This window comes from Rhodococcus koreensis, from assembly GCF_017068375.1.
Taxonomy (GTDB): Bacteria; Actinomycetota; Actinomycetes; order Mycobacteriales; family Mycobacteriaceae; genus Rhodococcus_F; species Rhodococcus_F koreensis.
Genome location: NZ_CP070609.1, coordinates 3,236,840 through 3,465,847, shown reverse-complemented (window position 1 = coordinate 3,465,847; position 229,008 = coordinate 3,236,840). Strand labels below are relative to the sequence as shown.

The 229,008-nt window shown below is 67.1% G+C and carries 214 protein-coding genes, 3 pseudogenes and 1 riboswitch (2 of these 218 only partly in view); of the genes and pseudogenes, 116 read left to right on the top strand and 101 right to left on the bottom strand.

The window, feature by feature from the left end:
• The 7 genes from JWS14_RS16025 to JWS14_RS15995 form a co-directional block, all read right to left on the bottom strand.
• On the bottom strand, nt 1-940 hold the 5' portion of the coding sequence (locus tag JWS14_RS16025; RefSeq protein WP_206013766.1) for an MmgE/PrpD family protein. 467 nt of this gene lie to the left of the window's left edge; the window shows 940 of its 1,407 coding nt (coding positions 1-940); its start codon is at nt 938-940; its stop codon lies beyond the left edge, outside the window.
• Nucleotides 941-1,069: 129 nt separating this feature from the next.
• Nucleotides 1,070-1,879 carry an IclR family transcriptional regulator gene (locus JWS14_RS16020; RefSeq protein WP_241031363.1) on the bottom strand — a complete coding sequence of 270 codons (810 nt, stop codon included), beginning with the start codon at nt 1,877-1,879 and terminating at the stop codon, nt 1,070-1,072.
• Nucleotides 1,880-1,911: 32 nt separating this feature from the next.
• Nucleotides 1,912-3,402, bottom strand: a complete 1,491-nt coding sequence (locus JWS14_RS16015; protein WP_206013765.1) for an aldehyde dehydrogenase family protein — start codon at nt 3,400-3,402, stop codon at nt 1,912-1,914.
• 95 nt (nt 3,403-3,497) lie between these two features.
• Nucleotides 3,498-4,520: a zinc-dependent alcohol dehydrogenase family protein gene (locus JWS14_RS16010; protein WP_338051166.1), complete on the bottom strand. Its 1,023-nt coding sequence runs from the start codon at nt 4,518-4,520 to the stop codon at nt 3,498-3,500.
• Nucleotides 4,517-6,484: a hydantoinase B/oxoprolinase family protein gene (locus JWS14_RS16005; protein WP_206013764.1), complete on the bottom strand. Its 1,968-nt coding sequence runs from the start codon at nt 6,482-6,484 to the stop codon at nt 4,517-4,519. The genes JWS14_RS16010 and JWS14_RS16005 overlap by 4 nt, the downstream gene beginning before the upstream one ends.
• Before the next feature lie 5 nt (nt 6,485-6,489).
• Nucleotides 6,490-8,529, bottom strand: a complete 2,040-nt coding sequence (locus tag JWS14_RS16000; RefSeq protein ID WP_206013763.1) for a hydantoinase/oxoprolinase family protein — start codon at nt 8,527-8,529, stop codon at nt 6,490-6,492.
• A 14-nt stretch (nt 8,530-8,543) separates the two neighbouring features.
• On the bottom strand, nt 8,544-8,762 hold the full coding sequence (locus JWS14_RS15995) for a hypothetical protein (RefSeq protein ID WP_206013762.1): 219 nt from the start codon (nt 8,760-8,762) through the stop codon (nt 8,544-8,546).
• A 244-nt stretch (nt 8,763-9,006) separates the two neighbouring features.
• Here JWS14_RS15995 and JWS14_RS15990 point away from each other — a divergent pair, with 244 nt between their 5' ends.
• The gene (locus JWS14_RS15990; protein ID WP_206013761.1) at nt 9,007-9,972 is read left to right on the top strand and encodes an AraC family transcriptional regulator; all 966 of its coding nucleotides are present in this window, start codon (nt 9,007-9,009) and stop codon (nt 9,970-9,972) included.
• 84 nt (nt 9,973-10,056) lie between these two features.
• Entirely contained in the window at nt 10,057-10,935 is an 879-nt protein-coding gene (locus JWS14_RS15985) for an alpha/beta fold hydrolase (RefSeq protein WP_206013760.1), read from the top strand.
• Nucleotides 10,936-10,954: 19 nt separating this feature from the next.
• On the opposite strand, the gene JWS14_RS15980 is transcribed toward JWS14_RS15985, so the two are convergent.
• Nucleotides 10,955-11,647: a GntR family transcriptional regulator gene (locus JWS14_RS15980; protein WP_072944554.1), complete on the bottom strand. Its 693-nt coding sequence runs from the start codon at nt 11,645-11,647 to the stop codon at nt 10,955-10,957.
• Between the two features lie 253 nt (nt 11,648-11,900).
• Between JWS14_RS15980 and JWS14_RS15975 the strand changes: the two genes are divergently transcribed.
• The gene (locus JWS14_RS15975; protein ID WP_206013759.1) at nt 11,901-13,187 is read left to right on the top strand and encodes an MFS transporter; all 1,287 of its coding nucleotides are present in this window, start codon (nt 11,901-11,903) and stop codon (nt 13,185-13,187) included.
• Nucleotides 13,188-13,247: 60 nt separating this feature from the next.
• Here JWS14_RS15975 and JWS14_RS15970 read toward each other — a convergent pair whose 3' ends face one another.
• Together JWS14_RS15970 and JWS14_RS15965 are read right to left on the bottom strand one after the other, a co-directional pair.
• The gene (locus tag JWS14_RS15970) at nt 13,248-14,366 is read right to left on the bottom strand and encodes an NDMA-dependent alcohol dehydrogenase (protein ID WP_206013758.1); all 1,119 of its coding nucleotides are present in this window, start codon (nt 14,364-14,366) and stop codon (nt 13,248-13,250) included.
• A gap of 37 nt (nt 14,367-14,403) precedes the next feature.
• A complete protein-coding gene (locus JWS14_RS15965; protein WP_206013757.1) occupies nt 14,404-15,888 on the bottom strand; it encodes an aldehyde dehydrogenase family protein in 1,485 nt (494 codons plus the stop codon).
• Between the two features lie 143 nt (nt 15,889-16,031).
• On the opposite strand from JWS14_RS15965, the gene JWS14_RS15960 reads away from it, so the two are divergent.
• Together JWS14_RS15960 and JWS14_RS15955 are read left to right on the top strand one after the other, a co-directional pair.
• Nucleotides 16,032-16,826 carry an N-acyl homoserine lactonase family protein gene (locus tag JWS14_RS15960; protein WP_206013756.1) on the top strand — a complete coding sequence of 265 codons (795 nt, stop codon included), beginning with the start codon at nt 16,032-16,034 and terminating at the stop codon, nt 16,824-16,826.
• Between the two features lie 32 nt (nt 16,827-16,858).
• Entirely contained in the window at nt 16,859-17,752 is an 894-nt protein-coding gene (locus JWS14_RS15955; protein ID WP_206013755.1) for a LysR family transcriptional regulator, read from the top strand.
• On the opposite strand, the gene JWS14_RS15950 is transcribed toward JWS14_RS15955, so the two are convergent.
• Genes JWS14_RS15950 through JWS14_RS15940 form a run of 3 tightly spaced genes read right to left on the bottom strand, consistent with a single transcriptional unit; the run spans nt 17,692 to nt 19,698 of the window.
• Nucleotides 17,692-18,561: a LysR family transcriptional regulator gene (locus JWS14_RS15950; RefSeq protein WP_206013754.1), complete on the bottom strand. Its 870-nt coding sequence runs from the start codon at nt 18,559-18,561 to the stop codon at nt 17,692-17,694. The genes JWS14_RS15955 and JWS14_RS15950 overlap by 61 nt on opposite strands.
• Nucleotides 18,562-18,595: 34 nt before the next feature.
• Nucleotides 18,596-19,339: a 3-oxoacyl-ACP reductase FabG gene (gene fabG, locus JWS14_RS15945; protein ID WP_206013753.1), complete on the bottom strand. Its 744-nt coding sequence runs from the start codon at nt 19,337-19,339 to the stop codon at nt 18,596-18,598.
• Nucleotides 19,336-19,698 carry an AMP-binding enzyme gene (locus JWS14_RS15940; RefSeq protein WP_206013752.1) on the bottom strand — a complete coding sequence of 121 codons (363 nt, stop codon included), beginning with the start codon at nt 19,696-19,698 and terminating at the stop codon, nt 19,336-19,338. Before JWS14_RS15940 ends, fabG begins: the two co-directional genes overlap by 4 nt.
• 229 nt (nt 19,699-19,927) lie before the next feature.
• Here JWS14_RS15940 and JWS14_RS15935 point away from each other — a divergent pair, with 229 nt between their 5' ends.
• The 4 genes from JWS14_RS15935 to JWS14_RS15920 are packed head-to-tail and all read left to right on the top strand — an operon-like array spanning nt 19,928 to nt 24,031.
• Nucleotides 19,928-21,097, top strand: a complete 1,170-nt coding sequence (locus JWS14_RS15935; RefSeq protein ID WP_206013751.1) for an acyl-CoA dehydrogenase family protein — start codon at nt 19,928-19,930, stop codon at nt 21,095-21,097.
• A gap of 3 nt (nt 21,098-21,100) precedes the next feature.
• Complete coding sequence (locus JWS14_RS15930; protein ID WP_206013750.1) at nt 21,101-22,324, top strand: acetyl-CoA C-acetyltransferase; 1,224 nt, start codon at nt 21,101-21,103, stop codon at nt 22,322-22,324.
• 44 nt (nt 22,325-22,368) lie between these two features.
• Nucleotides 22,369-22,821 carry a MaoC family dehydratase gene (locus tag JWS14_RS15925; RefSeq protein ID WP_206013749.1) on the top strand — a complete coding sequence of 151 codons (453 nt, stop codon included), beginning with the start codon at nt 22,369-22,371 and terminating at the stop codon, nt 22,819-22,821.
• A 13-nt stretch (nt 22,822-22,834) separates the two neighbouring features.
• On the top strand, nt 22,835-24,031 hold the full coding sequence (locus JWS14_RS15920; protein ID WP_206013748.1) for an acetyl-CoA C-acetyltransferase: 1,197 nt from the start codon (nt 22,835-22,837) through the stop codon (nt 24,029-24,031).
• Here JWS14_RS15920 and JWS14_RS15915 read toward each other — a convergent pair.
• Nucleotides 24,028-25,464 (bottom strand): MFS transporter, encoded by a 1,437-nt coding sequence (locus tag JWS14_RS15915; protein ID WP_206013747.1) that lies wholly within the window; start codon nt 25,462-25,464, stop codon nt 24,028-24,030. The genes JWS14_RS15920 and JWS14_RS15915 overlap by 4 nt on opposite strands.
• Complete coding sequence (locus JWS14_RS15910) at nt 25,448-25,876, bottom strand: MarR family winged helix-turn-helix transcriptional regulator (protein ID WP_206013746.1); 429 nt, start codon at nt 25,874-25,876, stop codon at nt 25,448-25,450. The genes JWS14_RS15915 and JWS14_RS15910 overlap by 17 nt, the downstream gene beginning before the upstream one ends.
• A gap of 208 nt (nt 25,877-26,084) precedes the next feature.
• Between JWS14_RS15910 and JWS14_RS15905 the strand changes: the two genes are divergently transcribed.
• Nucleotides 26,085-29,348 carry a protein kinase domain-containing protein gene (locus JWS14_RS15905; protein WP_206013745.1) on the top strand — a complete coding sequence of 1,088 codons (3,264 nt, stop codon included), beginning with the start codon at nt 26,085-26,087 and terminating at the stop codon, nt 29,346-29,348.
• A gap of 2 nt (nt 29,349-29,350) precedes the next feature.
• Here the strand turns inward: JWS14_RS15905 and JWS14_RS15900 are convergent, their stop codons facing one another.
• From JWS14_RS15900 to JWS14_RS15890, 3 genes are all read right to left on the bottom strand, one after another.
• Nucleotides 29,351-29,827 carry a cupin domain-containing protein gene (locus tag JWS14_RS15900; protein ID WP_206013744.1) on the bottom strand — a complete coding sequence of 159 codons (477 nt, stop codon included), beginning with the start codon at nt 29,825-29,827 and terminating at the stop codon, nt 29,351-29,353.
• 60 nt (nt 29,828-29,887) lie between these two features.
• Entirely contained in the window at nt 29,888-30,781 is an 894-nt protein-coding gene (locus JWS14_RS15895) for an alpha/beta hydrolase (RefSeq protein WP_206013743.1), read from the bottom strand.
• Nucleotides 30,782-30,959: 178 nt separating this feature from the next.
• Nucleotides 30,960-32,312 (bottom strand): MFS transporter, encoded by a 1,353-nt coding sequence (locus JWS14_RS15890; RefSeq protein WP_206013742.1) that lies wholly within the window; start codon nt 32,310-32,312, stop codon nt 30,960-30,962.
• Nucleotides 32,313-32,767: 455 nt separating this feature from the next.
• On the opposite strand from JWS14_RS15890, the gene JWS14_RS15885 reads away from it, so the two are divergent.
• From JWS14_RS15885 to JWS14_RS51740, 6 genes and pseudogenes are all read left to right on the top strand, one after another.
• Nucleotides 32,768-34,126, top strand: a complete 1,359-nt coding sequence (locus JWS14_RS15885; protein WP_206013741.1) for an acyclic terpene utilization AtuA family protein — start codon at nt 32,768-32,770, stop codon at nt 34,124-34,126.
• Nucleotides 34,127-34,145: 19 nt separating this feature from the next.
• Nucleotides 34,146-34,472 carry an AtuA-related protein gene (locus tag JWS14_RS15880; protein WP_206013740.1) on the top strand — a complete coding sequence of 109 codons (327 nt, stop codon included), beginning with the start codon at nt 34,146-34,148 and terminating at the stop codon, nt 34,470-34,472.
• Nucleotides 34,473-34,521: 49 nt separating this feature from the next.
• Nucleotides 34,522-35,706, top strand: a complete 1,185-nt coding sequence (locus JWS14_RS15875) for a lipid-transfer protein (RefSeq protein ID WP_206013739.1) — start codon at nt 34,522-34,524, stop codon at nt 35,704-35,706.
• The gene (locus tag JWS14_RS15870; RefSeq protein WP_206013738.1) at nt 35,703-36,935 is read left to right on the top strand and encodes a CaiB/BaiF CoA transferase family protein; all 1,233 of its coding nucleotides are present in this window, start codon (nt 35,703-35,705) and stop codon (nt 36,933-36,935) included. The genes JWS14_RS15875 and JWS14_RS15870 overlap by 4 nt, the downstream gene beginning before the upstream one ends.
• Nucleotides 36,932-37,744 carry an SDR family NAD(P)-dependent oxidoreductase gene (locus tag JWS14_RS15865; protein ID WP_241031362.1) on the top strand — a complete coding sequence of 271 codons (813 nt, stop codon included), beginning with the start codon at nt 36,932-36,934 and terminating at the stop codon, nt 37,742-37,744. The genes JWS14_RS15870 and JWS14_RS15865 overlap by 4 nt, the downstream gene beginning before the upstream one ends.
• 302 nt (nt 37,745-38,046) lie before the next feature.
• Nucleotides 38,047-38,166, top strand: a pseudogene (locus JWS14_RS51740) (MmyB family transcriptional regulator); the annotation flags it as partial.
• A gap of 332 nt (nt 38,167-38,498) precedes the next feature.
• Here the strand turns inward: JWS14_RS51740 and JWS14_RS15855 are convergent.
• Nucleotides 38,499-39,929: an aldehyde dehydrogenase gene (locus JWS14_RS15855; protein ID WP_206013736.1), complete on the bottom strand. Its 1,431-nt coding sequence runs from the start codon at nt 39,927-39,929 to the stop codon at nt 38,499-38,501.
• Between the two features lie 119 nt (nt 39,930-40,048).
• The gene (locus tag JWS14_RS15850; protein ID WP_206013735.1) at nt 40,049-40,321 is read right to left on the bottom strand and encodes a WhiB family transcriptional regulator; all 273 of its coding nucleotides are present in this window, start codon (nt 40,319-40,321) and stop codon (nt 40,049-40,051) included.
• 331 nt (nt 40,322-40,652) lie between these two features.
• Here JWS14_RS15850 and JWS14_RS15845 point away from each other — a divergent pair, with 331 nt between their 5' ends.
• Nucleotides 40,653-41,054, top strand: a complete 402-nt coding sequence (locus JWS14_RS15845; RefSeq protein ID WP_206013734.1) for a VOC family protein — start codon at nt 40,653-40,655, stop codon at nt 41,052-41,054.
• Here the strand turns inward: JWS14_RS15845 and JWS14_RS15840 are convergent.
• The 6 genes from JWS14_RS15840 to JWS14_RS15815 form a co-directional block, all read right to left on the bottom strand.
• Nucleotides 41,044-42,192 (bottom strand): CaiB/BaiF CoA transferase family protein, encoded by a 1,149-nt coding sequence (locus tag JWS14_RS15840; RefSeq protein WP_206013733.1) that lies wholly within the window; start codon nt 42,190-42,192, stop codon nt 41,044-41,046. The genes JWS14_RS15845 and JWS14_RS15840 overlap by 11 nt on opposite strands.
• Before the next feature lie 18 nt (nt 42,193-42,210).
• Nucleotides 42,211-43,434, bottom strand: a complete 1,224-nt coding sequence (locus JWS14_RS15835; protein WP_206013732.1) for a CaiB/BaiF CoA transferase family protein — start codon at nt 43,432-43,434, stop codon at nt 42,211-42,213.
• Between the two features lie 18 nt (nt 43,435-43,452).
• Nucleotides 43,453-43,704 (bottom strand): Zn-ribbon domain-containing OB-fold protein, encoded by a 252-nt coding sequence (locus JWS14_RS15830; RefSeq protein ID WP_259375861.1) that lies wholly within the window; start codon nt 43,702-43,704, stop codon nt 43,453-43,455.
• A 99-nt stretch (nt 43,705-43,803) separates the two neighbouring features.
• Nucleotides 43,804-44,322: a MaoC/PaaZ C-terminal domain-containing protein gene (locus JWS14_RS15825; protein WP_128640966.1), complete on the bottom strand. Its 519-nt coding sequence runs from the start codon at nt 44,320-44,322 to the stop codon at nt 43,804-43,806.
• A 40-nt stretch (nt 44,323-44,362) separates the two neighbouring features.
• Complete coding sequence (locus tag JWS14_RS15820; protein WP_206013731.1) at nt 44,363-45,517, bottom strand: acyl-CoA dehydrogenase family protein; 1,155 nt, start codon at nt 45,515-45,517, stop codon at nt 44,363-44,365.
• 151 nt (nt 45,518-45,668) lie between these two features.
• On the bottom strand, nt 45,669-46,823 hold the full coding sequence (locus JWS14_RS15815) for a CaiB/BaiF CoA transferase family protein (protein ID WP_206013730.1): 1,155 nt from the start codon (nt 46,821-46,823) through the stop codon (nt 45,669-45,671).
• A gap of 400 nt (nt 46,824-47,223) precedes the next feature.
• Between JWS14_RS15815 and JWS14_RS15810 the strand changes: the two genes are divergently transcribed.
• Nucleotides 47,224-48,345, top strand: coding sequence for an NDMA-dependent alcohol dehydrogenase (locus JWS14_RS15810; RefSeq protein WP_206013729.1), 1,122 nt, complete (start codon nt 47,224-47,226; stop codon nt 48,343-48,345).
• 116 nt (nt 48,346-48,461) lie between these two features.
• On the opposite strand, the gene JWS14_RS15805 is transcribed toward JWS14_RS15810, so the two are convergent.
• Nucleotides 48,462-49,475 carry a zinc-dependent alcohol dehydrogenase family protein gene (locus JWS14_RS15805; protein WP_206013728.1) on the bottom strand — a complete coding sequence of 338 codons (1,014 nt, stop codon included), beginning with the start codon at nt 49,473-49,475 and terminating at the stop codon, nt 48,462-48,464.
• A gap of 5 nt (nt 49,476-49,480) precedes the next feature.
• Nucleotides 49,481-50,977, bottom strand: coding sequence for an aldehyde dehydrogenase (locus tag JWS14_RS15800; RefSeq protein ID WP_206013727.1), 1,497 nt, complete (start codon nt 50,975-50,977; stop codon nt 49,481-49,483).
• 416 nt (nt 50,978-51,393) lie between these two features.
• On the opposite strand from JWS14_RS15800, the gene JWS14_RS15795 reads away from it, so the two are divergent.
• Nucleotides 51,394-52,263 (top strand): acyl-CoA thioesterase domain-containing protein, encoded by an 870-nt coding sequence (locus JWS14_RS15795; protein ID WP_206013726.1) that lies wholly within the window; start codon nt 51,394-51,396, stop codon nt 52,261-52,263.
• A 13-nt stretch (nt 52,264-52,276) separates the two neighbouring features.
• On the opposite strand, the gene JWS14_RS15790 is transcribed toward JWS14_RS15795, so the two are convergent.
• Together JWS14_RS15790 and JWS14_RS15785 are read right to left on the bottom strand one after the other, a co-directional pair.
• On the bottom strand, nt 52,277-53,014 hold the full coding sequence (locus JWS14_RS15790) for an IclR family transcriptional regulator (RefSeq protein ID WP_206016042.1): 738 nt from the start codon (nt 53,012-53,014) through the stop codon (nt 52,277-52,279).
• 84 nt (nt 53,015-53,098) lie between these two features.
• Complete coding sequence (locus tag JWS14_RS15785; RefSeq protein WP_206013725.1) at nt 53,099-54,457, bottom strand: MFS transporter; 1,359 nt, start codon at nt 54,455-54,457, stop codon at nt 53,099-53,101.
• A 213-nt stretch (nt 54,458-54,670) separates the two neighbouring features.
• Here JWS14_RS15785 and JWS14_RS15780 point away from each other — a divergent pair, with 213 nt between their 5' ends.
• Complete coding sequence (locus JWS14_RS15780; RefSeq protein ID WP_241031358.1) at nt 54,671-55,609, top strand: LysR family transcriptional regulator; 939 nt, start codon at nt 54,671-54,673, stop codon at nt 55,607-55,609.
• A 78-nt stretch (nt 55,610-55,687) separates the two neighbouring features.
• Here the strand turns inward: JWS14_RS15780 and JWS14_RS15775 are convergent, their stop codons facing one another.
• Entirely contained in the window at nt 55,688-55,912 is a 225-nt protein-coding gene (locus JWS14_RS15775) for an anti-sigma factor family protein (protein ID WP_072944583.1), read from the bottom strand.
• Nucleotides 55,913-56,072: 160 nt separating this feature from the next.
• On the opposite strand from JWS14_RS15775, the gene JWS14_RS15770 reads away from it, so the two are divergent.
• The gene (locus tag JWS14_RS15770; RefSeq protein ID WP_072944622.1) at nt 56,073-56,735 is read left to right on the top strand and encodes a class I SAM-dependent methyltransferase; all 663 of its coding nucleotides are present in this window, start codon (nt 56,073-56,075) and stop codon (nt 56,733-56,735) included.
• A 26-nt stretch (nt 56,736-56,761) separates the two neighbouring features.
• Here JWS14_RS15770 and JWS14_RS15765 read toward each other — a convergent pair whose 3' ends face one another.
• The 7 genes from JWS14_RS15765 to JWS14_RS15740 form a co-directional block, all read right to left on the bottom strand.
• Nucleotides 56,762-58,123 (bottom strand): FGGY-family carbohydrate kinase, encoded by a 1,362-nt coding sequence (locus JWS14_RS15765; protein WP_206013724.1) that lies wholly within the window; start codon nt 58,121-58,123, stop codon nt 56,762-56,764.
• Between the two features lie 37 nt (nt 58,124-58,160).
• A complete protein-coding gene (locus tag JWS14_RS15760; protein WP_206013723.1) occupies nt 58,161-58,943 on the bottom strand; it encodes a class I fructose-bisphosphate aldolase in 783 nt (260 codons plus the stop codon).
• A 56-nt stretch (nt 58,944-58,999) separates the two neighbouring features.
• On the bottom strand, nt 59,000-59,695 hold the full coding sequence (dhaL, locus tag JWS14_RS15755) for a dihydroxyacetone kinase subunit DhaL (RefSeq protein WP_206013722.1): 696 nt from the start codon (nt 59,693-59,695) through the stop codon (nt 59,000-59,002).
• Nucleotides 59,696-59,707: 12 nt separating this feature from the next.
• The gene (locus tag JWS14_RS51165; protein ID WP_259375860.1) at nt 59,708-59,875 is read right to left on the bottom strand and encodes a dihydroxyacetone kinase subunit DhaK; all 168 of its coding nucleotides are present in this window, start codon (nt 59,873-59,875) and stop codon (nt 59,708-59,710) included.
• Entirely contained in the window at nt 59,812-60,708 is an 897-nt protein-coding gene (locus JWS14_RS15750; protein WP_259375859.1) for a dihydroxyacetone kinase subunit DhaK, read from the bottom strand. The genes JWS14_RS51165 and JWS14_RS15750 overlap by 64 nt, the downstream gene beginning before the upstream one ends.
• Nucleotides 60,709-60,843: 135 nt before the next feature.
• Complete coding sequence (locus JWS14_RS15745) at nt 60,844-62,211, bottom strand: MFS transporter (protein WP_206013721.1); 1,368 nt, start codon at nt 62,209-62,211, stop codon at nt 60,844-60,846.
• 12 nt (nt 62,212-62,223) lie between these two features.
• A complete protein-coding gene (locus JWS14_RS15740; RefSeq protein ID WP_206013720.1) occupies nt 62,224-63,219 on the bottom strand; it encodes an alcohol dehydrogenase catalytic domain-containing protein in 996 nt (331 codons plus the stop codon).
• A 386-nt stretch (nt 63,220-63,605) separates the two neighbouring features.
• Here JWS14_RS15740 and JWS14_RS15735 point away from each other — a divergent pair, with 386 nt between their 5' ends.
• The 15 genes from JWS14_RS15735 (at nt 63,606) to JWS14_RS15665 (ending at nt 80,414) form a co-directional block, all read left to right on the top strand.
• Nucleotides 63,606-64,316 carry a TauD/TfdA family dioxygenase gene (locus tag JWS14_RS15735; RefSeq protein ID WP_241031357.1) on the top strand — a complete coding sequence of 237 codons (711 nt, stop codon included), beginning with the start codon at nt 63,606-63,608 and terminating at the stop codon, nt 64,314-64,316.
• A complete protein-coding gene (locus JWS14_RS15730; protein WP_206013718.1) occupies nt 64,313-65,323 on the top strand; it encodes an AurF N-oxygenase family protein in 1,011 nt (336 codons plus the stop codon). The genes JWS14_RS15735 and JWS14_RS15730 overlap by 4 nt, the downstream gene beginning before the upstream one ends.
• Nucleotides 65,320-66,642, top strand: coding sequence for a KamA family radical SAM protein (locus JWS14_RS15725; RefSeq protein ID WP_206013717.1), 1,323 nt, complete (start codon nt 65,320-65,322; stop codon nt 66,640-66,642). The genes JWS14_RS15730 and JWS14_RS15725 overlap by 4 nt, the downstream gene beginning before the upstream one ends.
• Entirely contained in the window at nt 66,639-68,129 is a 1,491-nt protein-coding gene (locus JWS14_RS15720) for a GNAT family N-acetyltransferase (protein ID WP_206013716.1), read from the top strand. Before JWS14_RS15725 ends, JWS14_RS15720 begins: the two co-directional genes overlap by 4 nt.
• Complete coding sequence (locus tag JWS14_RS15715) at nt 68,126-69,205, top strand: Ldh family oxidoreductase (protein WP_206013715.1); 1,080 nt, start codon at nt 68,126-68,128, stop codon at nt 69,203-69,205. Before JWS14_RS15720 ends, JWS14_RS15715 begins: the two co-directional genes overlap by 4 nt.
• Entirely contained in the window at nt 69,202-70,428 is a 1,227-nt protein-coding gene (locus JWS14_RS15710) for an ATP-grasp domain-containing protein (protein ID WP_206013714.1), read from the top strand. Before JWS14_RS15715 ends, JWS14_RS15710 begins: the two co-directional genes overlap by 4 nt.
• The gene (locus tag JWS14_RS15705; protein ID WP_206013713.1) at nt 70,425-71,690 is read left to right on the top strand and encodes a GNAT family N-acetyltransferase; all 1,266 of its coding nucleotides are present in this window, start codon (nt 70,425-70,427) and stop codon (nt 71,688-71,690) included. Before JWS14_RS15710 ends, JWS14_RS15705 begins: the two co-directional genes overlap by 4 nt.
• A complete protein-coding gene (locus JWS14_RS15700; protein ID WP_095861828.1) occupies nt 71,681-72,601 on the top strand; it encodes a branched-chain amino acid transaminase in 921 nt (306 codons plus the stop codon). Before JWS14_RS15705 ends, JWS14_RS15700 begins: the two co-directional genes overlap by 10 nt.
• Nucleotides 72,598-73,347, top strand: coding sequence for a hypothetical protein (locus tag JWS14_RS15695; protein WP_206013712.1), 750 nt, complete (start codon nt 72,598-72,600; stop codon nt 73,345-73,347). The genes JWS14_RS15700 and JWS14_RS15695 overlap by 4 nt, the downstream gene beginning before the upstream one ends.
• Complete coding sequence (locus JWS14_RS15690; protein WP_206013711.1) at nt 73,344-74,663, top strand: MFS transporter; 1,320 nt, start codon at nt 73,344-73,346, stop codon at nt 74,661-74,663. Before JWS14_RS15695 ends, JWS14_RS15690 begins: the two co-directional genes overlap by 4 nt.
• Nucleotides 74,660-75,916 (top strand): ATP-grasp domain-containing protein, encoded by a 1,257-nt coding sequence (locus JWS14_RS15685; RefSeq protein ID WP_072944608.1) that lies wholly within the window; start codon nt 74,660-74,662, stop codon nt 75,914-75,916. The genes JWS14_RS15690 and JWS14_RS15685 overlap by 4 nt, the downstream gene beginning before the upstream one ends.
• 121 nt (nt 75,917-76,037) lie before the next feature.
• A complete protein-coding gene (locus JWS14_RS15680) occupies nt 76,038-77,180 on the top strand; it encodes a CdaR family transcriptional regulator (RefSeq protein WP_206013710.1) in 1,143 nt (380 codons plus the stop codon).
• Nucleotides 77,181-77,299: 119 nt separating this feature from the next.
• Nucleotides 77,300-78,502 carry a glycerate kinase gene (locus tag JWS14_RS15675; RefSeq protein WP_206013709.1) on the top strand — a complete coding sequence of 401 codons (1,203 nt, stop codon included), beginning with the start codon at nt 77,300-77,302 and terminating at the stop codon, nt 78,500-78,502.
• Between the two features lie 50 nt (nt 78,503-78,552).
• Nucleotides 78,553-80,031 carry a pyruvate kinase gene (pyk, locus tag JWS14_RS15670; RefSeq protein ID WP_241031355.1) on the top strand — a complete coding sequence of 493 codons (1,479 nt, stop codon included), beginning with the start codon at nt 78,553-78,555 and terminating at the stop codon, nt 80,029-80,031.
• Nucleotides 80,032-80,051: 20 nt separating this feature from the next.
• Entirely contained in the window at nt 80,052-80,414 is a 363-nt protein-coding gene (locus tag JWS14_RS15665; RefSeq protein ID WP_206013708.1) for a WhiB family transcriptional regulator, read from the top strand.
• A 19-nt stretch (nt 80,415-80,433) separates the two neighbouring features.
• Here JWS14_RS15665 and JWS14_RS15660 read toward each other — a convergent pair.
• A pseudogene (locus JWS14_RS15660) lies at nt 80,434-80,544 on the bottom strand (universal stress protein); the annotation flags it as partial.
• A gap of 132 nt (nt 80,545-80,676) precedes the next feature.
• Here JWS14_RS15660 and JWS14_RS15655 point away from each other — a divergent pair.
• From JWS14_RS15655 to JWS14_RS15625, 7 genes are all read left to right on the top strand, one after another.
• Complete coding sequence (locus JWS14_RS15655) at nt 80,677-81,159, top strand: RrF2 family transcriptional regulator (protein WP_072951377.1); 483 nt, start codon at nt 80,677-80,679, stop codon at nt 81,157-81,159.
• A 69-nt stretch (nt 81,160-81,228) separates the two neighbouring features.
• Nucleotides 81,229-82,449 carry an NAD(P)/FAD-dependent oxidoreductase gene (locus JWS14_RS15650; RefSeq protein ID WP_206013707.1) on the top strand — a complete coding sequence of 407 codons (1,221 nt, stop codon included), beginning with the start codon at nt 81,229-81,231 and terminating at the stop codon, nt 82,447-82,449.
• Between the two features lie 89 nt (nt 82,450-82,538).
• Nucleotides 82,539-82,961: a succinate dehydrogenase, cytochrome b556 subunit gene (sdhC, locus tag JWS14_RS15645; RefSeq protein ID WP_206013706.1), complete on the top strand. Its 423-nt coding sequence runs from the start codon at nt 82,539-82,541 to the stop codon at nt 82,959-82,961.
• A 14-nt stretch (nt 82,962-82,975) separates the two neighbouring features.
• Entirely contained in the window at nt 82,976-83,425 is a 450-nt protein-coding gene (locus tag JWS14_RS15640) for a succinate dehydrogenase/fumarate reductase transmembrane subunit (RefSeq protein ID WP_206013705.1), read from the top strand.
• A 127-nt stretch (nt 83,426-83,552) separates the two neighbouring features.
• Nucleotides 83,553-83,996 (top strand): hypothetical protein, encoded by a 444-nt coding sequence (locus JWS14_RS15635; RefSeq protein WP_095861835.1) that lies wholly within the window; start codon nt 83,553-83,555, stop codon nt 83,994-83,996.
• Between the two features lie 141 nt (nt 83,997-84,137).
• Nucleotides 84,138-85,082 (top strand): LysR family transcriptional regulator, encoded by a 945-nt coding sequence (locus JWS14_RS15630; RefSeq protein ID WP_206013704.1) that lies wholly within the window; start codon nt 84,138-84,140, stop codon nt 85,080-85,082.
• 330 nt (nt 85,083-85,412) lie between these two features.
• Nucleotides 85,413-86,225, top strand: a complete 813-nt coding sequence (locus JWS14_RS15625) for an SDR family NAD(P)-dependent oxidoreductase (RefSeq protein WP_206013703.1) — start codon at nt 85,413-85,415, stop codon at nt 86,223-86,225.
• On the opposite strand, the gene JWS14_RS15620 is transcribed toward JWS14_RS15625, so the two are convergent.
• Nucleotides 86,196-87,044 (bottom strand): helix-turn-helix transcriptional regulator, encoded by an 849-nt coding sequence (locus JWS14_RS15620; protein WP_095861837.1) that lies wholly within the window; start codon nt 87,042-87,044, stop codon nt 86,196-86,198. The two genes, JWS14_RS15625 and JWS14_RS15620, sit on opposite strands and share 30 nt — an antisense overlap.
• Here JWS14_RS15620 and JWS14_RS15615 point away from each other — a divergent pair.
• From JWS14_RS15615 to JWS14_RS15580, 8 genes and pseudogenes are all read left to right on the top strand, one after another.
• Entirely contained in the window at nt 87,043-88,257 is a 1,215-nt protein-coding gene (locus JWS14_RS15615) for a zinc-binding dehydrogenase (protein WP_206013702.1), read from the top strand. The two genes, JWS14_RS15620 and JWS14_RS15615, sit on opposite strands and share 2 nt — an antisense overlap.
• A gap of 94 nt (nt 88,258-88,351) precedes the next feature.
• A complete protein-coding gene (locus JWS14_RS15610; protein WP_206016034.1) occupies nt 88,352-89,518 on the top strand; it encodes an LLM class flavin-dependent oxidoreductase in 1,167 nt (388 codons plus the stop codon).
• Between the two features lie 4 nt (nt 89,519-89,522).
• On the top strand, nt 89,523-90,035 hold the full coding sequence (locus tag JWS14_RS15605) for a flavin reductase family protein (RefSeq protein WP_206013701.1): 513 nt from the start codon (nt 89,523-89,525) through the stop codon (nt 90,033-90,035).
• Nucleotides 90,032-90,349 carry a hypothetical protein gene (locus JWS14_RS15600; protein ID WP_074933867.1) on the top strand — a complete coding sequence of 106 codons (318 nt, stop codon included), beginning with the start codon at nt 90,032-90,034 and terminating at the stop codon, nt 90,347-90,349. The genes JWS14_RS15605 and JWS14_RS15600 overlap by 4 nt, the downstream gene beginning before the upstream one ends.
• A 52-nt stretch (nt 90,350-90,401) precedes the next feature.
• Nucleotides 90,402-91,619, top strand: a complete 1,218-nt coding sequence (gene ribB, locus JWS14_RS15595; RefSeq protein WP_206013700.1) for a 3,4-dihydroxy-2-butanone-4-phosphate synthase — start codon at nt 90,402-90,404, stop codon at nt 91,617-91,619.
• A 199-nt stretch (nt 91,620-91,818) separates the two neighbouring features.
• A complete protein-coding gene (locus tag JWS14_RS15590; protein WP_241031354.1) occupies nt 91,819-92,130 on the top strand; it encodes a DUF3263 domain-containing protein in 312 nt (103 codons plus the stop codon).
• A 181-nt stretch (nt 92,131-92,311) separates the two neighbouring features.
• Complete coding sequence (locus JWS14_RS15585) at nt 92,312-92,557, top strand: hypothetical protein (RefSeq protein ID WP_206013699.1); 246 nt, start codon at nt 92,312-92,314, stop codon at nt 92,555-92,557.
• A gap of 179 nt (nt 92,558-92,736) precedes the next feature.
• A pseudogene (locus JWS14_RS15580) lies at nt 92,737-93,670 on the top strand (transposase).
• A gap of 243 nt (nt 93,671-93,913) precedes the next feature.
• Here the strand turns inward: JWS14_RS15580 and JWS14_RS15575 are convergent.
• The 6 genes from JWS14_RS15575 to JWS14_RS15550 all read right to left on the bottom strand — a co-directional run bounded on the left by JWS14_RS15575 (nt 93,914) and on the right by JWS14_RS15550 (nt 100,823).
• Nucleotides 93,914-95,152 carry an NAD(P)/FAD-dependent oxidoreductase gene (locus tag JWS14_RS15575; protein WP_241031353.1) on the bottom strand — a complete coding sequence of 413 codons (1,239 nt, stop codon included), beginning with the start codon at nt 95,150-95,152 and terminating at the stop codon, nt 93,914-93,916.
• 2 nt (nt 95,153-95,154) lie between these two features.
• Nucleotides 95,155-95,481 (bottom strand): 2Fe-2S iron-sulfur cluster-binding protein, encoded by a 327-nt coding sequence (locus JWS14_RS15570; RefSeq protein WP_072936848.1) that lies wholly within the window; start codon nt 95,479-95,481, stop codon nt 95,155-95,157.
• A 77-nt stretch (nt 95,482-95,558) separates the two neighbouring features.
• Nucleotides 95,559-96,764, bottom strand: a complete 1,206-nt coding sequence (locus JWS14_RS15565; RefSeq protein ID WP_241031352.1) for a cytochrome P450 — start codon at nt 96,762-96,764, stop codon at nt 95,559-95,561.
• Between the two features lie 394 nt (nt 96,765-97,158).
• On the bottom strand, nt 97,159-98,577 hold the full coding sequence (locus JWS14_RS15560) for a WS/DGAT/MGAT family O-acyltransferase (RefSeq protein WP_206013697.1): 1,419 nt from the start codon (nt 98,575-98,577) through the stop codon (nt 97,159-97,161).
• 191 nt (nt 98,578-98,768) lie between these two features.
• Nucleotides 98,769-100,244 carry an aldehyde dehydrogenase family protein gene (locus JWS14_RS15555; protein WP_206013696.1) on the bottom strand — a complete coding sequence of 492 codons (1,476 nt, stop codon included), beginning with the start codon at nt 100,242-100,244 and terminating at the stop codon, nt 98,769-98,771.
• Nucleotides 100,245-100,280: 36 nt separating this feature from the next.
• Nucleotides 100,281-100,823, bottom strand: coding sequence for an SDR family oxidoreductase (locus JWS14_RS15550; RefSeq protein ID WP_371851525.1), 543 nt, complete (start codon nt 100,821-100,823; stop codon nt 100,281-100,283).
• Between the two features lie 70 nt (nt 100,824-100,893).
• Between JWS14_RS15550 and JWS14_RS15545 the strand changes: the two genes are divergently transcribed.
• Nucleotides 100,894-101,490 carry an IS607 family transposase gene (locus tag JWS14_RS15545; protein WP_072936851.1) on the top strand — a complete coding sequence of 199 codons (597 nt, stop codon included), beginning with the start codon at nt 100,894-100,896 and terminating at the stop codon, nt 101,488-101,490.
• Nucleotides 101,487-102,788, top strand: a complete 1,302-nt coding sequence (gene tnpB, locus JWS14_RS15540) for an IS607 family element RNA-guided endonuclease TnpB (protein WP_072936852.1) — start codon at nt 101,487-101,489, stop codon at nt 102,786-102,788. The genes JWS14_RS15545 and tnpB overlap by 4 nt, the downstream gene beginning before the upstream one ends.
• 253 nt (nt 102,789-103,041) lie before the next feature.
• Here tnpB and JWS14_RS15535 read toward each other — a convergent pair whose 3' ends face one another.
• Nucleotides 103,042-103,413: a hypothetical protein gene (locus JWS14_RS15535; RefSeq protein WP_072936853.1), complete on the bottom strand. Its 372-nt coding sequence runs from the start codon at nt 103,411-103,413 to the stop codon at nt 103,042-103,044.
• 29 nt (nt 103,414-103,442) lie between these two features.
• On the bottom strand, nt 103,443-103,904 hold the full coding sequence (locus JWS14_RS15530) for a hypothetical protein (protein WP_206013695.1): 462 nt from the start codon (nt 103,902-103,904) through the stop codon (nt 103,443-103,445).
• Nucleotides 103,905-104,000: 96 nt separating this feature from the next.
• Here JWS14_RS15530 and JWS14_RS15525 point away from each other — a divergent pair, with 96 nt between their 5' ends.
• Nucleotides 104,001-104,480 (top strand): SRPBCC family protein, encoded by a 480-nt coding sequence (locus tag JWS14_RS15525; RefSeq protein ID WP_072936855.1) that lies wholly within the window; start codon nt 104,001-104,003, stop codon nt 104,478-104,480.
• A gap of 54 nt (nt 104,481-104,534) precedes the next feature.
• On the opposite strand, the gene JWS14_RS51450 is transcribed toward JWS14_RS15525, so the two are convergent.
• The 3 genes from JWS14_RS51450 to JWS14_RS15510 form a co-directional block, all read right to left on the bottom strand.
• Nucleotides 104,535-105,077 carry a hypothetical protein gene (locus JWS14_RS51450; RefSeq protein WP_072936856.1) on the bottom strand — a complete coding sequence of 181 codons (543 nt, stop codon included), beginning with the start codon at nt 105,075-105,077 and terminating at the stop codon, nt 104,535-104,537.
• Between the two features lie 122 nt (nt 105,078-105,199).
• On the bottom strand, nt 105,200-105,454 hold the full coding sequence (locus JWS14_RS15515; RefSeq protein ID WP_083395736.1) for a hypothetical protein: 255 nt from the start codon (nt 105,452-105,454) through the stop codon (nt 105,200-105,202).
• Between the two features lie 174 nt (nt 105,455-105,628).
• Entirely contained in the window at nt 105,629-106,519 is an 891-nt protein-coding gene (locus JWS14_RS15510) for an alpha/beta fold hydrolase (protein ID WP_206013694.1), read from the bottom strand.
• Nucleotides 106,520-106,645: 126 nt separating this feature from the next.
• Between JWS14_RS15510 and JWS14_RS15505 the strand changes: the two genes are divergently transcribed.
• From JWS14_RS15505 to JWS14_RS15475, 7 genes are all read left to right on the top strand, one after another.
• Nucleotides 106,646-107,266 carry a hypothetical protein gene (locus tag JWS14_RS15505; RefSeq protein ID WP_206013693.1) on the top strand — a complete coding sequence of 207 codons (621 nt, stop codon included), beginning with the start codon at nt 106,646-106,648 and terminating at the stop codon, nt 107,264-107,266.
• A 147-nt stretch (nt 107,267-107,413) separates the two neighbouring features.
• Nucleotides 107,414-107,794 (top strand): decarboxylase, encoded by a 381-nt coding sequence (locus tag JWS14_RS15500; protein WP_072936860.1) that lies wholly within the window; start codon nt 107,414-107,416, stop codon nt 107,792-107,794.
• 48 nt (nt 107,795-107,842) lie between these two features.
• On the top strand, nt 107,843-108,547 hold the full coding sequence (locus tag JWS14_RS15495; RefSeq protein ID WP_072936861.1) for a TetR/AcrR family transcriptional regulator: 705 nt from the start codon (nt 107,843-107,845) through the stop codon (nt 108,545-108,547).
• Between the two features lie 8 nt (nt 108,548-108,555).
• Nucleotides 108,556-109,485, top strand: coding sequence for an ABC transporter ATP-binding protein (locus JWS14_RS15490; protein WP_072936862.1), 930 nt, complete (start codon nt 108,556-108,558; stop codon nt 109,483-109,485).
• Nucleotides 109,482-111,119, top strand: coding sequence for an ABC transporter permease (locus JWS14_RS15485; RefSeq protein ID WP_072936863.1), 1,638 nt, complete (start codon nt 109,482-109,484; stop codon nt 111,117-111,119). Before JWS14_RS15490 ends, JWS14_RS15485 begins: the two co-directional genes overlap by 4 nt.
• A gap of 27 nt (nt 111,120-111,146) precedes the next feature.
• Entirely contained in the window at nt 111,147-111,899 is a 753-nt protein-coding gene (locus JWS14_RS15480; protein ID WP_206013692.1) for an IclR family transcriptional regulator, read from the top strand.
• A 76-nt stretch (nt 111,900-111,975) separates the two neighbouring features.
• Complete coding sequence (locus JWS14_RS15475; RefSeq protein WP_167372198.1) at nt 111,976-112,131, top strand: hypothetical protein; 156 nt, start codon at nt 111,976-111,978, stop codon at nt 112,129-112,131.
• Nucleotide 112,132: 1 nt separating this feature from the next.
• Here JWS14_RS15475 and JWS14_RS15470 read toward each other — a convergent pair whose 3' ends face one another.
• The gene (locus JWS14_RS15470) at nt 112,133-113,173 is read right to left on the bottom strand and encodes an NAD(P)-dependent alcohol dehydrogenase (RefSeq protein ID WP_241031350.1); all 1,041 of its coding nucleotides are present in this window, start codon (nt 113,171-113,173) and stop codon (nt 112,133-112,135) included.
• Between the two features lie 105 nt (nt 113,174-113,278).
• On the opposite strand from JWS14_RS15470, the gene JWS14_RS15465 reads away from it, so the two are divergent.
• The 3 genes from JWS14_RS15465 to JWS14_RS15455 all read left to right on the top strand — a co-directional run bounded on the left by JWS14_RS15465 (nt 113,279) and on the right by JWS14_RS15455 (nt 116,252).
• A complete protein-coding gene (locus JWS14_RS15465; RefSeq protein WP_072936865.1) occupies nt 113,279-113,947 on the top strand; it encodes a TetR/AcrR family transcriptional regulator in 669 nt (222 codons plus the stop codon).
• Between the two features lie 98 nt (nt 113,948-114,045).
• A complete protein-coding gene (locus JWS14_RS15460) occupies nt 114,046-115,020 on the top strand; it encodes a PDR/VanB family oxidoreductase (protein WP_206013691.1) in 975 nt (324 codons plus the stop codon).
• A 29-nt stretch (nt 115,021-115,049) separates the two neighbouring features.
• Nucleotides 115,050-116,252 (top strand): cytochrome P450, encoded by a 1,203-nt coding sequence (locus JWS14_RS15455; RefSeq protein WP_206016029.1) that lies wholly within the window; start codon nt 115,050-115,052, stop codon nt 116,250-116,252.
• A gap of 46 nt (nt 116,253-116,298) precedes the next feature.
• Here JWS14_RS15455 and JWS14_RS15450 read toward each other — a convergent pair whose 3' ends face one another.
• Complete coding sequence (locus tag JWS14_RS15450) at nt 116,299-116,949, bottom strand: GntR family transcriptional regulator (protein WP_124394783.1); 651 nt, start codon at nt 116,947-116,949, stop codon at nt 116,299-116,301.
• 235 nt (nt 116,950-117,184) lie between these two features.
• Here JWS14_RS15450 and JWS14_RS15445 point away from each other — a divergent pair, with 235 nt between their 5' ends.
• On the top strand, nt 117,185-118,633 hold the full coding sequence (locus tag JWS14_RS15445) for an aspartate ammonia-lyase (protein WP_072936868.1): 1,449 nt from the start codon (nt 117,185-117,187) through the stop codon (nt 118,631-118,633).
• Nucleotides 118,634-118,676: 43 nt separating this feature from the next.
• A complete protein-coding gene (locus JWS14_RS15440) occupies nt 118,677-119,516 on the top strand; it encodes an HpcH/HpaI aldolase/citrate lyase family protein (RefSeq protein WP_206013690.1) in 840 nt (279 codons plus the stop codon).
• On the opposite strand, the gene JWS14_RS15435 is transcribed toward JWS14_RS15440, so the two are convergent.
• A complete protein-coding gene (locus tag JWS14_RS15435; protein WP_206013689.1) occupies nt 119,479-121,053 on the bottom strand; it encodes a PucR family transcriptional regulator in 1,575 nt (524 codons plus the stop codon). The genes JWS14_RS15440 and JWS14_RS15435 overlap by 38 nt on opposite strands.
• Before the next feature lie 163 nt (nt 121,054-121,216).
• Here JWS14_RS15435 and JWS14_RS15430 point away from each other — a divergent pair, with 163 nt between their 5' ends.
• Both JWS14_RS15430 and speB read left to right on the top strand, forming a co-directional pair.
• Entirely contained in the window at nt 121,217-122,596 is a 1,380-nt protein-coding gene (locus JWS14_RS15430) for an MFS transporter (protein ID WP_072936874.1), read from the top strand.
• Between the two features lie 37 nt (nt 122,597-122,633).
• A complete protein-coding gene (gene speB, locus JWS14_RS15425; RefSeq protein WP_072936875.1) occupies nt 122,634-123,650 on the top strand; it encodes an agmatinase in 1,017 nt (338 codons plus the stop codon).
• A gap of 81 nt (nt 123,651-123,731) precedes the next feature.
• On the opposite strand, the gene JWS14_RS15420 is transcribed toward speB, so the two are convergent.
• Nucleotides 123,732-124,622 carry a LysR substrate-binding domain-containing protein gene (locus JWS14_RS15420; RefSeq protein WP_072936876.1) on the bottom strand — a complete coding sequence of 297 codons (891 nt, stop codon included), beginning with the start codon at nt 124,620-124,622 and terminating at the stop codon, nt 123,732-123,734.
• 139 nt (nt 124,623-124,761) lie between these two features.
• On the opposite strand from JWS14_RS15420, the gene JWS14_RS15415 reads away from it, so the two are divergent.
• The 3 genes from JWS14_RS15415 to JWS14_RS15405 are packed head-to-tail and all read left to right on the top strand — an operon-like array spanning nt 124,762 to nt 129,019.
• Nucleotides 124,762-126,129 carry an MFS transporter gene (locus JWS14_RS15415; protein ID WP_072936877.1) on the top strand — a complete coding sequence of 456 codons (1,368 nt, stop codon included), beginning with the start codon at nt 124,762-124,764 and terminating at the stop codon, nt 126,127-126,129.
• Nucleotides 126,126-127,841, top strand: a complete 1,716-nt coding sequence (locus tag JWS14_RS15410) for an acyl-CoA dehydrogenase family protein (protein ID WP_206013688.1) — start codon at nt 126,126-126,128, stop codon at nt 127,839-127,841. The genes JWS14_RS15415 and JWS14_RS15410 overlap by 4 nt, the downstream gene beginning before the upstream one ends.
• Nucleotides 127,838-129,019 carry a CaiB/BaiF CoA transferase family protein gene (locus JWS14_RS15405; RefSeq protein WP_206013687.1) on the top strand — a complete coding sequence of 394 codons (1,182 nt, stop codon included), beginning with the start codon at nt 127,838-127,840 and terminating at the stop codon, nt 129,017-129,019. The genes JWS14_RS15410 and JWS14_RS15405 overlap by 4 nt, the downstream gene beginning before the upstream one ends.
• Nucleotides 129,020-129,063: 44 nt before the next feature.
• Here JWS14_RS15405 and JWS14_RS15400 read toward each other — a convergent pair whose 3' ends face one another.
• Together JWS14_RS15400 and JWS14_RS15395 are read right to left on the bottom strand one after the other, a co-directional pair.
• Nucleotides 129,064-129,891, bottom strand: a complete 828-nt coding sequence (locus tag JWS14_RS15400; protein WP_206013686.1) for an IclR family transcriptional regulator — start codon at nt 129,889-129,891, stop codon at nt 129,064-129,066.
• 37 nt (nt 129,892-129,928) lie between these two features.
• Nucleotides 129,929-130,429, bottom strand: a complete 501-nt coding sequence (locus JWS14_RS15395; RefSeq protein ID WP_206013685.1) for a flavin reductase family protein — start codon at nt 130,427-130,429, stop codon at nt 129,929-129,931.
• Between the two features lie 366 nt (nt 130,430-130,795).
• Here JWS14_RS15395 and JWS14_RS15390 point away from each other — a divergent pair, with 366 nt between their 5' ends.
• Nucleotides 130,796-131,938 (top strand): mandelate racemase/muconate lactonizing enzyme family protein, encoded by a 1,143-nt coding sequence (locus tag JWS14_RS15390; protein ID WP_241031348.1) that lies wholly within the window; start codon nt 130,796-130,798, stop codon nt 131,936-131,938.
• 94 nt (nt 131,939-132,032) lie between these two features.
• Here the strand turns inward: JWS14_RS15390 and JWS14_RS15385 are convergent, their stop codons facing one another.
• The 3 genes from JWS14_RS15385 to JWS14_RS15375 form a co-directional block, all read right to left on the bottom strand.
• Nucleotides 132,033-132,776: an HpcH/HpaI aldolase family protein gene (locus JWS14_RS15385; protein WP_241031347.1), complete on the bottom strand. Its 744-nt coding sequence runs from the start codon at nt 132,774-132,776 to the stop codon at nt 132,033-132,035.
• A gap of 53 nt (nt 132,777-132,829) precedes the next feature.
• The gene (locus tag JWS14_RS15380) at nt 132,830-133,909 is read right to left on the bottom strand and encodes an alcohol dehydrogenase family protein (RefSeq protein WP_095862020.1); all 1,080 of its coding nucleotides are present in this window, start codon (nt 133,907-133,909) and stop codon (nt 132,830-132,832) included.
• Between the two features lie 68 nt (nt 133,910-133,977).
• Nucleotides 133,978-134,865 (bottom strand): fumarylacetoacetate hydrolase family protein, encoded by an 888-nt coding sequence (locus tag JWS14_RS15375; RefSeq protein WP_083395739.1) that lies wholly within the window; start codon nt 134,863-134,865, stop codon nt 133,978-133,980.
• A 495-nt stretch (nt 134,866-135,360) separates the two neighbouring features.
• On the opposite strand from JWS14_RS15375, the gene JWS14_RS15370 reads away from it, so the two are divergent.
• The gene (locus JWS14_RS15370; RefSeq protein ID WP_083395740.1) at nt 135,361-136,743 is read left to right on the top strand and encodes an MFS transporter; all 1,383 of its coding nucleotides are present in this window, start codon (nt 135,361-135,363) and stop codon (nt 136,741-136,743) included.
• Between the two features lie 83 nt (nt 136,744-136,826).
• Here the strand turns inward: JWS14_RS15370 and JWS14_RS15365 are convergent, their stop codons facing one another.
• The 5 genes from JWS14_RS15365 to JWS14_RS15345 all read right to left on the bottom strand — a co-directional run bounded on the left by JWS14_RS15365 (nt 136,827) and on the right by JWS14_RS15345 (nt 142,400).
• Nucleotides 136,827-137,630, bottom strand: coding sequence for an IclR family transcriptional regulator (locus JWS14_RS15365; RefSeq protein WP_095862022.1), 804 nt, complete (start codon nt 137,628-137,630; stop codon nt 136,827-136,829).
• Between the two features lie 141 nt (nt 137,631-137,771).
• Nucleotides 137,772-139,301 carry an aldehyde dehydrogenase (NADP(+)) gene (locus JWS14_RS15360; RefSeq protein WP_206013683.1) on the bottom strand — a complete coding sequence of 510 codons (1,530 nt, stop codon included), beginning with the start codon at nt 139,299-139,301 and terminating at the stop codon, nt 137,772-137,774.
• A gap of 81 nt (nt 139,302-139,382) precedes the next feature.
• Nucleotides 139,383-140,486, bottom strand: coding sequence for a mandelate racemase/muconate lactonizing enzyme family protein (locus JWS14_RS15355; protein ID WP_206013682.1), 1,104 nt, complete (start codon nt 140,484-140,486; stop codon nt 139,383-139,385).
• 45 nt (nt 140,487-140,531) lie between these two features.
• Complete coding sequence (locus JWS14_RS15350; protein WP_206013681.1) at nt 140,532-141,032, bottom strand: flavin reductase family protein; 501 nt, start codon at nt 141,030-141,032, stop codon at nt 140,532-140,534.
• A gap of 12 nt (nt 141,033-141,044) precedes the next feature.
• Complete coding sequence (locus tag JWS14_RS15345) at nt 141,045-142,400, bottom strand: flavin monoamine oxidase family protein (protein ID WP_206013680.1); 1,356 nt, start codon at nt 142,398-142,400, stop codon at nt 141,045-141,047.
• 561 nt (nt 142,401-142,961) lie between these two features.
• Between JWS14_RS15345 and JWS14_RS15340 the strand changes: the two genes are divergently transcribed.
• The 4 genes from JWS14_RS15340 (at nt 142,962) to JWS14_RS15325 (ending at nt 147,717) form a co-directional block, all read left to right on the top strand.
• Nucleotides 142,962-144,299, top strand: a complete 1,338-nt coding sequence (locus tag JWS14_RS15340; protein ID WP_206013679.1) for an MFS transporter — start codon at nt 142,962-142,964, stop codon at nt 144,297-144,299.
• A 122-nt stretch (nt 144,300-144,421) separates the two neighbouring features.
• Nucleotides 144,422-145,672 (top strand): GTP cyclohydrolase II, encoded by a 1,251-nt coding sequence (gene ribA, locus JWS14_RS15335; RefSeq protein ID WP_206013678.1) that lies wholly within the window; start codon nt 144,422-144,424, stop codon nt 145,670-145,672.
• Nucleotides 145,673-145,775: 103 nt separating this feature from the next.
• Complete coding sequence (locus tag JWS14_RS15330; protein WP_206013677.1) at nt 145,776-146,498, top strand: SDR family NAD(P)-dependent oxidoreductase; 723 nt, start codon at nt 145,776-145,778, stop codon at nt 146,496-146,498.
• A 43-nt stretch (nt 146,499-146,541) separates the two neighbouring features.
• Nucleotides 146,542-147,717 (top strand): NAD(P)-dependent malic enzyme, encoded by a 1,176-nt coding sequence (locus JWS14_RS15325; protein ID WP_206013676.1) that lies wholly within the window; start codon nt 146,542-146,544, stop codon nt 147,715-147,717.
• Between the two features lie 130 nt (nt 147,718-147,847).
• Here JWS14_RS15325 and JWS14_RS15320 read toward each other — a convergent pair whose 3' ends face one another.
• The 3 genes from JWS14_RS15320 to JWS14_RS15310 all read right to left on the bottom strand — a co-directional run bounded on the left by JWS14_RS15320 (nt 147,848) and on the right by JWS14_RS15310 (nt 150,579).
• A complete protein-coding gene (locus tag JWS14_RS15320; RefSeq protein ID WP_206013675.1) occupies nt 147,848-148,144 on the bottom strand; it encodes a WhiB family transcriptional regulator in 297 nt (98 codons plus the stop codon).
• Between the two features lie 229 nt (nt 148,145-148,373).
• On the bottom strand, nt 148,374-149,168 hold the full coding sequence (locus tag JWS14_RS15315) for a 2-keto-4-pentenoate hydratase (RefSeq protein ID WP_206013674.1): 795 nt from the start codon (nt 149,166-149,168) through the stop codon (nt 148,374-148,376).
• A gap of 25 nt (nt 149,169-149,193) precedes the next feature.
• Complete coding sequence (locus JWS14_RS15310) at nt 149,194-150,579, bottom strand: LLM class flavin-dependent oxidoreductase (RefSeq protein WP_206013673.1); 1,386 nt, start codon at nt 150,577-150,579, stop codon at nt 149,194-149,196.
• 201 nt (nt 150,580-150,780) lie between these two features.
• Between JWS14_RS15310 and JWS14_RS15305 the strand changes: the two genes are divergently transcribed.
• The 3 genes from JWS14_RS15305 to JWS14_RS15295 all read left to right on the top strand — a co-directional run bounded on the left by JWS14_RS15305 (nt 150,781) and on the right by JWS14_RS15295 (nt 154,807).
• Complete coding sequence (locus tag JWS14_RS15305; RefSeq protein ID WP_206013672.1) at nt 150,781-151,746, top strand: quinone oxidoreductase family protein; 966 nt, start codon at nt 150,781-150,783, stop codon at nt 151,744-151,746.
• Between the two features lie 64 nt (nt 151,747-151,810).
• On the top strand, nt 151,811-153,301 hold the full coding sequence (locus tag JWS14_RS15300) for a PucR family transcriptional regulator (RefSeq protein ID WP_206013671.1): 1,491 nt from the start codon (nt 151,811-151,813) through the stop codon (nt 153,299-153,301).
• 15 nt (nt 153,302-153,316) lie between these two features.
• A complete protein-coding gene (locus tag JWS14_RS15295) occupies nt 153,317-154,807 on the top strand; it encodes a PucR family transcriptional regulator (protein WP_206013670.1) in 1,491 nt (496 codons plus the stop codon).
• 10 nt (nt 154,808-154,817) lie between these two features.
• On the opposite strand, the gene JWS14_RS15290 is transcribed toward JWS14_RS15295, so the two are convergent.
• The 3 genes from JWS14_RS15290 to JWS14_RS15280 all read right to left on the bottom strand — a co-directional run bounded on the left by JWS14_RS15290 (nt 154,818) and on the right by JWS14_RS15280 (nt 158,105).
• Nucleotides 154,818-156,788 carry an oxidoreductase gene (locus JWS14_RS15290; protein WP_206013669.1) on the bottom strand — a complete coding sequence of 657 codons (1,971 nt, stop codon included), beginning with the start codon at nt 156,786-156,788 and terminating at the stop codon, nt 154,818-154,820.
• 36 nt (nt 156,789-156,824) lie between these two features.
• Nucleotides 156,825-157,253: a RidA family protein gene (locus JWS14_RS15285; protein ID WP_206013668.1), complete on the bottom strand. Its 429-nt coding sequence runs from the start codon at nt 157,251-157,253 to the stop codon at nt 156,825-156,827.
• A gap of 156 nt (nt 157,254-157,409) precedes the next feature.
• Nucleotides 157,410-158,105, bottom strand: coding sequence for a FadR/GntR family transcriptional regulator (locus tag JWS14_RS15280; RefSeq protein ID WP_095862036.1), 696 nt, complete (start codon nt 158,103-158,105; stop codon nt 157,410-157,412).
• Between the two features lie 193 nt (nt 158,106-158,298).
• Between JWS14_RS15280 and JWS14_RS15275 the strand changes: the two genes are divergently transcribed.
• The 3 genes from JWS14_RS15275 (at nt 158,299) to JWS14_RS15265 (ending at nt 162,521) form a co-directional block, all read left to right on the top strand.
• Complete coding sequence (locus JWS14_RS15275) at nt 158,299-159,663, top strand: SLC13 family permease (protein WP_206013667.1); 1,365 nt, start codon at nt 158,299-158,301, stop codon at nt 159,661-159,663.
• A gap of 153 nt (nt 159,664-159,816) precedes the next feature.
• Entirely contained in the window at nt 159,817-161,013 is a 1,197-nt protein-coding gene (locus JWS14_RS15270) for a CaiB/BaiF CoA transferase family protein (RefSeq protein WP_206013666.1), read from the top strand.
• Nucleotides 161,013-162,521, top strand: a complete 1,509-nt coding sequence (locus JWS14_RS15265) for a carboxyl transferase domain-containing protein (protein WP_206016025.1) — start codon at nt 161,013-161,015, stop codon at nt 162,519-162,521. The genes JWS14_RS15270 and JWS14_RS15265 overlap by 1 nt, the downstream gene beginning before the upstream one ends.
• 40 nt (nt 162,522-162,561) lie before the next feature.
• Here JWS14_RS15265 and JWS14_RS15260 read toward each other — a convergent pair whose 3' ends face one another.
• The 5 genes from JWS14_RS15260 to gcvP are packed head-to-tail and all read right to left on the bottom strand — an operon-like array spanning nt 162,562 to nt 169,747.
• The gene (locus JWS14_RS15260; RefSeq protein ID WP_206013665.1) at nt 162,562-163,944 is read right to left on the bottom strand and encodes an L-serine ammonia-lyase; all 1,383 of its coding nucleotides are present in this window, start codon (nt 163,942-163,944) and stop codon (nt 162,562-162,564) included.
• A gap of 2 nt (nt 163,945-163,946) precedes the next feature.
• Nucleotides 163,947-165,215 (bottom strand): serine hydroxymethyltransferase, encoded by a 1,269-nt coding sequence (gene glyA, locus JWS14_RS15255; protein ID WP_072936906.1) that lies wholly within the window; start codon nt 165,213-165,215, stop codon nt 163,947-163,949.
• The gene (gcvH, locus tag JWS14_RS15250) at nt 165,212-165,616 is read right to left on the bottom strand and encodes a glycine cleavage system protein GcvH (protein ID WP_072936907.1); all 405 of its coding nucleotides are present in this window, start codon (nt 165,614-165,616) and stop codon (nt 165,212-165,214) included. Before gcvH ends, glyA begins: the two co-directional genes overlap by 4 nt.
• Nucleotides 165,617-165,653: 37 nt before the next feature.
• Complete coding sequence (gene gcvT / locus JWS14_RS15245; protein WP_206013664.1) at nt 165,654-166,769, bottom strand: glycine cleavage system aminomethyltransferase GcvT; 1,116 nt, start codon at nt 166,767-166,769, stop codon at nt 165,654-165,656.
• Nucleotides 166,766-169,747: an aminomethyl-transferring glycine dehydrogenase gene (gene gcvP / locus JWS14_RS15240; protein ID WP_259375858.1), complete on the bottom strand. Its 2,982-nt coding sequence runs from the start codon at nt 169,745-169,747 to the stop codon at nt 166,766-166,768. Before gcvP ends, gcvT begins: the two co-directional genes overlap by 4 nt.
• A 122-nt stretch (nt 169,748-169,869) precedes the next feature.
• Nucleotides 169,870-169,961, bottom strand: a riboswitch (glycine riboswitch).
• Nucleotides 169,962-170,252: 291 nt separating this feature from the next.
• On the opposite strand from gcvP, the gene lipA reads away from it, so the two are divergent.
• Nucleotides 170,253-171,212, top strand: a complete 960-nt coding sequence (gene lipA / locus JWS14_RS15235; RefSeq protein ID WP_095862042.1) for a lipoyl synthase — start codon at nt 170,253-170,255, stop codon at nt 171,210-171,212.
• A gap of 34 nt (nt 171,213-171,246) precedes the next feature.
• A complete protein-coding gene (gene lpdA / locus JWS14_RS15230; RefSeq protein ID WP_206013662.1) occupies nt 171,247-172,620 on the top strand; it encodes a dihydrolipoyl dehydrogenase in 1,374 nt (457 codons plus the stop codon).
• A gap of 21 nt (nt 172,621-172,641) precedes the next feature.
• On the opposite strand, the gene JWS14_RS15225 is transcribed toward lpdA, so the two are convergent.
• From JWS14_RS15225 to JWS14_RS15215, 3 genes are read right to left on the bottom strand one after another with little or no spacing between them, the layout of a single operon-like run.
• Nucleotides 172,642-173,994: an MFS transporter gene (locus JWS14_RS15225; protein WP_206013661.1), complete on the bottom strand. Its 1,353-nt coding sequence runs from the start codon at nt 173,992-173,994 to the stop codon at nt 172,642-172,644.
• Nucleotides 173,995-174,036: 42 nt separating this feature from the next.
• Nucleotides 174,037-175,581, bottom strand: coding sequence for a flavin-containing monooxygenase (locus JWS14_RS15220; protein ID WP_206013660.1), 1,545 nt, complete (start codon nt 175,579-175,581; stop codon nt 174,037-174,039).
• Between the two features lie 30 nt (nt 175,582-175,611).
• Nucleotides 175,612-176,505, bottom strand: a complete 894-nt coding sequence (locus tag JWS14_RS15215) for an SDR family oxidoreductase (RefSeq protein ID WP_206013659.1) — start codon at nt 176,503-176,505, stop codon at nt 175,612-175,614.
• Between the two features lie 76 nt (nt 176,506-176,581).
• Here JWS14_RS15215 and JWS14_RS15210 point away from each other — a divergent pair, with 76 nt between their 5' ends.
• The 7 genes from JWS14_RS15210 to JWS14_RS15180 all read left to right on the top strand — a co-directional run bounded on the left by JWS14_RS15210 (nt 176,582) and on the right by JWS14_RS15180 (nt 183,862).
• Complete coding sequence (locus JWS14_RS15210; RefSeq protein ID WP_206013658.1) at nt 176,582-177,229, top strand: TetR/AcrR family transcriptional regulator; 648 nt, start codon at nt 176,582-176,584, stop codon at nt 177,227-177,229.
• 96 nt (nt 177,230-177,325) lie between these two features.
• A complete protein-coding gene (locus JWS14_RS15205; protein WP_206013657.1) occupies nt 177,326-178,603 on the top strand; it encodes a hypothetical protein in 1,278 nt (425 codons plus the stop codon).
• Between the two features lie 167 nt (nt 178,604-178,770).
• On the top strand, nt 178,771-180,123 hold the full coding sequence (locus JWS14_RS15200; RefSeq protein WP_206013656.1) for an MFS transporter: 1,353 nt from the start codon (nt 178,771-178,773) through the stop codon (nt 180,121-180,123).
• 18 nt (nt 180,124-180,141) lie between these two features.
• Nucleotides 180,142-180,903 carry an IclR family transcriptional regulator gene (locus JWS14_RS15195; RefSeq protein ID WP_095862047.1) on the top strand — a complete coding sequence of 254 codons (762 nt, stop codon included), beginning with the start codon at nt 180,142-180,144 and terminating at the stop codon, nt 180,901-180,903.
• A gap of 166 nt (nt 180,904-181,069) precedes the next feature.
• Nucleotides 181,070-182,803 (top strand): 4-oxocyclohex-2-ene-1-carboxylate 5-dehydrogenase, encoded by a 1,734-nt coding sequence (gene chcC2, locus JWS14_RS15190; RefSeq protein ID WP_206013655.1) that lies wholly within the window; start codon nt 181,070-181,072, stop codon nt 182,801-182,803.
• A 1-nt stretch (nt 182,804) separates the two neighbouring features.
• A complete protein-coding gene (locus tag JWS14_RS15185; RefSeq protein ID WP_095862049.1) occupies nt 182,805-183,113 on the top strand; it encodes a YciI family protein in 309 nt (102 codons plus the stop codon).
• Nucleotides 183,110-183,862, top strand: a complete 753-nt coding sequence (locus JWS14_RS15180) for an SDR family NAD(P)-dependent oxidoreductase (RefSeq protein WP_206013654.1) — start codon at nt 183,110-183,112, stop codon at nt 183,860-183,862. The genes JWS14_RS15185 and JWS14_RS15180 overlap by 4 nt, the downstream gene beginning before the upstream one ends.
• Nucleotides 183,863-183,867: 5 nt before the next feature.
• On the opposite strand, the gene JWS14_RS15175 is transcribed toward JWS14_RS15180, so the two are convergent.
• Both JWS14_RS15175 and JWS14_RS15170 read right to left on the bottom strand, forming a co-directional pair.
• Nucleotides 183,868-184,326 carry an SRPBCC family protein gene (locus JWS14_RS15175; protein ID WP_072936922.1) on the bottom strand — a complete coding sequence of 153 codons (459 nt, stop codon included), beginning with the start codon at nt 184,324-184,326 and terminating at the stop codon, nt 183,868-183,870.
• A 108-nt stretch (nt 184,327-184,434) separates the two neighbouring features.
• A complete protein-coding gene (locus JWS14_RS15170) occupies nt 184,435-185,523 on the bottom strand; it encodes an Lrp/AsnC family transcriptional regulator (protein ID WP_206013653.1) in 1,089 nt (362 codons plus the stop codon).
• Nucleotides 185,524-185,624: 101 nt separating this feature from the next.
• Here JWS14_RS15170 and JWS14_RS15165 point away from each other — a divergent pair, with 101 nt between their 5' ends.
• The 3 genes from JWS14_RS15165 to JWS14_RS15155 all read left to right on the top strand — a co-directional run bounded on the left by JWS14_RS15165 (nt 185,625) and on the right by JWS14_RS15155 (nt 188,627).
• Nucleotides 185,625-186,926, top strand: a complete 1,302-nt coding sequence (locus JWS14_RS15165; RefSeq protein WP_206013652.1) for an MFS transporter — start codon at nt 185,625-185,627, stop codon at nt 186,924-186,926.
• 50 nt (nt 186,927-186,976) lie between these two features.
• Nucleotides 186,977-188,278 carry an amidohydrolase gene (locus JWS14_RS15160; protein ID WP_241031346.1) on the top strand — a complete coding sequence of 434 codons (1,302 nt, stop codon included), beginning with the start codon at nt 186,977-186,979 and terminating at the stop codon, nt 188,276-188,278.
• A gap of 145 nt (nt 188,279-188,423) precedes the next feature.
• Entirely contained in the window at nt 188,424-188,627 is a 204-nt protein-coding gene (locus JWS14_RS15155) for a three-helix bundle dimerization domain-containing protein (RefSeq protein WP_095862060.1), read from the top strand.
• 18 nt (nt 188,628-188,645) lie between these two features.
• On the opposite strand, the gene JWS14_RS15150 is transcribed toward JWS14_RS15155, so the two are convergent.
• Both JWS14_RS15150 and JWS14_RS15145 read right to left on the bottom strand, forming a co-directional pair.
• Entirely contained in the window at nt 188,646-189,311 is a 666-nt protein-coding gene (locus JWS14_RS15150; RefSeq protein ID WP_241031345.1) for a zf-HC2 domain-containing protein, read from the bottom strand.
• Nucleotides 189,301-189,858 (bottom strand): sigma-70 family RNA polymerase sigma factor, encoded by a 558-nt coding sequence (locus tag JWS14_RS15145; protein ID WP_072937052.1) that lies wholly within the window; start codon nt 189,856-189,858, stop codon nt 189,301-189,303. Before JWS14_RS15145 ends, JWS14_RS15150 begins: the two co-directional genes overlap by 11 nt.
• A gap of 210 nt (nt 189,859-190,068) precedes the next feature.
• On the opposite strand from JWS14_RS15145, the gene JWS14_RS15140 reads away from it, so the two are divergent.
• From JWS14_RS15140 to JWS14_RS15120, 5 genes are read left to right on the top strand one after another with little or no spacing between them, the layout of a single operon-like run.
• On the top strand, nt 190,069-190,569 hold the full coding sequence (locus tag JWS14_RS15140; protein WP_387486938.1) for a COG4315 family predicted lipoprotein: 501 nt from the start codon (nt 190,069-190,071) through the stop codon (nt 190,567-190,569).
• Entirely contained in the window at nt 190,553-191,674 is a 1,122-nt protein-coding gene (locus JWS14_RS15135; RefSeq protein WP_206013651.1) for a catalase family peroxidase, read from the top strand. Before JWS14_RS15140 ends, JWS14_RS15135 begins: the two co-directional genes overlap by 17 nt.
• Nucleotides 191,664-192,260 (top strand): cytochrome b, encoded by a 597-nt coding sequence (locus tag JWS14_RS15130; RefSeq protein ID WP_095862062.1) that lies wholly within the window; start codon nt 191,664-191,666, stop codon nt 192,258-192,260. The genes JWS14_RS15135 and JWS14_RS15130 overlap by 11 nt, the downstream gene beginning before the upstream one ends.
• Nucleotides 192,261-192,287: 27 nt before the next feature.
• Nucleotides 192,288-192,617, top strand: a complete 330-nt coding sequence (locus JWS14_RS15125; RefSeq protein WP_206013650.1) for an ArsR/SmtB family transcription factor — start codon at nt 192,288-192,290, stop codon at nt 192,615-192,617.
• On the top strand, nt 192,617-193,315 hold the full coding sequence (locus JWS14_RS15120) for a cation efflux transmembrane domain-containing protein (RefSeq protein ID WP_206013649.1): 699 nt from the start codon (nt 192,617-192,619) through the stop codon (nt 193,313-193,315). The genes JWS14_RS15125 and JWS14_RS15120 overlap by 1 nt, the downstream gene beginning before the upstream one ends.
• Before the next feature lie 18 nt (nt 193,316-193,333).
• On the opposite strand, the gene JWS14_RS15115 is transcribed toward JWS14_RS15120, so the two are convergent.
• From JWS14_RS15115 to JWS14_RS15105, 3 genes are read right to left on the bottom strand one after another with little or no spacing between them, the layout of a single operon-like run.
• On the bottom strand, nt 193,334-194,545 hold the full coding sequence (locus JWS14_RS15115) for a CoA transferase (RefSeq protein ID WP_206013648.1): 1,212 nt from the start codon (nt 194,543-194,545) through the stop codon (nt 193,334-193,336).
• Between the two features lie 25 nt (nt 194,546-194,570).
• Nucleotides 194,571-195,578, bottom strand: a complete 1,008-nt coding sequence (locus tag JWS14_RS15110; protein WP_072936976.1) for a MaoC family dehydratase — start codon at nt 195,576-195,578, stop codon at nt 194,571-194,573.
• Nucleotides 195,575-196,423 (bottom strand): HpcH/HpaI aldolase/citrate lyase family protein, encoded by an 849-nt coding sequence (locus tag JWS14_RS15105; RefSeq protein ID WP_206013647.1) that lies wholly within the window; start codon nt 196,421-196,423, stop codon nt 195,575-195,577. The genes JWS14_RS15110 and JWS14_RS15105 overlap by 4 nt, the downstream gene beginning before the upstream one ends.
• A gap of 181 nt (nt 196,424-196,604) precedes the next feature.
• Between JWS14_RS15105 and JWS14_RS15100 the strand changes: the two genes are divergently transcribed.
• Nucleotides 196,605-197,756: an acyl-CoA dehydrogenase family protein gene (locus tag JWS14_RS15100; RefSeq protein WP_072936978.1), complete on the top strand. Its 1,152-nt coding sequence runs from the start codon at nt 196,605-196,607 to the stop codon at nt 197,754-197,756.
• 30 nt (nt 197,757-197,786) lie between these two features.
• A complete protein-coding gene (locus tag JWS14_RS15095; protein ID WP_072936979.1) occupies nt 197,787-198,533 on the top strand; it encodes a GntR family transcriptional regulator in 747 nt (248 codons plus the stop codon).
• Nucleotides 198,534-198,591: 58 nt separating this feature from the next.
• Here JWS14_RS15095 and JWS14_RS15090 read toward each other — a convergent pair whose 3' ends face one another.
• A complete protein-coding gene (locus JWS14_RS15090; protein ID WP_095862066.1) occupies nt 198,592-199,734 on the bottom strand; it encodes a beta-mannosidase in 1,143 nt (380 codons plus the stop codon).
• A gap of 169 nt (nt 199,735-199,903) precedes the next feature.
• Here JWS14_RS15090 and JWS14_RS15085 point away from each other — a divergent pair, with 169 nt between their 5' ends.
• Nucleotides 199,904-204,388, top strand: a complete 4,485-nt coding sequence (locus JWS14_RS15085; protein ID WP_206013646.1) for an AAA domain-containing protein — start codon at nt 199,904-199,906, stop codon at nt 204,386-204,388.
• A 21-nt stretch (nt 204,389-204,409) separates the two neighbouring features.
• Here JWS14_RS15085 and paaI read toward each other — a convergent pair whose 3' ends face one another.
• From paaI to paaZ, 3 genes are read right to left on the bottom strand one after another with little or no spacing between them, the layout of a single operon-like run.
• Nucleotides 204,410-204,832, bottom strand: a complete 423-nt coding sequence (gene paaI / locus JWS14_RS15080; RefSeq protein ID WP_206013645.1) for a hydroxyphenylacetyl-CoA thioesterase PaaI — start codon at nt 204,830-204,832, stop codon at nt 204,410-204,412.
• 7 nt (nt 204,833-204,839) lie between these two features.
• On the bottom strand, nt 204,840-205,157 hold the full coding sequence (locus JWS14_RS15075; protein WP_095862069.1) for an EthD family reductase: 318 nt from the start codon (nt 205,155-205,157) through the stop codon (nt 204,840-204,842).
• Nucleotides 205,154-207,193 (bottom strand): phenylacetic acid degradation bifunctional protein PaaZ, encoded by a 2,040-nt coding sequence (paaZ, locus tag JWS14_RS15070; RefSeq protein ID WP_206013644.1) that lies wholly within the window; start codon nt 207,191-207,193, stop codon nt 205,154-205,156. Before paaZ ends, JWS14_RS15075 begins: the two co-directional genes overlap by 4 nt.
• Before the next feature lie 159 nt (nt 207,194-207,352).
• Here paaZ and JWS14_RS15065 point away from each other — a divergent pair, with 159 nt between their 5' ends.
• The 11 genes from JWS14_RS15065 (at nt 207,353) to JWS14_RS15015 (ending at nt 217,203) form a co-directional block, all read left to right on the top strand.
• Nucleotides 207,353-208,573 (top strand): thiolase family protein, encoded by a 1,221-nt coding sequence (locus JWS14_RS15065; RefSeq protein WP_206013643.1) that lies wholly within the window; start codon nt 207,353-207,355, stop codon nt 208,571-208,573.
• A complete protein-coding gene (locus JWS14_RS15060; RefSeq protein WP_206013642.1) occupies nt 208,570-209,298 on the top strand; it encodes an enoyl-CoA hydratase/isomerase family protein in 729 nt (242 codons plus the stop codon). The genes JWS14_RS15065 and JWS14_RS15060 overlap by 4 nt, the downstream gene beginning before the upstream one ends.
• Complete coding sequence (locus tag JWS14_RS15055; RefSeq protein WP_095862071.1) at nt 209,295-210,149, top strand: 3-hydroxyacyl-CoA dehydrogenase family protein; 855 nt, start codon at nt 209,295-209,297, stop codon at nt 210,147-210,149. The genes JWS14_RS15060 and JWS14_RS15055 overlap by 4 nt, the downstream gene beginning before the upstream one ends.
• Nucleotides 210,150-210,186: 37 nt before the next feature.
• On the top strand, nt 210,187-210,978 hold the full coding sequence (locus tag JWS14_RS15050) for an enoyl-CoA hydratase-related protein (protein WP_095862072.1): 792 nt from the start codon (nt 210,187-210,189) through the stop codon (nt 210,976-210,978).
• Between the two features lie 86 nt (nt 210,979-211,064).
• Complete coding sequence (gene paaA, locus JWS14_RS15045; RefSeq protein ID WP_072936988.1) at nt 211,065-212,018, top strand: 1,2-phenylacetyl-CoA epoxidase subunit PaaA; 954 nt, start codon at nt 211,065-211,067, stop codon at nt 212,016-212,018.
• Nucleotides 212,015-212,320, top strand: a complete 306-nt coding sequence (paaB, locus tag JWS14_RS15040) for a 1,2-phenylacetyl-CoA epoxidase subunit PaaB (RefSeq protein WP_072936989.1) — start codon at nt 212,015-212,017, stop codon at nt 212,318-212,320. Before paaA ends, paaB begins: the two co-directional genes overlap by 4 nt.
• A gap of 49 nt (nt 212,321-212,369) precedes the next feature.
• The gene (gene paaC / locus JWS14_RS15035) at nt 212,370-213,287 is read left to right on the top strand and encodes a 1,2-phenylacetyl-CoA epoxidase subunit PaaC (protein ID WP_072936990.1); all 918 of its coding nucleotides are present in this window, start codon (nt 212,370-212,372) and stop codon (nt 213,285-213,287) included.
• Nucleotide 213,288: 1 nt separating this feature from the next.
• Nucleotides 213,289-213,798, top strand: a complete 510-nt coding sequence (gene paaD, locus JWS14_RS15030; RefSeq protein ID WP_206013641.1) for a 1,2-phenylacetyl-CoA epoxidase subunit PaaD — start codon at nt 213,289-213,291, stop codon at nt 213,796-213,798.
• 2 nt (nt 213,799-213,800) lie between these two features.
• Nucleotides 213,801-214,898, top strand: coding sequence for a 1,2-phenylacetyl-CoA epoxidase subunit PaaE (paaE, locus tag JWS14_RS15025; protein ID WP_206013640.1), 1,098 nt, complete (start codon nt 213,801-213,803; stop codon nt 214,896-214,898).
• 32 nt (nt 214,899-214,930) lie between these two features.
• Complete coding sequence (gene paaK / locus JWS14_RS15020) at nt 214,931-216,229, top strand: phenylacetate--CoA ligase PaaK (protein ID WP_206013639.1); 1,299 nt, start codon at nt 214,931-214,933, stop codon at nt 216,227-216,229.
• Between the two features lie 11 nt (nt 216,230-216,240).
• A complete protein-coding gene (locus tag JWS14_RS15015; protein ID WP_072936994.1) occupies nt 216,241-217,203 on the top strand; it encodes an AraC-like ligand-binding domain-containing protein in 963 nt (320 codons plus the stop codon).
• Nucleotides 217,204-217,299: 96 nt separating this feature from the next.
• Here the strand turns inward: JWS14_RS15015 and JWS14_RS15010 are convergent, their stop codons facing one another.
• From JWS14_RS15010 to JWS14_RS14995, 4 genes are read right to left on the bottom strand one after another with little or no spacing between them, the layout of a single operon-like run.
• Nucleotides 217,300-218,571, bottom strand: a complete 1,272-nt coding sequence (locus tag JWS14_RS15010; RefSeq protein WP_206013638.1) for an amidase — start codon at nt 218,569-218,571, stop codon at nt 217,300-217,302.
• Nucleotides 218,568-220,118 (bottom strand): solute symporter family protein, encoded by a 1,551-nt coding sequence (locus JWS14_RS15005; protein WP_072936996.1) that lies wholly within the window; start codon nt 220,116-220,118, stop codon nt 218,568-218,570. Before JWS14_RS15005 ends, JWS14_RS15010 begins: the two co-directional genes overlap by 4 nt.
• A gap of 6 nt (nt 220,119-220,124) precedes the next feature.
• Nucleotides 220,125-220,418 carry a DUF485 domain-containing protein gene (locus tag JWS14_RS15000; RefSeq protein WP_072936997.1) on the bottom strand — a complete coding sequence of 98 codons (294 nt, stop codon included), beginning with the start codon at nt 220,416-220,418 and terminating at the stop codon, nt 220,125-220,127.
• A 2-nt stretch (nt 220,419-220,420) separates the two neighbouring features.
• Entirely contained in the window at nt 220,421-221,014 is a 594-nt protein-coding gene (locus JWS14_RS14995) for a flavin reductase (RefSeq protein WP_072936998.1), read from the bottom strand.
• 225 nt (nt 221,015-221,239) lie between these two features.
• Here JWS14_RS14995 and JWS14_RS14990 point away from each other — a divergent pair, with 225 nt between their 5' ends.
• The gene (locus tag JWS14_RS14990) at nt 221,240-221,860 is read left to right on the top strand and encodes a response regulator transcription factor (RefSeq protein WP_072936999.1); all 621 of its coding nucleotides are present in this window, start codon (nt 221,240-221,242) and stop codon (nt 221,858-221,860) included.
• Nucleotides 221,861-221,866: 6 nt separating this feature from the next.
• Here JWS14_RS14990 and JWS14_RS14985 read toward each other — a convergent pair whose 3' ends face one another.
• The 7 genes from JWS14_RS14985 to JWS14_RS14955 are packed head-to-tail and all read right to left on the bottom strand — an operon-like array spanning nt 221,867 to nt 227,508.
• On the bottom strand, nt 221,867-222,826 hold the full coding sequence (locus tag JWS14_RS14985; RefSeq protein ID WP_206013637.1) for a PDR/VanB family oxidoreductase: 960 nt from the start codon (nt 222,824-222,826) through the stop codon (nt 221,867-221,869).
• Nucleotides 222,827-222,872: 46 nt separating this feature from the next.
• Nucleotides 222,873-223,613: an SDR family NAD(P)-dependent oxidoreductase gene (locus JWS14_RS14980; protein WP_072937001.1), complete on the bottom strand. Its 741-nt coding sequence runs from the start codon at nt 223,611-223,613 to the stop codon at nt 222,873-222,875.
• Between the two features lie 28 nt (nt 223,614-223,641).
• A complete protein-coding gene (locus JWS14_RS14975) occupies nt 223,642-224,145 on the bottom strand; it encodes an aromatic-ring-hydroxylating dioxygenase subunit beta (RefSeq protein WP_206013636.1) in 504 nt (167 codons plus the stop codon).
• Nucleotides 224,135-225,430: an aromatic ring-hydroxylating oxygenase subunit alpha gene (locus tag JWS14_RS14970; RefSeq protein WP_206013635.1), complete on the bottom strand. Its 1,296-nt coding sequence runs from the start codon at nt 225,428-225,430 to the stop codon at nt 224,135-224,137. Before JWS14_RS14970 ends, JWS14_RS14975 begins: the two co-directional genes overlap by 11 nt.
• Entirely contained in the window at nt 225,430-225,930 is a 501-nt protein-coding gene (locus JWS14_RS14965) for a nuclear transport factor 2 family protein (RefSeq protein WP_072937058.1), read from the bottom strand. The genes JWS14_RS14970 and JWS14_RS14965 overlap by 1 nt, the downstream gene beginning before the upstream one ends.
• Before the next feature lie 5 nt (nt 225,931-225,935).
• The gene (locus JWS14_RS14960; protein WP_206013634.1) at nt 225,936-226,301 is read right to left on the bottom strand and encodes a hypothetical protein; all 366 of its coding nucleotides are present in this window, start codon (nt 226,299-226,301) and stop codon (nt 225,936-225,938) included.
• A gap of 43 nt (nt 226,302-226,344) precedes the next feature.
• The gene (locus tag JWS14_RS14955; protein ID WP_206013633.1) at nt 226,345-227,508 is read right to left on the bottom strand and encodes an acyl-CoA dehydrogenase family protein; all 1,164 of its coding nucleotides are present in this window, start codon (nt 227,506-227,508) and stop codon (nt 226,345-226,347) included.
• Between the two features lie 199 nt (nt 227,509-227,707).
• Between JWS14_RS14955 and JWS14_RS14950 the strand changes: the two genes are divergently transcribed.
• Nucleotides 227,708-229,008, top strand: partial view of a PAS domain-containing sensor histidine kinase gene (locus JWS14_RS14950; RefSeq protein ID WP_206013632.1) — the 5' portion only. 205 nt of this gene lie beyond the right edge of the window; the window shows 1,301 of its 1,506 coding nt (coding positions 1-1,301); it begins with the start codon at nt 227,708-227,710; the stop codon falls past the right edge of the window.

Sequence of the window (229,008 nt, the reverse complement as noted above, 5' to 3'; positions counted from 1 at the left end):
TGGAGACGTCGATGTGGACGGTGGCGATGTCGTCGGGGCCGAAGCCGTGCGTGCGCATCTGATCCAGGATGCCGTCGATGGAGGAGTGCGAGAAGTAGCAGGCGCTGTACCCCTTGGTCGTGATGTTCGTCGACTCCCAGCGTTCGCCCAGATCCCGGGTGAGTGGCTCCGCGTCCGTCTCCCAGCGAGCGGTGCGCAGGTATCCGTTGGGTCCCGTCAGCACCTCCCGGCGGGGGCCGGTGATGCCCTTCTCCGCGAGGAGGCAGGCGGTGATCGCCGATTGGCAGACGAGGCCGTGGTGCACCCGGACCATCAGGGTGGCCGGTGCGTAGATCGCCATCGTGTGAGGCTGGGTCATCGTGCGGGCGATGCCCTGGGCATTCTCCAGTAGTTCCTGGGAGAAGCCGAGGAGTTTGCCGATGGCGGCGACAGCGCCGAAGATGTAGTGGCCGCCGCAATCGTGGGACTTCACGGCGGTACTGATGACCTTGTAGGCCGAGCCCACGCGGATGAGCGTCTCCTGGCCGACGACCAGCGCCGTCAGGAATTCCTTCCCCGTGACGTCCGGCCGCAGCCCGGTGGCCGCCAGCAGACTGGCCACGATGTATTCGCTGATGTGCCCTGCTTCCTCGTGAAGATCGCCGCAGTCCATCGCCCGGGGCATCGGGCCGATCGCCAGTGCCGCCTCGGCCGCGGGAACGCGGCCACCGTAGAACGGCAGCACCGACTGCGGTGCGCCGCCCTTGTCCTTGACCAGATCCACGATCGCCGGGATCCCGTCCATCCCGGAGCCGCCGATCATCACGGCCATGCAGTCCAGCAGGGTGTGCTTGGCATGCCGGACGACCTCGGCGGGGAGATCGTCGTAGTCGGTCTGCACCGCCATCCGGCACAGGGTGCTCATCGGATCTTCCGAGTTCTGGATCGCGAACTTCGTCATGTCGTCCCTCTTCCGCGTCGAGATGTCGCTGCCGGCAACGCAAGTCGGCGTCCCGGTTCATGTCAGAAGGTCGCGCATGTCCCGGCTCGGGGATAGGGGGATTCTCGCCTACCGAGAAGACGAGTCCGGTCAGGGCACTTCCGTCGCGTGCCGGATCTGCTGCTTCAGCAGCGTCAACCGTGGGCCGTCGGCGGTGCGCGTCGCGCGGGAGATACCGAGAGCGGTGGCGTGCAGCGCGGGCAGCAGGGTCGACGGCGCGTCGGCGCCGAACGCGGTCGTGACCGACAGTGCGCCGATCGCGGTGCCGTCGTCGGCGAGAATCGGCACGGCGACCGCCGTCGAGTCGGGGGAGATCCAGCGGCGGGCGACGACGTAACCGGTGCGCAGGGTCTCGTTCACGATCCGCAGCAGTTCGGCCCGGTCGACGACGGTGTGCTCGGTGAATCGGGTGATCTTGCCGGTCGCCAGGATGTGCTCCCGCACCTCCGGCGGAGAGAACGCGACCAGAACGATGCCCGGGGACGACGCCAGTGCGGGAAGCCGCACACCCGGCTGAGTCACGTTGGTGACACTCGGTTGCCGGGTCGACAGCGTTTCCAGGTTGAGGACGTCGTTGCGGTCGAGTACCGACAGCAGGGTGGGGGCCTGCACCGCCGACCGCAGGTCCTCCATGTACGGCAGGGCGACCTCCCGGAGCGTGAGCGCACTCGACGACCGGGCCACCACCTCCCACAGGCGTGTGCCGATCCGCAGCCTGCGGTCGGGGTCGCGTTCGAGGAAACCCACGTCGACGAGTTCGGCCACGATCCGATGCGCCGACGGCATCGGGATCGCGGTCCTCCGCGCGATCTCCGACGCCGTCAGTGAACCGCCTGCCCCCTTGAACGACTCGAGCACCTGCACGACCCGCTCGATCATCGATTCATTCCGCGGGGGCATCGGTCCTCCTCCATGGCACCTGCCTCAGGGCGCTAGTCGAGGTTGATGTAGACGGCCTTCGGGTAGAGATAGCCTTCCACGTGTTCTTTCGCTCCCTTCCAGCCGTACCCGCTCATCTTGGTGCCGCCGAATCCGATGGCCGGGTCGAGGACGCCGTAGCAGTTGACCCAGATCGTTCCGGCCTTGATGTTCTGCGAGACCTTGTGTGCCGTGGACAGGCTGCGGGTCCAGACACCGCCTGCCAGGCCGAACGGGGTGTCGTTCGCGAGCCGCAGTGCGTCGTCCATGTCGTCGAACGGGATGACCGACGCGACGGGTCCGAAGATCTCTTCCCTGGCGATCGTCATGTCGTTCGACGCGCCGGAGAACACGGTCGGCTCGACGAAGAAGCCCGATGCCAGTTCGCCGCCGAGGCGTTTGCCGCCGCTCGCCAGGTGCGCGCCTTCGCCGCCGCCGACGTCGATGTAGTGCATGACCCGATCGAGCTGCCGTTTCGAAATCAGCGGACCCAACTGGGTATTCGGGTCGAGACCGTCTCCCACGCGGATGGTCTTGGTGAACTCCTGCATCCGTTCGACGAACTCGTCGTGGATCGAACGCTGCACGAAGATCCGTGTGCCGGCGACGCAGACCTGGCCGCTGTTGGTGAACACGCCCATCGCGGCGCCGGGCACGGCCTTGTCCAGATCGGCGTCGGCGAAGACGATGTCGGGCGATTTGCCACCCAACTCCAGTTGCAGGCGTTTGAGGTTGCCGGCCGATGCGCGGACGATGGTCTGCGCGGTGCCGATCGATCCGGTGAACGCGATCCGGTCGACGTCCCGGTGTTCGGCCAGGGCCTGGCCCGCGTCGGCGCCGTACCCGGTCACGACGTTGATGACGCCCTCGGGCACGCCGGCTTCCATCATCAGTTCGGCCACCCGCAGCACCGACAGGGAGGCGTCCTCGGCGGGTTTGAGGACGGCGGTGCATCCGGTGGCGAGTGCCGGGCCGAAGATCCACCACAGGCCGATCAGGGGCCCGTTCCAGGGGATGATGCCGCCGACCACTCCGACGGGGGCGAGGGACTTGAGGGTGAGGAAATCCCCGGGCAGCGAATTCGGGGGTGTCGCGACGGTCGCGGCGTCGCATTGGGACGCGAAGAATTGCAGCACCTGCGAGGTCCACTCGGCGAGTCCGGTGGTCCGCTTCAGCGGCGCCCCCATGTCCAGCGTCTCAATCATCGCCAATTCGTCGAAATTGTCGAGGATGACGTCGTGGATCTTCAGGATCAGCTTGCGGCGCTGATGCGGAGTCCACCGACTCCATTCGCCCTCGAAGGCGCGGCGGGCGGCCGAGACGGCGAGGTCGATGTCCGTCGCGTCGCCGCCGGCGATGCGGCAGAGTACCTGCCCCGTCGCCGGATTGACGGTGTCGATCTGCCGGCCGGAAGTGGCGTCGACCCACTTCCCGCCGATCAGATTCTTCTTCGATCCCTGGATGAAAGCGGGGACGGTGAGCGATGTTTCGTCTTGGGTGAGCAACTCGTTCTCCTCCTCCCGTCTCGGCGGCGGGCCGAAACAGTCGTGGTCGGCCGGTCCGGCCGCGGGCTTCGTCGATGCGGTGACCTGTGCGGGTGTCAGAATTCGAAGACTCCCTTGCCGTCGGATTGCTTGTCGAACCACTCGTACGCCTCGGTGGCCTGGTTCAGCGACCAGCTGTGGGTGTACAGGTCGTCGATGGGAAGCCCTTGCTCGACGATGAATTCGGCGCAGCGCCGCTGCTGGATCGTGGACATCGTCCAGGACGTCATGATCGTCCACTGCTTCTTGTACTGCTCCTCCGTCCGGAAGTGCACCTCGCCGGGGAGTCCGATGAAGCACGCCCGTCCCCACTTGCCGAGGACGCTCAGCGCGTCGGCGCCCGCCACCCCGGATGTTTCCAGGATCATCTCCACGCCCTTGCGGCCCGCGAGATCGGCGATCGTCGCGGACAGGTCGACGTCGGCCGAGTTCACGACCGCGCTCGCGCCGAACTTCCGTGCGCGTTCCAGCCGCGAATCGTTGACGTCCACCGCGATGACCCGGGCGCCGAGCGCCGAGGCGAGCATGGTCCCGGACAGCCCGACCGGGCCCTGCCCGAACACGACCAGCGATTTCCCGCCGACGTCGCCGAGCCGCATGAGACCTCCCCACGCCGTCCCGGTGCCGCAGCCGATCGCGGCGCCCGCCTTGTAGCTGAGGCCGTCGGGGAGCGGCAGCAGAGTCCGGGCAGGCACGACGGCATACGGTGCATGACCGCCGTGGGTGGTGATGCTCATCGTCTGGGCGTTCCCACGGTCGCACATCTGCGGCCATCCGGAGCGACACTGCTCGCACACGTCGCAACCCCAGTAGTGGTGGATCATGACGCGGTCGCCGACGGAGGCCGTGTCGGGCGACACCCCTTCTCCGACAGCGTGTACGTCACCGCAGGGCTCGTGACCCTGGATGGTGTCGGCGCTCCCGCCGAAGGACACCGCGCTCCGGTAGAAATGGAGGTCGCTGCCGCACATTCCGGACGCCCGCATCCGGACGACCACTTCTCCCGGCCCCGGTTGCGGTGCCGGGAAGTCCTTGAGAACGACGCTGCCATCCCCCGGAAAAGTGATTCCCTGCATCATCGACCTTCTTCCTCGTTGCGGAGCGCTGCGGTGGCCTGCACATCGACGCGCAGCCCTTCGGGATCGGACTTCGGGTCGCCGATCACGACGACGCCGTAATCGCGGGCGGCACCGGCGACGCTGACGTATTCGTTGCGCACGTCGGCGAGCACGCGTTCGGGGTCGCGGGCGAACGGGTCGCCCCAGCCGCCGCCGCCGTTGGTCAGGCACCGCAGGATAGAGCCGGTCTTCGTCTGCCACACTTGCCGACTGGCGAAATAGTGGTACTCGCCGTCGACCGGGTCCAGTGTCTTCGTCTCGGGGTCGAGCACTCCGGCGACGGGGACGCTGTCCGCGTAGACGTCGGGTGTGGTGCCCAGCATGCCCGGGCTGTCCGCGCCGTCACGCGGCGGGAAGATCCAGATGGCGCCGTTGGGTCCGGGTTCACCGCCGTTCGCGCCGACTCCACTCGGGACCTTGGTGCGGAACGGCGACAGGTAGTGGCTGCCCTCGCTCAGCCAGAGCGTGTCCTTGAGGTTCGCGGCACCACCGCGGAACGTGCCGGGACCGCCGGTGTCGATCGCGTGTTCCTTGCGCAGCATGACGACCGGGGAGTCGTGCTCGATCGTCTCGGTGGCGGGGTCGAGGTTGTTGAGGAAGAACAGGACGGTGTAGCTGTCGCCGTCGCCTTCCTTCGTGGCCCCCCACGGCCCGTGCTCGCCGCCGCACTGGGTGGCGCTCGTCCACGGGGTTCCGTCGGCGGTCACGCCGGACGCGTTGTGGGTGTTCGTGGAACCGTAGTCGCCCGCGACACCCTTCTCGCCGAGGGCCGGGTTGAGCGCGTCGAAGACGGCGGAGACGACGGCGCCCGACGCTTCCCAGAACATCATGATCCCGCCGTCGGGCGGCAGGGACGACACCAGCGTGCCCGGCGGGGTGGCGAGGTCGATGTTGCGCCAGGTGCCCGAGGTGAACGGCACCTCGGGGTCCAGCAGCATTGTCAATGCCACGCCGACAGCGGTTTTGGCGTCGAGCACCCCACAGTTGATGCACGTGCGAGCCTGCGGCGAGGTGCCGGACAGGTCGACCTCGATGTCCTGGCCGTGCTTGCGCAGCGTCACCTGCACCGTGTAGTCGACGCTGTCGTCGAGGCCGTCTGCGTCGATCAGCGAAGAGCCGGTGTACTCGCCGTCCGGCACGAGTGCGATGGCGTCGCGCATGCGCTCGGCGGACGTGTCGCAGGCGTACGTCAACGTCCCCAGATAGGCGTCCAGACCGTAGCGTTCGATGTTCTCGAGCACGAGTCGCTCGCCGAGTGCGAGTTGCTGGTAGATGCTCTTGAAGTCGGGCAGCAGCATCCCGCCCCACCGGGTGTTGTCGAAGATCAGGCTGAACGTCGAGCGCACCGGTTCGTCCTTGGACCACAACAGCATCGGCGGAATGACGAGACCGTTCTCGTACACGTTCGCCTTCGTGGCCGAGAATCCGCCGGGCACGGTGCCGCCCATGTCGAGTTGGTGGGCGCGCATGTTCACGAACGAGACGATCCTGCCGTCGACGAAGACCGGGCGGATGAAGCACACGTCGTTGACGTGGGTTCCGCCGCGGTACGGGTCGTTGCAGATGAGCACGTCACCGGGGGAGAGGTTTTCGGGCCCGAACTCTTCGACGACGTTCCGTACGGCGTCGCCGAGTGTGCCGAGGAAGACCACGAGGCTGTTGCTGACCACGGCCATCGGATAGTTGTGATCGGGTGGACCGCTGATGGTGCACGCGAAGTCGTACCAGTCGCGGATGATCGGCGAGAACGCCTCGCGCATGAAACCGGTGGACATGTGCTCCACGGTGTACCGCAGCCGGTTGAGGATCACGGCCGCGGTGAAGCGATCGCAGCCGTAGGCGTCGGTGAACGTGGAGTCGGAGATGTCGCGCAGTCGAGTCGGTTCGGCGCCCGCAGAGGCGGGTGTCGCTTCGAGAGTGGTCATGGGATTCACTTCCTCCGGATGATCAGTTCGCCGTAGCGGCCGACGGTGGCGCGCTGCCCGGCTCCGATGTGCGTCGTCGAGAGTCCTTCGTCGACGATGGCGGGCCCTTCCAGAATATCTCCGGCGCAGAGGTTTTCGCGGTCGTAGACGTCGGCCTGCTGTGCGCCCTCGCCGTCGGCGTCGATGTCGCCGAGGTAGCGCAGTACCGTCGTCCGGACCGGCTGAAGGGGTTCGTCGCCGCGCTGCGGAGCTTCGGGGTAGTCGACCTTCGGGGTGTCCAGGACCGCCCGCACCCGGAACGTCACGCCCTCGACGGGCATCGCCTCGAATCGGTTGCCCGAACGGTTCTCGTACGTGTCGTGGAACGACTGGACGATGGTGGTGATCGCGTCGGCGTCGATGGTGCCGTCGGGAACCGGCACGAACGGTGTCTCCCAGCTCTGCCCGGCGAGGTGGGCGTCCATGCTGCGATGGAACGTCACGCCGGTGCCCTCGTCGAGGCCCTCGCGCAGTTGCGATTCCATCTCGCCGAACAGCGCGTCGATGGTCGGTGCCGCATCGGGGGTGAGGATCATGTACGCGCTGCGGTTGGCGGTGAACACCTGGTCCGCGGACAGCAGACCCAGTGCGGAGAACAGGCCGGGATACGGTGGCACGATCACCTGCTTGCAGTGCACCGTGTCGAGCACCGCGGGCAACAGCATCGGCCCGGCGGCGCCGAACGCGACGAGGCTGTAGTCGCGCGGGTCCACACCGTTCTTGATCGCGACGTTGAACACGCCCTCCGCCATGTTGTTGACGGCCATTTCATAGGCGTAGCGAACCTTCTGCGCCAGCGTGAACTCCGAATCGAGGTCCTCGAACGCCTGCCGGGACAGCGCCGGATCGAGGTCCACCGCGCCACCGGCGAACCGGCTGGGATCGATGATGCCGATCATCAGGCACGTGTCGGTGGTGGTCGGCTGGGTGCCGCCGCGCCCGTAGCAGGCCGGTCCGGGGGAGGATCCCGCGCTGTCCGGGCCCACCTGGATCTCGCCTGCGGGGCCGATCGCGACGATGCTGCCGCCGCCGGCGCCGATGCTGGAGATGTCGTTCGCCAGGGCGTTGACGACGAGGTCGTGCTCGAGTTCGAAGCTGGTGTTGACGAACGGTTCGCCCGCCGTGACGACGCTGATGTCGATGGACGTGCCGCCGACGTCCGCGCAGAGCAGGTTGTTCTCGCCGATCAGCCCGCCGAAGTGTGCACATCCGACGGTGCCGGCGGCGGGCCCGGAGAAGACGATGCGGAAGGGCAGTTCCATCGCACGTCCGGACGGGACGAGGGTGGCGGCGCAGTCGGCGAAGTTGAGTTCCCCGCTGAAGCCGAGGTCCGCGAGTCCCTTCTCCAATTTGGCGGTGTAGTCGGTGTAGATGATCTTCATCAGCGTGTCGATCACCGTGGTCGAGGCCCGTGCGTACTCCTTGGCGAGCGGGGAGACATCACTGGAGATCGAGCAGGGCACGTCGCCGAGGACCTCGCGGACCAGTTCGCGCAGCCGGACCTCGTGCGCCGGGTTCACGTACGCGTTGATCAGACAGATCGCGACACCGGTGACGCCGCAGCGCCGGAGCACGTCCAGTTCGGCGCGGGCCTGCGCTTCGTCCAGTTCGAAGAGCACGCCGCCGTCGGCCGTGATCCGCTCGTGGATGCCGCGCCGCAGGTACCGCTGGACGAGCGGCCGGGAGGCGTCACCGAAGCTGCGACGCCAGCGCGAGTCCAGGATGGCGTGCGCCGGGCGCCACACCCGCCCCATGTCGAGGATGTCGCGATGACCCTCGGTCGTGAGAAAACCGATCTTGGGCAACCGCCGGGTGATCACCGCGTTCAGGCCGTGCGTGCTCGCGTGGTTGAACACGCTCGCGTCCTCGACGCCGAGTGCCGCGGCGCCCTCGAGGACGGGTCCGAACACCTCGGTGTAGTCGGTGGTGACCTTCGCGGTCTGGATCTTGCCGTCGCGCAGGGCGACTACGTCGGTGAATGTTCCGCCGACATCGACTGCAATCATCGTGGAATCCTTCGTCAGAGCAGGTCGGTGAGAAGTTGGATGGGCCCGAGCCGGGACCACGGGGAGCGGTCCAGGGACAGCAGGCACTGCTGGCATTTGACGACCTGGAACCAGCCGCCTTCGGATACCACGGGGTAGCGGCGGAGTTCTTCAGCGCCGCATCGCGGGCAGTGGCCGTCGACGGGGGTTCGTTCGAGAACCGGGGTGGGTGGGCTGTCGTGTTCTTCGGACATGGTGGGCACAACTCCAGGTGCTCTCGGAGACGGGAGCGCAGGTGCGCTGGTCGTCACGACGCTATGGGGGTGGGATCTGCGTCACAATCCTTCTGGCGAAGGCCGGCATCCACTTTCCGAACGCCGCACGCGGTGCTCATCCGCGGCTACCTGCAGGTTCGTCCCAATATGATGTATTATTCTCACCGGCACTACGGCGGCGTGGGTGAAACCGGCCACGCCGGGTCTCAGGAGGTGGCGGCGCGTGAGCGACCGACAGCTGAACTTCCGCACGGCGGATCTCGATGCCGCGCACGCCCAGGTCACGAAGGCGTTCGCGGGTCACGACGTGCACGTGCCGGACGATCGAGAAGTGGACTTCCGGCTGGATCTCGCGCCGGCCCCGCGCTTGACGATCGGCCGGATGTCGTACGGGGCAGCGGTGACCCTGCACGGGCCGCCGATGCGACTCTGCTACCACGTGAATCTGCCCGTCACCGGTGCGAGCACGGTCGAGCAGGGCGGTGTGCGCCGAAGCTTCGTCGCGGGGGAGGCGGGTGTGGCGTTCGGGCCGCAGGCGCCCGTGCTGGTGCAGTGGAGTGCGGATTCGTGGCAGTACCACATCAAGTTGCCGAAAGACCCGCTCGAGGCGCACGCGGCGAAACTGACGGGCCGCCCGATCGGGGAGGAGATCCGCTTCGATCTGACGTTCGATCTGAGGTCCAGCGCCGCGCAGGCGCTCGTCGCGACCGCCGGGTTCCTGTACGCAGAACTCTCCCGGCCGGACGGCATCTCCACGATGCCCGCTGCCTGCCACGAACTCGAATCGGCCCTCATGACTCAACTGCTCATGACGGTGCCGAGTCAGCTCACCCCGGAACTGCACGGAAAGCCCCCTCACACCCGGCGGTCCAAGATCCGCGAGATCGTGGACTATGTCGACCGGCATCCGGAAGACGACATCACCACGGCCGATCTCGCGTCGATGGCCGGCGTGAGCGAACGCGCCCTGCAGGCGGGCTTCCGTGAGGTGGTCGGGATGTCGCCGACCGCCTATCTCCGGGGTGTTCGACTCGATCGGGTGCACCTCGATCTCGCGTGTGGCTCTTCGGGTTCCGTCACGGATATCGCCGCGCACTGGGGTTTCTACCATCCCGGCCGCTTCGCTCAGCAGTATCGGGCCCGGTTCGGCTTCCTACCCTCGGAGACCGTGCTGCGCTCACGACGCTGAGCCGGGGCTCCGCGTGCCGGTTCGGCCGGCGCGTGTACGGTGAGATTGCTATATATAATGTTTCACACTGCGGCGGGAGGCGGCATGACCGTGGCGGAATCCGTCCGGTGGGAGGTCCTGGAGTTCCGGGGCGCCCACGGCGACAAACTGATCGGCAACCGATGGACGTCCCCTCGCCGGAATCGGGGAACCGTGCTGCTGCTGCACGGCGGCGGTCAGACGCGGCACTCCTGGGAGCGCACCGCGCGACGGCTCGCAGGTGCGGGGTGGCAGGCGATCACGGTGGATGCCCGCGGGCACGGCGACAGCGCATGGTCGGCGACCGGCTACACGCTGGACTTCTTCGTCGCCGACCTCCATGCGACGATCGCGCAGATCGGCACCGCTCCCGTCGTCGTCGGGGCATCCCTGGGTGGGCGGACGGCGCTCGCGGCCGTGGGTGAGCGGCCCGGATCGGTGTCGGGTCTGGTGCTGGTGGACATCGCGCACCGGGTGGACCCGGACGGGCGGGAGCGGGTGAAGGGCTTCATGGCCGGCGCGCCGGACGGGTTCGCCACGCTCGAGGACGTCGCCGCCGCGGTCGACGCCTACCGGTCCGCGCCGCGACGACGCCGGAACCTGGACGGGCTGAGGAAGAATCTCCGGCAGCGGGCGGACGGCCGCTGGTACTGGCACTGGGATCCGCGGTTTCTCGAGTTCACGACGGACGGTGCGAACGTCGACGTCGACCGGCTGTCACGGGCGGCCCGTAACGTCACCGTGCCCACCCTGCTCGTCCGCGGGAAGAAGTCGGACATGGTCACCGCCGAGGCGGCCGCCGAGATCCGCGACCTGGTGCCGACGGCGGAGGTGGTCGAGGTGGGTGCCGGTCACATGGTCGCCGGCGACGACAACGACGTCTTCACCGCTCACCTGCAGGACTTTCTCGTCGGCCGGGTGCGTCAGCAGGTAGTGGACAGCTGACCGGCGAGGGGGTGGGCGATCAGCCTGCGTTCGCCTCGGCGTCGGTATCCCACAGCCCGCGCTGCTCGAGTTCGTCGATCAGGTGATCCGCGCCGTCCAGGATGTGCGACTCCATGATCGTCTTCGCCCTCTTGCCCGCGTGCTTCTTCAATGCATCGAGCAGGAGGGGATGTTCCTTCTGGGTCGTGGTGACATGACCCTCGATGGTGGCGTAGAAGCGGTTCGGAAGATTCGTGACGACGGAACCGAGGAGGCGGGCGAGACGCGGTGAGTCCGCGATCAGGTTGATCTTTCGGTGGAACGCGTGCCCGAGGGACGAAATGCGCTCGGTGTCGCCCTGTGCGATGGCGTCATCGTGCTGCTGCAGGATCCCCTCGAGTTCGGCGATCTGCTGCGGAGTGATGTTCTTCGCGGCCCGTGCGGCCAGTTCGGCGGCCAGCTGAGCCTGGGCCCAGAACAGATCCCGCACGTCCTGCTTCGTGAACGGGGCCACGACGAAGCCGCGCCGGGGGACCATCTCCACGAAGCCTTCGCTCCGCAGGGCGAGGAGTCCCTCGCGGACGGGTGTGGTGCTGACTCCGACGGCTTCGGCGATCCGCTCGATGCGGAGGAAGTCGCCGGCACGCACCTCGCCGGAGATGATCATCTCGCGGACGTACGTGGCAACTTCCTCGGGCAGTTGCTGTCGTCTTGACCTGTCATTCAGGGGCATCGTCGGTCGCACCTTCCCGGATTCGAAAGACTCGACATAATGTACCATCCGCGCCCGCGTGGCCGACCGCAGCCCGGAGCCGTGCCGGAACTATCCGATCGTCAGGGCGCGGGAGCGCGCGTGCCCTCGCGCGAATTCCTCGCAGTCGGGTCGGCCACAGTTCGGAGTCGACATAATCCACGACGCATCATATATTGTTCCGAGTGTGATCTGTGTCGCACCGGCTGTCGGTGCTACGAGCGAGAGGGACCTGATGAGCACAACGAAGGATTGGGCGTCGCGCGTGGGGATGCGCCCGTATCAGATTGCATCCGTGGTCTTCTGCATGTTCCTGAACATGCTGGACGGATACGACGTCCTCGTGATGGGTTTCGCGATGCCGCATCTGCCGGAGGGCTTCGCGACCAATCCGGAGAAGGGCTATCTGATCAGTGCCGCCCTCGCCGGGATGGCGGTCGGCGCGATCGGCCTCGCCCGCTTCGCGGACGTCATCGGCAGGCGGCGCATCCTGTTGGTCGGCCTCGCCGCCAACACCCTGGGCCTGACCGCGTCGGCGCTGTCGAACGGTTTCGCGATGCTCCTGGTGACCCGCTTCGTCACCGGCATCGCGATCGGGACCATCAGCGTCGTCATCATCGTCCTCTGCCAGGAGGTCGTCCCGCCCAATCGGCGAAGTGTGGCGCTCGGCCTGGTCATGGTCGGCTATCCGCTCGGCACGACGCTCGCGGGCTTCGCGGGCGCCGGACTCGTGGCACTGGCAGGCGGCGCGTGGCAGGGCATGTTCTGGATCGGCGCCGCGATGGGGGTCCTGTCGTTCGTGGTGACCGCCGCCTTCCTCCGCGAATCGGACGATTTCCTGGCCCGTAAGGGAACGAAGACGGAACCCGGCCAGGCGATCTCTGCGCCGCAGAGCGAGGTTCGTCTGCTCGGCCGGGAACTGCGGTCGCGCACACTCCTCCTGACGTTCGGATACTCGATGCTCACCGCCGGGTACTACTTCGTCGGCACGTGGACGCCGCAACTGATCAAGAACGCCAGTGGCGACGCGGGGAGCGGTGCGCTGGCCGGCATCATGATCAGCTTCGGTGCGGTGGTCGGAGGTTGCCTGTTCGGCGCGTTCGGGTTGCGGTTCCCCGGCGCGCGGATCGCGGTGATCACCTCGGCCGTGTCCGCCGCGGCGATCGCCGGGTTCGCACTCACGCTGCAGGGACCGTTTGCACTGGCCATGGCCGGACTTCTCGGCGCAGGCACCTTCGCGGCCATGTCCGGGTTCACCTCCACGTCGACGGCGGCGTACCCCGTGCTCGCGCGCGCCAAGGGCTACGGAGCGATGATGGGCGTCGCCCGCGCGGGTGCCATTCTGTCGCCGATCGTCGCGGGGTACGCGCTCAGCGTCATGACACCGCGCGCGATGTACCTCGCCGTCATCGTGCCTCTCGTGCTCGCGGCCGTCGCGGCGATCGCTCTCACCCGCATTACCCGAGACCAGGTCGGCAGCGAGTCGAGTCGGACGGCCCCGGCGCTCGCCACCACCGAATAGGCACGGGGCAAAGAAGGGCCGCTCGGGAGATCCCGAGCGGCCCTTCGTGTGTGCGAGTGGTCAGTCGAACAGGATGACGCCGCGGATGTTCTTGCCGTCCTTCAGGTCCCGGTATCCCTGATTGATCTCGTCGAGCCGGTAGGTGCGCGTGATCATGTCGTCGAGGTTGAGCTGTCCGGCCTTGTACATGTTCAGCAGCCGGTTGACGTCCCACGTGCCGTTCGTCGAGCCGAAGACGCATCCCTGCAAGCGCTTCTGGGAGAGGGTGAGGTCGGCGATCGGGATCGGAAGACCGACGCGGGAATGCTCGCCGACGGCAGTGACGACGACGGTGCCCGCCTTGCGGACCGAGGCGAGTGCCTGGGCGACGTGCTCGGGCTCGAGCACGCCGACGGTGATGACGAGGGCGTCCGCGCCCTGACCATTGGTGTACTGCTTGGCGAGTTCGGCTCCCTCCTCGATGGTCGCGACGGCGTGCGTGGCACCGAACATCTTGGCGCTGTCCCGTTTGAAGGCGACGGGGTCGACGGCGATGACGTGCGACGCGCCGGCGTGCCGGGCGCCCTGTAGCGCGGCGGAGCCGAGTCCGCCGATGCCCATCACGATGACGGTGTGCCCGGGTTCGACGTTGCCGAGGTTCACGGCCGATCCCCAGCCGGTGCTCACGCCGCAGCCGACGAGGCAGGCCTTGTCGAGCGGAATGTCCTTGTCGATCTTGACGACCGAGTTGATGGAGACCGTCGTCGTCTCGAGGAACGTGGAGATGCCGCACATCTGCCCGACCGGGGTTCCGTCGGTCGTCCGCACCCGGAACGTGCCGTCCGTCCAGCGCGGGCCTGCGAGGATCCCGGCGGCGAGATTGCAGAGGCTCTGCAGGTTGCTCGAGCACCAGCGGCAGTGGCCGCAGGACGGGATCGCGGAGAAGACGACGTGGTCACCGACCTCGATGCCCTTGTAGTTGGGGGACGCTTTCGTCACGATGCCTGCGCCCTCGTGTCCGAGCGCGAACGGGTACATGCCGACGGGAATGTCCCCGGTGACGTGATGGTCGTCGGAGTGGCACATGCCGCTCGCGACGAGTTTGACCTGGACCTCGTCGTCGCGGGGATCCTCCAGCTCGAGGTCGATCACCTCCAGTTCGCCGGGGACCTGCCGGATGACTGCGCCGCGAGTTCTCATGCTTCTCCTTGGGGTTGGTGAATGGGATGTGCTCGTGTCAGTCGGCGAGCCGGGTGACCACGGACTTCGTCTCGAGGTACTCGGCGAGCGCCTCGGCGCCGTTCTCGCGGCCCCAGCCGGACTGCTTGTATCCGCCGACCGGCATCTGCACGCCGCCCGCGCGGTGGACGTTGATGCCGATTCGGCTCGCCCGCAGCCGATGAGCGATCGAGTGGGCGCGGGCGACGTCGCGCGTCCAGACGCTGCCGGCGAGGCCGTACTCGGTGTCGTTGGCGGCGGCGACGGCGTCGTCGAGGTCGGTGAACGTCACGACACCCAGCACCGGGCCGAAGATCTCTTCGCGGATCATCGCCATCGACGGGTCGGCGTCGACCACCACGGTCGGTTCGTAGAAGTAGCCGGTGTCACCGATTCGGTTGCCGCCGGAGACAACCCGCGCCCCGGCCGCGACGCCGCTCTCGACGTATCCGTGCACCCGGTCGAGGTGCCGTTGTGAGATGAGGGGCCCGAGGTCGGCGTCCGGGTCGGTGCCGTAGCCGACCTTCAGGTTGCGACCGAACTCGGCGACCCCGTCGGATACCTCGTCGGCGATGTCCCGATGAACGAACAGCCGGGAGCCGGACGTGCAGATCTGTCCGGAGTTCCAGAAGATTCCGGTGGCGACGCCCGGGATTACGGTGTCCAGGTCCGCGTCCGGCAGCACGATCATCGCCGACTTGCCGCCGAGTTCGAGCGAGACCTTCTTGAGGTTGCCCGCGGCGGCGTGCACGATCTGCCTGCCGACGTGGGTCGACCCAGTGAAACTCACCTTGTCGACGCCGGGGTGCGCGGCGAGCGGAGCACCGACCCGCGGCCCGAATCCGGTGACGACGTTGACGACGCCGGGCGGCAACCCGGCGTCGAGGAGCAGTCGGCCTACGGCGAGCGCGCTGAGGGACGCCTCCTCGGAGGGCTTGAGCACGCACGAGCATCCGGCTGCGAGCGCCGGTGCCAGCTTCTGCGCGGTCGCGACGACGGGTGCGTTCCACGGCACGATCAGCGCGGCCACGCCGACCGCTTCCTTGCGGGTGTATCCCTGGAATCGCATTTCCGCAGGGCCGATCTCGACGCTCTTGCCCTCGACCTTGTCCGCCCAGCCGGCGAAGTACCGGAACTGATTGACCGCCTCGCCGACCATGAGGCGCGCCTGGGAGACCAGCATGCCCGCGTCCATGCTCTCCAGTGCGGCGAGGTCGTCGGCCCGTTTCTCCAGCAGGTCGGCGATGCGCCACAGGATCAGCGACCGTTGCTGGCCCGACAGCCGCAGCCAGCGCCCGTCGTCGAAGGAGCGGCGCGCGGCGGCCACCGCGGCGTCGACGTCGGCTTCGGTGCCTTCGGCGACCCGGGCCACCTGTAATCCGGTGCCGGGATCGATCGCGGGAAACGACGCGCCCTCGGCCGCGGGCACCCAGGAACCGTCGATCAGGAGTCGTTCCGGCTCGATGAGTTCTTTCAGTGCCTGCGCACCCGTGGTCGATGTCATCTGCTACCTCCGACTGGTTCCTGCCCTATGGTGCATAGTACAGAATATATAAAACCAGTTGTGATGCACGGTGCTTTGTATATCATGCGTGACGCGGCTCACGCGGTGCCGCGACTTCCCTTCCGGGCTCGAGGAGGCACGACGTGGCCAGTTCCGGCACCATCAAACATTTGTGGGCGCTCGACGCACCCATGCTGAAAGTCGACAAAAGCATCATGATCCTGGGCGCAGGTGGTGAACTGGTGTCGCTGCCCTCGCCTTCGTTCCTGATCGAGCACGCGGAGCACGGACTGCTCATTTTCGACACCGGCCTCGCCGGGGCAGGCGATCCCGCGTCCACCTACGGCCCGCTCGCCGAACTGTTCGCGATCGAATTCCCCGCCGAGCGTGCCCTCGACCGCCAGTTGGAGTCGCTCGGATTCTCCACGGCCGACGTCGAGCGGGTGGTGATCTCGCATCTGCACTTCGATCACACCGGCGGCCTCGAGCATTTCGCCGGGGCGCAGGGATACATCGGATCCGGAGAGCTGCGGTACGCGCGCACACCCGACAATCACGTCACGGGCTTCTTTCGGCAGGAAGATCTCGACGCGGCCGAGAGGATCGACTGGTGCGAAGTGCCTGCCGGATACGACCACGACGTGTTCGGCGACGGCAGCGTCGTCGTGCTGTCGCTGCCCGGGCACACGCCGGGTTCGCTCGGGCTGAAACTCCGCCTGCCGGACGGCAGCACGCTGGTCCTGTCCGGCGACGTCGCGCACATCCAGGACAACATCAGCTGCTGCGTCGGCATGCCCGCCGACTCCGATACCGTCGGCGCGATCGAATCGCTGAAGAAGCTCAAACTGCTTCGCAGTCAGCCCAACACGACCGTGGTGGTCAACCACGACATCGACGACTGGAATCGCCTCCGCGCGAACGGGCGGCAGGTCGTCTAGGCCCCGGACCCCGTGGTCGCTAGACTCGGGTGGTGGACATCCGGGACGCCGAATACCTGGTCGCCGTGGCCGATCACGGCAGCGTCACCGAGGCTGCGCGGGCGCTGTTCATCGCGCAGCCGTCGCTGTCGCAGGCGATCCGCACTCTCGAACGCGATCTGGGTGTCGAACTGTTCGATCGCGGGGGACGGAAACTGCGGATCACCCCGGCGGGCGCGTCGTTCGCGCATGCGGCGCGGCAGGTGCTCGCGGACGTCGCGCGGGCTCGAGCCGTCGTGCACGATGTCGCCGAACTGCGGTCGGGCACGCTCACGATCGCCGTTCTCAATTCGCTTGCTGCCGATCCGCTTCCGCGTCTCGTCGGCCGATTCCACCGGCAGTTTCCGAGTGTGGTCCTGTCCACGGTGTCGGCGGACGGTCCCGACGGCGTCGGCCGCGCGGTCCGGTCGGGGGAGTGCGACCTCGGGCTCACCGAACTGCTCGTCGACCAGCAGGGCCTCGAGTTCCGGACGGTGGGGGACCAGGAGATCGTGCTCGCACTGCACGCCGATCTGGCGATCGAACTCCCCGATCCGGTGCCCGTCGGCCTGCTCGCCGACATTCCGATGATCGTCGAGATCGGGTCGCGCCCACGACTGCCGGTGAACAACATCGCCGTCGAATGTGCGCATCGCCAGTCGATGTGGGAACTGGTGGTCCAGGGGGCGGGGGCGACCCTGCTCCCGCGGCGCGTCGCCGAGCAGGAACTACCGGGCGTCGTGGTCCGCTCGCTCGCGCCGCCCGAGGTGCGCACCGTGGGGATCGTCCACCGGCCGGATCCGCTTCCGCCTGCCGCGGCGGCGTTCATCACTGCGCTCGACGAAACTCACGGCGCGAGCGTGCCGAGGAACGCGCGTCCGGCGGGCGAGAGCCTGGCCTCGTCGTAGATCACCCCGTACGGGGCGGTGATCGGCGGGTCGAGTGGGCAGATTCGTGCTCCGCCGCCGGCGGCCCGCTCCGCAAGGGTGCGTTCCATGAACGACATTCCGACACCCTCGACGACGAACGCGCCGACTGCTTCCCGCTGCTCGACGACGGCCGACAGGGTGGTCCGCCTTCCCGCGGCCTGCAGTGCCTTCTCGATGACGGTGCGCGAAGACGATTCCTTGGGCAGCCCCACCACGGGAATGTCCGGAAGGTCGTCGAGCGGGAACGGATCCCGCCAGGTGATCTCGGCGTCGTGCGGAACCACCAGCCAGTATTCGTGGGTTCCGAGGACGCGGGTCGTCAATCCTGGTGCGGAAAAAGGAAAATGACTGAAGGCGATCTCGCAGTGTCCGTCTCGGATCAGCGACGCGACGACGTCGACCGGACGCAGGTCGGCGAGCCGGACGACGACACCCGGATACTGCTTACGGAAGGACCCGATCAGTTCCGTGACAGGGCCTTCCGCGACGTGCGCCGACGCGCAGATGTCGAGGCGGCCGCGCGGCAGCCCCGAGACGTCGACCAATGAGCTCTCGGCGGCCACCAGGTCTCGCACGATCTGCCGCGCAGGACCGACGAACGCCTTTCCCGCCGCGCTCAGCACGAGGCCGCGGCCCACGCGGTGGAACAGGTCGACACCGAGGTCACGCTCGAGATTGCGCAGCCCCTTCGACAACGACGGCTTCGTGACGCCCAGGGCCTCGGCCGCGAGCGCGAGGCCGTCGTTGTCGACGGTGGCGAGAAAGTACTCCACGTGACGCGACTCCACCAGTGAAGACTACTGCGTGAAGTCGCGCCGGCTGTCAGATGTGACGTCCGCCGGTGACTTCGAGGACGGTGCCCGTCATGTAGCTGGACAGGTCGGACGCGAGGAACAGTGCAACGTTCGCGATCTCCTCGGGCTCGGCGCCGCGGCCCATCGGGACCTCCTTGAGCTTCGCCTCGATGATGTCGGCGCGCAGGGCCCGGATCATGTCGGTGTTCACCACGCCGGGCTGGATCGCGTTGACCCGGACGCCTAGGTGGGCGACCTCCTTCGCGGCGGCCTTGGTCAGGCCCACCATGCCGGCCTTCGCGGCGCTGTAGTTGGTCTGCCCGACCATGCCGACCTTGCCGGAGATCGACGAGATGTTGACGATCGAGCCCTTGCCCGCCTCCCGCATCGCGATCGACGCGATCTGGGTGCCCAGCCACGCGCCCTGCAGGTGCACGTCGATGACGGAGCGGAAATCGGCGAGCGACATCTTGCGCAGAGTCGCGTCGCGGGTGATGCCGGCGTTGTTGACCCACACATCCATCGCGCCGAAACTGTCGAGCGCCGTCTTGCCCAGATTCTGCATCTGGTTTGGGTCGGTCACGTCACAGGCCACGGCGACGGCCTGGAAGCCGTCGGCCTCGAGCTTGGCGGCGGCGCCCTTCACGTTGTCGGCGTGCATGTCGCCGAGGACGACCGATGCGCCCTCGCTCGCGAACTTCCTGGCCATCTCGAAACCGATGCCCTGGGCTGCGCCCGTGACGACGGCGACCCGTCCCTCGAGAAGTGTCATGTGTGTGTTCCTTCCTCAGTTGTACGAACGTCTTCGGCGTGCGGGTTCAGGCGGTCGCGCAGCGCGGACCGCAGGACCGCACCCCGCGGGGACAGGGGCAACTCGTCGACGAACACCACTTCCCGCACCTTCTTGTACGGCGGCACCGCGGCGGCCACGAACTCGATCAGTTCCTCGGCGGTCGGGTGCGCGGCGTCCGCCACCACGAACGCGACCGGCATCTCCCCGACCCCGGGGACGGAGCGGCCGACCACCACGGCGTCGTGAACGCCTCGCCGTGACAGCAGCAACTGTTCGAGTTCCTGCGGATCGACGGTGTAGCCCTTGTAGAGGAGTGCATCCTCGGGTCTGCCAACCATGTCGAATATCGAATTCCATCTCGCCGGGAGTTTGTTTGTTCGCGAATACGCCCGAATTGAAATCCGGGCGGTCGACATCTATTCAAGTGCCTCGGACGGCCGTGGTCAAAGACGCGGAAGGAAACCGACAGTTGCCTTCTTCCTATGGGTCGTAAACAGCCTCTGTGCTGGGATTTCTCGTTCGGAGGGCGCGCTTGACAGCGGGGCCTGGTTGCTGGATATTCACCTCATGGCTGAACGTGAAGTGAATGACGAAGACTTCAAGGACATTCTCGCGCAGACGAGGACCTTTATTCAGAAGGAAGTAATTCCCAGGGAAAATGAAATCGCGGAAAAGGATCTGATTCCGGACGACATTCGCCGTAAGGCGGCGGAGATGGGTCTGTTCGGGTACGCCATCCCGCAGCAGTGGGGCGGGCTCGGACTCGATCTCACGCAGGACGTGGAAATGGCGATGGAGTTCGGGTACACGAGCCTGGCGTTGCGGTCGATGTTCGGCACCAACAACGGGATCGCCGGCCAGGTGCTGGTGAATTTCGGTACGGACGAGCAGAAGTCGGAATGGCTCGAGCGCATCGCGTCCGGCGACGTGGTCGCCTCGTTCGCGCTGACCGAGCCGGAGGCCGGATCGAACCCGGCGGGCCTGACCACGCGCGCCGCCCTGAAGGACGGCAAGTGGACGATCAACGGCACCAAGCGGTTCATCACCAACGCGCCGCTGGCCGATCTGTTCGTCGTGTTCGCGCGCACCCGTCCCGCCGACGAGACCGGCACCGGCATCGCGGTGTTCCTCGTCCCCGCCGACACCGCCGGTGTCGTGGTCGGGCCGAAGGACAAGAAGATGGGCCAGGAGGGTGCCTGGACGTCCGAGGTGGCGTTCGACGACGTCGTCGTCGCCGAGTCCGCGCTGGTCGGCGGCAGTGAGGAAGCCGGCTACCGCGCCGCCATGACGTCTCTCGCCCGCGGCCGCGTCCACATAGCGGCGCTCGCGGTGGGCAGCGCCCAGCGTGCGCTCGACGAGTCCGTTGCCTTCGCGGCGGTCACGAAGCAGGGCGGCACCCCGATCGGCGACTTCCAGCTGGTGCAGGCCATGCTCGCCGACCAGCAGGTGGGCGTGTCCACGGGCCGCGCGCTGGTCCGGGACGCGGCGCAGAAGTACGTCAGCGGCGAGGACCGCCGGATCTCCCCGTCCGTTGCGAAGCTGTACTGCACGGAGATGGTAGGCAAGGTCGCCGATCTGGCGGTGCAGGTCCACGGCGGATCCGGATATATGAGAGACGTTCCGGTGGAACGGATCTACCGTGAGGTCCGGCTGCTGCGCCTGTACGAGGGCACCAGCGAGATCCAGCGCCTGATCATCGGCGGCGGCCTCGTCCGCGAAGCCAAGAAAGCACTCTGAGCCATGTACCACGCAGTGATCTGTGAACCTGTCCGCACCCCCGTCGGGGGATTCGGCGGCATCTACCGCGACATCCCCGTCACCACCCTCGCGTCGACGGTGCTGAAGGGCCTGATCGAGCGGACGTCGCTGACGTCCGAGGACATCGACGACGTCATCTTCGGTCAGGGCTACGCCAACGGTGAGGCGGCGGCCATCGGCCGGATCGCTGCGCTCGACGCCGGTCTCGACGTCACCGTGCCCGGCATCCAGCTCGACCGCCGGTGCGGCTCCGGACTCCAGGCCGTGATCTACGCGGCCATGCAGGTGCAGACCGGGATGAGCGATCTGGTGATCGCGGGCGGCGCCGAGTCGATGAGCCAGACCGAGTTCTACAGCACCGGAATGCGCTGGGGCGTCAAGGGCGCGTCGGTGGAGTTCCACGATCGGCTGGCCAAGCCCCGCACCAACTCCGGCGGCGTGAACTTCCCCGTCGAGGGCGGCATGATCGAAACCGCGGAGAACCTCCGCCGCGAGTACTCGATCACCCGCGAGGAGCAGGACGCGTACGCCGCCGAATCCCATGCGCGTGCGATCCGCGCGCAGGACGGCGGTCTGTTCGACGCCGAGACGATCCCGGTGACGGTGCCCGGCAAGCGCGGCAAGGACCCTGTCGTCCACACCACCGACGAGCACCCGCGCCGCGACGTCACCGTCGAATCGCTGTCGGCGCTGCGGCCCATCCGGTCGCGCGTCGACCCGGAGGCGACCGTCACCGCGGGCAACGCGTGCGGCCAGAACGACGCTGCCGCGGCCGCGATCGTCACCACCCCCGAGAACGCGGAACGTCTCGGCCTGCGCCCGTTCGCCCGGCTCGTCAGCTGGGGCGTCGCCGGCGTGGAGCCGAACCGGATGGGCATCGGCCCGGTTCCGGCCGTCGACAAGGCCCTCACCCGGGCGAAGCTCACCCTGAACGACATCGATCTCCTCGAGATCAACGAGGCGTTCGCGGCGCAGGTGCTGGCGTGCGCACGGGAGTGGAAGTTCGACGAGTCCGACATGCGAGACCGGTTCAACGTCAACGGATCCGGCATCTCCCTCGGTCACCCCGTCGGCGCCACCGGTGGCCGCATCCTGGCCAACCTGCTCCGCGAACTCGACCGCCGCCAGGCCCGCTACGGCATCGAGACGATGTGCATCGGCGGCGGCCAGGGCATCGCGGCCGTATTCGAGAACGTGAACATCTGACCGTCCCCACCCTGCCCGGTACCGGGCCGACCCGAAGAGAGCTCATGCGCGTATTTCAGAACATCGACGACGTCGAAGCCGCAGTCGGTGAACATCTCGGCCACAGTGACTGGTTCGAGATCACGCAGGACCGCGTGAACATGTTCGCCGACGCCACCGGCGACCACCAGTGGATCCACGTCGACCCCGAGCGTGCCGCCGAGGGCCCGTTCGGCGCCCCCATCGCCCACGGCTACCTCACGCTGTCGTTGCTGCCGAAGCTCGGAGCCGACCTGATGCGCGTCGAGGGCACGAAACTGACGATCAACTACGGCCTCAACAAGGTTCGCTTCCCGAAGCCGGTGAAGGTGGGAGCGTCGATCCGGGTCGGCGGCGAGATCGCGGCGTTCGAGCACACGAAGCAGGGCGCGCAGGTCGTCGTCAAGTACACCATCGAGATCAAGGGCGAGGACAAGCCGGCGTGCGTCGCCGAGACCGTCCGCGTCCTGGTCTCCTGAAACGAGGAACAACATGCGAAGAGCAGCGCTGGTCGCCCCCGTCCGCACCGCCGTCGGCCGCTTCGGCGGCGGACTGCGCGACGTACCCGCCGAGAGCCTTGCGGCCGCCGTCATCAAGGAGACCGTCGCACGGTCGGGCATCGACCCCGAACTCATCGAGGACGTCGCGATGGGGCAGTCGTACGCCAACTCCGAGGCGCCGTGCATCGGACGGTGGGCCGCACTCGAAGCGGGACTGCCGATCTCCGTCGCCGGACTGCAGACCGACCGCCGCTGCGGCACCGGACTGCAGGCCCTCGTGACCGCGTCGATGATGGTGCAGACAGGCGCCGCGGACGTCGTCCTCGCCGGCGGTGTCGAGTCGATGAGCAACATCGAGCACTACACCACCGGGGCCCGGTGGGGCACCCGCGCCGGGTCGCTGAACCTCTACGACCGCCTGGACCGCGGCCGGGAGCGCTCCCAGCCGGAGTGGCGGTTCGGGAAGATCAGCGGAATGATCGAGACCGCCGAGAACGTCGCGGCACGGTGCGGAATCGGCCGCGAGGAATCCGACGCGTTCGCCACCGACAGTCACGCCAAGGCCCATGCAGCCTGGGAGGCAGGCAAGTTCGACGACGAGGTGATCGAAGTGAAGATCACCGACCGCAAGGGCAACGTCTCCGTGGTGGCGCGTGACGAGGGCATCCGCCCGGACACCACCGCCGAGTCGCTGGCGCGGCTGCGCAGTGTCGTCAAGGACGGTGTCGTCACCGCAGGAAACGCGAGTCAGCAGAACGACGCGGCGTCGTCGATGCTCGTCGTCGCCGAGGACAAACTCGACGAACTCGGGCTCGAGCCGATGGGTTTCCTCACCGGGTGGGCCGCCGCCGGGTGTGAACCGGGACTGATGGGACTCGGCCCGGTCGCGGCCGCGTCGAAGCTGTTCCGCCGCACCGGTGCGAGTTTCGACGACTTCACGCTGATCGAGCTGAACGAGGCGTTCGCCTGCCAGGTGCTCGGGGTCCTGAAGGAGTGGGGTTTCGAAGACCGGGACCGCCTCAACGTCAACGGTTCCGGCATCTCGCTCGGACACCCGATCGGCGCCACGGGCGCACGGATGACGACCACCGCGCTGCACGAGTTGAAGCGGCGGGGCGGCGGCAAGGCGCTCGTCACCATGTGCATCGGCGGTGGGCAGGGAATGGCCGCCGTCGTCGAGGGTGTCTAGCTCCGACTGACCCGGGCGTCCGCCGGCTCCGATGCCGGGGCCGGCGGACGCGACATCACGTTGTTGACGAGCAGCGCCGCGAAGACCACCGCGCACCCGATGGCGCCGACGGCGAGAGCCGTCTTGATCCCACCCTCGGTGGGGTGCAGGTCCGGTGCCAGGTTCGCGGCGAGCACCGCGCCCGCGACGGCGCTGCCGAACGAACCGCCCACGGTGCGCAGCACCTGGTTGAAGCTTGCGGCGCTGCCGAGTTCGGTGTCCGCGACGCTACGGGCGATCAGGGCAGGCATCGCCGCATACGTCATGCCCATGCCCATCCCGAACCCGAACATGCCGATCAGGATTTCCCACAGTTCGTCGTGGGCGAACCACAGGAGCACGCTCGAGGCCGTCACGAGGCCCGCGCCGGAGAGCAGCAGCGTCCGCATGCGCACCCGCTGCGAAAGCGCGCGCACGAGTCGGTTCGCGCCGAAACTCGCCACCGACAGCGGAAGCATCACGAATCCGGCCCAGAACAGCGGCAGCGCGATGCCGTACCCGGTGGAGGCGGGCGCCTGCGCGATGAGGCTGCCGATCGAGAGTCCGATATACATCGTGGCGCCGAGACCGATCGCGGTGCTGTTCGCGACCAGCACGTCGCCGTTGCGCAGCACCCGCAGGTTGATCAGCGGATTCGCGGTGCGCAGTTCCACCACGCACCACACCGTCAGCAGTATCGCCGCCGCGGCAAAGAATCCGACGGTCCACGAAGAGGCCCATCCCCACCGCGATCCCTCGCTGACGCCGACGAGCAGTGACGCGAGACCCGTTCCGACCAGCAGAGCGCCGGGGACGTCGAGAGTGCACCGAGGTGCCCGCTCGTCCGGTCCCGCGGGAATCACCCGCCAGACGACGACGATGGTGGTGATCAGGAACAGTGCCGCGAACCAGAAGGCGAAGCGGAACCCGAGAAGGTCGGCGAGGATGCCGGTCAGGGGGTATCCGAGCCCAAGACCGGTAGTCACCGTCACCGACAGGCTGGAGATGCCGACGCGGGCCTGGCTGTCGGGGAGGTAGCGGCGGGCGAGCGCGATCGTCACCGGAACGATCCCGTACGTGAGTCCCTGCAGAGCGCGCCCGATCAGGAAGACGGTGAAGTTGGGAGCCGACGCGGCGATGATCGAGCCGACGAGGATCGTCGCCAGGGAGCACAGCAGCAGGCGCTTCTTGTGGGGTCCGTCGCTCAGCCGGCCCATGATCGGCGTGGCGATCGCCCCGACCAGGAGGTTGACGGTGAGCATCCACTGTCCCGTGCTCACCTCGACGTGCATGTCCTGGGAGATCGTGGGCACCAGCAGCATGCCGAGGGAACTGACGACCGCGGTGGTCAGGGCGGCATAGGCGAGGGCGGGCAGTAACCGGGGACGTGTCGCGGCTTCAGTCGGTGGGTGCATCGTCCACCAACTTGCGCAGAATCGGGACCAGGGAGTCCAGAGTCGCTTTCTCTTCCGCCGTCAACCGCTCCGCGATGGCGTGTTCCAGCCACTCCAGGCCCTTCGACCGCTCCTGCGCCAGCCTCTCTAGACCGGCATCGGTGAGCTCGATCCAGATCCGGCGCCGGTCTTGCTCGTCGGGGGTGCGCGCCACCAGGCCGAGACCTTCGAGTTCGCGCACGGCCGTCGCGATCGCCTGCGGCGTGATCTTCTCGGCCGACGCGAGGGTCGAGGCCGACGTCCGTCCGTGCTTCGACAGGTACGCGAGCACACCTATCTTTCCCACGGAGATCGTCCTGCCCGCGGTGAGCTGTCGCCAGATCGGGCGCAATGCTTCCCGCAGAACCTGTGCGGTGGCCTGTTCGGTGATCATGAGCAAAGCGTACAACCCAATTGATCAATTTAGTTGTCTAAATGGGGAGGCTCACACCGCCCACCGCACGATCGCCCGTAGCGGACAGCGTCAGCGATATCCTTGAGAGCACGCCATCGAGAGGTGAGTCCACGGTTGTATCCGCGCTGGTCATGCCGTCGGAACCAGCGCGCGGCAGCACGAGCCGACGGAGTGAGTAGACCGGCCGATGGGTGAAGGTGACCCGCTCGACACGCAGCGGTACCCGCCGTCCCCGGCCGCGGAATTGGCAGGCACCGGCTTCGACGACGCCCAGGAGATCGGGCGCGGCGGTTTCGGCGTCGTCTACCGCTGCACGCAGGCGGACCTGGATCGCACGGTGGCGGTGAAGGTGCTCACCGTCGATCTCGACGAGGAGAACAAGGCCCGCTTCTTCCGGGAGCAGCGGGCGATGGGCCGGATGACCGGTCACCCGAACATCGTGAACATTCTGCAGGTCGGAGCGACCGCGAGCGGTCTTCCCTACATCGTGATGCCGTATCACCCGCAGGATTCCCTCGACGCACTCATCCGCTGCCGCGGGCCGTTGCCGTTGACCGAGGCGCTGCGGCTGGGGGTGAAGATGGCCGGTGCGGTCGAGACGGCGCACCGGCTCGGGATCCTGCATCGGGATGTCAAACCCGCGAACATCCTGCTCTCCGATTACGGGGAGCCGGAGTTGACGGACTTCGGCATCGCGCACATCACCGGCGGTTTCGAAACCGCGACCGGCGTCGTCACCGGATCGCCGGCGTACACCGCGCCGGAGGTCCTCGCGGGTGATCCGCCGAGTCCGACCGCGGACGTCTACGGGCTCGGGGCCACGCTGTTCAGTGCCCTGACCGGTCATGCCGCGTTCGAGCGTCGCAGCGGGGAGCAGGTGGTCGCGCAGTTTCTGCGGATCACCACGCAGGAGGTGCCGGATCTGCGGGACCACGGAATCCCGGACGACGTGTCCGAGGTGATCGCCCGCGCGATGTCCCGCGAGCCCGATCAGCGACCGCCGACCGTTGCCGACTTCGGCGAGGAACTGCGGCAGCTGCAACGCAACCACGACCTCCCCGTCGACGACATGGCTCTGCGCACCGAACCCGATGCGCAGAACAACGGTGAGCAACCGACCTCGCATCCCGGACGGTCGCACGGCCCGTCCACGCTGGGTGCGACGGGAAGCCTCCCGCTGGAGCTGACCAGTTTCGTGGGGCGCCGGCACGAGCTCACCGAGGCGAAGAACCTGCTGGCCGGATCGCGGCTGGTGACGCTGACCGGGATCGGCGGGGTGGGCAAGACCCGGTTGGCGATGCGCGTCGCGGCTGCCGTCCAGCGCGACTACGACGACGGTGCGCGGCTGATAGAACTGGGCGAACTGCGTGACGGGTCGTCGCTGGTCGACGCGGTGGCCGCGGCGGTGGGGGTGCGGGATCATTCGGCGCGGCCGTTGCGGGAGGTGCTGATCGAGTTCCTCACGTCGAGAGAACTGCTGTTGGTCCTCGACAACTGCGAGCAGATGGTGGACGCGGTCGCCGAACTCGCCGGCCTCCTGCTGCGGGCCTGTCCGCGGGTGCGGATCCTGGCCACCAGCCGCGAACCCCTGGTCATCGGGGGAGAGGCGGTGTTGCGGGTGCCGCCCCTGGGGGTCCCGGACCCGGAGCGGACTCCGTCGGTGCGGGGGTTGCCGAAATACGATGCGGTGACCCTGTTCGCCGACCGCGCCGCTGCCGCGGTTCCGGGGTTCGCGCTCACCGAGGAGAACGCGGCGGCGGTGGCGGGGATCTGTCACCGATTGGACGGGTTGCCGTTGCCGATCGAACTGGCCGCGGCCCGGTTGCGGGCGATGTCGCCGGAGCAGATCCTGGGGCGGCTGACCGACCGCTACGCCCTGCTGTCCCGCGGCAGCCGGGGTGCGCCGACGCGGCAGCAGACCCTGAGGTTGTCGGTGGATTGGAGTTTCGAGTTGTGCACCGCCCGTGAACAACTGGTGTGGGGACGGTTGGCGGTGTTCGCGGGGAGTTTCGAACTCGATGCCGCGGAGCAGGTCTGCGGCGAACGTTTGGGCCCGGACGAGTTGCTCGACACACTGACGTCCCTGGCCGACAAGTCGATCCTGATCCGGGAGGAACACGGGACGGTGGTGCGGTTCCGGATGCTCGAGACGCTCCGCGAGTACGGCTACGAGAAACTCGAGCAGACCGGCGAGACCGTGACTTTGCGCCGCCGTCACCGGGATTGGTACGAGGCCTTGGCATTGGATGCGGACGCGGAGTGGATCAGCGCCCGACAGCTGGACTGGATCGCCCGTTTGAAGCGGGAACAACCGAACCTTCGTGAGGCACTGGAGTTCGACGTCGACGACGATCCCGCCGCCGGCCTCCGCACCGCCACCGCACTGTTCCTGTTCTGGAGCTCCCAGGGAATCTACAACGAGGGTCGGCGCTGGCTCGAACAACTGCTCGCCCGCCAGAGCGGGCCACCCACCCTCGAGTGGGTCAAGGCGATCTACTGCGCGAGCGTGATGGCCAACGTGCAGGGCGATCTGGAGGCGGGGGCCGCGCTCGTGGCGGAGGGACGCACGCTCGCCGCTCAGACCACTGACCCCATGATGCGCGCATTCGTCTCCTTCGCCGATGGAATGCTGGCCCTTCTCGGGGGTGATCCCGTCCGCGCCCGCGCGCATCTCGAACCCGCACTCGCGGAATTCAGCGAACGCGGAGAGCGGACACTCGAAGTGGCCGCCCTGTACCCGTTGGGGACGGCTTATGGAATGTCCGGTCTGACGGACGAGGCCGTCGAACGCCACGAGCGGGTTCTCGCGATCACGGAACAGTACGGCGAGAAGATGTACCGGTCTCATTCGCTGTGGGCCTTGGGAATTGCCGTCTGGCAGCGGGGTGATGCGGATCGCGCGGTCCGGCTCCTCGACGAGGCGCTGGAGCTGACCAAGCGGGTGCGCAGTCCCCGCGTCGTCGCAGCCTGTCTCGCAGCCCTCGCCTGGATCGGCCTCGAACAACACGACGCACTCCGGGCCGCCGTGCTGCTGGGGGCCGCCGACGAGCTGGCGCGGGCGATCGGAAGTTCCGCCGTCATCCATTCCAACCTGATCGTCCACCACGAGGAGTGCGCCGAGAATGCCCGGAAAGAACTCGGCGACAAAGCATTCGCAGCAGCCAAGCGTAAAGGTGAACAACTCGGCTTCGACGCGGCCATCGCCTACGCCCTCCACGAGCAACCACCCGGGACCTCCACACCCGACACCGACGCGCCGGGGCGACTGACGAAGCGGGAACGCCAGGTCGCCGGCCTCATCGCCGAAGGCCTGACCAATCAGGCCATCGCCGACCGCCTCGTGATCTCACCCCGCACCGCACAAGGACACGTGGAGCACATCCTGGCGAAACTGGGCTTCACCTCCCGCACACAAGTCGCGGCCTGGGTCGTGGAGCGGGCGCACGATTAGGGTTACATGTTGGGTTCGAGGGTTTGTCCGCCGACGGTGACCGGTGAGGTCCCGACCAGAACGAACACCGTACGTGCCCACTGGTCGGTGGAGTTGCGCCAGACGTGCATGGTCCCGCGCTGAACGATGCTGTCGCCGGTGGTCAACACCGCGACGTCTCCGCCATCCATCACTGCTTCGAGTTGACCGCTGATCACCACGCCGTAGTCGAGGCTCTGGGTTCGATGGAACGGGAACTCACTGTTCGGCGCCCAATCCACGATGTAGAAGGCGGTTCCGTCCGCGGTCGAGAACGTCTCGATCAACTCCGCTCCGTCCCGCGGATCCGTATTGTCGGACGGAAACGTGTCGGTGGCCCACAGCCGTGTCGCGAACGCGGTAGGGGACGCTTCGAACGCTTCGACGAACGAATCGGAAAGGACGACTGAGCGGCCGTCCGAATCATGGCCGGTGACAACACGTCGTGCTTGGTGCTTCATCTTCGCTTTTCTTCCTGAATGTGAGTGTGAAGTGGCCAAAGACAGACAAGGCGTCGGCTGTCAGCCCAACCGCTCGCGGGCCCAGGAGGCGGATTCGGTGATCGTCCGGTCGGCCTCGGGGTCATTGCCCACCGCGAACGTGTGAACATGCTGTCTGCTCGGAGCGATGTCGAGCGTCACTTCGACGCCCGCGGCATCGGCCGCCTCGACGAATTTCCGTATGCCGCCGAGCAGATTCTCGTGTCCGCCCGCCGACAGGTACACCGGGGGGAATCCAACAAGATCGGCGTACGTCGGGTTGCACAGCGGGTCCTTGGTGCTGCGATCACCGAAGGCGAGTGAGCCCATCGCCACGATGATGGTCTTGCTCGCGAGTATGTCGTTCTCTTCGTTGACCATCCACTCGCCGTCCCAGTCGAGTCCGGGAGAGAAGGTCACCACTGCTCCGGGAGTCGGTAGGCCCCGGGTTCGGAGACTCACGACGAGAGCGAGGGCGAGTGTGCCGCCTGCAGAGTCACCCGCACTGACAATCCGGTCCGGCGCGAAGCCCTGATCGATCAGCCACCGAAACGCCGTGACCCCATCGTCGACCTGAGCGGGATAGGCGTGCTCCGGTGCGCGTCGATAGTCGGCGAGCAGGACGCGAGAACCGATTTCTCGTGCGAGGTGACCGGCCATCTTCCGATGCGAGTGGGCGGATCCGGTGATGAAGCCCCCGCCGTGGAAGTAGAGGACGACCGTTGTCGGATCGGCGTCCGCCGGAATGCTCCACACGGCGGAGAGTCCGTCGATGTCGACCGACTCGTAGCTGACCCCTTTCGGTTCGGTTGCGACGGTGTGCCACCCCTCCTGCATGTCCCGCATGACCTGCACCGACATCTCCGGGTCGGCCTGCATGCGGGCGGCCCAATCCAGGTAAAGAGTGCAGAGGGGATCAGCGAACTCAGTCGACATCGTGGGTACCTGACTTTCGTTTCTCGGTGTGTCGAACAATGTGATGCCAGTAGTGGTTCATGGCACTCAGTGGATTCCTGGTGAATGTCAGCGAAGACCGGTACGCAGCCCACCCGATTTCTTTTCTTCGATCGCTGAAATGAAGAGCTTCAGCGTGAACAGATCTGACCAGCACTCCTCACACCTGGCTGTCGACCAAGTCTTGGCCCTGGGCACCGTCGTTCACCTGTCGATTCCGCGTGCTCGCGGCGAGGACGAGAACCAGTCCAGCACCGACGAGAGAGGGGATCATGAATGCGAGGAGGCCTGCGCGTGGCGTCGCGAACAGAGCGCCGATCTGAGGGCCGAGAATCGCACCGATTCGGCCGATGCCCAGGCAGAATCCGATTGCGGATCCCCGAATCGCTGTCGGATAGTGTGCAGCGATCACGCCGTACATGAGCGTGCTGGTGCCAACGGTTCCGACGCCCGCTGCGAAAGCGGCGACGAAGAGGCCGGCCGCACCGAGTTCGGTACCGAACGCGAGCGCCAGCAGAGCGACGGCTCCGAGGAGGAAGTACGGGACTACGGTCCGCGTCGCACCACCCCGGTCCACGAGCAAGGCGCCGGCGATCGTGCCCACGACCGCACCGAACTGCAGCATCATCAGCGCCAGAATTCCTTGTGTTCCATCGAAACCCAATTCCTTGGTCATACTCGGCAGCCAGGTGTTCGGGCCGTAGACGAGAATCTGGCAGCAGAACATCACCGCCGTGAAGATTGCCGTGGCAAACAGGTATCGACGCGACAGGAGCAGTCGTATGCCGCCCTTCGCCTGATCTGCTGGACGGGCGTCTGTCGCAGTGAGTTCGATGCCGAACCGGTTGGCGACCTCACGTGCTTCCTCGTCGCGGCCACGCGCAGCGAGGAGGCTCGGCGATTCGGGGAGCGCGAAATACAGGATCGGGACGAGGACGATCAGCGCACCGCCAAGCAAATACAGGAGCCGCCACTGCTCGGACGGTGGCGTGGATTTCGCGAGCGCATCCGCACCGGGAAGCACGATCAGCGCGGCGACCGTGGCGAGGACACCGCCGATCGGGTATCCGGTAAGGGTGATTCCATTGAACAGCTGCTTGCGCCGGGCGGTTGCGAACTCACTGGCCAGGGCTACCGCGGCGGGGACGACAGCACCGAGTCCGACGCCGGAGAGAACGCGGCCGATTCCGAAGACCGTGAAGCTGGGCGCGAACGCACACACCAGGCACAACAATGAGAACCAGGTGACACCGGCCAAGATCACGGCGCGCCGCCCGATGCGGTCGGCGAGAGTGCCGGCGACGAGGAAGCCGACCATCAGGCCGCACAGAGTCATGCTGTGAACGTCCGCCAGTGCAGATTTTTCCAGCCCCCACTGGTGCATGAGCGAGGGCAGAGTTGCACCGAAGACGATCAGGTCGTATCCGTCAGCGAGAATGGTGGCGAAACACAGGGCCAACACCAGACCGGGGCCGCGAGAGGCTGACGCGCTGGGGGTGAGCGAAGTGGGCATGTGTTGCTTTCATGTCGGGAGAATGAGTGCAAGCCGGCATGTAACTCGGCTCACACTCATAAAACATCAGAGGCAGCATCGAATCGACTGAAAAATCTCGAAGTTCGAATTCGACCCACGGCAATCAGAGGGTCCTTCGGGAAACCTGAATTCGAACTTCGTCAGAAGTCAATTGATCGGCGATTGGGGGAGCCATAAACTCGGACACAAGGTGCTCGCCGCCAAGTCGACAGCCGAATGGGTCGAGGCCCTCGGTCGGGCAGAGTCCCGGCTATCGCGATGAACACCCCGGAGATGCTGCGACGACCCTCACATGAAGGACGACCGCGAGTCACCGCCGGTCCAGTGTGCGGCCGGGCCCGTCGGCCGGGATGACGCCGAGCTCAACGAGCTTCTCGGCGGAGCCGGGTCGCGGCCCTCGAGACCACACATTCAGCAATGGAAGAGGACACAGTATGAAGAAGATTCGGATCGGATCTGGAAGTGGATTCTGGGGCGACAATCTGGACCCTGCGATCGAGATTGCCAAGCACGGTGACGTGCAGTACCTCGCATATGACTTCCTGGGCGAGCCGACCATCCCGTCCCTGCAGAAGATGCAGCGCAAGGATGCGTCGCGCGGCTATGTCCCGTCGATCCGAGCTGTGGTCCGTGGTGTGCTGCCGATCTGTCTGGAAAAGGGCATAAAAATCCTGACCAACGCGGGTGCTGCCAATCCGCAGGCCTGCGCTGACACGATCCTGACCACCGCGAAGGAAATCGGGATCACCAAGCTCAAGGTGGGTATCGTCACCACCAACGATGTTCAGGCCAAGGTCGAGGAACTGCTCGACAACGGCGTCCAGTTCACCAACCTCGACAACGGCGACGCGGATCTCGGCCGCGTGCGCGACAAGATCGTGGGATCGTATGTCTACTCGGGCGCATACGGTTACGTGGAGGCGCTCGAAGCGGGCTGCGACATCATCATCTCCGATCGAGCCACCGACGACGCGGCTATTCTGGCCCCCCTCGTCCACGAATTCGGCTGGAAGTGGGACGAGTGGGACAACCTCGCGATCGGCATCCTCGCCGGACATCTGATCGAGTGCGGCGCGGCGTGCAGCGGCGGGATCTCGAGCCTGTGGCGCGAGGTTCCCGAGCCCTGGAATATCGGTTACCCGATCGCCGAGGTCAATGAGAACGGTGAACTGTTCATCACCAAAGTGGACGGCACCGGCGGCGTCATCAACCAGGTCACCCTGACCGAGCACCTCCTGTACGAAGTGCACGACCCGGGTAACTACCTGATGCCTGAGGTGATCACGGATTTCACCAACGTCGAGATGGACGAGGTCACCAAGGACCGTGTCAAGGTATGGGGCGCCAAGGGCAAGCCACGTCCGGACACTCTCAAGGCGGGCATCGCTTACATGGACGGCTTCATCGGCGAGGCTGAGTCGTCAGTGACCTGGCCGGACGCCGTCGAAAAGGCCGAGCGGTCGATCGAGATCATCAAGAAGCGTCTGGAGATGGTAAACCTCGATGCCGAGGAAGTCCGGTTCGACATGATCGGCGTCAACTCGTGCCACTGGTCGGCGTCGCCCACTCCGGACCCGGACATCAACGAGGTCCGTATTCGCGTCGCGGCCAAGTGCGCCGAGCGTGCAGAGGCAGCGAAGGTAGCTCGCGAATGCGTGATGCTGATGGGCACCGGCCCGATCGGATCGACCGGTCAGCTCAACACTCCGCCGCCGCGCGAGGTTTTCGCACTGTGGCCGACTTTGATTCCGCGCGAGGAGATCTCGCAGACCGTCGAGACTAGGGAACTGTGACGACATGAGCCGTATCCATTTGAACGACATCGCCTACGCCCGCTCCGGCGACAAGGGCGACATCTGCAATATCGCTGTCATTGCCAAGGAGAAGCGCTTTTACCCGCTGATCCTGGAGTACCTGACCGCCGACGTGGTCAAGGAGTTCTTCGGCCAGATGGTCAAGGGCGAGGTGAACCGCTACGAGGTGCACACCCTGGAAGCGATGAATTTCGTTCTGCGCAATGCACTCGGCGGCGGAGCCACACGTAGCCTGCGCGCCGACTTCACCGGCAAGACGATGTGCCAGGCCCTGCTGCGCATCGAGTTCGAGGTCGCCGAGCCCGATCTGCACTTGATGCACTGATCGGTTCGATTTCGTACTGCACAATCGACAAGAGTTCGGAGATCCCGAGATGAGTGACAAAGCGCAAGTTGTCGGCGTCAATATGGTGAAATTCGCCAAGCCCGGCGCAAACGACCCGTACGAGGTAATGGCTGCGGAGGCGATCCGCGGGGCCCTCGCCGACGCGGGAATTGACTACTCCCTGGTACAGCAGGCTTTCGCCGGCTATGTGTACGGTGACAGCACATGTGGTCAGCGCGCGGTGTATTCGGTCGGGATGTCCGGCATTCCCGTGTACAACTTGAACAACTACTGCGCGTCCGGTTCGTCCGCGCTCATGCTCGCCCGCCAGGCAGTCGAGACCGGGATCGTAGACTGCGCGCTGGCGTTCGGATTCGAGGAGATGACACCGGGCGCCCTCGGCAGCGCGTTCCCCGATCGGACGTCTCCGGTGGGCTGGATTCACGAGCGTCGGGTGGAGCTGCATCCTGAGCTGCCGACCGATGCCCCACGTGCGATCCAGGCATTCGGCGCGGCCGGGTGGGAGTACATCGAGCGGTACGGTTCGAACCCGGACATCTTTGCGCGAGTTGCGGTCAAGTCGCGTACCCACGCGGGTAACAACCCGTATGCGCTGTTCACCAAGCCTCTGACCGTCGCTCAGGTAATGGAAGCGCCGACCCTGTTCCCGTATCTGACCCGCTTCATGGCATGCCCACCCACTTGCGGAGCGGCAGCTGCGATCGTGGTCAGCAAGGCTTTCGCCCAACGACACGGACTTACGGACGGTGTCGAAATAATCGGGCAGTCGATGACCACCGACACCGAGGCCAGTTCGGTTGACCTGATCAACCTGGTCGGCGCCGACATGACGCGCCGTGCGGCGGCAGAAGTGTACGAGTCGGCCGGAGTCGGCCCTGAGGACGTCGACGTCGTCGAGTTGCACGACTGCTTCACGCCGAACGAAGTCATCAGCTACGAAGGCCTGGGCCTGTGCGCCGAAGGTACTGCGGAGAAGCTCATTCTGAACGGGGACAACACTTACGGAGGTAAGTATGTGGTGAATCCCTCCGGTGGGTTGATGTCCAAGGGTCATCCACTCGGTGCGACCGGTCTTGCACAGTGTGCCGAGCTTGTCTGGCACCTGCGCGGCACGGCAGGACAGCGGCAGGTCGAAGATGCACGGATCGGCCTACAGCACAATATCGGGCTGGGGGGCGCGTGCGTCGTCACCATGTATCGGAGGGTGTCATGACCGTCTCCGGTCCGCTCGACGGCGTCAGGGTCCTCGATCTCACTTCGAACGTGATGGGGCCGTTCGCATCTTTGCACCTGGCGGACATGGGTGCCGACGTGTGGAAAATCGAATCCGGCTGTGGGGACACGATTCGCCGGGTCGGTCCGGCGCGGAATGTGGGGATGAGTTCGAACTTTCTGCACTTGAATCGTAACAAGCGGTCGATCGTGCTCGATTTGAAATCGGAGGGTGGGGCGTCGGTGCTTCGCCGGATGATCGCGGGCGCTGACGTGTTCTTGTACAGCATGCGTCCGAAAGCAATGCGTTCGCTCGGGTTCTCCTACGACGATGTGCGCGAGATCAATCCACGGATCGTCTACGCCGGCGCCGTGGGATTCGGTCAGAGTGGACCATATGCGGACCGCCCTGCGTATGACGACCTGATTCAGGCGGCGTCGGGAATGGCTGCATTGCAGAACCGGAAGGTTGGTAGCCCGGAGTTCGTCGCCACACCGATCGCGGACCGGGTGGTCGGCATATCTACCGCGATGGCTGTCAGTGCTGCGCTCTATCACCGCAACGTGACGGGCGTTGGGCAAGAAGTCCAGGTTCCGATGTTCGAGACGTTCGCACAGTTGGTTCTCGGGGACCACCTGTGGGGGCACTCTTTCGATCCGCCGATTGGCGACTGGGGCTATGCGCGGACGATGAATCCGGACCGTCGTCCGTACCGGACGAAGGACGGGCGGTACGTCGCTGTCAGCATTTACATCGACAAGCACTGGCGGAGCTTCTTTCAGGTCGCGGGTCGTCCAGACTTGGCCGACCATCCGAAATTCGTCGACGTGCACGCCCGCGCCGAGAACATGCCGGAGTTGCTGCGTCTTCTGTCGGACATCTTTTCAACACGTCCGGCGGACGAATGGCTGGCCGATCTGGCGGCTGCGGATGTCCCGGCGATCGAGACGAACACTCCCGCAGGGGCACTCGATGATCCTCACCTGCGGCAGACGGGTTTCTCGTTTGTCGAAGTACATCCGTCCGAAGGCAGGATCAATTCACTCGGCATCCCCCAGGCATGGAGCTCCTGTGCCCCGGCGGTCCGCCATCCGGCGCCACGGCTCGGAGAGCACTCGGTCCAGCTCTTGCGTGAGGCCGGAGTGAGTGAAGGCGAAATCGGCACGCTCCTCGCATCCGGTGCGGTGACCGACGAGCTCGGACAGCGCGATGTGGTGGGTGCCCGATGAGTGAGCGGGTGGTGTCGGACCTCAAAGGGAAAGTCGCGATCGTCACCGGCGGGTCCGGCGGGATCGGGCGCGGTATTGCCACCAGATTGGGCGCTCGCGGAGCGACTGTGGTTGTCAACGGGCGCAGCGAGGAGCGAGCTGCATACGTGGTCGACGAGATCCGCGAGGCAGGCGGCAATGCGCACTTCCAATCCGGGGACGTCGGGTCACCTAGCGATATGCGGACGTTGGCCCAATCCGTCGTCGAGCAGTGTGGTCGTATCGACATTGTCGTGCCCAATGCCGGGGGGTTTGACGAGCAGGCGCGTGATCCGAAGGTCCGAGGGCCGTTCGCAGGCATTGATCTGGAACGGGTCACGAATTTCGCAGGTCAAGCTTTGCTCGGAAAGCTAGCGGTGGTGCAGGCGTCGGTGCCGTACCTGCGGGAGAACGGTGGGTCGGTGGTATTCGTTACCTCTGAGGGCGGACGCGCACCGACGCCGGGGCAGACGGGCATCGCAGCATTCTCGGCTGCGTTGATCCAGGTGAGCAAACTGTTGTCGAAGGAACTCTCCAGAGACAAGATCCGAGTCAACTGCGTATGCGTGACCGTCGTCCGGGACACACCGTCGTGGCAGGCTGCGTTCGATCACGATGACGCCGTCTCCGTGGCGCACCGTCGGCAGTACGAGAAGATAGTCGAGAAGGCACCGTTCGGTATCGCTTCACCCCCGGATATCGGTGACGTGGTGAGTTTTCTCGCGTCCGACGAATCGATGTATTTGACGGGCGCGGTACTCAGCCCTACCGGAGGGCTCACCCTTCATTGATCGGCATCCATATGCCGCGGTCTGGACTGCCGGATTTCGCAACGGTCTCGAATCGTTTGCGGACGTCCGGCCAATCCAGTCGTCCGGACACGCTGGACATCCCTGGGGTGTGCGGACGTCACGCGCCAAGAGCCGTCGCCGGTGTGCACCGATCTTGTTGGCGAACATTTTAGTTGACGGATGCCGATGTGCTGAATGTGACTGAGATCGTGCATCTGTTCGATCTCGCCCACTCTCACAATCGGCACCCCGTCCGACGGCCCGAGCCCGGCACAGAACGCGTCCCCGATGGGGTACAGACGATGATCGATCACCTCGTTGGTGCGGCCGCGGTGGTACATAACCGGCGCCCGGATCTCGTCGTGGCCAACGACCTCGGCCGAGCTTTGTACTCCGATCTGTACGAACATCACCGGCAGCCGAACCTCGCCCGATATGCGTTGTCCGACGACCGTGCGCAAGAGTTTAACCAGGACTGGGATATACGACGGCTGACTTCGCGGTGTCAATCCTGCGCGCCCATGCGGGTGGACCACAGTGCGACGGGAACCTCACCGACCTGATCGGTGAGCTCACCGCTCGCAGCGAGGATTCCGAACACGCTGGGCTGCACACGATGTCCGATCTCACCAACGTGGCAGCAAACGCCTGAACAGACGAGCAGGGTCGTGAAGGGGCCGTCCCGGTCGGAGCCTCCGCAGCGTGGCCGAGCCTCACGGTGCATCACATGCTTCCTTACCCGGAGGGGCAGCGGTCAGGCACTCCGGAAGATCGTTTTGAGCTCCAGGTACGGTTCGAGGCTGCTGGGCCCGAGTTCTCTGCCCATGCCGCTGTTCTTGACGCCGCCGAATGGTGCCTCCGTGGGGAACGACGCGCTGTTGACACCGATCGTGCCGGTCACGATGCGTCGGGCGACGGCGGTGGCGTGCTCGCGGTCCGGAGAGAAGACGCCGCCGCCGAGGCCGTATTCGGAGTCGTTGGCGATGGCGATGGCCTCGCCCTCGTTCTCGTAGGCGATGACGACGAGGACCGGGCCGAAGATCTCTTCACGGGCGATGCGCATGTCGTTGGTGACGTCACGGAAGACGGTCGGCTCGATGTAGAAACCCCGGTCGTTCGCCGTGGATCGGCCCCCGCCGACGACGACCTTCGCTCCTTCACGTTGTCCCAGCTCCAGGTACGACTCGACGCGATCTCGCTGCCGTTCGGACACCAGGGGGCCGAACAGGTTGGCGGGATCGGTGGGATCGCCGATCGGGATCTCGCTCATCGCGGCACTGACAGCGTCGACTACTTCGTCGTACCGCGACCGGGGTGCGAGCACCCGGGTCAGGGACCGGCAAATCTGGCCGGTGTTCGGTGAGCACGCGGTTGCCACGAACGGCTTGAAGGCGTCGAGATCGACGTCCTCGAGCAGGATGGCGGCCGACTTGCCGCCCAGTTCGAGTGTTACCCGCTTGAGGTCCCTGCCGCAGGTCTCGGCGATGGCCTTGCCGGCGACGGTGGAGCCGGTGAAGGCGATCTTGCGCACCAGCGGATGCTCGACGAGGGCGCTGCCGGTCTCGCGGCCTCCCGTGACGACGTTGACGACGCCGGCGGGGATACCCGCTTCGGTGGCGATTTCCGCGAAGAGAAAAGCATCGAGCGAAGTTTCTGGTGCCGGCTTGATCACGGCGGTGCATCCTGCCGCGAGTGCCGGTCCGATCTTCCACGCGAGCAGGGGCTGGGGGCCGTTCCAGGGGGTGATCGCCCCCACCACGCCGACCGGCCGACGCTGCAGCAGCGCGTCACCGATGGACGTTTCCAGTGGTTCCTCTTCGACGAGGGTGTCGGCGAGCGATGCGAAGTACCGGTAGTACAGCGGAACTTGCTGCTGCATCGCCCGGGACACGCTGATCGGGGTGCCGTTCTGCCGCGTCACCAGCGCAGCGATCTCGTCGATACGGCCTTCGTAGGTGTCGGCCAGGCGGCGCAGGGAAGCGGCTCGCTCGGACGGAGGGGTGGCGGCCCACGTGACCCCGGCGGCGTCGGCGACCTGCACGGCCGCGTCGATATCGGAGGAATCACCGTCGACGATGGAGGCAAAGACTTCCTCCGTCGACGGATTGATGACGGAGATTGTCTCGGCGGAGTGGGCGGTCCGGTACTCGCCGCCGATGTAATGGGATTCGTGGTTCGTGACCATTCTTGTGTCCTCCTGGTCCCACCGCATTGTGATGGCGGCAAGAAATGATGGATGCCCCGACGGAACGTCGGGACGGGTAATGCGACGTCAGCCGATGTCGGATGAGGCCGAGCGATCGGCTATCTTTGCCATCGACTCCACTTGCGCGCGGCGCGAAGCTCGTTCGGGTTCAGGCCGCCCCAAATTCCGTGTTGCTCTCCGAAATCAATCGCGCTTGTGCGGCATTCGCTGATCACCGGGCATTGGCGGCAGATCGCCTTCGCTTGCTGCTCCTGACGGCGTGAACCGGTGCGGTTGTCTTCGCGATCGGTATAGAAGACAGCGATGTCCATGCCACGGCAACGCGCCTGTGGTCGCCAATCGTCACGATCGACGTGTGATGCGAGATTCATGGTTCACAGTGCTTTCCTGGCTTCGCGGAGTGCGTTCGGCCTTTGGGAATTATCTCATTCTGAACAATGATTCTCGCCTGCACGAGAAGAGTTCAGCCGCGGGTGAATATTCGGCAATGCGGCGTCAGTGTCAAGAGTGGGCTTACGCACACAGAAATTCAAGGGGGAGTAGTAGTTACGATAGATAGGGTGAGGCTTACTTCGGGTTAGATTCCGCATCTTTGACTTTCGGAACAATTCTGCAGAAAATGCTCAGTGCGGGCGCCGATCGGTGCTCGGGCGCAAATGAACTGAGCGGTGGGTTCGCTCGAGGCGGGAACGGACGATTCAGATGCATATCGCGCATATCGACCATTTCGTGCTGACTGTTGCCGACATCGACACCACCGTCGAGTTCTACTCGACGGTGCTCGGGATGTCCGAACACCGGTACGGCGACGATCGCCGGGCATTGCTGTTCGGTCGCAGCAAGATCAATCTGCACCAGCAACCGAGCGCGGTGACGCCCAACGCTCGGCACGCGCAACCCGGTAGCGCCGACGTCTGCCTGATCGTCGAAGAATCCATCGACGCGGTTGTCCGCGAGCTGTCCGACAGAGGCGTTCCGGTGGAAGTAGGTCCTGTCCAGCGCCACGGCGCTCGAGGGCTGATGACCAGTGTGTACATCCGCGATCCGGACGGAAATCTCATCGAGCTGTCGGAATACCAGGCGGGCACCTCCGTCAGGGTCTGATCTTCAGCACTTCGGGAAGTTGGTCGTTGTCCGCCCCGATGTCGCGGGCCGCGTGCAGGGGCGGCGGGCGCCGACCGTCGAACGACAGGGGCAGACCGACCAGTCCGATCTCGTCGTCCGACGGCGTGCCGATGATCCCGAGCGCATGGGTGTGCTCGTGGGCGACGACTTCGGCGGTGGTCTGGATCGGTGCGGCCGGGATGCCGGCACCCTGCAGCAGTTCCTGCCAGTGGGCACGTGTTTCCTTCGCCAGTTGCTCACCGATCAGCTGGTCGATCTCGGCCCGGTTCTGCAGCCGCCCAGCGTTGGTGGCGAACCGATCGTCGGTCGACCATTCCGGATGTCCGAGTGCGGCGCAGAGGCGAGCAAACAGCGGGTCGTTGGCGCAACTCACGATCAGATCGCCGTCGCTGGTCGAGTACGCGCGGTGCGGGACGATGAAAGCGACACCCGACCCGTGGCGACCGCCGGGTTCGCCGTCGGCGTTGTAGTTCGCCACGCCGATCGACATCCACGCCATGGCGGTCTCGAGGAGCGACGCGTTGACCGTCGCACCGGCGTGTTTCACCTGACGGCGGTGCAGCGCCGACAGGATGCCGATCACCGCCCACATCGCGGACCCGAAGTCGATGATGGACACCCCTGCCCGCACCGGGGGCTGTCCCTCCTCGCCCGTGATGCTCATGATTCCGGAGAATGCCTGCATCAGCGGGTCGTATCCGGGGAGTGTGTTCAGCGGACCCACATGTCCGAACGCGCCGATCTCGCAATAGATCAACTCCGGCTTGGTCACCCGGAGGCTGTCGGCGTCCAGCCCGTACTTCGCGCTGGAACCCGGCCGGAGGTTGTGGATGAAGACGTCCGCGCGTTCGGCGATCAGCGTGTGCAGCGTCTTCAGCTGATCTCGATCCTTGATGTCGATGCTGATGCAACGCTTACCGCGATTGAGCGCATGGAACGCGGCGCCGCTGCCCTTCCATGTGCTCGGCCCCCAGCCGCGGGCGGAGTCGCCCGTCGGACGCTCCACCTTCCACACCTCGGCGCCAAGTTCCGCGAGGATCTTCCCGCTGAACGGTGCCGAGGCACTGTCGCCCAGCTCGACCACGACAACTCCCGATAACGGCAGATCACGCTGCATCGTCTTCCTCCTTGGTGGTCAGCCGGCCGAATGTGCGGCGCGCACTTCGGGTGTGTACGTGGCGCCGGAATTCAGCAGCTCGTCTATTTCACCGCGATCGAAACCGGCGTCGGTGAGCAACTGCACCGAATGTTCGCCGAGGCGCGGCGCCGGGTACCGCAGGTCCGGCTGACTCTCGCTCCACTGTTGCGGAATCGCCATCGTCTTCAGCGGGCCTTCCGAGGGGTGGTCCTGGTCGACGAAGAAGCCGACCTCCCTCATGTGTGGATCGTCCAGCAACGATTCCGGAGTGTTCATCTCGATGACCGGAATATCCGCTTCGGTCAGGAGCTTCATCCATTCCGCGGTCGTCTTCGTTTCGAACACCTGCCCCAGGAACTCGTACAGGATTCCGATGTTCTGGGTCCGTCCGTTGATGTCGGCGAAACGCGGGTCCTCGACCATCTCCGGGTGTCCGGAGATTTCGAAGAATCGCTGCCAATGCTTGTCGACGTAGACGTTCACCCCGAGGTAGCCGCCGTCGAGCGTCCGATACGGGCGGCGGTCCGGGTTCATCATCCGGCCGTACCCCCAATCGCCGATCGGCGGATCGAACGTGTGCCCGTACAGGTGGTCGCCCATGACGAAATGCGCGAACGTCTCGAACATCGGTACCTGGACTTCCTGACCGACACCTGTCTTCTCGCGCCGGAACAGTGCCATCGACACGGCCGTGCTCGCGGCCATGCCGACGACGCGGTCTGCGATGGCGGTGGCCACATAGGTCGGCGGACCTGCCTTGCGGCTCTGGAGTACCGGCATACCAACCGCTGCCTGGATCAGGTCGTCGTATGCCGGCCGGTCGGCGTAGGGGCCGTTCTGGCCGAACCCGTAACAGCCGCAGTAGATGATCCGCGGATTGATCGCGCGGGCGTCCTCGTAGCTCAACCCCAGCCTGGCCATCGCTCGAGGCCGCAAGCTGTACAGCAGCACATCGGCGGAACCGATCATCCGCTCGAGTGCGGCGCTGCCGCCGGCGGACTTGAGATCGAGGACGAGGCTGCGCTTGTTGCGATTGAGGTGCAGGAAGATCGCGCTCATTCCGGGGTTGCGGGACGGGCCGACACCGCGAGTCGTATCGCCGGCCCGTGACTCGATCTTCCAGACGTCTGCGCCCATGTCGGCGAGCAGGAGCGACGCGTACGGGCCCATGAAGTTCGATGTCAGGTCCAGGATGCGCACACCCTCCAACGGTCCGGTCATGTCACTGCTCCTACTGTCCTACTGGTGGTCCGTCATGGTGAATACGGGGAGTTTCTGCTCCCCACGTTGTACGAAACGCGTCGTGACCGGTTTTCCGATCGCGATGGCGTCGGGTTCGCCGTCGATCTGTGCGAACAAGGTGTAGCCGTCGTCCATCTTCACGAAGTCGACCGCGTACGGCGCTACCGTGGTCCAGACGGGCGTCGGTCCACGCATGATAGTGCTGTACGAGTAGATCGTCCCGCTCCCAGCCGATTGTGTCCACGACAATGCAGACTCCGTCGCATCGCTGTGCAGGCAGAGCGAGTGCGCCGGCCAGACCGCCTCCGCCCATGCCGACGATCGCTGCGCCGGGCTTCGACGACATACTCAGTTCTTGGCGCGCTCGGTGGGCAGCGACGCGCCGACCAGGGCCTCGAGATCCTCGCGCTTGCGCAGCATCAACAGGCTCCATTCGCTCTTCTGGCACACGTCGCCGTTCTGGTTGAGCGCCTTCATCAGCAGCGTGATGACGCCGTATTTGTCGTCCTTATCCTTCTTGGCGAGGACCTCGGCGGTGACGTAGATGGTGTCGTTGATGTGCACCGGCGTGAGATACCGAAGGTTGTTGATCCCGTAGTTCGCCTGGATCGGCGGACCGAAGGTGATCAGGCCGGTCATGATGGAGTAGGTCAGCGACCCCTGTACCAGGCGCTCACCGAAACGGGTCTGGGCCGCGTAGTGGACGTTCGAGTGGATCTCGATCCAGTTGCCGGTCAGCGCGCAGTAGTTGACCACGTCGGTCTCGGTGATGGTGCGACCACCGCTGCGAAACACCGTGCCGACCTCGATCTCGTCGAGCGGCATGTCGATGCGGTTGTTGATGGTTACGGGATTCGTCGTTGTCATCGCTGCTTCCTTGGGACGTGAAAGGTGATCGGGGAGAGACTCAGGCGTTGGTCAGGCGCATCGACTTGGCGATGATCGTGCGCTGAATCTGCGACGTGCCGCCGCCGATCGTGCACTGGATCGACTCGCGCAGGTAGCGCTCCATGTCGCCCTCGGGCAGGTTGGCGTAGCCACCCAGAATCTGCATGCCGTCGAGCGCACACTGCTTGAGGGTCTCCGACGCGTACAGCTTGGCCATCGAGGTCTCGCGGGCGGCCGGGGTGCCCTCGGCTTTGATCGCGGCGGCCCGGTAGCAGAGCAGACGAGCAGCGTCGACGCGGGTCTGGTTCTCCGCCAGCATGTGCTTGAGGACCTGGAACTCACGGATCGGCTTGCCGAACTGAGTGCGCTGGTGCGCGTACCGGTTGGCGTTGTCGACTGCCTCCTGCGCGTTGCCGGTGTAAGCGGCTGCGACGGCGCAACGCTCCAGTTCGAGGTGGTCGGTGATGACCTTCCAGCCCTGGCCCTCTTCGCCCAGCAGCGCGTCGCCGGGAACCCGGACCTCGTCGAGGAAGATCTCGGTGGTGCCGGTCGCGTGCCGCGACAGGGTCGGCAGCTTGTTGATGACGAGTCCCGGGGTGTCGTTCGGGATCAGAAGCACCGACAGGCCCTTGTGCTTGTCGGAGGTGTCGGTGCGAACCAGCATCGCGATGACCGTGTTGTCGGCCGCTGCACCTGAGCACCAGAGCTTGGAGCCCGTAATCACCCAGTCGCCGTTCTCGTCACGGCGAGCGCGGGTCTTGGTGTTCGCGGCGTCCGAACCGGCGTCGGGCTCGGAGATCGAGACCGAGAAGCGAATGTCACCGTCGATGAACGGCTTGACGTAGCGGTCCTGCTGCTCCTTGGTGCCGAACTTCAGGATGTTCATGGCGGTGAAGGTCGGAACGAGCACCGAGCACGCGAAGTCGAATCCGAACTTGCCGAGACCCTCTGCCATCAGCGAGTAGTCGAAGATATCGCCGCCGGAGCCGCCCATCTCCTCGGGGAACAGGATGCCGAGCCAGCCCTGCTTGGCGATCTTCTCGTACGCCTCGTACGGGTAGAGCCGGTTCTCGTCGCAGTGCCGGACATACTCGACGGTGATTTCGTTGTCCATGAAATCGTTCACGACGTCGAGCCAAGCTGCCTGGGATTCGTCGAGGAAGTTCGAATTCATATTCTTCTCTCCAGATCGGAAGGAATGGTGCCCGTATTTCGGTTGCACCGCTTGAATAAATGGTAGAACTGCGCGGTTGCCGAACCTAGTGATTCTTTTCGAATCAACGATTCGGCGAATGCGAATCCTGTTGTGAGGCGCAGCCGAGGGGTCAGGTGATTGCGCCCGCCGTGCGGAGTGCAGCGAGTTGTTCGGCGGTAAAACCCCAGTCGCCGAGAACGTCGTCGGTGTGCTGTCCGGGCGCGTCGGGCGGGCCCTGGATCGCGCCCGGGGTGCGGCTGAACCGCGGCGCCGGCGCCGGCTGCACCACGCCGTCGACCTCTGTGAACGTGCCGCGCGCAACGAGATGCTTGTGCTGCGGTGCCTCGGTCAACGACAACACCGGCGCCCAGCACGCGTCCTCCCCTTCGGCGAGGGCGCACCATTCGTCGCGAGTGCGGGTTCGGAACACCGCGGCGAACCGTTCCTGTATCTCCGGCCAGCGGGTCCGGTCGTGCTGATCGGGCATGTCGGATTCACTCAGTCCGAGAAGGCGAAGAGTGTTGCGCCAGAATCGGGTTTCGTTACAGGCGACGCTGATCCAGCGTCCGTCCGAGGTCTCGTACACGTGGTACCAGGGCGCGCCCGAATCGAGCCGATTCGTTCCGCGCTCGTCGTTCCAGTATCCGGCTGCGTGAAGGCCGTAGAACAGGGTCATCAACGACGCCGACCCGTCCACCATCGCTGCATCGACCACCTGGCCACGGCCGGACAGCCGGCTCTCGAGAAGAGCCGCAACCACTCCCAGCGCCAGATACAGTGAGCCGCCGCCGAAGTCGCCGGCGAGATTCAGGGGCAACGTCGGTGGCCCGTCCTTGGCGCCGATGCCATGAAGGACGCCGGTCAGTGAGATGTAGTTGGCGTCGTGCCCCGCGGACTGAGCCAGCGGTCCGTCCTGACCCCATCCCGTCATCCGCCCGTACACCAGCGCGGGATTCGCGGCGAGACAGTCGTCCGGGCCGATTCCCAACTTCTCCGCCACGCCGGGACGGAAACCCTCCACCAGCACATCGGCTCGACGCACCAGGTCGAGAATCGCAGCGGCGGCCGCCTCGTTCTTCAGATCCATTGCTGCACTGCGGCGTCCGCGATTGAGAAGATTGAAGCGCGGATCCACCGGCGCGCCACCGTCGTAGCCCGGCGGCCGGTCGATCCGGATGATGTCCGCCCCCAAGTCGGACAGGAGCATGCAGCAGAACGGAACGGGCCCGACGCCGCCCAGTTCCACGATCTTGACGCCCGCGAGCGGGCCACGGGATTTCTTCATATTTCGGCTCCAATCGACCACCTCGAGTCTATTGCTCACCTGAGTCGGTTCCAATTGAAGAAACGTGAAGTGTCGATTCGAGTAGACCGAATTCCATCGATCTATTTAGCCAATTCTATGCCACCATTGACGAATTCGCCTTCACAGTGACACCATTCACGGAGGCAGTATTTCTTCCCGTGCTGCGATGAATCCGCGCACGGAGACAGCGGCGCAGTGTTCGGCAACCGCCGACACCGTGCGCAGTCTGCCAGTCGGGGTCATCGAACGTACGCCGGTGTTCACCGGCGCTCACCAGCGGGATCGTCACCAAGAGGAGTGGATGCACCATGAGAACACCGAATGATCGCGTCGATGCGGGCAGGGCGGTATCCGATTCCAGCGCGCGGGCGGCTCGCTCATGCTGACCAGGGGCGCTGTGCTGCGGCAGTCGCCGGGCACGTACGAGGTGGTCGAGCTCGAGGTCGATGATCCCTGGCCTGGGGAAATCCGGGTCAAGATGGCCGCCACCGGCCTCTGCCACTCCGACGACCACTTCGCGACCGGAGACCAGCAACCGGGGATCCTCCCGATTGCGGGTGGCCACGAAGGCTCGGGGGTCGTCGAGGCAGTGGGACCGGGCACCACAGGCTTCGCCGAGGGCGACCACGTGGTCTTCTCCTTCCTGCCGGTGTGCGGTCGCTGCCGATGGTGCGCCACCGGTCATCAGAACCTGTGCGATCTCGGCCGATTCCTCGCCACCGGTGCCCGCTTCGACGATCCGAGCTCGTTCAGACTGTCCCTCGACGGTGCACCGGTCGGACAGCTCGCCGGTCTGGGAACATTCTGCGAATACGTGACCGTCTCGACGGCATCGGCGATCAAGATCGACCCCTCGATCCCACTGGACGTCGCGTGCCTGACCGGGTGCAGCGTGGGGACCGGCTGGGGTGCGGCGGTCAACTCCGCGCAGATCCGGCCGGGGCACGTCGTCATCGTGATGGGCATCGGCGGGATCGGGATCAATGCCGTCCAGGGTGCCGCACACGCCGGCGCGGGCGCCGTCATCGCCGTCGACCCGGTCGAATTCAAGCGCGAATCGGCGTTGAAGCTCGGGGCCACCCATGCCGTCGCCGACATCGAGGAGGCCACCGAGGTGGCCCGGTCGATGACCAACGGTCAGGGCGCCGACGCCACCATCGTCACCGTCGGCGTCACCAGCGGACGTCATGTGGGGCAGGGCCTGCAGTCCGTCCGCAAGGCGGGTACGTGTGTGGCGGTCGGGCTCGGTGATGTCGCAGTGAAGGACGGTGACATCAACCTGCACGAGCTCGTCCTGTACCAGAAGCGGCTGCAGGGCTCCCTGTTCGGGGCCAGCTGCCCCACCGCGGACATCCCGGTACAGCTGCAGATGTACCAGAACGGGCAACTTCGCCTCGACGAGCTCGTGACCACCCGCTACTCCCTCGACGACATCAACGTCGGCTTCGACGACATGAAGGCCGGCCGCAACCTGCGTGGAGTCGTGGTCTTCGATTCCTGAACCGACGGGTAGGGGGCGGATGCACGACGCGCGTCCGCCCCCTACCCGTTCGGGATGGATCAGTGAATGGTCAGCGCCACTGCCGAGGGCACTTCGGCGGCCGGGCGATCTGAACGCTAGAACTCGAAGACACCCTTGCCGTCGCTCTGCTGCGCGAACCATTCGTACGCCTCCACACCCTGATCCAGGGACCAGGTGTGGGTGTAGATGTCGTCGATGGGGAGATTCCGTGCGGCGATGAACTCGGCGCACCGCAATTGCTCGATCGTGGACATCGTCCACGACGTCATCAACGTCCATTGCTTCTTGTAGTGAGCCTGGACGTCGAACTCGATATGCCCGGGCAGGCCGAGGAAGCATGCGCGGCCCCAGGGGGCGAGTACTGCGAGAGCATCGTCGTTGGCTTTGCCGGAAGTCTCCAGAATCAGCGGTGCGCCGCGTCCACCCGTCAGGTCGGCGATTGCTTCGACCACATCGCAGGACCCCGAATCGACAGTCGAGGTCGCACCGAAACTCTTGGCGCGCTGTAACCGGTTGTCGTCGATGTCCACGGCAATCACCGTCGCACCCAGCGCCGACGCGAGCATCGTGCCCGACAGACCGACGGGGCCTTGGCCGAATACCACGATCGTTTCCCCGGCGACAGTGCCGAGCCGTTGCAGGCCACCCCACGCCGTGCCGGTTCCGCACCCGATCGCTGCCCCGGCCTTGTAGCTCAAGGCGTCCGGAAGCGGCAGGAGAGTGCGGGCAGGCACTTTGAGGAATGGGGCGTGCCCACCGTTCGCGGAGATTCCCATGACCTTCGATGGTTCGCGCTCGCACATCTGCGGCCAGCCGGAGCGGCAGGCGGGACACGCATCGCAGCCCCAATAGTGATGAATCATCACGCGATCGCCGACACGCGCCATCATCGGCGTCACACCGTCACCGACGGCGTGGACGTCCCCGCACGGTTCGTGGCCCTGGATGACGTCGGTTCCGACAGCTATCGCGCCCCTACGGAACAGGAGGTCGCTTCCGCACATGCCCGAGGCTCGGACCCGGACGACGACCTCGCCGGGCCCCGGTACAGGATCGTCGAACTCTCTGATGACAGTGGTGTCGTCGCCCGGAAAGGCAATTGCACGCATCGTGATCAATCCTCCGTGTTCTCGAAATAGTTTGGGAATTGCGCGGTGAGGCCGATGACCGTCGTACGGGTCTCCATGTACGGGGTGAGGGCGTCGATGCCGTTCTCCCGGCCCCAACCGCTGGCCTTGAAGCCGCCGTAGGGAAGTGACCACCGCACGAACGAGTAGGTGTTGACCCATACCGATCCGGCTTCGATCTGGTTCGAGACCCGATGCGCGCGACCGATATTGCCCGTCCACAGTCCCGCGGTCAGCCCGTACGCAGTGTCATTGGCGATGGCGATGGCCTCTTCTTCGTCGTCGAACGGGATCAGTGCCACCACTGGGCCGAAAATCTCTTCACGCGCCACCCGCATGTCGTTGGAGACGTTGGCGAAAACGGTCGGCTGAACGAAGTAACCGGGTGCCAGTTCGTCGGTGAGGATCCGTTCGCCTCCGGCGACCAGTTCGGCGCCGTCGTCCCGGCCGATCTTCACGTACGACAGGGTTTTGTTCAGTTGCTCTTCGTGCGCCTGGGGTCCCATGCGTGCGGTCTCGTCGGCCGGCATGCCGACACGTACCTGGGCGGCCCGGGTGCGGAAGGTGTCTACTGCGCGGTCGTATATCGATCGCTCTACCAGCACCCTCGACCCGAGCGCGCAGCTCTGCCCGCACAACCGCCACGCCGAGGCGGTGGCCGCATTGAGCGCCTGATCGACGTCGGCGTCGCCGAAGACGATGTGCGGGGCCTTGCCGCCCAGCTCGAAGGTGAATCGTTTGAGGTTGTCGGTGCCGTCGACCACCATCCGCCGGCCGGTGTCGGTCGAGCCGGTGAACGAGACCTTGCCGACGTCGGGGTGAGCGACCAGGCGCGCACCGGCCGTGCGCCCGTAACCGGGGACGACGTTGAGGACACCCGGTGGGAACCCCGTCTTCTCCGCGAGTTGCGCCAGGACGAGTGCGGACACCGGAGTCTGTTCGGCAGGCTTGAGGACGACCGTACAACCTGCAGCGAGGGCAGGCCCGATCTTCATGCACGTGGTCAGCAACGGCGCGTTCCAGGGCACGATTGCACCCACCACACCGATCGGCACCATGGTGGTGAAGGCGTGCACCGTGTCGTCCATCGGTATCGTGCGGCCTTGGGTCTTGTCGGCGAGCGAGGCGAACCAGTAGTACCACTGCACTTGTGCAGCCAGACTCCCGCGGAGGTCGGACTTCAGGGCGCCCGTGTCGTGGGACTCGAGTTCCACCAATTCGGGAATCGCTTCCTCGAAAAGCTGGGCGAACCGTCGCAGTAACGCTGCGCGCTCGTGACCGGGGGTGCGGCGCCACGGGCCCGCGAACGCCTCGGCCGCTGCCGAGACGGCGCGGTCGATGTCACCCGCACCCCCCATCGCAACCGCCGCCCACGGCTTACCCGATGCGGGGTCGATACTCTCGGCGATGACGCCGTCGATGGGGTCGACCCATTCACCACCGATATAGAGCTTGTCGAAAACGCGCAATTCCGTTTGTGGCATACGCAACATGTACGCCGTGAAATGACTTGGCGTCAACTGTGAACTGCGGTTTCTCTGGAAGAAATCGCCAGTTCGTAAAATGGAAAAAAGACGCTTCGCTCCCGGGAAGTAGATGATTCGAAAATACGAAATTGACGCGGTTTCGCGCCGAGGATAATCTGCGAAAGAGTTCTATGTGCGGAACCGGCCACGGTAGGGAGAAGCGCGTGACTCATGAAGCACGCCGCGTCGTCATTGCCTCTGCCGCATCGGAAGGTCCGTCGTGGTATCGGCTTCCGGCGTCGAAGCCACTGGTCATCGACGGCCGACAGTGGGAGCCGGCGCTTCTGTAGATCCCTTTCCTCGTGACACTGTCACGGTCCGTAATATGCGATGAGATCGTTTCGATTCGAAAACGAAGAAGAGGAGAATCGAGGATGACGTCCGCCTTCTTTCGGTTGGCGCCCGGTCGCGATGTTCAGTCCGAGGAATACGTGCCCCAATCACCCGCTGGAAGTGGCTGGGGCAGTGGACACATGCGCGGCATGGCCGTCAGCGGGGCTCTTGCTCGTGCCACCGAGAAGACTGTGGAGGAACTCGGGCGGCAGGACCTTCAGCCGGTTCGGTGGACCCTCGACCTCTTCCGTCCCGCGGGGATGAAACCGTCCGTCACATCGACCACCGTAGTTCGCGAAGGGCGCCGCCTGTGCCTCGTCGACGCGGTGCTGAGCCAGGACGGGGAAGCGGTCGCGCGGGCCAGCGCACTGTATCTGAGCCCCACCACGACACCGGACGGCATCGTGTGGGCTTCGGGCAACAGCCCGCAGCCGCCACCTGACGACTGCAAGCGGGCGGCGGGGACTGCCGAACGGTTGTACCGCAGCGACGGTGCGGGCTGGACCCTGCCCGCGGACGCACCGCAGAACGGTGATCGCAAGCAGATCTGGCAATTCGCGATCCCGGTGGTCGAGGGCGAGCCACCGACTGCTTTCCAGATGGCCGCGAGCATTGCGGACGCCGCCAACGTCATCAGCAATTTGGGCAGTGCGGGACTGGAGTTCATCAACGCTGACGTGACTCTCGCACTGGCACGTCTACCGGAGGGCCTCGAACTCGGACTGGCCGCACTCGATCGGGCCGAGCAACACGGCATCTCCGTCGGCACGGGGCTCGTGTTCGACCGACTGGGAGTGGTCGGTTCGGTCACCGTCTCGGCGGTCGGAAACGCCCGGCGCGCTGTCGATCTCCGTGGGTTCGGCCAGGGGGACGGTGCTGCCCCGCAAACGAATTCGAGTGCCGCGACCTGAGGCCCCGGCGCAATTACTGCGCCGTCAGGCGCTCGGCTATGTGCCGGGCTTCGCTGATTGCGGCGTCGGCGATCTCCTCGAGTCGGATATCGATGCGGGCTCGTGGCCCGGCGACCGTGAGGACGGCAACGTGTTTGTCGCGGTGGAACACCGGGACCGCAACGCCGCCGAGGTCGGGTGTCACTTCTTTGCTCGCGTATCCGATTCCGTCGCGTGCGATGCGGTCGAGTTCCTCGCGTGCCTGTAGGCGCTTGTCGGTCTCCTCGATGTGGGTGTCGAGGTAGGTGTCGCGGAACCGCTGATCTGCATAGGCCAGGAAGCACTTGCCGGCGGTGGACGGGAAGAGCGGGCGCCGGACGTGGAGTGCGGGCGAGAAGCGGATCGGTTGCGTCGACTCGATGATGTCGATGTTCACGACGGATTCCCCGATCTGAATGCACAGCGTGACCGTCTCGTCGAAGCGGCGGTGCAACGATTCCAGGCTTTCCCGGGCCACGCGGTCGACCGGAGGTTGGTGCGCTGCCAGCAGTGTGCCCACTGCGGGACCAAGGGTATAGGCGCCGTTCTCGGTCAGGTAGCCGGTGGCCACCAGGCCCTTCACGATGTAGTGCACGGACGATCGGGGGGCGTCGAGCGCTGCGGCGAGCTGGGCGAGTGACAGCCCGTCCGTGCTCCGGGAGACGAGCTCGAGGATCGTCATGACACGTGAGACCGTGCGATGCTCTTTCGCCTCACCAGCAACCGGCGGCACGTGGCTCTCCCTCTTCTCGATCACCGATCGAATCAGCCTACAGGTGACTGGGGCACCGCCACGTCGGGCAGTGCCCCAGCCGGATCACCGAACGGCGGGAGCGCTTTCGGCGGAAGGGGTGTGGTTTCTGATGCTGATGGTGCGGTACTGGTCACCGAGTGCTGCACCCGCGATGAGGATCGCGCCGACGACGAAGATCAGGGAGACACCCCAGGTGGAGTGGGTCGGGGACAGTGAAACCATGGTCAGCGCCGCGAGTGGAGCGAGGCCGCCGGCGAGTGCGCCGCTGACTTCCCGTCCGGCGCCGAGGCCCGAGGCGCGGACTTCGGGTGGGAACTGCCGGGCGAGGAAGGACCCGGAAGCCGCGAGCAGCGTGGGCTGGACGATTCCGACGGTGAGGATGAGTGCGAGCCAGATGTAGACCGGTCGGTCGGTGTTCAGGAGCCAGAAGAAGGGGAATGCCAGCCCTGCCACACACCCGGCGCCGATAAGCATGATGCGGCGTGTCCCGGCGCTGTCGCAGAGCCGCCCCGCGAGGGGGATGGTCACGAGCGCGACGGCACTGGCCAGGCTGATACCGAACGCGCCGACGTTGGCGGCGACGTCGCGGAACTCGGAGAGATACGACAGTGAGAACGTCTTGAAGATGTAGCTGATGCCGTTGACGCCGATGGTCGACACGGCGACGACGGTCAGCCCACGCCAGTGATTCTTCAGCAGGTCGCGGAATGGTTGTGTCTTCTTGCGGGTCTGAGCTTCGGCGGCTACCCGTTCGAAGTCGGGGGTCTCGGGCAGGTTCCGGCGCATCCAGTAGCCCAGCCCGACGAGGACGAAGCTGGCCAGGAACGGGATCCGCCAGCCCCAGCTGTAGAGGTCGGCTTTGTCGAGGCTCGTCACGGCGGCCACGGCCAGGGAGGACACCAGCAGGCCGACGCTTACGCCCATGGCCGGCCATGCGCCCTGCCGTCCGCGGGACTTCGCGTCGGCATGCTCGTAGGACATCGCGATGGCGCTGCCGAACTCTGCGCCCGCACCGAGGCCCTGGACGATACGGAACAGAACCAGCAGCACGGGTGCGGCAATCCCGATCGTCTCGTACGACGGGATCAGGCCGATGCAGCCGCTGGCCAGGCCCATCAGTAGGAGATTGAACGACAGCACGGCCTTGCGGCCGATCTTGTCGCCGAGGATGCCGAACACGATTCCGCCGAGCGGGCGGGCCAGGAATCCGACGGCGAACGTGGAGAAGGCGGCGAGGGTGCTGACCGTGGAGTCTTCCGAGGGAAAGAAGAGCGGGCCGAACACCAGGGCGGCCATCGATGCATAGAGGTAGAAGTCGAACAGTTCGAGGGCTGTGCCGACCACTACCGCGGGGCCGACGTTCTTCGGCTTCCGGCGTGGCGGATTGGGGGCGTTGTGGAGCGAGTCCTGTGGCTGTGTCACGGGTCGAGCCTCTTCTCTCACTTCGGACGACGGTTGCGTCATTCATATATATGAACACGCCATTCGTAACTACGATGATATGATCGGGAACACTAGGGAGTGAGCTGGGCCACGTCAACCCTGTTTCGAAACTTGTCTCTCACGATCTCGGTCGCGAGAGACAGGGCGTGATTGGCATGGTCGAGTCCGTATTTCGCTGATCGTGAGGGCGGTATGGCTATGTTCAACAGGCTTCATCTGATTCGACAGGTCGATCTGTTCACGTTGCGACTGTTTCTGTCCGCGATCGAAGAACGGCAGATCGGTCTGGCCGCGATCCGGGAGAACATCGCCGCGTCCACGGCAACCAAGCGAATCCAGGCCCTGGAGGACATCGCCGGAATCAAGCTTCTCGATCGTGGGCCCAGGGGCGTAGTCCCCAGCCCCGCCGGTGCGGTCCTCGAACGACACGTCCGCACGATCTTCGGAAACCTCGAGGAGATGCGCTCCGAGATAGCGTCTTTGACCGAGGGAGTGCAGGGTGACCTGACGATCGTGTCGGCCCGATCGATCATCGTGCCGTTCCTGGCGCGGGAACTGGGCGAGTACAGCCGTGAATACCCGCTCGTCGACCTGGCCGTACGGGAGACCGAGAACGCCGAGATCGTTCAGCAGGTCGCGCGCAGCGAAGCGGACCTCGGGGTATTCGCGGCCGCACACGAACTCGATCTCGACGGCGTGGATGTCACGCCCTACCGTCGTGATCGGCTGGTCGCGGTGGTGCCGCTGGGTCACCCGCTCACCGAGCAGTCGGTCGTGACCTTCCAGGATCTGTTGCCCGAAAGACTGATTGCGGCACGCGCGATGGCGCCGGCGTTTCGCGCCGCGGCGAATCGGCTGGGAGAGCAATTCGATTCCAGGCACTCCGTGCGGAGCGGAGAGGTCGCGATGAGTCTCGTCCAGGCGGGAATGGGCGTCACCGTGCAGCCGGAATGCCTACTCAGTCACGAGATGATGAGCCGCGTCGCGGTGATGGAATTCGCCGAGCCGTGGGCGGCGCGCAGGATCCACCTCGCCACCGCTCGTGGGCGGGCTCCGAGCCCGGCTGCGAGCGCACTCGTCACCCAGCTGCTCGACCGCCCGCACGACTCCGATGACGCAAATTCGTGCTGAGTGAACTGGTGGGCGCATCCCGATGCTGCGCTCGCAATCGGTGAATTAGTTTGTCCCCAAACGGTTTCCCGTGAGGTCTCAGCATTGTCGCCGGAAGTCGGTGAGGATGCGGTCCCGCAGTGCCGGATCGAGTTCTTCGATCGACAGTTCGCCGAGGGTGTGCACCGTCTGTTTCATCTGGTCGACGTAGTGGGCGCAGCCGCCGCATTCGCCCACGTGTGTCTCGAACCTGGCCTTGGTCTGCGCGGCGAACGCATCCTCGAGGTAGACGGTGACGAGTTCGACGAGTTCCTGACAGTCCATCGTTCGTTTCGATTCCTTCACGGGAGTGCCTCCTGAGTCCCGCCGACCCAGCGTCTGCGGCTATTGCCACAGTGTCCGGAAGTGCCCGGATCGTTACACCGGATGGAACGGCGTGCGGATGCGTGGTGGCGACAGGCGCCGCGGGCGTACGGTCGAGGTCATGACCGAGGACAACCAGGTTGCGCCGTGGGACGACATCTACCGAGGCGATGCGAAGGAATTTTCGGGGCCGGTGCCGTGGAACATCGGTGAGCCGCAGCCCGAGATCGCCGCGCTGATCGCGGAAGGCAAATTCCGCAGCGACGTACTGGACGCGGGGTGCGGACACGCTGAAACGTCCCTGCAGCTGGCGGCGCAGGGGTACACAGTGGTCGGTCTGGACCTGTCGCCGACTGCCATCGCGGCAGCTCAGGCGGCAGCGGCCGATCGTGGCCTGACGACGGCCACGTACCAGGTGGCGGACATCAGCTCGTTCACGGGTTTCGACGGCCGATTCGCCACGATCGTGGACAGCACCCTCTTCCATTCGCTGCCCGTGGACCGGCGGCGCGACTACCTGCAGGCTGTGGCCCGGGCGGCCGCACCCGGCGCGTCCTATTACATCTTGGTGTTCGCGAAGGGCGCCTTCCCCGAGGGGCAGGGACCGAACCCGGTGACCGACGACGAACTGCGGGAGGCTGTCGCCGAATACTGGATCATCGACGACCTCCGCCCGGCCTTCATTCACGCGCTGCTCGGGCCGGAGGAGGCCGCGAACTGGCAGCGCGACGACAAGGGCCGGGCCATGCTGCCGGCGTGGCTGCTGTCGGCGCACCGCGACTGAGGCACGAAGCGGGACTTCGTCGACGCCTACGCGTGTGCGCCGACGTGGTCGAGGTGCGCCGTCATGCCCATCGCGGTGGCGGGATCGGTATCCCATCCGATGGCGGTCGCCGCGAGCAGTGCTGCCGCGGTCGCGGTGACCTGGGGTTCGGGGATCACGGTAAGGTCGCGGCCGGTGACCGCCTTCTTGGTCTCGACCCATCCGGGGGATCGGGACCAACCACCTGCGGCGTAGACGGCAGGCTGCCCGGGTAGGCATGCCGCGACTGCGTCCTGTGCGCGGGCACCGATCCGCGCGAGGGCGCCGAGAACCGCGGAGGCACGGGAGAGCGGTGACGTGGGGGCGTCGGGGGTGTAACGGGGCAGCGCGCCGCCTCGGCTGCCGGGGACGAACACCGGCGCGTGCAGGTAGTCGTCGGGTGGGGTGTCGCCGGAGATCATCTCCTGCAGGCGGGCACCGACGGCGGCGTCCTGGGAGGCCCATTCGACGTTGCGGGCGAGTTCCTCCACGGACAGCACAGTGGTTCCGGCAGAAAGGATTCCGGGTGCGACATCGAGGTCGTCGCTGCGGGGTATGCCTGCCTCGGGAGCCTGGGCGACGACGACCTCGGCGGTGCCCATCGAGTCGAGGACGGCACCGGGGTCCATCGCATGCACTCCCCAGCCGCCGATCGGGTGATCGTGGCCGCCGGCGACGACGACGGCGTCGGGGTCGATGACACCCGCGGTGACGAGGCGGTCGGAGAGGAACCCGCCGATGACGTCACCGGCCCGGCGCACCGGTGGCAGTAGGGCGGCCGTGCCGATACCGGCGGCCACCCGGTCGTCGATCCACCGCCGGCTGTGACCGTCCCACGCGGCGGTGCGGGCGGCGAGGGTGTCGCTGAAGAACGGGGTGCCGGTCCACACACTCGACGGATAGTCGGTGAGCGCGACCCACGACCGGGCCTGCGAGGCGCCGGGTTGGTCTGTTGCCCAACGCCATCCGACGAGGGTGCGTGCGGCGTCGTCGGCGGTGCAGAGCGCCGCGTCGGGCCGTAGGCGCGGGGCCAGATCGGCGAACACGTCGGCGCGCCGGGTGTCGAACCAGGCCAGCGCCGGGGTGAGCGGGGTCAGGGCGTCGTCGACGAGCACACCGTCCTCGCCGACCCCGGCCACGCTGACCGCGTGCACCCGGTAGGAGTCCGAGCAGATGTCGAGGATCATCTCCTCGATCGCGAACAGCAGATGCTGTGCGTCGACGGACAGGTCGACCGCACCTCGGGGAGTGGTGCGCCGACGCCTGGCGACGACCGCCCCCTGAGGTGTGAGCGCCACGACCTTCGTGTTCGTGCTCCCGATATCGACTCCGCACACCACCGGTGAGCGCCCGCTGCGGTCTCGTGTCATCTGTACTGTCCTCGTCGTCTGCCGTTGGAGTACCCGCTCAGGCGGGGAAACTCACCTTCCGGGTCAGGGTGCCGATCTCCTTCAGTACGCGTTCGCCTTCGCTGCGTTCGCGTTGCCAGATGTTGCGGCCGACGATGATTCCGCGGGCGCCGGCGCGCAGGGTCTGCCCGATGGCGTCGACGGTGTCGTTGACGTCGCCGGCGAGGGGTCCGCCGGCGATGACGAGGGGGACGCGGAGTTCGTCGACGAGGCGGGCGGTGCGTTCCTCGCCGGGGAAGGCGATCTTGATGATGTGGGCGCCGAGGTCGTAGGCGATGCGGGCGACCTTCTCTTCTTCGACGACGACGTCGTCGGTGCGGGGTGCGCCCATGATGACCGGTTCGAGGACGAGGGGGATGTCCCAGGCGTCGCAGGCGGTGACGATCTTGCCGACGCGGGCGCACATGGCGGCGCGTTCGCTGCGGGAGATGTTCCAGGGGAAGAGCATTTTGACGGCGTCGACGCCCATGCGGACGGCTTCTTCGACGGTGGTGATCAGTTCGTGGGAGCCGCCGCCGTCGAGGGTGGTGACGTCGTAGTAGGTGTCGATGGTGAGTACGCGGCTCAGGCGTGGGTGTTCGGCGAAGAATTTTTCGGTTTGTTTGACCTGTCCGGGGGTCATCATGAATCCGGTGACGTCGGTGTCGGCCCAGGCGGCGAACGGTGCGGAGGGGGTTTCGAGGCCCTTGATGCGGTCGAAGATCAGTCCGTGATCGACCGGCATGATGATCGCCGCCCGGTCGTTCGGCAGTGTGCGGCGCATCCGGTATTCCATGCTCATTTTCGGTTCACTTTCCTTCGTGGGTTCGTTCGAGTGGTTTTCAGGTACAAAAGCGGCTAGTGCGTCCAGGCGGTGTCGACCGGTCCGTCGTGCCCGCCGACCGCGGCCGCCGCGCACTGGATCATGAGGGCCACGGCGACGGCGCCGGGATCGAGCACGCCGCGGGCGACCTCGCCGACGTACGCCGCGCGGCCGCGGCGGGCCACGATGTCGCGGGTGGTCAGGGCGCCCGCTCGCGCGGCCTCGGCGGCAACGTCCAGCGCGCGGACCGGGTCCGCGTCGGCGGCCGCCTGCTCGCTCAGCGCCTGTGCGGCGGGAACCAGGGCGTCGACCATCGTCTTGTGCCCGACCTGCGCCTTCCCGTACCGCTGCACGGTCGCCACCGCCGCGGCCAGTCCGCCGGCAAGTTCGGTCAGGGTCGGGGTGCCCCCGGTCGCGCAGCGGGCGATGTCCCGGAAGAACATTCCGAACAGCGGGCCGCTGGTGCCGCCGGTGCCGAGGAACCCGCGCGAGACGGCGGTGAGCCACGCGGTGAACGTCTGCGGCGACGTCGCGGCGATCTCGTCCTGGACCCGGGTGAACGCGGAGGTGAGGTTGGTGCCGAAGTCGCCGTCCCCGGCCTGGCGGTCGAGTTCACCGAGGGCGGTGGCCGCGCCGCCACCGGTGGAGGTGCCCAGCACCGTGGTCAGCATCGCGGCCACCCAGCGGGGCGCGAAGGTGGTCGGCAGTGCCGTTGCGGTCGTCGAGTTCATGTGTTGGGCTCCTTACCAATTCAGCGCGGGGGTCCGTACAGGGGCGTCCCACAGTTTCAGTAGGTCGGCGTCGACGGGGGTCAGGGTGACCGAGAAACCGTGCATGTCGAGGGAGGTCACGTAGGTGCCCACCAGAGTGCGTGCGACGGTGATGCCCTGCGCGCCCAGGAGCCGGTGCACGGCGCGGGCGGCGATCGACAACTCAGCGGGTAGGCGCCGCCGAGCCCGTTGACGATGGCCAGGACGGCGGAGCCGCGCCCCAGCCCCAGATCCCGGACCAGCGGGGTGACCAGCATTTCGCTCAGTTCGTCGGCGGAGGCGTACCGGGCGCGGGAGATGCCGCGTTCGCCGTGGATACCCACGCCGAGTTCGACCTCGTCGGCGGCCAGGTCGAACGCCGGGCGGTCCTCGCCGGGGTGGGTTCCCGCCTGCAGGGCCAGGCTCATCGTCCGGGACGTGCGGGCGACGCGGCGGGCGGCGTCGGCCACCTCGGTCAGTGATCCGCCGAGTTCGGCGCGGGCTCCGGCGATCTTCTCCACCGCGACCACCGCCGCGGTGCCGCGGCGGCCCGGTCCGTCGGCGTCGCCGTCGGTGTCGGTGGCGAGGTCGTCGTCGACCAGCACCATCTCGGTGTCGACGGCGTGGTCGCCGGCCAGTTCGCCGGCGATGGTGAAGTTCAGGACGTCACCGGTGTAGTTCTTCACGATCTGGACCACGCCACGGCCGCTGTCGGCGGCCAGCGTGCCCTCGTGGACCTGCAGGGCGGTGGGGCTGGCGAACACGGCCCCGGGGACGGCGACGTCGAGCATGCCGCGGCCGACGAACCCGGCGTGCAGCGGTTCGTGCCCGGACCCACCGCCGGAGACGAGTCCGACCTTGTCCCGGGCGGGGGTGGCGCGGCGGATCAGGCCGCGATCGGTGTCGTAGGACACCAGGTCGGGGAAGGACAGTTCCATGCCCTCCAGCGCCTCCGTCACGGCGGCGCCGGAATCGTTGATGATCTGCCGTTTCATTGCGGCGGCTCCTTCGAAATCGAGTACTGCGGTGCGCCGCTGCGCGGCACGGGTGGGATGTCGTGGGTGGAATGCCGGGCCGCCTCCTGGGCGGAGGCGGCCGGCTGTCTTCGGGGGACGGCGTGGCCGGGGCTGTTACCGGCTGCCGTCCCGGGCCACCGCGTCGTCGTGGTTGTCGCGGTGGTGGTCGATGACGTGGTGGGTTTCGACGTCCAGGTCGCTCAGGCTCAGGCCCTTCTCGACGATCTCCTGCGACTCGGGCGGCAGGGTCAGCCAGTGCACGCACAGCGCGGCGACCACGTACAACCCGGCGAAGATGATGGTGACACCGCCCGCGCCGATCAGGCCGAGGAAGACCGCGACGATCAGCGGGCCGACGAACGTCGCGGCACCGGCGCCGAGGTTGAGCACCGCGATCGCGTTGCCCTTCTTCTCCGGGGCCATCAGCGACATCAGCACCGAGATGGGGGTGAACCCGGCCAGGGTGATGCCGAACAGCGCGGCGCACAGCGCGGCCACCCAGTAGGCGCCGAAGGTCTGCGGCAGGAAGTACAACAGCAGGCTGCTGACCGCGCAGCCGAGGCAGCCGAAGATGCGGAGGGTGCGGTGCCAGCCGATCTTGTCGCTGACGATGCCGAAGATCAGGTTGGCGAAGATGTTGGAGGCGCCGACGATGAACACGAGACGCAGCCAGCCGCTGGTGCCGAAACCGAGGTCGTCGGAGAAGATCGTCGGCAGGAACACCAGGAACCCGAATTGCGGTGCGGTGTTGATGATCCGGATGACGCAGCCGAGACCGACCCGCGGGTTCTGGAACGCGATCGCGATGCTCGCGACCAGACTCTGCCCGGTGGTGGTCGAGTGCGGGGCCAGCCGGTCACCGCCGGAGACGCCGCGCAGCCCGATCAGGGCGAGCAGGCCGCCGGCGATCACGATGCCCAAAGACAGCCACAGCGTGGTGTATTCGCCGATGATCGGCTCGGTTCCGCTGGCGAGCAACGAACCGAGGGTGGGCAGGCCGCCGGTGAAGGCGAAGTAGAACCAGCCGACGGCCGAGCCCAGCCGGCGGGCGGGACTCGCGGCGAGCACCCACACCAGGAAGCCGTACGCGAACAGGGGGTATCCCAGCCCGCGGATGCCGTAGCAGATCAGCATCAGCACGTAGTTCTCGGTGCCAAGGGCGACGGCGAGGAACAGTACCTCGAAGACGCCCCAGATCGCGAGACCGAGCCACATAACCCGGCGCGGGCCCCACGTTTCCGACAGCGCCCCCGACAGCCACGACCCCAACGTCACCATCAGGCCGTAGACGCTGATGACGATCGCGGCACGCGAGTCGCTGCCGGCGCCGTGATCGGCCAGATACGGTGCGATGTAGCCGGATTCGACACCGTCGCCGATCATGAAGAACAGCAGGCCGACGAAGCCGAGGAACAAGGTCGGGGGAAGGCCGATCCGTTCGATGAACGAGGCGAATCTGCCTTCGGAGATCTGATGTTGCATCGAAATGTCCGATCAGGAGTGGGGCAGGATGTGGACTTTGAGTGCAGAATCGCTGTGCGCGGCGGCAATGGCGTCGCCGTACTCGGCAAGGGAGAACGTGTGGGTGACAAGACGTTCGACGGTCTCGGCGATGGACGGCATCATCGCGACGGCGTCGGCGAAGGAATTCGCGACCGACTGTGAGCCGACGAACGTCAGCTCGCGGTCGAACAGGTCGTAGGGGCGCAGCGGAATCGTCTTCTCGGAGCTGACGACACCCATCTGCAGCAGGGTTCCGCGTTTGTCGAGCAGGTCGATCGCGGCAGACACGGCAGCGGGGTGGCCGCTGGCCTCGAGCGCGACGTCCGCGCTGCGGGGCGGAAGGCTCTCGTCCGGTGCGAACGCGGCATCGGCGCCGACGTCGAGCGCGGCCTTGCGGCGGGCCGGGCTGGGCTCGACGACGTGGATGGTGCGAGCACCCGCGGCCCGGGCGACGACGACCGCCAGCAACCCGATCGACCCGGCGCCGAAGACGGTGATCCGGCGGTCGGTCAGTGACGGGGAACGGCCGAGGCCGTGCAGCACGCAGGACAGCGGTTCGATCAGCGCGCCGGCGGCCATGCTCATCCCGTTGGGCAGCGCATAGACCACCTTGGTGGGCACGCTCACCAACTCCGCGCACGCCCCATCCGAGGTGACGCCGATCGGCACCAGGTAGTCGCAGAGGTTCGGGGCGCCGGCCAGGCAGTCGGGGCACTTGCCGCAGGCCACGTTCGGATCGACCGCCACGTGCTGACCGACCGCGAAGTTGTCCACACCGGGCCCGACCTCGACGATGCGGCCCGCGAACTCGTGACCGGGCACCACCGGGAACCGGCCGGTCGGGTAGTCGCCGATCACCAGGTGCAGGTCCGTCCCGCAGACGCCGACCGCGGCCGGCTCGATGACGACCTCGCCGACCTGGGGCACCGGGGCGGACGTGTCCACCAACTGGTGATTCCCTTGCCCGTCGAGCACAACTGCGCGCATGTCGGTTCCTCCTCGCTCCTGCGCCGTTCGTTCTGTGCCCGTCTGTCGGACTCATCAGCGCTGTGACGGACATTACAACGAGGTGTCCATATTGTCTAGCCCATACGTACTGTACGGACAATGTTGTTTCTGACGAATCTGCACTGACAGGTCTCACCAGCGTCGCCCGGCTGTTACATCCCCGGCAGTTCTGTTCGGGTGACGGTTTGGCGCCCCTAGGGTGACTGGCGTGGGTGGCGGCACGACCACATTCTTGAAACCGATCACGACGCTCCCGGTCTCGATCGACCGGCATCACGGGCACGTATCCCAGTCGTATCTTCGGAATGGAGGAATGGATGTCGCCGAATTGTCATGTCGCTTTTGCGCAACCGAGTGTGGAAACGATGGAGGGCCGTATCGACCGGTACCGGCTGGAGGAGGACGGCTACGTCGTCGTACGGGACGTGCCAGGTCGTCTCGCGGCGTTGGAAGTGGTTGGTTCCCTTGGTGATCTGGTCCCGCAATACAACGGGCTGCTCACGCACGAGGTAACGCACCGCCCGGGCAACGATCATCGGGCGTACTCGCAGAGCGCGAACACGATTCTGGCGCACACCGAGGCCCCGGGCTGGGATCCCAGCCCCGCATACCTGGCGCTGTACTGCCACCGGCAGGCGCGCTGCGGCGGCGGCCACACCGATCTGCTCGACGTCCGGCGACTCGTTGACGCCCTGGAACCCGCCGAGGTCGCTCTGCTGACAGATGCCGAACTGACGTTCCCCGGCCCGGGCGGCGGTGTACGCACCACGATGCTCGGCTCGGACGACACCGGCCGCGCCGCGCTCCGGTTCAGTTACAACCTGTTGACCGCCGCCGATTACGACCCGCACCGGGACTCCGACGTCGACGATTCGCGGCTGCCGCTCGGCCGGGCCGGTCGCCGATTGGCGCATCGCGTCAGCGACCTGTTCCACGAGCTGCGCACCCGCGTGCTGATCCCCGAGAATGCGCTGCTCATCTGGGACAACCAGCGCATGCTGCACGCGCGCTCGGAGTACGCCGACCGCGCCCGTCACCTCACCCGTTTCTGGGCCGGCGACCGGACTCGCGCATGATCATCGACGACCTGCAGTGCTCCGACGCCGAGGGGCTGGTCCATCTCCCCGGACTGCCGTCGTTCGATCCCGCCGACGAAGCCGAGAACGCCGTCATCAGCCGCCTCGCCGGCAACTGGCACCGACGGTCGACGGTGAAGCGCGACGAGCCCGACCTCGACGAGTTGTTCGACGCAGGCCGGGCCGACTACCCCGAGAAAATCGTGCCGTTCCGTGACCATCCGACGTGGCGGGCGATGCCCGACGCGCTGCGGTCGCGGCTGCTGAGCTGGGCCTGGATCGCGTACAACCGGCACACGGTGCTCGCCGAGCAACGCGTCGCCAACCCTGCGTTCGCGCTCGTCATGGACGGGGAGTTCCCCGGTCTCGGCGGCCAGGACATGGATATCGCACTCGCCCAGGCAATGGTCGACGAGCAGTACCACACCCTCATGCACATCAACGCGAGCGCGCTGACCAGACGAAAACGGGGAAACCCGTTCCCCGACAGCGCCCTACCCGAATCGCACACGTCGCGGACACACCGCCGGCTGCGCGCCCATGCCGCCGAACGCTGGCAGCGCAGCCTGACGACGCTGGCCTTCGCCACGGTGTCCGAGATCTCGATCAACGCGTATCTCGATCTGCTCGCCGACGATCACGACATCCAGGTGGTCAACTCCACCACCGCAAAGCTGCACAACCGGGACGAGTACTGTCACGCATCCATTTCCGACGAGATGGCGAAGCTGGTGTACGACGTGCTGGACCCCGACAAGCGCCGCTTCTTCCTGGACATGCTCGTCGCCGGCCTGGACGCGTTCGTCGCCACGGACTACTCGACGTGGGAGGCGATCTTCCGGATCGAGAAGGTCACCGGCTGGGAGAAGATGCTCGCCGACGTGCGGGCCGAGAAATCCGGTTCGCGGCTCGTGCGCGACTACAGCGGTCTGTATTCGCTGATGTCGGACATGAATGTTCTGGGCGACGTCGACTTCGACTGGGGTGTGGCGGTGACGGACAAATGACCGTGCTCGATCTCGACACCCGCACGGCCCTCGCGCCGCGATCGATCAGCGGCGCCCGGCTCCACAAGCTCGTCGCCGAGCGAACCGGCGACCCGATCCTGGGGCACGAGGCCCACGTGGTGTCCCAGGTACTGCCGTTCAAGGTGAGCAGCTACGTGGTCGACGAGTTGATCGACTGGGACCGCGCGCCGGACGACCCGATCTACCGGCTGACCTTCCCGCACCGCGACATGCTCGAGACCGCGCACTTCGACCTGATCGAGCAGGCCGTGGTGCTGGGCGATCGGAGCGCCGTCCGGCAGGCGGTCGACACGGTCCGGGCCGCACTGAACCCGCACCCCGGGGACCAGCTGAGCATGAACGTTCCCCGGCACGACGACATCGACGGTTCGGGCATGCAGCACAAGTACGCCGAGACACTGCTGGTGTTCCCCCGCCAGGGGCAGACCTGCCACAGCTACTGCGGATACTGCTTTCGCTGGGCCCAGTTCGTGGACACCCCGGATCTGAAGATGGCCATGTCCGGCCCGGAGGCGATGACCCGGTACCTCGACCTGCACCCCGGGATCACCGACGTGCTCGTGACCGGGGGTGACCCACTGGTCATGCGGACCGAATTGCTGGCCTCGTATCTGGAGCCGCTGCTCGAACCGGGGCGGGAACACGTCGACACGATCCGGATCGGCACGAAGGCCGTCTCGTTCTGGCCGTACCGGCTGTTGGCCGGACCGGAAGCCGACGACCTGCTGCGGTTGCTCGAGCGGCTGACCGCCGCAGGCAAGCACGTCGCGATGATGCTGCACCTGTCGCACGTCGCGGAACTGCAGACCGATGCCGCACAGGAGGCGCTGTCCCGGCTGGCGTCGACCGGCGCGGTGCTGCGCGCACAAGCTCCCGTGGTGCGTCACGTCAACGACGACCCGCGCGCGTGGGCCGACCTCTGGCAGGCGCAGGTCCGCAACCGGGTCGTGCCGTACTACATGTTCGTCGAGCGGGACACCGGTGCGCGACCGTATTTCGGTCTGCCGCTGGCGCGAGCGGTCGACATCTACCGCGAAGCGCTGCAACGGGTCTCCGGACTCGGGCGGACCGCGCGGGGCCCGGTGATGTCGGCGTCGCCGGGGAAGGTCGTGGTCGACGGCGTCGTGGATCTCGACGGCGGACGCGCGTTCGCACTGCGGTTCCTGCAGGCACGCCGACCGGACCTGGTCGGCAAGCCTTTCTTCGCGAAGTACGACGAGCACGCACAGTGGTGGGACGACCTCCGCCCCCACGGCCCGCGCGACCGCGAATTCTTCGGCGTCGGGGGCAGCGCGTGAAGGTCACCGCGCACGAGATCAGTTTGACGCAACGGCATCTGTGGCGTTCCGCCAGAGAGGCGATTCCGGTGCAGCGGGGACTGGTGGTCGAGGTGGAGCAGGACGGTCTCGCCGGGTTCGGCGAGGCCTCCGCGTTCATGACCGACCACTACAACTCGGGCCTGGACCGGATGCACGCAGATCTGCGGCGAATCGCGCCGCTGCTGATCGGCCTGGGTCCCGACGACCCGGTCGCGGTGTGGCGGGCGCTGTCCGCCGCGCTGCCCGATTCGCCGTTCGTCCTCGCAGCCCTCGACACCGCGGTGCACGATCTGCGGGCACGGCTGCTCGGTGTGCCGCTGTGGCAGGCTCTCGGCCTGGAATGTCCGCGGGAGTTGCGCTCCAGCTTCAGTATCGGGCTCGACGAGACCGACGTGATGGTCCGCAAACTCCGCGAGCGGCCGGGATGGTCGGCGTACAAGATCAAGCTCGCGGATCCGGGCGATCTCACCGTCGTCAAGGAACTGCGCTGCCATACGAACGCACCGTTCTACGTGGACGGCAACTGCGGCTGGGAGCTGTCCCGACTGCTCCCCGTGCTGCCCGGTCTGCAGGAACTCGGTGTGCAGTTGATCGAGCAGCCGTTTCCGCGCTCGGCGTGGCGGGACGCCCGGATCCTGAAGGCGCGCAGCCCGATCCCGGTGATCGCGGACGAGAGCATCGCGTCGCCGCGGGACCTGGACGCCTGCACCGACGCGTTCGACGGCATCAACGTCAAGCCGATGAAGGCCGGGGGCATCACCCCGTCCCTCGCGCTGCTGCGCCGGGCCCGTGAACGCGGCCTGATCACCATGCTCGGCTGCATGCCCGAGTCGGCGGCCGGGGTGTCGGCGACGGCCCATCTCGGCGGACTCGCCGACCACCTGGACGTCGACGCCGTCGACCTTCTCGCGGTGAACACCGGCCACGGACTGGCACTCGACGGCGCCGGCCGCGTCACCCTCCCGGATCGGCCCGGTTCCGGCTACCTCCCCGATCCGGCCGCCCACGGCTGGCGGGTGCGGCCGGTGCCGGCCGCCGACGTGCGACCGATCCGCCACGCGGTGCTCCGGCCGGGTCAACCGGCCGAGACCTGCGCCTACCCCGAGGACGCGCACGTCGGCAGCCGGCACTTCGCGACGCTCGTCGCGGGGCGCGCGGTCGGCGTGGCCTCGCTGTACCACGAGGATCCACCCGAAAGGCACGCCGTGCCCGGTCTTCTCCCCGGCCGGGGTTGGCGCCTCCGCGGGATGGCCACCCTCGAGGAGGTCCGCGGCACCGGTGCGGGGACCACACTGCTGCGCACCGTTCTCACCGACGCCGCGCTGGCCGGCGCCGACCAGGTCTGGTGCAACGCCCGCACGACCGCCGCCGGCTTCTACGTCAAGCAGGGCTTCCGGATTCTGGGTCCGGAGTTCGACATCCCGGGCATCGGCCCACACGTCTTCATGCATTGGAGTGCTTCATGATTCGCCGGACACAATCGGACACCGGCTCGCTGCTCGACGAGCAGGAGGCCCGCTGGCTCGCCTCGATCGCACTCGTCGAGGCGGGAGTGCCGGAGGACGACGCCGATCTGGTGGCCGACGCGCTCGTCGACACCTCCCTGCGTGGCATCGACACTCACGGGTTGCGGTTGCTGCCGCAATACCTGGACGAACTCGCCACCGGTGTCGCGAATGCCGCGGCGTGCCCGACCGTGGTCCGGGACCGCGGGGCCGGACTGCTGCTGGATGCGGACGGCGCACTCGGCGTGCTCGCCGGACTCGCCGCCGCCCGCCTGGCGGCCGACCGGGCGAAGGCTTTCGGCGTCGCGGCGGTGGGTGTGCGCAATTCCAACCACTTCGGCGCGGCCTCGGTGTACACCCGGCACCTGGCCGGGCAGGGGATGATCGGTATCGCAGTCACGTCCGCCGCTTCCCGGGTCGCTCCGTTCGGTGGCATCGAGCCGCTGTTCGGCACCAACCCGATCAGCGTGGCCGCGGGAACGGGGGACGACGGGCTCGCCCTGGACATGGCCACCAGCCAGGTGTGTTTCGGCGAGGTCAAGCACCGCCGGGCCGAGGGACGACCGCTGAACAGCGGCTGGGCCACCGATTGCGACGGGCGGCCCACCGCGGAACCCGACGAGGCGTACGCCCTGTCGCCCCTCGGCGGATACAAGGGGCAGGGCCTGGCGATGGCAGTCACCCTGCTGGGGGCCGTGCTGACCGGGTCGCCGCCCGACTGGCATCTCGAGCAAGTCGGTGAGGGAACCCCCGGTCGCAGCCGAGGAGTCGGCCATTTCGTCCTCGCCCTCGACCCCGGAGCATTCAGCGGCCATGAGCAATTCGCGGCCGGGCTGGCAGACCTGCTCGGCACCGTCCGCGGGGCAACGCCCGCCACCGGGACGCCGGTGGTGGCACCGGGCGACCCGCAACGCGCCCACGAGCGCGAACGGAGGGTGCGGGGGATACCGCTGGACGCCCCGACCGCGGAGGTCTTCGCCGCGCTGGAAACAACTTTCGACGGAATTTCCGTCACCAGGAAGGAAGCGTCTCGATGATTCTCGTACTGATCAGCCCACGCGCGGCCGGGCTGCCCTTCGCCCAATGGCTGCCAGAGGAGCGCGACCGGCTGGTGGCGGTCTGCGCCGCGGGAACGGATCCGGGTGAGGGGTTCGCCGAGATCGTCACGGTCGCCGACTACTCCGACGACGATGCCGTGCTGGGTGCCGCTCGGGAACTCGCCGCGCGGCACCGGCCGACCGCGGTCTTCGCCCTGGCCGAGGTCGACGTGGAGCGGGCCGCCCGGCTGCGGGGCGAACTCGGTCTGCCCGGTCTGGATACCGCCACGGCGGGCGCCTACCGGGACAAGATCCTGATGAAGGAATTGGCGCAGGCTGCGGGAATTGCCGTCCCGGCCTTCGCGCCGGTGCGCCACCCAGCAGACATCGTCGAGTTCATGGGGCGCAACGCGGGCCGCGTCGTCGTCAAACCGCGCAGCGGATCCGGCTCGACCGGCGTGTACGTACTCGATTCGCCGGCGCAGGCAACCGGACTCGCCGACATCGTCGCGGCCACACCGTACGAGGTCGAGGAGTTCGTCGACGGCGCCGTACACCATGTGGACGCATTCCGCGTGACCGGAGACCCGGTGGCCGCCATCGCCTCCCGCTACACCGGCCAAGGGTGCCTCGAACACTGGACCGACGCCCCGTTCGGCTCCCGGTCGGTCGACACCACCGACCCGGTCTGTGCGCGCCTCGTGGACGAGACCTGGCGGCTCGTCGACGCACTCGCCTCGCCGCCCACCGTCTGCGTGCACGCCGAGTTCTTCGTCACCGCCGGCGGCGACATCGTGCTCTGCGAAGTGGCCGCACGGATCGCAGGCGGGCCGATACCGACGATGCTCCGCCACGTCCTGGGCATCGACCCCCGGCACCTCTGGGCGCGGGTGGAATGCGGGCTGCCGACCGACCTGGACGCTGTCCGGGACCGGGTGGCGACCACCCCGCACGCAGCGTTCTACGGCGTGCCGCCGCGCCAGGGCCGGGTATCGCGACTGCCGGACGCACCGCCGGGCGTGCACGACTTCACGCTCAACACTCACATCGGGGACGACTGGACCCCCGCCCGGTATCACGAGCGCAAGTCGGCGGACTTCCTCGCCTACTGGGTGGTGACCGACCCCGATTTCACCGCACTGGGACACCGGCTGATCGACACCGCGGACCAGGTGAGTTCCGGATTCGCCTGGGACCGTGTCGAAAGCGAGGACGCGGCATGACCGCCACCGAGGTCGACGGGTTCACCGGCCACGTCCTGCCCCGCGGCACTCGCCCGACCGCCGCCGACTTCGCAGGCATCGCCGACCCGGACATCATCTGGGAGGACGCGCGGTGGTGGCGGTTCACCGAACGCACCGACCTGCACGAGGTGCGTTACCTCGAGGTCCGTGCGGACGGCCGGACCGTCGCGATCGCGCCGCTGCTGTTCACGGCGCGACCCGGGGGCCTGCTCTTCTACGACCCGCCCCGGCTGGCGGGAACCGCAGGGCCGATGGCCGAACCGGAGTTGCTCGATCACCCCGATCGGCTGCGCTGGGCCGAACTGACCGAAGCGTTGCCGGCCGCCCGCGAGGATCAATACCCGTCGGTGGCGCTCGCGACGTTCGGAAACCATCACGGGGTCGCGCACGCCCCCGGCCGTTCGCACGATCAGCGTCGCGCGGTCATGGCGGCCCTGCCCGACCTGCTCGAGCAGGCTGGTGACGAACTCGGCTGCCGCAGTGTGGCATTGCTGTACATCGGAGGAGCGGAGGCCGAGGACGTGGACGGTTCCGCGTCCCGCGCCGGGTACACGTCGGCCCTGCTGGGCGCCGAGGGTGTGCAGGACCTGAGCGGCCACAATTGGGCGGAGTACGTCGCGAGCCTGAGCAAGCGGCGTCGCGGCCGGCTCCGCAAAGAGGTCGCGGACTACACCGAGGCCGGCCTGCGCACAGTGGTCCGCTGCGGTCCCACGGCGATCGACGACGAGGTCGTCGCCCTCCAGGTCGCGCACCGGGCCAAGTACGGACTGCCCGGCGGCGAAGACCGGGTGCGACGCGATTTCGACGCCGTCCGTGAAGAATTGGGCGATTCCTGCGTGGTGTTGGGCGCCGAGCGCGACGGTCGGCTCGTGGGCTTCGTGCTCTACCTCCGCACCCTCGACACGTTGTTCGCCAGGACAGCCGGATTCGCCCCAGGCGTTCGTGGCTGCTACCTGACACTGACCTACCACGAGACGGCGCGGTGGGCGGTGGAGCACGGCATCCGTCGCGTCCACTACGGCCTCGCCGCCTACGAGGCCAAGATCGCCCGCGGTTGCCGACTACGACCCCGCTGGGGCTGGTTCGCCTTCCGCGGAGAAGGCGCCGACAAGTATCGAGAGGCTCTGACGCTGCAGTCGCGCAGCATCGAGCGGCGGCTGGACCTGGTCGGCGCACCGGCAGTCCCCGTCCCGTCCCGGCGGCCCGCCGCCACCGAACCGAAAGCAGAACAATGGAACTGATCCCGACCGGTACCGTCTGGATGGACGGTGAATTCGTTGCCTGGGACCAGGCGCAGGTCCACGTGCTGACACCGAGTCTGCACTACGGATGGGGTGTCTACGAGGGCATCCGGGCCTACGCGACCGACCGCGGTCCGGCCGTGTTCCGGCTGCGCGACCACCTGCGCCGGCTGCACGACTCGGCGCGGGTGTACCTGCTGGACCCCGGGTGGTCGGTGGACGAACTCACCGAGATCTCGCTCGAACTGCTGCGCCGCACCGGCCTGGACTCCGGCTATCTGCGACCGATCGTCTACCTCGGCTACGGCTCGATGGGTGTCGCGCCCGCGCTGGACACGGCTCGGGTGGCCGTCGCGGCGTGGCCGTGGGGTTCGTACCTCGGCGAAACCGCGGACCAGGAGGGCTGCCGACTCGTCGTCAGCAGCTGGCAACGCAATGGGGTCCACTCGGTCCCCCCGCTGGCCAAAGCGACCGGTGCGTACGTCAATTCGGCTCTGGCCAAGGTCGGGGCGCTGCGCGCCGGATACGACGACGCACTGATGCTCACCTCCACCGGGCACGTGGCCGAAGCGTCCGCCGCGAACATCTTCGCCGTCCGCGACGGTGAGCTGATCACCCCGCCGGTCGGCGACAACATCCTGCCCGGTCTCACCCGCGACACCGTGATCACGCTCGCCCGTGACCTGGGGATCACGGTCCGGGAGCAGAGTCTGACCCGCAGTGAGCTCTACGTCGCCGACGAGGCGTTTCTCACCGGCACGGCCGCCGAAGTCGTCCCCGTGGCATCGGTGGACGACCGCCCTGTCGCGGCAGGCGGGTGCGGCCCGATCACCAAGCAATTGCGCGACGTCTTTCACGACGTGGTCCGCGGGCGCGAGCCCACCTACCGTCACTGGCTGGAGTACGCATGAGCACACGTTCACTGCCCTCGGCCGCGCCCGATCAGGTCGCGGCGGTCTGGGATGCCGACGGCCTCGGCATCCTGGAGGGCGCCGTCACCGGATTCGCGAGTAAGGCAGACCCGCTCGACGGCAGCGCGTGGGCGAATGCTCGTCGCGAGGAGATTGCCGACCGGGTGGTCGACGTGATGGCCGCCCGAGCCTGGTTCGCCCTGCCGGAGCCGTCGCACGGCCGCGCCCGGAGAGTGGCCCGGCGGTGCATCGCCTACTCGCTCGCCGCGGACACCGCCCGCGCCGACGGGAGCGGCACCGCCCGGGCCGACTGCTGGGCCCTGACCACCCATGCGTTGGAACTGCTGACGATTCGCGAACACTTCGACGCGGCCGCCCAGCGGTCCAGGGAGCTTCTCGGAGTGGCCCCCGAGGGAAGACTTCTCGCGGCCTGGCAGATGGTGGACGACGCGCACGGCGCCCTGAGCACCACCCGTCACGAATGGGTGGGGGCAGACCCCGCGACCGTCGCGGCCGCCGGGTGGGTGCTCGTCGACCGGATGAGCCGACTCCTCACCGCGGCGGCGCTGGTCGCGCAGTCCGCTGCAGCCGAGTCGTCCCCGGCCACCGACCTCCTCGTCAACGCGGCCCGCCGGTACGCCTGGAACCACCTGCGCGGGCCTGCCCCTGAGGCGGCGACCCCCACCCACGTGCAGCGGTCGGCCGATCTCGTGCAGGCATTCGTGACGCCGGGGACACTCCCGTGAACGCCCGCCTGCGGCGGCTGGGTGAGGCCCTGCTTCCCGACAGTCCGGCCGGTCGCACGCTGGCCGTCGGCGCCGGCATCGACTCGCTGGGCACCGGGATGTTCTTCGCGTCCTTCGCGCTGTACTTCATCGGCGTGGTCGGTCTCACCGCGAACCAGATCGCCCTGGCCACCACGACAGCGGGTGCGCTCGCGCTCCTCGCCCCGGTGCCGCTGGGCAGGCTGGCGGACCGGGTGGGGCCGGGCCGGTTCTACGTGGCCCTGCTGTTGCTGCGCGGCCTCGGCTACGGATGCTTCGCGCTCGTATCCGACTTCACCGGCTACGTCGTGCTCACCGTGCTGCTCACCGCGGCAGACCGGGCGAGCAGCCCGATCCAGCAGGCCGTCGTGACGGCGGTGATCGGCGGCCGCGACCGGACCCGGACGATGGCCACCATCCGCGCCATCCGGAACGTGGGTCTCACCGTGGGGTTCCTGCTGGCGGGCGTCGTCTTCGTGACCGGCACGCCCGCCGCGTTCACGGCGCTGTTCCTGGGCAACGGAATCTCCTTCGTGGTCATCGCGTTCGCCGTCCGGCTCGTGCTCCGGAGGACAGGAACGGTCGTACAACGCAAGGCTCTCCCCGTCGGTCCCGAGCCGGCCGGAACCGCGGTGCGCTCGCCGTTCCGCGACTGGTGGTTCATGGTCTTCACGGTCGGCAACGGCGTCCTGTCGCTGTACGACACCGTGCTGATCGTTTTGCTCCCGATCTGGGTCATCGAGTACACGTCGGTGCCGATCGCCTGGGTGCCGGTGCTCATGGCGGTCAACACCGTGCTGACGGTGGTCCTGCAGGTCTACGTTGCCCGGTTCGCCGAGGGTACGGCCGCGGCGGTGCGACTCCTGACGTGGACCGGGGCACTGATGGCCTTCTGCTGCGGTGCACTCGCCGTCGGCCAGATGGCCGCCACCACGTTGGCGATCGCCGCCGTTGTCGTTGCGGTGGTAGCACTCTCGATCGCCGAGAACATCCACTCCGTGGCCGCCTGGGAACTGTCCGCCGAACTGTCCCCGTCGCCCGCCGTCGCCCGCTACCTCGGCGCGTTCAGCCTCGGCATGACGGGCCAGAAGGTCCTCGGCCCCACCCTCCTGGTCGTCGTGCTGTTGCCGGCCGGGCTCCTGGCCTGGCCCGTCCTGGCCGGGACGTTCGGGGCCGCGGCGGTGGTCTCCCGGACGGCGGCGCATCGCAGTCTCGCGGAACGCGCACGGACGAGGGAACTCCCGGCCGGCGACCTTTCTGCCCTGTCTCCCTTCTCGACACTCGAGGTGAAGAAATGACCGAACACGTCCTCGTCGTCGGCAGCGGCCGCGACCTCCCGGGCCGGGTCCGTGACGCCCTGCCCGGCACACAGACCTCGGTGATCTGCCGACTGGAATTCGTCGCCAAGCTTCGCCGTCTGACCGAGCATGCGCGGGTCATCGCCGTGCGGCACGACGCCCCGGACGAGGAGTGGATCGCGCTGGCCGCGGCCGCGCACGCACAGCATCCGTTCACCCGGATCGCCACGTTCGGCGAACGCGACCAGGACCGCTGCGCCGCGATCGGGGAGGCCCTCGGCCTGTCCATTCACTCGCGCCGCACCGTGGCGTCGGTCCACGACAAGAACGCCATGCGGGCCGCGCTTCGCGAGTCCGGCGTCGACGGAACCGCCTCCGCCGTCGTCGCCGACGTGGATGCGTTGCGCGCCTTCGTGTTCGAACACGGGCTCCCGTGCGTCGTCAAACCGGTGTGTGGCGCGGGCAGTGCCGGGGTGGCCGTGGTTCGGGAGGAGGGCGCACTGGCTGCGGCGTTCGCGCGCGCCGGGGGCGATTTCGACGGCCTGACCACCAGCGGGGTGCTCGTGGAGCAGTTCCACGAGGGCCCGCAATTCAGCGTGGAGGCCTTCTCGGAATGCGGCGAACACCAGGTCGTGGCCGTCACCCGCAAGTTCTCCGATCCGGCGAACTTTGTCGAGCTCGGGCACGTGGCCCCCGCCGACCTCTCTACGGCGCAGGAAGAATCGATCCATACGTATGTCACGAGGGTGCTCGACGCCGTCGGGGTGGAGTTCGGTGCCACCCACACCGAGGTCGTGCTCACTCCGGCCGGGCCCCGGGTGATCGAAACCCATGTGCGGATGGGCGGCGACGAGATTCCGTCCCTGGCATTCGACGCCACCGGCGTGGACCTGGCCGAGTGCGTCGTGCGGCAGACCGTCGGGGAGAAGGTCCTCCCAGGGATCAGGGCCGTTCTCGCCGAGGAGCGGCCGGCCCGCTGTTCCGCGATCTGGTTCGCCGCCGTGCCCGTCGCGGGTGTCGTCACCGACGTCAGCGGATTCGACGACGCCGGGAAAGTCGAGGGCGTCACCGACGTCCAACTCCTGGTCCGGCCGGGCGACGCGGTCACCGGCCTGGAATCGTCCGATTCCCGGGTCGCGTACGCGCGCGCGGTCGGGAACACCGCCGATCGGGCGCTCGATTCCGCCCGGGAAGCCGTCGCGCGACTCGGGTTTCAGGTGCGCGTGGCCGCCGCGAGCACGGTCACGGTGTGATCGGCGTCCGTCGAGCACCACGGGATCACCGACCTGGCCGTGCCGGCAACGGGCCGGGCCGGGTTGGGATTGTTCCGCCGCTGCGACCTCCGCTGCGACCGCTGACGTCTAGTCTTGCTGCATGACGTGGGCGGTGCGGGACGGCGACGAGGACGAATTCGCGTACGTGTTCACCGGCGAACTCGCTCAGCGTGTGGTGGACGAGGTGAGCCCTCGCCTCGACTACAACATCAATCTGATGGACCGCAATGGCCGAATCATCGGGTCGGTCGACGGGGCGCGTATCGGAACGGTGCACGCCGGTGCACTCGAGGCCATCCGGGACGGCCGGCGAGTTCTCGTGGACGCCGACGAGCAGTCGGCGGATGTCAGGGCCGGGATCAACATTCCTCTGACGCTCGATGGGCGGATCGTCGGAGCCGTCGGGGTCACCGGTGACCCCGCGGAGGTCGAGTCGGTGTGCAACGTCCTCGCGCTCACCGTGGAACTGTTGCTGCGAAATGAACAGCACCGGGACAGTTCGCGGTGGCGGGAAGCGGCCGTGCGTGAACTGCTCCTCGGCCTGGTGAACGGAACCGTCACCGAGAACGGCCTGCTGGAAGCGTTACGCCACATCGGTTCACCGATGACCCCGCCGTGGAACATCACCGCGGTCGTCCCCGCTTCCGGCAGCGGATCGTCGTCCCTTCCCTCATCCACATCGGTGGCCCTGCTTCGACGGATCCAGGGGGTCTCCGGTGTGGTTGCGGCCGAATTGCAGGGCGCGGTGTGGGTTCTGAGCGGTTCGGTGACAGACCGCACCCTCGCCGCGAGCCGGCAGCGGCTGCGCACCGGCGACGTCCGCCTCGTCACCGGCAGGCATGCTGCCTCGTCTCACGAATTGTCCGTGGACGCTGCCCGGCTGGGCCTACTCCTGCCCCGGGTGCACCTGCTGCCCGCGGGGGAGGAGATAGAACTCTCCGCATTGGTGCCCGAAACAGCTGTCGCACAGCAGTCCCGGGATATTTCCCACGACACCGTGGAGCGCGTCCTGACACCGCTGTCCGCGACCCTGCGCGAGACCGCGCGCGCCTTCCTCGACCACGATCTGTCGATCGCCGCGACGGCGACCGCCCTCGAGGTGCACCGCAACACGCTGGTCCAGCGACTCGATCGGATCCAGCACGTGACCGGACTGAACCTGCGCACTTTCGACCACGCCGTCGCCATGCGGCTGGCACTCCTCGCGGCCGCGGCGCTGGAGGATCCGTACCGCGGAGCGTGAAGCGCCGCCGAGCGCGCCAGAGCGGCCGACAATATGCACATATATGGCCGTCCGAATTGGGTGAGAATCTGTGCGGAATGAACATATGATGCCGGACGTGGGAGACCTACGCTCTATTCATGCGAAAGCGCACACCTACCGTTGTCCTCGCTCCCGACTCGTTCAAGGGGAGCCTCTCCGCCGTTGACGTCGCAGCCGCGATGGCCGCCGGTGTCCGGGTGGCGCTCGGCGCCGACGTCCGGATCGTGCAATGCCCCCTCGCGGACGGCGGCGAGGGCACGTTGCAGACCTTCCTCTCGGCGGGCAATGCCGAGCCCCGGGTAATCCACGCGCACGATGCCCTCGGACGCGAACGGACCGCCCGCTACGGACTGTCGAACGACGGCAGGGTCGCGATCATCGAGGCCGCGGAAGCGAACGGTCTGCCGCACGTGGCGGACGTTCCACCGTCACCGTTGCGGGCGGATACCTTCGGCGTCGGCGAAATCGCTGTCAGCGCATTGGAAGACGGTGTCGACGAGATCCTTCTGTGCATCGGCGGCAGCGCAACCACCGACGGGGGCACCGGGATGCTCCGCGCACTCGGTGTGCGATTCCTCGGCGTAGACGGTCGCGACGTGGAATCCGGCGGTGGGGGGCTCGGTGACATCGCTGCCATCGATGAGTCGCAACTGCACCCCCGGGCACGGTCGGTGCGCTGGCGCGTCGCGACCGACGTCGACAATCCCCTCTGCGGGGAGAACGGGGCGGCCGCGGTATTCGGGCCGCAGAAGGGTGCGACGGCCGACCAGGTCCGCGAATTGGATTCCGGACTGGGACAGTTGGCGATCGCTCTCCGCACTGCGTACGGGGCCGACGTTCTGACCCTGCGCGGAGCGGGAGCGGCCGGCGGCATGTCGGCCTGCCTGAGCGCAATCCTCGCCGCGGAACTGGTGCCCGGGAGCGACCTCGTCTCGGAAACGGTGGGACTGCGGTCACTGTGCGCCGACGCAGACCTGGTGATCACGGGGGAGGGGGCCTTCGACGCGCAGTCGCTGCAGGGGAAGGTAGTGCAGGGCGTCGTCCGTCAGACGCCGCCGGAGTGCCCCGTGGTCGTGATCGCCGGTACGGTTCGCTTGTCCGCAGCCGAGATTCGCGCTGCCCGGATCTCGGCGGCGTTCTCCATCGCCCGTGGACCGGCGGAACTCTGCGAATTGCTCGATAACACCGCCGAACTCCTTCGGGAGGCAACCGCTCAGGTCGTCGGACTGATCGACAGTCAGTGGAGCCGCCCCGCGTCGACGCCGCCGCATCCGCGGGCGACCGCGGATTGCCCGTCGTGAGGAACCTGTCGAGTCACACAACCACTCTCAACTCAGCCGCGAGGAGCCACATGCCCACCATCGATCTCGAACGGTCCGCGTCACACACCGCACAGCCCGGTCTGCTCAGCACGTCCCGGCGCACGAAGATCGTGTGCACACTTGGACCTGCTACCGCCACCGGTGACCGTATTCGCGAACTCGTCGAAAGCGGTATGGACGTGGCGCGGCTGAACTTCAGCCACGGCGAACACGCCGATCACGAGGAGAACTACACACGCGTGAGGGCGGCCTCGGACGCGACGGGCAAGGCGGTCGGTGTCCTGGCCGACCTGCAGGGCCCGAAGATCCGGCTGGGCCGGTTCGCGGAGGGGCGCACCACGTGGGCCAACGGTGAGGAGGTGCGGATCACCGTCGACGAGTGCGAGGGCACCCACGACCGGGTCTCGACCACCTACAAGCAGTTGGCGGAGGACGCCAAGCCGGGCGATCGGCTGCTGGTCGACGACGGCAAGGTCGGTCTCGTCGTCTCCGGTGTGGAGGGCAACGACGTGATCTGCCGGGTCACCGAGGGCGGCCCGGTCAGCAACAACAAGGGTGTGTCGCTGCCGGGGATGAACGTGTCGGTTCCGGCGCTGTCGGAGAAGGACATCGCGGACCTGGAGTTCGCGCTCGGGTTGGGTGTCGACTTCATCGCGTTGTCGTTCGTGCGGTCCCCGGCCGATGTGGAGCTGGTGCACGCGGTGATGGACCGGGTCGGGCGGCGGATCCCGGTGATCGCGAAGCTGGAGAAGCCGGAGGCGATCGACAATCTCGAGGCGATCGTGCTGGCGTTCGACGCGGTGATGGTCGCCCGCGGTGACCTGGGGGTGGAGTTGCCGCTCGAGCAGGTGCCGCTGGTGCAGAAGCGGGCCATTCAGATCGCCCGGGAGAATGCGAAGCCGGTGATCGTGGCCACGCAGATGCTGGAGTCGATGATCGAGAATTCGCGGCCGACCCGCGCGGAGGCGTCGGATGTCGCGAACGCGGTCCTCGACGGTGCGGACGCGGTGATGCTGTCCGGTGAGACGTCGGTGGGGAAGTACGTGATGGAGACGGTGCGCACGATGGCGCGGATCGTGGAGGCGGTGGAGAACGAGTCCACCCAGGTGCCGCCGCTGACGCACGTGCCGCGCACCAAGCGGGGTGTGATCTCGTACGCGGCCCGCGACATCGGGGAGCGGCTGGATGCGAAGGCGCTGGTGGCGTTCACGCAGTCCGGGGACACGGTGCGCCGGTTGGCGCGGTTGCACACGCCGTTGCCGTTGCTGGCGTTCACCCCGTTGCCGGAGGTGCGCAGCCAGTTGTCGCTGACGTGGGGGACGGAGACGTTCATCGTCGATCCGGTGGACAGCACGGATGCGATGGTGCGGCAGGTCGACAACGCGTTGCTGGGGCTGGGCCGGTACCAGAAGGGTGAGCTGGTGGTCATCGTGGCGGGGTCGCCGCCCGGCACCGTAGGCTCGACCAACCTGATCCACGTCCACAGAATCGGCGAAGACGACCACTAGGCGTCGGAAACGACTATCCCATGCCATCTTTGACACTCACCGTTCGACTGCTGACACCCCACTCCGATCTCTGGGACTGGCAGACCCGCGCGCTGTGCCGCACCACCCGTGCGGACGTCTTCTTCGGGCCGGACAGCGAAAGCAGAGCAACGCGAATTCGCCGGGAGAGGCAGGCGCAGGAACTCTGCCGGAGTTGCCCGGTCCGACACGAATGCCTACGCCACGCGCTCGACGTCGGCGAACCCTACGGCGTCTGGGGCGGGATGACCGAATCGGATCGGCGATTCGGCCTCGATCGGCCCCAACTGGATCCGCAGGCGAACCGCAAGCCGGCCAAGAGACTTCGCATCTCACCGCGGCACCCTCGCCCCGGAAGGCAGTGACTGGGCCGACCGCGGTGGGTCAGCCTTCGACCGCGAGCACGGGTGCGGGACTGTCGAGCAGAATGCGCTGTTCGATGCTGCCGAGCAGGAGTTTCCCGAGGGGGGATCGGTGCCGGATCTCGATGACGACGAGGTGTACGGCTACCGACGCGTGGCGATTGTGTCACCTACCTGCTCCACCACAGCTGGCGCCAACTCAGGCCCACACTGGCCGAGTTGTGGCGTCTTGACGCCTGGTATCTAGATATTTAGTATCTAGGTTATGCGGATGTCGCGAGGTGTCGAGTGGGCGATGCACGTTGTGCTGTCGCTGGCATGGGTGGATGACGATCGTCCGGTGTCGACCGCTGTGCTCGCACGCAGCTACGACCTACCGGCGCCGTACCTGAACAAACAGTTGCAGGCGCTCGTGCGCGCAGGGATCTTGACCTCCGTGCCCGGTGCCGCAGGTGGATTCGTGTTGACCCGCTCGGCCAAGCACATCAGTGTCCTGGACGTCGTCACCGCTATCGAGGGTGCCGAGGAGGCATTTCGGTGCACCGAGATCCGCGCCCAGGGCGTCGGTGCAGACATGCCGCCCGGCCAACTGTCGATGCCGTGCGCGGTGTCGATGGCGATGCGGAAGGCGGATCTGGCGTGGCGGCGGGAGTTGGCCGGTCAGAGCGTCGACGACGTGCGAGTAGAAGCTGAACGACACGCGCCTGGACTCGCCGAACGAATGCGCCAGGCGTACGACCGGGGCTGATCGCAGGCGCCGCTGGTAGTTCCGAATCGTCCGTCCTACGTGGGCGGCTCACGCACAAGGAGAATCTAGATGTCAAATGTCCTGATTATTGGAGGCGGATTCGCAGGGGTCTGGGCGGCGGCGAGCGCCGCCCGGCTGCGACGCGATGCGGGCGTGCCGCGGAACGACCTTACGATCACACTGGTCGATGCTGGTGACGACCATGTCATCAGGCCCCGCCTCTACGAGCGGGAGCCGGAGAACAAGCGCTGCTCCCTCGATGGGCTGCTCGGCCCCATCGGAGTGGAGCGGGTCGCGGCCACGATCACATCCATCGATACCACCACCAACCAGGTTCACGGGATCACCCGAACCGGTGATACCACGTCGCTGAGCTACGACCGTTTGGTGCTGGCCACGGGCAGCCAACTCGTCACCCCCACCATTCCCGGTTCCCAACATCTCTTCGACATCGACACGCTCGGTGCCGCCACCTATCTCGACGGACACCTGCGTAGTCTGCCCGCATGCCCGGACTCGGAGGGCCGATACACGGTCGTCGTGATCGGGGCAGGATTCACCGGGCTCGAGATCGCCACCGAACTCACCGATCGACTCCGCGAGATCGCCGCGGATGCGCCGATCCGGGTGATCTTGCTCGATCGCGGCGACGTCGTCGGATCCGGGCTCGGTGAGGGACCGCGTCCGGCGATCCTCGACGCACTCGACACCCTCGGGGTCGAAGTCCGTCTCGGCGTGGATGTGACCTCGATCGACGCGCACGGGGTGGAGCTCGCCGACGGCGACCGGATCGCCGCGAACACTGTGATCTGGACGGCGGGCATGCAGGCCAGCCCCTTGACAGCGCACATCTCCGGAGAACGAGATCGCCTCGGCCGTCTCACCGTCGATGAGCATCTGAAGGTGGCCGGTCTCGCGGACGTGTTCGCCGCGGGAGATACCGCCGCCGCGCATGCCGACCCTGGCCACGTCGTGATGCAGAGCTGCCAGCACGCGTTACCGCAGGGAAAGTTCGCCGGGCACAACGCTGTCGCCGATCTGCTCGGCCAAGATCTCGTGCCGTTTGCTCCCGCCTCCTATGTCACGTGCCTTGCTCTTGGACCGGCCGGGGCAGTCTTCGCTTCCGGGTGGGACCGACAGGTGCAGATGACAGGCGCAGAGGGAGCGGCGGTGAAGAAGTCGATCAACACCGTTGCGATCTATCCGCCCGTCGGTGATCCGGAGGCTCTGCTGTCGCTGGCGGTCCCGGACGGTACCTGGCGATCGGCCGAACTTGCGGCTCTCACCTGAGAATTGCCCACACGACGCGGATGCCGGGAATGCCCCACTGCGTCGGTGGCGCTCGTCAGACATTGAAGGTTCGGTCTCGAGGAGGCAAGATGGATGACTCTGTACCCTACGAAGTTCTGCGAGTTGACCGGTCGCCGACCCGAACCGGTCTTGCCCGCAGCACGTTCTATCGGGGCGGGTTGTCGATGTGGGCGTGGGTGGCGCAACGAGTCAGTGGGATGGTGATTTACGTCTTCCTGTTGGTGCACGTGGCGGACAACCTGATGTTGCGGGTCTCGCCCGCCGCCTACGACGAGGTGATCGGCACCTACAAGACCCTGGTGATGGGTATCGGCGAAATCGGACTGGTCGCCGCCATCCTCGGACACGGGTTCAACGGGATCCGCATCGTCCTTCTCGATTTCTGGGCAAAGGGCATCGACAAGTCCCGCTGGATGCTGTGGACCGTGATCGTGTTGTGGGTGCTGGTGATGGTGCCGTTCGTCATTCGACATCTGAGCCACTATCTGTGAAAGGCGAACTAACGATGGATGAGACAGCGAACATCGCTGCTATAACCGCCGAGCCGAGACGCTCGAGTTTCGAGAAGTACGCCTGGCTGTTCATGCGGTTGTCTGGAGCTGTGCTGCTGGTGTTGGTTCTGGTGCACGTGTATGTCAATGTGGTGGCCGGCGACGGGGTGTTCAAGGTCGACTTCGCTTTCGTGGCAGGAAAGTGGGCGAGCCCGTTCTGGCAACTGTGGGATTTCCTGATCCTGCTGTTGGCGGTCCTGCACGGCACGAATGGGGTGCGGGTCATCATTGCCGACTATGCGGCGCGGCCGGCGCTGCGGTTCTGGCTGAACACACTGGTCACGGCGGCAGCAGCACTAATGTTGGTCGCCGGGACATTGACCGTTTTCACGTTCGACCCGTGTCCTGGTGCGGTCGGGGATCTGCCCTCGTTCTGTCCGGTACCGGCAGCACCGTCACACTAGGAGTGGATCATCATGTCTTTGGGACTCTTCTTCGAAGCCGTTCTCGCCGTGGCGGCGGTATTCATAGTGTGGTTCACAGTTTTCGTTCTTCGGCAGCTCGTCCGGATCGACTGGGACGGTGAGTAGGGTGAACAAAAGATTGGTGGCGATGGGATCGGCGATTGTTGTCGGCGCCGGGCTGCTCGCGTTGGGTGCAACGGCCGTGGCGATGGTCGCGACCGGGACGATTCCGGGCATCGCGGTGGGGGTGGCGCTGACCGTGTTCGGCGGTGTCATCGGAGTGTTGACAGCCAGCCAGATCCGATTCGGCCGCACCGCCGACATCATGCTCGCAAAGATGGTTGCTCAACAAGACTATCGAGGATACCCAGAGCTGGCACGCAGTCCCTCCGGTCGTGTGCTGCCCGCCGCGACCAGTGAATATCTTGCCCGATGCCGGGCGGGTGTCGCCGCTCGCCCCGATGACTGGCGGGAGTGGTTCCTCCTGGCCGGGGGGTACGAGATCGCACGGGACCACCGGAACGCGGTGCTCGCGTTGGCTCGAGCATCCGCACTCCAGAAGTCGGACTGAAACGCCGTGCGATCTTGACCGAACTGCGACGCGAATTGGGCGCAAGTTTCGATACGGGATAAGCGAGTATGGCAAGAGCCACACGCGCAAGTAGAGTTCAAAGATACTCCGCGTATCCACTACTGAATCGGAGAGCGTCCGATGCCTGACTACACGCTTCGTCAGATGACTTACTTCAAAGCCGTGGCCGAGTCAGGATCGATCTCAGGCGCTGCGGACCGCCTACACGTGTCTCCGACAGCTCTGTCCGCCGCGATCACCGAACTAGAGCGAATCTTGAAAACTCAGCTCATGGTTCGTCGCAAAGCTCATGGTGTGAGTCTCACTCCAACAGGAAACTTCGTTTACAGCCGGGCTGTCGAGTTGCTGGACCTCGCAGATGAGGTACAGCTGGGTGCGGCAAATTGTGGAACCCAACTCGTGGGACCACTGGTCATCGGGTGCTACTTCTCACTCGCGCCGCGAATTCTGCCGGGTCTCCTCGAAGGCTTTGGCGCGCTTCACCCTGACGTCGACATCGCCTTTGTCGAGTCCACTCAGGACGAGGTACAACGTCGACTGTTGGCTGGTGAACTCGACATCGCAATTGTCTACGATGTCGATCTCGGCGACGGATTGTCTTCCGCAGACCTGTACCGCACGTACGGAAAAGTCCTCCTGCCCGGTCTGCATCGGCTCGCTGATCAAGAGACCGTCACGCTGGCAGAGCTCGAGGATGACCCGTTGGTCCTGCTCGATTCAGCACCAAGCAGCGAATACACCCTGTCACTATTTCGCGACGCATTCGTGGATCCCACTATCCGATATCGTGTCGCCGATTATGAACTTGCCCGATCTCTCGTTGGGCGGAGGATGGGATATTCGATCGTCGTCCAGACGCCGGTCGCCAGCGTCTCGGTGGAGGGCCGGCCCCTCCTGGTCAAGTCAATCACGCCAGCGGTGTCTCCCGTCTCGGTAAAAGTCGTGTGGCCTCGAGACGTACGACTCAGCGATCGAGCGCAAGCGATGATCGACTTCGCAGTTTCTTCCTGCGGCGCAGATGATCTCGATGGTGTCGCCACCGTCGACGACATCCGCCCGACTTGAGGGTACGCCCCGAGAGGTTGATGTAGCGTTCGCGGAATGTGTCGGCGAGGACGTGACCAGAAGATGATGTCCCACTGAACATCCACCGGAAGTCGGGTGTCGTCGGCATCGAGCTCAGATCACCCCGCCGTACTGAGACAGATGCGCTACTTGCGCGGAATTGTCCACTTTAGTGCACTTTAACGCCGACGACGCGCTGGCTACATTTAGTCGTAGACACAGGTAACGGTTGTCGCCTAGATCGTCCGGAGGCGATCCGTCTTCGATGCGGGTCAGCTGACGCTGCGGTCCACGATCGGCAAATCCTCGAATGCACAGCAAAGGACAGATATGAGCCTCACAGGGAACATCGCAGTCGTGACTGGGGGAGCAGCAGGGATCGGTTACGCGATCGTCGAGGCGCTCCTCGAGCAAGGAGCGTCCGTAATGATCTTCGATCTGAATGGAATCGTGGCTGCCGAGGCAGCGGCCTCATTGTCGAAGCAGTACAAGGGCAGAGTGGCATCGTGTCCCGGTAATGTGACATCCACGTCCGACCTGGACGCCGCGTTCGATTCTGCCGAAGGTCTATTCGGACCTGTTGACGTCCTCATCAACAATGCCGGATTCTCAACCATAGCGCCGTTGATGCATCTGACTGAGGAGGATTGGACAAGGGTCCTGAGTGTGTTGACTACCGGACCCTTCCTCGGCACAAAAATATTGGCAAATCGTGCGGTAAAGCATGGTATCCCAGCTAATGTCGTGAATACATCATCGCTGAACTACAAAGCAGCGACCAATGGGTTGGCGCACTACTGCACTGCCAAAGCCGGCGTCAGTCAGTTTACAAAGGTCGCCGCGTCAGAACTCGGGCAGTATGGGATTCGGGTCAACGCAGTGGCGCCAGGACTGGTACGGACAAATCTCACGGAATCGGCTGGATTGACAACCGGGCTGAGTGGGCAACGGTTCCTGGAGAGGACCCCACTCGGGCGTGTAGGAGAGCCTCGTGACGTCGCGAAAGTCGTCGCCTTCCTGGTGTCGTCAGATGCCGGGTGGATCACAGGGCAGACGATCTCCGTTGATGGTGGAAACGAAATTCGGGGCCTCCACAGCTACTGGGACACGGCCTTAGAGCAGGCGGCCCTCGATGGCGTCTGATCGTGACTCGGGAATCGGGAGCGGCGCGAACTCGCGACTAGACTCCTGCTGATTCAGTGAAAGTTCTTCCTCGAGTACCAGTTTTACCAGCTCGGCACGATTGCGGACGGAAAGCAGCGCGAAGATTCTGCTTGCATACTTCTTGACGGTATCGAGGCTCAATGTCAGTATCGCTGCTACTTCTTCGTTGGTACTCCCATCCGCAATCAGCTCGACCACTTCAATCTGTCGAGCAGTGAGACCCTCCCTCCATGACCGCAATCTCGTGGTCGGAAGCGCCCGCGCGAGCAGGGAAAGTTGACGAGCCAATAGTCCCAAGGCGTATATCCCCTGCGAGTCAGGTTTCTGCTCTTCAGAATCGAACAGTCCGACTAAAGCATGGGCGCCATGAGATAGATCAAGGTGCATCAAAGATGCGCTACGGAGGTGGTTGCGATAAAGGAAACCGGTGAGATACTCAGACGGACCAGAATCCAAATTTCTGAGCTGGCGAGCGTTGATTGCCGGGTGCCGTCTCAGCAGAGCTTGTGATTGTGGAGTGGCGAAGACGTCTTTGGTATGCCAACGCTCTTGGTATTCGTCCAGCGCAGCACCCGTGGTACGGCCAGTCGTCACCGGATTCGGATCAGAGAACGCGGAGCTAAAGGTATGCCCAGTCCAGAAAGTCGTGTTGGGGCAACGGTAGTACCGATGTAGTGACTCCATCAACTGAAATTTGAACGAATCCAGCGTGGCACTCCGTGAGCATGATTCGAGTATTGCGAAGATTCGCTCGTATTCAGAACTGGGAAGCGCCAATGGCCGACGGGGCGAAGACATGGTCGAACTCCTGGTAGTTGTGATGCGAACTACTCTGCTCCACCGCCGGCGGTATGGCAAGCGGACCTGGGCGATGAAGCGCCGGCTGAACGGACCGCGGTGCGAGGAACAACTTGATGTGCGCAAAATACGGCAATCCGGCGATGTGCTCGGGATACCTGGGATCAAACAGAATGGATATGAGATGCGGGCATGGGTCTATCACGGCAATCAAGATCTAAGGATAGAGGATGTGCCAGAACCGATTCCCGGTCCGGGGGAAGTCAGGGTGCGAATTGCATACAACGGCATCTGCGGGTCCGACTTGCACGAGATATTCAATGGCCCGATGTTTACCCCACTCGAGACGGCGCACCCGACGACCGGCCATCGAGGACCTGTCGTGCTCGGGCACGAAGCGTCAGGAATCGTCGACGCAGTAGGGTCGGGCGACATCGATGTCGAAGTGGGCCAACGAGTCGCAATCGAACCGGTTTTTCGTGTGCCTGGCGACGATGCGAACTACAACCTCGACGCGGCCTTCTACGGTCTCTCGCTCAACGGATTCTTGGCGGACTGCGCCGTCGTGCCCCGAGGAGCACTCCACGTCCTGCCTGACGAGGTAAGCCTGATGGACGGCGCACTCTCGGAGCCGATCGCGGTCGCCTGGCGCGCGGTTGAGCGGGCTGATCTCAGCGTTGACGACAGCGTGGTGGTCTTCGGCGGAGGGCCCATTGGCATTGCCGCAGCGTTGAGTCTCCGCGCGAAGAAGATCAACCGGATCGTCATCGTGGAGCCAGCTCACCGTCGGAGGAGCGTCGTGAGAGGCATGGGCTTCGACACTCTCGATCCAACATCCGCTGACTTCCGGGAAAATCTGGCATCACTTGCAGGCTCAGGAGTTCAGGCGTGCATCAACGCCGCCGGCGTTGCGCCGGTGATGGCGCAAGCGATTGACATACTCGCTCCAGGCGGCAAGCTGATGGTGGTTGCCACGCACCTGGAACCGGTGCCGATCGACCTCAACCAACTCCTCATGGCAGAGAAGACAATTCTCACCTCGATCGGATACCGCGACGACTTCCCGAATGTCATCGAACAGCAGGCGCGAGGCGCATTTCCGACGAGCAGCTGGGTTGAGACAGTGCCTTTTGACGCACTGGTCGAGACTGGGCTGAGTCGGTTGAGAACAGGCGAGGCAATCAAGACCCTCATCGAGGTCAACGGCGGATAGTCCCCGCACTATCAGTGCGGTGACATCGGACATCGATGTCATGACATTGCAGAAATTCATCAGAACCCAAGAGAAATCCCTACAGGAGGCAATCATGGCCAAACTCCGCTTCGGTTACTTCATCGCTCCCGTCCATGCGCCGGGCCAGAACCCTACGGCAGCTCTCGAACGCGATCTGCAATTCGTGGAACACCTAGACATGCTGGGATACGACGAAGTGTGGTTCGGCGAGCACCATTCTGCCGGTAGTGAGATCATCGCATCTCCGGAGATCATGATTGCAGCGGCGGCACAACGCGCGCCGCGCATTCACTTCGGAACCGGAGTGACTTCGTTGTCATATCACAATCCACTATGGGCGGCCGATCGGATCATGCTGCTCGATCATCTCACTCGGGGCAGGACAATCTTTGGAGTAGGACCGGGCTCTCTCCCAACTGATTCGGCGATGATTGGTCTGGATCCGACGGAAACGCGGGAACTTCTGCAGGAGAACTTGGACATCGTGGTTCGCCTGCTGCGGGGGGAGACCGTGTCCGCAAAGACGCGTACACATGAACTGTTCGATGCCAAGCTTCAACTTTCGCCATTCTCTGCTGACGGAATCGGCATCACTGTAGCCGCGGTCGCCTCTCCCACTGGTGCCCGGCTCGCCGGCAGATACGGACTGGGGCTGCTTTCGATCGGTGCAACTCTGTCGGCCGACGGCTTCAATGCTCTTGCCCATCACTGGGATATCATGGAAGAGCGAGCGGACGCCAACTCGGCAACCGTTGATCGGCGCAACTGGAGCCTTTGTTCGCCATTCCATATCGCAGAAACCGAAGAAGAAGCACGCCGACAGGTCGCGTATGGCATCGAGCACTGGTTCGAGTACTTCCAGCACGTCGCCGCCTTCCCTCAGATGGCCGTGAACGGCAGCGAGGTGAACGAGATGATCGACTTCATCAACCGATCGGGCATTGGCGTCATCGGAACCGCCGAACAGGCACGAATCCAGGTTCAGCGGCTGTGGGACCAGTCCGGTGGATTCGGAAGCTTGCTGCAGCTGGGCCACGACTGGGCGAATCCCCAAGACACCAAGAGTTCCGCGGAGCTGTTCGCTCGAGATGTCTTCCCCCATTTTCAGGGGCAGTATCAGTCGACTGTCGATGCCGCGAATCGTGCGCGTGCAGTCCGCACAGGGCATGCGGAGGCCCAGCTCGACGCCGTTGAGCATATGCGTCTGAAGTACGCCCAGGAACTAGCTGAGAAAGCGTGACATCATGACAAATCGTACAGTCGATCCGCTAGAAGTAATCTTCCGCGATGCGATGGCTCACGTGTGCACCCCGGTCGCAGTCATCACGGCCCTCGACGGCGAGCGTCCGCACGGAACAACGGTCAGCGCCTTCATGTCACTGTCGATGACACCTCCGATGGTCCTGATTGCTCTTGACGATCGTTCCGATCTACTCGAACTGATCTGTGCTACAGGCAGATTTGCGGTCAACGTGTTGAATTCGGAACAAGGCGATCTGGCCGTGTCGTTCGCGAAGAAGGGTCCGAGCAAGTTCGACGGAGTCGAGTGGAGTCGAGTCCGGGCGTTGCCAAGGATCGAGGATTGTCCGGTGTGGATTGCCTGCGTCGCCGAAGAGCTCGTGTCTGGAGGCGATCACACAATAGTTACCGGATCCGTCGAGGCGGTGGAAACCCGTGCCTCGAGTCCGTTGACCTATCACGACCGCACGTTCGGTACCCATGCGATCTCCGAGTCCCGACTTGAAAAGAGCGCATGATGTTCATCGAACTTTCGTTGGGATTCGTCGCCTTGCGAGAATTTGATGATCTTTCTCGTCTCCACGTCCAGGCACCACCAGAAATGACGTTGGAGAGTATCGACTCTTCACTGAGAGCTGCCAACCTCGGCCGAATCGATGACCTGGGTACGGCGATCACGATCAGTGAACTTCGAGCTCGCATCAACGAGGTCTGGGCTCCGCGTTCCCCGGCGTTCGACAAGATGATCGCCTACGCGACAGACAAGGGTTGGGTGTCGAGCGACGGTCGCGATCTTCGCGCGCACATCATCAGGAAGGAATCGAAGATGTAGCTCGGGTTTACGCACTGGCATCGTTCGAGAAACTGAAGGTTCTGGGAAGAAAATGAAAGTCGATACAGCAGAACGCGCGATCACTGCGATCGCGCGTGGGAATATGGTGGTGGTCCTCGATGACAAGGATCGCGAGAACGAAGCTGACCTGATTATGGCTGCCGAGTTTGCCGATACCGATGCCATTGCGTTTTACCTGCAACACACGTCTGGATTTCTTTGTACCGCAATAACTGAGGACCGATCGCACTCTCTTCAACTCCCCATGATGGTAGAGAACAACACCGAGAGCCATCGAACCGCATTTCTCGACAGCGTCGATGCCGCCAGAGGGATCACCACCGGCATCAGCGCCGCGGACCGTGCAGCCACCATCCGCTTGCTGTCAGACCCCTTGACGGTCGCCGGGGACCTCGCTCGTCCCGGGCATGTTATGCCTCTGCAGGCAAGAAGCGGCGGCGTCCTGGCACGCGCCGGGCATACCGAGGCAGGCGTCGACCTATGCAAGCTTGCCGGAATCCAGCCGGCCGCACTAATTTGCGAGCTCATAACGGCGGACAGAAGGGAGATGCTGCGTGGTGACGATGCTATTGCGTTCGCACGGGAGCATAATCTCGCTGTAGTCACTATTGCCGACCTGATTGCCACTCGCGAGCGAGCAGAAGCCAAGTTGCATCGCACTGGAAGAGCGACTGTGCCGACTCCCTATGGAACATTCACGGCAGTGGCCTATCGCGCGAAGAACAACGTAGAGCACCTTGCGTTGGTGCTGGGCGATGTCAACAGTGGCGTTGCGGTGCCGGTCCGGGTCCACAGTGAGTGCATGACCGGTGACCTCTTTGGTTCGTTTCGGTGCGATTGTGGAGACCAACTAGAGGCGTCATTGACACTCATTGGCCGTCGCGGTTCGGGGGTCGTGATCTACATGAATGGCCACGAGGGTAGGGGAATCGGACTCGGTAGAAAATTGCAGGCGTATCAGATGCAAGAGGAGCAGCAACTCGATACTGTCGATGCCAACACGGCCCTCGGCTGTCCGGTCGACAATCGGGACTATGCTTCCGCCGCATCGATCATCGTCGACCTCGGAATCGAATCCGTCGCGCTCATGACCAACAACCCGGATAAATCTGAACAACTAGCTGCTCTCGGAGTGGTGATCTCATCACTGATACCGCTGCAGACGCAGCCGACGAGGTTCAACATTTCCTACCTGGTGGCCAAGCGGGATCGTTTGCGGCACATTCTCGACCTGCCCGCGTCAACCTGAGGGCAGCTGGCCTTTCGAAGTCATTGTGCGATCGGGTTCCCTACTTGGTCATCGGGGCTGAGTCCGATTACTCCCTAGCTCCAATTGTCGCAATACTGGCTGATCTGTGGACGATTGGCCGCAAGCATCGTCCGATCCCGCGCGCAGTCAAACGGGTGAGTGCGCCGGGGTCGGGCATCCCTTCACCCGCGGAGAACCGATGGATACCTACGATCAGGCGCTGCTCGACTTCGCTCTGCGGTGGAGCTTCTATGGTGGCGGTGACGATTATGTCTTCACGGAGTTTGGAATATCGCCGGCGACGTTCTACCAACGTGTGTTGGTGTTGGTGGAGAAGCGGTTCTCCACGTTTCTCGACACGCGATCGAAGGAGCACCTACGCCGGCACTGCACCGAGAAGCTACTCTCGATGGAGGGCCAGCTCATGCCTCTGGAACATCATCTGCCGTCTGAGTCGCAGGCCCTCTGCGCGGGGAGCATGCGGGAGTGCGATGTGGGAGAGGCTTCTTGACGGCCACGGCACTATCGCCGGCTCTTCCGTAGTCCTCGCAGTGGACAGAGCTCGCTGCGTAATCGTCCTCGGCCTCGATGATGGATCGAAGCCAACCCGCGGGAGGTCAACGACCTGTGTCGTGGAGGAGCGCCGTGTCCAACCTGCGAATGGACGGATCAAGAAACTCAGGCAGGAATAGATGTGGAACAGGCACAACGACAATGACATTCTCGACTTCGCACTTCTCTGGGAGCCTCTTGGCGGACCTGGTCCCGACAATGTCGCAGCCGCCTTCGCCATCGATGTCGGTGAGTACCACGTGCGACTCGGCTTTGCTGCCAAATCCCAGTTGGCCAGACTTCAGCAAGGCATCACGTCTCCCGAGCGCATCTATGGGCTGTCCACCATTGCAGCGTTTGATCGGGATCTCCGCACTGATGGGTGATAAGATCTGAACTGGCTTGTGGCTCCGGAAACGATCGCTCCGTAAACGTGGAATCAGCAACGCCGATTTGGTGCCGTTCGACGGCGAGTTCCATTGCAGTCCGGCAGACCTCTGAGTAGCAGTCGCCCAATGTCATTGGTTCGATACGCCGAGCTGCTGCTTGGCGGGAAGGATCGATGATGACCGAAACACTGGATCCCATGGCAGCGACCGAGGTGGATCAGAAGCAGTTGGCCGAGCAACTCATGGCCCAGGCCAAGGAGCAGGGGGTGGATTTGATGGGCCCGGACGGGCTATTGAATCAGCTCACCAAGACACTGATTCCTCGTTCACCCCGCAGATCGTCAAGAAGTTTCAACGTCGGCTGACCGGTATCGGTGAGATCGTATCACCCTTGACAGCACAGGGTTTAGCTACCGGCGAGGTCTCTGCCCACTTCCAGGATATTTGCGGAGCGACCGTGTCGAAGGGCGCCATCTCGCGCATCAGCGACAAGGTCGTCGGCGAGATGGGCGAGTGGTAGAACCGGCCGTTGTTCCCCAGCACGCGGGAGGGACCCCCAGTCGCGATCGGGGTCACCGTCAACGGCGAACGCGACATTGCCCGATACCATCAACGCGGTGTGGGAACTCGCAGTGGTGCAGACGTGCATTATTCATCTGATACACAACACCGTTCGGCTCGCCTCCCGGCAGTACTGGGATGAGATGGCGCGTGATCTCAGACCCGTCTACACGGCACCGTCCGAGTCTGCGGCGAAGGAACGATTCGGTGAATTCGGTGCGAAGTGGGGCGAGCGTTATCCGGCGATCGTACGGATGTGAGGGAACGCGTGGACAGAGAACGCGGCCGTTCCTGGACTATGACGTCGAGATCAGGCGAGTCATCTGCTCGATAAAGGCAATCGAGTCGGTCAGCGCCCGTTACAGGCGTGCGATAAGGGCTCGTGGACACTTCCCGACCCAGCAAGCAGCCCTGACATGTCTGTATCTCGCCACACGGGCTCTGGACCCCACCGGGATGGGTAAGGCGCGATGGGTGATGAGGTGGAAGCCAGCGCTCAACGCGTTCGCAATCACCTTCGAAGGCCGCATCACCCCGAACGGTAACTAACCGACGCAGAGGTCGGATCCAACCTCAATTGGACACTCCCAGTTGCCTTTTATCGTCTGCATTGCCGGTGTTGTTCGTGCCACGGGCGTCGACCCTGTCGGCGCCCATTTCCGGAGGGGTCGGAAGAACCATTGAAGAATTGGTCGCAACCCCCGTGGTCTATGGTTCATGATCTCATTGAAAATAACTGCAACAGTCTGTAATTCAGAGCGTCCTCGGGCCGGCGTTCAGATCGCGGATAGATTAGCAGCTCGTGGGTTCGCGTGCGACGAAATGTTTGAGGTCGAATCCGTCTGCGGTGACCTCGGCGGGGGTGGGTGTAGTTCCTTTGGCCAGTGCCTTGCGGGCCGCTATGTGCACAGCTGGGTTGTTGAGTGATTCGACGCAGGTCAGTTTGTCCTGGCGAAACCGGTATACGGAGAATCGCCCGGAGTGCGGGTCACCGTGCGGGATGCAGAGGTCGTCGGCGTTGCCGATGCCGGCTATCTGTAGTTTTATCCGGCCCTGGTTGCTCCAGAACCAAGGCAGTGACGAATATTCGGTGGGGGATCCTGTCAGTGTGCGGGCCAGAGTCCGGGCATGGTCGACCGCGTTCTGCACGGATTCACGGCGAGTCGGCGTGCCGGCGTGCGGGCAGGGGAACTCGGCGCAGTCTCCGATCGCCCAGATGTGCTCGTCGTTGGTGCGGAGGAACGCGTCGACGAGGATGCCGCCGTATTCTGTGGCCAGTCCTGCGGTGGTGGCGACCTCGGTCGCGGGTTCGACGCCGATGCCGACGACGACCAGATCCGCCGGGTAGCGCCGACTGTTCTGGCCGAGGACGGCGGACACCTGAGTGCCGTCGCCGTCGAATGCGGTGATGGATTCGCCGAGGACCAGGCGAATACCATCCGCGGCGTGGGTGTCGGCCACGACCTGTGACATGTCGGCGGAGACGGCGCGTGCCATCGGCCGGGAGTGGTGCTCGATGACCGTCACGCCGAGGCCCCGGGCCCGGGCGGCGGCGGCGAACTCGAGCCCGATGAACCCGGCGCCGACGACTGCCACGGTGCGTGCGGTGGCCAAGGCGTCGTGCAGGCGCGAGGCGTCGTCGGCGGTGCGTAGGTAGTGGATTCCGCTGAGGTTGGTTCCGGGGACGGCCAGAAGCCGGTTACGTGCCCCTGCGGCCAGTACCAACTCGGAGTAGCGCAGGTTCTCGCCGTTCGACAAGTGCACCGTGCCGGCCGTGCGGTCGATGTCGAGTACGGAGGTGGCCTCGATGAGGGTGATGTCGTGGTCGGTGAGGAACTGGTGTGTCTTGAGCGGCAGCGGTTCGGGGGGCGCGGCCTGCGCGAGGTGATCCTTGGACAGCGGCGGCCGTTGATACGGGAGCCCTGCCTCGGCGTTGACCAGAGTGATCGCGGCGGTGAAGTCGTTATGTCGAAGTGATTCGGCGAGTTGGGTTCCGGCGTGGCCTGCGCCGACGATGACGATGTGTTCCATGCTCAGACCTGGCTCTCGGGGAGGTCGACCTCGATGTCGGTGAGTGCGTCGGTGATCGTGATCTGGCAGCCGAGGCGCGAGCGGGTGTCGTCGCGGTCGGTGGCGGTGCAGTCGAGCATCTCGTCCTCGTCTTCACCCATCGCGGGCAGTGCCTCGAGGTAGGGCTCGCGTACGTAGACGTGGCAGGTGGCGCACATCGCCTGTCCGCCGCATTCGCCGACGATCCCGGTGATTCCATGGGTGACGGCGGCGCGCATGACGGAGGTGCCCGGTTCGACGTCGAGGACGTCGGTCTGTCCGCCGGGATGGTGAAACGTGATCTTGGACATCGAAAATGCCTTTCAGTTGTCCCAGGTGACGGGAAGGGTGATCAGTCCGCGGAACACCCGAGTGCGAAGTGGGTGAACTACGCTCCCCACCGGACCGGAAGAGACGTCATTCCGCGAAAGACCCATCCCGCGGCTGTGGCAGGGTTGTTCTCGTCGAGTCGCAGTCCGGGAAGTGCCTCGAATAGTTGTGGAAGAGCAATGCCGGCTACCGCCGCGCGGGCCACCCAGGCGCCCGCGCAGAAGTGGTTTCCTCCACCGAATGCGAGGTGGGGTTGCTTGGCGCGATTGATGTCGTAATCCTCCGGGTCGTCGAAGACGGCGGGGTCCCGGTTCGCTGCACCGACGGCCACACCGAGACGCGCACCTTTCGGAAGTGAGATGCCCTCGAGGACTGTCGCGCAGGTGGTTTCACGTGGATACATGCCGATCGGAGCCACCCATCGTACGGCTTCGTCGAACACCATCGAATACGACGACGGGTCCGCCAGCACCTGGGCCAACTGATCAAGGCGCGACAGCAATGCCCAGACGGCCACTCCGAGTACGTCGCGTGGCTCGTTGAGACCACCGCCGATGGTCATCTTCATGTTCGCGCGGATTGCGTCCATCGGGATCGGAAGTTCGGCCATCTTCGACAGCAAGCTGGAGTCGGGATGCTTCCGTAGGTAGGGCAGAATCTCGTCGATCGCGTCGTCGACTTCATCGAAGCTCTGATCCGAGCGGGCCCACACGTCGGAATCGTTGGCATAATTGCCAGTTCCATCCATCATCGTCTGCGACCATCGCTGCATGTCTTCCTGGGTCGCATTGTAAAAACCCATCACTTGCCGAAGGTTTTCCGCCGCGTATGGTGCGCAGTATTCCCACACCAGATCGGCTCCTGGTCCCGCGGCCTTCAGCTGGCTCAGGTACTTCTCGCTGTTTTGTAAGAAGATGGCATTCCACGTGTCCTTGATTGCGCGCGGCCGGAGGACGCCACCATATGATCGGCGATCGACATCGTGTTCGGGATCGTCCTTTCGCAGCATCGAATGGCCCATCGCGCGCTTCATCAGAGAGTCCGTCTCATCTGCGGAGAAAGTCGCTTGGTCGTTTTCGATGATGTGACACGCGTGATATCCAGTCACCATGTACCGGTTGACTTCCGGCACCCAATGTATGGGCGATTCCTCGCGCATGCGCCGGTAGATCGGGAACGGATCCTGATGCAAGTCGGAAATCGTGACCCAGTCGGCAGTGGGGGCTGCATCTGCGCCCCTCAGCTTGTCGGAAATTACTGTCACCGAAGCTCCTTTGTTCGTAGGGCGCATCCGTCGCTTGACTGGCGTGCGCCGACTTCCAAAGTATGAGCGGGAGAGCATATGCGGGGAAAGTTCACATATCCTCCGTATATCCACCGGATTATGGAGGAAGGTGGTAATACGTGGTCATCGATGCGCGCGCTCTCGGCGTCGGCAGTCGCCCCGGTGTCAATTCGTTGGGGGTGGAAAACCATGCAAGCTTCGTTACCCAGGGCGTTCGACGCTTACGCCAATTACTCGAGATGGTGTGGTGGGTCGCCGCAGTGGATGCGGTGTCAGCCGTGCGTTGTCTACGGCCGGACGCCGCGCAGGTGCCGGACTGCCCGACGCGGTGGTCGATCGCAGTTGCGGTGGTGACCGCCACTGCGAATTCGCGTCACAGTCCGACAGCGCTTTCGAGGAGATCGAGTTCGGCGTCGAGGTGGTCGAGCATGGGGTGCAGATCCGGGACGGTGCGGCGGCAGCCGGTGAGGCCGAAGACGATCTGGTCGTCGCTGCTGGCGGCGGTGATGTTGAGTGCCTGCCCGGTGGTGGGGATCGACAGCGGATACAGGGATTCGAGGCGGGCGCCGTTCCAGTACAACGGGGTTCGGGGACCGGCGACGTTGGAGATGACGAGGTTGAACGGCGGACGCAGCGGCCCCCGCCGGCCGAGGAACATCTCGACTCCGAGCGGGGCGGCGCCGAGGGCGCTCATCGCGAGCACCTGGGCGGGGCTCATCGCCTGCAGCGCGGCCTTGCCCTCGTTCATGCAGTTGCGCACCGTCTCGAGGCGGTGCGCGGGGTCGGGAAGGTGGGTGGCCAGGTTGCACATGAGCACTCCCACCCGGTTGCCTCCGGGAGTGCGGTCACCGGTTCCGGTCTCCGGCGCGCGCAGCGACACGGGGACCATCGCGATCAGCGGGTTGTCGGGCAACGCGTCGCGGGTGTGCAGGTAGGCCCGCAGGGTGCCCGCGCACATCGTCAGCACGATGTCGTTGATGGTCGCGTCGGCGTGCTTGGCCAGCAGCCGGATCCGTTCGATGGGGAACGACCGGGCGGCGACGTGACGGGCCCCGCTGATCGGCACGTTGAACAGGGTGTGCGGCGCGGTGAGCGACAACGCACCACCCTTGCCGTGCAGGGCGCGGTCCACGGTGCCCAACGCCGCGGGCAGCAGTCCGGCCACCTCGCCCGCCGCGGCGCGGGCCGCGTCCCACGCCATGGCCGGAAGCGCGGAGCCGGGACCGGTCGTGACGGCCGTGCCCGCGTCCGGCACGGCCGCCAGCGGGGTCCGGGGCTGCCAGGGGGTGGGCATGTTCCGGCGGTGCGGGTCCTCGCTCATGCTGTCGCGGAGCAACCTCATCGCGGACGCGCCGTCGGCGAGGGCGTGGTGGATCTTGGTGTAGATCGCGTAGCGGCCGTCGGCGAGGCCCTCGATCAGGTGCATCTCCCACAACGGCCGGCTGCGGTCGAGCAGGGTGCCGTGCAGCCGCGACACCAGGGTCATCAGTTCGGCCATTCCGCCCGGCTGCGGCAGGGCGTCGCGGCGCACGTGGTGTTCCAGATCGACCTCGTCGTGCGGAAGAGTGTCCCAGCCCCACTGGCCGAGCGACGTCACCGAACGGCGGGCCCGCTTACGGAAGGGCGCCGCCACCTGATCGCCGATCAGCGCCGCATCGAACATCGCTCGCACGTCGGACGCGGACGATCCCTCGGGTGGGGTGAACACCGCCAGGCCGCCGACGTGCATCGGATGCTCGCGAGACTCGCCGAGCAGAAACAGTGAGTCGGTCGGCGCCATCGGGAACAGCATGTGGTGTCCTTACCGTTCCCGAAACGGGATCTGCCTGCGCGGATCCGTTCCCCCCGGAACTGTCGTTCATGTCGATATTGCCGTGTGTAAAAGTAACGTTTAGGTGTGGTTCATGTCACAAACCGGTCTCGCTGTTTTAGTTGTACAGCACAGCCACCGTTTCCGCCACACACACGATCACACTCCTGCGATCAGACGCCCGTGTATACGGTCTTCCCCCAGGTGTAGAAGTCCACGGCGCTGCGACCCTGCTCCCGGAACGTGTTCGTGGACGAGTCCTTCACCCCGCCGAACGGCACGTTCAGGTCCAGCCCGGCCGTCGGGCGGTTGATCTTGACGACGCCGGCCTGTGCCCGGGCGGCGAAGTCCGTCGAGCGCGCCAAGCTGTCGGTGCAGATGCCCGCGGTGAGTCCGTAGCGGGAATCGTTGACGGCAGCGAGCCCGGCCTCGTAGTCGGCGACCTCCAGCACCGCGACGACCGGCCCGAAGATCTCGTCCGTGACCGCCGGATCGTCGAGCGGCAGATCGGTGAGCACGGTGGCCGGGAAGAAGAGCCCGGCGGACGGATCACGGGCGTCCTCGCCGTGCCGCAGTGTCGCGCCGCGTTCGACCGCGGAGCGCACCGCCGCCCGGTTCTGCTCGAACTGCGCGCGGCTGACCACCGCGCCCATCCGGGTCGAGTCGACCGAGCCGTCACCCGGAACGTACCGCGCGGCCTCCTCGACCAGCGCATCGACGAACGCATCGCGGATCCCGGGGGTGACGTACACGCGGGACGTCGCCGTGCAGGCCTGCCCGGTGAGCCCGAACGCGCCCGCAGCCACCACCTGTGCGGCGTTCCGGGCGTCGTCGAGCACCAGCACCGCGTTCTTGCCGCCCATCTCGAGCTGTACCCGGGCCCGGCGCGCGTTCAGGATGTCCTGCAGCCCCAACCCGACGGTGGTGGAGCCGGTGAAGGACAGCCCCGCGACGCGGGGGTCGCGGGCCAGGGCGTCACCGACCACCCGTCCCTTGCCGTGGACCACGTTGAATACCCCGGCGGGGAGACCGGCGTCGTGCAGGGCGCGGGCGAGGTGGGTGGCCGACAGGGGCGTCAGTTCGGCCGGCTTGAGCACCACGGTGTTGCCCGAGATCAGAGCGGGTGCCGTCTTCCACGCCGGGATGGCGATGGGAAAGTTCCACGGCGTGATGAGCCCGAAGACGCCCAGGGGCTCGCGGCGGGTGGTGATGCTGGTTCCGGGCAGCCCGCTGGGGAGCACCTCGCCGGTGGCCGCCCATCCGAGGGACCCGAAGAACCGCAGTACGTCCACGGCGCGCGTGACTTCGCCCCGGGCCTCGGCGAGGGTCTTGCCTTCTTCACGGACGAGATCCGCGGCCACCGCGGAACCCCGTTCCTGCAACAGGTGTGCCGCCGTGATGAGGATGGCGCCCCGGGCCGGTGCGGGGAGCGCGGCCCAGGCCGGCTGCGCCGCGGCGGCGGCCGTGACTGCGGCGTCCACCTCGGCGGTACCACCACTCGGCGAGTAGGCGGCGAGCTCGTTCGGGCGGGCCGGGTTCCAGCGCGCGGTGTCGGCGCCGCCCAGCCATTCGCCGTTGACGAGGTGCTGCGCGGTCGGGACGTCGTTCCGGATGTGTGAGCCGGTGGGCTCGGTGACGGTCGTGGTCATCGTGTCTCCTCGGGAGGTGGAGGGCTGTGTTCTGCCCTAGAGGCTGCGGATCAGGCCGCCGTCGCAGCGGAGTGCGACGCCGGTGATGTACGACGCCGGGGCGCTGCACAGGAACGCGGCGGCGGCGCCGAATTCGTCGGGGTCGCCGTAGCGGCGGGCCGGGATCGTCTTGCGCGATTCGATTTCGATGTCGGTGACGGTGACACCTCGGCGCTTGGCGGCGGCCGCGTCCAGCTCGGCCACCCGGTCGGTGGCGATCCGGCCCGGCAGCAGCAGGTTGACGGTGACGCAGTCGAGGGCGACTTCGGCTGCGAGGGTCTTGAGGTACCCCGCCAGGGCCGCGCGACCGGTGTTGGACATCGCCAGATTGGGCAGGGGCGCAGCAACTCCGGAGGAGCCGATGGCCAGAACCCGGCCCCAGCGACGCTCCCGCATGCCGGGTAGGACGGTCGGGACGAGTGCGTGGTGCGGGCGGAGCAAGATGTCGAATGCCGCCGCGAGATCGTCCGCGCCCAGGGTCGCCGCCGCGCCCGGTCTGGGGCCCGGGGCCGTTGAGGAGCTGCGCGCGGCGGCAGGCAGTCTGACGTTCCACGCGTGGTTGTAGGCCGTAAACCTGTAAGAACATGTCCTTCTGTGTCAGAATGACCACGTGAAGTTGAGCGCGTGGGCCAAGGAGCAGGGGGTCTCGTACCGCACTGCGCTGAATTGGTTCCACGCCGGAAAGCTCCCCGTGCCCGCCAGGCAGCTCCCGACCGGCACCATCCTCATCGACCCGCCCGTTCGGGAACCCGGTGTGACCGTGGCATATTGCCGCGTCTCCTCGCCCGAGCAGAAGCCCGACCTCGAACGCCAAGCCGGGCGAGTCCTGACCGGCGCAGGGGAGCGTGGGCTGTCGATCGACCGCACCATCACCGAAATCGGGTCCGGGCCGGGTGGGCGGCACGAGAAGCTGCGGAAGCTGCTCGCCGACCCGACCGTAACCACGATCGTGATGGAGCACCGCGACCGACTGGCTTCCTTCGGAGTGGAGTACCTGGAAGCCGCGTTGTCCGCGCAGGGGCGACGCATTGTCGTGCTCGATGATTCCGAGGTCCTTGATGATTCCGGGGTCGCCGACGACCTGGTGCGCGAAATGACCGAGATGCTGACCACGATGTGCGCGCGCCTGTATGACCATCGCTCCGCCCCTCGGAGGGCGGCGGCAGGGGTGCGCGCAGCGCAAGCCGAGCCCGGGGAGCCGACGTGATCCGGGCGTATCTGTTCGCCCTCGATCCGACCGAGGCGCAAGCCGACGCGATGGCCTCGCACTGCGGTGCCACACGGGTCGCCTACAACTGGTGCCTCGCGCGAGTGAAGGCGAACTGGTCGCAGCGTGCCGCGGAGCAGACCTACGGCCTGACCGGTGATCAACTCACCCCATGGATGGCCACTTCCGCCTACGGCCTGCGGAAAGCGTGGAACGCGGCCAAGAATGAGGTGGCGCCGTGGTGGAAACAGAACAGCAAGGAGGCGTACGCCTCGGGCTGCGCCAACCTCGCCGCCGCGCTCGCCAACCGCACGGCGGGCCGAGCGAAGATGCCCCGGTTCAAGTCCAAGCGGACCGCGCGCATGTCGTGCAAGTTCACCACCGGCCAATTCGGGCTGGTCCGCGACCGCCGGCACGTGCAGTTGCCCGTGATCGGGGTGGTGCGCACCAGTGAGTCGACCCGCAAGCTGGCCCGCAAGATCGAAGCAGGCACCGCGCGTATCCGGTCGGCCACCCTGTCGTACCAGCGTGGCCGCTGGCATGTCTCGTTCTCCGTTGACCTCCCCGACACCGAACCCGCAGAACGCACCGGTGGCCGGGTGGTCGGCGTCGATCTCGGTATCTCGCATCTGGCTACCCTCTCGACCGGTGAGCAGGTGCAGAACCAGCGTCGCCTCGATGCCGAGTTGCGGAACCTGCGCCGCGCCGAACGGGCCTGCGCTCGCCGCCTGGGCCCGGACCGCCGAACCGGTGTCGCGCCGTCGAACCGGTGGAAGAAGGCCCGCGCCCGCGCCGACCGCATCCACACCCGCGTGGCGAACCTGCGTCGCGACGACACCCACCAGTTCACTACCCGTCTGGTGCGGGAGTTCGACACGATCGTGATCGAAGACCTGCACGTGGCCGGGATGCTGCGGAACCGGCGTCTGGCCCGGCACATCGCCGGTGTGTCGTGGGGGCAGATCCGCCGTCAGCTCACCTACAAGACCGAACGGGCCGGGGTCCGGCTCGTTGTGGCGGACCGTTGGTTCGCTTCTTCCAAGACCTGCTCGGAGTGCGGGACAGCGAAAGCCAAGCTGCCCCTGAATGAGCGGGTGTTCGCGTGCCTGGCCTGCGGGATCGTCCTTGATCGGGATGAGAACGCGGCCCGGAATTTGGCCGCTTTGGCGGTCGACACCGGCGAGTTGCGCCGGGAGCTGCCCGATGGAAGCGATGTCAGACGGGCGTGCTCGCACGCTCCGCAGTCGCACCGCCACGGGAAGAGTCCGACAGGACTCAACGCCACCACCGCAAGGTAGTGGCTCGATGAAGCGGGACATAGCATCACACTTCATCGAACGGTATGACGCATCACGGCTTTCATTTCACTCTCCCGTGATGTCCGAGAGCTGCGCAAGGGTGAGGCCCTTCTCCTAGCGAATAGGCGAATGTTGTTGCCGCCGGTCGTCAACAGGGAACTCGTGGCGGGGGAGTGGGCGTGGCGCTCTCGACCGCCATCGGATCCGCGATTGTCGAGGTCGGCACGAGGGGGTTCCCCGCAACGACGGGCGGTCAGAGTTCGATGTACAGGAAGTTGTCGCCCCAGTTCGTCTCACCGGCAGTCGTGGCGAAGTAGAAGATGCGCTCGGAGAATCCGCAGTCGAAGTACTGGGCGATTTTCGATTCGCCGGGAGCGAGCGTGCCGAGGGTCGTGCTCTCGTACACGAGCGGGGTGTGGACAGTGACACCGGTGGCGGTGCCGTCGCCCTCGTTGGTGACGCGCACGGCGCACGCACTGATGCCTTCGATATTTGCCTGGGTGATCACGAGATCGGGGCCGTCACCCAGGGAGCCGAACGGCGCGGCGGACGCCGTTGCCGTTCCGACGGCCATCAGTCCCGCGATCATTGCCCCCGCCACTGCCGTACGTCGAAGGTTGCGCATGTTGTGCCCTTTCCTCGGTTGTCCGGTACTCAATACACAGTGATCTCGGTGCTGCTGGGGATGTGCGGGCGGTCGGTAGTCAGCGTGACCTCGACGCGACCGGATCCCGTCTCGAGGTGGGCCCACGGTTCCGCCGGGAAGTCGAGCAGTCCGCCGCTGACATCGGCCGACCACGATCCTGTGGCACCGGTATCCAGGTTGCGCCAGTGCAGCGTCGCGAATACCGAGCACAGCACTCCCGGCGTCGCCGACACACCGACGAACGTCGCGTTCAGCCGAACGTAGACCAGCCCGGGCAGCGCGTCGGTGGCAACGGTGACACCTCCGATCCGGCCGCCACAGGCAATACCGTGAGCGACCGTCGCGGTGTCCGGAATGTTCACCCATCGGTCCTGCGTTTGATCCGCCGCGGCCGGGGCGGCGGCACCGAACAATCCGGCCAGCGCCAGTCCGGTGATCGCGATCGACTTGCCGAGCGTGGGAAGAGACATGGTGCTCCAGATCGCCGTCGGTCAATGGTCCCGACGGTACCTCGGAAACCGAGCGTCGGCGTCGAACCTGCAGTCACCCCGTGGTGTGATCGAGTCATGACCGAGGAGAACGGGATTCCCACCGTCGTCACCGCCAGCCGCGTCATCGCTGCCCCGGCAGGGGTGATCTTCGAACTGATCGCAGACCCGGCGCAACAGCCGCGCTGGGACGGCAACGACAACCTGGCCGAGGCTGCGCCCGGACAGCGGGTGCACGCCGTGGGTGACGTATTCACCATGACGTTGACCAACGCAGGCATCCGCGACAACCACGTGGTGGAATTCGAAGAGGGGCGGCTGATCGCCTGGACGCCGTCCGAGCAGGGTCATCCACCGCCCGGGCATCTGTGGCGCTGGGAACTCGAGCCGCTCGACGAGAACCGCGTCCGGGTCACGCACACCTATGATTGGTCGTGCTTGACCGACGACCCGAAACGCCAAGAGCGGGCCCGCAGCACCACCTCCGACTGGCTGCTGGCATCGGCGGACCGGCTTGCCGAACTCGCCGAGGCGAGCGACGGGCAACCACCCGCCTGACAGCCGAGGACTGTCGGCGGCGGGCACTGTGCGCCACGCCGCCGACGGCTCCGATTACCGCCCCGGTACGACGGAGATCGTTCCCTGGCAGACGGCGTTCTGGGAATTGACGAACCACCATCCCGCGCCGGTCTGGACGGTGACGGTGAACGACACCGTTCCGGTTCCCGTCCAGGTCCGGTTGATCGGGATTCCCGGGTTCTGCTGCCACGCCGCCTCGTCGCTGACGCTGTGGCCGGTCGCGCCCGTCGTCGTGTTGTGCCAGTCGACCGACACCCGCGTGCCGTACCAGTTGATTCCGATGCTCGGGATCAGACCGCCGGGCGGCGTGGGCAGTTCGTTCCCGCCGCTGAGCAGGATCGCCGGCTCCAACACCGACCCACCCGGTCGCAGCGACTCCCCGGACGAAGCATTGACGGTCCACGTGAACGGCGGCGCCCAGACGAGCGGATTCGCGCTCGAGCACGTCATCGTCGTCGATGTCGGTGGTGCGGGCTGAGCATGTGCGACCGCACCCCCTCCTGCCACGACAGCGGTTCCCAACCCGACAGCAGTGAGTGCCGCAGCGCATGCGCGGCGCCCCAACTGGTTGCTCATGAGCCCTCCCATTTCTTCATTCCCCGAGACTCGAGACGTACCTCGCCCCCTGGACTTTCGGCGGCGGACAAGAATTCGTTACAGCTCGTGCGAGTCGGGTCTCTCTCACGCACACGCATTCACTAGTTCCGGGCCGGTGGCAGGTCGCGTTGCACCAACAGCAATTCGGAGGCTGCGATGACACCGGGGAAGTAGAAGTAGCCCTCCGGAGACTGGACCAGATCGGCATCGTCGATGCCGTGGACTTCCCACACGTCCACTGCTCCACCGGTGTTGTTCATCCGCACAAACCAGTCGCATTCCCGCTCGCCTGCAGCGAGGAAACAGCCCTGCTGCTCGGGGCGGTAGCTCCCTGCGATACCGCGAGCCGCACCCATCCGACTCCAGTCCAACCCGTATCGGGAAATGGATGCACGATTCAACACCGAGGTGACGTGGTAGCGGGGTGGCATTAACCCAAAGTAACTCGGAACATGACCATTACACAGTGAATTTCGGTCCCGACCGGATGCCGGAAGCGGCAGTGGCGTGGCAGTTCTCGGCCGGGCCCTTCAGTTGGATGCTGACGCAAGATCGCTCGCTGTCAGCGCGAGGATGTCGTCGGCGTGGCTGACGGCGATGAAATGACCACCACCGCTGACCGGGTGCCAGACGGCGCCCGGAGTCCTGTCGGCCACCGTCTTGTTGATGATCTCGGGTACGAGGGTGTCTGCGCTGCCCTGCCAGAAGTGCACCGGGCGTTTCACTTTGGACATGTCGAACGGCCAGGCCTCGTAGAGCATCGTGGCGTCGACGACGAGTCCGTCTGCGCCGTGACGAAAGCACTCCCGGCTTGCCTTCAGGAATGTTGTGAGGACTTCCTCGTCGGCCAGTACCTCCCGGTCTGCCGCGCACGCCGACTTTGTGATCGCCTGCCCGTAACGCTCCTCGAAATGTGTGGCGCTCATGCCGAGCAGCTCATACATGAGCGTGAAACCCGGGTGGAAGTGCAGCGCCAGGCGACCGCCCAGCGCGTCCACGCTGCTCAGATGATCCGCGGCCCAGTTCGCGCCGAACGTTCCGTAGTTGCCGCCGGCGATGCACACGACGCTGACCAGTCGCATCGGGTCCAGATACGCGGCCGCCGCCAGGGCCCACGGTCCGCCCTCGGACCAGCCGGTCACCGCGAACCGGTCGGCGTCGAACGAGTCGGCCAGCAGCAGGAGGTCATCGGTCCAGCTGTCGAAGGTGCGACCCGGCTGGAGGTCGGACCGGCCGATGCCCGGCCGATCCGCGCAGACGAATCGCAGTCCGTTGGCCTTCGCGTACGAGTCGAACAGTTCGGCCTCCAGTCGGCTCGACGGTCCGCCGTGGTTGTGCAGCACGAGCGGCCCGCTCGGGTCACCGGCTTCGAGATACGTGATGGTCCGGCTGCCGATCCGGATGCTTCCCTCGCTCGTCACGTGGACTCCTCACAGTGTTGGCCGGACGCCGAAACCGGGTGGGCGGCGTCGAAACTGCAGGTACTCGGATCTTTTCCATACTAGGCTCGACGGGTGGTTCGTCCCGAGCAGTAGGGGGTATCCGGCGTGGTGCAATCGACGGAGCGGCACGGCGTGCGCACGCGCGGCGGTCGCGGATCTCTCGCCTTCCTCTCGATCGTCCTGGCCGGGGTCGTGCTCGCGGCGGGGTGCGGGCAGCAGGACTCCGGGTCCGATGCCGAGTCGCAGCAGGATCAGACGACGTCCGAGGCGAACCTCGTGCCCGAGGACGTGGTCGTCGCGCTGGACGGAGTGCAGAGCTACTTCCCTGAGATCGAGCGACAGACCGCGACGGGTGAGAACTCCACGGCGGCCGGTGCCCCCGAAGCGACGCGAATGGTCATCTACGAAGGCGGCGACGGGCGAAGGGTCACCATCTCCGTGGATCAATACGCCAGCTCCGCTGCGGCGTCCGCCGCGTTCGAGCAGGCGATCGGCAAGAGTGAAGTCGTGCCGGGTTTCGTGGCGCTGCCCGCGCCGGCAGGCGTCGGCGACAAGGCGTTCGCCGGTGCCGTCACTCAGGGCGAAGACACGCACATCGGGTACGGCGCGCTCGACGGCGCATATGTCGTCGGGGTGACCTCGGCCGGCTATCCGGCCACTCCCGAGAACGTCGACAAGCTGACCGGTCTCACTCGGGACGCGGTCGCGAAAGCCACCACGGCATAGGGCCCGCGCCAACACCGCGTCAGGATTGCGGTCGCCGGAGTCAGATCGGCGTCAAGACCCGCCGAATCCTCGCGCGACGGGGGTAGATCTGGAACTGAATCCCCGAGTCGGCCCACCCACGGCCGTCGACGGATCGAGGAGGTTCCGATGACGCTTCATCTTCCCCATCTGTTCGCGCACGAGCAGTCGCGCCAGAACACGCTGCTCGACCTGTCGGTCCTCGGTGCGACCGGCCCGGGCATCGAGGATGCGCTGCGCGCAGTGACGGAACAGCCGCAACCGCGGCTCGTCGGTTTTCGCTGCGCCGCGGATTCCGAAGCCATCGACGACGCGATCGCGCTGATGGAACAGGTCCGGCGCGACTACGGGGTGATCCTGACGGAGCTGGTCCTGGCGGACGCGGATCGGGTCGATCTGCGCGAGGCCGTCGACGAAGCCCTGGACGAGGCCTGCGCCCGGAACCGGTTCCCCCGCCCGAGTGTCGTGTTCACCGGGCGCCCGGCTGTTTCCGCCTTGACGAAATCTTGACGCCGTCACCCCTTGCGCCCGGTTGAACGTGCGTTTAGCGTACTAAACATGCGTTCAACCAGTGCCGCTTCCGGGGTCCCGCAACCCGACATGACCACCCGCGCCCGAGTGCGCGACGCGGCCATCACGGTGTTCGGCAATCACGGTTTCGGCACTGGAGTGCGGGCGATCGCCACTGCCGCCGGGGTGTCACCCGGCCTGGTCATCCATCATTTCGGTTCGAAGGACGGTCTGCGCGCCGAATGCGACGAGCACGTTCTGCGGATCATCCGGGAACAGAAGGCGGAGGCCATCTCGACGCCCGGACCGGCGGGAGCCATGCAGGCTCTCGCCGACATCGAGCAGTACGCCCCGCTCGTCGCGTACATCGTGCGGAGTTTCCAGGCGGGCGGAGGTCTCGGCGAATCCCTCTTCGAGCACATGGTGGAAGACACCACGCAGTACCTCGAACTGGGAGTGGCGACCGGAAGTGTCCGGCCCAGCCGCAACCCGGCGGCGCGGGCCCGCTACCTGACCCTCTACAACGTCGGCGCGATGCTGCTCTACCTGCAGATGCGCGCCGACAAGGAAGTTCCGCTCGATTACGCCACCGCCATCCGCGACCTCGCCACCGACGTCACGCTGCCCGCCCTCGAGATGTACACCGAGGGTCTGCTGCCGGATTCGTCGATGCTCGAGGCATATCTGGCCACCGAAGACGGCGCCGCGCAGGCGGGTGCGGCACCCCCAGAACATACCGACTCCCCGAACTAGGAGCAGCTATGAGCGCGATCATCGAAGTGCGCAACCTGGTGAAGACGTTCGGACGAACCCGGGCGCTGGACGGACTCGACCTCGAGGTCGGCGAAGGGGAAGTGCATGGATTCCTCGGGCCGAACGGGGCAGGCAAGTCCACCACCATCCGCGTCCTCCTCGGCAGCCTGCACCCCGACAGCGGTGAGGCCACCGTGTTCGGCCGCGATCCGTGGCGCGACGCCGTCGCACTGCACCTCGACATGGCCTACGTCCCCGGCGACGTGACACTGTGGCCGTCGTTGTCCGGCGGCGAGACCATCGACCTCCTCGCGCGGATGCGCGGCGGACTGGACGAGACCCGCAAGAAGGATCTGATCGAGCGTTTCGACCTCGACCCGCGGAAGAAGGGGCGAGCGTATTCGAAGGGCAATCGGCAGAAGGTGGCCCTGGTGTCGGCGTTTTCGTCCGACGCCCGCCTGCTGCTGCTCGACGAGCCGACGTCGGGGCTGGATCCGTTGATGGAGCAGGTGTTCCGTGAGTGCGTGGGCGAGGCCCGCGACCGCGGGGTGACGGTGCTGCTATCCAGTCACATCCTGTCCGAGGTGGAGGCGCTGTGCGAGCGGGTCACCATCATCAGGTCGGGGCGGACCGTCGAATCCGGGACACTGGCGTCGATGCGGCACCTCAGCCGAACGTCGATCACTGCCGAACTTCTCGGTGATCCCGGCGATCTGAGTCGCATCGACGGCGTGGCGGACATCCAGTTCGACGGGACGACGCTGCACTGCCAGGTCGACAGCGAGCATCTCGGCGAACTCATCCGGGTGCTCGGCGACACGGGGGTGCGGAGCCTCGTCAGCAAGCCCCCGACCCTCGAAGAACTCTTCCTGCGGCACTACGAGATCGACGACGGCCCGACGGCGTCGTCCGACACGGTGGAGAAGGTGCGGGCATGACTACCGCGACGGTGCCCCGGTTCCGGCCCGTGGAACCGGCGCCGGTATCTTCCTCGGATTTCACGGGGACGCTGCACTTTCTGCGGTTGTTCCTGCGCCGGGACCGGATCGCGCTGCCCCTGTGGGTGCTGATCTTCGCGTTCGCGCCCGCGCTGTACGTCACGAGCATCGCCGACATCTACACCTCGCCGGCCGACCTGGCGGAGTTCGCGGCCACCACGGCGGCCAGCCCCGCGCAGATCGCCATGTACGGGCCGATCTTCAACTCCAGCCTCGGTTCGGTGGGGGTCTGGAAGGCCGGCATCTACTACACGCTGATCGGGCTGGTGGTGATCCTGACCGTCATCCGGCACACCCGCGCCGAGGAAGAGACCGGCCGGGCCGAGCTTCTCGACTCCACCGCCGTCGGACGGTATTCAGGTCTGACCGCGGCGCTGATCCTCGCCGGTGGTGCCTCCGTCATCACCGGGATTCTCTGTGCGGCAGCGTTACTCGCCCGCGACCTCCCGGTGGGCGGCTCGGTGGCCTTCGGGACGTCGCTGGCCTGCTCCGGTCTGGTGTTCACGGCGGTGGCGGCCGTTGCGGCCCAGGTGAGCACCGGCGCCCGCGTCGCGCGCGGCATCGCGTTGACGGTGCTGGGCGTCGCGTTCGCGTTGCGCGCGGTCGGTGACGCCGGCAGCGGCACCCTGTCGTGGTTCTCGCCGCTCGGCTGGGCCTTGCAGATCCGTCCGTATGCCGACGAACGCTGGTGGGTCGTTATCCCCAGCCTGGTTACGGCGGCCGTACTCACCTGGGCGGCATACGCTCTCCTGCGCCGTCGCGATGTCGGCGCCGGCCTGATCGCCGAACGGCCCGGTCCCACCGACGCATCGCCTGCGCTCGCCGGAACCCTCGGGCTTGCGTGGCGGATGCACCGCGGCACACTCGCGGCCTGGACCGCCGGGCTCGGACTGTACGGACTGCTGATCGGCAGCGCCGCGAACGGCGTCGGCGGCCAGGTCGGCAACAGTCAGACGATCCGCGACATCATCCTGCGGATGGGTGGGTCGCAGTCGCTGGAGGAATCGTTCATCGGCTACGCGTTCACCATGCTCGCCATCGCGGCCGCGGCCTACGCGATCTCCGCGTCGTTGCGGTTGTACTCGGAGGAGAACGCTCAGCGTCTCGAGCCCGTGACCGCCGGTTCCGTCGGCCGGGTCCGGTGGGCGTCGAGCCACATCCTGTTCGCGTTGCTGGGTCCGGCGGTCGCGATGGTGGTGGCCGGGGTGGCCGGCGGGCTCACCTACGGCGCGTCCGTCGGCGACGTGGGTGGGGCCCTGCCCGGCGTGGTCGGGGCGGCGCTCGTGCAGCTTCCCGCGATCTGGATGCTGGCCGGAGTGACGGTCCTGCTGTTCGGTGTCGTTCCGCGGTTCACGCCGGTGGCGTGGGGAGTGCTCGTCGCGTTCCTGCTGATCTTCATGGTGGGGTCGATCGCGCAGTTCCCGCAGGCGGTACTGAATCTCGAACCGTTCAGCCACGCTCCGAAGCTGCCGGGCGGCCAGTTCGAATGGGCGCCGATCGGGTGGCTGCTGCTGATCACGGCCGCGCTGATCGTGGTGGGTGTGGCGGCGTTCCGGCGGCGCGATCTGCGCTGATCCCCGGCCGGTGTGCACACTGAAGGCATGGCACGTGTGCACACCGGCGAGTCCGTCCTGGCCCGGACGGTGCGGATCGTCGAATCGTTCCGTTCCGACGATTCGCTGCTCACGGTGTCCGAGATCGCCCGGCGGTCCGGTCTCCACATCTCCACGACGTCGCGGCTGATCGACGAACTGGTGGGATGCGGCTGGCTCGAGCGTGAGGACCGGAAGGTGCGGATCGGGGTGCGCCTGTGGGAGGTCGCGTCGCGGGCGTCCCCGACCCTCGGGCTCAGGGAAGCGGCGATGCCGTTCATGGAGGACCTACACGCCGTCGTCGGGCAGCACACGCAACTCGGTGTCCTCGAAGGCGACGAGGTGTTGTTCATCGAGCGACTCACGGCGCCGGGAGCCGTCGTCAACTACACGCGCATCGCCGGCCGGATGCCGCTGCACGTCTCTTCGTCCGGGCTGATCCTGCTCGCGCACGGACCGTCGGAGCTGCAGGAACGGATCCTCGGGGCGCCGTTGAAGGTGTTCACCGACAAGACGATTCGTACCCCACGACAGTTGCGGGGTGTGCTGGCGGACGTGCGCCGGCACGGCTACATCCTCTGTGCCGGTCACCTGTACCCGGACACGACGGGTGTCGCGGTTCCGGTGCGGGACGGCACCGGCAAGGTGATCGCCGCGCTGTCGGTCGTCGTGCCGAACGACGAGAAGGCGTACGCGCAGATCCCCGCGCTGCAGGCGGCCGCGAAGGGCATCACCCGGGTGATGACGACCGCGTCGAAGTAGGCCCTCCGCGGTGGACTATCCGACCCGCCCGTGCCACGGTGGAATCGGAACCACTTCTCCCGGAAAGCGCAGCGCCATGGAAAGCACCGCACAACCCAGCCCCCTGGAATGCCCGGACTGCCACGCCCTCACCGCGGATCTCGAGGCCCACAAACACTGGCATTCCCGGCTCGTGCACGACATCGCCACCGCGGTCGACAAGGACATCAGCCGACGGGCACACACCACCTGACTCAGTCGGCAGACACGGCGAGCACGACTTTTCCGCGCACCTGCCCGTCGACGAGGCGACGGAGGGCCGTGGTGGCCTCGCCCAGCGGGTACGTCCGCTCGACGACCGGTGTGACGTCTCCCGACTCGACGAGGTCGCGGAGCACGCGCAGGTCGGTGCCGTCCTCCTTCGAGACGAACGCGCACAGCGTCCGACTCGAGAAGGGGGACAGCGCCAGCGCGCGGAGTTGGCGATCCGTGCCGCCCAGCCACCGTCCGTCCGTTTCGCCGCCGACGATGACGAGTCTCCCGCGCGGAGTGAGGACCCGGCGCAGCCGCGACAGCGACGTGTTGCCGCCGATGTCGAGGACGACGTCGTAGCGTCGTCCGAGCCGGGTGACGTCGTCGGTTGCGTAGTCGACGACGTGATCGGTGCCGGTCGACCGGACCAGGTCGACCTTCGCGGTGCTGCACACGCCGGTGACCTCCGCGCCGTACGCCTTGGCGATCTGCACGGCGAACGTGCCCACACCGCCGGAGGCGCCGAGGATCAGCACCGACTGCCCCGCCGCGACCCTGCCGTGGTCGCGTACCGCCTGCAGCGCCGTGAGCCCGGAGATCGCGATCGCCGCGGCCTGCTCGAACGTCAGGTCGGCCGGCTTGTGCGCGAGTTTGGCCGCGGGCGCGCACGCGTACTCCGCGAACGTCCCGGTGCCGATGCCGAAGACGTCGTCGCCGGGCCGGAATCCGGTGACGCCGGGGCCGACCGCTTCGACGCGCCCGGCGAGGTCCATCCCGGGAACGGCGACCTTGGGCCTGCGGAGGCCGTACCCGGCGAGGCGCAACGGGTACGGGAGTCCGGTCACGAGGTGCGCCACGCCGCGATCGACTCCCGCCGCGTGCACTCGGACCAGCACCTGTTCGGCGGCAGGAACGGGTATCGCGACGTCCCGCAGTTCGAGGATCTCGGGCGGCCCGTAGACGTCCCGGACGACGGCCTTCATCGTGCCGCGTTGGTGCTCGGACGCGGAAGTGGGGCGTTCGGGTTCGGTCGGTGACTCCATTGTCGGGGCTCCGTTCGGAGAGTGATCGGCCATCTGCTTACAGCGTACGCTTACAATGTAAGCCTGATGCGTACAACGTTTAACTGTCCCGATGGAGGATGAGCGATGACGGAACTCCGTGTTCCCCTGACCCGGGAGCGCGTCCTGCGCGCCGCCGTCGACCTTGCCGACGACAGCGGTGTCGACGCGCTCACGATGCGCCGGATCGCGCAGGCGCTCGGGGTGGAGGCGATGTCGCTGTACCGCCACGTGAAGAACAAGCCCGACCTCCTCGACGGCATGGTCGACGTCGTCTTCGGCGAGATCGACCTGCCGCAGACCGGGCTCGATTGGAAGACCGCGATGCGCCGGCGGGCGATCTCCGCACGCGACGTGCTCGCTCGGCACCGCTGGGCCACCGTTCTGATGGAGTCCCGCGCGACGCCCGGTCCCGCGACGCTCCGCCACCACGACGCGGTGCTGGGGATTCTGCGGGCAGCGGGATTCTCCATCGAGCTTGCCGCGCACGCCTTCTCGGTGCTGGACAGCTATATCTACGGGTTCGCGATGCAGGAGGCGAGTCTGCCGTTCGGCTCCTCCGGCGAACTCGCCGACGTGGCGGAGGCGATCCTGGCGAGTGTCCGGGCCGACGAGTACCCCCACCTCACCGAGTTCGTGACGGAGCACGCGATGGCTCCCGGCTACGACTTCGGCGACGAGTACGAGTACGGGCTGGATCTCGTTCTGGACGGACTCGAGCGTGTGACGGCACCGGAAATTCGCCTGGGGGAGTGACCTCGGTTGCGGCCTCGACTTTCAACTATTGAAAATGCTCTGGCGGCTCGGCCCCTGCTCGGAAGATCCTCGAACAAACGCGAGATCGAGGAGTCGAGATGCCACAGAACCCGGTTTCTTCCGGTGCGCCAGCGGACGCGGCGCTGCGAGTTGTCGCCAAAGAGGTTGTCGCGGAGGGTGTCGTAGCGCTGACCTTGCGGCACCCGGACGGCCGGCGGCTGCCGGACTGGGCGCCCGGCGCCCACATCGACCTGATGCTCCCGAACGGGCTGACCCGCCAGTACTCGCTGTGCGGTGACCGTTGGGACGCGCACACCTACCGGGTCGGGGTGCTGCGGGAACCCGCCGGCCGCGGCGGGTCCGCGTACGTCCACGACGAACTGGCCGAGGGCGACGTCCTCGGGGTCGGCGGCCCGCGCAACAACTTCCAGCTCGCCCCCGCGCCGAGGTACCTGTTCATCGCCGGCGGTATCGGAATCACTCCGCTGCTGCCGATGATCCGCCAGGTGGAACTGATGGGAGTCGAGTGGCAACTCCTGTACGGCGGCCGCTCCCGGACGTCCATGGCGTTCCGGGACGAACTCGCCGGCTACGGCGACCGGGTGGTCGTCGTGCCCCGGGACGAGCAGGGCCACCCCGACCTGCCCGCGTATCTCGCCGCCGCGGCCGCCGCCGAGACGAAGGTCTACGTGTGCGGACCCGGGCCGCTGCTCGCGGCCGTCGAAAGCTGTTGCGCCGACTGGCGTGTGGGCTCGCTACGGACCGAGCGTTTCGTGCCGCAGGACCGGGGCGCACCGCTGCGCGACGTACCGTTCGAGGTGGAACTCGCGCGCTCCGGCCTCGCGGTGACGGTGACTCCCGGCGCCAGCGTCCTCGACGCGGTGCAGGCGGCCGGGGTCAACGTCCTGTCCTCGTGCCGCGAGGGCACGTGCGGGACCTGCGAGACGACCGTCCTTGCCGGCGCCCCCGACCACCGCGATTCCGTCCTCGATGACGACGAGCGATCCGCAGGCGACTGCATGCTCATCTGCGTCTCACGGTCGTGCTCCGACCGTCTCGTGCTCGATCTCTGACACACCCAGCGAAGGGATTTCCCGTGACGATGTTCGCCCCCGCCCCCGCGTTGCCCGTCAGCGACGCCGACCCGTTCGCCCTCGACGTCCTGCAGGACCCGTTGCCGTTCCAGGCGGACCTGCGGGATGCGGGCCCGGTCGTGTACCTGCGGCGCTACGACGTCTTCGCGCTCGGTCGCTACGAGCAGGTCCATGCCGCGCTGACCGACTGGCAGTCGTTCCACTCCGCCGCCGGGGTCGGGTTGAGCAACTTCCGGTACGAGACCCCGTGGCGGCCCCCGAGCATCCTGCTCGAGGCCGACCCGCCGCACCACGACGCCCCGCGGGCGGTGCTGAGCAAAATTCTGGGTCCGCGCGCACTGCAGAAGCTCAGGGCGTCGTGGATTCGGGACGCAGACATCCTTGTCGACCAGTTGCTCTCTAACACAACCGAATTCGACGCGGTCACCGACCTCGCTGCCGCGTTCCCGCTGCGGGTCTTCCCGGATGCCGTCGGCATCTCCGGCACCGGACGGGAGAACCTGCTGCCGTACGGGGACCACGCCTTCAACAGTTTCGGTCCGCTCAACAGCCTGGTGGAGAAGGGGGCGCCCCGGGTAGCCGAACTGTCCGGCTGGGTCAACGAGCAGTGCGCGCGCGACGCGCTCACCGGCGACGGCTTCGGTGCGCAGATCTGGGCGGCGGCGGACCGAGGCGACATCACGTACGAGCAGGCGCCGCTCGCCGTGCGCTCGCTGCTGACGGCAGGAGTGGACACCACGGTCAACGGGCTCGCGGCCGTGCTCTACGCGTTCGCGCGGCATCCGGAGCAGTGGGCGAGGCTGCGCGAGAATCGCACGCTGGCCCGGACGGCGTTCGACGAGGCCGTGCGGTGGGAGTCACCGGTCCAGACGTTCTTCCGCACGGCCACGCGTGACACCGAGATCGGCGGCACGGTGATCCCCGACGGCAGGAAGATTCTGATGTTCCTCGGCGCCGCGAACCGTGATCCGCGCAGGTGGGACAATCCGGACGCGTTCGATCTCGGCCGGAATCCGTCCGGGCACGTGGGGTACGGGATGGGCATCCACCAGTGCGTCGGCCAGCATGTCGCCCGCCTCGAATCGGAGGCGTTGCTGACGGCGCTGGCATCCCGGGTGGAGTCGCTGGAGATCGCCGGGCCGGTGCGCCGTCACCTCAACAACACGCTGCGGTCGTGGGAATCGGTGCCGGTGCGGGTGCGGCTCGCCTGACCATACGTACGTATGTATTGACAGGAGTTCGGTCTGTTGTAGCTGGTTACGACGTGTCGGAGGCGGACTCGTCGATGTCGAAGAGTTCGCCGATCAGACCGCCCAGGAATCGCCGGTGCTGCGAGGACACTTCGGCCGCCGCTTCGCCGTCCCGGGTTGCGCACAGGGCGATCAGTTTGTCGTGGTGTTCGATGGCGTCCTGCCAGCCGCGGAGGCTGGAGAACTTGCGGTAGTAGATCCGGTGGATCTGCGGGTGCACCTGGTGCATGAGCCGCTTGAGCAGTGGGTTGGCGGCCGCCTCGACGATGATGCCGTGAAGGGTGTCGTCCGCGGCGAGGGCGGCACCGATGTCGTTGGCCTTGATCGCCTGCGCGAGGTCGTCGTTGGCGCTGCGCATCACGGCGATCATGTCGTCGGTGAGGTTGGGAACCCCCGTCTTCACGGCCAGCTGGTCCAGAACTTCCATCACTGCGAGCGTTGATTCGACGTCGGCGCGGTTCAGCGGGGTGATCCGGGTGAAGGCGGCGGGTTTGGCCTCGACGAGTCCGGTGTCGATCAGGCGTGCAAGCGCCTCACGGACCGGGGTCCGGCTCAAGCCCAGATGTTCAGCCAGTTCGCTGTCTTTGACCTTGGATCCGGGCGCGAGTTCACCGGTGACGATCGCGTCGCAGATCCGCTCGAACGCGACGTCGCTCATGCGAGGGCGCTCCACCGGATTATCACGCAACATACTGGATACTGTAACTCTGCAGGCCGCACGCTCCTGGGGCCGCGTGGGCGAGTGCCGAGCCGTGAAGACGCAGTGAACATCTTCCGTCACTAAACCAATATATTGGATGTGGTGTACTGTTCGACGAGCGGCGATCGACGTCATAGACCCTGTCGAGTAGAACGGCGAATAGGTGTTGGTGGAAAAGTTGAGCGAGTGCGATGTGCGGATCGAGCACGACTCGATTGGAGATCTGGCGGTACCGGCGCGGGCGTACTACGGCGTCCACACCGCCCGCGCGATGGAGAATTTCGCGATCACCGGGTCAGCGATCGGTCAGTACCCGGCGCTGGTTGCATCGCTGGCGACAGTGAAACAGGCTGCCTGCCAAGCGAACCGGGACCTGGGTCTCATCGATGACCGGCGCGCCGATGCCATTGTGGCCGCGTGCGCGGAGATCCGCGGCGGGGCGCTGTTCGACCAGTTTCCGATCGACCCGATCCAGGGCGGTGCGGGTACCTCGTCGAACATGAACGCCAACGAGGTCATTGCGAATCGTGCTCTCGAGATCCTGGGGTTCGGACGCGGCGCCTACACCGAACTCGACCCCCTCACCCATGTGAACCTGGGGCAGTCCACCAACGACGTGTATCCGACCGCGATCAAGCTGGCGCTGGTCGAGCATCTCCGGCGGTTGATCGCTTCGCTCGGCCTGCTCGCGGAGTCGTTCGAGCGCAAGTCGATCGAATTCGACGACATCGTCAAGATGGGTCGGACCCAACTGCAGGACGCGGTACCGATGACCCTGGGTCAGGAGTTCGCGGCCTACTCGATCATGTTGAACGAGGACTGCGCCCGGCTCTCCGAGGGAGCGCTTCTGCTGTTGGAATCCAACCTCGGTGGCACCGCCATCGGCACCGGGATCAACGGCCATCCCGAGTACTCCGCGCTCGCCTGCAACTACTTGCGTGAGTTGACCGGTGAACCGGTCGTCCCGGCAGGCAATCTCATCGAGGCCACCCAGGATTGCGGAGCATTCGTCCAGGTCTCCGGCATCCTCAAACGTGTCGCCGTGAAACTGTCCAAGACGTGCAACGATCTGCGGCTCACGTCCTCAGGGCCGACGGCGGGGCTCGGCGAGATCAATCTGCCTCCGGCCCAGGCCGGTTCGTCGATCATGCCCGGCAAGGTCAACCCGGTCATCCCCGAAATGGTCAACCAGGTCGCGTTCGAGGTGATCGGGAACGATCTGACGGTCACGATGGCCGCCGAGGGTGGGCAACTTCAGCTCAACGCGTTCGAACCCGTGATCGTCTACAGCTTGCTGCGCTCGACGACGCACCTGGCCGCGGCAGCGGACACCCTGGCTGTGAAGTGCGTCGACGGGATCACCGCCAACCGCGACCACCTCGAGAGGGGGGTGCGGCGCTCGATCGGCATCGTCACCGCGCTCTCGCCGTTCATCGGGTACACCGCCAGCGCGGACATCGCCAAGCGGGCCCTGGCGACCGGCGCCTACGTCGGCGACCTCGCCGTCGACGACGGTCTGCTCACCCAGGCGCAGGTCGACGACATCCTGTCGCCCCGTCGGCTCGCCGGCCTGCTCACCGCGCCCACCGTGGACCGCGAATTCGCCGCGCTCGACCCCGTCACCGGTGTCGCCGCGCACTGATCGACGCATCCCACCCCGCACTATCGAGAGAAACGAGAATCGGATGACCCTCACATCTCCGGCACAGGCCGTCGCAGTCCCCGCGACACATGCGCGCTCCTGGCTCCTGGTCGCGGGCTCGCGCCCGGAAGAGTTCGCCGCAGCCACGAACTCGGCGGCCGACGCAGTCATCTTCGACCTCGAGGACGGCGTCGTTCCGGCCTCGAAAACGCGGGCCCGCGACCATGTGGCCGGCTTCCTCGCCGGTGGGGGTGCTGGGTGGGTGCGCATCAACAATGTCACCACCGCGGACTGGGCCGATGATCTGGACGCGATCCGCGGGCTCCCCGGCCTGCGCGGCGTGATGCTCGCCAAGACCGAATCCGCGGACCACGTCGACCGCACGGCCGCCGAGCTGCCGCAGACGCCGATCCTCGCCCTGGTCGAATCGGCGCGGGGCGTGGAGTTCGCCTTCGAAATCGCCTCGGCGGACTCGACGACCCGAATAGCGTTCGGCACCGGCGACTTCCGCCGGGACACCGGCGCGGGCGATGCCCCCGACGCATTGGCGTACGCGCGGGGGCGACTCGTCGTCGCCAGCCGCGCCGCCGGGATCTCCGGTCCCATCGACGGCCCGTGCCTGACGGGCGAACCCGATCTCACCGACGCCTTGGCCGTCACCAGGACGATGGGCATGACCGGCAAGCTCTGCATGCGTGCCGGTGACACGGCAACCGTCAATCGTGAACTGTCCCCGCAACACACCGACGTGGCTTGGGCCACCGAGGTCATCGCACAGCTCGGCGCACAGGGCGAGAACGTCGCCGACGGCAGCGACCTCCCCAAACTCGCTCGCGCCTTGCGAATCACCCACCTGGCCGACGTCTTCTCGGTGTCGGCCTGAGATTGTCGTCCGTCGACTCCGACCAGTCCCGGTCGCGGGTGTAGAGCAGTTCCGCAGCGCGCACGGCGAGCCAGAGCTCGGACAGTGAATTGGTGTCCGCCAGGTCGCGGGACGTCAGCGCCTCGACCTTGCGGATGCGGTACATGACGGTCTGCCGGTGAATGTGCATCGCCTGCGCGGTCTGCTGCCACGACCGCTGGTTCTGCAGGAACGCGTCGAGTGTTTCGACGAGTCTCGAGTTGTGCTGTTCGTCGTAGTCCAGAACCGGGCGCAGGATCCTGTCCACCAGGGTTTGTGCGTCGGCCACGCTCGACAGCCCGACCCACGGGACGGCGCTGCCGTATCGGGAAACGATCGTCTCGCGTCGTTCGGCGATCGACAGTGCCCACAGGGCCTCCCGGGCCGCATCCTGAAAACGTGCGAGGGACCCGAGGGTTCGGCTGATGCCGATGCGGGCGGTCGGGCCCAGCGCGCGGGACAGCACGGAGTCGGTGCCCGGGCCGTCCGGCACGAGGACGTGCGCGGTACCCATGCGCACCAGGCACAGATACGGAAGGGTGTGCCGCCACAGCGAATTGTGCAGTTCGAGCATCCGTTCCGGCTCTTCGCTGCGCGCCGCCACCAACACGGCGGACTCGGGTTTCAAGCCGAGATCGGCGAGCTGGGCGGTGACCCCGGCGATGTCCATGCGTCCTTCGAGCATCTGGGTGAGAAGCCCTGAACCGTAACGGCGTTCGTGTTCGAGCATCAACTGTGTCTGCGACAGTTCGATGGCGACCACGGTGGCAGCGTGCTGGAGTTGGATCGGGTCGACGCCGACCCGTGGATCGCTCAGCGTGACGAGTGCGGCGCCCGCGTGGCGGGGGATGTCGGTGAGCATCGCCGCCCGGTCGCCGACCGCCGGAAGTCCGTACGCTCCGCCCGCCACGTTCTTCGACGCCTCGGACAACGCCACCACGGCGTCGCTGATCGTCGGGTCCAGCGGGGTCGTGCCCGGAAACCAGGGCTCCCCGGTGGCGCGGTCGCACACCTGAATCTCGCAACCCAGTTCGCGCGCGAGTGCAGACAGAAGGTCGGCGGGCGCGGCGCCGCGGGCGGTGTGCCTGCGGATCAGGTCGTAGATCCGGACGGTGCGAGCGAGGCGATGCGACTGGTCGACGAGGGTGGCTTCGGCCACCGACCGGGAAATGGCGACGAAGGGGAGTGGGTATCGGATCCACAGGACCGGGAAGCCCAGTTCGTCGCTGGTGCGTGTGAATGCCGCCGTCAGGCGCGGGCAGTACATGTTCTCGCCGATGCCCAGCCCGGCTACTCCGGCGGCCGCGAGGTGCCGGACCAGGTCGGCCTGCTCCTTCGCCGACTTCGGGAACGACATGCCGTTGGTCATCAGGAACTCGCCGCCGGTGACCCATCGCCACGGTTCGGGCAGGTCGGAGGTGTGGGTCCAGGAGACCTCGCGACCGAGACCGGACGCCCCGGAATACACCTCCAGGCGCAGGTGCGGGATCTCCACCAGCTCACCGACGGTGACAGCCACGGAGCCTCCTCTGCGTCAATGCCCAATCACGTTTGTGCGATCGAATAAAGCGTAACCACCGGTTTTGCGCATTGGCTACTCGTGCTGCGCCGGAACGGCCAGGCAGTCTGTGTTGGACGTCACAACCGGCAGCACCCGCACTTGATCCAGTCCAGGAGCCCCAATGACTAGAACCGGTCATCTCATAGACGATGCACCGTTGACCTCCTTCCACAAGAAGCTGACAGCGTTCTCCTCCGGCGGGCCGTTCATCGACGGCTTCGCGTTGTCGATCATCGGCGTCGCGCTGATCACCCTCGAACCGGCCATGGAACTCAGCGCAACCGAGATCGGTCTCATCGGCGCGGCCAGTCTGGTCGGTATCTTCGTCGGCGGCGGTGTGTTCGGGTACGTGACGGACAAGATCGGCCGGCACGTCATGTACATCGCCGACCTCGTCGCGCTCGCCGTGTTCTCCGTCCTCTCCGCGTTCTGCGGTGAGGCCTGGCAGGTCATCCTGCTGCGGTTCCTGCTGGGTGTCGCCATCGGCGCCGACTATCCGATCGCCACGTCGCTGCTCGCCGAGTTCCTGCCGAAACGGCAGCGTGGCCGACTGCTGGGTGCCATGTTCGTGGTGTGGGCCGTTGGCGCCGCGGCCGCGTACGTGGTCGGTTTCTTCGCGAGAGGCCTCGGACCCGACGCGTGGCGCTTCCTGCTGGCGAGCCCGGCGATCTTCGCGATCATCACGCTGCTCGCCCGGATGGGCACCCCGGAGTCTCCCCGCTGGCTGATGAGCAAGGGGCGGATGGCGGAGGCCGACGCGTCCATCAAACGCGTCTTCGGCGAGCAGTACGGCGTCGCCGACCTTCCCGAGGAACCCGTCGTCAGCACGTCCTTCTTCCGGGTCTTCCAGAAGCCCTACCTGCGACGCACCATCTTCGTGGCGATCTTCTGGACGGCCCAGGTGATCCCGTTATTCGCGGTGTACACGTTCGCCCCCGACCTTCTCGAGTCCTTCGGGCTGTACGGCGACGCCAACCTGTACGGCGGCTCGCTCCTCATCGCGATCCTGTTCGTGGTCGGCGGCATCCCCGGACTGTGGCTGGTCGAGAAGATCGGCCGCCGGAAGTTGCTGATCGGGTCGTTCGCGATCATCGTCGTCGCCCTCGCCGTGCCCGCGCTGATTCCCGACGTCTCGGCGAAGATCTTCTTCCTCGCACTCGCGGTGTTCGCCATCAGCTCGGGTGCCTCGAGCTTCCTCGAGGTGGTCTACCCGAACGAGTTGTTCCCCACCGAGGTTCGGGCCACCGCGGTCGGTATGGGCACGGCGATCAGCCGCATCGGCTCTGCCGCAGGCACCTATCTGATGCCGATGGCGCTGGTGACGTTCGGAGCCAGCGGGGCGTTGATGATCGGCGCGGTGGTCACCCTGGTCGGACTCGTCGCCTCCATTTTCCTCGCACCGGAGACCCGCGGCGCGTCGCTGTCGGACACCGCGTCGAAAACCGAATCAGAAGTAGAGAAGTCCGCCGATCCCGACCCGGCGCCCGTGACCCGCGCCTGACCTGACAAGAACCTTCCCGAGTACAGGAGAGACAGCCATGCCCCAGCCCAGAGAATCCCTCGTCGGTGCACTGCCCGCAACCCAGGTTCCCCGCTACGCCGGCAAGGGCACGTTCGCCCGCATCGCCGACATCCACGAGGTCGACGACTACGACATCGCGATCCTCGGTGTCCCCTTCGACGGCGGCACGTCGTACCGGCCCGGCGCCCGGTTCGGCCCCATGGCCGTCCGGCAGGCGGCGCGTGCGCTGCGCCCCGGCTATCACGTCGAACTCGGCGTCGCACCGCTCGAAGAAGTGCAGGTCGTCGATGCCGGTGACGTGACAGTGACGCCGTACGACATCGGCGAGGCCTGCCGGCAGATCGAGGCACACGCCTCCGAGATTCTCGGCGGCGGCGACCGCAAGATCGTCTCGATCGGCGGCGACCACACGATCGCCCTGCCGAACCTACGGGCGCTGCACGCCAAGCACGGACCGATTGCCCTGGTGCACTTCGACGCTCACCTCGACACCTGGGACACCTACTTCAACGCACCGGTGACGCACGGGACGATCTTCCGGCGCGCGTTCGAAGAGGGTCTTCTCGTCGAGGACCACTCCATCCACGTCGGAATCCGCGGTCCGATCTACGACCAGGCCGACCTGAACGACGACGCGCGGATGGGATTCCGGATCATCCGCGCGGGCGATCTGGACGTGATGGGCATCGAGGCGGCCGTCGACGTGGTCCGCCGGCGCGTCGGGGACGTCCCGGTGTACGTGTCGATCGACATCGACGTCCTCGACCCCGCATTCGCCCCCGGAACCGGCACGCCGGAGGCAGGTGGCCTGACATCCCGCGAACTACTCCGGATGCTGCGCCAGCTGACCGGGCTCAACGTCGTCGGCGCCGACGTCGTCGAGGTGGCCCCGGCCTACGATCACGCCGAGATCACCTGTGTCGCAGCCGCTACCGTGGTATTCGACCTCGTGTCGCTCATGGTCGCGGGTTCACAGCGCGACACCGTGTCCGCGGCGGCCGAAGCCATCGGCGCATCGGTGCCGAGTTACTGAGAGCCCTGAATTTCTCAGCACCTGACGAAGCGGTGCCCCGGCAACGGGGCACCGCTTTCTGCGGTCAGAACGGCTGGCGTGCTACCCGACAACCCCGATTACCTCACGCAGCACCCGGGTGACCGTCTGCACCGCGGGCGACGGATTCGCGTCCTGCCAGGCCATCGCGATCGGGAGGGTCGGGGCCTCGCCCGCGATGGGAAGGTACTCGACCCCGGCCATCGTCAGGTTTGCCGTCGAATCGACCACGACGGCCACCCCGACGCCGGCGCCGACCATCGCGAGCAGGCTGTACGGGTCGGGCGCCTCGTGCGCGACGACAGGGGCGAATCCTGCCGCCGCGCACAGCGCGAGCGTGGCGTCGCGGACCACGGAACCGTGTTCGGCGGGATAGATCACGAACCGTTCGCCCGCCAGTGCCTCGGGCGCGACCGCGCCGGCGTCGACGAGGCGGTGGCCGGCCGGGACCGCGACCATCAGTGCCTCCTCGAGCACAGTGTGCGTCGCGAAACCCCGCGGGACCGGCAGCCCGACGATGCCCATGTCGAGGGTTCCGCGGGCGAGGGCGTCGAGCACCTCGCCGGAGTACATCTGCGGGCGAAGGTCGAGTTCGATGCCTGGGTAGGCGTCGGCGAGGGAGCGGGCGAGGACCGACAGCACCGTGTAGCCGCCCGCGCCGCCGAACCCGACGGTTACGCGGCCGGTCTCCCCGGCGGCCGCCGCCTGCGCGATGCCCCGCACGATCCCGATCTGCGCCTCGATGGTCCGGGCCGGACCCACCAGCGCCTCGCCCGCGGCCGTGAGGCGCACGGAGCGGGTGGTGCGGACGAACAGGTCGGTGCCCAGTTCCCGTTCGAGAGCCCGCACGGTCTGGCTGAGCGGGGACTGCGCGACATGGAGACGCTCGGCGGCACGCCCGAAATGCAGTTCTTCGGCCACCGCGAGGAAGGCGTGCAGGTGACGGAGTTCCATGACGCTCCTCGGGGATTATGTGTCTGGATCACCTAAACAAGCTGAATTAAGTCTTGGACTCTACACGGAATCCCGGCCATAGTGATGCACACCACCTCACATCGGTGTGACGCCCCGAGCACGAAAGTCAGGGAGAACCGTGAATCCGAATCCCGGCCGCGACGCGGCACCACCCGAATACAGCACCCGGCAGGCCCGCAAGGCGGGTGTCACCGCCTTCGTTGGCACCACCATCGAGTGGTTCGATTTCTACATCTACGGCACCGCCTCCGCGCTGGTGCTGGGCCGGCTGTTCTTCCCCGACGCCTCGCCCGCGGTGGGCACTCTCGCCGCCTTCGCGACGTTCGCGATCGGGTTCGTGGCCCGCCCACTCGGCGGAATCGTGTTCGGTCACTTCGGCGACAAGTTCGGACGCAAGAACGCCGTCATCATCACGCTGATCCTGATGGGGATCGGAACGGTCGGCGTAGGCTGCCTCCCCACCTACTCGCAGATCGGGATCTGGGCGCCGGTGCTCCTCGTCGCGCTCCGCGTGGTCCAGGGCGTCGCCATGGGCGGAGAGTGGGGTGGCGCCGTCCTCATCGCCACCGAATTCGCGCCACCGAACAAGAAGGTGCTGTACGGCGCGTTCGCGCAGCAGGGATCGCCCGTCGGCAATCTGCTCGCCACCCTGGCGTTCCTCGCGCTGACGTTGTTGTCGGACAGTGTGTTCGAATCCTGGGGCTGGCGTCTGCCGTTCCTCGCATCCGCCGCCCTCGTCGTCGTCGCGCTGTACATCCGGCTGCGCATCTCGGAGACCCCGGAGATGAAGAAGGCCGTCGTCGCGCAGGAGCGCACCCGGATGCCGCTCGTCGAGGTCCTGCGTTCGCACCCCATGGAACTCGTCCTCGGCGTCGGCGCGGTGGTCGCGGGCGTCGCCATCACCTACGTCAAGACGACATTTGCACTCGCCTGGGCCACCGCCGACCTCGGATTCGACCGTGGGGACTTCCTCCTCGTGATCACCATGGCGCTCGTCGCACAGGTTCTCGTGCAGCCGTTCGGCGCCGTACTCGCCACGAAAATCGATCCGTCGCGGGCTATCCGGTGGATGCTGCTGCCCGAACTGATCCTGCTGCCCCTGATGTTCCTCCTCGTCCAGACCGGGTCCGTGCCCCTGGCCATGCTCGGCATGGTGCTGGCCACCGCGCCGCACGCGATGTACTACGCCGCGCTCGCCGGCATCCTCGCCCAGGTCTTCCCGACCAACGTCCGCTACACCGGAATCTCGCTGTCGTATCAGCTGTCCACGGCGATCTTCGCCGGAACCGCCCCGATGCTCTGCCAGTTCCTGCTCACCCGTACCGACTCGATCTGGCCGGTGGTCGCCCTCGGACTCGGCTACGTCGTGCTCTCGCTCGTCTGCATGACGCTGCTGCTCCGCCGCGGCAAAGCTCGCTCGGGCGGAGCCGACACCGAGCCCCGTCCCGAACACACCTCGACCCGGAAAGATGTTGCCCACTCATGAATTTCGCTCACACCGATCCCGCCCTGCGCGCCGTCGTCGACCGGTGGACCACACCGTCGGACCGCGACACGCTGAACGCCCTGCTCGACCGGCTGGGCGCGGACGCCGCCGGCCGACTCGACGCCCTCGCTGTCACCGCGGACAAGAATCCGCCGGTGCTGCAGCAGTTCGACCGGGACGGCGAACGCATCGACCGGATCTCGTACCACCCGGCCTACCAGGAACTGTGCCGCGCCGCCTACAGCGAATACGGACTGTCCGCACTGTCGCACCGCGGCGGCCTGCACGGCTGGGACGCCGTCCCGCCGCACCTGGTGAAGTACCTCGCGTCGTACGTCTTCGTGCAGGCCGAGTTCGGGCTGGCGTGCCCCGTGTCGATGACGGACGCCGCCGCCCGCACCCTCCGCATGTTCGGTGACCCCGAGGTGTTCGGGCCGTGGATCGACGCGCTGACCTCGACGGACCCCGACGACGCGATGACCGGCGCGATGTTCATGACCGAACCGCAGGCCGGCACGGACATCGCCCGCACGGAGACCCGGGCCGAACGCGACGGCGACGCGTGGCGGCTGACCGGGAAGAAGTGGTTCGCGTCCAATCCCGACGCCGACGTCATCGTGACGCTCGCCCGGTTCCCCGGCGGCGACGACGGCTCCACCCGCGGCGTCGGAATGTTCATGGTCCCCAAGGTTCTCGCGAACGGCGAGCGCAACAGCTACACGATCGACCGGCTGAAGGACAAGCTCGGTACCCGCTCGATGCCCAGCGGTGAGGTGTCGCTGACCGGGGCGTGCGCCCTGCAGGTGGGCGAACTCGACCGCGGGTTCCGGCAGATGGCCGAGATGGTGAACACGTCGCGGCTGTCGAACGCGATGCGGTCGAGCGCCCTGATGCGGCGGGCCGTGCGCGACGCCGTCGACCACGCCCGGGTGCGGGTCGTGTTCGGCAAGACCCTGTTCGACCAGCCCCTGATGCGCGCCACCCTGCTGCCGCTCGCACTCGACGCCGAGGCGGCGCTCGCGCTGGTGGCGTACAGCGCGCAGTGCCTGCAGGCAGCCGACGCCGGAGACGACTCCGCCCGTGGGTTGATCCGGGTCCTCACCCCGCTCGCGAAGCATTACGTGTGCAAGCGGGCCCGGGTGGTCACCGGCGAGGCCATGGAGATCCGCGGGGGCAACGGCTACATCGAGGAATGGGCCCACGCCCGGCTGGTCCGCGACGCCCACCTGGGGTCGATCTGGGAGGGGTCGAGCAACGTCATCGCCCTGGACGTGCTGCGGTGCATGCGCAAGTTCGGTGCGCATCGTGGTCTGGCAGACACGATGCGGGGCATCCTCGGCGGCCTCGGACCGGACTGCGGTCCCGGCGCCGAGATTCTCCGCCGACGGTGGGACGACCTCGTCGCGGAAGGCGATCTGCTCGTCGCCGGGGACGACGACACCGCGCAGGCCGGGTGCGCGCGCCACGCGAACGCACTGGCCCGTGCGGCGATGGCCACCCTGCTGTTCGATCTGGCGGATTTCGCGATCGGCACGGGCAGCGGCCACCGGTCGCTGCTCGTCGCGAACGCCTACCTCGCCGGCGAGTCTGGAGACATTCCCGAGGCCGCCCTCCGCAACCTCGCGGCCGTCGTCGACGGCACCGACGTCGCCGCGGACGTCGCGCGGGCCGCCGCATCTCGAACCGACTCTGCGACAGGAGTTCTCCTGTGACCACCACCCACACCGGACCGGCACCCCTCGCGGGGGTACGGGTGCTGGACCTCTCCAAGATCCTCGCCGGACCGTACGCCACCATGTCGCTCGCAGACCTCGGTGCCGACGTCACCAAGGTCGAGCATCCCGACGGCGGTGACCCGACACGGTCGTGGGGGCCGCCGTTCGTCGGCGTCGACGCCACGTACTACCTCGCGATCAACCGGGGCAAGAAGTCAGTGACCGTCGACCTCAAATCGGAAGAGGGACAAGACCTCATCCACCGCATCCTGGAGGAGACCGACGTCGTCGTCGAGAACTTCAAACCCGGCAGCGGCCTGCAGCGGATCTTCGACTACCGGACGCTGTCCGAGCGGTACCCGCACCTGGTCGTGCTGCACATCTCCGCGTTCGGGGAGGAGGGTCCGTTGCGGGACGAACCCGGCTACGACATGATCGCGCAGGCCGCCGGTGGCCTCATGTCGCTGACCGGTGAGCCGGGCGGGGCGCCGATGAAGGCCGGATTCGCGATGGGCGATCTGGGGGCGGCGCTGTTCGGACTGGTCGGCGTGCTCGCCGCCCTCGTGGAGCGGTCGCGGACCGGCCGCGGGCAGTACGTGACGACGTCGCTGTTCGAGTGCCAGCTCGCGCTGCACGTGAACTGGGCGACGAACTATTTCGCCACCGGGGAGCGTCCCGGCGCGCTGGGTTCCGGTCATCCGAATCTCGCTCCCTATCAAGCGTTCCCCGCGAGCGACGGATACTTCGTCGTCGCGGTGGGCAACGACACGCAATGGGCGAGCCTGTGCTCGGCGATCACGCGGGACGACCTGACGACCGATCCGCGGTTCGAGCGAAACCGTGACCGCGTCGCGAATCGCGGCGATCTCGAGCGGGAACTGTCGATGGCGTTCGCGTCGGGCACCGTCGAGCACTGGTGCGACACGCTCACCGTGCACGCCGTTCCCGTGTCACCGATCCGGCACCTCGACGAGATCTACGCCGACCCACACACCGCGGCCCTCGGCATGATCGGCACGGTCGACCACCCGACGATCGGCAGCCTGCGGCAGATCGCGTTCCCGGTCAGCTTCTCGGGCGAACGCCCGCACCTGACGTCCGCGCCGCCGGTGCTCGGCGCCGACACGGATGCAGTACTGGGTGCCCACCGGCCGAAGTCGGTGGTCGGCGGATAGACCCGGCTACCCCGGGCGAGCTGAGGCTCCCGTTCAGTGCGAATCTATTCCGAATCTTGCCAGAAGGCATCGGCGAGACGCTCGACGAGCCGCTGCATCTGTTGCAGGCCTTCGGGAATGCGGTCGGGGCCGAACCGGTACCGGGGACCGTTGAGGGACACGATCGCCACCAGGTTCCCGGACGAATCCCTGACGGGACGAGACAGGGAGATCAACTCTTCCTCGAGCTCGTTGTCGATGAGAGCGAAGCCGTTTTCTCGGATCCGATCGAGTTCGGCCAGGAGGGCCGCGCGGTCGGTGACGGTGTGCGCGGTGTATGCCTCGAGCTTTTCGGGCAGGCGGCCGAGGACCTTCTTGATCGGCCACTCGGCCAAGAGGACCTTGCCGCTGGAGCTGGCGTGGAGGGGATACTGCTTGCCGATCATGTGAGGGGACATCCGGGATGTCGTGCCCACGACGTGTGAGCCGGCCGCCTCGGCGATGAGGTCGAGCTCGTCCTTTGCATTCGGCACCGACAAGGTCACCGTTTCGTCGAACGTGTCGGCCAGCTCCTGCAGCAACGGCCGAGCGCGGGCTGCCAGACCGGCATGGGGGTCGGCGTGCCGTCCGAGTCGGGACATCTCCGAGCCGAGGATGTAGTTGTTGTCGATGCGATCCACCAGGCCGGTCCGCTCGAGGCTGTGGAGCAGACGAAATGCGGTGGGACGGGAGATGCCGACGGCTTTGGCGAGGGTGCTCACCGTCGCACCGGTCCTGGGCCGGGATGCAAGTTCGCGCAGGAGACGGACAGCCTTGGTCACCGACTTGTTGGCAATCTCCGCCGGCTCGCTGGGATTCACTGCGATCACTGTGGCCGTCCTCGGCTCGTTCATTTGCGCCCCCGATCCTTTCGTGTGTCCCAGTTGTGGGTCAGGCGGCGGTGAGTTGCCGGATTCCGCCGAGTCGGCCTTGGTGGAAGACGAGGGGTTCGCCGTGTCCGGTGTCCATGTGCAGGATGCGGGCGATGACGATGGTGTGGTCGCCGCCGTCGAGTTCGTGGGTGATGTCGCAGTCGACGTAGGCGTGGGCGCCGGTGATGCGGGGTGATCCGGTCTGGGACAGGGTCCAGTCGATGTCGGCGAATTTGTTGGGTTGTTTGCTGGAGAGGGCGCGGCAGATCGGTTCCTGGCCGGCGGCGAGGATGCTGGCGCAGAGTCGGCCGGCGGCGCGGACCTTGGGCCAGCTGGTGGAGGTGTGGGCGACGCTGAAGCTGACCAGGGGTGGGTCCAGGGACAGTGATTGGAAGGTGCCGACGACGAGGCCGCAGGGGTGTTCGGCGTCGGGGGTGATGCCGGAGAGGGCGACGACGCCGGTGGGCAGGTGTCCCATGACGGTGCGGTAGTGGGCCTGGTCGATGGTGGAGGTAAGCATGGTGGCTCCTCTTCGGGGTCGCGGCGCGGCGCGGGTGCCGGTCTAAGACTGAGGTCATTGACGTTCAATTTATGAACGGGATGTTCAAACTGATGTTAGTATTGCGTCCTAGATCACACCCTGTCAAGCGTTTCGGGGTCACCGGTCGGGCGACTGTCTCTTCGTGCAGATGACCTGTTGTGGTGTTGTTCGACAGGGTATTCCGTGCGCGGACTGGATCCGGGCGCGGGCGGAACTGCGACGGCAAGGCGTGACGTCGGGCCGTGTTGACCGCCATTGAGGGCCATGTCACAATTTCGATCACAGTGTTCAAAATATGAACATCAATAATCCTGTGGAACCTCGGCCCGGCACACACGAGAACAGATGAACGAAGGAGAACAGGTGAAGATCGCGCAGATCGAACTCTTCCAGGTGGACTTGCCGTACTCGGGCGGTGTCTATCTACTCTCGGGCGGCCGTTCGTACACCTCGTTCGATGCCTCCATCGTCCGCATCACCACCGATGACGGCCAGCAGGGTTGGGGCGAGAGCACACCGTTCGGCTCCACCTACATCGCCTCCCATGCTCTCGGCACTCGCGCCGGGATCGCGGAGATCGCACCCCACCTGCTCGGCCGGGACCCACGTCAGGTCGACCGGATCAACGACGCGATGGACGAGGCACTCGTCGGCCACAACCACGCCAAGACCGCCCTCGACGTCGCGTGCTGGGACGTCTTCGGCAAGTCCGTCGGACTTCCGATTGCCGAACTCCTCGGCGGTTCGACCGGTGTTCCGATGTCGATGATCTCGTCGATCTACGCCGGTGAACCGGAGGAAATGCGCCGCCGCGTCGCCGATCACCGCGCCAAGGGATATCGCGGCCACTCCATCAAGATCGGCGCACTCGACAGCGAGGGTGGGCCCGCGCTCGATGCGGAGCGGATCGCCGCATCCCTGGCCGACAAGCAGCCCGGTGAGTTCTTCCTGGTCGACGCGAACGGTGGACTGTTGCCGGAGACCGCGCTGCGGATGCTCCGGATGCTGCCGCCCGGCCTGGACTTCGTGCTCGAGGCCCCCTGCGCCACGTGGCGGGAGACGATCTCGCTCCGCCAGCGGTGCCCGTACCCGATCATCGTCGACGAACTCGCCCAGCAGGACGAGGACATCACGTTCGCTTCGGCGCACGACGTCGCCGACGGCATCGGACTGAAGATCTCCAAGGCCGGTGGTCTGACCCGCGGCCGTCGTCACCGCGACATCGCGCGCGCTGCGGGGATGACCGTCAGCGTGCAGGACACGGTCGGCTCGTCCATCGCGTTCGCGGCGATCGTACAACTCGGCGCCACCGTCCCGCCGCGCACGCTGCGCTGCGTCCTCAATTGCGAGGACATGGTGACGCTGCCGACCGCGAGGTTCGACGTGCTGACCGAGGACGGCGGCATCCTGCCCCCGAACGCTCCCGGACTCGGGATCGAGGTCGACGAGTCGGTGCTCGGCGACCCGGTTGCCGTGTGGAGCGACTGAGGTAACACCGAAAAGCCGCGTCGGGGTGAGTCTTGCGACTCACCCCGACGCGGCGTATCTGTTCCGGCACCCACACCGTCACGGCAACACGAGGTCAGAGGCGGACACCCTCGGCTGCGAATGTGCCGCGTGCCAGCGCCAAGGCCGCCTGCGCGCCTTCGTGAAGCAGCTCGTAGTCCGCGGCGAGAGCGACGGTCCGGATTCCGTTCTCGGCGCACGCCGTCGTCATTTCCTGACTTCCCCCGTAGGCGGCGACGTCCAGTCCGTGGCGGGTGCACGCCTCCACGATTGTGCGAACGGCATCGAAAACAGCTCCCCCCAGGACGTCCGAGGCGGAACCGGCCAGCGACAGGGTGAGGTCTGCCGTGCCGATCAGGATCCCGTCCAGTCCGGGCGTCGCGCAGATCGCTTCGGCTTCGGCCAGGCCGTTCGTGTCCTCGATCATCAGGTAGACCCGCTGGCGGGGCGCCGAGGCCGGGCGCAACGCTGCCCGAACCGGTCCCCACGAGCGGTGTCCCTCGGGGGCGTAGCGGCAGAAACCGACCGCCTCACGTGCTTGGGCGGCCGACCCGATCTGTGGGACGACGACGACGTCGGCGCCCATGTCGAGCGCCCAGTTGGCTTGTGCGTAGTTCGTCGCCTGCGTCCGCACCCAGGCCTCGACGCCAGCGCCCTGCACCGCCGAGAGCAGGGGCACGACGGAGTCGGTTCCCAGTGCGCCGTGCTGCAAATCGATCACGGCCCAATCGAATCCAGTCCGAACCATCAGTTCGGCAGCGAAGACGGAGTCGAGCGTCAGCCACGCTCCGAGTGACGGCGCGGTCGAGGTCGAGGTCATTGCGGGGTACTCCATTCGGGGATCTGCGGGCGGCGGTCGGTGAACGCCGCCGGTCACTTCTGGGGTGTCGGTGGAATCAGCACAAGCTTTCCGATGTGCTTCTTGGCGAGGAAATCCTCCTGCGCACGAACGATGTCGGACAACGGATAGGTGGCCGAGACGACCGGACGGATTTCATTCCGCTCGATGTATCCGACGAGGTTCTCGAACACGGCGTCGTCCTGGAAGGTGCATCCGTACAGCGTGAGGTCTCTGAGGTAGACCGTGCGCAGGTCGATCTCGGAGATCGGCCCACCGATGGCACCGGCGATCGTGTAGCGGCCACCCGTGCGCAACACGTCGAGCAGTTGAGGCCACTGCGGTCCGACGACGAGATCGACGACCACATCCACCGAGCCGGCACCGAGCGCGCCGATCAGGTCGACTCCCCGCTCGATGGTCCGATCGGCGCCCTGCGCCTTCACCTCGGACGCCTTGTCGGGCGAGCAGACGGCGATCACCGTGGCGCCGCGGCGTTTGGCGAGTTGCACCGCAGCGAGTCCGACACCGCCCGAGGCGCCGGTGATCAGCACGCGTTCGGCACCGACCGCGGCGCGGTGCAGCATGTTCTCGGCGGTGGAGTAGGCGCACGGTAGCGCCGCGAGTTCGGCATCGCTCCACTCGGAGTCGACCGCGAAGGTTTCCCGGGCCGGAGCCACCGCGTACTGCGCGAAGCCGCCGTCGCATTCGCTGCCGAACGTCCAGCATTCGTACGGGCGGTAGTCGACGTAGCTGCGCAGCATGGTGCGCACGAGGACCCGTTCGCCGATGCGGTCGGGGGAGACGCCGTCACCGACCGCGACGATGCGCCCACACACGTCCGCGCCCTGAATCCGGGGGAATTTCAGGGTCGTGCCCGACCAGCTGGCATCGTCGTCGTCGACGGATTCGAACCCGCTCGCGCCACCAGAGCTCGTGTCGGAGTCGATCGCCTTCGAATACCACCCGATGCGGGTATTGATGTCGGTGTTGTTGATTCCGGCGGCGGCGACCTCGATCAGCACCTCACCCCGATCTGGTCGGGGGACGGCGACGTCGGTGCGGTACTCGAGTTTGTCGAGTCCCCCGTGGCCGGTCAGGAGAACTGCGGTCATGTGTTCCGGCAGCAAGGTTGGCTCCTTCGGATTTCGATCGGATGTGTTCGTGGGCCGGTGTATCCCGGTCACACCGGCGCGGCGAGCGGTTCGCGTGCGACGAACGTCTGGGTGAGTTCGCCGATGTCGGTGATGCGGCTGCGCAGCACGTCGCCGGGGCCGAGGAACCGCTGCGGTGTCCGGCCCACCCCGACGCCGGCGGGCGTGCCGGTGAACACCACGTCGCCGGGGTAGAGCTCGAGGGTGTGCGAGAGGTGCTCGATCAGCGCCGGCACCGGGAAGATCATCTGCGCGGTGCGTCCGAACTGGACGAGCTCGCCGTTGATGCGGGTCTCGAGCGTGAGATCGTTCGGATCGGCGAACTCGTCGATCGTCACCAGCGCCGGCCCGATCGGGGCGAACCCTCGATGCGACTTGGCGAGACTGAACTGCGGAACCGGTCCGGCCAACTGTCGCCCGCGGTCGGACAGGTCCTGTCCGACAGACAATCCCGCGACGGACTCCCATGCCCGATCGGCCGGGATGTTGCGGCCACCTCGGCCGATCACGACCACGAGTTCGACCTCCCAGTCCACCGTGTCCGAGGGAAGGGGCACGGTGGTGACCGGGCCGGAGATCGCCGAGGCGAACTTGGTGAAAATCACCGGCGACTCGGGCTGTTCCACACCGGACTCCGCCGCGTGGTCGGCATAGTTCAGGCCGACGGCGAACACCTGGCGCGGCGCCGGCACCGGCGAACCGAGTCGACCCGGGTCGATCCCACCGCGTTGCGCCGGGGTGACCCTGTCTCGGTTGCCCGTGTACCAGGTGACGAACTCCGCCCACCGCTCGTAGATCTTCTGCGGATGGGAGGAAAAATAGCCGTGGCTTTCCCCCTCGACATCGACGAGGCCGCTGCGCGTCGACACCTGGAGGCGGCCATCGAAATTGATCAACCGCACCGGAAACTCTCCCATCGTCTGTGCTGCGTGTTCGATTCCCGCGACCGGAACGGGTGCATGCGGATCGTCACTATTTGAACAGTCCGTTCATTGTGCGTGTTTGAGGATAGTGCGGCCCAGGTCACAGCTTGTCAAGGCCGGGACGCGCTCGGCGGGGCCTGGCCGCGGGCCGGTGCGCGGGCGCGCCCCGTGTGCATTTCTGTCGAAATCGGTACCTGAGGTGCGCTATCCGGTCGAGCGCCCGCCGTGTGATACCTCGTCGGCCCGGCGCCCGCCCCGGGGTCGGCGCGGGTGGTCGCGGCTGTGACGAGACGGGGTCTTGACGGCCCATGAGGTCCATGTCACAATTTTGAGCGTGACGTTCACTTATTGAACGAATGTGATGTTGGTGGTCGAACTGCTACCGCCGGCACGCGTGCACACTTCATCCCCGCCTTTCCCCGCCCCGGACGGCATTCGCACCGTCCACGTCGGCTGTCATGTCGACGCGCACCAGCAAGGAGTGACCTGGTGACGATTACCAACACGGATTCCGTCGGAGAGTATGAGGACGGACCCGTCGGCACGAAGGCCGATCAAGGTCCGGTCGACAAGAAGCGCTTCCTGGTCAAGCTGACCGGTGTGATCGCCGGTGGCATGTTCATCGACGGCTACATCCTCGGCATCGTCGGCACCGTCATCGGTGCCATCACCCTCGACCTGAATATGTCGCTGTACTGGGAGGGGCTCATCGGCGCCTCCGCGCTCATCGGTATCTTCGTCGGCGGCCCGCTGGGGGGCTGGCTGGCCGACAAACTGGGCCGCAAGCCACTGTTCGCGATCGACCTGGCGATTTTCATCCTCGGATCCGTCCTGCAGTTCTTCGTGGACTCGGCCTGGCAACTGTTCGTCGTCCGGTTGCTGATGGGCATCGCGATCGGCGCCGACTACTCGGTCGGTTGGCCACTGCTTTCCGAATTCGCACCGCGGAGGCTGCGCGGCAAGCTGCTGGCCTACTGTGAGGTCGCCTGGTACGTCGGCTTCATGTTCGCCTTCGTCATCGGTTACGTGATGACCACCGTGTGGTCCCTCGACTGGCGCATCGTGCTCGGCTCGAGCACCGTTCCGGCGGTGATCCTGTTCCTGGCCCGGCTGGGTATGCCCGAGTCACCGCGCTGGCTGATGAACAAGGGCCGCACCGAAGAGGCCACCGAGATCGCCCACGCTTACCTCGAGGACCCGTCCGATGTCGTCGACATCGCCAACGAGGGCACCCGCTCGGGCACGTTCGGGATGCTGTTCTCCCCGGCCTACCGGCGGGCGACGATCTTCATCTCGATCTTCTGGTTCTGTGCGGTGGCACCGTATTTCGCGATCGCGACGTTCGCAGCCAGCGTGCTGGAGGGCTACGGACTCGGTGACGGACTCGTCGGCGCCATCGGAGTCAACGGCCTCGCCCTGGTCGGTGTCATGGTCTCGGTCCTGCTCATCGAACGCGTCGGCCGCCGGAAGCTGACCATCCCGCAGCAGTGGGTCTGCGCTGTGGTCTTGCTGATCATCGGATTGTGGTCGTCCGCCCCGCCCGCGGTGGTCTTGATCTGCTTCCTGGTGTTCGCGTTCGCCAACGCCATGTCCACCGCCCTGACCGGGGTCTACCCGGGTGAGATCTTCCCGACTGAGATCCGCGGCCTGGGAACCGGTTTCGCGACCGCGTTCAGCCGGGTCGGTGCGGGTCTGGGTACGTTCCTGCTGCCGTGGTCGATGCACAACCTCGGAAGTGGGGTGACGATGGTCATCGCCGCGGGCATCTGCATCGTCGGTGCCGCGGTTTCCCAGGTCCTCGCCCCGGAAACGATGGGCCGCAACCTCAGTGAAACCTCGGCCCCGCGCGGCGGTCGGCCCGTTCGAACCTGACCGATAGCCACAGCACCAGGAACCGGAGTCCGTACCAGGGCTCCGGTTCCCGGTGCTTCACGCGGTGTGGCCGTCGGGCGGGACTATTCGCCTGCCGCGTCCTGCCAGAACACCTCGACGAGGCGCTCGACGATGGCCTGCATCTGCTGGAGCGCTTCGGGGATGCGGTCGCGCCCGAAGCGGTAGCGGGGGCTGTTGAGCGTCAGGATCGCCACCAGACTGCCCGACGTGTCCCGCACCGGCCGGGACAGTGAAATCAGTTCCTCTTCGAGTTCGTTGTCGATGATGCCGAACCCTTGCTCGCGGACCTGGTCGAGTTCCCGGAGCAGAACGGCACGGTCGGTGATGGTGTGGGACGTGTACGCCTCGAGCTTCTCGGGCAGCAGCGCGAGCACCTTGTCCAGCGGCATCTCGGCGAGCAGTACCTTGCCGGTGGAGCTGGCATGCAGCGGATATTGCTGGCCGACCATGTGGGTCGACATGCGGCTCATGATCCCGACCACGTGCGAGCCGGCGGCCTCGGCGATGAGGTCCAGGCCGTCGTGCGAATTCGGCACCGACAGGGTCACCGATTCGTTGAACTTGTCGGCCAACTCCTGCAGCAGCGGTTGGGCGCGAGCGACCAGGCCGGCGTACGGGTCGGCGCGCCGCCCGAGCCGGGCCATTTCCCATCCGAGGATGTAGTTGTTGTCGATCCGGTCGACGAGCCCGGTGCGTTCGAGACTGTAGAGCAGACGGAACGCGGTGGGCCGGGAGATCCCGACCCCCTTCGCGAGCGTGGTCACGGTGGCACCGGTGCGCGGGTGCGCGGCCAACTCCCGTAGCAGCCGAACCGCTTTGGTCACCGACTTGTTCGTCATCTCCGTCGGTTCGGGTACTTCGCTCATGCCACCCCTTCGTCGTGTCGGTGCGCACCACATCCTCGGGTACGCGCTTGCACGACCACTCTACCGCCCCAGCGTTCATATAGTGAACGCTGGGGCGGCAGAGTGTGGGAACTGTCGAGCGCACACCGCGCTCCTGGATTGTCAGGACTGGGCGCGGCCCCAGGTGGACGATTGGCCGGCGGAGTTGACCGTGCGGGGGATCGCGAGGGGATTGCGCTCCTGGATCGGTGCGGGCAGGAGCACCTCCGGGGCGTCCTGGTAGGTGACCGGGCGCAGGAATCGGCGGATCGCGGTGGTGCCCACCGAGGTGTGCGAGACCGCGGTGGTGGCGGGGTAGGGGCCGCCGTGGTGCTGGGCGGGGGTGACGGCGACGCCGGTCGGCCAGCCGTTGAACACCAGTCGGCCGGCGCGGGTGGCGGCGATCCGGGTGAGGCTGCGGAGTTGCTCGCGTTCGTCGGGGGTGGGTTCGGTGCGGGTGTGGACGGTGACGGTGAGGGTGCCGTCGACACCGTTCAGGACGCGGTTCACCTCGTCTTCGGTGCCGTATTCGGCGATGATTGCGGCGGGGCCGAAGCTCTCCTCGAGCAGGGTGTCGGCCTGGGCGACCAGCTGTTCGGCGGTGGTGCGCAGCAGTGTCGGGGTGACCTCGGGGACTCCGCTCTCGCCGGTCGATGCGGTGCCCTTGACGAGGACCTCGACGCCGGGCGCCGCGGCGGCCTCCTCGATCCGGTGGTGGTAGCCCTCGGCGATCTTCGCGGTGAGCATCCGCGCCGCGGGCACCTGCTGGGCGAGGGTGGTGATCTGCTCGGTGATCGGCGATCCGGCGGGCACCAGCAGGATGCCGGGCTTGGTGCAGAACTGTCCGGCCCCGAGGGTGAACGAGCCGACGAAACCGGTAGCGATCGCCTCGGCGCGCTCGTCGAGGGCACCGGCGGTGACGACGGCCGGGTTGACGCTGCCGAGTTCACCGAAGAAGGGGATCGGGTTGGGGCGTGCGGCGGCGATGTCGAACAGGGCGCGACCACCGGCGACGGACCCGGTGAAGGCGGCTGCGGCGATCCGCGGGTCCTCGAGGGCGCGGGTGCCGGCCCGGAAACCGCTGATCAGGGCGAACGTGCCGTCGGGGGCGCCGGCGGCGGACAGTGCCCCGGCGACGACGTCGGCGGTGGCGGCGGAGGTGCGGGGATGGCCGGGATGGGCCTTGAGCACCACCGGGCAGCCGGCAGCCAGCGCGGAGGCGGTGTCGGTGCCGGCGACGGAGAACGCGAAGGGGAAGTTGCTGGCGGCGAAGACCAGGACCGGGCCCACGGGGATCTGGTACCGGCGCAGGTCCGGGCGGGCGCCGAGGACGAAGTCGGGATCTGCGCGGTCGATGATCACGTCGAGGAAGGTGCCGTCGATCAGTTCCTCGGCGAACATCCGCAACTGCACGCAGGTCCGGTTCAGTTCCCCGCTCAATCTGGCCTGGGGAAGCCCGGTTTCGATGATGGCCTCGGCGACCAGCCCGTCGGCGTGCGCCTCGAGGGCGTCGGCGATCGCGACGAGTACAGCGGCGCGGTCGTGGGGGGTGCGGTCCTCCCAGAGCGGTGCGGCGGCGGCCGCGGCGTCGAGGAGGCGGTCGAGTTGTGCGTCGGTGGTGTCCGGTTCGATCGAATGCGTGGTGTCAGTCATGAAGTGCGGGATCCCTTTCGGAGGTCGAGGCTCGCGCCGGGTGCGGCGCAGCCGGGGTGTGGGGGTCGGGCTCGCGGTTGTCTATTCGAAGGATGCGACCGGCTCGCCGAAGACGCCTTCGTCGGGGACGACGCCGAGACCGGGGCCGGTGGGTACCCGGATGCGCCCCCCTTCGATCCGGACCGGGTTGTCCGAGTCGTAGTGAATGTCCATGTAGGGCTCGGCAATCCACACGCCCTCGAGCAGGCGCGGGTGAACCGTCGAGCCGATGTGGGCACACGCGGCCGCGATGATATCCCCTCCCCAGGAGTCGTCGCACGTGTGGGGCATGGAACGCGCTTCGCAGAGATCCCTCACGGTCGCGAGGGTACCGAGACCGCCCAGTCGCGTGACCTTCAGTCCGAATCCGTCGCATACGCCGAGCGAGATCGCTCGGAGCACGTCGCCGAGATCCTCGGTGTTCTCGTCGAGGTAGACCGCGTGGTGCAGTTGGCCGCGAATCGCGGCGATCTCCTCCATCGTGTTGCAGGGCTGCTCGAAGACGAAGGGAATGTCGGCGCACTCCCGGCCGATTCGCAGGACGTCGCGCGCATACAGTCCGCGGTTGGCATCCAGGGACAGGCGGGTGCATCCGGTTGCTTCCCACACCTTGCGAACGGTCTCGATGTCGATCTCGACCGGCCGTCCGCCCACCTTGATCTGCAGACGCGGATACCCCTCGGCGATCTTCTCGACGGCGGTCCGGGCGACGTCGTCCGGCTCGCCGATGGACAGCGCGTAATAGGAGTCCACCCGATCGGTGGTCGCGCCACCCAGCATGTCGCACACGCGGATTCCGTGAGTCTTGCCGATCAGGTCGTGAATCGCGATGTCGATCGCGGCTTTGGCGTAGTTGTGTCCGTTGAGGAGCCGGTCCAGTGCGCGGCGCACGGCCAGCGGACCCGTCACCGGCATGCCGATCAGGCCCGCCGACATCTGGTTCAGTGCCGCCCGCGCGCCCAGGGCGTGCTCCGGCGCATACGTCGGGCCGACCGGGCACGTCTCACCCCACCCGGAGACACCCGCATCGGACACGATCTGCACGATCGTCGAGTCCAGGGCGGTGTAGGAGCCCTCGGACATCCGGTAGGCCTTGCCGCTGAACGGCAGATCCATCTGATACACGTGAATCTCGGCGATGCGCAACGCTTTACCTCTTTCGTGGGCTCGGTCAGGCGTATCCAGTTGTGGTCAGGCGGCGGTGAGTTGCCGGACTCCGCCGAGTCGGCCTTGGTGGAAGACGAGGGGTTCGCCGTGTCCGGTGTCCATGTGCAGGACGCGGGCGATGACGATGGTGTGGTCGCCGCCGTCGAGTTCGTGGGTGATGTCGCAGTCGACGTAGGCGTGGGCGCCGGTGATTCGGGGTGATCCGGTCTGGGACAGGGTCCAGTCGATGTCGGCGAATTTGTTGGGTTGTTTGCTGGAGAGGGCGCGGCAGATCGGTTCCTGGCCGGCGGCGAGGATGCTGGCGCAGAGTCGGCCGGCGGCGCGGACCTTGGGCCAGCTGGTGGAGGTGTGGGCGACGCTGAAGCTGACCAGGGGTGGGTCCAGGGACAGTGATTGGAAGGTGCCGACGACGAGGCCGCAGGGGTGTTCGGCGTCGGGGGTGATGCCGGAGAGGGCGACGACGCCGGTGGGCAGGTGTCCCATGACGGTGCGGTAGTGGGCCTGGTCGATGGTGGAGGTAAGCATGGTGGCTCCTTGTCAGATCGTGGTGCCGGACCCGGCAGCGGTGTAGGAGGAGTGGTCGGGGTGCAGTTCGGTGGCGATGTCCCGTGCGGCGCGCAGTGCGCTCTCGATGGCGCCGTCGATGAATCCGGCCCACAGATTCGCGATGTCACTGCTCGCGAAGTGCAGAACGCCTTCGGCGGCCTGCTGCGCGCCCAGGTAACGAGTGACCTGGTTCGGGCGGTGCATCATCCAGGTCTCCTGCGAGTACTGGTCGCTCATCCAGTCGTGTCCGGTCACCTCGAGGACATCGAGATCGTCCCGCCAGACGGTCAACGCCCGCTGAACGGCATCGCGGTCGTTGGGGTCGAGCCGCGTCGAGTCGGCCCCGAAGGCAACCAGAACTGCATCGTCGTCGCCGAGGTATTCGGTGCGCACGACGGACAGCGGGTGGGCGGCGGAGGAGTACGCGAAGAACGGGGCGATCGGGCCACGCACCCGGATCCAGCACTTGACGCCCTGGGAGGCGGCCTTCTCCCTGCTTGCGGCGAGTTTGCCGTCGTTGAGCGGTGGCGTGACGGCGAGGTCGCCGAGAATGTTCTGGGGCACGGTGAGTACCACTCGACGCGCCGTGATCACCTGGCCGTCGCTCAGGTGCACGCGAGCGCGTTCGGTGTCGTGTTCGATGCGGGAAACCTCCGCGCCGGTGCGCAGCTCCGCGGTGGTGTCCGCGGCGATCGCCGCCACCAGCGATTGGGTGCCGTCGGCGAGGCGGAAGACCGCGGACGCCTCGTGCATCAGATGCCACGAGCCCGCGGTGGCGGCGGTCCATCGCAACGCGGTGATGAAGGCCCCCTCGGTGAGTGGGCCGTTGAAGTGCCCGACCCAGGCCGCCTCGTTCGCCTGGTATTCGTCCTCGCTCAGCTGCAGCCGGTCGAGCATGTCCTGCACGCTGTACCGGTCGATGTTCGCGAACTCGGGTGATGCGGGCGGCAGATCGGGCCGGGGGACGATGTTCATGGTGTCGGCGAGCAGCCGGCGCATTCCGGGATCGATCAATTCCATGAACTGCTCGAGTGTTCCGGTGCGGACCCGGTCGCCGGCGAGCCAGTACGCCTGCTCCGCGCGCGGGCCACGGGTCACCGAGAGTCCGTATCGGGTGATCTCGGCCCACACGTGCGGCTGCACCCAGTGCATCCAGGTGCCGCCGATCTCGAGGTCCCTGCCGAGGCGGTGGTCGGTCCACACCCGTCCGCCGAGCCGGTCGCGCGCCTCGAGCACGACCACGCTCAGTCCGGTACGGGACAGCTCCCGGGCGGTGATCAACCCGGCGATGCCGCCGCCGACAACGACGACATCGGCTTCCTGATGCTGGTGGGCGCTGTCCGCCATGGTGTCTCCTCACCGCCGTGAACTCAGGGGAAGGGCGTCAGACCCCTGCGAACGCTTGCTGTTCATATTGTGAACGTGTTGTTCAATATAGATCGACAATGATCCTGAGCTGTAGATCACAATCTGTCAAGAGTGGTGGTGTGAGCATCGATCCCGTGACCGCGCCCGCCCGGGTGCGGGTGAGTTCACCCCGCGGTACGGGAACCCGCAGATGACGCCGAGGGCGAGGTGAGGCCCGCTGGTGTCGATGGTGAGGCGTCGCGTCGGCATCCATCGCGAGTTTCGGAGCGGGTCTTGACGCGCCGTGAGTCCCATGTCACACTTTTGACCACATCGTTCAGTTAATGAACACGTAGCGTGGCTGAGCTGCAGCGATCGAGCCCATCCCAACGACCCGCAGTCGCCAGAGATCCCTCGGATTCCGCGGCCGTGCACCACTTCACGAAGGTTGTGACATCACGTGCGAACATCTGCTTCCCGCCTATCCGCCCCTGCGCACGGTGATTGCCCACCGTCGTCGGTCGTGATCGCCACGTCGACGCGCACGAGCGAGGAGGGCCGATGACCATCACGAACAACGAACTCGTGGACATCGACCAGCAGTCGGTCGACAAGAAGCGCTTCCTGGTCAAGCTGACCGGTGTGATCGCCGGCGGAATGTTCATCGACGGCTACATCCTCGGCATCATCGGCACCGTCATCGGTGCCATCACCCTCGATCTCGGCATGTCGCTGTTCTGGGAGGGGCTCATCGGGGCGTCCGCGCTGATCGGCATCTTCATCGGCGGCCCCCTCGGCGGCTGGCTCGCCGACAAACTCGGCCGCAAGCCGCTGTTCACGATCGACCTGCTGATCTTCACTGTCGGTTCGGTCCTGCAATTCTTCGTCGACTCGGCCTGGCACCTCTTCCTCGTCCGGCTGCTGATGGGCATCGCGATCGGCGCCGACTACTCCGTCGGCTGGCCGCTGCTCGCCGAGTTCTCCCCCAGGCGGTTGCGCGGCAGGCTGATGGCCTTCTCGGAGGTCGCCTGGTACCTCGGATTCATGACAGCCTTTATCGCCGGCTTCCTGATGACAGCCGTGTGGTCCCTGGACTGGCGCATCGTGCTCGGCTCGAGCACCCTGCCCGCCGTCATCCTGCTCCTGGCCCGGCTGGGTATGCCCGAATCCCCGCGCTGGCTGATGAACAAGGGCCGCACCGAAGAGGCAACCGAGATCGCCCACACCTACCTCGAAGACCCCGCCGACGTCCTCGACACCACCAGCGAACCGACCCGTAAGGGCACGTTCGGGATGCTGTTCTCGCCGTCCTACCGGCGGGCGACGATCTTCATCTCCGTCTTCTGGTTCTGTGTGGTGGCACCGTATTTCGCGATCGCGACGTTCGCTGCCAGCGTGCTCGCCGACTACGGTCTCGGCGACGGACTCGTCGGCGCCCTGGGGATCAACGGCCTCGCACTGGCCGGTGTCGTCATCTCGGTGATCCTCATCGAACGGATCGGCCGCCGGAAGCTGACCATCCCGCAGCAGTGGGTGTGCGCCGCGGTCCTGGCCGCGATCGGGCTCTGGACCTCTGCACCGCCGGTGCTGGTGCTCATCGGCTTCCTGGTCTTCGCGTTCGCCAACGCCATGTGCACCGCGCTGACGGGTGTCTACCCGGGCGAGATCTTCCCGACCGAGATCCGCGGCCTGGGAACCGGTTTCGCGACCGCGTTCAGTCGCGTCGGAGCCGGTCTGGGTACGTTCCTGCTGCCGTGGTCGATGCACAACCTCGGCGCGGGCACCACGATGCTCATCGCGGCCGGCATCTGCGTCGTCGGCGCGTCGGTCTCCCAGGTCCTCGCCCCGGAAACGATGGGCCGCAGTCTCAGCGAAACATCCGCTCCACACCAACGGTAACCACCCCGATCCCGAGCGCGGAGTCGCCGGACCGACAACGATGTCAGCCCCGCGACTCCGCCTCGAACCCCCAGAACGTCCCACCACACTCCGTGTGTTCGCCAAGGAAGGAGCCAGCGATCATGTCGACCATCTCGGACGCGGTCACCGCACTGGCAAACAAGGGAATGGTCCTCGTCGTCGACGACGAAGACCGCGAGAACGAGGGCGACCTGATCATGGCCGCCGAATACGCGAGCACCGATGCGGTCGCGTTCTTCCTCGAACACACATCCGGCTTTCTCTGCGTCGCCATCGACGAGGCCCGCGCCGACACACTCGGCCTCGACCTGATGGTCCCCGACAACACCGAAGCCCACAACACCGCCTTCCTGGTCAGCGTCGACTACCGGCACGGCACCACCACGGGAATCAGTGCGGGCGATCGCGGCGCCACCATCCGAGCCCTTGCCGACCCGGCCCTGCAGCCCGCCGACCTCGCCCGGCCCGGCCACGTCATGCCGCTGCTCGCCAAGCCCGGCGGCGTCCTCGAGCGCCCGGGGCACACCGAAGCCGGAGTCGATCTGTGCCGCATGGCCGGGCTCAGCGGCGCCGCCCTGCTCTGCGAGATCGTCACCCCCGATCGGCGGGAGATGATGCGACGCGACGACCTCGAACAACTCGCCGCACAGCACTCGATCCCGATGATCTCCATCGCCGAACTGCGCGCATGGCGCTCACGCACGGATGGAACGGTGACCCCGCTCCGCCAGAGTGCCGCACGCCCCGGGGACATCGTTCTCCGGTCCGGTCGCAGCACCCTGCCCACCGAGGTCGGCACGTTCGACGCGCTGGCCTATCAGGCACCCGGCGACGGCGTCGAGCACCTGGCCTTGGTGATGGGCGACGTGGCCACGACCGACGCGCCGCTGGTCCGGATGCACAGCGAGTGCATCACCGGTGACCTCGCCGGCTCCCTGCGCTGCGACTGCGGACCCCAATTCCGATCCGCCATGAGCGCCATCGCCGAGGCCGGCGCCGGCATCCTGATCTATCTCCGCGGACACGAGGGCCGCGGAATCGGCCTGGGGCACAAACTGCGCGCCTACGAACTCCAGCAACACGAGGGCCTCGACACCATCGACGCCAACGTCAGCCTCGGCCTGCCCGTCGACAGCCGCGACTACCGCGTCGCCTGCGAAATCCTCGACGACCTGGGAGTCGGCCGAGTGCGGCTGATGACGAACAACCCCGACAAGGTCCGGGCCCTGAGCGACCACGGCATCGCCGTTGCCGAACAGATCCCACACGAGTCCTCACCGACCGCCTACAACCGGTCCTATCTGACAACCAAACGCGACCGCATGGGGCACACCCTCCAGCGGCTCGGTTGATACCCCGCGTCACCCACCCGGTCCCGCATCGGGGCCTGACACGAAAGGGCGACATGCCGATGACGACCACCGAGACCCTCGATTGAACCCGCAGACCCCGCCCATGCGACACGGCAGGCCGGCCTTGGTCACCGGTGTCGAACACCCTGAGGGTGCTCACGCTGCCCGCACTCTCGCCGAGCATGGATTCGACGTCGTCGCACACAGTTTCACTCCGGAGGCGGCCGAACGGATCGCCCGGGACATCACGAGCGGCGGTGGCCGCGCGACCGCTGTCGTCGCCGATCTCACCATCGGCCGGGAGGTCGACCGGCTCTTCACCACCGTCGAAGACATCCACGGCCACGTCGACACGGTCGTACACGCCGCCTGGATTCCCGGACCCGAATCCACCGGCACGTCACTCGAGACGATCCATCCCCACGACTGGCACCGATTCGTCCACGCTCACCTCGGCATGGTCTTCACGACCGTGCGGCGGGCGATGCAGTCGATGAACACAAGCGGCCGGGCGGGATCCATCGTCACCGTCGTCGGCATGGGCCGATCAGCCACTGAAACAGGCGATTCCACGCTGGCCCGGCAGGTGATCGACGGCGCAATCGAGGCCTTCACCGTCGCGGCGGCGCGCGACCTCGGCGCCTGCAGCGTACAGGTCACCAGCATCCGCTTGGTCGACGAACTTCCGACACTCGAACATCCGGACGAGCGCCGCGCACCGGATTTCGACACCGCCCTCGTCCGACTCGCCGACCCCGTCCACCACGGCGGCTGGTCCGGCAGGGTTCTCACCGCGCACGCGGCCCTGCCGGCTGCCGTGCACTGACAACCCATCCCCGTTTCCGTCCAACACCTTTGGAGTTGAAGCCGTGACTGTCGTGTCCGAATCCACCACGCCGCAGAAGGTCGAGCTGACCGACGAGGAGATCTTCGCCGGCCATCTCGGCGGCAAGCTCTCGGTCGAGCTGACCGCCCCGCTGGACACTCAGCGGGATCTGTCGATCGCTTACACCCCGGGGGTGGCGCAGGTGTCCCGCGCCATCGCTGCCGACGAGACCCTCGCCGACCGCTACACCTGGGCCAGTCGCCTGGTGGTCGTCGTCTCCGACGGCTCCGCGGTCCTCGGTCTCGGGGACATCGGCCCGCGTGCCTCCCTTCCGGTGATGGAGGGCAAGTCGGCCCTGTTCAAGAACTTCGCGGGCCTGAACTCCATCCCGCTGGTCCTGGGCACCCAGGACCCCGACGAGATCGTCGAGACCCTGATCCGGCTGCGCCCGAGCTTCGGTGCCGTCAACCTCGAGGACATCTCCGCGCCGCGTTGCTTCGAGATCGAACAGCGCGTCATCGAGGCCCTGGACTGCCCGGTCATGCACGACGACCAGCACGGCACCGCCATCGTCGTCCTCGCTGCGCTGAAGGGTGCGGTCAAGGTGCAGGACCGGGAGTTGTCGGCGCTGCGGGTGGTGATCTCCGGTGCCGGCGCCGCCGGTGTGGCGTGCGCGAACATCCTGCTCGCCGCCGGGATCGCGGACGTGACGGTGCTGGACTCGAAGGGCATCGTCTCCGTGGATCGTCAGGATTTGAACGCGGTGAAGGTGGATCTGGCCGCGCGCACCAATCCGGCCGGTCGCCGCGGCGGCGTCGCCCGGGCCCTCGACGGCGCGGACGTGTTCCTCGGTGTCTCCGCGGGCACCGTCCCGGAGGAGTTGATCGCGACGATGGCGAAGGATTCGATCGTGTTCGCGTTGTCGAACCCGGACCCGGAGATCCACCCAGACGTCGCCCGCAGGCATGCGGCGATCGTCGCGACCGGGCGCTCGGATTTCCCGAACCAGATCAATAATGTGCTCGCCTTCCCCGGTGTGTTCAAGGGTGCCCTCGACGCCGGCGCCCGGCGCATCACCGAGGGCATGAAGCTCGCCGCCGCCGAGGCGATCCTCTCGGTCGTCGGTGACGAGCTGGCTGTGGACAAGATCGTTCCCAGCCCGCTCGATCCTCGTGTCGCCCCCGCTGTCGCGGAGGCAGTCGCCGCCGCTGCGCGATAGGCGCTTCGCACCCGTGCGTGGTTAGCGAGTCTCTGCACTCGTCAACCACGCACGGGCGGCGGAGCCGCCCCGGCACCCCGTCCGAACCCGCACCCAGGTTCGGACGGGGTATTCGTCGTGTCCGTGGATGTCAGGGGGCACACCGATGGGTGTGCCGACGCCGGCCGAGGCGGGCGCGTTCGGTCTCGGACATGCCGCCCCAGATGCCGTAGTGTTCCGCGGCGGTGAGGGCGTGAGTTCGGCATTCGCGGAGCACGGGGCAGTCCTGGCAGATCTGTTTGGCGCGGCGTTCGCGCCGTGTGCGGACGGTTCGCTGCTCGCGATCGTCGGGCGAGAAGAACGTGGCGGTGTCGGTTCCGCGGCACGATCCCTCATGTCGCCAGTCCCAGCCGGACGGACGGTCGGATGGATGCTCGGTGATGGTCATTCGGTTTCCCGGGGTCGACGATTCGGTACTCCTACGACAAACGCACCGCCGTAACCGGGACAAAGCGTGGCCGGTACGGTGGTGCGTCGCGCACGTGGAGGGCGGGTGCCTGACGCCGACACATCAGGTCAGGCACCCGCGCAGTTCGTTCAGTCAAGAAGGCGCTCCTGATTCCTGAACGAACGTGTTGCCGCAGGGAATATGTTCCCCGCGAGGATCTTTCGTGGTGTCAGTTGGTCGCGGTGGACACGTCGAACTCGATGGCGCCGAAGCCTTCGAAGTCGCCGACCCAGCGGCCGGCCTGGTTCATGGGGACTGCCTGCAGGCAGCTGCCGGGGAGGATGACCTGGCCGGCCTGGAATTCGACGTCGTAGGCGGCGAGGCGGTTGACCAGCCAGGCGACCGCGGCGAGGGGGTTGCCGAGGATGTTGCGGGTGTTGCCGGTGATGACCTCGCGCCCGTTGAAGTGCAGGGAGCCGTTCATGTCGCGCAGGGTGAGGTCGGTGATGCGGCGGGGAGTGCCGCCGAGAAGGACCGCGCCGGTGGATCCGTTGTCGGCCAGCGTGTCCGGGAGGTCGATGGCCCAGTTCTGGACGCGGGAGTCGATGATCTCGATGGCGGGCACGGCGTAGTCGATGGCTTTGATGACGTCGGCGACCGTGATGTTGGGCCCGCGCAGACTGCTTTTCAGCACGAATGCGGGTTCGAGTTCGACGAACGGTTCGATGTACTTTTCCCGTTCGAGGGTGGTGCCTTCGTAGGCGAAGATGCTGGCGAGCAGGAATCCGTAGTCGGGCTGGCCGAGGCCGAAGGCTTCCTGCATGACCTTCGCAATGTTGCCGAGCTTGTATCCGACCAGGCGGTCACCGCCCGCGACGGCGTGTTCGACGTTGATGCGCTGGACGGCGAAGGCGGAGTCGGCGTCGAGGGCCGGCCAGGTCTTGGTCGGTGCGGTGATCGGTGCCCCGTTCACGCGTGCCGTACGCAGGGTGGTCGCGACGTCGTGGAGTTCGGTGGTCTGCATGGGTGTCCTTGTCGGGTCGGTGGGGTCAGACGGCGTCGACGGTGCGGTTGCCGAAGCGGAGACCGGGGTGATCGTCGCGGAGCCGGACGGCGCCGGGGCCGTAGAGCTTTTCGCGCAGGGTGGAGCCTTCGTATTCGCTCCACATGGTGCCGCGGCGCTGCAGTTCGGGGACGACGAGTTCGATGAAGTCGGCGATGTCCTGGTACTTGATGGCGTTGGCGAGGTTGTAGCCGGCGATACCGGTCTCGTTCATCCACCGGGTCAGCTCGTCGGCCACGGTGGTGGGGGAGCCGACGATGGTGGGGCCGGTGCCGCCGATACCGACGAATTCGGCGATGTCGCGCGGGGTCCACTCCTTGTCGGGGTCCATCTTCGAGAACAGGTCGACCATGGTCTGTCCGGCGTTGGTCTTGACGTGCTTGAGGGGCACGTCGGGGTCGAACTGCGACATGTCCAGTCCGGTCCAGCCGCTGTAGCGGGCCATCGCCCCGGTGTAGCTCACGAGCTTGCGGTAGCTCTCGTACTTCGCGTGTGCTTCTTCGTCGGTCGGTGCGCAGACGACGTTGAGCATCTGCAGGACGTGCACGTTGGCCGGGTCGCGGCCGGCCTCGGCGGCGAGGCTGCGCAGGCTGTCGACCTGCTTCTTCAGCGCCGGGATGGACACGGCGTTGACGAACACCGCCTCGGCGCTGGCGGCGGCGAGGGCGCGGCCCTTGGACGAGCCGCCGGCCTGGAAGATCACCGGGGTGCGCTGCGGGGACGGCTCGCACAACGCGAAGCCGGGAACGGAGAAGTACTTACCCTTGTGCTCGATGTTGTGCACGCGGCTCGGGTCGATGTACATGCCACGCTCGGCGTCGCGGACGACCGCGTCGTCGTCCCAGGATCCCTCCCACAGCTTGTAGCAGACCTCGAGGTACTCGGCGGCCATGTCGTACCGCTCGTCGTGCGGAACCTGCTGCCCGGTGCCGAGATTGCGGGCTGCGCTGTCGGAGTAGGAGGTCACCAGGTTCCAGCCGACCCGGCCGTCGGTGAGGTGGTCGAGGGTGCTGAACTTGCGGGCCAGCGCGTACGGGTGCTCGTAGGAGGTCGACCCCGTCAGCCCGAATCCGAGGTTCTTCGTCACCGCCGCCATCGCGGAGACGGCCATGAACGGATCCTGCGCGGGGATCTGCGCGGCATCGGCGAGGGCCGCGTCGGCGTTGCCCTCGTAGATGTCGTGGTAGCCGACGTTGTCGGCGAAGAAGATGCCGTCGAACCGGGCCTGTTCGAGCAGCTTGGCGTATTCGGTCCAGTAGGCGAGGTTCTTGTAGTTCGCGCCCTGATCCTTCGGGTGCCGCCACAGGCCGGCCGACAGGTGCGCCGGGCCCTGGTAGTCGAAGGCAAAGATCCGCATGCGCTGAGACGCCATTGTCTATCTCCGTTCACTTTTTGAACACGTAGTTCATGTGTTGAACAACACTGTAAGAGGTGGAATGAGTGGGCGTCAATAGTGCATTTCGCAAGAATTGCCCCCCGGAACTTGTCGATGCTCGCATCCCCGCCACTTCACGACGCATTCACTTTATGGTCGGCATGTTCAAATAGTGGATGGGCGTGTAGAACATAGTCCATGCGTGCCATTCAGGTCTCTCGTCTCGGTGGTCCCGACGTTCTCGAACTCACCGAGGTCCCCGATCCTCGGCCCGGTCCGGACGATCTGCTCGTCCGGACCGAGGCGATCGGCGTGAACTTCATCGACACCTATTTCCGGACCGGGATGTACCCGCATCCGCTGCCGTACGTTCCCGGCGACGAGGGCTCGGGTGTCGTCGAGTCGGTCGGTGCCGGGGTGCGCGGCTTCGCGCCCGGTGACCGAGTCGCGTGGTGCGGGGCAACCGGCAACTACGCCGAACGGGTGGTGGTGCCCGCCGCAGTCGCAATCGCGGTACCGGACGGCGTACCCGCCCCGCAGGCGGCTTCTGCACTGGCGCAAGGCATGACGGCCCACTACTTGGCGTACTCGACCTACCCGGTGCAGTCCGGCGACACCGTGCTCGTCCACGCCGGGGCCGGCGGCGTCGGATTGCTGCTGACCCAACTGGCCACGAAGCTGGGCGCGCGGGTGATCACCACTGTCTCGTCGGATGTGAAGGAGAAGCTGTCGCGCGAGGCCGGCGCCGCCGAGGTGCTCCGTTACGACGACGACATCGCCACCCGCGTCCGCGAACTCACCGACGGGGAGGGCGTCGCCGTCGCCTACGACGGGGTCGGCGCGGCCACGTTCGAGGCGAGCCTCGCGTCCGTCCGCGTCCGTGGCACCCTTGCCCTCTTCGGCGCCTCGAGCGGCCTGGTACCGCCGTTCGACCCGCAACGGCTCAATCCCGCAGGCTCCCTGGTCCTCACCCGTCCCACGCTCGCGCACTACATCCGCACCCGTGAGGAACTCACCTGGCGGGCAGGCGAGGTCTTCGCGGCCGTCGCGGACGGCTCGTTGCACGTTCGCGTCGGCGCGCACTACCCGCTCGAACACGCCGCCGACGCGCACCGAGACCTCGAGGCCAGGAAGACCACCGGTGCCGTCGTCCTCGCCCCCTGACCCCGAGCCATACGGACGTACAATTCTGCTGGCGATGTTCATACCCGCATCGACGGAGTGATTCGTGTCGAACCTGACAGTCGGCGACTTGGTGGCCATGCGGCAACTCGCGTGCAGCGTGGTGGCCGGCGCTGCCGGTACCGGCCGGATCGTGGTGTGGGCGCAGGTGTGCGAACTGCCCGACCCGTGGAACTGGCTGGGTAAGGACGACCTGCTGATGACCACCGGTATGAGCCTGCCGGCAGCGGCGGACGCACAGCGAGAGTTCGTGCGACGTCTCAGCGAGGCGGGTTTGGCCGGTCTCGCGATCGGCGACGACCTGCTCGCGCCCCCGCTGACGCAGGACATGCTGGCCGAGGCGGACGAGCAGTGCTTCCCCGTCGTCTCGGTCGGTCATGCAATACCTTTCGTCGCGATCGGCCGTACCGTCGCCATCGCGGCCCAGAGCGTCCAGGTCAGTCGAATCGCCCGCTTGAGCCGGCTCTACGACGCCACGCAGGCGGCACCGGAGGACGAGACGTCGCTGCTCGATCGAGTGTCGGCGGAACTCGGACACCGACTCCACGTCGTGGACGTCGAACTCGGCAGCGAGGTGCTGCGCGACGCCCGTCCGCTCGGCGACGATCTCGTCGACGAACTCCGCCGCAGCGTCGGCGGCCGGCTCGACGGTCTTCCGTCGAGGGTGTCGATCGACGCCGGCGCCGGGACGGTGGCGACAGCGTTCCCCCTCGCCACCCACCGCAGGTGCATGCTCGTCGCGGCCGGGCACGCCGACATCGAGGTCGACGCGTTCGTGTTGTTGCATGCGCAGAGCCTCGTCGGCGTGGAAGTGGAGCGGGTGACCCGGGAACGTGAACGCACCGATGTGGTGCGGGCGGAGCTGCTCGAGCAGATGATCACCGGATCGATCAGCGCGGAAGCTGCCACACCTCGCCTCGGACAACTGGAGTTGGCCGATACCCATTGGTGCGTCATCGGATTCGACGCATCTCACCTCCAGACGGCCCGCACGCTCATCGGGGACCGCGGAGTCCCGTACCTGTCGTGCTCGGTAGGGGACGAGGGGTACCTGATGGTCCCGAGCGCCGACGCCGACCTGACGGCGGATCTCCTCGACCGCCACATCGATGCGATGGGAATGTCGGCCCGTAACGCGACGACTCGACGGGTCCCGGACAGCGTTCGTCAAGCCCGGTGGGCTCTCCAGGCCGCGCGGGCGGCGGGCGGCGGTCTTGCCGAGTATTCGACCGCGGCCCCCCTGTTCCTTCCCCGAACCTTGACCGAGGCACATTTCGCGACGCGGGCCGTGCTGGGGAAGGTCATCGACTACGACGCGGCCAATCACAGTGATCTCGTCGAGACGCTCGACGTATTCCTGTCCATGGATCGGAACTGGTCGGCAACCGCGGAAAAGCTTGTCATTCACCGCCAGACGCTCGGATACCGACTACGCAAGATCGAGGGCCTCACCGGCCGAAGCATGAAGAGCTCCGCAGACATCGCCGACTTCTGGATGGCGCTGATCACCCGCCGGATCAGTAGCGTCCGGGACTGAGATGAGAGGAAGACGATGTCGAGACTCACCGTCGGCGACCTCATCGCCATGGATCAGCTCGGGTGCGCTGCCGTCGCCGGTGTGGCGGGACTCGATCGCCGGATCGTGTGGGCACACACCTCGGAACTCGACCCCTGGGACTGGCTGGGAGCGGACGAGCTGCTGATGACCGCCGGGTTGTGCGTGCCGCCGGACGAGCCGGCACAGTGCACGTTCGTCGAGCGCCTCCACGAAAAGGGATTGGCGGGCGTCATCATCGGTGACGACGCGACAGCGCCACCGCTCACGGCCGCGATGCTCGCTGTTGCCGACCGACTGGGTTTCCCCATCCTTCGGTGCAGCCACACCACCCCGTTCGCGGCCATCGGACGGACGGTGGCCCTGGCCAGTCAGAGTGTTCAGGTCAGCAGGGTCGCACGGCTGAGCCGACTCTACGAACACGCACGCTCGACGTCACTGGCGGAGACGAGTCTCCTTGTCCGGCTGTCCCGCGAGCTTCGCTACACGTTGCACGTCGTCGACGTCGAGTACGGCACCGAAGTTCTCCCCACCGACAATGCACTGTCCGACAAGACCATCCGCGCGTTGGCCGCGCGGGTCGCCGGGACCCTCGATCGTCTTCCCGCCCACCTCACGCTGATGGACGGTGCCGACTATGTGATGACCGCCCATGCCCTTCCCACCCACCGGAAATGCATGCTGGTGATGGAGGGAAGCCCGGCCACGGACGTCGATGCCTTCGCCCTGCTGCATGTGCGAACCCTGATCGGCGTCGAAGTCGAAAAGGTCACCAGGGAGCGGGAGCACGCCGACGAGGCCGGTGAGGGCCTGCTGCGGAGAATTCTCGCCGGAACCGACGCCGCCGAGGCGGTGACACCACTGCTCGAACAGTTCGACCTCGCCGAACCCGAATGGACGGTGCTGAGCTTCGGAACCGACTTCCTGCCGGCAGCGCGGACGATAACCGGCGACCGGGGCGTTCCCCACGTGACCGGCACACTCGACGAACACGCGTACATGCTGATTCCCACCGGCCGGAGTCCGGAGACCATCGACGTGCTGAGCGGCAGAACCCGGGCGATGGGAGTGTCACCCCCGGCGACCACGATCGGGCAGATCTCCGACAGCGCTCGTCAGGCGGGATGGGCGCTGGACACCGCCCGATCGACCGGCGTACCCGTCACCCGATACTCCACCGACGCACCACTGTTCGTGCCGCGCACCCTGACCGACGCCCGGCACGCCACCGACGCGATCCTCGGAGATCTCCTCCTGTACGACCGGGGGCACGAGTCGCACCTCGTCGAGACGCTCGAAACCTTCCTCACGCACGACCGAAGCTGGACGGTGACGGCCGAGCAACTCGGAATTCACCGGCAGTCTCTTGCCTTCCGTCTCCGGAAGATCGAGTCCGTGACGGGACGCAATCTCAAGGCGTCCTCGGACATCGCGATGCTGTGGCTGGCGCTCCGCGCCCGCGCCCACGCGAGTGCGCTGACCGACTGAACAGGGCGTGTCAGACGGCGGCGGCCGCGCGCAACCCGTCGAGGACGGCCTCTTCGACGGTGCGCGGGGCGAGGCAGTCACCGACTCCGGTGAACGGGATGCCGGTGGATTCGATGTCGGCGAGCAGGGTGTCGTTCTGCTGGTGGCCGAGGGCGAGGACGAGGCCGTCGATGCCGTCGAGGATGATCGGTTCGCCAGTCAGTGTGTTGACCAGGTAGACGGTGTCGTCGTCCGCCCCGAACAGGCGGGCGTGGGGGACGATGCGCACCTTCGCTTCGGTGGCCGCGCGCAGCATCGACACCCGGGTGAACTGCTGCAGGTTCTCGCCGGCCGCGTAACCGTTGACGCACAGGGTCACCATGCGCCCCTCGCGGGCAAGCATTTCCGCGACCCCGAGTCCGGTCCAGTCTCCGCGCCAGTCGGCTACGACGATCTCACCCTTGGGGGTGTTGCCGCCGTTCGCGCCGATCACGTCCCACGCCTCGAGCACCGGCATGTCGCCGTCCAGTTCGAGGTGCGGCCGGTACGGGGTGGCGCCGGTCGCGATGATGACGTGGTCGGGTCGTTCCGCGGTGATCATCGCCGCATCGACCTCGACGCGGGTCTTCACGATCACCCCGTAGCGGTCGAGTTCGGACTGCAAATTGGTTGCGGCGCCGCCGAACTCGGACCGGCCGGGCAGCCTCTCGGCGAGCAGCACCTGCCCACCGACCCGGCCACTCGCCTCGTAGAGGGTGACCCGGTGCCCGCGCTGGGCGGCGACCACGGCGGCCTTCATCCCGGCGGGTCCGCCGCCGACGACCATGACGTCCGTCGGTTTCGGGGTGAGCACCAGCGTGCCGAACTCGCGTTCGCGTCCGGTCTCCGGTCGCTGGATGCAGGAGATCGGGTAGCCGGATTGGAAGTGGCCGATGCACGCCTGGTTGCAGCCGATGCAGGCCCGGATGTCGTCCGGCCGCTCGGCGAGGGCCTTGGCCGGCATGTCCGGGTCGCAGATCAGGGCACGGGTCATCGCGCAGGCGTCGGCCTGACCCTTGGCGACGACGATCTCGGCTTCCTGCGGTTGGTTGATCCGACCGGCGACGAGCACCGGAATCGACACCGCCGCCTTGATCTTCGCCGCGGCGGGCGCGGTGTAGGCGGCCTCCTCGCTCATCGGAGGAACGATGTGCATGGACCCGGACCGGCTCGCGGAGGTGCCCTCGGTGACGTTCAGGAAGTCCAGCAGCCCGTCCGCGTCGAGCCGTCGGCAGACCTCGACGATGTCGGTGGGTTCGTCCTCCACCGAGGAGTGCTCGATGCCGGACACGCGGACGCCGACCGCGAATCCCGATCCGACCGCCTCGCGGACGGCGCCGATGATCTCGCGCAGGAACCGCATCCGATTGTCGAGGTCGCCACCGTACTGGTCGGTGCGCAGGTTCAGTTCGGGGTTGAGGAACTGGGCGGGCAGGTAGCCGTGGCTGGCCACGATCTCGACACCGTCGAGTCCGGCCTGCTGGAGCCGGCGCGCCCCGGCCGCGTATCCAGCGACGACCTCGGCGATCATCGTCCGGGACATCGGCCGGGGCATGACCCGGAATCGTTCGTTCGGCACGGCCGACGGGGCGTACGCGACCGGGAGCGCACCGTCCTGGGATTCCATGATCTCCCGGCCCGGGTGGAACACCTGACCGAACAGCGCGCACCCGTGCTCGTGGACGGCGTCGGCGACGCGCCGGTAGCCGTCGATGCAGCTGTCGTCGGTGGCCATGAGGACGTGGTAGGTGTACCGCGCGGTCTCGTGGATCCCGGCGACCTGCATGACGATCAGTCCGGCGCCGCCGGCCGCCCGGGCGCGGTGGTATTCGACGAGCTGGTCGGTGACCGCGCCGTCGTGCACCATCACGGTGTCGTGCCCGGAGGAGAAGATCCGGTTCTTGAGGGTGACGTCGCCGACCTGCAGGGGGGAGAACAGCGTCGGAAAGAGGGTCTCAGACATGGAAATCCCAGTTCTGTACTGGTGGTGGAAGGGTGGCTAGCTGGCGTCGGTGTCGGCGAGGACTCGCTGGGCACCGGCCACGGCGACGGCGTCCGCTTCGAAGAGCATGCCCTCGACGAGGAACGAGTTCTGCACCGCGGTCACGGCGGGATACGGGGCGGAGAAGAACTCGGCGCGAACCTTCTTGAACGTGTCGAAGTCGTCGCGGTCGCCCAGGTAGGCGGTCAGCTTGACCACCGACGACATCGACGCGCCGTGCTGGGTCAGGATCTTCTCGATGTTGCGGAACACCTGGCGGGCCTGGGCTTCGAAGCCGCCGTCGAGGAGGTTGCCCGCGTCGTCGTAGCCGGCCTGACCGGACGTGAACACCAGGTCCCCGGCCTTGGCGCCCTGGCTGTACTGCGCGGACTGCGCCCAGGTGAAGGGGGCGGGGCGGGTTTCGACGATGTTCTCGGTGGTCGTCATGGTGATCCTCTCGGTAGACGTCCCGGGAGTACGGGACCGCGGTGGCTGACGAGAGGGAACGCTATGGCACGGCTCACCAGGGCGTAACCGTACTGTTGGACAAACCCGTATCACCGCTTTAGTCGGGCGTACGTGTTTCCGCGTCCTGTGTGTGCCCTAGCCGCCCTCGCGCAGCAGCGCGACGTCGGACACCATCCGAATGTGATCGGCCATCGCACGGGAGGCGCCCGTGGAGTCCCGGTCTCGAATCGCCGTCGCAATGCGACGGTGCCCTTCGAGCGAGGCCCGCGGGCGTTCGGCCTGGGAGAGGGATTCGATCCGGGTCTCCCGGATCAGCCCGGAGATCTCGTGCATCAGCTTGGCCAGCAGTGACGAGTGCGCCGCGACGGTGATGGCCTCGTGGAACTGCTCGTCGCCGACGACGCCGCGATCGCCCGCGGCGATCTCGGACTCCATCGTCGCGAGGGCGGAATCGATCGCCGCCATCTCCGCGTCGGTCCGGCGCTCGGCGGCGAGCCCGGCAAGTTTGACCTCGAGTGCCTCGCGGGCCTCGATCACCTCGGGCAGGCGGTCGGCGTGTTCCCGCAGGGCCTTGACCGCGCGTTCCTCGATGGGTTGTCGGACGAGGACGGCGCCGTCGCCGTGCCGCACCGACACCACGCCCTGCACCTCGAGGGCGACGAGGGCCTGGCTCAGGGACGCGCGGGACACCCCCAGCTGAGCTGCGAGTTCGCGCTCGGCGGGGAGGCGGTCGCCCGGCGTCATCTCGTGTTCGGCGATGTGGGCGCAGAGTTGCTCGACGATCACCTCGTACAGCCGCGGTCGCGCTACCGGACGCAGTTGCTCAGCCACTGGGCCACCCACTCTCCATTCCACTGAAACTACTCCACGGTATCTCCCGGAGGCAGGTAACCGCACGCACAGTTGCTGTTGACAGTGATCCACAACACTGCTTCGATGAAGTGGCTAGGCCAATTTGCCACTGAGTCAATTCTCGGAGCGTCGGCCGGTACCAGTTGCCACTGCCACAGAACCGGAGACTTTCATGTCGACCGAGTTGATCCCCATCCTCGCGCTTGCCGTCATGTTCCTGGCGGCGACCGTGCTGCCCGTGAACATGGGCGCCCTCGGCTTCGTTGCCGCCTTCTTCGTCGGAACCCTGTCGCTGCACATGGGCAGCGACGACATCATCGCCGGATTCCCCAGCAGCCTGTTCCTCACGCTGGTCGGCATCACCTACCTCTTCGCGATCGCCCAGAACAACGGCACCGTCGACCTGATGGTCCGCGGGGCGGTCCGACTGGTCCGCGGTCGTGTCGCCCTGATCCCCTGGGTGATGTTCGGGATCACGGCGGTCCTCACCGCGATCGGTGCGCTCGGCCCCGCCGCCGTGGCGATCGTCGCGCCGATCGCTCTCGGCTTCGCCGCGCGGTACAAGATCAACGCCCTCCTGATGGGCATGATGGTCGTGCACGGGGCCCAGGCCGGCGGATTCTCGCCGATCAGCATCTACGGCGTCACGGTCAACGACATCGCGTCGAAGGCAGGACTGACCAACAGTCCGCTCACCCTCTTCCTCGGAAGCCTCCTGTTCAACGCCGCGATCGGGGTACTGCTGTTCGTGTTCCTCGGCGGGCGGGACCTGATCGGGCGCAGCGTGCACGACGACGGTGTCGAGGACACGGCGGGAACAGGTGCCGGCGGCTCGGGCGGTGGAGCGCCGACGACCGGCGGCGACGCGGGGTCGGGCGGGGCCACCGCCACCAAGGTGCGTCCGGCGCAGACCCTCGCGGGCTCACCTGCGCGCCCCGGCGTCACGTTCGATCAGGGCCTCACTCTGGTGGGTCTCGCCGCGCTCGCCGTGTTCTCGCTGATCCTCGATCTCGACGTGGGATTCATCTCGATGACGGTGGCCGTCGTCCTGGCGCTCGCCTCGCCGAAGGCGCAGAAGGGTGCGATCGCGCAGATCAGCTGGTCGACGGTGCTGCTCATCGGCGGCGTCCTCACCTTCGTGGGCGTCCTGCAGGAGGCGGGCACCGTCGAGTACGTCGGCAACGCGGTCGCGAGCCTGGGCATGCCCCTCCTCGTCGCCCTGCTCCTCTGCTACATCGGGGCCATCGTCTCCGCCTTCGCCTCGTCCACGGCGATCCTGGGCGCGACGATTCCGCTGGCGGTTCCGTTCCTTCTCGCCGGTGAGGTGGGTGCGGTGGGTGTCATCGTCGCGCTCGCCATCTCCTCGACCATCGTCGACGTCAGCCCGTTCTCGACCAACGGAGCGCTGGTCCTCGCGAACGCGCAGAACGTCGATCGAGACCGGTTCTACAAGCAGATCCTGAAGTACAGCGCCCTCGTCGTCGCCATCGGGCCACTCGCGGCCTGGGCGATTCTCGTGGTGCCCGGCTGGCTCTGATCGCCGGCGGGTAGGCGTCCGGCCCGCCACCTCGAAAACTCAGCTCTTGACATCGGTCGGATCAGATGTTTCATTTAATTGGCTAGTCCACTAGGTCACTGAACCAACAGTCCAGCTATCGCGGCTCTCGCCAGGAAGTAACGGTGGTTTCACATGTCCACGAAAACGATGGAGCGCACGGGTCCGCTGCAAGGAGTGGTCGTCGTCGATCTGACGCGCGCACTGGCGGGTCCCCACGCGGCGATGATGCTCGGCGATCTCGGCGCAGACGTCATCAAGGTCGAAACCCCGCACGGCGGCGACGACACCCGCGGGTGGGGGCCGCCGTTCGTCGAACCCGCCGACGCGCCGCGCGAATCGACGTACTTCCTGTCCACGAACCGGAACAAGAAGTCGATCACCCTGGACCTCAAGGCCGAAGACGGACGCGACACCCTCGAGTCCCTCGTCCGGCGCGCCGACGTCCTCATGGAGAACTTCCGCACCGGCGTCCTCGACCGGCTCGGGTTCACCACCGAGCGTCTCGCCGAACTGAACCCGCGCCTGGTCGTCCTGTCCATCAGCGGTTTCGGTCACGACGGACCCGAAGGCGGACGCGCAGGCTACGACCAGATCGCGCAGGGCGAGGCCGGGCTGATGTCGCTGACCGGACCCAATCCCGACGACGTCCAGCGCGTCGGCGTTCCCATCGCGGACCTGCTCGCCGGCATGTACGGGGCGTTCGGCGTCGTCGCCGCCCTGCAGGAACGTGAACGCACCGGACGGGGCCGCGTCGTCCGAACGTCGTTGCTGGCCAGCGTCGTCGGCGTGCACGCCTTCCAGGGGACGAAGTGGACCGTCGCCGGCGAGGTCGGCGAGGCGCAGGGCAACCACCATCCCTCGATCTCCCCGTACGGGCTGTTCCGCACCGCCGACGGCGCCGTGCAGATCTCGGTCGGCAGCGAAGGGCTGTGGAAGCGGTTCTGCGCGGGCTTCCACCTCGACCCCGACGCCCCCGGCATGGCCACCAATCCCGAACGCGTCGAGAACCACAAGCAGGTCCTCGAATTGGTCGAGGACGCGTTCGGCGCGTACACGAGCGACGAACTCCTGATCGAACTCGACCGGATCGGGGTGCCCGCGGGACGCGTCCGGACCATCTCCGAGGTCTACGAATGGGAGCAGACCAAGTCGCAGGGGCTGCTCGTCGACGTCGACCACCGCACACTCGGCAACATCACGCTGCCCGGCCCGCCCCTGCGGTTCTTCGAACCGGACGGCACCGAGGTCACCGAAACCCGGCACACCGCACCGCCGGTCCTCGGCGCGGACAACGACACCGTGATGTCGTGGCTGAAGGAATGCAGCTGATGGCGCGCCTGACCGCTCCCGAACTGCTCGATCTGGTGGTCGACGCCGGCACCTGGGAGTCGTGGGACACCCCACCGATCCAGGTCGCGGCGGACTCCGAGTACGCGGACGAGCTTCTCCGCGCGCAGGAGAAGACTGGCCTCGACGAGGCGGTGCTCACCGGAGTCGCCACCATCCGCGGCCGCCGAACCGCAATCCTCGTCTGTGAGTTCGGTTTTCTCGGCGGCTCCATCGGCGTGGCGGCGGGGGAGCGTCTGGTCGCCGCGATCCGCCGCGCCACCCACGAGCGGCTTCCGCTGCTCGCCCTGCCCACATCGGGTGGGACCCGCATGCAGGAGGGGACGACCGCGTTCCTGCAGATGGTGAAGATCACGGCGGCGGTGATCAAGCACAAGGAGGCGCACCTGCCGTATCTCGTCTACCTCCGGAGCCCCACGACCGGCGGGGTGTTCGCGTCCTGGGGATCGCTGGGCCACGTCACCATCGCGGAACCGGGAGCGCTCGTCGGATTCCTGGGGCCGCGCGTGTACGAGGCGCTGTACGACGCGCCGTTCCCCACCGGTGTCCAGACCGCCGAGAACCTGCACGCGCACGGACTCATCGACGCGGTGCGGCCGCCGGACCAGCTCGCCGAGATCGTCGACCGCGCGCTGCGCATCATCACCTCCAGCCGCGGTGGCCGGCCGGCTCCCGCCGACCCCGCCGTGCACGAGAGTCTGCCGGAGGTTCCCGCGTGGGAGTCGGTGCTCGCGTCGCGACGCGAGGACCGGCCCGGGGTGCGCGACGTGATGTTCCATTCGGCCTCGGATGTTCTCCCGCTCAACGGAACCGGTCAGGGAGAGATCGATCCGGGTCTGATCCTCGCCCTCGTCCGGTTCGGTGACATGCCCTGCGTCCTGCTCGGGCAGGACCGTCGCGGGCAGACCACGCGGTCGCCGCTCGGCCCGGCCGCCCTGCGGGAAGCGCGCAGGGGAATGCGGCTGGCGGCGGAACTGAACCTGCCGCTGGTGACGGTCATCGACACCGCGGGAGCGGCATTGTCGAAGGAGGCCGAGGAGGGCGGGCTCGCCGGCGAAATCGCGCGCTGCATCGCCGACATGGTCTCACTCGACGTTCCCACGATCTCCCTGCTGCTCGGGCAGGGCACCGGCGGCGGCGCGCTCGCGTTGATTCCGGCCGATCGGGTGCTCGCGGCCCAGCACGGCTGGCTCTCGCCGCTGCCGCCCGAGGGTGCGAGCGCGATCCTGCACCACGACATCGCGCACGCGCCGGACATGGCCGCCCGGCAGGGCATCCGGTCGTCCGATCTCCTCGCGAGCGGCATCGTCGACGAGGTGATCCCCGAATTCCCCGATGCAGCCGAGGAATCCACGGCCTTCTGCACCCGGGTGGGTGCGGTGCTCCACCGCGAGCTGGCGCTCCTCGATGCGGCGGACACCACCGAGCGACTCTCCGAACGTGCGGCGCGATTCGACCGGATCGGTCTGTTGCAGCCCGCACCTGCATGACCGCGGTGCCGGGGATCCCGATCGGATCCCCGGCACCGTGTCAGCATTCGACGAGGTTCACCGACACGTTGACGGCCAGACCACCGGTAGACGTCTCCTTGTACTTCGAGCTCATGTCGGCGCCGGTGGCCCGCATCGTCTCGATCACCTGGTCGAGGCTGACGCGGTGGGTGCCGTCGCCGCGCAGTGCCATCCGGGCGGCGTTGATCGCCTTGCCCGCCGAGATGGCGTTGCGCTCGATGCACGGAATCTGCACCAGACCTCCGATGGGATCGCACGTCAGACCGAGACTGTGTTCCATCGCGATCTCCGCCGAGTTCTCCACCTGCGCGGGGGTGCCGCCGAGGATCTCGGCGAGACCGGCGGCGGCCATCGACGCCGCGGAGCCGACCTCGCCCTGGCAGCCCACCTCCGCCCCGGAGATCGAGGCCCGCTCCTTGTACAGGGATCCGATTGCGCCTGCCGCCAACAGAAATCGCACCGACGTGCCGTCCGGATCCGCCTTGCCCGCCGGGGTGTAGTGCAGTGCGAAATGCAGCACCGCCGGGATGATGCCGGCCGCGCCGTTGGTGGGGGCGGTCACGATCCGCCCACCGGACGCGTTCTCCTCGTTGACGGCGAGGGCCACCAGATTCACCCAGTCCTCGGCGAACGCGGGATCACGGTACGGGTCTTCCGCATTGAGCCGCTCGTACCAGCCACGGGCGCGTCGGCGCACCTGCAGATTGCCGGGTAGGTACCCGTCCCGGCTGATTCCGCGTTGCTGACACTCGACCATCACGTCCCGGATGTGCAGCAGTCGCGCCCGGACCTCCGACTCGGGCCGGAGGGCCCGTTCGTGCTCGAGCATTACCTCGCTGATCCCGAGTCCGTAGTGCTCGCTGAGTTCGAGCAATTCGCGAGCCGACCCGAACGACAGCGCGTTCGCGCCGGCGCCGACGGACATCGCCGGTTCGGCGCCGGTGACGACGAAGCCGCCGCCGATCGAGAAGTACGTCCGCGCATGTAGTTCGCGACCGTCCACCCCGGTGGCGGTGAGGGTCATCCCGTTGGGGTGAAAATCCAGCACCGTCAACGGATGCAGCACCATCTCGTCCTCGGCGAGCGGGATGTCGACCGTCCCGCCGAGGCGGATCCGCCGGCTCGCCCGCACCTCGTCGAGCCGCGTCTCCATCTCCTCGGTGGCGATGGTTTCCGGCCGATACCCTTCGAGGCCGAGGAGGATCGCCGACATGGTGCCGTGGCCGGCGCCGGTCGCTGCGAGTGAGCCGTACAGGTCGACACGGACACCGGCGACGTCCCCGAGAACGTCGAGTGCGCCGAGGTCGTCGACGAACGTCCCCGCCGCCCGCATCGGCCCGACCGTGTGTGAACTGGAGGGGCCGATGCCGACGGAAAAGAGGTCGAAGACGCTGATGGTCATCCCTACAGCTCCGGGTAGAGGGGGTATTTGTCGGCGAGCGCTCGGACCTGGGCCGCGAGTGCCGACGTGTCGGCACCTTCGGCGGCGACGAGGGCCTGCGCGATCAGATCGGCGACCGCCACGAAGTCGGCCCGGCCGAAACCGCGCGCCGCGAGTGCCGGTGTGCCGATGCGCAGACCGGACGTCACCATCGGCGGCCGCGGGTCGAACGGAACGGCGTTGCGGTTGACCGTGATTCCGATCGCGTCGAGGCGGTCCTCGGCCTGCTGCCCGTCGATGTCGGCATCTCGGAGGTCGACGAGGACGAGGTGCACGTCCGTGCCGCCGGTGAGGACGCTGATGCCGGCTTCCTTGACGTCGGGGCGGCTGAGCCGCTCGGCGAGGACCTTCGCCCCGTCGAGGCAGCGTTCCTGACGTTCCGCGAACTCGGGTTCGGCGGCCATCTTGAATGCCGTTGCCTTACCTGCGATCACGTGCTCGAGCGGCCCGCCCTGCTGGCCGGGGAAGACCGCCGAGTTGATCTTCTTCGCGATGGCCGCGTCGCCCGTCAGGATGATCCCGCCGCGGGGCCCGCCGAGCGTCTTGTGCGTCGTCGACGTCACCACGTGCGCGTGCGGCACCGGGGACGGGTGGAAACCGGTTGCCACCAGGCCGGCGAAGTGGGCCATGTCGACCATCAGGTAGGCGCCGACCTCGTCCGCGATCTCCCGGAAGCGGGCGAAGTCCAACTGGCGCGGGTAGGCCGACCAGCCTGCGATGATCAGTTGCGGCCGGTGTTCGCGCGCGGCCTTCGCGACCTCGTCCATGTCGATGAGGTAGTCCTGCTCGGACACCCCGTAGGCGGCCACGTTGTAGAGCTTGCCGGAGAAGTTGAGGCGCATGCCGTGGGTGAGGTGGCCGCCGTCGGCGAGGGACAGGCCGAGGATGGTGTCGCCCGGTTTGATCAGCGCGTGCATCACCGACGCGTTCGCGGTGGCGCCGGAATGCGGTTGCACGTTGGCGTATTCCGCGGCGAACAGGGCCTTGACGCGGTCGATGGCGAGCTGCTCGATGGAGTCGACGTGCTCGCAGCCGCCGTAGTAGCGGCGCCCCGGGTAGCCCTCCGCGTACTTGTTGGTCAGCACCGAACCCTGCGCCTGCATGACCGCGAGCGGCGCGTGGTTCTCCGACGCGATCATCTCCAGGCCGGTGCGCTGACGATCGAGTTCCTTGCCGATCAGCGCGGCGACGTCCGGGTCGAAGTCCGCGAGGTCACGGTTCAGGACGCTCATGCGTTCGCTCCGTTCTTCTCGGCGTACTCGGCGGCGGTGAGGAGCTCTCCGGCCGCGGACGGCTGGACGGCGAACAGCCAGCCCTCCCCGTACGGGTCGGAGGTGACCAGGCCGGGGTCGTCGACGGCGGCAGTGTTGATCAGGGTCACCCGGCCGCTCACCGGCGGGTACAGCTCGGAGACGGTCTTGGTGGACTCCACCTCACCGCACGATTCGCCGGCGACGATGGTCGTCCCGACCTCGGGCAGATCGACGAAGACGAGTTCGCCGAGCGAGTTGACGGCGACGGACGTGATGCCGACGCGGACGGGCTCGTCGGGGAGATCGGCGCCCGGCGCGATCAGGACCCATTCGTGGTCGTCGGTGTAGCTGCGGTCGTCGGGGAAGGCTGCTGAAGACATGGCGGTACCTTTTCGGGGCCGAAGGGAGTGGGAGGGTTCAGGAACGGCGGTAGAACGGCGATGGGGTGACCACGAACGGTTCCTTCTTGCCGCGGATGTCGACGGTCAGCTCGGTGCCGGGCTCACGGAACGCGATGTCGACGAATGCCAGCGCGATCGGATGTCCGAGCGTCGGGGACAGGGCGCCGGACGTGATCGTGCCGACGGCCGCTCCGCCGGTCGCGTCGTGAACGGTGTATTCGGCGCGGGCGGCGCGGCGTCCGGTGCCTGCGAGACCGATGAGCACCCGCTGCGGGGCCTGCTCCGACAACGTCTGCAGGGCGTCGCGGCCGACGAACTCCTTGTTCAGCCGGACCACCTTGCCGAGACCGGCCTCGTACGGGTTCGTGTCGAGGGTCAGTTCGTGCCCGTAGAGCGCCATTCCGGCCTCGAGCCGCAGGGTGTCGCGGCACGCGAGACCCGCGGGGACGCCGTCCCGCTCCGTGGTGGCGGCCAGCAGTGCGCGCCACAACGCCACCGACTGTGCGTTCGGCACGTACAGCTCGAAGCCGTCCTCACCGGTGTAGCCGGTGCGGGCCAGGAGGACGTCGATGTCGGCGACGACCGCGCGCGTGACCGCGTAGTACTTCAGTTCCGCGACGGTCTCCAACTGCAGGGCGGGAACGAGGGACTGCACGATGTTCTGCGCGGCCGGTCCCTGCACCGCGATCAGCGCGGTCTCCGCGGACTGGTCGTCGACGTTCGCCGAGAAACCGTCGGCGCGTGCCGCCAGTTCGCGGTACACGGCCGGGGCGTTCGCGGCGTTCGCGACCACCAGGAAGTGCTCGTCGGCGAGCCGGTAGACGACGAGATCGTCGATCACGCCGCCGTCCGCGTTGCACAGGAGCGAGTATTTGGCCCGTCCGACACCGATCTTCGACAGCTCGCCGGCCAGGGCGTAGTCCAGCAGTGCGCCGGACTCTGTTCCGGTGACGGCGATCTCACCCATGTGCGAGAGGTCGAATAGTCCGGCGGACTTACGGACGGCGTGGTGTTCGGCGAGTTCGCTGTCGTACTTCAGCGGCATCTGCCAGCCCGCGAAGTCGGTGAAATGCGCTCCGAGAGCGCCGTGCTCGTCCAGTAGCGGGGACGTGGGTGTCGTGGTGACGGTCATGCGAAGGCCTCCTCGGGGGTCTCGGCGAGCGCCCCGGATTTTGCTGCTGCGGTTTTGATTGGCAGTTCGATGTCGGTGGTGTTCTCGAAGGCCTCGGGCGCGGGGCACGAGCACACGAGGTTGCGGTCGCCGTGCACGCCGTCGATGCGGCGAACCGGGGGCCAGTACTTGCCGGCACGCAGCGACGCGACGGGGAAGGCCGCCAGGTGCCGCGGGTAGGGCAGATCCCAGTTGTCGGCGGTGACCTGATCCGCGGTGTGCGGGGCCTGACGCAGTGGGCTGCGTTCGAGCGGCCACACGCCGTCGGCGACCAGGTCGATTTCGCCGCGGATCGAGATCATCGCCTCGATGAAGCGGTCGAGTTCGGCCAGATCCTCGGATTCGGTGGGCTCCACCATCAGGGTGCCGCTGACGGGGAACGAGAGGGTGGGGGCGTGGAAACCGTAGTCGATCAACCGCTTTGCCACGTCCTCGGCGGTCACGCCGGTGGCCTTCGTGACGGGTCGCAGGTCCAGGATGCATTCGTGCGCCACCAGACCCGAGGGTCCCGTGTAGAGGACGGGGAAGTGCGCGTCGAGCGCCTTCGCGACGTAGTTGGCGGCCAGCACCGCGGACTTGGTGGCCTCCGTCAGCCCGTCCGGGCCCATCAGGGCGATGTACGCCCACGTGATCGGCAGGATGCCGGCGGAGCCGTAGTTGGCCGCCGACACCGGAGTGCCGAGTTGGTCTCCGCCGAGCGGGTTGCCGGGCAGGAACGGCGCCAGATGCTTACGCACCGCGACCGGTCCGACGCCGGGTCCGCCGCCGCCGTGCGGGATGCAGAACGTCTTGTGCAGGTTCAGGTGCGACACGTCGCCGCCGAACTTCCCGGGCTGGGCCAGGCCGACGAGCGCGTTGAGGTTGGCGCCGTCGACGTACACCTGGCCGCCGGCCTCGTGCACGAGGTCGCACACCGTCCGCACGTCGTTCTCGTACACACCGTGGGTGGACGGGTAGGTGAGCATGATCGCGGCGATGGTGCCCTCGTGGGCGGCGATCTTCGCGCGCAGGTCGCCCAGGTCGATGTTGCCGTTGGTCGCCGTCGCGACCACGACCACCCGCATGCCCGCCAGCACCGCGGATGCGGCGTTGGTGCCGTGCGCGGACTGCGGGATGAGGCAGATGTCGCGTCCGTGGTCGCCGCGGCTGTCGTGGTAGCCGTTGATGGCCAGCAGACCGGCCAGTTCGCCCTGCGATCCGGCGTTGGGCTGCAACGACACCCGGTCGTATCCGGTGATCTCACCCAGCCACCGCTCGAGGCCGCGGATGAGCTGCAGGTAGCCGCTGGTCTGTTCGACCGGGGCGTACGGGTGGATGGACGCGAACCCGGGCCAGCTGATCGGCTCCATCTCCACGGCGGAGTTGAGCTTCATCGTGCACGAGCCGAGCGGGATCATGGTGCGGTCCAGCGCGAGGTCCTTGTCCGACAGCGCGCGCAGGAAGCGCAGCATCGCCGTCTCGGACCGGTGCTCGTGGAACACGGGGTGCTGCAGGTAGTTCGACGTGCGAAGCAGCGACCGCGGCAGCGCGGAGACCGTTCCCGCCTGGGCTCGTGCGCCGAACGCGGACAGGACCCGGTCGACGATCTCGTCGGTGGTGCACTCGTCGCAGGCGACCGCGACGTGGTCCGAATCGACCAGCCTCAGGTTGATGCCGGCGCGGTCGGCGCGGTCGACGACGTCGCGCGCCCCGGCCGGAACGTGCACCAGCACGGTGTCGAAGAAGCTGTCGTGGACCACCGAGTGTCCCGCCGTGCGGAGGCCGCCCGCGACGGACGTGGCATGTCCGTGTACCCGAGTCGCGATGGCACGCAGCCCTTCCGGGCCGTGATAGGCGGCATACATGGCGGCGACGTTCGCGAGGAGCGCCTGCGCGGTGCAGATGTTGCTCGTCGCCTTGTCACGCCGGATGTGCTGTTCGCGGGTCTGCAGTGCCAGCCGGTAGGCGGTCTTCCCGTCGACGTCGACGGACACACCGACGAGCCGGCCGGGGAGCATGCGCTCGAGTCCGCCGCGCACGGCCATGTACCCGGCGTGCGGCCCACCGAAGAACAGCGGCACACCGAAACGCTGGGCGGATCCCACCGCGATGTCGGCACCCTGCTCGCCGGGCGGCGTCAGCAGCGTCAGCGACAGCAGGTCGGCCGCGACCGTGGTCAGCGCGCCGCGCTCCTGGGCGGCGGCGATGAGCGGGGCCAGATCGCGCACGTGGCCGCTGGCGCCGGGCGCCTGGAACACGACGCCGAACAGGTCACCGTCCGGAAGACCGCCGGTCAGGTCGGCCACCTCGACGTCGATGCCCACCGACTTGGCCCGGCCGCACACCACCGCGAGGGTTTGCGGCAGACAGTCGGCGTCGACGACGACGCGGGACGTCCCCGACTTCGCCTTGTTCGCGCGCCGCATCAGCAGCACCGCCTCCATCACCGCGGTGGCCTCGTCCAGCAGGGACGCGCCCGCGAGGGGGAGGGCCGTCAGGTCTTCGATGACCGTCTGGAACGTCAGCAGCGCCTCGAGCCTGCCCTGGGAAATCTCCGGCTGATACGGCGTGTACGCGGTGTACCAGGCCGGCGACTCGAGCATGTTGCGGCGCAGAACTGCGGGGGTGATGGTGTCGTGGTAACCGAGGCCGATCATCTGGACGCGGGTCTCGTTGCGCTCCGACAGCGTCCGCAGGTCGGACAGCACCTGCTGCTCGGACCGCGCCACCGGCAGGTCCATGGCCTCCGAGCTGCGGATCTGATCAGGCACCGCGGCATCGATGAGCTGATCGAGCGTGTCGTAACCGAGGGCGCCGAGCATGCGCTGGGTGGCGGAAGCGTCGGGGCCGATGTGGCGTGACGGAAAATCGCTGGTGAGAGGCGCGCTGCGATGCGCGTGGCGGGATTCGACTGACACGAGGTGACTCCGGTTTCGTTGAGTCCGGACCGCACCGGACATCGACAAGGGGGCACCTCCCCGCTCTGTCCTGAAACCTGAGAGTTTGGGCGCACCGCATGAGCGGCGTGCTCTTCACCTTCGGTAAGTACCGGCCTGCGGCCGATTCTGTTCTCCAGAGTTGCCTCTACGCTGCGGTACTGGGGCCTGAGAGATTCCCGGGGAGGAAGTTGCTCCTACGGCGCCTCCGAAAAGGAGGTTCTCCCGCTGCGCGTCAACGGCGTATTCAGTTGTGGTTGGCCAAACAGTACACAGGCGTGGCGGGTTTGTCTCCCCAGGCTCCGTCCCGGTCGCCGAGCGGGCGACGATGTTGCCAAAACGCCTCGTCGTTTGGCATCCTCGATTCATCCTCGCTCGGACGTGACCGCACGCGCCGCTCGGTGAGAGCCCAGACAGCCTCGAGTGCAACGGTTGTCGTCGTGTGCTCGCCTTCCCCCTCACTTTCCCTCGTGCCGTGCTGCCGGGGGTCGCATACCGACCGGTTTCGTCCGGTCGTAGGAGTTCCTCCATGACTAATTCCCCGGCACCATCCCCCGTCGCTCCGCTCGCCCCGGCAGGCAGGCGCCTGCTCCGCCTCGAAGTCCGCAACGCCCAGACCCCGGTCGAACGCAAACCGTCGTGGATGAAGGTGCAGATGCGGACCGGTCCCGAATACCGTGATCTCGCCGCCCTCGTCGAACGCGAGAACCTGAATACCGTGTGTCAGGAAGCCGGATGTCCCAACATCTTCGAATGCTGGGAGGACCGCGAGGCCACGTTCCTCATCGGCGGCAGCCAATGCACCCGACGGTGTGACTTCTGCCAGATCGACACCGGACGTCCCGCGGCCCTCGATCGGGGAGAACCCCGGCGGGTCGCGGAATCGGTGCAGACCATGGACCTCCGGTACGCCACCGTCACCGGCGTGGCGCGCGACGATCTGCCCGACGGCGGCGCCTGGCTGTACGCCGAGACGGTCCGGCAGATTCACGAACTGTGTCCGGGGACCGGCGTCGAACTGCTGATCCCGGATTTCAATGCCGACGCCGCACAGTTGCACGAGGTGTTCGGCACCCGCCCGGAGGTACTCGCGCACAATGTGGAGACCGTTCCCCGGATCTTCCGTCGCATCCGGCCTGCCTTCACCTACGAGCGTTCCCTCGACGTGATCACACGCGCGCGGGAGGACGGTCTGATCACCAAGTCGAACCTGATCCTCGGGATGGGGGAGACCACGGACGAGGTGATCCAGGCACTCCGGGACCTGCACGCCGCCGGCTGCCAGTTGATCACGATCACGCAGTACCTCCGGCCCTCGGCCCGGCATCATCCGGTGGAGCGGTGGGCGAAACCGGAGGAGTTCGTGATGCTCGACGGGGTCGCCCGCGAGATCGGATTCCTCGGCGTTCTGTCCGGCCCGCTCGTGCGGTCGTCCTACCGGGCGGGCCGCCTGCACGCCGAAGCGGTCGCCGCGACCGCAATTCACTGAATCCCATTCTCTTCCATTTCAGCAAGGAGTCCCCATGTCCAACCGATCTGCAGATGTCGTCATCCTCGGCGGCGGTTCCGGCGGCTATGCGTCCGCGATCCGCTCGGCCGAACTGGGCCGTTCGGTCATTCTGATCGAAGAGAACGAACTCGGCGGCACCTGCCTGCATCAGGGGTGCATTCCGACCAAGGCGCTGCTGCATTCCGCCGAGGTCGCCGACAGTGCCCGCACGGCCGCGCAGTTCGGGGTCGACGTCACGTTCGGCGGGGTCGACCTCGACAAGGTGCTGAGCTATCAGAACGCCATCGTCACCCGCCTGCACAAGGGCTTGCAAGGTCTCGTCGATTCCCACGGCATCACCGTCGTCAACGGACGCGGACGGCTGGTCGGTCCCAACGGTGTCGAGGTCGACGGCGAGGTGATCACCGGCGGGGCTGTCGTCCTGGCGACGGGCTCGTCTCCGAAGACGTTGCCGGGCATCAGCATCGGCGGCAGGGTCGTCACCAGCGATCAGGCGCTCGTGCTGCCGACGGTCCCGAAGAAGGCGATCATCCTCGGCGGCGGCGTCATCGGCGTCGAATTCGCCAGTGTGTGGGCGTCGTTCGGTGCGTCGGTGACGATCGTCGAGGCGATGCCGAGGCTGGTCCCGAACGAGGACGAGACGGTCTCCAAATACCTGGAGCGGGCGTTCCGTCGTCGCAAGATCGCCGCGAAGACCGGGGTGCGGGTCACCGAGGTGGCGCAGGACGAGGACGCGGTGACCGTCACCCTCGACTCCGGCGACGTGCTCGACGCCGACGTCGTACTGGTCGCGGTGGGCCGCGGTCCGAACACCGCCTCGATGGGGTACGAGGAGACCGGCGTGGTCCTCGACCGGGGATTCGTGGTCACCAGCGACCGACTGCGCACCACGGTGCCGAACGTCTATGCCGTCGGCGACATCGTGCCCGGCCTCCAGCTCGCGCACCGCGGCTTCCAGCAGGGCATCTTCGTGGCGGAGGAGATCGCCGGGCTCCGTCCGGACGTCATCGACGAGACCGGCATCCCCCGCGTCACGTACTCCCACCCCGAGGTCGCGTCGGTCGGGTTGACCGAGACCGCGGCGCGGGAGAAGTTCGGCGACGAGATCCGGACGGTCGTCTACGACCTCGCCGGCAACGGCAAGAGTCAGATCCTCAAGACGTCGGGGGCGGTCAAACTCGTGGTGGCGCCGGACGGCGTCACCGTCGGTGTACACATGGTCGGCGACCGCGTCGGCGAGCTGATCGGCGAGGCGCAGATGCTGTACAACTTCGAGGTCGACGCCGCCCAGGCCGCGAAGTTCGTGCACGCCCACCCCACCCAGGGGGAGGCCCTCGGCGAGGCACTGCTCGCGGTGGCCGGCAAACCGCTGCACGTCCACGCCTAGGCCCTCCGGGCCCGTGAGTGGTTAACGAGTCTCTGCACTCGTCAACCACTCACGGGTGGAGGAGCCGCCGGTCTTCTCGAATCGCAGTCGCGACACGGCAATTCCGGCGAGCAGGAAGGACACGGCGACGAGGATGTACAGCTGCGTCGGCGACCAGTCGCGGTCGAGGAGGGCACCCGCGACGATCGGGGACGCAATGGCGCCGACGCGTCCGATGCCGATGCCCCAGCCGACTCCGGTGGCCCGGACGGCCGGGGAGTAGACCGACGGGGTGATCGCGTACAGCCCGGCGATGCAGCCGTTGGCGAAGACGCCGATGAGGGCGCCGAGCCCGAACGCGACGACGATGGATGCGGTGGCGGGGACGAAGACGACGAGGAGCACCCCCGCGATCGCCAGGTAGGCGATGAGCACCCGCTTCAGGGCGAACCGCGCCGACAGCGCGCCGAGCAAGGTGGCGCCGAAGATGCCGCCGAGGTTGAGGAGCACGCCGCCGGTGACGCCCTGGTTCGCGGACATGCCCGCCTCGACCAGCAGTTTCGGCGTCCAACTGGTGACGAAGTAGAAGCCGAACATCGCCGTGAAGAACGCGAACCACACCAGGAGGGTGCTACGGCGGCGCTGCGGGGACAGCAGGACGCGCATCGCGAATCCTGCATCGGCGGTGGCGGCGGCGCGCGGTGCGGGCAGTTCGTCGAGTCGCGGCTGCCCGACCCGCTGCGCGAACGCGTTGATCCGGTCGAGGGCATTGGCCGGGCGACGCACGAGCAGAAAGTCGATCGATTCGGGGAGCCGCGCATAGACGACGGGGATGATCACGGCCGTGCACACACCGCCGAACAGGAACACCGAGCGCCACCCGAGCGAGTTCTGCAGCACGACGGCGATGATGCCGCCGAGGGTGGCGCCGACGGCGTACCCGGTGGAATTGAGGCTCACGGCCAGCCCGCGCCAGCGGTTCGACGCGTACTCACTGGCAATGACGTTGCTGCTGGCGAGGATTCCGCCGATTCCGACCCCGGTGAGCGCGCGGAGCAGACCGAGTTGCATCGCGTTCTGGCTGGCCGCCGACAGCAGCATGCCCGACGACGCCAGCGCCAGGCACAGCAGGATCATGGCGCGGCGACCGATGGTGTCTGCCCACGGCGCCAGGAACAGCGACCCCCCGGCCATGCCGAACAGCCCGGCGCTGAGCAGGAGGCCGACGACGGAGCCGGACAGAGCCCACTCCTGCGACACCGACTGGGCGGTGAACGCCATGACGAGAACGTCGAAGCCGTCGAGCACGTTGAGTAGACCGCAGATGGCGATGGCGCCCCATTGGTAGCGCGTCATCGGACTGCTGTCGATGCGTTCGCGTAGGTCGAATTGCATGCGCGGGACCTGCTCTTCCTCGGAGGTGGGCTGTGATGTGGCTCACGACCCACTTACCGTGGCTGACAGGTCACCCGTTTCCAACTCCGATTCCGAATGTCGGAACACCATCGCATCGTCGACGATCTTGCCGTGCCGCAGTGTGACCAGGTCGCGGAAGTAGTTCATCCGCAGCCGCCACGGTGCTTTCGAACCCTGCTTCGGGAACGACTCCACCGACCGCAGCACGTAGCCGGCGGCAAAGTCGAGGAACGGCTCCTCGTCGACCGCGCTGTCCCGCTCCGGGGAGCATTGCGCGAATCCGTTCGCGTCCATGTGCGCGAGCAGACGGCAGACGTATTCGCACACCAGGTCGGCCTTCAGCGTCCAGGACGCGTTGGTGTAGCCGATGACGAAGGCGAAATTGGGCACCCCGCTGAGCATCATCCCCTTGTATGCCATGGTCTCGGTGAGGTCGATGTCGCGGCCGTCGACGGCGAGTGTCATCCCGCCGAACGCGAGCAGGTTCAAACCCGTTGCGGTGACGACGACGTCGGCGCGCAGCTCGTCGCCGGACTTCAGCGTGATCCCGGATTCGGTGAACGTGTCGATGTGATCGGTCACGATCGACACTTCGTCGTTGCGGATGGAGCGGAACAGATCCCCGTTGGGCACGAGGCACAGTCGCTGATCCCACGGGTTGTAGCGGGGCGTGAAGTGTTTGTCGATGTCGTAGCCCTTCGGCAGCCACTTCTCCTGGAGTTGCCGGATGCGGCCCTTCATGAATTCCGGGTACCGCTGGCACAGTTGGTAGATCGCCGTCGCCACCGACGCGTTCTTGAGCCGCGTCAGCGCGTAGGCGAGCCGCGTGGGCAGGTGGCGCCGCAGTTTGTTGGCCAGCTTGTCCTTGGCCGGCATCGAGATGATGTACGTGGGCGAGCGCTGCAGCATGGTCACGTGCGCGGCCTCGGCGGCCATCGACGGCGCCAGCGTCACCGCGGTGGCGCCGCTACCGATGATGACGACTCGCTTGCCCGCGTAGTCGAGATCCTCGGGCCACTGCTGCGGGTGGACGACGCGACCACCGAACCGGTCGATGCCCGGGAACTCGGGGGTGTAGCCCTCGTCGTAGCGGTAGTAACCGCTGCAGGACATCAGGAAGTCGGCGGTGAACCGGACCTTCTCGCCGGTGTCGGTGCGCTCGGCGTCGATCGTCCAACGGGCGTTCGGCGTCGACCACTCGGCGCGAACGACCCTGTGCCGGAACCGGATGTTCCGGTCGATCCCGTGCTCGGCCGCCGTGTCCTTGACGTACTCGAGGATCGCGGGACCGTCGGCGATCGACTTGTCGTTCTCCCACGGCCGGAAGCGGTAGCCCAGCGTGTACATGTCGGAGTCGGACCGAATGCCGGGGTAGCGGAACAGGTCCCACGTGCCGCCGATCGTCTCACGGCTCTCCAGGATCGCGTACGTCCGGCCGGGGAAGCTGTCCTGCAGGTGGTACGCGGCACCGATCCCGGACAGTCCGGCCCCGATGATCAGCACGTCGAGGTGTTCGACGGGAGCCTTCGCGCCGGTGGTGTCGGCGGCGGTATCGGTGTGTGACATGAACACTCTCTCGCTGGGTGGGACGGGTGGCTACTTCGGGTCTACGGCGACGTCGTCGAGAGCGACATTACGTGCGCTGGTGGAGCGGCCGAGCTTCGCGACCTCCTCGTCCATCAGCGGAAGAATGCGGGGTACGTGGGGCAGCGTGTTGCGATCGCCGACGCGCGACGTCACCACCGCCTTCAGCCAGCCGGCGAGCGCGACCCACCGCGGCACGTAGACCCGGCGTTTCCGCTTTGCCAGGGCATCGACGAATGCGTCGACGCAGGGACCCACCGACGACGTCTTGCCGACCGGTCCCGGCAGGACCGCGAGAAGTTGGTTGAATGCGGTGAGGTCGGTTTTCGCGTCCTGGACGAGCGGTGTGTCGATCCACGACATGTGGGCCGAGCCCACGGCAACGCCACGGTGCGCGACTTCGAGACGCAGGACGTTGGCGAAATGCTCGACGCCGGCCTTGCTCGCGCAGTACGCCGCCAGGCCGGGCGCGGGTGCGAACGCGGCGAGCGACGAGACGATCAGGATGTAGCCCTTGCGTTCGATCACGGACGGAAGCGCAGCCCGGACGGTGTAGAACACGCCGAGGATGTTGATGTCGATGACCCGCTTGAACCTGGCTGGATCGACCTGCATCACCGAGCCGTAGCTCGCGATGCCGGCATTCGCGAGAACGAGGTCGATGCCCCCGAACTTCGCGACGCCGGAGTCGACGGCCTTCTGCATGGCGGGCAGGTCGCAGACGTCGGCGGCCACGGCGAGCGCGACGTCGTCACCGAGTTCGGCAGCGAGGGCTTTCAGTGGTTCGGCGTCCAGGTCGATCAGGATCAGTTTGACGCCCTTGCGGGCGAGGGTGCGGGACGTCTCGGCTCCGATGCCCCGTGCGGCTCCGGTGACGAGTGCGACTTTGTTCCTGAGCGTGGGCATGGGATCTCCTGGCGTGTGATCTGGCACCGTTCAGTGTCAGTTTGTATCTGGAACTGTGCGGTGTCAATATTGGGGAGTGAGTTCGCCCAGGCTCGACGAGACGGGCCGCACCTACCGCGGTGCGAGCCCTCGCCAGCGTCAGGAAGAGCGCCGCGCGCGTCTCGTCGACGCCGCCGTCGAAGTGTTCGGGACCAGCGGATACCGGTCCGCGACCGTCGAGAAGATCTGCGCGACCGCCGGGCTCACCAAGCGCTACTTCTACGAGTCGTTCGACGACAGCGAAGCCCTACTGCTGGCGGCGTACGCGAGCGTGACCGACCGCCTCCGGGACAGCGTCCTGCGCGGCGCGGGGGACGGGGGCGCCGATCTGGACGCCAGGGTTCGCGGGGCGCTGACCGCGTTCTTCCGGTCCGTCGCCGACGACCCGCGGATCCCACGGATCGCCTTCCAGGAGGTCCTCGGTGTCGGCCCGGAAGTCGACATCGCCTATCGCCGCGTCACCCGGTCGTTCGTGGACGCCGTGCTCGTCGTCATCGGTCCGGCGGTCGACCGCACCGCGTTTCCGGAGTTCCACCTCCGCACCCTCGCGACCGGCCTGGTCGGGGCGGTGCTGATGATCGCCCAGCAATGGGTGCTGTCGGAGAACCCCCAGCCGATCGAGACGGTCATCGCCAGCGCGCACACCATTCTCTCGGCCGTCCTGGGTGAACTCGGCCCCACGTGAGTGGCGTCGTGTGCCGGGGCACTCCTTAGCGCTCACGTGGGGGTGGATCCGGGCAAACCCCTGACGCCATCACATATATGTTGTTAAATACCTGACATGCCCGGTGCTGTGCACTGCCAATCACCTCGGGTCCGCAACACGACGATCCGCGGGGTGCTCGTCGCGTTGCTCGGGGTCCTCGCTTGGGCTGGTCCGGCGCCGAACGTCGCGCACGCCACCGGGTACGCGGGCCTCCTCGACATCACGCCCGCGAACGCGGCGGCGGAGTCGATCGGCGGGCTCGACCCCCGTCTCCCCACCGACTCCACCGCACTCGGTGCCGCGCTGGCCGCCGCCCGCTCCGACGGCGTCGCACCGACCAGGTATTCCGCCCTGCTGCAACAATATTGGCTGGCACGCGGATCCGAGGCGTCCGGCATCGACCTTGCCGGGTGGGATCCGAACGCCGGGCTGATCGCCAACGCGGCGGTGGTCGACCGGGTCTACGAGAACTACGGCCGGTATCAACTCCAACGGACCGAGCTCTACTGGTCCGGTATGGCCGGGCTGGCGGGAGGCTCGTTCGCCGCCGGCTTCTGGGACCTCGACCTCGGCCGGACCGTGCTCGGAGTCGACGCCGTCCACGCGCTCGGCAACGCCGTCGCGTCCACGGTCCGCGGACTGCCCGGCGAGGCGACGACGCTCCTGCCGCCGGACCCGAGAACTCTCGCCACCGTCGGTCCGGCGATGACGGCGGGCGACCTGGACTGGTATCAGAAACGGCTGCTGATGATGCAGAAACACATCTACTTCGACATGGTGCCCATGCACGAGGCGTACCTGAACGACGGCAGAGATGCCGTCGAGGAGATGGCCGCCGCGGGACTGCTCGACGAGAACGCCGAGATCGCCTGGAACGGCATCTTCTCCGGCACCGCAGCGGGATACGCGGACGCCCTGTTCCGGATGGCGTCGCGTGAGCAGAATCAGATCATCGCCGACCAGTGGGACGTCACGTCGGCCGCGCGCGACGGTGTCGGCCGGGCGCTCACCTACGCCACCACCCTCGCGGCGCAACCCTCGGTCCCGGGTGCGCGGGCACCGGGACAGGTCGCGCCGATGTCGGTGACGGGCGACGTCAACGGCGCGGACTACCGTCTCCGGACACCCCTGCCGGGCTTCAACTGGGCCGACCGCGAACCACGCTGGCAGTACATCGTCAGCGACATCGCGTCGTCCTACCAGCGGCTCGCCGAGGGCCGTCCGGGCGAGCTGCGCGCTCTGCTCGCCATCCCGTTCCGCGACTTCGTCGAGACCCAGCGGGTGCAGCGGCGGGTGCCCGACCTCACCCGCGACATGAGCACCGGCTGGGAGTTGTCCCCGGCGCAGCCGTAGCGCTTCCCGGACGAACGGGACGCTCGTTCGATCTGACGCAACGGGCGTCCCGTTCGTCCGGGACAGCACGGTGCCGGCTTTCCAATGGATGGATGTGACGTTGCGCACGCGTGGTCGCGGTTGGCACGTTGTGTCACACCACGCCAGGCCCGATCGCAGGAGAGTCGATGAACGTATCCGCCGTGACACACGACAGCCCGACCGCCGCGCCACCCGTCGAGGTCGCGAAGACGCCGAAGAAGGCGGCGCTCGCGTCGTTCCTCGGGAGCGCGCTCGAGTACTACGACTTCTTCATCTACGGGTCCGCCGCCGCCCTCGTCTTCGGGCACACGTTCTTCCCGGCCGGCAACGACGCGATCGGCACGGTCGCCGCGCTCGCGACGTTCGGCGTCGGCTACGTGGCCCGCCCGGTCGGCGGAATCGTGCTGGGCCACTTCGGGGACAAGCTGGGCCGCAAGAAGATTCTGCTGCTGACGCTGCTCATCATGGGCCTGTCGAGTCTCGCGATCGGATTCCTGCCCACGTACGAGCAGATCGGCATCGCCGCCCCGATCCTGCTGGTCCTGTGCCGCCTCGCACAGGGATTCTCCGCGGGCGGAGAGGCGGCGGGCGCGAGCACTCTCACGCTCGAGCACTCACCCGAGGGGCGGCGGGCGTTCTTCACCAGCTTCACGATGACCGGCTACGCGGCCGGGATGGTCCTCGCGACCCTCGTCTTCATCCCGGTGGCCGCGCTGCCGAAGGAGCATCTCGACAGCTGGGGCTGGCGAATCCCGTTCTGGTGCAGCGCCGTGATGCTCGTGGTCGCCTACTTCGTGCGCACCAAGCTCGACGAGACTCCGGTGTTCGAGGAGTCGCGTGAGCACGCAGAGGTGCAGAAACTGCCCGTCGTCACCGTCGTGACCACCCAGTGGCGGGACGTCCTGCGGATCGCCCTGTGCTCGCTGTTCGCCGTCGGGCAGACGGTGTTCACCGTCTTCGGGCTCGCCTACGCCACCGGACCCGAGGTCGGCATCGACCGCACCACGATGCTGTGGGCGTCGTCGGCGTCGATCGCGGGTTCCATCGTCGCGATACCTCTGCTCGCCAAGCTGTCGGACCGCGTCGGACGCCGCCCTGTATGGATCACCGGCACTCTCGGATGCGGTGTCACCATCTTCGGATACTTCTGGGCCATCTCGGTCGGCTCCATTCCGCTGATCTTCGTCGCCGCACTGCTCACGATGACGCTGTTCTACTCGATGGTGAACGGCCTGTGGCCGAGCTTCTTCACCGAGATGTTCGCCGCGCCCGTGCGCTATTCCGGTTTCGCCGTCGGCACGCAGATCGGTTTCCTCATCGCCGGTTTCGCCCCGGCGATCGGCTGGGCACTGCTGGGAACCGGGGCGAACGCGTGGGTCCCGGTCGCGGTGTTCACGGCACTGTGCATGCTGGTCTCGTCCGTCGCCGCCTTCACCGCCCGCGAGACGTACCGGGTGCCGCTGGCCGAACTCGGGCGTCCGTCGACCTCGCGGGAGTAGCCGGAGGACAATAGGACGATGTCACGGACACCGACAGGAGAATCGGTCACTGCCCGCGTCGTGAGGGTCTTGTCTTCCTTCGACGCGGACACACCGTCCCTGTCGGTGTCCGACATCGCGCGCCGGTCCGACCTCCCCGTCGCGACGGCGCACCGCATCGTCGGCGAACTCGTCAAGTTCCGCCTCCTCGAACGCAACGACACCCGCATCAGCATCGGGGTCCGGATGTGGGAACTGGGGTCCCGCGGTTCGCACACCCTGAGTCTGCGCGAGGCGGCGATGCCGTTCATGGAGGATGTGAACGCCGCGATCAAGCAGCACACCCAGCTGGGCGTCCTCGACGGCAACGAGGTGCTGTTCGTCGAACGGCTCTCCACCCGCGGGTCCGTCGTCAACGTCACCAAGATCGCCGGACGGCTGCCGGTGCATGCGTGCTCGTCCGGTCTGGTTCTGATGGCGAACGCCTCCCGCGACGTGCAGGACGAATTGCTGTCGCAACCGCTCGAACGGTACACCGACGCCACCGTCACCGACCCCGACCAGATGCGGCGTCTCCTCGCCGAGGTGCGGCACCAGCACTTCGCGGTGGCCGCCGGTCTCATCACCCCGGGTGCGACGGGAGTCGCTGTGCCCGTGCGGGACAGCGACGGCGGCAAGGTGATCGCCGCCCTGTCCGTCGTCATCCCGCACGATCAGGCGAACCCGCAGTCGGTGGTGGCGGCTCTGACGACGGCGTCGCGCGGCATCACCCGGGCGATGACGCGCGGATCGCGGCACTGATCAGAAACCTTTCCATCCATTGGAGTCGAGCTGTGACCCGAGTCTCGGCTCGGTCAGAGTGGGTGACACGAACACACCGTCACCGATCGCGCAGTGTGCCTCCAAACATGCTGCACAGCAGTGCCTTCGCGCGATCGAGTGCCGACTCTCCAGGGAAGGTCCACATATGAGCTCGAAATCCGTCAAATGCGACCTGTTGGTCATCGGGTCCGGGGCCGCGGGCATGGCTGCCGCGCTCAAGGCCGCGAGCGAAGGCCACAGCGTCATCGTCGCCGAGAAGTCGAAGTGGCTCGGCGGCACCACCGCCATCTCGGGCGGCTGGGCGTGGGTGCCGGGCAACAAGCAGGGCGTCGCGCAGGGCGACACCCGTCAGGAGATCGAAACCTACATTCGGGCACTCGCCAAGGACTGCTACAAGGCCGAGATGGTCGACACCTTCCTCGACGAGGTCCCCGAGGCGATCGACTGGCTCGAACGCGACACCGACGTCGAATTCGTCTATCCGGAAATGGCTCCGGACTACCAGATGGACGCCCCGGGTGCGAAGCCGTCGGGGCGCGCGATCTCCGGCAAGGTCGTCGACGCGCGCACACTCGGCGAGAACCGGCTCCGGTTGCGCCCCTACCTCGACACGTACACCGTCTTCGGGTACATGCCCGAGGTCGGACCCGACATCGCACAGTTCCTGCACGCCAACCAGTCGTGGAAATCGTTTGCCTACGTGTCGAAGAAGCTCCTCAAGACGTGGGTCGAGACGGTGCTCTGCCGACGGTCGTTCGACCGGACCAACGGCAATTCGCTGATGGTCCGGATGGTGTCGTCCGCGGCCAAGCTCGGCATCCGGATGTGGACCGAGACACCCGTCACGAAGATCCTGCAGTCGGAGAACGGGGTCGTCACCGGCGCCGTGCTCGGGGGAGTTCACGCGGCAACGGTGGAGGCGCGGCTCGGTGTCGTCATCGCGGCAGGCGGCTACTCCTCGGACGCCTCCCTGCGCGCCGAGTACTGGGGTCATGATCCGCACGGCGACAACCACTTCACGCCCACCGTCGGGCACGACGGCGACAATGTGCGCCTGGCCGCACCGCTCGGCGGGCACGTCGACACCGACGTCCACGAGCCGGCCGACTGGGCGCCGGTCACGGTGTTCACCGGTCTGCGCGGACAGCAGCGGATCTTCCCGCACCTGCGGGCGTTCGGGCTCCCGGGACTGATCGCCGTGAACCGCAAGGGTGAACGCTTCGCCAACGAGTCGAGTTCGTACCACGACTTCGGCATGGCGATGATTCAGGACAACGCCGGCCAGGACGAGACATTCGGCTACATCATCGCCGACTCGAAAGCCATGAACAAGTACGGAATCGGCTACGCGAAGCCGCGGCCCATCCCGCAGAGCTATTTCAAGAAGACCGGATTCCTCCACAAGGCCGACACGGTCGAGGAACTCGCACGCAAGATCGGTGTCGACGCCGCCGGGCTGAAGAAGACCCTGTCCGAGTTCAACGCGGGCGCCGCCAAGGGGGAGGACCCGAAGTTCAATCGCGGATCCAACTGGTTCCACCACTTCAAGGGCGACATGGAGCACCAGCCCAATCCGAACCTCGAGCCGCTCGACAAGGGACCGTACTACGCGGCGAAGATCGAGATGGGCGACCTCGGAGCCTACTCCGGCCTCGCCGTCGATCGGCACAGCCAGGTCCTCGACGACGACAACCAGCCGATCCCCGGTCTCTTCGCGGCTGGTTCCGCGGCGGTCAGCATCTTCGGCGGCGGATACCCGGGCTACGGCGCCAACATCGGGCCCGCCCTCGTCTTCGGATACACCATCGGCCGGGACGCCGAGATCCTCGTGTCGCTGCGCAGCGAATCCGTCACACCGACCGTCCTGGAAGAGATCTGACGTGCCGTTCTACCTCGTCCGCTACGCATACACCGGCGACACCGCCGGCCGGGACACGTATCGTCCCGAACACAAGAGTCACCTGCAGGCCGCCGCCGACCGCGGACTCATCCTCGGGTCGGGACCGTTCGCCGCCGGAGAAGATCCCGGCGCCGCGATGGTCTACGAGGCCACGGACCGGCAGGACGTCGTCGACGTCGTCGAGGGCGACCCGTTCCGGACGCACGGATACGTCGCGTCGTACGACATCACCGAATGGATTCCGATGATCGGCCCGTGGGCCGTCGCAGCAGTGGGAGGCAGGTCATGACAGGTCGAGTGGCAGGGAAGGTCGCCGTCGTCACGGGGGCGAACGGTGATCTCGGCGGCGCGACCGCCCGGATGCTCGCCGCGGAAGGCGCGCGGGTTGCCGCGCTCGACCTGAAACTCCCGGACGCACCGTGGGATTCGGAGGCGATCACGCCGTTCGCCGTCGACGTCACCGACGAGACCAGTGTCGCCGACGCCGTCGCAGCGATCGTCGAGACCGTCGGCGTCCCCGACGTTCTCGTCAACTGCGCCGGCATCATCGGCAGGCCCGCACCGTCACACGAGGCGTCGGTCGCCGAGTTCGACCAGATCTTCGACGTCAACGTCAAGGGCGTCTGGCTGATGACCAAACACGTGGTGCCCCACATGATCGGCCGGAAGAAGGGCAGCATCGTGAACTTCTCGTCGATCCACGGGCTGACCGGAGGCTCCAACGTCCCGCTGTACCACGCGTCGAAGGGCGCGGTGCGGCTGCTGAGCAAATCCGACGCCGTCACGTACGGGCCGGACGGAATTCGCGTCAACTCGATCCATCCCGGGTCGATGCGGACGGCGATGAGCCGGCGGTCGGCGGAGGGCAGCGCGCTCGGGCCGGAGGAGTACTATCGCCAACTCGTCTCGGGCAACCCCCTTCCGCGGCAGGGTGAACCGGACGAGATCGCGTACGGGGTGCTCTACCTCGCCTCGGACGAGTCCGGCTTCACCACCGGCACCGAACTCGTCGTCGACGGTGGCTACACGGCGCACTGAGGCCGTCAGCCGAAGTGTCGCGCCAGACGCCGGTGCCGGTGCCCGAAGAACGCGCCCAGCACGCGGGCCAGCACCGGCGTCAGCGGCACCAGCGGAAGCCTCGGTTCGAACGTGATCCGGTCGTAGACGCCTGTGCTGCCGTCGTCGAACGGCCGGAGCGTGCGTTCGTGCTCCCACCGGCGCATGCTGAGCATCGTCGACTTCTCGTGGAACCGCAGGCCCGGTTCCAGCTCCGCGATGGTCAGATCGTCGTACTCGAACGGGACCAGCCCGAACAGTCGCAGCCACGCCCGGCCGAGCGGTTCACCGACCGCGACCGAGTCGATGCTGATCGACTCCTGACCGCGCGGGATGCTCATCGTCATCCACGGACGCATCTCGTCGTTGATCCCCTCCGGATCGACGACCCTCGCCCACACCTGTCCAATCGGTGCGCCGACGACCGAGCTGCGTTCGATGATCACCGCCCCATCATCGTCGCCTCGCACACCGGGGTGCAACGGGCTCGCTGCTGGATGCGACTATTCACGAACCCCCGGTGGGGCGACGAGCAGCCGAATCCATCGTGGTCCCTACATCTCCAGCGGGATGTGCTCGGCGGCGGTGCCGTCCGCGTTGAGCAGCTGACCCATGCGTTTGACGGTGCGCAGGGTCACGGTGCGTGCGGTGATGGTCAGGCCCGGGATCCGCTCACCGAAGTGCCCCTCGAGCCGGGCGGTCTCCTCCGCCGAGCGTGACCACACCGACACGAGGAGGTTGCAGTTTCCGGTCACCGCGGCGCACAGGCGCACGTCGGGGAGGGCGGAGAGCTCGCGCGCGGCGTCGTCGAGACGATCGGCCGGCACGTTCATCCGGTAGGTGGCGAGCAGCCGCCAGCCCGCGAGCTGCTGGGCGAAGTCGCAGCGGAAGAGGATCTCGCCCTGGCGGATCATCCGCTGCAACCGGCGTCGCGCGGTCGGCTCGGCGATGCCGGTGACGGCGGCGAGTTCGGCGTAGCTGCGGCGGCCGTCGCCGCCCAGTGCCCGGAGCAGGACGAGGTCCGGGCTCGAGGACGCATCCGGGTGCGTCCACGCCGGACGCGCGCCCTGCTGGGCGCGCTGGTCCCGGTCCAATGCGCGCACGCGCCAGCTGCTGCCCTCCCGGTACCCGCGCAGCGACACCCGGGTATTCACCGACAGCGCCCCGTCGTGCGCGCCGAGGTCGTGACTCAGGAAGTGCGCGAGCGCGGCGGGCCCGCGCGTCACGACGCTGAGGAACAGATCGAAGTCTCCCGCCACCTGCTCGAGACTGAACACTCGCGGATCGGAGACGAGCTGGTCGGTCAGCGGCTCGATCGCGCCGGGACTGCAGCGGACTTCCACGTATGCGACGCAGTGATCGTCCGACGGCGCCGGATACGCGGTGACCCAGGACAGCCCGAGTTCCGTCAGGCGGTGCCAGCGGCGGGCGGCGGTGGTCGCCCCGATGCCCAGTGCGGTGCCGACCTGTGACCAGGGGGCACGTGGACTGGTCTGGAGGGCGTCGATCAGGGCCAGGTCCAGCTCGTCGAACGGTGGACGCCCACCCGTCGACGGTGCCTTGTCGCCGCGTCGGCTGTCGGATTCCGGCGTGTCCGACGGTGTGGTGACGGAATCCTGCGTTTTCGTTCTCGCGACCCTCATGGTTCCTAATCTTCACCCAGTGCGCGGCGGCCGTGTCGGAGGTGCCGAGGCGTCGACTTGGTGTGTCGGTGATTCGCCGACCCTGTCATCCGGGAGAAACTGTGAAACATCCACCAGAAGTGCACCGCGCCAACGCCGATCGGACCCCACTGGACCGGGCCGCGCGGATCACGGTGATCCTTCTGTTCGCCGCGTGGGTCGTCGATTACATCGATCGCCTCGCGATCAACCTCGCACTGCCCTCGATCGGTGCCGAGTTCGGTCTCGGCCACACCCAGCAGGGCATGGTCATCTCCGCGTTCTTCCTGTCCTATGCGCTGTGCCAGATTCCCGGCGGTCTGCTCGCCGACAGGTTCGGTTCCCGACGGGTGGTCTCCTGGTCGCTGCTGATCTGGTCCCTGTTCACCGCCCTGACCGGCACTGCCTGGGCGTTCGCCGTGCTGCTGGCGATTCGGTTCCTGTTCGGGGTGGGGCAGGGGGTGTATCCCGCGGCGGCCATGAAGGCGGTCGCCGAGCGCACCGCGCCGGGACAGCGAATGACCGCGACCGGGTGGGCGCAGAGTTCCAACGCCTTCGGCGCGGTGCTCGCCCCGCTCATCGCGGCGCCGATCATCGCCCTGTGGGGCTGGCGGATGTCGTTCTTCGCGATCGCCGGTCTGGGAGTTCTGGTGTGGGCGGCGATCCAACTGTGGCTGCCCGCCACGTTGCCGCAGTCCGACGACACCGAGGTCCGACCGGACCAGCAGGGCGGATTGCGGGCCGTGCTTGCCTCGGGCGTCATGTGGCGGTTCACCCTGATGTTCTTCGGCTACGGCATCATCGTGTGGGGCCTGAATTCCTGGATCCCGTCCTATCTCCAGACCGAGCGCGGCATCTCGCTAACGGGTTCCGGGTTGCTGTCCGCGATCCCCGCCCTGGTCGGTGGCGTCGCGATCATCGTCGGCGGCAAGCTCATCGACCGTCTCGGCGGCCGGCATCGACTGATCGTCTTCCCCGCGATGACGGTCTGCGCGGTGTGCATCCTCTTCCTGAACCGGGTGACGTCGCTGACCGAATTCGTCGCGCTCCTGTCGCTGGCCACCGCTTCCGCCACGCTGTGCTACATGCCGATCTTCGCGATACCCATGCGCACCCTGCCTGCCGGGCTGGTCGGCACCGGGTCGGGAATGATCAACTTCGGCGGTCAGGCCGCCGGATTCGTCACCCCGATGGTGATGGGCGCGTTGGTCGATCGCTATTCCTACACCGCCGCGTTCGCCTTCCTCGTCGTCGGCGCCGTTCTCGCGGGCGCGTTCGCGCTGGGAACACCGCAGCGTCCCCACGCTTTCAGTGCAGCCATTTCTCCTCATGCGTCACAGCGCCAACCGACACCGACCACGACGGCCGGTTCCGAGATCAGGTGACGTCCGCTCCGAGCGAACCCACCCAGCCACGACAACGTAAGGACACCACCGTGACCGAGTTCTCCCAGACCGTCGTTCTGCCTCCCGGTACTCCGGCCCAGGCCGCAGTGTCGGAATTGCTCCCCGCGCTCACCGACCTCTACCGCGATCTGCACGCGCACCCCGAATTGTCCATGCAGGAGAACAGGACCGCGGGCATCGTCGCGGCGGTGCTGCGCGCACAGGGCTGGGACGTCACCGAGGGCGTCGGCCGGACCGGCGTCGTCGGTGTGCTCCACAACGGTGACGGTCCCGTGGTGCTGCTGCGCGCCGACATGGACGGACTGCCGGTCCGCGAGGACACCGGACTCGACTACGCCTCCACCGACACCGGGATCGATCCCGACGGGGCGACGGTGCCGGTCATGCACGCGTGCGGTCACGACGTGCACGTCACCTGCCTGCTCGGCGCCGCCGCGCTGTACGCCGCGGACCGCTCCCTGTGGCGCGGCACCCTCGTGGTGGTCTTCCAGCCCGGCGAGGAGACCGCGCAGGGCGCCCGGGCGATGGTCGACGACGGTTTCGTCGAGCGCTTCCCCCGTCCGGACGTGTGCCTGGGCCAGCACGTCGGGCCGTTCCCCGCCGGGGTGATCGTCACCCGCCCCGGAACATTGATGGCGGCCGCCGACAGCTTCCGGATCCGGCTCTTTGGGCGCGGCGGGCACGGATCGGCGCCGGAGCACACCGTCGATCCCATCGTCATGGGCTCGGCCGTGGTGGGGAGGCTTCAGGCGGTCGTGTCGCGCGAGGTGGCCGCCGGTGATTCGGCGGTGATCACGGTGGGCTCGTTCCACAGCGGCCACAAGGAGAACATCATCCCCGACGAGGCGGAACTGAAGGTCAACGTCCGCACCTTCGACCCGCAGGTGCGTGACCGGGTGCTGCCCGCGATCCGCCGCGTCGTCGACGCCGAGGCCGCCGCATCCGGGGCGCCGAAGGAGCCGGAATTCAGCCCCCTCAACGACTTCCCGCTGACGGTGAACGACGAGGCCGCCACCGAACGGGTCGTCACGGCACTCGCCGGCGCCTTCGGTTCGGACCGGATGCTGCCGATGCCACGTCCACTCGCCGGCAGCGAAGACTTCGGTGTGTTCGCCACCGCCGCCGGATGTCCCTCCGTCTTCTGGCATTTCGGCGGCGCCGACCCCGCGGCGTTCGCCCACCTGGACCTCACCGCCACGGCGTCCCTGGCCCTGCCCGAGGGAGTGCCGACCAACCACTCGCCGCAGTTCGCCCCGGTGATCGATCCGACCCTCGAGACCGGGGTCCGGGCGCTGCTCGCCGCGGCGGCCGCCTGGAACGCGGCGAGCTGATCCGCCGAGCGCACCTCACGTCGGTGGGGGTCGCCTATCTCACACTCACGTAAGTTTAATTTTCAACTTTAGTCGTGTGAAGATCGAGTGACACGGAGGTCGCGAAGTGGAGTGGCCCCGGAAATTCCCAGGGGAGAGGACGACCATGTCCGTAGACGAAGAGCGACGTCAGGTCGAGTTGGTCGTCGACCGGCTTGCCGTGGAGCACGCCGGCGTCCCACGACACACGGTCGAGCAGATTGTGCACGACGTGCATGCGGCCTTCGACGTGGGGGTGGTGCGCGATTTCGTTCCGCTGCTGGTCGAACGGTCCGCGAAGCGGAAGATCGCCGCTCTCACCAGTTTCTGACGCACGATCTCCGCGCTGTCACGGGTGCAGCGGTGCCTGCAGGATGGCGGTGTTGTCGCCGGGTGCGCTGACGCCGAGCATGGTGGCGTCGGACATCGGTAGCGCCACGGCGAGGTTCATCGACATCTTCCGATCGCCGCCGGCGATGAAACTTCCTGCGTTCATGCGACTTCCGTCGGGTCGTTGCAGCCAGACGTTGTAGGTGCTGCCCTGGGGGAGTCCGGTGACGTCGAGGCTGATTCCGGTTCCCCAGGCGCGGTTCTCCACCCGAGCGGACGCCTCCACACCCGCGGCGGGCGCGGTGAAGGCCACCGGCTGTCCGGGCGGGCTGCTCGGGACGAGGGCGCGGAGGAAGAATCCACCGGTGAGCAGGCCGAGAGCGGTGACGGCGGCCGCGGCGACGACCGCGATCCGGCGGTGACGTTGCCGGCTGCGTTCGCGGTCGAGCGTCGCGAGGATCGTGCCGGGCAGTGCGGGGGACGGCGCCGGCGGCGGCTCGAGGAGCCGGTCGGGGTCCGCCTGCCCCAGTACCGAGGCCACCGGGGTCAGCTGGATCAACTCGGCCCGGCAATCCGGGCATCCGTCCAGGTGGGCGCGTAGCGCCACGGCTTCGTGGTCGTCGAGGCGCCCGAGCGCGTACATGCCCAGCAAGGTGTGCATCTGTCGGCAGCGATCACTGGTCACCGTGCCACCCCATTTCTTCCAGTACGAGTTTGAGCGCCTTCAGCCCGTAGTACACCCGACTGCGCACGGTGCCCACGGGGATGCCGAGTTCCGCTGCGACCTCGCTGGTGGGCCGGTCGCGCAAATGAATCTCGACGAGTACGACGCGGTGCTGTTCGGACAGTCGCCGCAGGGCCTCCTCGACCTGCAGTCCCACCAGCAACTGTTCCAGCGGGCGCTCGGGCACGGGAACGTCGGGTGGCTCGGTGTCGGCGAGCTGTGGCCGGGAGGCCCGCGCCCGGCTCGCGTCGATCACCACGTTGCGGCAGATGGCATACAGCCAGGTCCGGACGGTGGAACGCTGCGGGTCGAACCGGTCCGCGCCGCGCCAGGCTCGGAGGAACGTCTCCTGCACCACTTCCTCCGCGCGTCCCCGGTCTCCGAGTGAGCGGTAGGCGAGGGCGAACAGTTCGCCGGCGTGATCGTCGTAGACGGTCCGCAACACCGCGTTGTCGGCCAAATTCCCGACCGACTCCTCCGCCCGCTTGCGCGACATGCGTAGCCGCACGACCTCACCTCCTGCAACACCGGAAATGTCGTCGGCCCGTCCGACGTCCGCCAGGGTGTACGGACGTGAGTGCCGCGGCGTTCACCGTCGATTCTCACACCAGCGTCTTCGTGAAAGTTCGCGGCCGTCGTGAACGCGGCCGTCCCGCGGTCCGTACTCCCCGGCGTCGTCCGCGATCGGCGGGCGGAAACAGAGGAGAACGGAGATCTGATGATCGCGAAGCACACGATTATCGCGGTGGCCTGCGCGGGCGCTGCGGTTGCCCTGATGTCGGGCTGCAGCCAGGCGACCGAGGCCCCGGCCGCTGCGGCGGATGCGCCGACGAGCGCTGCCCCGGACACAGCGCCGGCGACCGGCGCATCGGATGCGGCGACGACGCTCGGCACGCGAGAGACCGCGCTCGGCACCGTGCTGACCGACGGTGACGGCTTCACGCTCTACCGCTTCGACGAGGACACAGCCGACCTGGTGCGGTGCGTGGGCCCGTGTGCCGAGATCTGGCCGCCGACGCCCGGCACGCCGTCGCCACACCCGGACGCCGTCCTGCCGGGCACGGTGGGCACCACGACGCGCCCGGACGGCGTCGAGCAGGCCACTTATGACGGTCATCCTCTCTACCGGTTCGCGAAGGACTCCGCCCCGGGGCTGACGAGCGGCGACGGGGTCAAGGGCACGTGGCACGTGGTGACGGTCGATGCCGCGCACGGGTGACGGCCACGAACCCTCCGTCGGTGGTCGTTCGGACACCACCGTCACCCGGCGCAGCGCCCTGATCGGTCTGGCGGCGGTCGGTGCGATCGCCGCCGTGGACGTCGGCGGGTTCCTGTTCGCCGGCGGCCGGCTGACCCCGCACACCGTCACCCCGTCGCGGTTCGTCGATCGATTCGAGCAGGTCTTCGGCCGGCACGAGGGGTTCCGGCGCAACCACGCGAAGGGGGTGAGTGCCACCGGGTGGTTCACGGCGACCGGTGCGGGGTCCGCGGTGTCCACGGCGAGCGTCTTCCGGGCCGGCGGCCGCTACCCGGTCACCGGACGGTTCTCGTTATCGGGTGGGTTGCCTACCGCTGCCGACGCCGTCGACACCGTGCGCGGTCTGGGGTTGCTGTTCCGGTTGCCCGGGGGAGAGCAGTGGCGGACCGCGATGATCGACAGCCCGGTGTTCCCCGACCGCACGCCGGACGGTTTCCGTGATCGGCTGCTCGCCTCGAAGAAGGTTTCGGACACCGGCAAACCCGATCCGGCCGCGATGGCCTCGTTCCTGGCACGCCATCCCGAGACAGCGGCGGCGATGGACATCATCCGGCGACAGCCTCGCACTTCCGGATTCGGGGACAGCACATTTCACGGGCTCAATGCGTTCCGGTGCACCGACCGATCCGGCGCCACGGTTCCGGTGCGCTGGAGGCTGGTGCCGGAGCAGCCCGTCCGGCATCCCGGCACCGAGGAGGGCGCCGGCCGCGACTACCTGTTCGACGCCCTCCTCCGCGAGGTCACGCGAGGACCCCTGCGCTGGCGGATGATCCTCACGCTCGGGGAGGCGGGGGACCCGACGGACGATGCCACCAGACCGTGGCCGGCAGACAGGAAGTCCCTCGACGTCGGCACGCTGACCGTCGACGCGATCGACACCGAAGCACCGGGCAACGCGCGGGACGTCAACTTCGATCCGCTGGTACTGCCGAACGGCATTGCACCGTCGGATGATCCATTGCTCAGTGCACGGTCCGCGGTCTACGCGGAATCGTTCAACCGACGGTCCGGTGAGCCGAAATCGCCGAGTCGAGTCAACGTTTCGGAGGTGCCCGATGAGCGATAGCCGGACCGAGCGGCCGACCCGGTATGCGTTCACGTCGCGGTTGCTGCACTGGACGATGGCGATCCTGGTGATCGCCCAACTCTTCCTCGGCGTCGCGATGGTGGCGTCGTTGGACGCCTACCACCTGTTGCGGACGGTGCATCAGCCGCTGGGGTTCGCGATCCTCGTCCTCGCGGTCGTGCGCATCGGCAACCGGATCCTCCACCGGCCGCCGCCGTCCGCCGGGATGCGGCCCGCCGAGCGGATGGTCGCGACCGGGTCGGAATACGTGCTCTACGGACTCCTGGTGCTGCAACCGGTCACCGGGTGGGCGATGCTGTCGGCGGGCGGGTTCCCGATCGCCCTCACCGCGCAGCTGAGTCTGCCCGCGATCGCTCCCCGCGATCCGGATCTGTACGCAGTGTTGCGGCAATCCCATACCGTGCTCGGGTACCTGCTGTTCGCCGCGTTCACCGCGCACCTGTGTGCCGTCCTGTTCCACACGTTCGTCCTGCGTGACCGGATTCTCGGCCGGATGACGATGGGGCGCCGAGCCCGGCCCACCCAGCCGCCGCAACGACAAGATCAAGAGTTCAGGGTTTCCTGAATACAGGAATCGCTGTATCGTCGGGGCATGGAGATGTTGATCCATCGCGACGGGCTGTCCCGGTTCGGCTACGCGCTGTCGGACACGACGCGCACGCAGATCCTGCTGAGCCTGCGGTCGGGGCCCGGGTATCCGTCCGAACTGGCCGAACAGATCGGGGTGTCGCGCCAGATCCTGTCGAATCACCTGGCCTGCCTGCGTGGTTGCGGCCTCGTCGTCGCGGCGCCGGAGGGGCGGCGCACGCGGTACGAACTGGCGGATCCGCGGATCGGGCGCGCGCTCGACGACCTGATCGGCCTGGTGCTGGCCGTCGATCCGTCCTGCTGCCCGGACGCCGAGACGGACGGATGCTGCTGATGGCGTCGGAACTCGGAATGCCCGCCACGCGTCCGGCTCTCACCGCGGGGCGGCGGCAGGTCCTGGGGCGGCGGATCCGGTGGTTCGTGGCCGCGACGATCAGCTACAACGTGCTCGAGGCGATCATCGCGCTGAGCGAGGGCGCGCGGGTGTCGTCGACCGCGCTGATCGGGTTCGGTCTCGACTCGGTCATCGAGGTGTCCTCCGCGGCGGCCGTCGCCTGGCAATTCGCAGGCAAGGACCCGGAATCGCGGGAGCGGGTGACGCTGCGGATCATCGCGTTCTCGTTCTTCGCGTTGGCCGCGTACGTCACGGTCGACGCCACCCGATCCCTCTTCGGCATCGGCGGGGCGGAGCACTCGATCGTCGGGATCACGCTGGCGGCAGTCAGTCTCGCGATCATGCCGGTGCTCTCGTGGGCGCAGCGGCGCGCGGGACGCGAACTCGGTTCCCTCTCGGCCGTCGCCGATTCCAAACAGACCCTGCTGTGCACCTACCTGTCCGCCGTCCTGCTGGTCGGCCTGCTTCTCAACTCCCTGCTCGGGTGGTCCTGGGCCGACCCGATCGCCGCCCTGGTCATCGCCGCGATCGCCGTCAAGGAGGGGATCAACGCGTGGCAGGGCGACACCTGTTGCCCGGCGCCGGTCACCACCTCCGGCGCCGGCGCCGGTCCTGCCTGCGACTGCTGCGACGACTGAAAGGACCCGACGACCGCGTCACTTCCCCCCGACGATGCCGCTGTCGAGGAGTTTGGCGATGTCGGAGTCGGAGCTGCCGAGGAGGTCGCGGAGGACGCTGCCGGTGTCGTCGCCGACGGCGGAGGCGGGTGCCACGGTGGCGTGGTGTCCGTCGAACGATGCCGGGTGGCCGGAGGCGAGGTAGGTACCGATCCGCGGCTGTTCGAGGGGGGTGAACATCGGGTTGTTTTCGAGTTCGCCGGATTTCACGAGTTCCTCGAACGTGCGGTAACGCTCGGCGAGGACGGACGTCTTCGAGAGTGCTTCGGCCACTTCGGCCGCGGTGTGTTCGCGGAACCAGCGGGTGAACAGTGCGGTGAGGACGTCGCGGTGGGTGAAGCGATCGGCTTCGCGCGCGAAGTCGGCGTCGAGTGCGGTGGCGAGTGCCTCCACGGCGGCGGTGGTTCCGGTGACGGCAACGAGGTCGCGGAAGTGCCGTGGGGTGAGGGCCACGATCATGAACCGGGCGCCGTCGCTGGTGGTGAAATCCGTTCCATACGTGCCGTAGACGGAGTTGCCGGTTCCTTGCCTGCCGGAGCCGTTGATCTGCACTTCGGTGAGGTATCCGAGGGTGCCGGCGGTGGCGAGTGCGACGTCCTCGAGTGGCAGGGAGATGCGGGTGCCCTCGCCGGTGGCGTCGCGGTGACGGGCCGCGGCGGCGACGGCCAGCGCGGCGTACAGCCCGCACGCCACGTCCCAGGCGGGGAGGACGTGGTTGACGACCCCGGCATGATCGGCGGGACCGGTGATGGACGGGAAACCGAGCCCGGCGTTGACCGTGTAGTCGACGCCGGGGGAACCATCACGGCCACCGAGGATTTCGAGGGTGATGACGTCGGAGCGGAGCGCACTCAGCGTGTCGTGGGCGAGCCAGTCACGACCTCCCGCGTTGGTGACGAGAATTCCGCCGCCCGCGCCGGGGGCCGCGACCAGTTGCTGGACGAGCCGCTGCCCCTCGGGGTTGCGCATGTCGACGGCCACGGACCGCTTGCCGCGGTTGAGTCCGGTCCAGTAGATGCTCTCGCCGTCGCCCGTGATCGGCCAGCGGTTGTAGTCGGCGGCGCCGCCGATGGGGTCGATCCGGATGACCTCGGCCCCCAGCTGGGACAGGGTCAGTCCGCACAGGGGGGACGCGATGAAACTGGAGACCTCGACGATCCGAAGTCCGGCAAGGGGAGTGTGGGCGGTCACGAGAGATGCTCCTTGAGGGTGGAGGTCAGGCCATGAGGGCGGTGAAGCGCCAGTCGAGGACGGGGACGTCGGACGCTGTGGCGTTGTGCGCGAACACCAGTGAACGCAGATGCAGTATTCCGCCGCCGCCGGGCAACTCCTCGGCGCTCTCGATTTCGAGTTCGCTGGTGAGGGTGTCACCCTCGTGGACGGGACCGGTGTGGTCGCAGGACTTCCAGCCCAGGACCGTGACGAGGTTCGGCAGGGCGCGCGTGGCCTGCCCGAGCGCGATGCCGATGGTGTGCCCGCCGTAGACCAGTCGTCCGTCGGCGCCGACTCGTTCGTCGTGGTGGGTTGCCGCGATGTTGAGGGTGAGGCGCGCCAGTTCGGGGGCGCTCGACACCACGTCGCCGCTGCTCCGCAGCACGGATCCGGCGAGGTCGGCCGAGAAGTGCTGCCCCGGAACCTTGTCGCGGTAGCGGGCGAGGTCCCAGCCCTCGGGGGCGGCGAACGACTGCTCCGACTGCGGCCCGATCGCGGACAGGTCGTCGGACTTGCGGACGCGGTCCTCGTCGGGGTTCGCGCTCAACGGGAGCATCGCGCAGCGGTAGAAGTCGAGGACGGTGCGGCCGTCCTGGTCGGTGGACGTCATCCGCAGAGCCGCCAGACCGGTGGGTTTGCGTCCCGGTTTCGCCGAGTTCTCCCGCAGTCCGACCACTTCGGTGCGCGTGTAGAGCGTATCGCCGAGATGCGGGAAGTGATGGAAGCGGAGGCCGCGGTAGAACAGGTTGGCCTTCACGTGGTGAGTGGCCAGCGTGGACTGTCCGATGGCGACGTCGGTGACGAGGCCGGGGTTTGCGACGGCGTCCGCGGACCCGGTGACGGCCCGGGACAGGTGCGCGTCGAGGGGCAGCCGCAGGCGGTCGCCGAGGATGGCTTGATGGGCGGCGGCGAGGCCGCTGGTGAGGGTGACGGCGGGGGCGGTGTCGAATTCCTGCCCGACCTCGAGTTCGTCGAAGTACGGGCCACCGACATACGTCTGCGTGATCGTCACTGTGCACCTACCTGGGCGAGAACGCGTCGTGCCGCGACTGCGACGGCCTCGTCGAGCATCTGCCCGTCGAGTTGCGCCGCCCCGGCGCCCGCGGCTTCGGCGGCAGCGAGTGCGTCGATCACGCGTCGCGCGTCCTCGACCGCGGTGTCGGTGGGGGTGAAGGCCGCAGCGGCGGACTCGACCTGCGCGGGATGGATGACCCATTTTCCGTCGAATCCGAGCGCGCTGGTCCACGCGGCCGAGTGGCGGAAGGCGTCGTCGTCGGCGATGCCGAGGAACGGGCCGTCGATCGCCTGGATGCCGGCGGCGCGGGCGGCGACAAGGATGCCGTCCTGGATCGCGAGCCAGTGTTCGGGGAGGGCGGTTCGAGATCGGCCGAGGGCCGCCCCGAGGTCGGCGTAGCCGATGATGACGGACTCGAGCCGGGCGACGGCGCGGGTGATGTCGGCGATGTTCTGCACGCCGACCGGGGTTTCGACGAGAGCCTGCAACCCGATGTCGGTACCGGCGAGAGCCTGATCGGCGCGGACCAGATCCTGCGCCGTCTCCACCTTGGGAACCACGATGCTCGTGAGCGCGGCGCCGAGGGAGGCGCACAGGGCGAGGTCGTCCTCCGCCCACGGCGTGGTCAGCGCGTTGATGCGGACCGCGACGGCCCGGGAGCCGTCCGACTCGAGCACGAGGCGGCGCACGAGGTCGCGGGCCTCGGCCTTCTTGGCGGAGGCGACGGCGTCTTCGAGGTCGAGGACCACCTCGTCGGCGGTCGACCGGAGCGCCTTGAGGGCCTTGCGCTCGTCGGATCCGGGGGCCACCAGAACGGCGCGCCTGCGGGTGAGGTTCTGCACGATGCTTCATTCCTAGGGTCCGGGAGCCCGGGTCGGGCTGGATATGTACGGCCAGCCTGATGCGGCTGCGCTGCTGATGCTGGCAGCGACGTAGCGGTCATGTCAAGACCGATCGTTGACTTTAGGCAGACATTGTCGGATTATGGCCGTACAAATGTTGTGGAAAGTGTGAGGTGGATTCATGGCCAAGCTGAACGAGGAAGAGGCGTACCTGGTCGAGACGGTGCGCGCGTTCATCGATCGCGACGTGAAGCCGACGGTGCAGGCGGTGGAACACGCCAACGAGTACCCCGAGAAGTGGATCGAGCAGATGAAGCAGATCGGGATCTACGGTCTGGCGGTCCCGGAGGAGTACGGCGGATCACCGGTGTCGATGCCCTGCTACGCGCAGGTGACGCAGGAACTGGCCCGCGGATGGATGAGCCTCGCCGGTGCGATGGGCGGGCACACCGTCGTCGCGAAACTGCTGTCGCTGTACGGCACAGAGGAGCAGAAGCAGCAGTACCTGCCGAAGATGGCGACCGGCGAGATCCGGGCCACCATGGCACTGACCGAGCCCGGCGGTGGCTCGGATCTGCAGGCCATGTCCACCAACGCCAAGGCGGACGGTGACGACCTGGTGATCACCGGTTCCAAGACCTGGATCTCCAACGCGCGTCGGTCGGGGCTGATCGCGTTGCTCTGCAAGACCGACCCGCAGGCGACCCCCAAGCACAGGGGCATCTCCATCGTCCTGGTCGAGCACGGCCCCGGTCTGACGGTGTCGCGGGATCTGCCGAAGCTCGGCTACAAGGGCGTCGAGACGTGTGAGCTGTCGTTCGACGGGTACCGCGCCCCCGCGTCCGCGATCCTCGGTGGCACCCCGGGCAAGGGGTTCGGCCAGATGATGAAGGGCCTGGAGACGGGACGTATCCAGGTGGCGTGCCGGGCGCTGGGGGTGGCCACGGCGGCGCTCGAGGATTCCCTCGCCTACGCGCAGCAGCGGGAGAGCTTCGGTCAGCCGATCTGGAAGCACCAGTCGATCGGCAACTACCTCGCCGACATGGCGACCAAGCTGACCGCGGCCCGGCAGCTGACCTGGCACGCGGCGGAGCAGTACGACAGCGGCGACCGGTGCGACATGGAGGCGGGCATGGCGAAGCTGTACGCGTCCGAGGTGGCGATGGACATCGCGCTGAACGCCGTCCGTATCCACGGTGGCTACGGCTATTCCACCGAGTACGACGTGGAGCGCTACTTCCGGGACGCCCCGCTGATGATCGTCGGCGAAGGCACCAACGAGATCCAGCGCAACGTCATCGTCTCGCAGTTGGTGTCGCGAGGCGGCATCTAGTCGGCAACCTGCACGTAGGATCGGTGCGCGATGAACGGTAGAGAACGAGACACGGAGCCGGCGTACCAGCTGGTGTCGAGGCAGCTCCGCGAGCATATTGCTGCAGGCAAGTACAGCGGCGGGATCAAGCTGCCCACCGAATTCGAGCTCGCGGACCAGCACGGCGTCAGCCGGCAGACCGTTCGTCGCGCATTCCAGGACCTGGTGGCCGAGGGCATCGTCTACCGGGTCCCGGGCCGGGGCACGTTCGCCGCCGAGTCCGACGGCCGATACCTGCGGCAGCTGGGGTCGATCGAGGATCTGATGAACCTGTCCACGGACACCACCATGGAGGTGGTCACGCCCCTGCGCCGGCGGGTCGACATCGAGGCGGCGAGCAGGCTCCGCCTCGACACCGACCTCGTCAACACGGTCGTGTTCCGGCGACGCCACGACGACACCCCGTTCGTGCTGACCACCGTCTATCTGCCTGACGAGATCGCCCGGTTCGTCGCCGACGCACCCGAGATGTCCGAGGGCGCCGTCAGCTCGCACACGATCATCGGCCTGCTCGAACCGCACCTGCGGAGCCCCATCACCGAGGCTGCGCAATCGATCACCGTTGCGCCGGCGCCGGCGGACGTGGCCCGAGAACTCGGCTGCTCCGAGGGCCACTCGATGCTGCGGGTGGACCGCCTCTACTCCGACTCGGACGGGCGGACCGTCGAATTGGCGGTCAGCTACTTCCTGCCCGAGCATTACACCTACCGCGTGACCCTCCGCCGCGGCGGACGCTGACCTCGCTGCTCAGTCTCGAACCGGATGAATCCGTCTCCTGGGCTCGACGATTCACGGTCTACGTGTCGGCCGGGGCGGTGCCCGAGCCCCAGCTTCCGAACTGCTCCACCACGCCCCACAGCGGGTCGGTGGGGCCGATGTCGTACGTGCACTCGGCGGGCCGGGGGTCCGGGACGAACGCCCACAGCAGCGCCCCGGCCGCGCCCGCGTCCCGCTGCCCCTGGATCTTGGCGCCGATGTGCGTCGCCCGGTCCGTCAGGCTGGCGCACGATCCGGCGAGTTCGCCGATCTCACCCATCAGGAGCGGTTTGCCGAGCGCCGCAGCCTGTTCGAGGCGCCGCGCGAGCCCGTTCCACTGATCGCCGGGCAGCGGAACCCCGTCGGCGCCGTAATCGTGGTACTGCACGACGTCGACATACGGTGACGCCGAGACGAATTGGTACTCGTCGCCCTGGGTTCCGCACTGGCCGCCGCCGGTGAATCCCGCCGTGATCAGCGTGCGCGGATCACGGGCCCGCACCTCGGCGCCCGCGGCGTCGAAGAAGTCACGCAGCACCTGTGCCGCACCGGGCTCGCACGACCGGGTCCACCACGAGCAGTCGGCGTCGGTGCACGTGCTCGTCTCCGGCTCCCCGACGAGTTCCCACGCCGCCAGCGACGGCGATCCCCGGAATCGGTCGACGGCGGTCCGCGTCCAGTCGCGGAAGCTCATCAGCGTGCGAGGCGCACCCGGCGTCATCGTCGTCCAGCCGTCCACGTACCACTGCCTGCCCTTGAACACCCCGTCCTCGCACGCCCCGTCCTGGGGTGCGAGAACCGGGATCAGCATCTGGTCGTGCGCCTCGGCCGCCGCGAACACGGCGTCCAACGGCCCGAAGTCGAGCTGTCCGGTGAAGCGGTTGATCGCCAGCGCCTGGAAGAGGTTGAAACGGGTCAGCGAGTGCGGCGGCAGCGCGGAGAAGTAGGAGTCGAGGTCGACCATCGCGCCGCAACCCCAATTGACCGACCAGTTCGTGGCCAATTGGTAGGCGTTGAACCCGGTCGGCCACCACGGTTGCCCGTCGAGCGCGAACCCGTCGGGCGAGGCGGTGACCCTGGCCCCCGGCGCGGGAGCGGCAGCCGACACGAAGCCCCCTCCCAGCGCCGTCAGAGCGACGGTCGCGATCACCGCGGCCAGTTTCGTGATGCGCGTCACCGTCATGGATGAATAGTAGGGACCGGTCGGTACGAATGGAGGTTTGTTTCGCCCCTCGAGCGACCGTCCAGTCCCGCTGACAGGGGACGACGCCTCGAACTTCACCCCCTCGACCCGATAGTGTGCACGGCGGGGGCAAGCGCACGTCATCACCGAGAATTCGCAGAGGTTTACATTGTCGAGTCCCGAAAACGACGCCGAGCTCGCAGGCCGCGTCCAGCGCCTGCTGCAGTTCCTGCGTGAGATCGTCCGGGCTCGCACGAAGCCGGTTCTCCGCGTCGACCAGCACGAACAGGTTGAATGGCTGCATCAGGACGGCCGGACCATCCAACTCGATTCCGACGCCGCGCAGGGCGACATCGTTCTGCGGGTGCCCCTCATCGGCGTCGAGGATCCGCCGGAACTACCGACCGTCCTGGCCGGCTGGGTGGATGCGTCGGCCCGGGCCGACAGCTCGCGGTCCGACCTCGAGCTGAACGCGTCCGACGCGTACGCCGAGGACTCCGACGAGGAATACGACGTGCGCCGCGCGTACGACGTCCGGCAGGCGTTCGACGCGTACGTGCCGCGCTGGCAGGCGTGGGCGAAGGCGGATCGGGAGCGTCGCCCGCACGCCGATCTGTACCAGTCGCTGCAGCGGATGCTGCAGGAGCTGAACGCCCGCCCCGAGTCGATCGAACTCGTGCTCGCGTCCGGACTGCTGACCCTGGCCGGTGCGGGACCGGACGGCGGTGTCCAGACCCACCTGGTCACCCAGTCCGCGAGCATCCACCGCGATCCGCGGACCGGCGACCTGCTGGTGCGGCTGATCGCGGGCTCCCAACCCCGGCTCGAAGACTCCCAGTTGTTCACCGGACTGGACGTCTACGACAGCGCGCACGCGATGCCGCTGCAGAAGCAACTGCAGGACACCGTCACGTCGCCGCTGGGCGACGGCGTCCGCACACTCCTCGCGGAGTGGGCTCCGAAGTCGCTGACGGCGTACGTCGATGTGCGCGACAACGTCCGGCAACCGGCCGACGACGCGAACGGCACCGTGACGCTGTCGCCCGCCCTGGTGCTGCGCAAGCGCAGCGCGTTCGCCCTGGTCGAGTACTACGAGCAGATGATCTCCCACCTCGACGGCGACGGCGCGACCGTCCCGCTCGGGCTCGCCCAGCTCGTCGAGGCGATCGAACCGGCGGACCGGCTGTCGTGGCTCGAGCGCACCGGCGCGGCCACCTCCTCCACCCTCGCCGAGGACCCGCTCTTCCCGCTTCCGGCCAACGCCGAGCAGTCGCAGATCATCGAGCGGCTCGGCGGCGACAGCGGAGTGGTGGTCGAAGGCCCGCCCGGGACGGGCAAGACCCACACGATCGCCAACCTGGTGTCGGCGCTGCTCGCCCGCGGCCAGCGGGTGCTCGTCACGAGCGAGAAGGCGCAGGCGCTCCGCGTCCTGAGGGACAAGCTCCCGCCCGAGATGCAGGAGCTGTGCGTCTCGATCACGGACCTGTCCCGCGGCGGCTCGGACGAGCTCACCCGCAGTGTGGCGACCATCGCCGAACGGAAGTCGTCGTTCAACCCGCACAGCGAGGGCCAGAAGATCGCCGACCTCCGCGCCCAGCGGGACGAGGCCGTGCAGAAGCGGGCCGTCGTGCTCGAGCAGGTGAAGGCACTGCGCGAGTCCGAGACGTACCAGCACGACGCCGTCGCCGACGGCTACGAGGGCACCGCCGCCACCATCGTCCGCAAGGTCATGGGCCTGCAGGACGCGTTCGAGTGGCTTCCCGGACCGCTGCTCAGCGAGCAACCGCCCCTCACCGGCACCGAGGTCGAGACCCTGCGCCGGCTGTGTGTGACGGCGTCCCCCGAGCGCGCGCAGCGTGCACGTCAGACGCTTCCCGCGTTGGACTCCCTGCTGCCGAACCGGGCCGAACTCGAACGGCTCTGCTCGCGCGCGTCGACCAGCATCCCCATCGACACCCCGCAGTCGGCGCACCTGCTCGAGGTCCTCGGTGGCGTCGATCCGGAGACCGCGTACTCCATCCGCAGGCACTGCAAGGAACTGCAGGCCCGCGCGCACGACGTCCTCGACCTGGACGGCCAGTTCCAGAGCCTCGCCGACACCGTGCTGTCCGGCAGGGCCACCCATCTGTGGGGGCGCCTGGACGCGCTGCCCGCGATCGTCGAGGCGGCCGCGGCCGCCGACCGGTACATCGGTGCGCAGGACGTCCAGTGCGCCGTCATGACCCGACCCGCCCTGCAGGCGGTGGGTGCGCTCGCCGTCGCCCTCGAATCCGGCGCCGTCGAGTGGAAGGCCCGCTTCCGTCGCAGCGAGGAGCAGAAGGCCTTCGAGGAACTCGGCCTCGACGCCACCGTCGACGGCGTCCCCGCCACGACCGCCGCCACGGTGCGGCTGGTGACCGAGCACCTGCGCGCCCACGACGCCGCGCAGACCGCCGCGACCCTGCTGGCCGATCTGCGGATTCCGGTGGACATGAACGGGTCCCGTGCCGTACAGGTCGACAGCCTCAACATGATCGTCGGCCGGGTGGCCCGCGTGCGAGCACTCCTCGTCGCCCGCGACGCGCTGGCCCGTGAACTGTTCGCGCTGTCCCCGAACGCGCCGCGGATCCGTAACCTCGCGGACGCCACCGCGGTGGCCGGGGCCGCGGAGGCCATCACCACCCGCGCCGACGTGGACAGTGCGCGTGCGGAACTCGACACCATCGTCTCGGCCGTCTCCACCGAGGTCGACGCGGGACCGTCGCCGGAAGGCACCGCCCTGGTGGCGGCGCTCGACCAGGCGGACAACGCCGCGCTCTCGGAGGCGCTCACCCGGTACGCGATCGCCCGCGTCGAACAACAGGATCAGCGGCTGTTCGACGAGTTGTCCGACCGGCTCTCACCCGTCGCGCCGGCACTGTACGACCTGGTGCGCAGGACGGCGGCGCTCACCGAGTGGGACGAGATGAGCTGGCAGATGTCGGAGGCCTGGGCGTGGCGCCGCGCCCGCCAATGGGTCACCGAGCAGCACCGGGCCGGTCGTGAGCAGGAACTCGAAGCCGAACTCAACGCCGTCGACGCGGATCTCGCGCATCTCACCGCGCGGCTCGCGGCGGCCACCGCCTGGCGCGACTGCCTCGAACACCTGACGGCAGACCAGGTGCGGGCACTGCAGACATACCGCGAGCACATCTCGAGCATCGGTGCAGGCGCCGGAAAGTACGCCGAGAAGTACCGCAGCGCAGCACGATCCGCGATGGGGGAGGCGCAGGGCGCGGTGCCCGCGTGGGTGATGCCGCTGCAGCAGGTCCTCGCGTCCATCCCGCCCGTGCCGGGCAGCTTCGACGTCGTCATCGTCGACGAGGCGAGCCAGGCCGACATCACCAACCTGTTCCTGCTGTGGCTGGCGCCGCGGGTCATCGTCGTCGGCGACGACAAGCAGTGCGCCCCCGCCGACATCCCCACCAGCGGCACCCTCGACGACGTGTTCACCCGCCTGGACGCGTACCTGCCCGACCTCCCCGAGTACGTCCAGGCCACGCTCACCCCGCGGTCGAGTCTGTTCTCGATTCTGCGCACCAGCTTCGGGCAGGTGGTCCGGCTCCGTGAGCACTTCCGCTCCATGCCCGAGATCATCAACTGGTCGAGCACCCAGTTCTACGGCGAACTGCCGCTGGTCCCGGTGCGTCAGTTCGGCGCGGATCGGCTTCCGCCGCTGAAACATACGTACGTATCCGACGCTTCCGTGTCGGGCAAGGACTCGACGCTGACCAACCACGTCGAGGCCGCCGCCCTCGTCGATCAGCTCATCGAATGCCTCGTCGACCCCCGCTACGACGGCAAGACATTCGGAATCGTCGTGCTGCAGGGGCAGTCCCAGGTCGACGCCATCCGAACCGAACTCGTCAAACGCATCGGCATCGAACAGTGGGAGCAGCGACGACTGCGCGTCGGGACGCCGCCCGACTTCCAGGGCGACGAACGAAGCGTCGTCTTCCTGTCGATGGTCGTGGGACCGGAGCAGAACTTCGCACCGCTGACGGCGAACCAGTACAAGCGGCGGTTCAACGTCGCGGCGACACGCGCGCAGGACCAACTGTGGTTGTTCCACTCCGTGACCGTCGACGAACTGAAGCGGGCCGACTTACGCAACTCCCTGCTCAGCTACATGATGTCGACGTCGCCGGCGCCGGCCGACCCGATGCCGCAGGACGTCGACCGCGACGTGCGGATCCCCCCGTTCGACAACCTCCTCGAACAGCGGGTGTTCAACGACATCGCCGACCGCGGTTACCACGTCAATTCCCAAGTCGAGGTGAACAATCGGCGCATCGACCTCGTCGTCACCGGCGGCACCAGGAGGCTCGCCGTCGAATGCGACGGCGACGCCTTCTCGACCACCCCGGAACAGAGGATCGCGGACCTCGAACGCGAGCAGGAACTCAAGCGGTGCGGCTGGACGTTCTGGCGCGTCCGGGAGTCGGAGTACTACCTCGACCCGAAGGCCGCGCTGTCGAGCCTGTGGGACACGCTGGACAACCTGGGCATCGCCCCGCACGCGGTCGATCACGCGATGGCCATCGAGGCCGCCGCCACCGAACGCGCGGCGCGCGACGCGGCCGCCGCGACCGAGCGAGGGAAGCATGCGGCGCCCATAGGCGCTTCGCGCCCGTGAGTACTTGTTAACGTCCCGCGGTTAATAAGTACTCACGGGCCGGAGGCAACGGCTGTCGCCACGGAACTCGGCGATGACGTCGTCGCCGCGCCGGACGGTGACGTCGTAGAGGCCGTTGTGCCCGAAGCGGGCCCGTTCCACCGCCTCGGCGACGAGGGTGTCGCCGAGGCGGGTGGCCGTGAGGAACCGGATGTCGGCGCGGGCGGCGACCGCGGCAGTGTCGTACCCGTTGCACGCCATCGCGAATGCGGTGTCGGCGAGGGTGAACACGAAGCCGCCGTGGGTGATGCCGTGACCGTTGACCATGGTCTCACCCACGACCATCGACGCGACCGCGTGACCGGGGCTGAGCTCGAGGATCTGGATGCCGAGCGCGCGGGACGCGTTGTCTGCCTCGAACATCTCCCGCGCGATACGGCATTCCGCGGACGCGTCGACAGTCATGGTTCTCCTACTGGTTGTAGACGGATTCTTCTTCTTGGACGTACATGGTGACGCCGCCGGTGGCGAAGTTGCGGACGTCCTTGCCCGCCTGCTTCATCTCCTCGGACTGCAACCCGGACTTCATGGTGGCGGCGTCGGGGAAGACGAGGCTCGCGACGGCGTAGTACGGCGGTGTCCCGCCGTCGAGGGCGCTGCACTTGCCCCACGTGAAGTCGGACAGGCCGGGGACCTTGCGTGCCAGCGGCATGTGGGTGTCGCGGTAGTAGGCGTCGAACGCGTCGGGGTCATCGGGCTGGCCGTAACAGACGGCGACCTTGAAGCTCATGCATCTTCTCCTTTGGCGACGAGGGTGAGAACGTCGTACGTTGCGACGGGGTCGCCGTCCTGGTTGACGACGACTGCATCCCAGCGGACTTCACCGTAGTCGGCGCTGCTGCGCGGGGTGATGAGCTTCGCGGTCAGGGTGACGGTGAGGCTGTCGTCGGCCTTGACGGGGGTGAGGAACCGGAGGTTGTCGACGCCGAAGTTGGCGAGGACGGGACCGGGGTTGGGTTCGACGAACAGGCCGGCGGCGAGGGAGACCACCAGGTACCCGTGGGCGACGATGCCACCGAACAGCGGGTTGGCGGCGGCGGCCTCGGGGTCGGTGTGGGCGTAGAACGTGTCGCCGGTGAACTCGGCGAAGTGGTCGATGTCGGCGAGGGTGACCTGGCGGGGGCCGCCGACGATGGTGTCGCCGATCCGCAACTGCGCGAGGTTCTTCCGGAACGGGTGGACGCCGTCGTCGTTGCGCTGCGAGCCGGTCACCCATTTGTTCCCGACCGCGGTCAGGATGTCGGGGGTGGCCTGGACCGCGGTGCGTTGCATGTGGTGCAGGATGCCGCGGATGCCGCCGAGTTCCTCGCCGCCGCCGGCGCGTCCGGGTCCGCCGTGCACGAGGACGGGCAGCGGTGAGCCGTGGCCGGTGGATTCCTTGGCGTCGTCGCGGTTGAGGACGAGGACGCGGCCGTGGAACGGGGCGAGGCCCAGGACGATGTCGCGGGCGAGTGCGGTGTCGCGGGTGACGAGGGAGGCGACGAGGCTGCCCTTGCCGCGGGCGGCGAGTGCGATGACCTCGTCGGTGCTGTCGTATCCGATGACGGTGCTGACGGGACCGAACGCCTCGATGTCGTGGGGTTCGGTGGCGTCCTTGTCGTCGGAGCGCAGCAGGATCGGCGGCAGGAACGCGCCGGTCGCCTTGTCCGCGCCGACGACGTCGAAGTTGTCCGGGTCACCGACCACGATCTGCGCCGACTTGGTGAGTCCGCGAAGCGACTTCAGGACCTCGTCGCGCTGTTCGATGCTGGCGAGGGCACCCATCGTGACGCCTTCGGCGTCGGGGGCGCCGACGACCACGCGGGACAGCCGGGCCTGGGCGGCGGCAATGACGTCGTCCATCAGCGCGGACGGCACGAGGGCGCGCCGGATGGCGGTGCACTTCTGGCCGGCCTTCACCGTCATCTCGGTGACGAGTTGCTTGACGTAGAGGTCGAATTCTTCGCTGCCCGGTTCGACGTCGGAGCCGAGGATGGAGGCGTTGAGCGAGTCGGCCTCGGCGTTGAAGTGGACGCCCTCACCGACGACGTTCGGGTGCGCCCGCAGGGTTGCCGCGGTGTCGGCGGAGCCGGTGAACGCGACGGAGTCCTGCCCGCCGAGGTGGTCGAGCAGCCCGCGGGCGCTCCCCGACAGCAGCTGGACCGAGCCCTCGGGCAGCAGCCCGGATTCGATGATGCGACGGAACACGAGTTCGGTGAGGTACGCCGACTGGCTCGCGGGCTTCACGATCGACGGGACGCCGGCGATGAACGCGGGGGCGAGCTTCTCGAGGAAACCCCACACCGGGAAGTTGAACGCGTTGATCTGGACGGCGACGCCGCGGCGGGACGTGTAGACGTGCTGGCCGAGGAACGTGCCCGTCTTGCCGAGCTGTTCGAACGCTCCGTCGAGGTAGACGGTGTCGTTGGGGAGTTCGCGGCGGGCCTTGCTCGCGTAACTGAGGAGGGTGCCGAAGCCGCCGTCGATGTCGACGCCGGAGTCGCGTTTGGTGGCGCCGGTCGAGGTGGACAGGGCGTAGAACTCGTCCTTGCGCGCCATGAGGGTCAGGGCGAGCGCCTTGAGGGCGGCGGCGCGCTCGTGGAAGGTCAGCTTCGCCAGGGCCGGTCCGCCGACCTCGCGGGCGTAGGTCACCATCTCGCCGAGGTCGAGACCGGTCGCGGAGATGCGCGCCACCTCGGAGCCGTCGACCGCACTCAGCAGCGGGGTTCCCTCGTCCGGCGCGGTGTACCAGCGTCCGGCGGCGTAGCTTTCCAGTAACTTGCTCACGACAACTCCATTTCACCGTACGTTCGGTCGGTTAACAGAATCGTCGCTCTACCCGCTGGTTGTCAAGGGAGGATGTGAAGTTTCCCATCGCGACCTGCCCTTGCGTACCGACCGAAGATTCGGTTATTAATAGACGGCACCCCCGTGAAGGAGAAGACTGTGGCCGAAGTGTTTCTGGTGGACGGAGCCCGTACCCCGCAGGGTCGGTACGGCGGAGCGCTCGCAGGAGTGCGCCCCGACGACCTTGCTGGTCTCGTCGTGGCCGAGGCAGCCCGCCGGGCCGGAATCCCGGGCGAGGCCGTCGACGAGGTGATCCTCGGCGCCGCCAACCAGGCCGGCGAGGACAACCGCGACGTCGCACGCATGGCCGTGCTGCTCGCGGGCCTGCCCGACAGCGTCCCCGGCTACACGGTGAACCGGCTGTGCGCGAGCGGTCTGACCGCCGTCGCGTCGGCCGCGCACACCATCCGCAGCGGCGAGGCCGACATCGTGATCGCCGGCGGCGTCGAGTCGATGACCCGCGCACCCTGGGTGATGGCCAAGCCCGGAACCCCGTGGGCCCGACCGGGGGAGGTGGCCGACACCTCGCTCGGCTGGCGTTTCACCAACCCGCGGTTCACCGCCGCCGACCGTGACGTTCCGGCCGGCGCCGGACCGGACGTCCGCAAGGTGACGCTGTCGATGGGCGAGACGGCCGAGGAGGTCGCCGCGCTCGAGGGCATCACCCGCGCCGAGAGCGACGCGTTCGCGCTGCGCAGCCAGGAACGGGCGATCGCCGCCGTCGACGCCGGCCGGTTCGACCGCGAGATCGTCCCGGTGCCGCTGCGCGACGGGGAACTGACCGCCGACGAAACCCCACGGCGGGGAACCACCCTGGAGAAACTGGGCAAGCTGAAACCCGTCTTCCGCGCAGACGGCATCGTCACCGCCGGTTCGTCGTCTTCGCTGTCGGACGGCGCCGCGGCCCTCGTCGTCGCGAGCGAGGCGGCGGTCGAGCGGTACGGCCTGACCGTCCGCGGCCGCATCGTCACCAGCGCCAGCGCGGGCATCGCCCCCAACGTCATGGGTCTGGGTCCGGTCCCGGCGACGCGGAAGGCGCTCGCCCGCGCCAACTGGTCGATCTCCGACCTCGGCGCCGCCGAACTCAACGAGGCCTTCGCCGCGCAGTCGCTCGGCGTGATCCGTCAGCTGAAGCTCGACGAGAGCATCGTCAACGCCGACGGCGGCGCCATCGCGCTCGGCCACCCGCTGGGCTGCTCGGGTGCGCGGATCCTGCTGACGCTGCTCGGCCGGATGGAACGCGAAGGCGCCCGCCGCGGCCTGGCCACGCTGTGCGTCGGCGTAGGCCAGGGCGTCGCGATGCTGATCGAGGCCCCGTGAACACGCTGAAGGTCGAGGACCGCGACGACCGCATGGTGGTCACGCTGCACCGGCCCGCACAGCGCAACGCGATCAACGCGGAGATGATCGCCGAACTACACCAGGTGTGCGCGGTGCTGGAGGCGACGCCGAAGCCGCTGCTGCTGACCGGCGAGGGCGACCACTTCGCCGGCGGCGCCGACATCGCCGAACTGCGCGAACGCGGCCGCGACGAGGCGTTCGCCGGCATCAACCGTAATTTGTTCGATCGCATCGCGAAGCTGCCGCTGCCCACCGTCGCCGCGGTCAGCGGATACGCGCTCGGCGGCGGCGCCGAACTGTCCTACGCCTGCGACCTCCGCATCGCCACCGAGACCGCGGTCTTCGGGAACCCGGAGCCGGGGCTGGGCATCATGGCCGCGGCGGGCGCGAGTTACCGGCTGCCCGAACTGGTCGGCAAGTCCGTCGCCAAGCAGGTGCTGCTCGGCGGCCGGAACCTGGACGCCGACGCGGCGCTGCGGCACGGACTCGTGATGGACGTCGTCGCACCCGGCGAGCACATCGACGCAGCGCACAAGGTCATCGACCGCATCACCCGTTCGGCGCCGCTGGCCCTGAAGCTGACCAAGATCATCGTCGACGCACCGGGCTCGCACCCGTTCGCCGACGACATCGCCCAGGCGGTGCTGTTCGAGAGCCGCGACAAACACGACCGCATGACGGCCTTTCTGGAGAAGAAACAATGACGAGCACAGCACCGAAGAACGTCGGAGTGGTCGGCGGCGGCCGGATGGGCGCGGGCATCGCGCAGGTCTTCGCCACCCTCGGCTCCACCGTCACCATCGCCGAGAGCGGCGACCGGCAGGCGGCCCTGCAGCGGGTGTCCGACGGACTCGACCGAGCGCACGAGCGCGGCAAGCTCGGCGACGCCGACCCCGCGACGATTCTCGGACGGGTGTCGACGGTGAAGGCGCCCGACGCGCTCCCGCCCGCCCTTGATCTGGTGGTCGAGGCGGTGCCGGAACTGGTCGACCTCAAGCTCGGCGTGCTCGCGCTGGTCGAGAAGACCGTCTCGCCGGCCACCGTGATCGCTACCAATACGAGCTCGATCTCCATCGCCGAACTCGGTGCCGCGCTGAACGATCCGGCCCGCCTGATCGGGATGCACTTCTTCAACCCGGTCCCGGCGTCGACGCTCGTGGAGATCGTGCGTGCCCCCGCCACCGACGCCGGGGTGGTCGAGAAGGTCCGCGAGTGGGTGTCCCTGCTGGGCAAGACCGAGGTGCTGGTCAACGACTCCCCGGGCTTTGCAACCAGTCGGCTCGGAGTGTGCCTCGGGCTCGAGGCGATCCGGATGCTCGAGGAGGGCGTCGCCGACGCCGAGTCCATCGACCGGGCCATGGAGCTGGGATACCGGCACCCGATGGGGCCGCTGCGGTCCACCGACCTGGTCGGCCTCGACGTCCGGCTCGCGATCGCCGAGCACCTCGCGAAGACCCTCGGCGAGCGGTTCGCGCCGCCCGCCCTGCTCCGCGAGAAGGTCGCCCGCGGCGAACTCGGCCGCAAGACCGGCCAAGGCTTCTACACCTGGTCCTGAGAGGCCACCCACCACAACCAGCAGGAGGCGCATTCTCATGAGCAGTAACGACGTGATCGGACTTTCCGTGGACGCGGGACTGGCCACCATCACCCTGCGCAGGGCGGGCGCGTCCAACGCGCTCGACCGCGCGGTGAAGGAACAGTTGCTCGCCGCGGTCGAGAAGGTGGCCGGCGACGACAGTGTGCGTGCCCTGCTGCTGGCGGCGGAGGGGAAGAACTTCTGCGTCGGCCAGGATCTGGCCGAGCACGTAACCGGCCTCGAGGCCGATCCCGCACACGCGATGGACACCGTCGCCGAGCACTACAACCCGCTGCTCCGGGCCCTGGCCGGGGTCCGGGTGCCGGTGGTCGTCGCGATCAACGGGGCGTGCGTCGGGGCGGGTCTCGGCATCGCCCTCGCCGGCGACATCCGGATCGCGGGGGAGGGCGCCAAGTTCGCCACCGCGTTCACCGGGATCGCCCTGGCCGGGGACTCCGGCCTCAGTCACACGCTCGTCGAGGCGCTCGGGGCGAGCCGCGCGACGGGGCTGATGATGCTCGGCGACCGGTTCACGGCCGCGCAGGCGCTGGACTGGGGGCTGGTGCACCGGGTGGTGCCCGACGCCGAACTCGGGGACGCGGCAGCCGCGCTGGCGAAGCAGCTCGCCGACGGTCCCACCGCCGCGTATGCGCAGGTCAAGTCGCTGGTCTCGGCGGCGTCCACGGGGCTGTCGGAGGCGCTCGAGCGGGAGCGTGCGGCCGCGGAGGCGCTCGGGCAGTCGAAGGACCACCGCAGTGCGGTCGACGCGTTCCTCGCGAAACGCACACCCACCTTCGAAGGACACTGACGTAATTCGGCTCCCGCCCTTGTGTGGGCGGGGGCGGGCATGCATACTTGATACCAACCGATCATTCGGTAATAGAGGTAGGACATATGACCACGTCACACGCTTCCGATGAGCTGCAAACGCTCTTCGATGACACCATCGCCGCCGACCAGAGGGTCGAGCCCCGGGACTGGATGCCCGACGGCTACCGCAAGACGCTGATCCGGCAGATCGCGCAGCACGCGCACTCGGAGATCATCGGCATGCAGCCGGAGGGCAACTGGCTCACCCGGGCGCCGTCGCTGCGTCGCAAGGCGATCCTCATGGCGAAGGTCCAGGACGAGGCCGGGCACGGCCTGTACCTGTACTCGGCCGCCGAGACGCTCGGAGCCGACCGCGCCGACCTCACCCAGAAGCTGATCGAGGGCAAGCAGAAGTACTCCTCGATCTTCAACTACCCGACGCTCACCTACGCCGACGTGGGAGTCATCGGCTGGCTGGTCGACGGCGCCGCGATCTGCAACCAGGTGCCGTTGTGCCGCAGCTCCTTCGGGCCGTACGCCCGCGCGATGATCCGGGTCTGCAAGGAGGAGTCGTTCCACCAGCGTCAGGGCTTCGAACTGCTGATGACGATGATGCGCGGCAGCGACGCCCAGCGGGAGATGGTGCAGGAGTCGGTGAACCGGTGGTGGTGGCCGGCGCTGATGATGTTCGGACCGCCGGACGACCAGTCGCCGAACTCTGAGCAGTCCATGAAGTGGCGCATCAAGCGGCACACCAACGACGAACTCCGTCAGCGGTTCGTCGACATGTCCATCCCGCAGGCCGAGGTCCTCGGCGTGACGTTCCCGGATCCGGACCTGAAGTGGAACGCCGAACGCGGCGCCCACGACTTCGGGGAGCCCGACTGGAGCGAATTCATGCAGGTGATCAAGGGCAACGGCGCTTCGAGCGTCGAGCGCGTCGCCAACCGGCGGGCAGCACACGAGAACGGGGCGTGGGTGCGGGAGGCCGCAACGGCCTTCGCCCGCCGCGAGAGCAACAAGGAGAACGCACGATGAGCACGGACGACACCGCGGTGCGCGCGGACTGGCCCCTGTACGAGGTGTTCCTGCGGGGCAAGCGCGGACTCAACCACGTCCACGTCGGATCCCTGCACGCCGCCGACGACGAGATGGCCGTCCGCCACGCGCGGGACGTCTACACCCGGCGCAACGAGGGTGTGAGCATCTGGGTGGTGCGGTCCAGTTCGATCGTGGCGTCCAGCCCGTCGGAGAAGGACCCGTACTTCGCGCCCAGCGGCGACAAGGTGTACCGGCACCCCACGTTCTACGAGATCCCCGACAACGTTCCCCACATGTGATCCGGCCCAGACCGTTTCGCAGGCCGACGAGAATTCCGAGGATGTACCGATGACCGACCACGACAACGCCTACGACGGCCTCGTCGACGAAGACAGCCACGGCCAGTGGGCTTTCGGCACCAGCTTCGACGACCCCCTGGCCGGCGTCGACACCACGGTTCCGGGTGACGTCGACCTCGCCGCCCTGGCCGGCTACTGCCTGATGCTCGGCGACGACGCGCTGATCAGCTCGCAGCGGCTCGCCGAGTGGAGCACGCGCGCACCGGAACTCGAGGAGGAGGTGGCGCTCGCGAACGTCGGCCTCGACCTGCTCGGTCAGGCGCGACTGCTGCTCGCCCGAGCGGCCGCCGCGGACGCGTCGGTGGTGCCGTTCATTTCGGACACGAGCCCGATTCCCGCCGAGGACGCGCTTGCGTTCTTCCGCGACGAGAACCGGTTCCGTAACACCCGGCTGGCCGAACTCGACAACGGCGACTTCGCGCAGACCGTCACGCGACTGCTGGTCTTCGCCACGTGGCGGCTGGCCCTGTTCGACCGCCTGCGCACCTCCCGCGACCCCGTTCTCGCGGCGGTCGCGGTGAAGGGCGTCAAGGAACTGACCTACCACCGCGACTACGCTGCCCGATGGGTGGTGACGCTCGGTTGCGGTACGGCGGAGTCGAAGTCGCGCATGGAGGACGCCGTTGCCCGGGTGTGGCCGTACGTCGAGGAACTCTTCACCCCGACGACCGAGGAACTCGCCCTCGCCGCTGTGGGTGTCGGCGTCGACCCGCGGGACCTCCGCGAGGAATTCGACACCGTCCTCGCCCAGGTGCTCAAGGCCGCGGAACTCACCGCCCCCACGGGCCGGACCGTCGGCACCGTCGGCGGCCGGGCCGGACGTCAGGGCCTGCACACCGAGGCCCTCGGACTGCTGCTCGCCGAGATGCAGAGCGTGGCCCGGGCCCATCCGGAAGGAGTGTGGTGACATGACCACCGCAGTGCGCAGCGACGCCCGCCGCCTCGCCGAGTCCGTCCTGGACCCGGAGATGCCGATGCTCACGCTCGCCGATCTGGGGGTGCTCCGCGACGTCGAGGAGTTCGCCGACGGATCGGTGGTCGTCACGATCACCCCCACCTACTCCGGGTGCCCCGCCATGGCCACGATGCGCGACGACATCGAGCACATCCTGCAGGACGCGGGCTTCGGCAGCGTCGAGGTCCGGACGGTCCTCACCCCGCCGTGGAGCACCGACTGGATCAGCGACGACGGCCGGCGCAAGCTGCGCGAGAACGGCTACTCGACACCGGGTCCCGCGCCGCTGCGCACGTCCGGGCCCGTCCCGCTGACCCTCACCGTCAAGCCGCGGGCCGTCACGTGCCCGGTCTGCCATTCCGCCAACACCCGTCTCGACTCGGAATTCGGGGCGACGCTGTGCAAGGCGCTGTACCGGTGCCTCGACTGCCTCGAACCCTTCGATCACGTGAAGGAAATCTGATCATGACCACAGCGGTGTCCCCGAAGCCCGGCGCGGCGTTGCGCAACAGGGCGTTCCACACGCTCACCGTCGCCGACGTCGAATCCCTCTGCGACGACGCGGTCGCGGTCACGTTCGACGTCCCCGCCGACCTCGCCGACGAGTTCGCGTTCGGCCCCGGCCAGTCGCTCACCCTGCGGCGCACGATCGACGGCGTCGAGCACCGCCGCTCGTACTCCATCTGCGCGCCTGCCGGTTCGGCGCCGCGGGTCGGTGTGCGCGAGGTGTCCGACGGCCTGTTCTCGACGTGGCTCGTCCGCGACGTCCGGCCCGGCGACCGGATCGAGGTGCAGGGCCCGAGCGGATCGTTCGTCGCCGACCCCGAGGCCGGCGGCAGGCACGTGCTGATCGCCGCCGGATCGGGCATCACCCCGATGCTGTCGATCGCCGCGTCGATGCTCGCCAACCCCGAGGCCGAAGTCGTTCTCCTGTACGGAAACCGGCGCACCCGCTCGGTGATGTTCGCCGAGGAGATTGCCGACCTCAAGGACATGTACGGGTCTCGTTTCGACATCATCCACGTCCTGTCCCGCGAGCCCCGCGAGGTGGAACTGTTCACCGGGCGCCTCGACGCCGACCGGTTGCGTGCGCTCTTCACGTCCATCGTGCCGCTCGCCGACATCGACCACTTCTGGCTCTGCGGCCCGTTCGGGATGGTCACCGACGCCGAGACGGTTCTCGGGGAACTGCAGATCGACAAGAGCCGCGTGCACCACGAACTGTTCTTCGTCGACGACGTCCCGCCGCCGATGGAGAAGCACCGCGAACCCGGTGTCACCGGGCCGAGCAGCGAGGTGACCCTCGTCCTGGACGGCCGCTCGACCACCGCGACGTTGCCGCGGGACGAGTCGATCCTCGACGCCGCCGAGAAATACCGCTCCGACCTCCCGTTCGCCTGCAAGGGCGGCGTCTGCGGAACGTGCCGCGCCAAGATCACGTGCGGTGACGTGGACATGCGCCGCAACTACGCGCTCGAGGACTACGAGGTCGACTCCGGCTTCGTGCTGACGTGCCAGACCTTCCCGGTCAGCGACAACGTGACCGTCGATTTCGACGCCTGACCTTACCCAGCCCGCCCACCCCGGAGACTAGAATGACCAGTATCGCCACCCCCTCGCAGGACATCGAGTTCGCCACGCGCGACCGGATCTCGACGCTGCAACTCGAACGTCTGCAGTGGTCACTTCTCCACGCGTACACCAACGTTCCGCATTACCGGAAGGCGTTCGACGACGCCGGTGTGCACCCGAGCGACCTGAAGGACCTGCCCGATCTGGCGAAGTTCCCGTTCACCGCGAAGGCGGACCTGCGGGCGAACTACCCGTTCGGGATGTTCGCGGTGCCGCAGGAGAAGGTCTCCCGCATCCACGCCTCCTCCGGCACCACGGGCAGGCCGACGGTGGTCGGGTACACCGCGAACGACATCAGCAACTGGGCCGACCTGATCGCCCGGAGCCTGCGGGCCGGTGGCGTGAAACCGTCCGACAAGGTGCACGTCGCGTACGGGTACGGACTGTTCACCGGCGGCCTCGGCGCGCACTACGGTGCGGAACGGCTGGGCTGCACGGTGATCCCGATGTCCGGGGGCATGACCGACCGCCAGATCCAGCTGATCGAGGACTTCGAACCCGACGCGATCATGGTGACCCCGTCGTACATGCTCACGATCGTCGACGCGATGATCAAGAAGGGCATCGACCCGTCGAAGACGTCGCTGCGGACCGGGGTGTTCGGCGCGGAGCCGTGGACCGAGGAGATGCGAACCGAACTCGAGAAGCAGCTGAACATGGACGCCGTCGACATCTACGGACTGTCCGAGGTGATGGGCCCCGGTGTGGCGATGGAATGCGTCGACACCAAGGACGGCCTGCACATCTGGGAAGACCACTTCTACCCGGAGATCATCGACCCGGTCACCGGCGACGTCCTCCCCGACGGCGAGGAGGGCGAACTCGTCTTCACCTCGCTCACCAAGGAGGCCATGCCGATCATCCGGTACCGCACCCGCGACCTCACCCGCCTGCTGCCGGGCACGGCGCGGTCGGTGCGGCGGATGCAGAAGGTCACCGGGCGCACCGACGACATGATCATCCTGCGCGGGGTGAATCTGTTCCCCACCCAGATCGAGGAACTGATCCTCACAATCTCCGCGCTGGCCCCGCAGTTCCAGTGCATCCTCGACCGCCCCGGTAGGATGGACGAACTGACCGTACGAGTCGAAGCCCGCCCTGACGCGTCCGCCACCGATCACCCCCGTTCCGCCGCCGAACTCCAGAAGCTGGTCAAGAACCGCATCGGAGTGAGCGTGAAGGTGGATGTGGTCGCCCCCGGCGCACTGGAGCGGTCGCTCGGCAAGGCACGGCGACTGATCGACAACCGCTCCGCTCTGTGAGGTGATCGAAGGTGCGTCTCGGTGGTGAACACGCGCGTCACGACGACGGCCAGTTCGAACACTGGCGGCAGGCCGTCTCCACGGCGTTCGTCCCACTCGCCGTGGTGTCCACCGCCGAGGACGGCGAGGCCAGGTTCACCGGGACCCTGCGCACCACCGCGCTCGGCGGACTGCAGCTCAGCGAGGTCGGGGGACGGGCGGTGGACGTCCGGCGGACCCGCACGTCCATCAAGCGGTCCGACCCCGGCCTGGTGAAGGTGGGCCTGCAACTGTCGGGCCGCGGCGTCATCGTCCAGGACGACCGTGAGGCCGTGCTCGGGCCCGGCGATTTCGCCGTCTACGACACCAGCAAGCCGTACGACCTGCACTTCGCCGGCGACTTCAGCATGTTCGTGCTGATGTTTCCCCGCGAACTGCTGCGCATAGCCTCGCGGGAACTGGGCACGGTGTCAGCGCGCCGCATCCGCGGTAGCACCGGGATGGGCGCGCTCGTCTCGCCGTTCCTGACGAACCTCCACCACTCCGTCGTGACCGGCACGATGCCGACGACCCCCCTCGTCGAGGACGCGGTCGTCGACCTGCTCAGCGCCGCGGTGCAGGCGGAGGCACCGGCCGACGCCACCGCTCCCGGCGCGACACTGCTGCTCCGTGTGAAGTCGTTCGTCGACGCGCACCTGCACGACCCCGCGCTCGACACCGCCACGGTGGCGTCCCACCACCACGTGTCGACGCGGCACCTGCAGAAGATGTTCGAGGCGGACGGGCACACAGTGGCCGGGTGGATCCGTCACCGCAGGCTCGAGAAGTGCCGCCGCGATCTCAAGGACGTCCGCTTCCGTGGCGAGAGCATCGGAACCATCTGTGCCCGGTACGGTCTCGTCAACTCTTCGCACTTCTCGCGGCTGTTCAAGGACACGTACGGCGTGTCGCCGCGAGCCTTCCGCGAACAGGAACTCCTGTCGATCAGCGTGTGAGGTCGGCGCCGGCTCCCCCCACGTGAGTGGGAAAGCGTGCCGGAACACACTTTCCCACTCACGTGCGGAGGGCGACTCGCTCGTCCGTGGGCGTTGTCAGAGAACGGATTCCAGCCAGGCGGCCGTGTCGAACAGGCGTTGCTCGGCGCCGGGGCGCCCGATCAGCTGCAATCCGAGGGGCAGGCCTGCGCTGTCGCGCTTGCCGGGGATGGTGACCACGGGCAGGCCCATCGCCTGCCACGGTCGGCTCAGCACGGGCGTCCCCGTCGCGTCGTGGCCGCGGGGAGCGGCGCCGAGTGCGGCGGGTCCGAGGACGGCCTCGTCCTCGTCCAGCGCAGCGAGCAGCAACTGCCGGATTTCGGTGATTCCGGCCAGGGCGGCGCGGTACTGAGCCTCGGTGGTCTGGGCTCCCGCGGTGAACAATTCGGCGAGGGGTGCACTGATCTTGTCGGGCTGCGCCGCCTCGACGGCGCGTTCCCGGGCGGCGTCGTACGCCATCACCGTGTGGTGGTGTTCCGTCAGCGCCACGACGGCCGCGGCGGCGTCGACCTCACGGCATCGAACACCCGCGGACTGCGCGGCACCCGCGGTGGTCCTGAGCGCCGCCGTCATGTCCGGGGACACCTCGCCGAGTTCGAACCCACTCCACAGGCGGAGCCGGCGCGGCGCGGAAGGCTCGAGAGCGGGCGCCCGGGTGCCGTCGCGCAGCGCCGTCCACGCGAAGTGCAGATCGGACACCGTGCGTGCCAGCAGCCCCACCGTGTCGAGACGGGGACTCAATCCGGTGATGCCGGCGGTCGGGAGTTCGCCGTGGGCGGTGACGAAACCCGCGACTCCGCAGAACGACGCCGGCCGGGTCAGCGATCCCGCGGTCTGCGTGCCGAACGCCAGCGGCACCATGCCCGCGGCCACCGCTGCCGCCGAGCCGCTCGACGACCCGCCGGGGGTGTGGTCCACGGCGCGCGGATTGCGGGTGGGGCCGGGCTTGAAGTACCCGAACTCGGTGGTCACGGTCTTGCCGACCGGGAGCGCGCCGAGTGCGCGCGCACGCGCCACACAGTCGGCGTCCGTCGCCGCCGGTTCCGCGCTCCGGAGCTCACTGCCGCAGCGCGTCGGCATGCCGGCGACGTCGATCAGATCCTTGACGCCGACGGGAACACCCCACAGCACTCTGCCGGGGTCGCTGGATTGGATCCGGGCGGCCGCCGACCGCACCGCGTCGGGATCGAGGTGGGCCCAGGCGCGGATTGCCGGGTCCTGGTCCGCGATCTGCGCGAGTGCCGCCTCCGCCACGTCGACCGGCGTCGTCGAACCCGCCGACAGCTGTTCGACCAGGTCCCGAAGTGGTGACCGTAGTTCCGTCTTCATTGCATCGCCGCCATCGTGTCGTCGTTCTTCGTCTCGGTCTGTCCGGTGAGCGCCCGGGTGCGCATCACCGAGAAGAGGCGGTCGGCCCGTGCCTTGGTCTCCCCGGACGGCGCCGACAGCAGTGCGACGACGACGGACACCGCCAGCGAGAGGGGCGCCACGGCGAGTGCCGGGTTCGAGAATCCGAGGATGGAGTCCGGCCCCTGGACGACCGGGCTGAGCAGGATGACGGTGATCGACAGCACCAGCCCGACGACGATGCCGGAGATGACGGCCCGCGCCGTCATACGCTTCCAGTACATGGTCAGCAGCAGCGCAGGCAGGTTCGCGCACGCGGCGATGGACATTCCCAGCGACGCGAGAAACGCGACGTTCTGCTTCTGCGCCGCGAACGCGATGGCGACACCGATGACGCAGGTCGCCACGGTCGCCACCCGGGCCGCGCGGTGCTGAGCCTTCGCCGATACCGATCCGTTCCGGATCACCTGCCCGTACAGATCGTGTGCGATCGCACCCGATGTCGCGATCACCAGTCCGGACAGTGCGGCCAGAATGGTCACGAACGCCACGGCCGCGACGAACGCCAGCAACACTCCGCCGCCGACGGTTTCCGCGAGCTGCGCGACCGCGAGGTTGCCGCCGCGGTTCTCGGACTTGATCACCTCGACCCCGACCAGCTTGGCGGCGCCGTAGCCGAGCACGGGAACGAGGAGGTAGAAGGCGAAGAAGATCCAGATCGCCGTGTAGGCGGACGTTCTCGCCTGCCTCGCGTCCGGGACGGTGAGGAATCGGATCATGACGTGCGGCAGGCCGAGCACGCCGAGAACGAGCCCGACTGTCTGCGACAACTGATCGAACGACGCCGCGCCCGACGTGCGCTGCGGTGCGACGAACGACTGACCGAATTCGGCGAGCGCGGTGCTGAACGGGCCGAAGGGGTTGAAGTCGAAGCGCACGAGCACGAGAACGAACAGCACGACGGCGCACACCATGAGCAGACCGGTCTTGATGATCTGGATCCAGCTGGTGGCGAGCATCCCGCCGACGAGCGTGTATGCGGTGGTGAGTGTTCCGATGATCAGCACGGCCACCGCGTAGTCGAGGTCGAACAGCAGCGACACCAGCAGTGCGGCGCCGACCAACTGCGACACGAGATAGACCACGCTGATCACCACGGTGCTGAGCGCCATCATCGAGCGCACGTCCTTGCCGGGGAAGCGGGTGGCGAGGACATCCGCCAGCGTGAAGCGGCCGAGGTTGCGCAGCGGTTCGGCGATCAGCAGCATCGCGAGAACGAACGCGACGGGCACGAAGACCGCGAGATAGAACCCGTTGAAACCGGTCAGGGCGATCGCACCGGTGACGCCGAGAAACGAGGCGGCAGAGATGAAGTCGCCGGCGATCGCGACACCGTTCTGGCGACCGGTGAGGCTGCCGCCCGCGACGTAGTGATCGGCCGCCGACTTGTTCCGCTTGGACGCCCACGCGGTGATCATCAGGGTGACGGCGACGAGCGCCGCGAAGAGTGACGCAGAGACGAGGTTCACGGCGCGTTATCCTTTCGTCCGCGATGCGGTTCGGGCGTCGAGTTCGGCGGCACGCGCCATGTAGTACCGGGCCACGACGATGGCGACGGCGAATTGCGCGACTGCGTAGAGCCACGCCACGGTGACACCGCTGAACACGACGCCGTCCAGCAGTGAGGTGAACCCGCCGAGAATCGGCAGGGGCAGGAACAGGGCGAGGACCAGGGCGCTGAGACGAAACGTCAGGGCGGCACGGGTATCTGCGAGCTCCTGCAGGTCGGAATCCTGCGGGAGCCCTTCTCGAGGTGGCGAGGTGTCCATGTCTATCTACCTCCGGCTGCGGTGGGGACGAGGGCGGGTGTCACGGTGATCGGATCGGACCATTCGTCGTAGAACAGCCAGTCGGGGGACTCGACCGGGACCGACAATCGGTGGAACTTGCGCTGGAAGTAGACGAGGCTGTCGCCCTGTTCGCGTGTGCGGACGCGGTCGAGTTCGATGAACATCACCGAATGCGATCCCATTGTCTTGATGTCGGCGATCCGGCCCGCGAGCACCACATGGGCGGCGCGCAGGATCGGGACACCGTCGCCGGTGTCCTCCTCCCAGATGTCCCACTGGAAGCGGTCCGCCATCGCTACTTTCGTCGCGCCCGCGAAATGCATGGCCAGCTCTTCGTCGTCGCCGGCGAGCACGTTGATGCCGACCCGGCCATTTTCCCGGAATACGTTGTGCATCGCGCTGTTCTGATTCACGCACACGAGCGCCGTAGGAGGGGAGTCGGTCACCGAGCAGACCGCGGTGACGGTCATTCCGCAGCGCCCGGCGGGGCCGTCGGTCGTCACGACGTTGACCGCGGCGGGCAGATTCGCCATGGCGGTGCGGAAATTCAGTTGCATGGGTGTGAGTTCGGGCATTTTCAGCCTCCGTGAGTCGGAACGGGAAGTCGTGTCACCACGTGGCGCCGGCGATCCTGCAAAGAAGGATATGACGCGCTCGTGCGCTGGAACATTGGCGGCGACGCTACTTTCTCGCAGGAAGTCGCGTATCCGGGTAGGGGATTTCTTCAGTTGCCTATCGCTTCCGTTACGGTCGGTGTTGACTGGACGGGGAAGCAAGCCATCTGTGCGAGGCAGGATTCGATGGAGCAGCAAGAAACACGGGTTTACATCGTCGACGACGATCAAGAGTTGTGCGCATCGCTTGCGTGGCTACTCGATTCGGTCAACATCACGTCGGAGTACTACTTCTCGGTGCAGTCGTTCCTCGAGGAGTACCGCCGCGACATCCCGGCCTGCCTCGTCCTGGACGTCCGGATGCCGGAAGTCGGGGGATTCCAGCTCCAGGAGACACTCCTCGCCGACGAATCCCCGATTCCGATCATCTTCGTGTCGGCGCACGGCGACATCAAGATGTCGGTACGGGCACTGCAGCGGGGCGCGCTGACGTTCATCGAGAAGCCCTACGACCCGCAGCACATGCTCGACGTGATCCAGGATGCGCTCCGGGTCGCGCGGCAACGATTCGGCGAGCGCCGCAACCGAACGGAATTGCAGGGTCGGATAGACGCGCTGACGGTGCGGGAACGGGAAATTCTCGCACTCGTGCTCGACGGGCTGCCGAGCAAGAACATCGCCAAAGAGCTGGGTATCAGCGTGAAGACGGTCGATGTGCATCGCACGCGTATCAAGGAGAAGACCGGAGCAGAAAGCATTGCGGTTCTCGTGCGCGACATTCTGCAGGCCGGACTTTCCGTGACCTGAAAGTGATCAGGGAAGCTCGACGACGAGTCGCGCGGATTTCGCGCGCGACACACACGCGGCGATTCTGTCTCCCGCCTTTCTCTCACTCTTGGTGAGGCAATTGTCCCGGTGGTCGGGCTCGCCCTCGAGCACGTCCATGACGCACGTGCCGCAGATCCCTTCCCGGCACGAGGTGTCGATCTCGATGTCGTTCTCTTCGAGTACGTCGGCGATGGATTTTCCGGCCGGCACTTCGAACACCTCGCCCGTGTCGAGTTCCACCTCGAACGCCGTATCCGACTCGGTCGCGGCAGGCGTCGCCGCCTCGAAGTGTTCGAAGTGGACCGCGTCCTCGCCGACCGCAGGTTCGGCCAGCAGGCGCACCCGATCCATGAAACCTTCGGGGCCGCACGTGTAGACGTGGGTGGCGGCGGACGCGTCCGCCAGGATCTTCTCGAGCGTCGAGAACTGGTCGTCCCGCGTGAGGCCGAAGTGCTGGTGCACGTCCTGCCGGAAATCCGCATTCTCCAGCAGGTCGACGAACGCGGCCTGCGCCCTCGTGCGCGCGAAATAGTGCAGGTCGAATCGCTGTCCCTGCCGATGCAACGCGAACGCCAGACTCAGCATCGGCGTCAGCCCGATCCCCGCTGCGACGAGGATGTGCCGATCGGCACCCTCGGCGAGCGTGAGCAGTGTCCGCGGCCCGCTGATCCGCAACTCGCTGCCAGTCGTCACGTGATCGTGCAGCGCGGCCGAGGCGCCGCGCGGACCGGTCTCGCGTTTGACGGCGACGACATACGATTCGGACTCGTGCGGCGGGCTGCACAGCGAGTACTGGGTGAGGACCTCGGTGGGTCCGAGGATGTCGATGTGGGCGCCCGCAGGGTACGGGTCGAACCGTGAACCGTCCGTCCGGACCAGCCGGAACGACTTGATGTCCGGCGTTTCCTCGACGATTTCCGCGACAGTGACAGTGAACATGCTCATGGTGATTCTTCCTCCGGTGCTGCGACCCGTCGCCCTCGAGCGGGGGTCAGCGCATGTACAGGCCGCCGTTGACGTCCCAGCAGGCTCCGGTCACCGACGCGGCGGCCGGGGACGCGAGGAGGGCGACCGTCTCGGCGATGAATTCGGGCGACCCCAGTGTGCCCACGGGAATGGTGGTGAGAATGGCCGCGAGTTTGTCCGCGGGCACTGTCTCGCGCACCACGGGCAGGTCCAGCGGTCCCGGCGACACCGCGTTGACGGTGACACCCGACGGTGCGAGTTCCCGGGCGAAGACCTTGGTCAGCGTTCCGACGCCGCCCTTCGCGGCCGCGTAGTGGGCCCCGGTTGCCGTGCCGCCGTTCTGGCCGGCGAGCGAGGCGATGTTGACGATGCGGCCGTAGCCGCGTTCGGCGAAGTGGCTTCCGAACACCTGGCAGCCGAGGAACGCGCCGTTGAGGTTGATCTCGACGATGTCCGAGAATTCCTCCGGCGCAATGTCCATCAACGAGCCGGTCTGGGAACGGCCGGCATTGTTGACGAGAACGTCCGCCCCACCCCAGACGTCGACGACCCGGTCGCACAGGGACTCGAAGTCGGACTTCTTCCGAACGTCGAGGACGGCGGCGACGGCGGTGTTCCCGGAGGAATCCAGCGCCACCGCAGTCTCTTTCGCGGCGGCCTCGTCGATGTCCGCGACCAGTACGCGATATCCGCGGTCGTGCAACAGGCGGGCGATGGCGGCGCCGAGTCCGCGTCCGGCGCCGGTGACTACTGCGACGTGATCCATGTCGAACTCCTATTTCTGGAGGGAAAGGTCAGAGGAGGTAGCCGGAGGCGTTGACCGCGCCCTGCGAGTTGACGAGCCGGATGACCTTCAGGTCCAGCCGCGGCCCGGTCTCGGTGTAGCGGATGCGGTGCGTGACGTCGGCCGCGAGGGTCTGCTGGTCGTCGCGTTTGAAGCCCACGAGGATCTGTGCGGACCTCAGCGTGATCGAGTCGTCGGTGCGGTCCTCGACGGTGAAGCGGGAGACGGTGCGGACGGTGCGGGCCGCGGCGAGCGCGGACATCGAGTAGCCGGAGGTCAGGCGTTCGATCCGCATGCGCCGCATCCGGGTGTCGTCGTTGACCATGTTCAGCGATCCGTCGAAGTCGTCGGTGTCGAGGTCGATGGGTATGACGTACCGGCCTTCGTCGGTCCAGAGTGCGTCCCAGGTCTGGTAGTCCTTGGCGTCGAGCAGGGCCGCTTCGTGCCAGACGAGTTCGATGGCCTGCAGTACCCGGGTGTCGGACAGTGCGATCGTCAGGAGGTCAGTGCTCATCGGTCATCATCCTCTTCCACATTGCGTAGGCTTCGCGCATTCCGGTTTCGTCGGTGACGTGCGAGGTGCGGTGCCCGTCGCTGTCGAGTGCTTCACGATTGAGACCGCGGTTCACCATGATCGGCATTCCGGGTGCGCCGCGGGAGCCGCGCTGAACCCGGTCCCAGGCCTCGGAGTCGTCTGGGCTGCCGAACCCGAACGGGCCCTGGAAATGTTCGTGGATGCGGAGACGTTCGCGGTTGACGATCTCGGGTCCACCGTCCATGCCGAGGGCGATGTGCCGGATCTCGGTCTCGTCGACCGCGATCGGGCGCAGTACCCGGAAGAACGACATCGACATCGCGACGTTGGGGAAGATGTTGAGGTTGAACCCGGCGCCGTGCATGGACCGGACGATGCGGCGGACCTGGTCGGCGGGCATCGTCTTCGACAGCTCCTCGACGATGTGGTCGAAGCGGGCCTGAATCTTCTCGGTGCCGTCGTCGTGGTCGAGGTCGACGTGCTCTGGGACCATGATGGCGACGCTGTGACCGTTGCCGAGCGCGTGCGTGACGGCGTTGTCGTCGGTCATGAAGGAGAGCATGTCGGCGGTTTCGGCGTCGACGGACGACATCCAGGATCGGTGCACGATGGGGAAGTGGTAGCCGTCGGTGGTGTTCTCCAACTGGATCTTCCAGTTGCCGCGGAAGCGGAAGCAGTGCTCGCCCTGGGTCTTGATCGGGTAGCCGGCGCCCTGCTTCATGAACAGGTCGATCCACACCTTCGCGTCACCGAGGAAGTCGTCGAGGGGTTCGACGTCGGGGTTGAAGCTGGCGAAGATCATTCCCGCGTACGACTCCACCCGCAGGCTCTGCAGCGGGAGGTCCTTCTTGTCGAGGTCCTCGTCGTAGCCGTCGGGGTAGGGGATCCCGCGCAGCCGCCCGTCGACGGCGTATGACCAGCTGTGATACGGGCACGTGAATCCGTTCGCCTTGCCCTTGGGGACCTCGCAGACGCTGGCCCCGCGGTGGCGGCACCGGTTGAGCAGGACATTGAAGTTGCCCTTCCGGTCGCGGTTGACGATCACCGGCTGCCTGCCGATGGTCGCCATCGTGTAGCTTCCGGCCTCGGGGATCTCGCTCTCGTGGGCGACCCACACCCAGGTGCGGTAGAAGATTCGCTCGAGTTCGGCCTCGAACATGTCGGGGTCGGTGTACAGCGATCCGTCCACGCGGTCGTCGGTGGCGAGGTCCGCGAAGTTGGTTTCCGTGAAGCCGGTGTCTGTGGGATCCAGCGAAGTGGTCATCACATTCTCTTTCCATTCGATTCGAGCAGTCGCGGAGCCTCGTCGAGGCGGGTGGCGAACAGCTTCTCGGTCGTGAAGTGGCTGATCCGGGCGGTGCCGTCCCGGACTTCGCACTCGGCGGTGATGCGGGCGACGAGCAGTTCGGCCGATTCGTCCTCGTACCGCGACAGCTGTTCCATGACCCACCGCCCCCGCGCTGTGGGTCCGTCCACGTCGATCTGCTCGTTGCCGAGCAGGTGCGCATTTCCCCGGAAATGGGGGCTCGGTGGGAGGTACGCGGTGAGCATTCCGACGATCTCCCGGCGGCCCTGCCGCCTGCCGAATTTGTGCGCGTAGTCGCTGCCGACGCCTTCCCACACCGCCTCGGGTGTGAAGAGGGAGCCGAGTTCCTCGGCCGAGAACTGCACGGACGGAACGTCACACAGTTCCATGTAGCGGCAGATCACCCGGTGAACGGCCTCGCGCCTCTCGATGCGCTCGGTCGCGCTCGCACGGTGCATGTCGCTCACACGCCGAGGTCGACGTCTTCGCGGACGGTGAGCGCACGGCCGATGCGGGCTTCGATCTTCGCGTATCGCCACAGCGTGTACTCGCCGACAGTGGTGGTGCGGAAGAGGTTGCAGACCTCTTTGACGGTTTCCTGGGTGTCGACGTCGGCGAGGATGTAGCACGTCCACGGCCAGCCGTCCGACGGTCCGACCATGTGGCTGTCGTCGTCGATGTCCCCGATCACCCGGACGCCGGGCGTCTCGGCCAGCGCGTCCATCATCCCGGAGAACGCCTTCCACACCAGGCCGCCCTGGCCGGTCGGGAGGTCGAAGAAGTTCTGGTTGATGCCGATGCAGAACAGCACTCTCAGTGGTGCGGTCATGGTTGTACTCCTGAAGGGTCGGTGGTCGGGGTGCGGTCGATGCTCAGATGAAGCCGGGGAACGGCGGGATGTCCATGAGCACGGCACCGGCGCTGTCGTAGATGCCGTCGCCGAGGAAAGCGTGCTGCGGCGGGACCAGGGCCTCGCGCATGTACCGCTGCATGGCGTTGCCGTCGTAGATGGCGCCGGTGCCCGACAACTGGAATGCGGTGTGCACGGCGGACGCTCCCGCCTTGGCGACGTGGGTCGAGGACAAGCGAAGAAGTGCCGCAAGCTTTTCCGGGACTGGATTGCCGGCGACCACCGTGGCGTACGCCTCGTCGGTGACCTCGTAGAAGAAGGCGCGCGCGGACCGCAGCGTCGCCTCCGCCTTGGCCAGGTCGATGCGGTAGTAGGCGCGGTCGGCGAGTTTGGGCGCTCCGGTGATCCCGGTGCGTCCCGCGCCGACCTTGATCGCGTAGTCGAGCGCCGCGCGTCCCACTCCGAGATTGACGACGGCCAGCACCTGGGCGGCGTACGCGATGGAGGGATAGCGGTAGAGGGGTTCGTCGACGGTGGGGGTTCCGCCCCGGATGAACGTCCAGTCCTCGGGCACGACGACGCCGTCGACCTTCAGTTCGTGGCTGCCGGTTCCCGAGAGACCGACCACGTCCCAGTTCTCGACGATCTCGACGTCCTTCGGCCACAGCAGGGCGGTGCGTGGCTTCCCCGCGGTGGAGTCGCCGCCGCGGATGCCCACACCGAGGATGTCGGCGCCCTTGCATCCGCTGGCGAACTTCCACTGCCCGGTGATCTTCAGGCCTCCCGGCACCTGTTCGACGGGCTGCACCGGGAACAGGCCGCCGGCGAAGACGAGGTCGGGGCTGTCCTTGTACAACTCGGCCTGCGTCGCGAGGGGCAGCGCCGCAAGGTAGACGAGGGCGGAGCCGAAACTCGCGACCCAGCCCGCCGACGCGTCCACCGCGGAGATTCGTTCGATCATCCGCAGAAACTCGCTCGGGGGCAGTGCGTCGCCGCCGAACCGGCGGGGGGTCGCTGCGCGGTAGATGCCGACCTGCTTGAACTCGTCGATCATGTCGCGAGGCACGAACTTCTGTGTGGCGAACTCTTCCCGCCGCAATGCGACGTGCTCGAGGACGTCCTCGAACGACAGCGTCCCGTTCGCGGCGGTGCCCGTCGTGTCGAGGGTCGGTGCGGTGGTGGTCATCAAATACTCCGATCGACGCGAAGTAGAAGGGGTGTGGCGTGTTTCGTGTCGAGTTTCACGCTATTGCGGTGGCGGGCATCACTCAATCGGTGCTTCCTCCCGCACACGTGCAGAGATGTCGCCCCGGACTAAAGGAATTCCCTATCGTGTCCGCGGTCTGCACGCTCAGTAGACTCGATGTGAGCCCAAGGAGGCCGCATTGTCCGAACTCGCGCCGTCCGACTACGAACAACTCGTCGAGTCGCTCCGCTACTGCGTCCTGGTCCACGATGCGGCGACCAAGGACATCCTGTGGGCCAACAGGGCTGCGTCGGAACTACTCGAGTTCACGGTCGAAGAGCTCAAACCGCTCAAGGCCCCCGACATGAGTTCCCCGGCGAAGCGCTACCGCCGGTCGGTGGGACGGCGGTGGCTGCAGGAGGCCGTCGACAACGGGGCAGCGGTCACCGAATGGGCGTATCGCGCGAAGAGCGGGCGAGAGGTCCTGACGGAGGCGATCGCGATCCGGGTCGAGCTGAGCGCCCGGACCGTGGTGATGGTGCAGTTCCGCGACATCGAGCAGGAAACGTCGATGCGCCGCGACCTCACGCGCACCGAGGCCGATCTCAGCCGCACCGAGGCCCGCCTGGCCGCGTTCCTGCGGAACATGGCCGAAGGCATCCTGGTTCTCGACGACGACAGCCGCATCACGTATGCGAGCGAGGCGGCGTCGGAACTACTGAAGGTCCCGGTGGCATCGCTTGTCGGCGAACGTTTCACGGAGTTCTGCCGGGCGGGGCAGTCACGGGAGAGCGTGCGCCGGGCCCTGGATCTCACCACCGCCGACGGGGGTTCCCAGAGCCTGCGCTACGAGGTGGAACTGACGTCCGAGGAGCGCCGCTGGCACGCGGGAAGCTGCCAGCACATCGCGATCGAGAATGATCTGAGCGGGCACCTGCTGCTCTTCCACGACGTCACCGAGCACGTCCGCACCGAACAGGAGCACGAACGGGATTCGCAGTACCTCAACTACCTGGCCCGCTACAACGCGATGGGCGACATGGCCATGGCCATCGCGCACGAGTTGGCCCAGCCGCTCGCGGCCGCCACCAACTTCATCGCCGGAACGCAGAGCCGCCTCGGTGACGGGCACAGCAGTCACGACGAGGTGAGCTGGGGCCTCGGGGAGGCGCGCAAGCAGATCGACAGGGCCAATCAGATAGTCCGGAGCTTGCGCGAATACGTGACACAACTCGAGGAGTCCCAGCAGATCGTCGACCTCAACGACATCGTGGACGAATGTGCGTATTTCGTCGACATCCGCGCGCGGCAGAAGGGTGTTCACGTCGAGTACCTCCGCGCGCACGGCACGGTCGCCGTCGTGTGCGAACGTGTGCTCACCGGGCAGGTCATCCTGAACCTGTGTTTCAACGCCATCGACGAGATGGCGGAATGGCCGGCAGCCGACCGCATCGTGAGGGTACGCACCGACGTCACCGAGACGGAGGGCGTCGTGAGCGT

Coding starts and splice junctions, on each gene's coding strand:
- JWS14_RS16020 (WP_241031363.1), bottom strand. CDS start 1,879: ATGCCCCCGCGGAATGAATCGATGATCGAGCGGGTCGTGCAGGTGCTC.
- JWS14_RS16010 (WP_338051166.1), bottom strand. CDS start 4,520: ATGATGCAGGGAATCACTTTTCCGGGGGATGGCAGCGTCGTTCTCAAG.
- JWS14_RS16005 (WP_206013764.1), bottom strand. CDS start 6,484: ATGACCACTCTCGAAGCGACACCCGCCTCTGCGGGCGCCGAACCGACT.
- JWS14_RS16000 (WP_206013763.1), bottom strand. CDS start 8,529: ATGATTGCAGTCGATGTCGGCGGAACATTCACCGACGTAGTCGCCCTG.
- JWS14_RS15995 (WP_206013762.1), bottom strand. CDS start 8,762: ATGTCCGAAGAACACGACAGCCCACCCACCCCGGTTCTCGAACGAACC.
- JWS14_RS15985 (WP_206013760.1), top strand. CDS start 10,057: ATGACCGTGGCGGAATCCGTCCGGTGGGAGGTCCTGGAGTTCCGGGGC.
- JWS14_RS15980 (WP_072944554.1), bottom strand. CDS start 11,647: ATGCCCCTGAATGACAGGTCAAGACGACAGCAACTGCCCGAGGAAGTT.
- JWS14_RS15975 (WP_206013759.1), top strand. CDS start 11,901: ATGAGCACAACGAAGGATTGGGCGTCGCGCGTGGGGATGCGCCCGTAT.
- JWS14_RS15970 (WP_206013758.1), bottom strand. CDS start 14,366: ATGAGAACTCGCGGCGCAGTCATCCGGCAGGTCCCCGGCGAACTGGAG.
- JWS14_RS15965 (WP_206013757.1), bottom strand. CDS start 15,888: ATGACATCGACCACGGGTGCGCAGGCACTGAAAGAACTCATCGAGCCG.
- fabG (WP_206013753.1), bottom strand. CDS start 19,339: ATGACACTTCTCGAGGGACGGGTCGCCGTCGTCACGGGCGCAGCCCAG.
- JWS14_RS15940 (WP_206013752.1), bottom strand. CDS start 19,698: ATGGTTGGCAGACCCGAGGATGCACTCCTCTACAAGGGCTACACCGTC.
- JWS14_RS15935 (WP_206013751.1), top strand. CDS start 19,928: ATGGCTGAACGTGAAGTGAATGACGAAGACTTCAAGGACATTCTCGCG.
- JWS14_RS15930 (WP_206013750.1), top strand. CDS start 21,101: ATGTACCACGCAGTGATCTGTGAACCTGTCCGCACCCCCGTCGGGGGA.
- JWS14_RS15925 (WP_206013749.1), top strand. CDS start 22,369: ATGCGCGTATTTCAGAACATCGACGACGTCGAAGCCGCAGTCGGTGAA.
- JWS14_RS15920 (WP_206013748.1), top strand. CDS start 22,835: ATGCGAAGAGCAGCGCTGGTCGCCCCCGTCCGCACCGCCGTCGGCCGC.
- JWS14_RS15915 (WP_206013747.1), bottom strand. CDS start 25,464: ATGCACCCACCGACTGAAGCCGCGACACGTCCCCGGTTACTGCCCGCC.
- JWS14_RS15910 (WP_206013746.1), bottom strand. CDS start 25,876: ATGATCACCGAACAGGCCACCGCACAGGTTCTGCGGGAAGCATTGCGC.
- JWS14_RS15905 (WP_206013745.1), top strand. CDS start 26,085: ATGGGTGAAGGTGACCCGCTCGACACGCAGCGGTACCCGCCGTCCCCG.
- JWS14_RS15900 (WP_206013744.1), bottom strand. CDS start 29,827: ATGAAGCACCAAGCACGACGTGTTGTCACCGGCCATGATTCGGACGGC.
- JWS14_RS15895 (WP_206013743.1), bottom strand. CDS start 30,781: ATGTCGACTGAGTTCGCTGATCCCCTCTGCACTCTTTACCTGGATTGG.
- JWS14_RS15890 (WP_206013742.1), bottom strand. CDS start 32,312: ATGCCCACTTCGCTCACCCCCAGCGCGTCAGCCTCTCGCGGCCCCGGT.
- JWS14_RS15885 (WP_206013741.1), top strand. CDS start 32,768: ATGAAGAAGATTCGGATCGGATCTGGAAGTGGATTCTGGGGCGACAAT.
- JWS14_RS15875 (WP_206013739.1), top strand. CDS start 34,522: ATGAGTGACAAAGCGCAAGTTGTCGGCGTCAATATGGTGAAATTCGCC.
- JWS14_RS15870 (WP_206013738.1), top strand. CDS start 35,703: ATGACCGTCTCCGGTCCGCTCGACGGCGTCAGGGTCCTCGATCTCACT.
- JWS14_RS15865 (WP_241031362.1), top strand. CDS start 36,932: ATGAGTGAGCGGGTGGTGTCGGACCTCAAAGGGAAAGTCGCGATCGTC.
- JWS14_RS15855 (WP_206013736.1), bottom strand. CDS start 39,929: ATGGTCACGAACCACGAATCCCATTACATCGGCGGCGAGTACCGGACC.
- JWS14_RS15850 (WP_206013735.1), bottom strand. CDS start 40,321: ATGAATCTCGCATCACACGTCGATCGTGACGATTGGCGACCACAGGCG.
- JWS14_RS15845 (WP_206013734.1), top strand. CDS start 40,653: ATGCATATCGCGCATATCGACCATTTCGTGCTGACTGTTGCCGACATC.
- JWS14_RS15840 (WP_206013733.1), bottom strand. CDS start 42,192: ATGCAGCGTGATCTGCCGTTATCGGGAGTTGTCGTGGTCGAGCTGGGC.
- JWS14_RS15835 (WP_206013732.1), bottom strand. CDS start 43,434: ATGACCGGACCGTTGGAGGGTGTGCGCATCCTGGACCTGACATCGAAC.
- JWS14_RS15825 (WP_128640966.1), bottom strand. CDS start 44,322: ATGACAACGACGAATCCCGTAACCATCAACAACCGCATCGACATGCCG.
- JWS14_RS15820 (WP_206013731.1), bottom strand. CDS start 45,517: ATGAATTCGAACTTCCTCGACGAATCCCAGGCAGCTTGGCTCGACGTC.
- JWS14_RS15815 (WP_206013730.1), bottom strand. CDS start 46,823: ATGAAGAAATCCCGTGGCCCGCTCGCGGGCGTCAAGATCGTGGAACTG.
- JWS14_RS15810 (WP_206013729.1), top strand. CDS start 47,224: ATGCTGACCAGGGGCGCTGTGCTGCGGCAGTCGCCGGGCACGTACGAG.
- JWS14_RS15805 (WP_206013728.1), bottom strand. CDS start 49,475: ATGCGTGCAATTGCCTTTCCGGGCGACGACACCACTGTCATCAGAGAG.
- JWS14_RS15800 (WP_206013727.1), bottom strand. CDS start 50,977: ATGCCACAAACGGAATTGCGCGTTTTCGACAAGCTCTATATCGGTGGT.
- JWS14_RS15795 (WP_206013726.1), top strand. CDS start 51,394: ATGACGTCCGCCTTCTTTCGGTTGGCGCCCGGTCGCGATGTTCAGTCC.
- JWS14_RS15780 (WP_241031358.1), top strand. CDS start 54,671: ATGGCTATGTTCAACAGGCTTCATCTGATTCGACAGGTCGATCTGTTC.
- JWS14_RS15775 (WP_072944583.1), bottom strand. CDS start 55,912: ATGGACTGTCAGGAACTCGTCGAACTCGTCACCGTCTACCTCGAGGAT.
- JWS14_RS15770 (WP_072944622.1), top strand. CDS start 56,073: ATGACCGAGGACAACCAGGTTGCGCCGTGGGACGACATCTACCGAGGC.
- JWS14_RS15765 (WP_206013724.1), bottom strand. CDS start 58,123: ATGACACGAGACCGCAGCGGGCGCTCACCGGTGGTGTGCGGAGTCGAT.
- JWS14_RS15760 (WP_206013723.1), bottom strand. CDS start 58,943: ATGAGCATGGAATACCGGATGCGCCGCACACTGCCGAACGACCGGGCG.
- dhaL (WP_206013722.1), bottom strand. CDS start 59,695: ATGAACTCGACGACCGCAACGGCACTGCCGACCACCTTCGCGCCCCGC.
- JWS14_RS15750 (WP_259375859.1), bottom strand. CDS start 60,708: ATGAAACGGCAGATCATCAACGATTCCGGCGCCGCCGTGACGGAGGCG.
- JWS14_RS15745 (WP_206013721.1), bottom strand. CDS start 62,211: ATGCAACATCAGATCTCCGAAGGCAGATTCGCCTCGTTCATCGAACGG.
- JWS14_RS15740 (WP_206013720.1), bottom strand. CDS start 63,219: ATGCGCGCAGTTGTGCTCGACGGGCAAGGGAATCACCAGTTGGTGGAC.
- JWS14_RS15735 (WP_241031357.1), top strand. CDS start 63,606: ATGGAGGGCCGTATCGACCGGTACCGGCTGGAGGAGGACGGCTACGTC.
- JWS14_RS15730 (WP_206013718.1), top strand. CDS start 64,313: ATGATCATCGACGACCTGCAGTGCTCCGACGCCGAGGGGCTGGTCCAT.
- JWS14_RS15725 (WP_206013717.1), top strand. CDS start 65,320: ATGACCGTGCTCGATCTCGACACCCGCACGGCCCTCGCGCCGCGATCG.
- JWS14_RS15715 (WP_206013715.1), top strand. CDS start 68,126: ATGATTCGCCGGACACAATCGGACACCGGCTCGCTGCTCGACGAGCAG.
- JWS14_RS15710 (WP_206013714.1), top strand. CDS start 69,202: ATGATTCTCGTACTGATCAGCCCACGCGCGGCCGGGCTGCCCTTCGCC.
- JWS14_RS15705 (WP_206013713.1), top strand. CDS start 70,425: ATGACCGCCACCGAGGTCGACGGGTTCACCGGCCACGTCCTGCCCCGC.
- JWS14_RS15700 (WP_095861828.1), top strand. CDS start 71,681: ATGGAACTGATCCCGACCGGTACCGTCTGGATGGACGGTGAATTCGTT.
- JWS14_RS15695 (WP_206013712.1), top strand. CDS start 72,598: ATGAGCACACGTTCACTGCCCTCGGCCGCGCCCGATCAGGTCGCGGCG.
- JWS14_RS15685 (WP_072944608.1), top strand. CDS start 74,660: ATGACCGAACACGTCCTCGTCGTCGGCAGCGGCCGCGACCTCCCGGGC.
- JWS14_RS15680 (WP_206013710.1), top strand. CDS start 76,038: ATGACGTGGGCGGTGCGGGACGGCGACGAGGACGAATTCGCGTACGTG.
- JWS14_RS15675 (WP_206013709.1), top strand. CDS start 77,300: ATGCGAAAGCGCACACCTACCGTTGTCCTCGCTCCCGACTCGTTCAAG.
- pyk (WP_241031355.1), top strand. CDS start 78,553: ATGCCCACCATCGATCTCGAACGGTCCGCGTCACACACCGCACAGCCC.
- JWS14_RS15665 (WP_206013708.1), top strand. CDS start 80,052: ATGCCATCTTTGACACTCACCGTTCGACTGCTGACACCCCACTCCGAT.
- JWS14_RS15655 (WP_072951377.1), top strand. CDS start 80,677: ATGCGGATGTCGCGAGGTGTCGAGTGGGCGATGCACGTTGTGCTGTCG.
- JWS14_RS15650 (WP_206013707.1), top strand. CDS start 81,229: ATGTCAAATGTCCTGATTATTGGAGGCGGATTCGCAGGGGTCTGGGCG.
- sdhC (WP_206013706.1), top strand. CDS start 82,539: ATGGATGACTCTGTACCCTACGAAGTTCTGCGAGTTGACCGGTCGCCG.
- JWS14_RS15640 (WP_206013705.1), top strand. CDS start 82,976: ATGGATGAGACAGCGAACATCGCTGCTATAACCGCCGAGCCGAGACGC.
- JWS14_RS15630 (WP_206013704.1), top strand. CDS start 84,138: ATGCCTGACTACACGCTTCGTCAGATGACTTACTTCAAAGCCGTGGCC.
- JWS14_RS15625 (WP_206013703.1), top strand. CDS start 85,413: ATGAGCCTCACAGGGAACATCGCAGTCGTGACTGGGGGAGCAGCAGGG.
- JWS14_RS15615 (WP_206013702.1), top strand. CDS start 87,043: ATGGTCGAACTCCTGGTAGTTGTGATGCGAACTACTCTGCTCCACCGC.
- JWS14_RS15620 (WP_095861837.1), bottom strand. CDS start 87,044: ATGTCTTCGCCCCGTCGGCCATTGGCGCTTCCCAGTTCTGAATACGAG.
- JWS14_RS15610 (WP_206016034.1), top strand. CDS start 88,352: ATGGCCAAACTCCGCTTCGGTTACTTCATCGCTCCCGTCCATGCGCCG.
- JWS14_RS15605 (WP_206013701.1), top strand. CDS start 89,523: ATGACAAATCGTACAGTCGATCCGCTAGAAGTAATCTTCCGCGATGCG.
- JWS14_RS15600 (WP_074933867.1), top strand. CDS start 90,032: ATGATGTTCATCGAACTTTCGTTGGGATTCGTCGCCTTGCGAGAATTT.
- ribB (WP_206013700.1), top strand. CDS start 90,402: ATGAAAGTCGATACAGCAGAACGCGCGATCACTGCGATCGCGCGTGGG.
- JWS14_RS15590 (WP_241031354.1), top strand. CDS start 91,819: ATGGATACCTACGATCAGGCGCTGCTCGACTTCGCTCTGCGGTGGAGC.
- JWS14_RS15585 (WP_206013699.1), top strand. CDS start 92,312: ATGTGGAACAGGCACAACGACAATGACATTCTCGACTTCGCACTTCTC.
- JWS14_RS15575 (WP_241031353.1), bottom strand. CDS start 95,152: ATGGAACACATCGTCATCGTCGGCGCAGGCCACGCCGGAACCCAACTC.
- JWS14_RS15570 (WP_072936848.1), bottom strand. CDS start 95,481: ATGTCCAAGATCACGTTTCACCATCCCGGCGGACAGACCGACGTCCTC.
- JWS14_RS15560 (WP_206013697.1), bottom strand. CDS start 98,577: ATGCTGTTCCCGATGGCGCCGACCGACTCACTGTTTCTGCTCGGCGAG.
- JWS14_RS15555 (WP_206013696.1), bottom strand. CDS start 100,244: ATGACCACGACCGTCACCGAGCCCACCGGCTCACACATCCGGAACGAC.
- JWS14_RS15535 (WP_072936853.1), bottom strand. CDS start 103,413: ATGCGCAACCTTCGACGTACGGCAGTGGCGGGGGCAATGATCGCGGGA.
- JWS14_RS15530 (WP_206013695.1), bottom strand. CDS start 103,904: ATGTCTCTTCCCACGCTCGGCAAGTCGATCGCGATCACCGGACTGGCG.
- JWS14_RS15525 (WP_072936855.1), top strand. CDS start 104,001: ATGACCGAGGAGAACGGGATTCCCACCGTCGTCACCGCCAGCCGCGTC.
- JWS14_RS51450 (WP_072936856.1), bottom strand. CDS start 105,077: ATGAGCAACCAGTTGGGGCGCCGCGCATGCGCTGCGGCACTCACTGCT.
- JWS14_RS15515 (WP_083395736.1), bottom strand. CDS start 105,454: ATGGGTGCGGCTCGCGGTATCGCAGGGAGCTACCGCCCCGAGCAGCAG.
- JWS14_RS15500 (WP_072936860.1), top strand. CDS start 107,414: ATGACGCTTCATCTTCCCCATCTGTTCGCGCACGAGCAGTCGCGCCAG.
- JWS14_RS15495 (WP_072936861.1), top strand. CDS start 107,843: ATGCGTTCAACCAGTGCCGCTTCCGGGGTCCCGCAACCCGACATGACC.
- JWS14_RS15490 (WP_072936862.1), top strand. CDS start 108,556: ATGAGCGCGATCATCGAAGTGCGCAACCTGGTGAAGACGTTCGGACGA.
- JWS14_RS15485 (WP_072936863.1), top strand. CDS start 109,482: ATGACTACCGCGACGGTGCCCCGGTTCCGGCCCGTGGAACCGGCGCCG.
- JWS14_RS15480 (WP_206013692.1), top strand. CDS start 111,147: ATGGCACGTGTGCACACCGGCGAGTCCGTCCTGGCCCGGACGGTGCGG.
- JWS14_RS15475 (WP_167372198.1), top strand. CDS start 111,976: ATGGAAAGCACCGCACAACCCAGCCCCCTGGAATGCCCGGACTGCCAC.
- JWS14_RS15470 (WP_241031350.1), bottom strand. CDS start 113,173: ATGGAGTCACCGACCGAACCCGAACGCCCCACTTCCGCGTCCGAGCAC.
- JWS14_RS15465 (WP_072936865.1), top strand. CDS start 113,279: ATGACGGAACTCCGTGTTCCCCTGACCCGGGAGCGCGTCCTGCGCGCC.
- JWS14_RS15460 (WP_206013691.1), top strand. CDS start 114,046: ATGCCACAGAACCCGGTTTCTTCCGGTGCGCCAGCGGACGCGGCGCTG.
- JWS14_RS15455 (WP_206016029.1), top strand. CDS start 115,050: ATGTTCGCCCCCGCCCCCGCGTTGCCCGTCAGCGACGCCGACCCGTTC.
- JWS14_RS15450 (WP_124394783.1), bottom strand. CDS start 116,949: ATGAGCGACGTCGCGTTCGAGCGGATCTGCGACGCGATCGTCACCGGT.
- JWS14_RS15440 (WP_206013690.1), top strand. CDS start 118,677: ATGACCCTCACATCTCCGGCACAGGCCGTCGCAGTCCCCGCGACACAT.
- JWS14_RS15430 (WP_072936874.1), top strand. CDS start 121,217: ATGACTAGAACCGGTCATCTCATAGACGATGCACCGTTGACCTCCTTC.
- speB (WP_072936875.1), top strand. CDS start 122,634: ATGCCCCAGCCCAGAGAATCCCTCGTCGGTGCACTGCCCGCAACCCAG.
- JWS14_RS15420 (WP_072936876.1), bottom strand. CDS start 124,622: ATGGAACTCCGTCACCTGCACGCCTTCCTCGCGGTGGCCGAAGAACTG.
- JWS14_RS15410 (WP_206013688.1), top strand. CDS start 126,126: ATGAATTTCGCTCACACCGATCCCGCCCTGCGCGCCGTCGTCGACCGG.
- JWS14_RS15400 (WP_206013686.1), bottom strand. CDS start 129,891: ATGAACGAGCCGAGGACGGCCACAGTGATCGCAGTGAATCCCAGCGAG.
- JWS14_RS15395 (WP_206013685.1), bottom strand. CDS start 130,429: ATGCTTACCTCCACCATCGACCAGGCCCACTACCGCACCGTCATGGGA.
- JWS14_RS15390 (WP_241031348.1), top strand. CDS start 130,796: ATGAACGAAGGAGAACAGGTGAAGATCGCGCAGATCGAACTCTTCCAG.
- JWS14_RS15385 (WP_241031347.1), bottom strand. CDS start 132,776: ATGACCTCGACCTCGACCGCGCCGTCACTCGGAGCGTGGCTGACGCTC.
- JWS14_RS15380 (WP_095862020.1), bottom strand. CDS start 133,909: ATGACCGCAGTTCTCCTGACCGGCCACGGGGGACTCGACAAACTCGAG.
- JWS14_RS15375 (WP_083395739.1), bottom strand. CDS start 134,865: ATGGGAGAGTTTCCGGTGCGGTTGATCAATTTCGATGGCCGCCTCCAG.
- JWS14_RS15365 (WP_095862022.1), bottom strand. CDS start 137,630: ATGAGCGAAGTACCCGAACCGACGGAGATGACGAACAAGTCGGTGACC.
- JWS14_RS15360 (WP_206013683.1), bottom strand. CDS start 139,301: ATGACTGACACCACGCATTCGATCGAACCGGACACCACCGACGCACAA.
- JWS14_RS15350 (WP_206013681.1), bottom strand. CDS start 141,032: ATGCTTACCTCCACCATCGACCAGGCCCACTACCGCACCGTCATGGGA.
- JWS14_RS15345 (WP_206013680.1), bottom strand. CDS start 142,400: ATGGCGGACAGCGCCCACCAGCATCAGGAAGCCGATGTCGTCGTTGTC.
- JWS14_RS15340 (WP_206013679.1), top strand. CDS start 142,962: ATGACCATCACGAACAACGAACTCGTGGACATCGACCAGCAGTCGGTC.
- ribA (WP_206013678.1), top strand. CDS start 144,422: ATGTCGACCATCTCGGACGCGGTCACCGCACTGGCAAACAAGGGAATG.
- JWS14_RS15330 (WP_206013677.1), top strand. CDS start 145,776: ATGCGACACGGCAGGCCGGCCTTGGTCACCGGTGTCGAACACCCTGAG.
- JWS14_RS15320 (WP_206013675.1), bottom strand. CDS start 148,144: ATGACCATCACCGAGCATCCATCCGACCGTCCGTCCGGCTGGGACTGG.
- JWS14_RS15315 (WP_206013674.1), bottom strand. CDS start 149,168: ATGCAGACCACCGAACTCCACGACGTCGCGACCACCCTGCGTACGGCA.
- JWS14_RS15310 (WP_206013673.1), bottom strand. CDS start 150,579: ATGGCGTCTCAGCGCATGCGGATCTTTGCCTTCGACTACCAGGGCCCG.
- JWS14_RS15305 (WP_206013672.1), top strand. CDS start 150,781: ATGCGTGCCATTCAGGTCTCTCGTCTCGGTGGTCCCGACGTTCTCGAA.
- JWS14_RS15295 (WP_206013670.1), top strand. CDS start 153,317: ATGTCGAGACTCACCGTCGGCGACCTCATCGCCATGGATCAGCTCGGG.
- JWS14_RS15290 (WP_206013669.1), bottom strand. CDS start 156,788: ATGTCTGAGACCCTCTTTCCGACGCTGTTCTCCCCCCTGCAGGTCGGC.
- JWS14_RS15285 (WP_206013668.1), bottom strand. CDS start 157,253: ATGACGACCACCGAGAACATCGTCGAAACCCGCCCCGCCCCCTTCACC.
- JWS14_RS15275 (WP_206013667.1), top strand. CDS start 158,299: ATGTCGACCGAGTTGATCCCCATCCTCGCGCTTGCCGTCATGTTCCTG.
- JWS14_RS15270 (WP_206013666.1), top strand. CDS start 159,817: ATGTCCACGAAAACGATGGAGCGCACGGGTCCGCTGCAAGGAGTGGTC.
- JWS14_RS15265 (WP_206016025.1), top strand. CDS start 161,013: ATGGCGCGCCTGACCGCTCCCGAACTGCTCGATCTGGTGGTCGACGCC.
- JWS14_RS15260 (WP_206013665.1), bottom strand. CDS start 163,944: ATGACCATCAGCGTCTTCGACCTCTTTTCCGTCGGCATCGGCCCCTCC.
- glyA (WP_072936906.1), bottom strand. CDS start 165,215: ATGAGCGTCCTGAACCGTGACCTCGCGGACTTCGACCCGGACGTCGCC.
- gcvH (WP_072936907.1), bottom strand. CDS start 165,616: ATGTCTTCAGCAGCCTTCCCCGACGACCGCAGCTACACCGACGACCAC.
- gcvT (WP_206013664.1), bottom strand. CDS start 166,769: ATGACCGTCACCACGACACCCACGTCCCCGCTACTGGACGAGCACGGC.
- gcvP (WP_259375858.1), bottom strand. CDS start 169,747: ATGTCCGGTGCGGTCCGGACTCAACGAAACCGGAGTCACCTCGTGTCA.
- lipA (WP_095862042.1), top strand. CDS start 170,253: ATGACTAATTCCCCGGCACCATCCCCCGTCGCTCCGCTCGCCCCGGCA.
- lpdA (WP_206013662.1), top strand. CDS start 171,247: ATGTCCAACCGATCTGCAGATGTCGTCATCCTCGGCGGCGGTTCCGGC.
- JWS14_RS15225 (WP_206013661.1), bottom strand. CDS start 173,994: ATGCAATTCGACCTACGCGAACGCATCGACAGCAGTCCGATGACGCGC.
- JWS14_RS15220 (WP_206013660.1), bottom strand. CDS start 175,581: ATGTCACACACCGATACCGCCGCCGACACCACCGGCGCGAAGGCTCCC.
- JWS14_RS15215 (WP_206013659.1), bottom strand. CDS start 176,505: ATGCCCACGCTCAGGAACAAAGTCGCACTCGTCACCGGAGCCGCACGG.
- JWS14_RS15205 (WP_206013657.1), top strand. CDS start 177,326: ATGCCCGGTGCTGTGCACTGCCAATCACCTCGGGTCCGCAACACGACG.
- JWS14_RS15200 (WP_206013656.1), top strand. CDS start 178,771: ATGAACGTATCCGCCGTGACACACGACAGCCCGACCGCCGCGCCACCC.
- JWS14_RS15195 (WP_095862047.1), top strand. CDS start 180,142: ATGTCACGGACACCGACAGGAGAATCGGTCACTGCCCGCGTCGTGAGG.
- chcC2 (WP_206013655.1), top strand. CDS start 181,070: ATGAGCTCGAAATCCGTCAAATGCGACCTGTTGGTCATCGGGTCCGGG.
- JWS14_RS15180 (WP_206013654.1), top strand. CDS start 183,110: ATGACAGGTCGAGTGGCAGGGAAGGTCGCCGTCGTCACGGGGGCGAAC.
- JWS14_RS15170 (WP_206013653.1), bottom strand. CDS start 185,523: ATGAGGGTCGCGAGAACGAAAACGCAGGATTCCGTCACCACACCGTCG.
- JWS14_RS15155 (WP_095862060.1), top strand. CDS start 188,424: ATGTCCGTAGACGAAGAGCGACGTCAGGTCGAGTTGGTCGTCGACCGG.
- JWS14_RS15140 (WP_387486938.1), top strand. CDS start 190,069: ATGATCGCGAAGCACACGATTATCGCGGTGGCCTGCGCGGGCGCTGCG.
- JWS14_RS15135 (WP_206013651.1), top strand. CDS start 190,553: ATGCCGCGCACGGGTGACGGCCACGAACCCTCCGTCGGTGGTCGTTCG.
- JWS14_RS15130 (WP_095862062.1), top strand. CDS start 191,664: ATGAGCGATAGCCGGACCGAGCGGCCGACCCGGTATGCGTTCACGTCG.
- JWS14_RS15125 (WP_206013650.1), top strand. CDS start 192,288: ATGGAGATGTTGATCCATCGCGACGGGCTGTCCCGGTTCGGCTACGCG.
- JWS14_RS15120 (WP_206013649.1), top strand. CDS start 192,617: ATGGCGTCGGAACTCGGAATGCCCGCCACGCGTCCGGCTCTCACCGCG.
- JWS14_RS15100 (WP_072936978.1), top strand. CDS start 196,605: ATGGCCAAGCTGAACGAGGAAGAGGCGTACCTGGTCGAGACGGTGCGC.
- JWS14_RS15095 (WP_072936979.1), top strand. CDS start 197,787: ATGAACGGTAGAGAACGAGACACGGAGCCGGCGTACCAGCTGGTGTCG.
- JWS14_RS15090 (WP_095862066.1), bottom strand. CDS start 199,734: ATGACGGTGACGCGCATCACGAAACTGGCCGCGGTGATCGCGACCGTC.
- paaI (WP_206013645.1), bottom strand. CDS start 204,832: ATGACTGTCGACGCGTCCGCGGAATGCCGTATCGCGCGGGAGATGTTC.
- JWS14_RS15075 (WP_095862069.1), bottom strand. CDS start 205,157: ATGAGCTTCAAGGTCGCCGTCTGTTACGGCCAGCCCGATGACCCCGAC.
- JWS14_RS15055 (WP_095862071.1), top strand. CDS start 209,295: ATGACGAGCACAGCACCGAAGAACGTCGGAGTGGTCGGCGGCGGCCGG.
- JWS14_RS15050 (WP_095862072.1), top strand. CDS start 210,187: ATGAGCAGTAACGACGTGATCGGACTTTCCGTGGACGCGGGACTGGCC.
- paaA (WP_072936988.1), top strand. CDS start 211,065: ATGACCACGTCACACGCTTCCGATGAGCTGCAAACGCTCTTCGATGAC.
- paaB (WP_072936989.1), top strand. CDS start 212,015: ATGAGCACGGACGACACCGCGGTGCGCGCGGACTGGCCCCTGTACGAG.
- paaC (WP_072936990.1), top strand. CDS start 212,370: ATGACCGACCACGACAACGCCTACGACGGCCTCGTCGACGAAGACAGC.
- paaD (WP_206013641.1), top strand. CDS start 213,289: ATGACCACCGCAGTGCGCAGCGACGCCCGCCGCCTCGCCGAGTCCGTC.
- paaE (WP_206013640.1), top strand. CDS start 213,801: ATGACCACAGCGGTGTCCCCGAAGCCCGGCGCGGCGTTGCGCAACAGG.
- paaK (WP_206013639.1), top strand. CDS start 214,931: ATGACCAGTATCGCCACCCCCTCGCAGGACATCGAGTTCGCCACGCGC.
- JWS14_RS15010 (WP_206013638.1), bottom strand. CDS start 218,571: ATGAAGACGGAACTACGGTCACCACTTCGGGACCTGGTCGAACAGCTG.
- JWS14_RS15000 (WP_072936997.1), bottom strand. CDS start 220,418: ATGGACACCTCGCCACCTCGAGAAGGGCTCCCGCAGGATTCCGACCTG.
- JWS14_RS14995 (WP_072936998.1), bottom strand. CDS start 221,014: ATGCCCGAACTCACACCCATGCAACTGAATTTCCGCACCGCCATGGCG.
- JWS14_RS14990 (WP_072936999.1), top strand. CDS start 221,240: ATGGAGCAGCAAGAAACACGGGTTTACATCGTCGACGACGATCAAGAG.
- JWS14_RS14985 (WP_206013637.1), bottom strand. CDS start 222,826: ATGAGCATGTTCACTGTCACTGTCGCGGAAATCGTCGAGGAAACGCCG.
- JWS14_RS14980 (WP_072937001.1), bottom strand. CDS start 223,613: ATGGATCACGTCGCAGTAGTCACCGGCGCCGGACGCGGACTCGGCGCC.
- JWS14_RS14975 (WP_206013636.1), bottom strand. CDS start 224,145: ATGAGCACTGACCTCCTGACGATCGCACTGTCCGACACCCGGGTACTG.
- JWS14_RS14970 (WP_206013635.1), bottom strand. CDS start 225,430: ATGACCACTTCGCTGGATCCCACAGACACCGGCTTCACGGAAACCAAC.
- JWS14_RS14965 (WP_072937058.1), bottom strand. CDS start 225,930: ATGCACCGTGCGAGCGCGACCGAGCGCATCGAGAGGCGCGAGGCCGTT.
- JWS14_RS14960 (WP_206013634.1), bottom strand. CDS start 226,301: ATGACCGCACCACTGAGAGTGCTGTTCTGCATCGGCATCAACCAGAAC.
- JWS14_RS14955 (WP_206013633.1), bottom strand. CDS start 227,508: ATGACCACCACCGCACCGACCCTCGACACGACGGGCACCGCCGCGAAC.